The organism is Microcoleus vaginatus PCC 9802, assembly GCA_022701275.1.
GTDB classification, from domain to species: Bacteria; Cyanobacteriota; Cyanobacteriia; order Cyanobacteriales; family Microcoleaceae; genus Microcoleus; species Microcoleus vaginatus_A.
The window spans coordinates 1,749,797-1,980,482 of record CP031740.1; the positions used below are offsets into that span (position 1 = coordinate 1,749,797).

A 230,686-nucleotide genomic window follows, 5' to 3' on the forward strand; every position below is an offset into this window, starting at 1 on the left:
AAAGAGCTTCCCGGACTTTCCGCCTAATACTTCTTTCCTGATTAAGAAAAACAACGCGAGCCAATTGTTGCGTAATTGTACTGCCACCCTGCACTAAATCTCTTTCTATCAAATTAGAAACAATGGAGCGCACAATACCTTGATAATCCACCCCGCGATGTTTGTAAAAACGGCGGTCTTCTATGGCAATAAAAGCTTTAACCAACAATTCGGGAATTTCTTTAAGTTTCAGTTTCTCTCTGGTTGCAGGCCCCGACTGCAACAAAATAGTATTATCTGCTGCCTTAATTGTCAGCGTTCCGTCGCGGTTAAAGGCTGACAAATCGTTAACATCCGGCAAACCTTTGTCTAAGGTGTACAAAATCCATAAACCGTAGATTAAAGCGCCCCCGCCTATACTAGCAACACCTAAACTTATCCAAAATCTAGGGCGGCGGGAGATCCGTTTTTTAGTATTTTCCTGCGGTGCGCTATTTTCCTGCGGTGTGCTAATTTCCTGCGGTGCGCTAATTTCCTGTAGTTCCGTATGTCTCTGCAGTTCGGTGTTCTGCGATGCGCTCTTTTCCGGCAATTTGCTACTATCGGATTTTTGGGGTGATTTAGTTCCCCGCAAACTTAATCCCGGTCGCAGCAATTCTTTTCCCTTGCTTTGCAAGCTAGTAACTTGAGGTTCAATTTCCAACCAAGCGATTAAGCGCTTCAACCCTTCCCAATCGCGCTTGACTATTGGATATCGAGCGTATTCTGGCTCTAAATATTCTGAATCTAAATATTCTGACTCTAAATATTCTGACTCTTCTAGAGGTGCAGCATCTTCTGATACCACATACTCCGCTCGCTCATCCCTTGTCCGTGTAGAAAATTCCGCCTCCGATTCCGGCGAGTTGAGCTTATTACCCTTCGCAGTCTTCGGCGGTTCTCGATCGGAATTACCGCTTATTGCGTTAGTGACTTTGCTCAATGTATCTTTGATATTTGAGAAAAATTCTGCCACGTTCAGACCTTCAAACCTCATCAAGTCCGATTAAAAATTAAAAATTAAAAAAGCTAGCTTTCTTAAATTCTTAATTTTTAATTCGACATTTTTTCTTGAATAACACGCTGCCTTGAATTAGGTTTTTTGAATTAAAAATTTTTTAATTCACCACTCAAAATTCAAAACTTTTCTTAACGCTGCAGAGCTTGGTATTTTTTTGAGAAGTGAATTAGATTTTTTGAATTCAAAATTTTTTAACTCAAACCTCAACTCAAAACTCTGCTTAACTCGCATGACCCAGTGCCAAGGCTGCTACCAGCATACCCAAAACCAGGAAAGGCTGAGCACTTGCCTGATATTTAACATCATTTTCCAGGGGATTACGCAAAAAGTACATATCCTGAAAAGTAATTTGGGGAATTATCAGTAGCAGCAGAATGACAGCGTAAAGGTTTTGGTGGATGCTGATCAGGTAGCCTGCAATCCCAGCTTGAAAGATGTCAATCATCAACACGCAAATCCAAGCTGCTGTGCTGATGCCAAACATCACTGGCAAAGATTTTAACCCTAATTGCCGATCGCCTTCGACACTTTTGAAATCATTGACGATCGCAATTCCCAGCCCTGCCAAACTGTAAAACAGGGTCAAAATCATAATCGTGGGATCTAGTGTACCAAACAAAGCTTGACCCGCCCACCAAGGCAGGGCAATGTAACTAGCACCCAGGGCATAATTTCCCAACCAGCCATTCTGCTTGAGTTTCAGCGGGGGCGCAGAGTAGATATAAGCTAGAAACGCGCCGCCGAGAGTCAAAACAGTCATTATCGGGAATTCATGACCCGCCCACAAGTCTAGAGCATAAGCCACCCCAATCCCAGCGGCTAATAATACCAAAATTTGCGTTACTACTTGGGGAATCGAGATGATACCGGAGGGAATTGGACGGTAGGGCTCGTTAATGGCGTCGATGTCGCGATCGTAAAAATCGTTCAAAGTTTGAGTGTACCCGGCCAGCAGCGGCCCTGACATCAACATACAAGCTGCTGCGATCAAGAAATTTTCTAGGTTCCAAACATAGTTTCCAGAAGAGGCAGCCCCGCACACCACGCCCCAAATTAAGGGAATCCAGGTAATCGGTTTCATCAATTGCAAGCGAATCTTCCAGATAGAAGTTTCCCCGCTAGCGGCCCCTTTCATGCCCAACAGTTGCCTAGTTTTGGCACTGCGGTTTTCGGTAGCAGCACTTTCCGGTGCAGCTTCTGGGGAGATTTGGGATGGAGGAGAGTCAGACATAATTTGATGTTAGCGGTACTGCTACTATTGTGTCGTTTTGCATTTCAATAATAATTCAGATAGCTTACCACTGATATTTAAGGTAAATTCTTGAAAACGTACCCTGGCTTGGAGTTGATGCTAGGGAAAAGTAGGAGTTTCACAATATACTGAAATATCATTTTTTTGTGTAAATGTCAAGAGGATAAATACTTTTCTTGTAATTTCGCTGAGCCCGCCTTCTGGGGGAGATTTTTGCCAGCCGGTGCATTGAATGTCAATTACCAGCAGGCGATCGAGTTTTTTGCCATGCTACCCTTGACTCATCTCATCTGGCAGAAAATCAATCGATTTTCGATTTTCGATTTTCGATTTTCGATTTTCGATTTTCGATTAAAGAGATGCTACCACTTCTTTGATCCGGTTGAAATTGCCACTTAAGCAAGTCCAGGAGAATTACCACCAAATTACTTTCTCAACTCCGGTGTTACCTTCGCCCCATGTCTTCTATTTCTGCAATCAGATTTTCCCAGTGGATGTTTGAATAGTCGCGACCCCGCAACTTTTCCACAGTGGTTTGACTTCATCTCAGGTAATCTGTATTATACAATTTTTGTCTGTCAACTTCTAATTTTGTTTTCATAAGCTGTGCGTGCTAACAACTGCAACTTAACAAATATGGCGGTATGAATCAAAAGGCAGTCCCGTCCGCCGCTTGACTTCTACAACTGATTTGTAAGCGCCTTTTCTCTGCCTTTCTCTAACTATTTTTTCCGCCACAATCCGATCTAAACCGTTGGCGATCAACTCTTCCGGCGAAAGAATGTTTAACCGTTTCCAAGTAAACTGCAATTCTTTTTGATAATTGTAGCTGAAGCAAATCATCGGGGCGATGCGTCTGACGTGGCTTTCGGGAACTCCGGCTATTTCTGATAACTCTTCGGCGTGGGTAAAAATGTAGCCTTCGTTTTGCAAAGATTCAATATCGTTGGCGTAGACGATCGGCAAACCCAAGATTCTGACCATATCGTCTTTGGTACACTCGTTAATATCTATTTTGCCGCGCACGTTTGCCAGTTCTTCGGCATTCGTCGCAGTTGCAGGAACCAGTATACCTCTGGGTGCGGTTTTGATGAGATAACGCTTTTTCAAACTAAAAGCAGTAACAATTTGAGCAATCCACACGATCGTACCCAAATTAGTTGAAGAAGATACCGCTAGTGCTGCTAAAGTAATTACAACACCCCATCCCATCCAACTACGAATATTTGACTTTTGGCCTGCATAGGCGATCGCCAATCCGCCGAAGTAGGGAATAAAAGCATACCACACCCAGTTGGGAGTTTGACGCAGCCAGTATAAATCTTGAGACACTTTAATTTTATCCTTAAATAGTTGTGTTCTCACACTTTCTTATGTCACTCCCACTTTTTTAATAGTGGGCTTTCTTCTTCCTTCTTCCTGACATCCGTTACATCCGTTACATAATCCGTTGCCGAACTTCCTTCTTAATTACAATTCTCGCAGCAATTTTTGGCGTTTTTCTTCATATTCTTCGGCCGTAATTGCGCCCATATCGTAAAGTTTTTTCAATTCGCCGATCGCCCCAGTAACATCTTTTGCCGCTCTGAGGGCATACCCAGACGGCAACGTGCCACCATTGTACTGTACCTGAAAAGCTTGTTCCGACATCAGCAGCAGGCCGATAAAATCGAAAAATGCGATCACTGACGGAATTAATGTCCAAGAAAATAGCAAGTATAATACCCCTGCTAAGTTATTGCCCAAATAAAATTTGTGAACTCCGAAACCTCCAACAAAGAAAGCTAACACAACTGCTACGCTTTTATCTTTTACCATTTTTACTTTCCCCAGTTTTTTATTTTAACTTCCGCGATCGAATTTGAAGGCGGGACATTGAACGATCAACCTAAGTAATCTTACTAATTTTTACTCATTTATTTGGGTTTTTGCGAAACTTAGACATCGCAAAATACAGCAGAACTATACCGACTTGAGCTTGTAGAATCACCAAGTAGCCTCTCAAGAAATAATTGAGTTCGCTGCCTGAATTGAGAGAAAATATTAAAATGCCCAGGGCTGCGTAGGGTGCGAAACGTATCCAAATCGGCGTTCCCTCTAAGTTGCGGCTGTTCAAATTACTCATGGGTTTAAGCCTCATCCTAAATTAAAATTTAGCTATAAATTAGCCGGATTGTCAACTTCCGTTTGGTGCGACCGCCCGGGTCAGTCTCTCAATCATCAGCCGACAAGATATTACTTCCATGTTAAACCCTGTTTTTCCGCTCAAGTAAGGAACCGGGGCGGGTCGATCTGGATCTGTGGCTGATATTACCGATTAGGGTGAACCCGCCCCTAATAAAATTCCGGTTATTTTACCGGACTAGATATCAGGGGCGCACCGAGCAGGCTACTGCTATTTATGGTAAGAGTCGATCGCCCTGACGATCGCTCTCAAAAAAACTCGGTTAATTCACAATTATTAACAACCGCCCGAATTAACTCGCGCCGCCGCCCAAAAGAAACAGACTCAGGAGAGTACCGCTGTTCCAAAGACTGTGGAGAAGCATAGGAGCAAGGAGATTGCGCGATCGCGTGTACACAAACCCCAAAACCGCACCCAAAGTCGCCAAAGGCAGAATCTCAGAGACACTCAAGTGAGCCACCGCAAACAAGAAAGCAGAAGCAGCGATCGCCCCCCAAACAGGCAAATAGCGAGTCAGAGAAGGCAGCAGAAAGCCTCGAAACACGATTTCCTCAAAAACCGGAGCGGCGATCGCAGCAGTGCCGAAAAACACCGCCAAAGCCACGTTGTCCCTACCTTCGAGAACGATCGGCAAAATCGGATTACTGCCACCTTGTCCCTGCCAAAATTGCTGATTAATCAGCGACACCAAAACTACCAAAGGCAAAGCAACAAAATAGCCGCCAAAACCCCACAAAAACCAACTTCCTCGCCAATTAATCCGAAACCAACCTTCAGGCAAAGGCAAAAAAGACTTGACCGAAAAATACAGTACCGAAAGCCCCCCAGCCGACAGCAACAAATAAGTAGCAAAGATATAAAAAGCCTTGTCGCGCGGGTCAAAAGTAGCTGGGTTGAGTTTTAAAACAGCCAGAGAAACAGGCAGCAACAAATAGGGAATCAAGATTTGCCCGACAAAGAAAAAGCCGACCACAAGCACCTGCCAAACAATCTCACCATCCCAAGGCACATCCCAAGTCAAGCTCGCATTTCGCGCCAACAGCGGCCCCGAATCTGCTTTCTCTAACGGCTTCCGCTGCAACAGCCACTGCACAGTCAAACCAACCAGCAAAACCGTGCCAATACAAAGTGCGATCGCCGGAACGCCAACGACAATTGCCAACTTTTCTACAGCTTGCTCAGCCGTTGCTTGCTCGGCTGCTTGCAGCGCCACCAGCTCTTTAGAACGTTCTTGCAGCTTGTAAAGTTGACCTAGAGCGCGATAGCGAAACCAGCCCTCCAAAGACTTTTGAATGCTCGGCTCGGCATCGGGCAGCAGTTGAGCCGGATTGCTCCAAATTCCCGTTAAAACTTTAGCAGTTACCACCGAAGAGTCGTAATCTATTTGAGTTTTGTAGCGCTCAACTAAATTTGTCCAAGTTTGGAGCGCCGCCTCAGTTTTGCCACTGCTTGCCTGCAAAATTCCCAATCGCAAGTCAAGTTCGTTTAGCAGGGCTGACTGTTGCTCTATTGACTCTAACGCCGCCTTATTTTGAGCAAAATTCAGAGTATTATCATCAGACTTAGAGGCGATAGCCAACTGAATTTCTTTAACTTGTGCTTGAGTTGTTTCGAGAGTTTTGCGAGTCGAGTCTCGCGCTTCTTGATATTGTGTCAAAGCCGTATTTAAAGGATCTGCACCGACAATATTGTTGCGCGCCGAACTTAAATTAGCACTCTGATTATTTTCTCCTTGCCACTCCGAGGCGTGCAGCAGCAAATTTGTCTGGTAGAGTTCCAGCCGGCTTTGAATTTGCGGCTGATTCCAACTAGCAAGTAAAGATAAACCGACCATGGCGATCGCGATCGCCGTTAAAATACCTAAAATAACCCGCTTCAGTGTCATTCCTGCTTTTCCGTCCCGCGCGAATCCGTGGCTAAATCTTTTCCGTCTTTAATCATAGGTCGTTGCAGACGAGAGTATCCCGACAACTGGTAAAATTTCACTGGCTCATCTTTTTGACTCTCCTCAACAAGACTTACGCCACAAATCCTCGCTCCGCCATGTATGCGTAAGGTTCACACCTTAGCCCAACGGTGCTGATGGCGCACCCTACAGGAGTAGTGCGCCATCAGCACCCGCGATGTATGAGGTAATATCCGCACGGCGCAACCGCAGCGGGGTAGCAGGCTAAATCTAAAATCTAAAATCTAAAATCTAAAATCGAATGACTCGCATTATCTTAGTCCGTCACGGCAAAAGCACCTACAATCAAGAACGCCGCATCCAAGGCCGCCTGGATAAATCGATTTTGACAGAAGCAGGCCGCAGCACCGCCTTGCAAGTAGGCGACACACTCAGCAGTATCGCCTTTGATGCCGCCTATACCAGTCCCCTGCAACGAGCCAAAGAAACAGCGGAAATCATCCTGTCGCGCTTGACAAATCCGCCACCACTCCAGCCAACTGATAATTTGATGGAAATCGATTTGCCTCTGTGGGAAGGAATGCTGCGCCAAGATGCGATCGACAAATTCCCCGAAGCATATCAGCAGTGGCAAAAACAGCCAGACAAATTTTCCATGAAATTGCCATCTGCTGACGGAGAAATCGAACACTTCCCAGTATTAGCAATTTTTGCTAACGCCCGACACTTTTGGCAAGAACTTTTATCGCGCCACCACGACGGCACAATTCTAGTAGTAGGTCACAACGGAATCAACCGCGCTCTCATCGCCACCGCGTCGGAAATTACCCCGGATTACTATCAATCAATTCAACAGTCAAATTGCGGAATTAGTGTCATTAATTTTGGAAGTTCCCCTGTTACCAACGACGAACCGGGAGAGCCAAAAAAGAAAGTTGCAGTTCAATTAGAGTCGGTGAATTTAACTTCCCATACCGGGGAAATTTTCCCCAAACCGAGGGACGGACACCAAGGCCCGCGCTTGTTGCTGGTGCGTCACGGCGAAACCGACTGGAATAAAGCAGGTAAATTTCAGGGGCAGATTGACGTGCCTCTCAACGATAACGGCCGCGAACAATCCAGGCGAGCAGCAGAATTTCTCAAGGATGTAAAATTAGATTTTGCGATCAGCAGTTCGATGCTGCGCCCGAAAGAAACTGCAGAAATTATTCTCAAATATCACGGCGGTTTGCAACTGGAACTCCGCGATGAGCTAAGAGAAATCAGCCACGGACTTTGGGAAGGAAAGTTTGAATCAGAAATAGAAGAATCCTATCCGGGTTTGCTACAGGAATGGAAAACATCTCCTGAAACAGTGCAAATGCCCGAAGGAGAGAATTTGCAGCACGTTTGGACTCGGGCGATCGCAGCTTGGCGAGAAATAGTACAATCTGTTTCTGGTACTGGGATTGTCGTTGCTCACGATGCCATTAACAAAGCAATTCTCTGCCACCTATTCGGTTTGGAACCCGAACATTTCTGGAAATTCAAACAAGGAAACGGAGCCGTTAGCGTGATTGATTATCCCCACGGCCCCGATGGTTTGCCGGTATTGCAGGCGATGAATGTGACAACTCATTTGAGCGGTGGCGTTTTTGACCAAACAGCCGCAGGAGCACTGTAATTAGTAAAATGCTGGGCGCGAACCCGTAGACGTATTACCGGTCTGCTGTTTGACGATTAGGCCTTCGAGCCCCCCTAGCCCCCCTTAAGAAGGGGGGAAAAGAAGCGTTCTCAAAGTCCCCCTTTTTAAGGGGGATTTAGGGGGAGCGAGACTCGTGTCAAAGCGAAATTTATCCAAGCTTTTAGGCCTAAGTTAACACCAGTGCCCACCGCTACGAGTACCCACCTGAAAAATGTTTTAATTTTTATAGCAACTGCCAAGATGGTTAGGACGTTCTTAATTACTAAAACCCTTGCTTTTATTCCTTCTTCCTTCTTCCTTCTTCCTTCGTGTCCTTCGCGTCTTCGCGGTTCCATCTTCCATCCGTTACATCCATTACAGAATCCGTTGCCGAACTTTCTTCTTCAATATATTTAAATCTTAAGTTATGAGCCGCGAACTGCTACAAAATGTACGAGTGCTAGATCCAGTTTCAGGGAGCGATCGCATCGCTGATATTCTGATTGCTGAAGGTGATATCAAAGCAGTTGAGGAAAAAATTGCTGAGTTTCCCGCTGACACCCAAGTGCGGGATTGCCAGGGACTGATTTTGGGGCCGGGGTTAACTGATATCTACAGTCACAGCGGAGAACCGGGTTTTGAGGATCGGGAAACGCTGGAATCTTTGATGCAGGCTGCGGCGGCTGGGGGTTTTACGCGAGTGGCGATTTTGCCGGATACCTCGCCACCTGTTGACAATTTGGCGGGTTTAGCTTTGTTGCAGCAACATATCCGCAATTTGCCGCCCGGCCTGCCCCGCTTGTATTTTTGGGGAGCGCTCACAGCGGGCGTTAAAGGGCAGCAGATGGCAGAGTTGGGCGAGCTGGCCTCCTGTGCAGTGGTGGGTTTTGCGGACGGTTTGCCGCTGTCTAATCCGGCTCTGGTGAGGCGTTTGCTGGAGTATATCAAGCCTTTGGGCAAGTCTGTGGCTTTGTGGCCGTGCGATCGAACTTTGGCAGGAAATGGCGCGGCGCGGGAGGGTGCGGTGTCAGTGCGCTTGGGTTTGCCAGGAATTCCGGCGAGTGCGGAAACTTCGGCTTTGGCGGTAATTCTGGAGTTGGTGGCATCTGCGGGCACTCCGGTGCACATTATGCGCGTTTCTACGGCGCGCAGCGTGGAATTGATTCGGGATGCCAAGGCACGGGGTTTGCCGGTGACTGCGAGTGTGACTTGGATGCACTTGCTGTTGAATGTCGGGGCAATTTCAGGCAACTCTAAAGATTCCGGCGGGAAAAATGCTCTGACTGCTTCGTTGCCCTACGATCCGAATTTACGCCTAGAACCGCCGTTGGGCAATCTCAGCGACCAATTAGCGCTAATTCAAGCTGTGAAAGATGGCGTAATTGATGCGATCGCGATCGATCACAACGCCCATACTTATGAGGAGAAAACTGTGGCTTTTGCTGATAGTCCGCCCGGGGCGATCGGCTTGGAATTAGCTTTGCCTTTACTGTGGCACGGACTGGTAGAAACCGGCGAATTTTCGGCTTTAGAACTGTGGCGAGTGTTGAGCGCAGGCCCTGCCGTTTGTCTCGGACAAACCCCCCCCATGGTTGCGCGGGGAGTCTCTGCTGAGTTGATTTTGTTCGACCCGAAAATGAGTTGGACTGTTGACGGGTCAAGTCTGAAGTCGCGATCGGCAAATACGCCTTGGTTGGGACAGCAATTAGCGGGAAAAGTTGTACAAAGCTGGATTTATTAATTCTTGCGATTGAAATTCATCTGTTGTAGAACAGGCATCTTGTCTGTTTCTAAAAGTAGAACAGGCAAGATGCCTGTTTCTGGGAATGCTAGATGAGGTGACTCAGAAAAGAAGATAAATACATGATTACTGCTTTTCATTCGTGGAATTCTCCACCGCAAGACTTGACATTGGAGCTGGGCGAAATTCATGTTTGGCGCGTCTCTCTAGCTCAAACAGAATCTTGCTTGCAGAGTTTACAACACACTCTCTCTACCGACGAGCGGACAAAAGCTGAAGGTTTTCGGTTTGCAAAAGGTCGATCGCAATTTATTGTGAGTCGTGGCGCGCTGAGAGAAATTCTCAGTCGCTATCTTAACATAAATTCTCACCTTTTGCGCTTTGACTACAATCCCTACGGTAAACCTTCTCTCATCGCCGCCCAAGGGGGAAATACCCTGCGTTTCAATGTGTCTCACTCTGGCGCAATGGCTCTAATTGCTATTACCAAAAATCGAGAGATTGGTGTCGATATTGAATGTATCAATCCCAAATTTCCTTGCCTGGAAATTGCAGAAAAGTTTTTTTCACCCTTAGAACAATCTGTGTTGCTTTCGCTACCAGAACCTCTTCAACCCCAAGCTTTTTTTACCTGCTGGACTCGTAAAGAAGCCTATATCAAGGCAGTCGGCAAAGGACTTTCAATTCCCCTGAATCAGTTTGATGTCAGCCTCGCCCTAGGAGAACCAGCAGCGCTGTTAAATGTTGAAAAAAGCCCCGAAGAAGCATCGAGATGGTCTTTAATTGAATTAATTCCCAGTTCAGATATGGTGGCGGCTGTTGCGGTTGCAGGAGATTGCTCGAAACTTTATTGTTGGCAGTGGACAGGGGAGTTTTGATTTATACCGATCGCCAAGGGTAAAAGATAACGGCAACGGTCGCTACAATAGGTCTACTGGTTGAGCCTTCAAGCTCTTGCATTGTGCATCCTACACAGATAAATAAGGACACAACATTGTTGTGTCCCTACGTCATATTCGACTACCACTTGCAACCCTACAACTGATTTAAAAATTTAACCAAATCGATAGCCGAACCCACGTACCGTAATGATATATTCCGGTTGGCCCGGATCTATTTCCAACTTTTCGCGTAGCCAGCGGATGTGAACGTCAACTGTTTTGCTGTCTCCGATAAAATCTTGACCCCAAATTTTTTCCAGCAACTGATCGCGAGACCAAACTCGCCGGGGATAACTCATAAATAGTTCTAGTAAGCGAAACTGTTTAGGAGAAAATTTCACTTCCAGACCGCGAACCAACACGCGGCACTCTTCAGGATACAGAGTTATGCTCTTATATTGCAGCATCCTCGGTTCCGGTAACCGACCGAGGCGCTGGCGCCGCATCAGCGCCCGACAGCGAGCGATAAACTCCCGCATTCCAAAAGGCTTGGTCAGATAATCATCCGATCCGGCTTCTAGATAAAAAGCGCAATTGTTGGCACTTCCTCTAGCACCGATAATCAAAATAGGGACGGGATTTCCTTGATGCCGTAACATTCGACACAGATCCAAACCGTTAATTGAATCCATAATTAACAGGTTAAAGGTAAATTCACCGTGGTAGGACGAAGAACCCTGTACAGAAGGCAGAGCGTTGCGCCCGTCGCTAGTAACCACCACCTCGTAGCCCTGTTCTTTAAGGGCTAAAGCTAGCATTTCCCGCAACAGATCTTCACCTTCCAATAACAAGATGCGGCCGGCTTGTCCAACAGCCAACCTTGAAGGACTTTCGCTTAATTCAGCAGAAGACATAAATAAAAGTGGGAGTGATGTTTGTATGTGGCTAGCGGGAGGTGCCTTCTTCAGTAGCTGAGGCACTCTCGCGCGGAGATCGCTTGTACGAACGATCGCCAGAAAGTTCGATCGCTTAGAATCTTTCGCCCGTCCATCCCACAGACACGCGCTCGACCTTTGCTACTTGCTCGTGTAAGGAATACAGCCGTAGAGCAGTTGCCTGAGCTGCGCTGTCTGCCTGCGTCCAGGCCTCAGAAGTCTGGTCATTTTTCGGGGTCGGTGTTAATTTCATAAAACATTGCCCGCTATTAATTGACCACGTAACACCCAATCTAGAGGGAGATGCTAGTTATACTACTCTTAAAAGGTTATTAAAAGGTAAAGTTTTGGCTATCAAATGGTTAAATTATTAACGTTAAGTAATATAACGGTAAAGGTGCGATGGCACTGTAGAGCTTTTTTTAAGAATACAATAATAAGTTGGCCGAAATTCCTTTTTCTTCCCGTGTCGGCTACGATCGACGATAGCAAGTAAAAATTCTGTAGACTGCCTATCATGTTGCTGCATTTGAGTACCTGGCCCGAGGTAGAAGCTTATCTCGATAGCTCCCGAGGCATAATTATCCCGATCGGTTCCACCGAACAGCACGGGCCCACCGGCTTGATCGGCACTGACGCCATTGCTGCGAATGCGATCGCCTGCGGTGTCGGCGAAGCTGCCAATGCCTTAATCGGCCCGACAATTAATGTAGGCATGGCTTTGCACCACACCAGCTTTCCTGGCACAATCAGCTTCCGACCGCAGACGCTGATACTGGTAATCAGGGATTATATCACATCTTTGGCAAAAGCTGGATTTGAGAAATATTTCTTCATCAACGGTCACGGCGGCAACATTGCCACGATGAAAGCAGCATTTTCCGAGACATACGCACATTTGTCGGACTTGAATTTACCGAATGCCGATCGAATCCAGTGTCAAATCGGCAATTGGTTCATGTGCGGTTCAGTGTACCAACTAGCCAAAGAATTGTACGGAAACCAAGAAGGTTCCCACGCCACCCCCAGCGAAATCGCCTTAACCCAGTACCTTTATCCAGAATCAATCAAGCAAGCTCCGCTTTCGGAAGAAGTCGCTTCCGGGCACAAAATTTACGGTGCTGCTGACTTCCGCCGCCGATTTCCCGACGGGAGAATGGGTTCAAATCCAGGCTTAGCAACCCCTGAACACGGTCAGCAGTTTTACGAATTAGCAGTCAAAGAATTGACTAATAATTATTTGGAGTTTTTAAGTTCCGATTAACTTTTTTTCTCCTCGTTACTAGGAATAGCTTGGTAACGAGTAAAAATGTCAAACTCTTCTATATTTTACAGTTATGAGTGAGTCAGCGACCGGATAGTTCATCTATCTGAGAAAGGCTATATCTCCCGATTAACCATCGGGAGAATATCAAAACTACTCCACAATCCAAGGACTTAAACAAGGTGTCCAAGCACTCAATTCTTCTTCCTTGAACCAAAGGCTAATTTCCGCATGGGCAGTTTCCACAGCATCAGAACCATGAATAATATTGCGACCAACATTCACAGCCAAATCGCCGCGAATTGTCCCCGGTTCTGAATTCAGAGGATTTGTTGCGCCAATCATTTTCCTCGCCGAGGCCACAACGCCGTCGCCTTCCCACACCATCGCCACCATCGGCCCGGAAGTGATGAAGTCTACCAGTCCCGCAAAAAAGGGTCTTTCTTTATGTACGCCATAATGCTGTTCGGCAAGTTCGCGACTAGCCGTCATTAGCTTCATGCCAACTAGCTTAAAGCCTTTGGCTTCAAAACGACCGATAATTTCGCCGACGAGTCCGCGCTGTACGCCGTCGGGCTTAATTGCTAAAAAAGTCCGTTCCAAGATTAACTCCTATAATTGTGTTAACTGATCCAAAAGATAGAGTAACTCAGAACGCACCTAAAGGCAATTCTGAGAATTGGAAATTGTCATTTGGAGACTTATGGCCACAGGAAGAAGGAAGAAGGAATAAGAAGAGGGAAGAGAAAAGAGGGAAGAAGCAATAAAAGCAAGGGTTAAAGAAACCGGGTTTCTCAGAAAAATTTTTGTGAGCAGCGATGAATCTCCGAAGAAACAAGGTTTCGAGACTCCTATGCGTCTAGGACTGATTTGCAGGGAGCATCCCGATTCTGTTAAAAGCATTGTTTAGCAGTTCGAGCAGAATGCTCACTTCCCTATATAAGCTAACCAGTCTTTAAATTATCGTAAAAAAATAATCAACCTCTTGTGGGGTGGCTTTGAGCAACGCCCGAAATATGCAATCGAAATGTAGAACATTTTATCTCTAGCGAACAAGATGCTCGAACTTCTGGCACACTATGATACAAGTCACAATTTCCTGTGACTGCAAACACTCTTACCTATGATCTAAAATACGAATATGTATGATAATAAACACAAGTATTTAGGCTCGAAAATATAGATAATTAACAGAAGTATGAAGATTATTTTGACAGCAACTATTCAGGCGAAAAAAGTATGAAAGCCATTGTAGCATTCATTGAACCCAAAAAGCAAGAGTTTGCAAAATTGCCCTTGTTTGACTTTCTAGCCAATAAACATATTCACGCGAATCAACGACTAATTTTTGCACCTGTACTCGCTCCTTTGGCTGTGGGATTGATCGATGTAAATAAATATGTGCTGCGAGAATCTTCTAGTAATAACAAAGTTCAGGAACTAATTAATAAATATACTTATAAAAAAAACTATTACTGGCACGACTATCTAGAATACCTAGAGGAACTGGGCTTAAACCAGTTAATGAGTTACGGCGACTTCAGACTGCTTTGGGGTGAAGAAACTAAAAAAACTCGATCGCTTTGTTCAGTGATCGAACGCTACGCTTGGAAAGCCTCTCCCATTCAGAAACTGGTGTTAGTGGAAGCCCTCGAAGGAACCGCCCAAGTTTTTTTTGAAGCGGCGCTAGCAGTGGTAAAAGAATTACAGCCAATTACCCAAAAAGAATCTGTTGATTTTGGAGGAGGTTATGGGGGTTTAGAAAATTATCACCTTTTAAACACGCCAGAGATGTTGCAACTTTTAGCAGAGATCAAACTTACTAATGCGGAATGCCAAGCAGCTTTAGAATTAGCACAAAATGTATTTGAACTGTTTACAGAAGCGATGAACGAGCTGTTCCGACACAGCCAAAGAAATTCTTGCAAGACTGTGCTGCAAATATCCTCAATTTCTGCCTTCGCTCATTGCGCGATCGACTGTCTCGATATTTGTTAGTTTAAACAATCACTAAATTATCTCGGTGTACCGCCGTTTCTACGCCTGCATAGCCTAAAATCTCAGCAATTTTCTCGGACTTGCAGCCCTGGATTTGTCTCAATTCTAAACTGCTATAATTCACAAGTCCTCTAGCAATTTGCTTGCCGGCTGCGTCGCACAACTGCACGGAATCATCAGCTTGAAATTCTCCTTCTACTTGAGCAATACCCGCAGCTAAAAGCGATTTTCCGCCGTGGGAAATTGCCTTGACAGCACCCGCATCTAAATATAGTTTTCCTGCCGGAATTAGGACGTTAGCTATCCAGTGTTTGCGAGCGTTTACAGGGCGCGGTTGAGGCTCAAATTGAGTACCGATCGACTCTCCGTTAAGTATTTTCTCGATATTACCAGGAAAGCAGCCGTCAGTGATGACAGTCCGCACTCCCGATGCCGTTGCTATTCTGGCTGCTTCAATTTTTGTCACCATTCCGCCGGTTCCCCAGCCGCTGCGGGAATCTCCTGTTTGCACCTGAAATTCTGTGAGCTGTGCCATACTTTGGACTAGGGTGATCGGCTGCGCGTCGGGATTGCTGCGCGGATCGGCGGAATACAGCCGATCGACATCTGTGAGCACAAACAACCAATCTGCTTCTACCAAACTCGCTACTAGCGCCGAAAGCGTGTCGTTATCGCCAAATTTGAGCTCGTCTACCGCTACTGTATCGTTTTCATTGACGATCGGAATCACGCCCAACCTGAGCAGTTGCTGAAAAGTATTGCAAGCGTTAACATAACCGTTACGCTGCACTAAATCGCCCCTGGTGAGCAATACTTGAGCGATCGGCTGTTGCAGAGTAGTAAACAAGTCATCGTACACCCGCATCAGCCGCCCTTGGCCCACAGCCGCCACAGCCTGTTTTAAAGCAATGTTTCGCGGGCGTTCCGTCAAACCCAAGCGCGCGCAGCCCACCCCAACCGCACCCGAAGAAACCAAAACTACTCGATGGCCTTGCTGCCGCAAATTAGCTAAAATTTCGACCAATGCAGCAATAGTTGAAAGAGCTAAGTTTCCCGTAGTCGAGCGAGTCAGCGTCGAAGTTCCTATTTTAACAACAATAGTTTGAGTCATTTAAATCTTTCTAATTTCTGCTATCAAGAGAAGCCCCCAAAGCTTGAGAAACCCAAACTTCAAAAGAGCGCACCGGATACTTGCGAAGCGCATAGCCAGCATCAACCATGGGTTCCACTAAAATAGTAAACATACCCAAACGATTGCCTGCCAAAACATCAGTAAAAAGTCGATCGCCCACCATCGCCACCTGTTCCACCGGCAAATTCATCGCATTAATAGCCTTTCGCAACTTGCGACGCGACGGCTTAGCCGCACCCGTGATGTAAGGTAGATTCAAAGACTCAGCAATCCGACCGATCCGAGTCTGGCTTAAATTATTACTCGCCAACCACAGCGATACCACCGGTTTAATTTCTTCCACCCACAGGGTGAGTTCAGGAGAAGCATTCATTGCAGTGATGGGAACGAGAGTTTCGTCCACATCCAAAACTAATCCTTTAATATTATATTTCTGAAGAATATCAGCCGTTAACTTCATGACTGAATCGCCGAGAACTAAGTCAGGCTGTAGTATTTTACCCCAAGTCATAATGATTTTAGATTTTAGGTTTTAGATTGAGAAATAAGAAATTGGAAGTTAAAGATTAAAAAAGTAAAAAATCAAAAGTGAATAATTATTGCTTTTGCTTTGTGACTTTTGACTTTTTACTTTTGTATTAGTCATTGCCTATCTATTGAGTCGATCGCAACTGCTGGTCAACTTTAGCAATCGCAGCATCGTGTTCCGCCTGCGTGCGGCTAAAAATGTGAGTGCCGTCGTATCGAGCCATAAAGTACAGGTATTCTGTCTTTTCCGGAGTCAGAGTAGCTTCCAGACTTGCTATTCCCGGAGATGCGATCGGAGTTGGTGGCAGCCCTACATTGATATAAGTATTGTAAGGAGAAGGCGTTTCCACCTGCTTGAAAGTCAAAGGCTTTTCCTTCGTTTGCCTAATGCCGAGGGCGTATTCAACCGTCGGGTCAGAACCCAAGGCCATACCCTTATTCAGACGGTTGTTGAATACCCCAGAAATACGATTGCGCTCGCCCGCAACCACCGCCTCTTTTTCGACAATACTCGCCAGCGTCACCCACTCTTTCAAATCCAGCTTAGTTTTCTTCTGATTCTTTTGATATATCGGCAAAGCCAACTCCTCGAAGCGACCGAGCATTTGCTTAATGACAGCTTCCGGGCTAATTGCATCGCCGTCTAGCTGATAAGTATCCGGGTACAAAAACCCTTCCAAGTGAGGCAGGCCACTCGGTAACCAAGGGTACTGAGCGTAGGGAACTTGACTCGCCACCGCCATAAAATCCTTAGCCGGGAAAAAACCTTGCGCTTCAAAATAAGCGCTCATTTGTTGCAGCGACCACCCTTCTGGAATCGTGAAACTCTGCTGTACGACTTCGCCCTTCCAAATTTTGTCAGCAATTGCACTCAGAGGCTGAGTCGGCGACAGTCGGTAAGTTCCTGCTTGAAAACCTCCCTCGCGGTTTTGCAGAGTCAGCCAGCGGGTCCACATATTCCATGCCGAGCTCGATCGAATCAACCCCGCTGCCTCTAAATCCCGACCGATTTTTTGACTGGGAGTACCCTCCGGGATTTGGATCGAAACAGCAGCATCTTCTGCCGGATTCCCCAATGAGGATGTGATTTTAGGCGGCGCCGAAGCCCAGCTCCACCAAGCCCAGCCTTGCCAAGCACAAACTCCCCAGATTGCCGGTAGCAACGCCAGATAAAACAACCATTTAGAGACTTGCGGATTACCTTTTCGGCTCTCGCGCGCGCTGCCTTTTGTCATTTGTTCTTTACTCATAGTCCGTTGTCCTGGATAAGCGGGGGTTAACTAGCGACTAATGACTGATGACCTGCGATTGATGACCGAAAAGTTAGGAATACAAGCCCTTTAAAAGACCCTATTCACGCGGCCCAATTCAAACGCCCGATCGCGAAGGCAGAAGCGGCCATCTCGAAAAAGTTCGATCGGGCGAGCAGTTTACTTTTTTATAAAATAGTAAAAAATTCTGCTTTTTGCCATCAGACCTTGTGTCTGCAATTAATCTCTAATCAAGATCGTCAAAGAACTGGTCTTCCAGCATAGGTAACATCGGTTCCAGCCTTTGGAACTCTTCTTCCGAAAGCAATTCTGGCTTGCCGTCGTCATCCATTCTAGCCAAGATAAAGAACGGGTCTAGAGGCGTATAAATGGCATATTCCTGTTCTTCGTGGTAGAAACTGGTCAGCCACATCAGCTCCTCGAACTCGGACTCCTCATCTGGATCGACATCCGATGTCATATCCTCTTCGGGAAATTCCGGCAATTCGCCCACCACAGTCAGCGTCACCGCCGTGCGTCGGAGCGTCAAGTTCTGCTCTTGCAGCACAACTTTAGCTGTATCAAAAATTTTGTCAATTTCGGCTTCGTCTTCTACAGGAATTGCTGCTTCGTCGTTATCGTCTCCCTGCCAAGTAAAAATTTCTACGGGCGAGTCAATCGGAAGCAGCAAAGCGTATTCTTGACCTTCTAGATTCATAGAATATTCTATGTTGCAAGCCAGCGATCGCCCAACTTCATCCGTCAGGGTGACGGACTCTTCGTTGGAATTGCCATTCTCTTTTTTGCGGTATGGGGATGAGGACATCGCGTGTATCTTATTTTCCGTCAATAATTCAGTAACGTTTGCTTGACAATGGGGAATTTTCGTGGCGATATTCTGGCTAAGTGGGCGATCACCAGTCCACCAGCTTAAACCGCGAGACTCGCGGCCTTTTCCACAGGCGAGGAGTGCAGCGTTTAAATCTCAGTCGAGTCAGCAAGCGACACTGAGGACAAATCACGATTTTGTGCTTCTTCAGTACCGAGGTACAGCAGAATTTTCTCCAGTTTGTCAAGGGTTACAGGTGTGCGTAGCAAACTTGCACAACCAGGATATCATGCCTTTGTTACCAGCTATCAAGGATTAGGAATTGCTCAGATCTTTTGCCTCCGCTCGTCCAACCACTGCTGCAAAATCAGGGCGGCTGCTTTGCGATCGATCGAACCCTTATTTTGGGACAGCGAAATCCCTGCTGCTTTCATCAATTCCTCTGCCTCAACCGAAGTCAGGCGCTCGTCCACGTATTCTAGGGGGAGCTCTAAGGCTGTGGCGATGCGAGTAGCATATTTCTGCACTTGTCGGGCTTGAGTGCCTAATTCCCGGCTCAGAGAGTAGGGCAAGCCTGCAACCAAAATTTGAACTCTCCGCTCTCGCACGAGCTCTCGGAGATAAGCTACGTCTCGCTCGAATGACGATCGTACCAGTGTTGTAATGCCCGTAGCTATTAAACCAGTGCCGTCACACCCGGCGATGCCGACTCGTTTGAGGCCGATATCTAATCCCAGAGCTGAAATCCATAATTTATCGTTGGACATTATCAATCAATCAATTTTAGATTTTAGATTTTAGATTTTAGATTTACTGTTTTTTTGCGGAAATAATCTTCTTTAACGAACCGCTTCGAGGTGCGTTAGCCAAGCGGCGCGTTAGCGCTCTTGTTGCGAAGGAAGAAGAGAAGAAAGCAAGAAGAAGATAGGTAATCTTAAGTTGATATTAATCAAAAGCAGAAGGGAGATTTGGGGATTATGACAGAAAAAAGTAATTTATTGGATGATTAATTTTATTTTTTTCTGCCTTATACCTTTTACCTTCTGCTTTCACTTATTAAGAATTGAGTTCTCCGGGCCAGCGACCGTCAAGAGGCAACTCTGGCAGATTTAAAGGCAAAATGCTGCTGCCATCAGTTGCTGCTGATTCGGAATTTTGGCCGCCCAAGGGGTTAACTTGATTCGTTTGGCTGTTTCCTGAGTCAGCCAAGAGCGGTTTAATCTCGGAGGATGCGGGCCCTGCTGCTGCTTCCCCAGCCATCGGGCCGAGCCAGGACATCCTGCCGGGTACGGGTTTGCGAGTTGGCTGGAAGCTTTGCAGCATTTCTGATAGCTGCAGTCCTTCGAGAGAGACCAACTTGGACTCGCGCAATTTGTGCCACACCGAGCGAGACATCAGCAAACTGTGTTCCACGCGCACTGCTCCAAATTGCTCTAAATAAGCTTCCCGTTCCGGCTGATAGTCAGCGGAAGCCAGTTGCAGGCTTTGAACTGGGAAATCTTGAACGAGGCGCGCCATCTGGGACAGCAGTTCTGGGTAAAGCCAAGTGTAGGCCGGGTGTACAGTCAACTGGGCGACGTGCGGTTGCTGGCCGTTGCGGGATAGCTGCACCTGAAAATAGCCGATCGCGGCTTTGCGCTGCGGTTCAAACACGTAGCCGCTAACTACTTCTGTTTTGCCCAGCCACTGTCTGACACCTTCGACTAAAGCGCCGAAAAAACTGGTTTTGAAATCTTGAATGTGGCGATCGAATACTTGGCGCACCAGCGGCGGCATAGACGCGGTATCCAGTTGGTAGAGCAACTGAGCGTCGGCGTTGCTGACCGGCAGCAGGTTGGGCAAATCTGGCGTCGAGTTGGCCATTTCTTGAAGGCGTTCTGGGGCGATCGTCCAGTAAGTCATCTGCGCCAAAGGCTGAAACCCGTTTTGCCGATACAAAGCCAAGGAAGTTGTGTCGCCGACGTTCACTTCCAACAGCCACGTCCGCGCCTCCCAGACTGCCTCAAAGCAGTACCGCAGCAGCATAGAACCAATTCCTTTGCTGCGGGCTTCCGGGTCTACTCCTATGCGATCGATCCGCCAAGTGCTGCGGGTGCGGTTGAAGGGAGAAATCTGAATTATGCCCTTCACGCTCCCCTCTTCTTCGGCAACGTGGGCCCGGAACAGGGACTGACAAGGGTTGGGAAACAAGCTAAAAATCTTTAGCACTCCGTACCAGCGGCGAATCTGCTGCAACTTTCTACCCAGTACCACGTCGCAGCTTGCGCCCTTGCGATTTTCTGGCTCGTCGGCTGTTTCCGCGCACAGTTGTTCCATCACCTCGATGTCGCGATACTGAAACGGGCGAATCACAACCGGGTTTTGGTTTTGGGAGGGAAATGAAGTCATAGCATAAAAGTGGAGAATGGAAATTTAAAAATAAAAATTCAGAAAGGGGAAGAGCTAGATAAGTTTTGAGTTGTGAATAGGTAAATTTTGATTTCAAAACTTATAACTTTTGATTCTTCTCCCTTTCTTGATCGATCGAAAATTAAAAATTTCAAATCATCTTTTGGAATTTTTAATTTTCTGTTTTCAACTCAAGATTTTTGTGGCAGAGGTCGAATTACAACGACCGGTGTTCGCTCGTCACCATTCCCGGCAGGGTTGCTTCGCAAAGCTTGCTCTAAGAATGTTACCGATAAATCGGAGGTCGCTGCTAATATCTTAACTGCTTTCAAGTCATTAGCGTCTACGATCGCCGCCGCAAGTCCGGTTTCTCGTTGAATTTCTTCTACAACTTGCTGGGGATTGTCTGGGCCGAGGACAATAAATTGGTCAAAGGGAGGCAAAGTCCCGGTAACGTCGTCGATCAGCCTGGCTTGTTCCCCTGCTAGTTGGTAAAAGACTCCCGGTTTACCAAATATTTTAGCCACAGCGCCGATCGCAAATGCTGCTACTACGCGCCAAGGACCTACTACATCAACCAACGTCTGCATCCCGCAAGCCGTGGCCAAACTCGACGTGGGCAAGAAAAACAAGCACACTCGCTTTGCCGCCCATCCTGGTTTGACTTCGCTGGGATGGCGGTAGCGTCCCTGCATCAAAGCTAGGGGAGTTTCTGCCAAGGCGACAATATCGCCTTTCTGGGCGCGCGGCAGCACGTACCGCTTGACTATTTCGACGGGATTGTCCAATTCGGCCAGTATGTGAGTGCGAATCGGCAAGACTTCTGCAACTCCGACATTTCTGGCGATGGGTACGGTGTCCGAGTTGGGGAATTGCAGCGGGACTACTACGTTACGGACTTTGGGGATGCGCCCGCCTGGGCCGTAGGTGACGAAGTGTACTTGCACCCAAGCTGATTGCAATTTGGTTAAATCTTGCCCTTGAATGTCTACAGAGACTTTAATTTTCGTGTTTTTTTGGGCTTTAACAATATACCCGAACCAGTAATCGTCTGCTCTGGCTGCTGCCTCTTTGTGGCAAGGAATCACCTTTGTCTGGGAAGTAACGCCATCCAAACTTCCGTCAGACAGCAGTTTCACCTGTGCCCGCACTTCCGGCAACATAATCTCAAACCGCTGTGTCAGGTTGCGGAACTCCATTTCCCCGACTAAAAGATAGCGGTTGGGTTCGGAGATGGCTAAGTGCCATTCTCCGGCTGTTAGTTCTAGTTTATTTGGACTTCCAGTCCGGCGATAGTTCAACTCTAGGCCTAACCCGCCCAATGCTAGCAGCGAACCTGCTGCTGCGACTCCTGTTGCTAAAGTCTCGATCACTCTAATTACCGCCAATAATAATTTCTGTTTACTTTAGTCGATCTCTGTCACTTCGATCGACGATCCGGTAGTAATTGAAGTTTTGGGGGTTGTTGGGGGCGATCGAACTTATGCCCAATTACACGTAAGTGCGATCGCCTCTGGTGGCGGCAGCGGTCAATTTGCTGTTCAAAGAGATCTCCTGGTGAGTTAGATCACTCCCAAATCTGGCGTGGCTTAATCAGGGTATGAAAAAAATCAGTTGAAAATCCCGAATCTTTGTGGATAGTGGTTTCTCTGACTTGCATATTTAGCCTTTCCTACCGTAAATCAGCAACGCCTACAAAACAAATCACTTAATTCAATTATTTAATAGTTATTTTTTTAAAGACATATAATAATTTATTTTTTTTTAACGTTAATTTATAAGCTGGCACTCCACATTTTTTTAGAATATTTATTAATAATCATTTAATCTGTAAATAACTCTGTATACATGAGTTATTTTTGGATCGCTAAGCTAAGACTGTTCCAGATGTCCGATCGCGCGCCTCCAGCTTCTTCAATGTCGAATGAACAGCGAGCCGCTAGCGCCGTAGTGGTCAGTACCTTTGAGAATCTACTTCTTAAGTAACAGTCAAAATCTAGTTCTTAGGCAGTACATTTTCTGAGAAGTATATAGTTAGCCTAGTAAGTGTAGCAGTAATACTCAAGGATATCTATGACTGATAATAAGCAGCCTTTTAACCAGCCTGAAGCAAATCCTGACTTCCAGGAAAAGAAAGTTGACAATAGCGAGAACCAGCAGATTCAGGCTCAGACTAACGAAAATGCAGAATCACACGAAGATCAATCATCAGGCTCAGGCATTGGTGCGAGGATAGCTGGAGCAGCAGTCGGTGGTATACTCGGTGCTCGTTCTGGAGGCATTATTGGTGCTGTAGCAGGCTCAGTTGCTGGCGCTATGATTGGTAAAGGTACTGCTGATACTGTTAATCGTGCTGTAGATAATTTAGGGGATGCAGCACACACTGTAGCAGACGGTATTAAACACACTGTAGAAGAGCTAGGGACAGTAGTAAAGGAAACTGCTGAGGAAGTTAAACCATCTATCAAAGCTACAGCAGAAGCAGTCAAGGAGACTGTTGAGGAAACTAAGCCTTCGATTAAAAGTATAGCCGAATCTGTCGATCAGACAGTTAAGGAAGTCAAGCCTTCTGTAGTAGATGCAGTCAAGAGCGCATCCGAGGAAGTCACACCTACGATTAGAGAAGTAAAAGATTCAGTCAAGCAGACAGTCGAAGGTGTCAAGCCTTCTATACAAAGTGCAGCGGACTCTATTAAGAGTACTGCTGATGAAGTTAAGCCTTCTGTCAAAGCTGTAGCTCAGGAAATTGAGGGTGCCACTCAGGATCTTAGATCGACTGTAAAAGATACAGCGAAGGCAGTTGAGCCCTCTATAAAAAGTGCCGCCGAATCGCTTAAGTCCTCTGGCCAAAGTGCCGCTGAATCAATTAAGTCATCTGCTCAAAGCGCCGCCGAATCTGCTAAAGGTGCAGCGCAGGATGTTAAGTCATCTGCCCAAAATGCTGCCGAATCTGCTAAAGGTGCAGCGCAGGATGTTAAGCAGGATGTTAAGTCATCTGCCCAAAATGCTGTCGAATCTGCTAAAGGTGCAGCGCAGGATGTTAAGTCATCTGCCCAAAATGCAACCCCATCTCCTCAAGGTGCAGCGCATGATTTTAAATCATCTGCCCAAAATGCAGCCGGATCTGCTAAACCTGCAGTGCCTGATTTTAGGTCATCTGCCCAAAATGCAACCCCATCTCCTCAAGGTGCAGCGCACGATGTTAAGTCATCTGCCCAATATCTAGCCGAATCCGCCGCAGAGGAAAATAAGGATAGCGATATTCACATCTCCGGCAGTCCTGAACTCAAGGATCAAGTGGTCATTAATGACAAGAGAATCATTAAGGACTAGGTAAAGTAAGGGCTTAACTCCAGCTTGTTAAAGCTAGCCCTAAGAGAGTTTAACAGAGAGTGGATCTTAGAAAAGAGTCCACTCTTTTCTGTTTAGGAGGAATGCGATCGCCTATGGTGTAGCGCAGAGTATATTTATTGAGGAACTCTCTCCCTCAAGAACGAGATATTTCGTTCATAGTTGACAATTAGGTTGTCGCCCTTTGTCGTAACTGCTCAGGGCTTAACTCCAGCTTGTTAAAGCTAGCCCTAAGAGAGTTTAACAGAGAGTGGATCTTAGAAAAGAGTCCACTCTTTTCTGTTTAGGAGGAATGCGATCGCCTATGGTGTAGCGCAGAGTATATTTATTGAGGAACTCTCTCCCTCAAGAACGAGATATTTCGTTCATAGTTGACAATTAGGTTGTCGCCCTTTGTCGTAACTGCTCACCGCAACTTTGTGGCGATGAGCAGTTACACTTTAACTCAGAGCGCGCCACTTAATATTTCCTTAGCTAATTATGAATTTTTCCACTGACTTACTTAGAGTGAAACTTTGTTTGGCGCTAAAATTGTTAAGGCTTTGATTGTTGTGGCTCTTGGGGGCGAAGATACGGAAATATTTGTGTGGGAGGCGAACAATTGCTCGACTACTGGCAAAAGTTTAAAACGGCTAAAGTTTTTTGTAGAAAAAGCTGCTTGATAAATCGAGAAATAGTTAGGGTCAAGCTGATGTGGCCAGTTCAACCCTTAACTATTTAATATCCAAATTGCAAAGTCACAGAAGCTTCTACCTGCTGTTCCCCTCCCACCACAGGCGTTGTAGCGTCAGCAGCAGCAGCGCGAGCACCTGCCAATTGCCGATACATGGGAGGTGGCGGGCTAGCACCGTTGACTTGAATGCCCAGAATCTCTCCCCGCTTGAGGTTGAGGGCGCTAAAGACTGCATCCGCTTGCGCTTGAGCATCTTGAGTTGCTTTGCGGAGTGCTTGTTTTCGAGCAGATTCGATCGCACTTTCGGCAGCGGCAAAACTCACGCCGTCGATGCGTGTGGCTCCGGCATTCACCGCATCGTCAAGCAAAGTGCCGGCAGATGCAGTATTAATCCGAAAACTGACGGTATTCGTCGCCGTATAGCCAGTCAAGCGCTGTTGGTTGTTGTCGAAGTTATAAATGGGATTGAGGGAGATGCCGGCAGTTTCGAGTTTTTCGACTTGGCGCGATCGCAGCAACTCTACCACAGCGGACGATCGCCTCGCCACTTCCTGCTGCACCTCGGCCGCCGTTTTCCCCTGCACCTCAACCCCCAGCCGCACTTGTGTTTGAGTTGTAGGAATCGCTTCCACACCCCGCCCAGTAACAGTCAGCGTTCTGATCCGCTGTTCTTGAGCAGCCGCCGGATCTAATCCCGCGAAACTCACGAGAGTTAAGGTTAAACACAACGCTGTTACCAGGCTACGGAAATTAATGCGATCGCGCGATCGTAAAGTTGAATTCATAAATTTGATTCTCCTCACATACAACAGATGCTATACTTTACCTTCCCACTGAAATTGCTAAATATCCGGGTTGTTACATTTTTAGCAACTAAAAAAATAGTCCGTACTTCTGAATAAATTATGAGTTATTATGATGTCCGCAGGACGCTCCCCTAAAAAATTGGTGTTCTGGGTAAAATAAGAGGTTTGGCAACGATAAATATAGAAACCCACCCAGTTTATGACACTCCGACGCAACTACTATTTCATTTTAAATAAAATTTAAAAATGATAAAATTGTTAAAAGATGCAATCCTTAAAACAAGTTGCCCGCCGACTCAAAAAAGAAACTTACGCTGTTTATTTAGCCAGTATAGACCCGAGAGTACCTTGGTACGCCAGAATTTTAGCAGGCCTTACGGTTGCCTACGCTTTTAGCCCGCTCGACTTAATTCCTGACTTCATACCAATTCTTGGCTACTTGGACGATTTGATAATTGTACCTTTGGGAATTTGGCTGGTACTGAAGATGATTCCGCCACAGGTTTTAGCGGATTGTCGGGAAAAAGCAGCCGCAGAAATAGAGCGAGGAAAACCGATAAATCGGGTTGCCGCTGTTGTGATTATTGCCATTTGGATTGGCTTGGGAATATTAACAGCAATTTGGCTGACACGAATATTTAAACGTTAAAAAAAATCACCTATCTAGTTATTGTGTAGGGTGCGCGCCAAGCACCTTACCTTAAACAAGTCGTTTGACCGAAAAATATTTAAAGTTTAAAAAATTACCATTCTAGTTATAATATAGGGTGCGCCTAGCGCACCTTACGTTAAAAAAACTCGCCGTATCGCATCCCAGTATTATTTACCTTAAACAATAAAACTAACTTTTTAGCTATGACTCAAACCACTGATTTCCTCAGCCACCTCAACCCATCTCAGCGCCAAGCCGTCGCCCATTATAACGGGCCGCTATTAGTAGTAGCCGGCGCTGGTTCCGGCAAAACAAGAGCTCTAACTTACCGAGTTGCTAACTTAGTTCGCACGCATCGAGTTGATCCAGAAAATATTCTGGCGGTGACATTTACAAATAAAGCCGCCAGGGAGATGAAAGAAAGAATTGAGAAATTGCTGGCCACTCAGCAAGCTGAAGCGGAATATGGCAAACCTTTGGTAGAGTTGGCCCCGAATGTGCAAACCAAATTGCGATCGCAAATTTACCAGAGAATTACCAAACAGATTTGGATGGGGACTTTTCACTCTTTGTGCGGCCGGATTCTCCGCTACGACATTGAGAAATACCAAGACGAAAAAGGTCGCCAGTGGAAGAAAAACTTTTCGATTTTTGACGAGTCAGATGCTCAAAGCATCGTCAAACAAATCGTCACCAAAACCCTGAACCTCGACGACAAGAAATTTGACCCCAGAAAAGTCCGCTATGTCATCAGCAACGCTAAAAATAAAGGCTTGTCGCCTCAAGAATACCAAGCAGCAGAACCGGATTATCGCGGTCGTGTAATTGCCGATGTTTACAGTCGCTACCAAGACGCTTTAGCAGCCAACAATGCCCTAGATTTTGACGATTTAATCTTGGTTCCCGTTAAACTTTTGAGCCAAAACGAGGAAGTATTAAGTTACTGGCATAAAAAGTTTTGCCATATTTTAGTTGACGAATACCAAGATACTAACCGCACTCAATACGATTTGATTCGGATGTTGGTGACAAATAACGCCGACCCGAAAAACTTCGATAAATGGCAAAACCGCTCGATTTTTGTCGTGGGCGATGTCGATCAATCAATTTACAGCTTTCGGATGGCAGATTATACCATATTGCTGGAATTTCAAGAGGATTTTGGAGATGGTTTGTCCGATGCAAAAACTCAGACAATGGTAAAATTAGAGGAAAATTATCGATCGCGCGAAAACATCCTGCAAGTGGCGAACCACTTAATCGAACACAATACCGAACGCATCGAAAAAATTCTGCGCCCGACTCGCGAACCGGGAGCTCCGATTGTTGTCTGGCGGGCGGACAACGAATTAGATGAAGCGGAATTTGTAGCTGGTCAAATTCATTCCTTAAAGCGCCAAAATTCCGAATACGAAAACGGCAGTAACTTTGCGATTCTCTACCGCACAAATGCTCAATCTCGCTCCTTTGAAGAAGCGTTAATGCGTTTAGATATTCCTTACAATATTGTCGGTGGCCTGAAGTTTTACGATCGCAAAGAAATCAAAGATATCCTAGCATACCTGCGGGCGGTTGCCAATCCCGACGATAGCGTCAGCCTCAAACGCATCATCAATACTCCCCGTCGCGGCATTGGCGATACCACATTTTCCAAAGTGGAAGACGCTGCAACTCAATTGGGCATTCCCCTGTGGGAAATCCTCAGCGATGAATCTTCTGTCAATACTCTAGCAGGGCGATCGGCAAAAGCTATTATTAAGTTTGCCGAAATGATTGGTCGTTGGCAATCGCAACTTGAAACCCTGCCGGCTTCGCAAATTGTCCAAGGAATTATCCAAGATTCAGGCTACATTGAAGATTTGAAAAATCAAGGAACCGACGAAGCCACAAATCGCATAGAAAACGTCATAGAATTGTACAATGCAGTGCTACAATTTGAAGAACAAAACGAAGAACCGACGCTGACATCATTTTTAGCAAAAGCATCTTTAGCATCCGATTTAGATGACTTGCAGGAAGAAGATTCCCGCGTGTCGCTGATGACGCTGCACTCAGCAAAAGGGCTAGAATTTCCCGTAGTATTTCTAGTCGGAATGGAACAGGGTTTATTTCCCAATTTCCGCAGCTTGGACGACCCAAAAGCGATCGAAGAAGAACGCCGTTTGTGCTACGTCGGCATCACTCGCGCCCAGGAATTGCTATTTCTCACCCACACTCGCGAACGCCGCCTCTGGGGAGGTTTCCGGGAACACTGCACCCCTTCGCTATTCTTAGGGGAATTACCGACACATTTGCTGGCTGGAAGTGCGAAGAAAACTCAAGGGGGGAAAACGGCTACATCTAAGGGAAAAACTAATAATTCAGCCGCTAATTCCGGCAGTTCTCAAGCGGGAAACAATGGACAATCGGCGGATTGGCAAACGGGCGATCGGGTTTTTCATCATGCTTTTGGAGTTGGAGAAATTACGCACGTTTTAGGGGCGGGCGATAAAACTAATCTGGCAATTAAGTTTTCGGGTTTGGGCAGAAAAATCATCGATCCGAGAACAGCTAAGTTGCAGCGAGTGTAATAGAAAATCCGGCGGTTTAAACCGCGTCTATACAGGCAAAACCCTAGAATAGCGGGTTGAAGAAGGGGGGGTAAAAATGCGGTAAAAATTACGTTTTTATCTTTAGTCCACGTCGGGGATCTCGTTTATGTAGACGCGGTTTCAACCTTCGTTTTATCTAAGTAAAAAGTAGAAATAAAAACCTAAACTCTTATGTCTTACAGTCAATTTACAACCATCGGCAAGGTTAAAGAAGCCTTCAATCTTACAGTAGTGGAAGGAATCAGATTTCTGCCGGAAATCGAACCGATCGCACCCGCAACAGCATTGCAGACCATGCTGGAGACAAATTTGCCTTGGGCGATCGCCACTAGCACCGAAAAAGCCCGTTCTGAAGCTATTATTAACCCTGTATTGCTGGAAGTTCGCAGGATTCTGAACCAACAAATCAGCGTGTTTTCGGGTGAGGAATTTAATGTTGATGTAGCTGTTGGACTTACAGGAGTTTGCGATTTTATCATCAGCCGTTCCCCGGAACAATTAGACGTGGAGGCCCCGGTAATTGTGATGGTGGAAGCTAAAAAAGGAGATTTGAAAGTAGGTTTGGGTCAATGTATTGCTGAAATGGTGGCGGCCCAGAGATTTAATGAAGCCAAAAGGCGATCGATTTCCGTCATCTACGGCAGCGTTTCCAGCGGCACAGCTTGGCGGTTTCTCAAGCTGGAAGGGCAAATAGTGACGATCGATCTTACCGATTATCCGCTACCTCCAGTAGATAAAATATTGGGATTTTTAGTGTGGATGGTGCGCGAAAATTAGCATTATATCCCCATCGCCCCCCGCATCGCCAACAGCGCCACCCCGTAAGCAGCCGCAGTATGAATCGGCGTTTCAACAGGGACTTTTAAATAACGCTTTCTAATCGCACTCCAAACCGCATTTTTTGCCCCGCCGCCAGCCGTATAAACTTTGGTCAAAGGAGTTGCACCCAATTCTTGCAATAATTGATATCCCCGCGCTTCAATTCGCGCTATACTTTCTAGCAAACCGTGCAGAAATTCCACAGAATCAGTGGGACGCGGTTCGAGTCGCGGCGGCAAATTCGGGTCATTAATCGGAAAGCGATCGCCCTTTTTCAACAATGGGTAATAATCCAGCAAACTCTCTTGTTCTGGATCAATTTGTGTGCTATAAGTTTCTAACTCAACATCAGTAAAAAAGTGTCGTAGCACCGCACCTCCGGTATTAGAAGCACCTCCAACTAACCACAAATCGCCTAATTTATGACTGTAAATCCCGTATCTAGAATCATCTACGCGGGTATGACTTAACAGTTTGACTGCTAGTGTAGAGCCGAGAGAACTTACTGCTTCCCCTGGTAAATTGACACCGCTTGCTAAAAATGCGGCAATGCTATCGGTTGTACCAGCACAAATCATACAATCGCGGGGAAAACCGAAGCGATCGCCCACTTGAGCTCTCACTTCCCCCACAGGCGTGCCCGGTGCCACAACTTGCGGCAATTCAGGAGTTGCAGCGCCCGCAATTCCCTCTATCAGCCAATTCGGATAGCACAAAGTATCAACATCGAAACCGAGTTTCAAAGCATTGTGATAGTCGCTAATTCCCAATTTTCCGTGCAGCAGAAATGCCAGCCAGTCAGCTTGATGCAGGAAATAAAGCTTCTCAACAACAGGCAAGATGCCTGTTCCACAAAGACTGAATTGTTTTGTCGGGTGGGCTTCTAGCCCGCCCTCCTGCCACCACAGGAGTTTAGCCAGACTGGATGTAGCGCTTAATACTGTGTGGTTGGCAGGGGCGATCGCCCGCAACCTCTCAGTCACCGCTGCACCGCGCGCATCATTGTATAAAATCGGCTCGCATACTGGTATACCGTCGGTATTGCACAGCATGACAGTGGAAGATGTGCCGTCAAGGGCGATCGCCCTTACCTGATTGCGGATTGTTGGGGGAATTTGCTCGATCGAATCCCACAGCGCATTTTGCCACACCGAGGGCAATTCACGCTGTTGTTGCCCGTTGTTGGCAAAAGTATATTCAGTCTCACAATGTATTGTACCCTGGGAGTCTATGACAGTCGATCGAGCGCCAGTCGTGCCGAAATCTATTCCCAAATAAAGATTCATTTGTTACTCCGGCGAATTTTTCTATTTTGAGGAAACCACAAAGTTTATTTACATCTTATTGTTGTTTCTAACTCAGCTTCTTCAGCGAGAATATCAGCATTTATCTGGTCTTTGTCCTATTCTTTAAATAGGGGATGATTTTCTAAGGTGCGAGCCCTAGGTCTGAAAACTTTTAGGTCTTCTACAGATTTTAATAGGGCATATCTAACCTGTATATGTTTTAACATAATTGGTGCGTTACACTTCGCTAACTCACCCTAAACTTCGTAAAAATAAGGTTCGATAAAAAAGACTTGACAAAGGGCTAAAATCGCTATAAATTACAGCTTACAGCTCTCGATGTGAAAGAAGAGAGAACCATACAACCAACCCTAACCACCCCAACACCCCAACAACCCAACCCAATCCTTCTCCCCCCCACGCAAACACACGCGCACAGGACGGGAGGTGCCCCCGTGGTGCTTGCAAATTAAAGGTTAAATCATTGTAGCTCAACCACTCTTTCCTCCCCTTTCTCCTCTTTCGCCAACCGACACGATCGCCTAGCTTGCATTCAGTGTCATAATCAACTTTACCGCCTATTTCTAACCAGATTTTTTTCTGGACGCTAAAGCCAAAGTGACCCTGACTGTATTTTACCCACAATTTGTCGATCGTCCGCAAATCATCGCCAGGAAAATTCTCGATCGAGTTCGTATCGAACCAACCTTCCTTCTCGCGTCTAGCAGCTTTTAACATCACCTTGAATGTTTCCTGATCCGCCTCTTTCCACTCCCCTGTGGCCAATAAATCCCGGAGACGAGTATAGTCAACATCCCGCGCCGATTTCAGGGAGTCTGGTGGCGGAGGAGGTACTTGAGGTGATGGTTGAGGTGATTGAGAAGCAAGAGCCTGCAACACTTCAGTAGCAGACTGATAACGTTTCTTAATAGCAGGTTGTATCATTTTATCTAAAATCTGACCCAGTTCCGAACTGACAGATGTTTTTAAGTGTTCTCGCCACACCCACTCAAACTCGGTATCATCGAATAAATCAATTGGCTTAACCTGAGTTAACAGACACAGACAAGTGACACCCAGACTATAAATATCACTCGCATGAATAGCTTTGCCGTTGGCTTGTTCTGGTGCCGTATATCCAGCCGTCCCGATCCTCGTTCCCGTTACCGCTAGAGCCGTTTGTGTCGCATATTTCGCGGCTCCAAAGTCAACTAAAACCAGTTGCCCATCTTGCCGAAGAATAATATTTTCTGGCTTGATATCTCGATGAATAACTTGGCGAGAGTGAATGAACTCGAATACTGGCAGTAAATTATTAAGCAAATTGCGAATCTGCGTTTCGCTAAAATATCCCTTAGATTCTAGTGTTTGGGCTACATTTTCACCGTCGATAAATTCTTGGACTAAATACTGCCGTCCATCTTGACTAAAATATGCTAATAATTCGGGAATTTGAGAATGTTTACCCAACTGTTCTAGGCGTACTGCTTCAAGCTCAAATAACTCAGTAGCTTTCTGGATACTAGAAGTGCCTTGAAATTGGGGGTACAATTGTTTAATAACGCAGGGAGGTTTTGAGGGTTTATACTCGTCAATAGCTAGAAAAGTGCGCCCAAATCCCCCTTGTCCAATAATTTTTTGGGCTCCGTAGCGATCGCCCAATAGCAGTTTATTGCCGCATTTTTGACAAAATTTTGTAGAGCCAGAGGGGTTTTGGAATAGGCAATCAGGGTTTAGACACTGGCTCATAAAATAGGCTTAGAGATTACAGATTAAAGCTCTCGATGCGATGCCAGCGGAGATGGTTTTAAATGAAACACCAGATCCGGGTAAGGACATCGCATTGCCTTTCATCGTGTCAACTTAACCCCAAAAACCGCTTAACCCGAAAGCTTGGCAGGGGTTTAAACCCCTGCCAAACCAAGCATTGCCGTGTCCCTAGTTAAACTTTTGTCCCGCACTCAGGACAAAACTTATTGCTCGAAACATTCTTCGCGCCGCAACTCGGACAATAAATCAACTCCGCAGATTGCAACTTGCTGCGTTCGGGCAAACCAACCATTTGAGCGTTGCTCTTACCTGGAACTACCATCGGATAGCAGTTTTCGTCCCTCGTCACCTTCACGTTCATCACCACTGGGCCGTCATGAGCGAGCATTTGAGCGATCGCATCTTTGAGTTCCTCCGGCCGCGAAACCAGCATCCCTCTCACCCCGTAAGCTTCAGCCAGCATCACAAAATCTGGCATCCCCACAGTCATATTCGACGACGAATAACGCTCCCCATAGAACGCCTGCTGCCACTGCCGCACCATTCCCTGCCAGCCGTTATTTACAATCACAATCTTGACATTAATGCCGTATTGTGTTAGTGTTCCCAACTCTTGAATATTCATTTGGATGCTAGCATCGCCAGCAATACAAATCACTTGCTCATCGGGCAGGGCCATTTTCGCGCCCATCGCCGCCGGCAGCCCGAAACCCATCGTGCCCAAACCAGCGCTAGAAATCCAGCGGCGCGGCCCGTTGTTCAAGAATTGAGCCGACCACATTTGATGTTGACCGACATCCGTTGTGTAGTAAGCATCCGGCGCTTGAGTAGCCAACTGAGAAATCACCTGTTGCGGAGACAAAATGTCGGGGTAATGAGGCACAACTAACGGGTAGTCCTGTTTCCACTGATCGATCCTGTGCAGCCATTCCGCAGTCTGTCCGGTCTTCCCCGAAACTCCAGTTTCCCGACAGCGGCGCAGCAAATCGATCAAAACATGGCGGACATCTCCGACAATCGGCACGTCAGGGCCGCGATTTTTGCCTACTTCCGCCGGGTCGATATCGATGTGAATCACCTTAGCGCGCGCGGCAAACTCGTCTAATTTCCCGGTCACGCGATCGTCAAACCTCGCCCCTACAGCAATCAGCAAATCGCACTCGGTAACGGCAAAATTAGCGTAAGCCGTGCCGTGCATCCCCAGCATTTTCACCGACAAAGGATGGTTTTCGTCAAAGGAACCTTTGCCCATCAGCGTTGTTGTGACCGGCAATTGGAAAAGTTCGGCCAGTTCCTTAATTTCTTCGTGGGCCGCCGCTGCGATCGCCCCGCCCCCCACATAAAGCAAAGGACGCTTCGCTTCCTTCAGCAAATGAATCGCTTGATTAATCTGGCGGGGATTGCCCTTCACCGTCGGCCGATAGCCCGGAATTCTCACCGATCCGGGTTCCACGGGCAGATAGTCAAATTCTTCTAAACCCACATCCTTGGGCACGTCAACCAACACCGGCCCCGGCCGCCCTGTACTCGCGATGTGGAAAGCTTCAGCCACAATTCGCGCCATATCTCCCGGCTCGCGCACTACATAGGAATGCTTGACAATTGGCAGGGTAATCCCGTAAATATCTGTTTCCTGAAACGCATCAGTGCCGATCGCGGGACGTGGAACCTGACCGGTAATAATTACCATCGGGATCGAATCCATGTGGGCCGTCGCAATCCCCGTCACCAAATTAGTTGCGCCCGGGCCCGAAGTAGCGAAACAAACCCCAACTTGTCCGGTAGCGCGGGCGTACCCGTCAGCCGCGTGAGCAGCACCTTGCTCGTGCCGCACCAGAATATGTTTGATAGCGCCAGTTTCTTCAGCGCGGTAGAGTTCGTCGTAAAGTGGCAGAATTGCGCCGCCGGGATAACCAAAAATATGCTTCACCCCGTGGCGGATCAAGCTGTCTATCAGAGCAAATCCACCAGTTGCACGCCTAACGGTCACTTTAGTTTTTAGTTGCACAGAATTTCCTTCCTTAAAGTAATTATGATTTTTAATGAAAGCTTTTATACTACTTTAATCTTAATTAATGAAACTATGAAAATTTAAGTGGTGAGATTTTACGAAAGATTTCGCGCTCGAAGAGGGTTGGCCCGATCGAGACATTGTGGAACAGCAGAGGAAGAAAAGAAACAGAGAAAATAGCGGCCTCTATGGCTGTTTACCGCGATAGGACGCTTTTAGAGCATTCGTGATTCGGCATTCGACAAGAAAAACAATCGTCTCAGCAATTAACTAACGTCCTCACCATCAGGGGGATTGCTATGTTAGAGATCGATCGCGAAAAGAAAGCCCTTTTCCTTCTTCTTCCCTCTTCCTTCCGTCTGCATTCTTCCTTCTTGCCAAAGTTCACAGAACATCCTGCAAGACTTTGCGAGTATGTCGCCAAGCTACCATGCCCATCACTGAGACCAAAAAGCCCAAACTCAGTAACACGATCCGCAAGCCGAGGTCATCCGATCGGACGGCTTTGCTGACAGCATCTGTCAGCGGGCCGGTAATCGCTAAAGGCACGCTCAGAGCAATATTAATCGCATTGTTTTCCAATCCAAAGACCTTGCCCCGCATTGATTCTGGAGTTTTTTCTTGAATCAGAGCCTGCATCGGCCCGTTAATTAACGAAGCACCAAAACCGAACAGAGCACTCAATCCGAATCCCACCCACAACTGTCGGGTAAAGGCAAACATTGCTAATACAAAACCCATCATCAAGAAACCGATTAACGGCAGAGGTTTGTGGTGGAACCGACTGCCCCAGTGTCCCAAAAAGCCTGCGCCGAAGACCATTCCGACTCCCGCAGCAGCTAGCAAAAAGCCAAATTGAGTTTCTTTGAGACCTATTTTGCCTGAAAGTGCGATCGCCAGCACCTGAAGCGCCGCAAACACGGAATACAAAATCGTCAACTGCACCATCGCGTTGCTGACAAGGTGATTGTGTTTCAAATAGCGCAAACCTTCCTTGAGGTCTTGCCAAGGATGGACGTTTTTGCCACTGCTGCCTACATGACCTTCTTTGATCTGCATGGCATAGATCAAACCTGCTGAGATCAGGTACAATGCGCCCAGCAAAAACTCTTGAGAAGCTGATCCGAAGCTGTGTTTGACCCAACTAAACAGCGGTTCGCCGATCGTCATCCCGATAATGATCCCGCCCATTGTGGACGAGGCGAACAGAGCATTTGCTGACATCAGTCCCTCTCGCCCCACGACTAGGGGGACGGCTGCCGCTTCTGCAGGAGCAAAAAATTGCGTTACGGTAGAGATCAAAAACGTCATCGTCAACAAAACCACAAAAGCTTTGGGCAAAAACGGCAAAGCTACAATCAACCCGGCTCGAATCACGTTGCAGGCGATCAGCATTTGCTTTTTGGAAAAGCGGTCTACGACGATACCGGCTGCGGAACCAAAGACGATCGCCGGCACCGTGTAGGCGATCATCACCGCTGACAGCATAGAATTTCCCGAATGCTGCCAAGAAACAGGCCAGGGTAGGTAGTCGCCTGTTTTTAGTAGAATAATCAGCAATACGTAAAAGATTTTATCCGCCACTTGGGCTAATAACTGGCCCGTCCACAAGGCGAGGAAGGGGCGATTTCTCAGTAGGGCATCAAGCCCGCTGCGGTCAGGGGGAGGGCTGGCTGGGTGCATAGGAATAGTTTAACTGACCGCTTCTGGCAATTATAGTTTTCAGCAATACGTGTAAATCTGACATAGCAAAGCGGAAACTCGGAAAACTCCTGTCTCCTGCGTTCTTTTTCTGTTTTAGCAGATCGGCGGGGGACGGCTGCTGCAGTCTTCTTAACTCTACCGCGAGCAGCCGGAACCGAGAACCCGCTCGCCCCGAAAATCCGAGAAGATTGTTAAAGGTTGGCGTGCCTTTCATCGCGAGTACAAGATAGGGTAATATACTTGACAAAATACTTGCTGCTGGCAGTGATATTAAAAGATGTCACGCCGATTAAGTAATATAACGAAGGTACTAACTGTTAGGAGTGAGAAACTTGAAAAAGGTTGAAGCTATTATTCGCCCCTTTAAACTAGACGAAGTGAAAATCGCACTCGTCAATGCTGGTATTGTGGGGATGACTGTTTCTGAAGTTAGAGGTTTTGGTCGTCAGAAGGGCATGACAGAACGCTATCGCGGTTCTGAGTACACCGTGGAGTTCTTGCAAAAGCTCAAGGTCGAGATTGTTGTGGAAAACGATCAGGTTGACATGGTGGTTGATAAAATTATCGCGGCTTCCCGCACGGGCGAGATTGGCGACGGCAAGATTTTCATCTCTCCTGTAGAACAAATTATTCGGATTCGGACTGGGGAAAAGAACTTGGAGGCAATCTAAGATACTGGGGCATTGGGCATTGGGCATTGGGCATTGGTAATTGATCCTTAGTAACTGTCATTGCCAACGAAAAACCTCTTTCCTGTTTAGTTGTGATACCTAAGTGTCAATATCCAATGCCACAGTTACCCCCGGTTTTGGCTTTTTTCCTGATTATGGGTTGACAATTTTCGCAAGTTGTGGTATAAGAGCCTGGAAGGCTCGGCCGCGGTGAGAGTGCGATCGCTTGATATCGGGTGTCATTTCGGCAAAAGTCTGTTGCTGTGCGGGTACGTAGAAAATGGGGTCATATCCGAAACCTCCCGTACCGCGAGGAGTCTGCAGGATTTCGCCTCGGCAAATTCCTTCTACTTGCAAGGCAATGGTACCGTCGGGACGGGCGATCGCGATCGCGCAAACAAATTGTGCTTCCCGGTTTTGTTCGCTTCCCAATTCTGTGAGAAGTCGAGATATCCTGTCAGCATCGGTTTTGCCGTAGCGTGCGGAGTAAATCCCAGGTTGGCCGTCGAGTGCGTCTACCATTAAACCAGAATCATCGGCGATCGACCATTGACCAGTTGCTTTTGCCACTTCAGACGCCTTCAAGCAAGCATTAGCAATAAAAGTTTCGCCTGTTTCCTCAATTTCCAACTCTTCGGGTTTGAGCTGCAATTCCCATCCCAAATCCTGAAGATAAACTTGCATTTCCTTGAGTTTACCCGGATTGCCCGTAGCTACAACTAGCAATTTGCGATCGCTCATTATTTCTCTTAAAACTTACGGCTCCATATTAACAAAAGATTGGGAAAAGGGTTGCAACAAAATTCCCAAAATCTTATCAACATCTTGAATATAGTATTCAATCGGATCGATATAAACAGTAGTTTCCTCCAAAATCAAGAATTTCCAGTTAGTTCCCGTCGTCACCGCGCCGTAAATGCGATCGACCTCAGTGTCTTGGTTTCGATTGAAACATTGGGCCGCTACCATTGCGGCTACGCATTGACCCAAACCGCCAATGATATCTTCCTTTTTTGCCTCAAAAATTGTTATAACCGGAGCACTGATGAACAATTGTTCTGAAGATCCGCTAATAATATAATCGCAAAATCCTTGCAAACCTCTTTCTGGATCGACAGTAAAATCCTTACCGGAAAAAAGAGAAACTTGTTTGTTTAACAATCGCCGGACTTCTGCTAATATGGGGGCAATCAAAAATTCTGAGCGAGCTTTTTCGGTGGAAATAAAAGTGGCTAGCGGTACATAATCAATTAGGATTGTTGTTAAAATTTCGGATGGTGAAACTCGTTTTGTCTCGGCAAATAAATTGCGACTTTCATCTAAGGTTAATCCAAAATCTTTTTTGACTCTCGCAAGGCTGAAATCGCTGTATGCCATTTGCTTTTATCCTAAAATTAACCTGATCTAGCAATAGTATTTCATTGGTGAGTAAGATTTTTTTTACGAACCGCGAAGACGCGAAGGACGCGAAGAAGAGAAGAGAAGAGAAAGAGTTCACAATTGATGGGAGGATTGCTACGGCAATACTTTTTTTAACCGCAGAGGGCGCAGAGGACACGGAGAAAGAGAGATTTTATCTCAAGTAATCCGCGTTCATCTGCGTTTATCTGCGGTTGAAAACTCCGATTAATTATGCGCCCAAGCTTTCGCCCAGTTTAAGTTTTGCATAACTTCTTTCAATGTCGCCGCTTCTGAATACAGCCGCAACACAGGTTCGGTTCCGCTAAACCGAATTAACAGCCAACTTCCGTCTGCTAAACGGAATTTATATCCGTCAGCTTTGTTGCAATCTACAACTGCTTTGCCGGCGATTTCTGTTAAGGGTTGATTTTCCAACAGTCCCAGCAAGCGGGAACGTTCGTCCATGTTTGCTAGGTGTAAGTCGATTCTGTCATAAGCTGAAGTAAAGCTTGTTTCTTGTTGGAGTCGGCTGTAAATTTCGCTTAAATCTTCCCCGGATTTGACAACTGCTTCTAACAAGTACAGCGCTGACAGTAAAGCATCTCGTTCGGGGATGTGTGTACCGTAGCCAATTCCTCCCGATTCTTCGCCGCCGACTAAGACTTGGGTGGTTAACATTCGATCGGCTATATACTTGTAACCGATCGGCGTTTCAAATAAGGGCAAGTTGTACAGCTTGGCAATTTTGGGAATTATGTCTGAACCGCTGACTGTTTTGATGACTTCCCCCGTCAAGCCGCGGCGTTTTGCTAAATGTTCGATTAAGATGGGAACTAGGATTTGTGAACTGAGAAAGTTGCCGCTAGAGTCAACGGCTGCAATTCGATCGCTATCTCCGTCAAATACAAATCCGATTGACAAACCAGAACTTTTTCGCTGGTGAGTACGCATCACGCGGAACAACTGCGACAGGTAGCGCGGCAAAGGTTCCGGTGCACCGCCACCGAACAGCGGATCTCGATCGCTGTTGACTTCATGTACTGTTTCTTCTAAAATTTGAGCTAATCCTCCGGCGGCGGCACCGTGCATTACATCTACAAATACTGTAATTTTGCCGCTGGCGATCGCTTCTTTAATCGCCTCAATATCTACCATTTCCCGCAAGGTTTTGCAGTAAGCCGGCCAAGGATTGAAATTCTCCAATTTCCCGGGAGTTGCTGAAAGTGCCGCCGGATTTTCGAGTTTTTCTTCTATATGTTGAGTAACTTCGGGCGAAACTGAACCGCCAAATCCGCCCTTGACTTTTAACCCTAAATATGCACCGGGATTGTGGCTGGCGGTCAGGACGATCGCACCCAAAGCATTTAATTGTTTGGCAGCTAAACTGAAAGCTGGAGTAGGGGCGTAGGATTCGCTAAGCAGCACGTCAAATCCTGCGTTTTGGATGGCAACAGCCGCTGTTTTGGCAAATTCTTCAGCCAGAAATCGGCGGTCGTGACCGACAATTACGGTACCGCTGCTGCCATCGCTGCCGCCGGTTTGTGCGAGAACTTGTGCCGCTAGGGGAGCTACTAACGCCACGCGATCGAATGTAAAATCGTCAGCAATGATGCCGCGCCAGCCATCTGTACCGAATTTAATAGGATTCATTAGTCACAAGTCATGAGTCACCCGTCTATTTTATGGGTTTATTAGTCGATCGTCATCTGATTTTAGATTTTAGATTTTAGATTTTAGATTATGGAATTGCTCCCACAGCCTTTACTCTGGCTATTGACTGTTGACTGCTGACTGTTAGCTGCTGACTGTTAGCTGTCATTAGCCTTGCTTGATAGATTATGTTGGGTTTCGTCCCTCAACCCAACCTACTAATTACTGTTAACTGCCAACTGCCAACTGCCAACTGTCAACTGTCAACTGACTAAAAGAATGCGGGTTGGTGGCGGATCAAATTCAGGAATTCTTCGCGAGTTTTCTGTTCATCTTGAAAGACGCCCAACATGGCACTCGTAACCGTCCAAGCACCTGGTTTTTGCACACCCCGCATCGTCATGCACATATGGCTGGCTTCCATTACTACAGCTACTCCCTGCGGTTCCAATATTGTCTCAACTGCTTCGGCAATTTGGCGCGTCAAACGTTCTTGCACCTGCAACCGGCGGCTGTACATCTCGGCAATTCTGGCTAATTTGCTCAGTCCCACTACTTTTTGGTTGGGAATGTAAGCGATGTGAACTCGGCCCATAAACGGCAGCATATGGTGTTCGCACATACTGAATACGCTGATGTCTCGCACCAGTACCATTTCGTTGTGACCTTCGTCAAAGATAGCGCCGTTGAGGAGTTCTTCGAGGGATTGACTGTAGCCGCTGGTGAGAAACCGCATTGCTTCTGCTACCCGCTTCGGGGTTTTGAGCAATCCTTCGCGTTCGGGGTCTTCCCCTACTCCCAGCAGTATTGTCCGAACGGCAGCCATCATTTCTTCCTGGCCTACTTCTGAGGGTACGGGTACGTTGGATTCTTGACCGTGCGAGGAATTGCGATCGGGTCGAGTGGGGATTCGCGGGATGTTGTTCTCTGCGGTTTGTAACAGTTTCATGCTGTCAGTCGAGAGTGGGTTCGAGCCATTGGAATCGGTGGAAGATGCAATTGTCATAACAAGTTGGTGTGAGGGTGAATCGATTTTCGATTTTAGATTTTAGATTTTCGATTGGGGGATATAGCTAGAGATTCAAAGATTGTGGAATTCGAGAAAAATCCAGCAGTCTAAAATCTCAAGTTCACAAAACTCCTGCGTTGGACATGAGGGTAATTTCTTCAATTACTGCACTTGCTGGCAACTGAACTGCGTGCAGAATTGATTGGGCGACGATTTCTGGGGTTAACATGGCACTGCGATCGAAGTCGGCGTCCACGGTGTCTGTGTCCCACATGGGAGTATTGACAGAACCCGGACAGATTGCTGTTACGCGAATTCCGCGAGCCCGTTCTTCGGCGGCTAAGGTTTTAGACAAAGCCATGAGACCGAATTTGCTGACGCAGTAGGCTCCCCAGTTGGGGAAGGTTTGGCTGCCGGCGATCGAAGAAACGTTGATGATGATTCCCGATCCGCGATCGCGCATGGAGGGCAAAACTCCTAGAATGCACTGCCAAACGCTTGTAAGATTGAGGTCTAGAACGCTCTGCCAGTCGGCTAGGGACGTTTCCGTCAAGGAGCCGGTGTAGCCCATGCCAGCGCTGTTGACCAGGATATCTACGGAACCCAATTGAGCTGCGATCGCGCTGATGCTGCTTTGCACTTGCTCAATTTTGGCTAAGTCTAAGGGATAAGCTTCTGCTTTCACTCCGACTTCTCGGGCTGCTGCGGCAACGGCTTCTAAGTTTTCCGACTCTCGGCTAACTAATGCCAGATTTATGCCCTCGGCGGCGAACGCTAGAGCCGTCGCTTTGCCAATACCGCTGCTGGCTCCGGTAATCAGAGCCTGCTTTGTTGTTCGATGGTTCATTCAGTGTCCTAATACTTTCGCTCGGCAACTCCCTCAAGCGTTGCAGCCTTCTTCGGCAAATTAGAAAGCTGTTTGCTGCGGGTTATAACAGTTAATTATGAGATCGACATTAAGAACTGTTAAGCCGTGTCACCTGAGAAATTATAACACTGCTGACAGAACCGCAGAATAGTGAGTTATCAGTTATGAGTTTAAAGTTAAGAGATTTTTAACTCATAACTGATAACTTTGAATCGATCGACTCAAGCAGAAATTTCAGTGAATACACCGATGTGGCGAAACTTTTGATACCGAAGCTCGCGTCGCTGCTGAGCCGTAAGCTGTGTGAGTTCTGCTAAGTTTTCCAACAAAGCTTGTTTGAGCATGGAAGCGGCTTTGAGGGGATTCGAGTGAGCGCCACCGATCGGCTCGGGTACGATTTGATCGAGAATGCCGAGGTTTTTCAAGTCCCAGGAAGTGATTTTCAGGGCTTCTGCAGCCAAGTTAGCTTTGCCAGAGTCTTTCCAGAGAATGGCCGCGCAAGCCTCGGGCGTGGCGACGGTGTAGACGGAATGTTCCAGCATCAACAACCGCTCGCCGACACCGATACCCAATGCGCCGCCGGAACCGCCTTCGCCGATGACGGTGCAAATAATGGGAACGTCGAGGCGAAACATTTCTCGGAGGTTGCAGGCGATCGCCTCTCCCTGTCCGAGCTGTTCTGCTTCTAAGCCCGCCCAAGCTCCGGGAGTGTCGATAAAGGTGAAAATTGGCATTCCGAAGCGATCGGCGTGTTCCATCAACCGCAGGGCTTTGCGGTAGCCGCCGGGAGCAGCCATGCCGAAGTTGCGGGCGATATTGTCTTTAGTGTCACGCCCTTTTTGATGGCCGATGATGACGGTGGGACGCCCGTCTATGCGGGCAATTCCGCCGACGAGGGCCGGGTCGTCTCCGCCGCGCCGATCACCGTGAAGCTCGATCCACTCGTCGCTAATTGCCTGAATGTAATCGAGGGTGCTGGGGCGGCGCGGGTGACGGGCGAGTTGCAGCCGCTGCATGGGGGACAAGCTGCTGAAAATCTCTTGTCGCAGTTGTGTCGAGCGAGCTTCGAGTTTGCGAATTTCGTCGGTAACATCGACGCTGTTTTCTTCGGCGAGTTCGCGGATCTGGTGAATTCGGGTTTCTAGTTCCGCCAGCGGCTTTTCAAAATCTAGGAGTAGTGGTTTGCGGTCGGGGTTTGCCACGCTGATAATTTCTATAAGGTTTTAAGGTTTTGTCGATCAACTATTTTCCGATCCTACCCTGTCTGAGGATAGTAAAAAAGACGGAAAAATTGCCAACTTTGAGTTTTAAATTTTGTATGATATCAAATTTGGTCACATCATAATTATCATATGGCGCGCTCCGGAAGCTCGCGCTGCACTCCGAAAAATATTATTCCCATGCCAACGAAAGAGTCAACAGTTAAAATTTCCCATTTAACTGTTGACTCTTAACATCAAACTGACATTAATAAAGGTCGGAAACCGTGTTTGACAGAAATAAGACCGATTTGCTCCATCTTTTCCACAGTAATTTGATTCCGTCCCCAAGAAAAATTGGTATACAATTTTTCAAATTCCAGCAGCATTGATTCGGCAAAACACGCAAACAACTGTCGGCCCGGTACATCCATATTGACAATCTTCATAATTTTCCACTCAATATCGAGGGAATGCTCGACAATCCCGCCATTTAGTACGTAAATTCCGGGATGCTGAACCTGAGTTGCCAGATTTTTCGGATAGCCACCGTCAATCAATAAACAGGGTTGCTTCAATGTCTTGGGGTCAATTTCTACTCCCTTGGGCATACTCGCTACCCAGACTACAATATCCGCTTGGGGCAGGGCTTCTTCCAAATCCATGATTTTGCCTCGCCCTAATTCCGATTGCAAATCTTGCAATCGTTCTTTGTCGCGGGCAATGAGCAACAATTCTGCTACATTTGTTTTAACATTGAGCCAGCGACACACAGCACTGCCAATATCGCCAGTAGCACCGCAAACGGCTACAGTGGCTTTTGAAAGTTCAATCCCCAATTTAGGGGCTGCTTCTTCTACTTGGCGGCAGAGGATGTAAGCCGTGTGAGTGTTACCAGTGGTGAATCGCTCGAACTCCAACTTGAGATTGCGAATTTGCTTAATTTGCTGCAAGTTGAAAGTCTCAAAAATGATGGAAGAAAAGCCGCCTAAAGCAGTGATGTTAATCCCGTGTTTTTGAGCGTGTGCCATCGCATTAAGGATTTTGCGAGTGGCTGCTTTAATCCGGCGAGTTGCGAGCATTTCGGGCAGAAAACAGGACTCCACATAGTGGCCTTCTATTTTTTGTCCAGTGATGCTTGTTACCGTGATATGATCAACTATTTGGGGCGGCGCGCTGCACCAAAAATCGAGACCTTGATCGGCATATTCTGGATAGCCCAGCTCGTTAGCTACTGATTGGGCGTGTTCTAAGCTGGTTAAGTGACCGATTAGACCAAACATTAAGTTGTCAAATGAAGGAAGTTTGAAGATGGAAGTTTGAAGATGGAAGATGGAAGATGGAAGATGGGAAGATTAAAAAATTATATTTTAAAATGAGGTATCCCATTTTTTATTTTTTATTTTTAATTGTTTTCCCATTCCTTTTTTCCAAATTAACTAGGCTGCGAGGCCTTGTGCTGACATCCGCATGATATCGCGGTTGTTAAAGCCTATGTTGCCTAGGGCTTCGCCGTAGGCAATCATAAAGTCTTCGATTAAAGCGTCTTTTTCCATTCCCAAGACGCGGGCATCGTCTGCGACAGCGTTTAGCAGTTTCCAGATGATGGGCAGGTTTTGGCGGTTGGCGGCTTCTAGTTCCGCTTTGGATTCCTCAAAGTGAGCTTGCAGCCAGACTTCCCCAAAGTTGAGGTGGCTGTATTCTTCTTTGACGACGCCTTCGGTGATTTTGCGAGCAAAATCATCGGCGACGGGGATATAGATGTTGTAGGCTGCGATCGCAAAACACTCGATAATTAGCGATTGAATCAGCAAGCAAGTTACAATCTGACCCTCAGCCGCGGCCGTTTGGAAGTTTCTGTGCAAATCCGAAAAGAACTGTTTGGCAAATGCCATGTCCGGCGTGACTTTAAGATTCCGGCCGCAAGCTTGGAAGCCCTTCATGTGGCGGTTCTCCATCTTGGACAAGCCAATTAACTCTGCTTTTTTGTCAGCCAACAGTTCGGCCAGTGTCAGGTAATTGTCGTGAGCTTCTTGTTCGCCTTCAATCACAATGGCGTTGATGCGGCTGTAAGCATCTTTGTAAGTTTCGGTTTGAAAGTCAATTGTTGGGCTAGCCTCAAGCTGGGGCATAGATATGTAGTCTCCTCATATAAGCTTCTGGGATGTTTGGAAACCCCTTTAAAATTCGGGGTCAGTGACAGTGCACTTTACCTATTTTGAACGCACCCCATCTAAATCAGAGATTATAGCTGAGGATTCTTTCGACAAAGAACTTTTCTTTGACTACCGGGAAAAACTGGCGTCCTCAGCGTGTTAGCCGGACTTTGGCCCTCGAACACTCCAGAAAGACTATCGCTAGAATGCTATCTATTTACTAATTACTGGAATTAGTCGTTAGTCGATCTTTTGCCCGGAAATAGATGATAGAAATACGGTCTATGTCTCCACCTTTAAAGGTTTTACAGTACCAAATCTATCTCTAACATTATATCCTAACCACAACTTCCTCGCTTGGTACTCCTTCTTTCCCTCTACGACATATTATGTTGTTGTATGGGAATCTTCGGGGAGGCGATCGGGTTGGATAACCTCACAGGCTTATTATTTTAGGTTAATTCACAAATTTATGGGTAAATCCTTTGACAGATCTCAAGCGCTGGAATTGCTGAGTTTTATTTTGTTGCTGGCGGGGGCTGCGCTGGTGCTGCTGCCGCTGGCTGCTGTATTTTTGGTTTCGCTGTCACCATCTGGTGTTGGTGTCAAGGCCACAGGCTTGACTTTGGCGAACTATCAGGAGGCTTGGCGACGGGGTAATTTTTTATTGGCATTCTTTAATTCTACTCTAGTGGCGCTCGCAGTGACGGGTTTTCAGGTTGTGACTTCTGCTTTGGCCGGTTATGCTTTGGCCAGGCTGAAGTTTCGGGGGCGACAGGCCATTGTGTTGGGGGTTTTGGCAACGCTGGTAATTCCGTTTCAGCTTTTGGTGATTCCCATTTTCATGGTTTTGAAGTGGGGCCATCTGCTGAATACCTACGGGGCGCTGATTTTGCCTACGGCGGCTAACGGTTTTGGGATTTTTCTGCTGCGCCAGTATTTTATGACTGTTCCGGTGGAGTTGGAGGAGGCGGCAATGCTGGATGGGGCGAACCGCTGGCAGGTTTTGTGGCAGGTGATGTTACCTTTGGCCCGCCCTGCTTTGGTGACGCTGTTTTTGTTTACGTTTATCGGGGAGTGGAACGATTTGTTTAAGCCGCTGGTGTTTACGACGCGGCCGGAGTTGCGGACTGTGCAGTTGGTTCTGGCTGAGTTTCAGGAACAGTTTACTAGCAGTTGGCAGTTGTTGATGGCGGCGGTGGTAATTGGAACAGTGCCGGTGGTATTGCTGTTTTTGGCCGGTCAACGGCAGTTTATTCGGGGGATTGCGGCGACGGGGATTAAGAATTGAGTTGGAGATGCTTGGCAATTAAGTTTGTAGTCATTTGTGCAACCATTCTCAAGAACAGGCAAGATGCCTGTTCCACAAGAACATTTAGTATTTGTGGAACAGGCATCTTGCCTGTTGCTGACATTGGTACAAGATGTGAATTTGTAGTCACTGGGCGATTGAACTCGCTACTATACAAACGAAGTTCACTCCAAGTGGACTAAGAGATAAAGGGAATATCAAAGCTGTATTATTATGTGTATCTATGCAAAAGCTCGGTTTGTTTTTATTTGTCATATCTTTTTTGCCGTGGCTGGCAATCTTTTTGGTTGTGCCCTTCCTGCCGCTGGATCTTACCCAAAAAACTACTTTATCTGTCGTTCTGGCTGTTGGGGCGGAAGTTTGTTTTTGGATTAGCGTAGTGCTGTTGGGGAAAGAAGTAGTTACCAAATATCGGCGTTATTTGCATCCCCGCTATCTTTGGAAAAAACTCAGAAATTTTAACCGCAGATGAACAGGGTTCGACGCAGATAATGAGCCTGGATGTTGGCGCTTATCTGCGGTCAAGGTTGAGCTATTCGCTAAAAATTTGCAAGCGAATAGAGCGTTCTCCGTCTCCGAAATCCACTTCTATCTTTTCTCCCGAAAGAGTGTCCAAGCATCCCAAAAGCAACCGCAAGTTGGGTGTGCTTGCTCCTGTATCCACGTACAATCTATCTGCCAAACTGCCTAAACGCTTCCAAATCGTGTAGAGTTTGACTACTGTTTGTTCGAGCTGTGCGGCTTGTTTTACAACGTCGGCGGTGGTTCCCAAACAGCCTACTCGCAAAGATTCTTCTAAGGCCATTTCCATGTCTAAATGAGACTGATTGAGAGCTTGCACTTGGGCGGCGGCGTCGAGATATTTTGATAAGTTCTTGGCGTCGGATGTTAGCTGTTTGACAGTATCTACGTCGGGATTTTCTGCTACTTCTTTTTGAATTTCGCTTTGGTGAGATGGGGAGAGTTTCTCCATTTCTTTGACTAAAGGAGCGAGGTAGCGCGAAGGTAGAGAACCAGTAGATGCTTTTTCTTTGACTTCTTCGGGCAATAAATCTGAGTTCATTGCCATCCATTCGTCGGATAGTTGTTTGACTTCGCGGCGGGTGATGCGATCGCCATTGGCTGCTGCATCTGTTACCATTTGCTGGACTTCGGGAGATGCTTTGGCGGTTTCTACAAAGGCTCTTTTGCTGAAGTTTCTAATGGAATCAGGGTCTAAATCTCCTTGCTGGATCAGAGTATCGGCACTATTAGCTAATTCTATCAAAGAATAGGCTTGACTTTTGCCAATTTCTCTTTCTTTGAGCCAGTTCAAAAAGCCTGTACCGCGTCCTTCGCCGCCTTTTTTTTCTCTGTCTCGGACTGTTCGGAGAATGCGTCCCCGCCAAATGTCGGTTTGCAAGTCGAAGCGATCGCACACTTTCCAGGCATTGTCAACCTGATTTTCAAAATCAAACTCTGGTATTTGTTCGTCTTCGGGGTCTGGCAATTGGAAATTGATATCGGTAAAGCCGTTGAGGGCTTCTGCAAGTTCTGCGGGATTTAGGGGGACTTCAGCCATTAGGAAAAATTTGTGTAGTGCAACAGCCGGTTGAATTGGGAACTTGCACGGGTTGACAGTTGAGACGCTATATGTAGCGGTAAGGTAGGCAAGATTTACCTACTAATAGAGTTTTTGTGCAAGTCATATTATTATTGCACGATGGGGGGCGATCGGCGAAAAGATACCCAAAATGACTCCGGGCACGCCCCTGATGGGACTTGATGCGAGTGCTGGCTGTGCGGGGATTGAGTTAAAGTGAATGAGGAAATTAAAGGAACTAATAAAATTCTGGAAACTACCAAACGTTACGAGTGCTCTATCCCTTTGTTAAGCTAGAATTGAGAACAGTAGCTAAAGGAAAAATGCCATGTCAGAACAAGACATCGCTAATATCATTACTATCGAACCGGGGAAGCGAGGCGGTAAACCCTGTATTAGAGGCATGAGAATTACAGTTTATGACGTGTTGGAATATCTCGCTTCTGGGATGAGTTATGAAGAAATCCTAGATGATTTTCCCTATCTTACCCAAGAGGATATTTGGGCTTGTTTGAGTTTTTCTTAAATAGTTATCATATTAGGTTCGGTAATCGCTAATAATGATTTTATAGTAAGAGCGTAAGGCTCGCGAGCTAGAAGCTCGCACTGTAGTCGTAATTAATTGACTGGACATAATATTATCTCCCTGCGTGAAATCATGCCCAAAGACTTCTCCGGTAAAAATCTCCGAGGCCGCAACTTCAAAGGTCAAAACCTCACAGGTGCCAAATTCATCGGTGCAGACATCCGAGGCGCAAACTTCACCAATGCCATCCTCAGAGAAGCTGACTTCACCCGTGCCAAAGCCGGACTCCAACACCGCTGGACAATTTTTCTAGTAACTGTCTCGCTATTTCTATCGGTAATATCGGGATTGATGTCAGCTCGTGCTACTTTGTGGATAGCAGTTTTTTTCACTCCAGATATCATCAAACAGTACACCATTCGTCCCGGTGTAGTTGTGTTGATAGTTTTGGCAATTTCCTTTATAGCTATTATCCGCCAAGGTCTAGGGGCAGCGACAGAGGCAGGGGCAGCGGCAGTTGCAGTGGCAGTGGCAGGGGCAGGGGCAATGGCAGTGGCGGCGGCAGGGGCAGGGGCAGTGGAAGTGGCAGCGACAGGGGCCGTGGGAGTGGCAGGGGCAGTGGCAGCGGCAGGGGCAGCAGCGGTGGCACTGGCAGCGGCAGCGGCAGTGGCAGGGGCAGCGGCAGGGGCAGTGGCAGCGGTAGTGACAGCGGCAGTGGCAGGGGCAGCGGCAGGGGCAGCGGCAGGGGCAGCGACAGGACTAGGTATTTACGTTGCTTGGCGTGCCCTGGCTGGGGATGAGAAACACGCCTTGATTCGCACCGTTGCCATTTCCTTTGCCACTACAGGTGGCACTAGCTTTCGCAGTGCGGATTTAACTGATGCCAATTTCACTGAGGCAACTCTCAAAAGTACAGATTTTAGAACAGCCAATCTCACTCGCACTTGCTTCCGCAATACAGAAAAACTCGATCGCGCGCGTGTCGCTAATTCGATATTAGCTGATACCCGCGTCCGAGAATTACTCATCACTGGCAATGGCTACAAAAAATCCTATGTTGGTGCGAATCTCCAAGGAGCAAACCTGACAGGCGTTAATCTCAACGAAGCTAATCTCAAGCAGGCTAATCTCAACGAAGCAACTTTGCATCTAGCTAATTTGGAATGGGCAAACCTCAGTGAAACTCAAGCCTTGGCAACAGATTTTACAGAAGCTTATTTTACAGGTGCTTGTTTGGAAGCTTGGAATATTGACGGTAATACAAAGCTCGATCGCGCTGACTGTCGGTTTGTTTATCTTCTAGAAGATCCCAAACCGGGAACTGACGATCGCGATCGTCGTCCTCACCACATCAACAAGTGTTTTGAACCGGGGGATTTCGAGAAACTCTATAAAAAGATTATGGAAACCGTGCAAATCCTGATCAAAAATGGGCTTAACCCAGAAGCTTTTACCGCCGCTTTTCAGAAGTTAATGCAAGAATTTCCAGAGATTACACGGGCTTCCATTCAAGGAATTGAGAAAAAAGAAAACGATGTTTTACTGATTCTCAAGGTTTCCGAAGGAACGGATAAGGGAAAAATAGAGCAAACTTGGGACGAAGTTTATCAAGCAAGGCTGGAAGCTCAAAGACAAGCCGAACACTTAAAATCTAAAGATGAAATTATTGAAATTGAAAGACATAACTACCGTGTCTTTCAAGACTTTGTGAAAGGAGTGTTTAGTCAATACTTAGTAAATCCTTCAACCGTGCTTCAGCCATCGAACCCTACAATTAATATTCACAATCAATCTACAGCAGAGAATAAAGTCGCAAGCGAGAACATCGACCAAAGTCGCAAAGCTGAAATTTCAGGCGGAACGGTTCACGCTACCGGTGCCGGATCATTAAGTTTAGGAGATAATGACGGTACAACAGCCAACACGATCGAAGAGTTGCCTGATTCAGCCGTTAGCGCAGCCCTCGAAGAGGATCGCCCTTCCTAACAAAGTGAGTAATGCTATAATTTTAGTCAAACTCTGGTAACAGCGGAAATCAAAGCTATGAGCGTATCAGTAGGTTCAGAGAAACCGGAATTTAAAGAATTACTGCTGCAATTGCAAGCTGCGATTGCGAATGAAAATACAGAATTGTCAATCCAGAGTATAGAAAATTCCGAAAAGGGAGTAATTGCAATCTTTGTCAATGCTCTGACCGAGGATAAGCAAGCTATAATTTATCACGAGTTAAAGCAAAACTACGAACTACTGTTAAAGGCTATTGAAGATAAATATCAAGCTGAATTGCGAGCCAAAGATTGCGAGATTGCCATGTACCGTCAAGAGATAGCTATTTCCGAAGCAGTTTCTAAAAGTTTAACAGAACTTGAAACCGATGCTCATTCCAGTCAGGAAGATGAGTCGATCGCCGAATCAGAGGATGTGGAGTCACTAAGGGCGATCGCCCAAAAATACAAGGATGAATTAAAATATAAAGATGAGGAAATCGCCTTATATCGCCAGCAAATAGCTGAAATGAGAGAACTAACAGAGATGTTAGCTAAACAACCGCTGTCGATTAATATTATTCAGGAGGATAAGTAAGCATAAAGTCTTACCCAAACCATGCAAAGTGACGAAAGTCTTACTCGAATTATCCAGGCCTATGAGCAAATTATCAAAGATTTAGAAGCCAAGCACAAATCTGAACTGCAAGCTAAAGATAGAGATATAGACTTTTACCGTCAAAAAAGTTTGGAGTTAAATGAACTTCTAAAAGTGTTGGCGACGCGACCTGTTAATGTTATTATTAATAATGAAGTTAAATCTACATCAGAGAGTAAAGCTATGAGTGACCAAATCGACCAAAGTCGCAAAATAGAAATTACAGGCGGAACCGTTAACGCTAGCGGTGCAGGAGCTTTAAGTTTAGGTGATATCAGCGGTACTGTTGCCAATACAATTAATCAATTATCTGATTCTGCTAAACCAGATGAACCGGGAATCAAAGAATTATTGACTGAGTTACAAACAGCGATCGAGGCGGAAACTGATTTATCTGATGATGATAAAGCTGAAGCATTGGAGCAGGTAAAAACTTTGGCAGAAGTAGGGAAAAATCCCCAAGAAAGTACATTGCAAAAGGCGGGGAAAACGGCCATGAAAATTTTGAAAGGGACTATTGCTGGTTTACCTAGTGCGGCGACGTTGGTGGAAGCTTGCAGTAAATTGTTGCCCGCGATCGCAAGTCTTTTACTTTTACCCTAAAATTATTTATAAATTCAGACAGAACTTACACACTTCGACCAAAGAAACCGGGTTTTTTCGCAAATCTGCGCGTTTCAACGAAGTATTCTCGAAAAAACCCGGTTTCTGACCACCCGTGCGTAAATCCTAAGCTACTCACTCAGGATGACAACGCAGCTTACCGTCCAGATTTTTTCGGCGGTGTACCGTTAGCCCGCGAACGACGGATCAGCACGCTCATCACCTGCTTCGGATTGGCTGCACGCTGTACGGGGCTCCAATCGCCGACTTCGGCAAATCCCAGTCGGTACAAAGTGAGTATGGTTTCCCTGACTCCCTTGGGCGAACCGACAACCGTTAACAGCACCACTTCCTGTTCCGATACTGCTGCTGAGTCGTCATTTGGGCGATCGAATTTGTTGTCGTCAGGCACGAATTCCTGTGACATAATATGTTCTCCTGGTTTTGGGTTTTCTAGAAAAACCCAAAAACCCAGCCGCCCCGCATTTCAACGCATAGCAGGGCGGCTACAGAGGATGTTATGATGCTCCGTTAGCCTCCAGACTGCTGATACCAGTTTGGCGGTTAGCTGTCCATTGCTGTTACGAGCAGCTTTGGGCAGTGCAACTAGATTTTTGGGCGACGCGGGCTGCCTCCTCTACAAGCAAGCAACCTCTCACTTCAAAGCGTAGCCGCAGATGGGGGCCGCCGTCAATCGATTTTGGATTTTGGATTTTGGATTTTGGATTGAAGAATTGAGCCCCGGACTAATCTGGGGACTTTGGGGGTTTTGATGCGGGATTGGCGGGTTTTGGGCGATCGCACCAATTCTACTCACAAAACGATAGTATTTGCCACTTACCAATTAAAACGGCGATACTTTATCGCGTTCTACCTCCTCGCCTGCAGTCGTTTTCCCATTCAAAATTATTGTGCCATCATCGGGCAGATTGTCTAGTCGATCGCGCTTCCGAAAGCGATCGCGAGCCGAGACAACCACCACATACAGAACCGGCACTATAAACAAACTCAAGACAGTAGAAACAACCATCCCCCCGGCGATCGCATTCCCTAGCGATCGGCGGCTCGCTGCACCCGCACCTTCTGGGTTAACCAGAGGAGCAATCCCCAAAACAAATGATAAAGAAGTCATCAAAATCGGTCGTAAACGCTCTTGAGAAGCCTCAACTGCCGCCTTAGCAATTGAATATCCCTGCTCCCGTAACTGGTTAGCAAACTCCACGATTAAAATCGCATTTTTACTAGCCAACCCAATCAACATCACCAAACCAATCTGGCAATAAACATCATTCGCCAAACCCCGCAACGACTGAGCTAAAAGAGCACCTAAAATCGCCAGAGGCACCGATAGCAAAATAATGAAAGGATCGACATAATTTTCGTACTGAGCCGCCAACACCAAAAACACAAAAATCAGCCCCAAACCGAAAATAATCGGTGCTTGACCGCCCGACTCAATTTCTTCTAAAGAACTCCCCGACCATTCATAGCCAAAACCCGACGGCAAAACTTCAGCCGACACCTTTTCCATCGATTTTAGCGCCTGTCCAGAACTCGCTCCCGGAGCCGGAGTGCCAGTAATTTCAATTGACCTATATAAATTGTAGTGGTTAACACTTTGCGCCCCCACCACCGGAGTTATCTTCACCAAATTGCTCAAAGAAATCATTTCATTCTTTCCAGAACGCACATACAATTTCCCAATATCTTCAGGGTTATCACGAAACTGTTTATCCGCCTGAACATACACCCGATAATTGCGCTGCTGGAGATTAAAATCATTCACATACTGAGCCCCCAGAGCCGTTTGTAGCGTACTGAAAACATCATTAATGGGAATATCTAGAGCCTTAGCTCGATTGCGGTCAACCTCCACAATTAATTGAGGCGTATTCGCAGCAAACGTACTAAATACCGCTTGCAATCCCGGTGTCTGATTTGCCTGCTTCAAAATCCCGCCCATAGTCTGGACTAAGCCATCTAAACCGCTGTTACCTTTGCGGTCTTGCAATTGAAATTGGAAACCCCCAAATTGACCTAAACCTTGAATCGCAGGCGGATTCACGGGGAAAATTCTCGCTTCGGGAATCGAGAAAAACTTACCCCGCAACTTACCAATAATCGCTTGTACAGTTTGATCTTCTCCGTGACGTTCTTCCCAGCCTTTAAGTGTAGTAAATATAATCCCCTGGTTGGAACTGTTACCACTAAAACCAAAGCCACCTACAGAAAAAGTCCCCACAACTTCAGGAACTTTGAGGATTTCTTGTTCCACTTTGTCCATCACCTGCTGGGTGTATTGCAGCGAAACCCCTTGAGGCCCTTGAATAATTGTCAGAAAATAACCCTGGTCTTCCTCTGGGATAAATGCTGTCGGTACTGCTAAATAAAGCCAAGCGGTGAATCCCAGAGAAGCGATAAACAACAGGGTAACAATGGTTTTAAATCGTGTTAAGAATATTAAGGAATCTCTATATTTCTTTTGCGTCCAATCCAGAAAAATATTAATCCGGTTAAACACCCAACCCAACGGGCCGCCAAACTTCTTACCTGGGCGCAGTAATATAGCGGCAAGTGAGGGAGTAAGAGTAACTGCCATAAAGGTAGAAAGCAGGACTGAAAAAGCAATTGTCAGGGCAAATTGTTTATAGAGTGCTCCCGTTGTCCCAGGGAAAAATGCCACTGGTACGAACACGGCCATCAATACTAAGGAAGTGGCAATTACAGCACTAAAAAGTTCCCGCATTGACTCGGAAGCTGCTTGGCGGGCATTCATACCTTGGCGGACTAGACGGTCAATATTTTCGACTACGATGATAGCGTCATCAACCACTAAACCTGTTGCTAAGGTAAGACCAAATAGAGACAAACTGTTAATCGTAAATCCGAAAGCTTTGATAAAGGCAAATGTCCCAATCAACGAAATCGGAATTGTGAGGGTGGGAATAATCGTAGTGCGCCAATCTTGCAGAAACACAAAAATAACTATCACCACTAGCAAGACTGCTTCAAACAGAGTTTTGACTACTTCTGCCATTGACTCTTGGACAAATTGAGTCGTATCTAGTGCGATTCTATGTATCACTCCGGGAGGGAAGTTTTTAGCTAATTTTGCCATTTCTGCTTTGACGGCTTGGGCAACATTTAGAGCATTACTTCCGGGTAATTGGTAAATCCCTAAACCCACAGCGTCATTCCCTCGAAATCGCAGGAAAGAGTTATAATTTTCTGCTCCTAATTCTGCTCTCCCAACATCTTTTAACTTAACTAAAGTTCCATTTGTTTCGCTTTTAATAACGATGTCTTCAAATTCGGTGGGGCTTTTTAGACGACTTTCTGCCGTCAAATCAATCTGATACATTTGCCCTTCTGGGGCGGGTTCTTGACCAATTCTTCCTACACCAACTTGCAAGTTTTGTTCATTAATTGCTCTTGTAACATCTTGCATTGTTAGATTACGAGCCGCCAATTTATTGGGATCTATCCACAGGCGCATAGCATAGCGTCTTTCCCCAAAAATCCGCACGTCGCCCACGCCTTTTACTCTTTTTAAAGTATCTGCTAAATAGAGGTCGGCGTAGTTGCTTAAAAATATGGTATCGTATTCTTTATTTTCGGTAAATAATCCTATAGCCAGCAGCAGGCTGTTAGATTGTTTTGTAACTGTAACTCCTGTGCGTTGTACGACATCTGGCAATTGTGGTTGAGCAACTGCAACTCGATTTTGCACATCGACGGCGGCGATATCTTTGTTGCGGGAAGTATCAAAGGTGGCTGTAATGGTGCTAGTTCCACTGTTGGTGCTACTGGAAGTTAGATATTTCAGTCCTTCAATGCCGTTGATTTGCCTTTCTAGGATGTTTGTTACCGCATTTTCGACAACTTCAGCATTCGCACCGCTATAGTTGGCTGTGACGTTGATTTGGGTGGGGCTGATGTCGGGGAAGCGTTCGATCGGCAATGTGGGAATGCTGATTGCGCCTACCAAAACAATAATTAAGGCGCAGACGCTAGCAAAGACTGGTCGTTTAATAAAGAAATCTGCAAACATTATTTGGGTAATGGGTAGTTGCGGATGGCTAATGAGTAATTGCTAATGGTGTGCCGGATTTAAGGATTTAAGGATGAACAGGATTAATTTTAGTCACCCTCAATTTAATCCTGTAAATCTTGAAAATCTTGTTCAACCTAATTCAGATATTAATTTTTGCTACCCACTGGTAATTTTGTCTTTTTCTCTTCTGGTACCTCTGGTTGTTGAGCCATAATCGGAACACCGTCTGTGAGGTTAAGGATGCCTGCGGTAACAATTTTTTCGCCTGCTTGCAAACCTTCGATAACTTGATAATTATTCCCCTCAATGGCTCCCAATTTCACGGACTTTTGCCGTGCTATTAAAGGTGGCGCTCCAGGTTGTGGCTGTTCTGGCTTTTGAGCTGTGAAGACAAAAGTTTCTCCACCTAAGCGAGTGACTGCTGTTACTGGAACTAAAATTCCGGGGTTCTGTTTCCAGATGACTTTAGCTTTTACAAACTGGAGATTAAGCAGTTCGCCGGTGGGGTTGGGAAAGGTGGCTTTAGCTAAAATTGTTTGGGAATTGGCGCTGACGTTGGGGGAGATAAAACTGATTTGACCTTGGGCGATCGCCTTACCTTGAGCGTCGAGCATTTGTACTGGCAGCCCTAAGCGTAATTGAGGCTGCCGTTCCAAAGGAATTGATAACCGCAAGTCTAGCAATTGGTTCTCTGTCAGGGTGGCAATGGCGTTACCTTTTTGCAAGTAATCACCTACTTTCACTGGTATGTCGCCGATGACTCCCGCGAAGGGCGCGATGACAGCAGTTTCTTGTAGTTGTACTTCAAAGCCGCGCACTTGAGCCGCGGCCTCGGCAACTTGCGCTTGGGCTTGATCGAGCTGTTCTTGGCGAGTGCCGTTGGCTAACTGCGCTAATCTGCTCTTGGCTTGTGCGACTTCTGCTTCGGCTTTGGCTATTTCCTCTGGGCGCGAACCGTTTTGCAATTGCCGCAAAGCTTGCCGCTGCTGTTGCAAGGCTGCTGTCCGGCGCTCGATCTCAGCTTGTCTGTTCTTTTGCCGCTGCTGGAAACGTCTTTGAGCTTCTCGGAGATTGGCTTTGGCGGTGCCTTCTTTTTGGGTGTATTGTTCGAGGGTGTTGGCGGATTCTGCGCCTTCTTTTGCCAATGCCTGATATCTGGCAAGCTGCTGGGTGGCTAACTTTGCTTCGGCTGTGCTTGCCTCTATTTGCGCTCTTGCTTGGGCGATGTCTTCTAAGAGGCTACCTGTTTGGGCGTCGGCGAGGTCGGCTTCAGCTTGGCTAACGCGGGCTTGGGCTTGACCAATTTCTTCTGGCCGAGAGCCCGATCGCAGTTGGGCTAGGTTGGCTTGGGCTTGGGCGACTTGGGCTTGAGCTTGGGCGATTTCTTCGGGCCTGGCTCCTGCTTGCAATTCGGCTAAGTGGGATTGAGCGCGAATCAGGTTGGCTTGGGATTGCCTCAAGTCAGCTTGGGCGCTGTCGCTTTTCATGCGGGCGATGGCTTGCCCTTTGTTTATGAAGTCCCCGGATTTGACAAAAATCTCCGTGACTAGCCCTTCTACTTCGGGTTTGATTTCTACCGAACGCTTGGCCTCTAAGCTGCTGACAAATTCCGAGGAATCTTGGACTGAGCTGGTTTCTACGGCTGCAAGCTTGACTGGTATGCCTGGGGGTTGGGCTGCTGCTGCCGGTTGCTGGGCGCGATTATGACCCGATTGCCACGAGTACCAGCCGAAACCTGCTGCGCCTGTGGCGATCGCGAGCGCGGCAATTAAGGGCCAGCGCGATCGTGGTTTAGCAACAGGTTCGGGGCGATCGGCAACGGCTGCAAAATCCTGCGGTCGATCGCTGTCTGCATCGGTTGGGTGCTGTTCGGGTTTAGCAACAGGTTGGGGGCGATCGGCAAGGGGGGCCAAATCCTGCGGTCGATCGCTGCCTGCATCGGTTGAGTGCAGTTCCGGTGTGGCAGATTTTTGCTCTTCAGCTTCAACCACGGATTCTGGGGATTTAGAATAACTCATTGGCAGCACCACTTAGATTTTTTTTAACTTCTGACTTACTGAGACTTGGGCGGAATATTTGATTCTCCGTGGCCCCCTCAAACATGGGGGAATAACGACAAGCGATTTTAAACAGGATGGAATCGGGAAAGTACCTTTTTAATGAGGTTGGGGTATGTGCAGGGCTTTAGTCTGATCACAGTTAGCAAAGCCAGCGAGTGATTCTTTTTAGGAAAGCTTCTTGTTATCTCTCAAAAGTTACGATGGCAGGAATGATTACACATCCTTCTTATGAGTCACCTGAGTGGGTGAGTTGCAAGGATTTTCCCTTGGAGTCGGCGGATTCAGGGGAGGTTGGGGAGTCACGAACTCCGGCGATCGCGCTTTTTTCCTTGGCTAGTTGCTCGGTTAACCACTCTATCTCTGACGCCAGCACTGACTTGCAGCGATCGCCAGAGGCGAATTGATAGTCGTCGGTTAGTGGATATTCGCTTTTGAGGCTTTCGATGTAGTCTTGCCGGGTGTAACAGGCTCGCAAGCGGTGTTCCAATAGCTTCAGCCGTTCTTCGGGTTCTAAGTTACCAAAAAAGAAAAACTTAATTCGGAACCGGGAACCGCTGTTAACCCAGCTTTCTTGAGGGTGTTCGAGCATTTTTTGCCGCCAGAGTTCGCGCCCTTTGGCGGTAATTCCGTAGATTTTGCGCGGACAGCCCGCATCTCCGGCTTCTTCGGCTATTACCGAAATCTCCCCTCGCTCTTCCAAGCGCTTCAGCAGCGGGTAAATCGCTCCGTAGTTGACGCTGATGCAACTGCTCATAAACAGCTCCAGTTGTTGCTTTAACCGATAGCCGTGCAGGGGTTGCAACTGTAGCAGCCCAAGGGCTGATAATTCAAGCATTTATATCAAATTGATATTATAGTCTGGATTATATAACTATATCTGACTCATGGGCGATCTGGTCAATAGCTAGTTTCAAAGAAAATTAAGAATTAGATACACATTTAATAAGCTTTGTCAATACCCTTAAGATATGTTATTTTAGGTTCGAGAAAGGGCGATCGCTTTATATAAACCCATTTGAGATAGAAGAAGAGTGCTTATTTACCTCGATTTCGGTCAAAGACCAAGCAGCATCTCACTTTGAACACAACTGAGATGCTGCTTGGTCTTTGATGTCTCCGAAGTGCTTTAATAGACTCTGCTCAATAGCTGCGATTTCTGCCACATATCTCTTCTTGGTAAGAGCACCAGAACTTTTCTTGGCATGGGTTGGTTGAATTTTAAAACCCTCACACATTTTAGTATTTTTTGAGAATTTATCGCCGCCGCTGTTTTTTGGTAGTTGATAGTCCTATCATTTGTGTCAAGTCTTGCTACAAAAGAAGTGTTGGGTTTATTTTCAGAGGCCCTGTTTCTAAGGTGCCGATATGTGAGATTGTCGATTTTTATTGAGAAATTAAAGAATAACAACTCACCTTAACGCTAGTTAAATCCCGATGTTATTACCTGCGAACAATCATCCTCTAATATACTTTATTAAGTCCAAATAATCCCCGATTAGATGCTCTTACCATGACACATCCAGAGTGATTTATGTTTATCCTACAACCCCAACTCAACGCCCTGTAACTACTCGAAATAACCACCCAAAAAGCATCACGCTCAAGAAAATTACACCTCCGACAATTAACATCAAACCCAACAGCAAAGCCGCAACAAATAACCAATTGGCTTTTTTACCCGGTTCGGGGGAACCTAAATGAGCATCTAGCAATTCTATATTTTTGACATTAGCTTTCCAAGTAACATCTAACAAGTCTCCGGCAACGGGTACAGTACCGGCAACTGTATCAAATACGATGTTAGTGGCCATTTTGACTAAAGTCTCTTGTGGCACTCCCATTTGAGCGGACTTGAAGACAACATAGCCTGCAAAAAGTGAACTGATTAAATCGCCGCCGCCCGGTATAAGTCCCAATATCGGATCGAGTCCAATGCGGTATTTTGTGCCGGGAATCGGAATTGCATTGTCTAGTAAATGGCTGATGCGGCGGAGACGGCGCAAGGATGCAACATGAGATTTATTGGGAGTATTTGCGGAGGAATTTTGTATAGGAGAACGTGACATTTTAGATTACTCCTGACTTTACTTCTTAGTCCGCTTGGAGTGGACTTCGTTTGACAAGAAGCGACTTCAATCGCCGAATCATCTTTCATCATACAGAGAAACCCGGTTTTTGTTCAAAACCGGGTTTCTTGTTTCTAGCTTAGGGCTTTTAGTTTAGCCTGCTATTTGTTGCCTTCAGTGAAGTCGGCGTCAATTACGTCGTCGCCGCCGCCAGTGGGGCCGCCGTCTCCATAGCCACCAGGGCCACCGGGGCCACCAGGGCCGTCAGTTGGGCCGCCTGCTTGCTGGTACAGGTTGCTGCTGATAGCGTAGAATGCTTGCTGCAACTCTGTTGTCAAGGTTTTGATGCGATCGTCATCTTCACTATTTATCGCATCGCGCAAGTCTTTGATCAACCCTTCAACCTTAGTCTTGTCATCAGCAGGAACCTTATCACCCAGTTCCGCCAACTGTTTCTCAATTTGATAGGCTAGAGAATCTGCTTGGTTTTTGCGATCGATCCTTTCGCGACGTTCCTTGTCAGCAGAAGCATTCGATTCGGCTTCCTTCACCATGCGTTCGACTTCATTGCTGGGCAAAGTAGAAGCACCAGTAATGCTAATCGATTGCTCCTTGCCAGTACCTTTATCCTTAGCAGCTACATTCAAAATACCGTTAGCATCGATATCGAAAGTAACTTCAATTTGAGGTACGCCACGGGGGGCTGGTGGGACTCCATCTAAGCGGAAGGTTCCCAAATCCTTGTTATCATTCGCCATTTCTCGTTCGCCTTGCAAAACGTGAATTTCCACGTTTGTTTGGCCGTCTACAGCAGTCGAGAAAGTTTCCGACTTCTTGGTAGGAATAGTGGTGTTGCGGGGAATGATTTTGGTCATCACGCCACCCAAGGTTTCGACGCCCAGAGACAGCGGGGTAACGTCGAGCAACAAGATGTCTTTGACTTCGCCAGAGAGTACGCCGGCTTGAATTGCTGCACCGACTGCGACCACTTCATCCGGGTTTACCGTTTGGTTGGGCTCTTTGCCGAGGATTTTTTTGACCAGTTCTTGCACAGCAGGAATGCGTGTAGAACCACCAACTAAGACGACTTCATTAATTGCCGACTTGTCTAATTTGGCGTCGCGGATCGCGTTTTCTACGGGGATGCGAGAGCGATCGATCAAATCCGAGCACAGTTCTTCAAACTTGCCCCGCGTCAAAGTCGTGTCCAAGTGTTTTGGCCCGTCTTGAGTCGCGGTAATAAACGGCAGGTTGATTTCTGCTTGGGTAACGCTCGAAAGTTCAATCTTGGCTTTTTCTGCTGCTTCCGTCAGGCGTTGCAGTGCTTGTTTGTCTTTGCGGAGGTCAATGCCTTCGGCTCTTTGGAATTCGTTAGCGATGAAATCAACAATTTTTTTATCAAAATCGTCACCGCCGAGGTGAGTGTCTCCTGAAGTGGCCAGCACTTCAAACACGCCGTCGCCAACTTCTAGAATAGATACGTCGAAAGTACCGCCACCTAAGTCAAATACGAGGATGGTTTCGTTGCTCTTTTTATCTAATCCGTAGGCTAAAGCTGCTGCTGTAGGTTCGTTAATAATCCGCAGCACTTCTATACCGGCAATTTTTCCCGCGTCTTTGGTAGCTTGGCGCTGGGAGTCGTTGAAGTAAGCGGGAACAGTAATTACCGCTTGGGTAACAGTTTCGCCGAGGTATTTGCTCGCGTCTTCTACCAGTTTGCGGAGAACTTGTGCAGAAATTTCTTCTGGGGCAAATTGCTTGCCACGGGCGGGACAGTCTAGTTTGAGGCTGTTGCCGACTTTGAGGACTTTGTAGGAAACTTCTGTGGTTTCGTGGGTTACTTCATCAACCCGACGCCCGATAAACCGTTTTACTGAGTAAAAAGTGTTTTCGGCGTTCATCACGGCTTGACGCTTGGCGATTTGTCCGACAAGTTGATCGCCATTTTTAGCATATGCTACTACAGAAGGTGTGGTGCGACCCCCTTCGGCGTTGGCTATGACGGTGGGTTTGCCGCCTTCCATAACTGCGACGCAGGAGTTTGTCGTACCTAAGTCAATTCCAACTACTTTTCCCATAGGGGTGTTCCGGCTCCAATCTCTACAAAATTTTGGTGTTTTATCTGTGCGATAGTCTGGTTATTCAGGACTGCGATTTTACCTCGCGGTTTACGGGTAGTGAGTCCTGCTTTAATACAGTCTTCGATAGGGTGCTGATCTCTATACTGCGGGCGGTAGACCTTGCGATGAAGGGGTATTTACCGAACCTCTTGGGGGACGGTTGCATCCGTGAGGCTTGCACCGCTACAGTTGTTGACTGCTTTGCTTTTCTTTACTCTTCCCAATGTACGGTGTGCGATGGATTCGGGTATTGTGGCAAACCGTATACGTTGTGTTGTATTTGCCGTCTTATGTATATAAATTTTGTTTGGTTGGTAGGGGCGATCGGTTTTTTGGCTTCAAATCAGGTTTAATATCAATTCTGAAAAGGGACACGGCAATGCCCTGTCCCTATCAGTTTACTTCCAGGCTGTGCCTGGGAAGGAATATATTATTGAGGGAGAGCCTCCAGTCCGCCTCCTGGGAATCTCGGAAAATTCAAGAATTTTCCAGCTTTTAATTGCTATTTTTCACCGATCAGCAGAGCTGCCGGAAAGTAAGTCAGAGCTTCACCAATTGCCAACGTACCGTTACTTTCTACCGCCTGATTTGTAATTGCATCTTTCCAAACCGACGGCATTTGTTCGGATAATTTCAAATTAGTATCTTTCCAGACTTGTTTGCCGATCGGCATTTCTTCCGGTTTGACAATTCCCGTGAAAAACCGGGGAGCAATGACAATAACGGTAGTATCTTCAAAGCTTCTGGCAAAGGCAACAACATTATCTTTAAACGTGCCAACTGCTTCCAGGGGCAGATAATCGCCTGATTCAAAAACTTGCAAGTATTTTTTTCTCGCTTCTAGCGCTCTTGCCGTCAAAAATAACTTAATTCTCGCGTCTTCTCGCGTCGCAATCAAATCTTCAACCAGTTGCAAAATATCCGTCTGACCTTGCTCTTTAATTTCCCGCAAAACCTCGATTCTGCGCTCAAAATCAACGGGACGGCGGTTATCCGGATCAACGTGGCTTAAATCCCAGAATTCCGTCCCTTGATAAATGTCGGGAACGCCCGGAGCAGTTATTTTCAGCAGCGTTTGAGATAAAGAATTGAAAATTCCGTAATTAGCTACTTTTTGGCAGAAAGGTATAAATTTGTTGAGAAACTGATTTTGTTCCGAAGGTTCGAGAACGCTATCGATAAAGGTCATAAAACCAGTTTCGTAGTCGTTATCCGGTCTGAGCCAAGCCGTATAAACTTTGGCTTCGCGGACGGCTTTAATGGCATAATCTTTCAGGCGATCGACATAATCAGTGTTTTCAATTCCCTCAAATGGAAAACTGCCGATTAGAGTTTGGTACAAGAAGTATTCGTCGTTAGTATTGGGAACCATTCGATTCACAAAGTTGACTTTCTTAGAAGAGTTTAGCTCTCTCCAAGACTTGACTTGCTGTTCCCATTCATCGGGAATTTCGGACAAAACGTTAATTCGAGCTCGCACATCTTCGCCGCGTTTGGTATCGTGGGTAGCTGTAGCATTCATTTTGTGCGGCCAAGCGACTTGCTGCTGTTTGTTGAACTCGTGAAAATCTACCAGCGACACGCCGAACTGACTGGGGTTTCCTCCCACTTCGTTGAGGGATAAAAGCCGATAGTAGACGTATAAAAGCGTGTCTTCAACGCCTTTGGCCATCAAAGGCCCTGTCAACTGCTGGAGTTTCATTACAAAGTGCCGGCGCTGCTCTTTTTGTTCGGTTGTTAGGGTTTCTTCTTCTTCCAGCAACAGCACCGTTTCGATAAATTTAAGTTCCTTGAGGAGTCGCGGTACTTGTTCTTTCGCGTGAGCGATCGCATATTTTACGTAAGTGCGATCGGACTCTCTCAAACCCTCTTGATTGATGTAAGTTCGGTAGACGGGAAAAATCGTCAAAACCGCCGCCAATGCTTTTTCCAAACCGGGACGAGTAAAGTCATTTCCCTGTCTGGATTGACCCGAGATATTCTTCAAAAGTTGAGCTAGATTGTCTACATCTCCCGCCAAGTTTTTCTCAACAATCAGCCCTTTTTTATCTAAAAACAACTGTTCGTAGGGAACGGTCAAGCGAGTAAATCTCTGATATATTTCGCTAAATTGCTGCTCGCGATCGCATCGACAGAAAACGCCGTTTACGTAATTCAAAAAGTCGTAGCCGCTCGTTCCCTCAATCGGCCAATATGACGGCAAATCTTCTTCGTGTTCCAGAATTTTTTCCACAGTGATGTAAGTGTCTCCGGTTTTCTCCCGCAGCCGTTTCAAATATTCTGTGGGGTCGTACAGTCCGTCGATGTGGTCGATTCTCAATCCGGTAAACTTTCCCTCATCAACCATGTCGAATATCAGAGCATGGTTTTTGTGAAAAACTTTAATCTCTTCAACTTTTACCGAAATAAGTTCGTTTACCGTAAAAAACCTTCGGTAGTTAATTTCTTCGGCCCCAACTTTCCAGAAAGCCAGACGGTAAAACTGCTCGGAAAGCAATTCGTCTAGCAGATTAAAGCTTTCGGCATTGCCCTTTTCTCCGTTAAAAAAATTGATGTTTTCATCGATAAATTCCTGCACAAGGGGATTTTGATTGTAGAGTTCCCACAGCAGTCCTTTGACAAAAGCTATCTGATCGTATCTGGTTTTACCTTTAGTTTCTGAAGGTGTATTTTTAATCAAATAAAGAATCCCCAAAAACTTGATAAAATCAGGATGGCGTCTGCCTAATTCTCTGGCTAAATGCCCCAAATTATGACTGATAAATTTAGCATAAGATTCAATTCTTACTGGCAATTGTAAGCTATAATAATTGATGCTCAGCCCATTTTCGCTGTATTTGAGTTGAATCTCGCCATTTTCCAGACACTCTCCATAAAAATTGCCCAGCAGCGGAGCCAGCACTCGACCTCTGAGATGTTCGTAAGCGTGATTCCATTCAATATCGAAGTAATCGAAATAGTCGGAATCCGGGCCGTGTTCCAATACGTCTAACAGCAGCAAGTTTTGAGTGTCGTAAGCCATGTGGTTTGGGACAATATCTTGCAGCCATCCCATGTTCCGTTTCTTGATTTCGTATGTGAGGGCTTCAAAATTTTCTGATGTTCCCAATTCGGGATTGAGCTGATTTGAGTCAACGACATCGTATCCGTGAGAGCTGCCTTTTCTGGCTTTAAATATCGGTGAAGCGTAAACGTCGGTAATTCCTAAATCTTCCAGATAGCTAAGGATTTGTTTGGCGGCGTCAAAGTTAAAACCTGCATGAAATTGAAGCCGATAAGTAGTTGTGGGAATTCTCATCTTAATTTTACTCCTAATTAATTAGTTGGTTGGGTTTGTTGTTTAAAATTAGAAATAGCTGGTTGAGTGGAAAACGAACCCTCCGTTTCACTCCGCCCAAGCCCATCAATTTGAGATTTAAGTTTGAGATTTAAGTGAGATTTGAGATTGTTGCTCCCATCTAAAATCTCAAATCGCCAATCTGAAATCAGTTGTTGGGTTGAGCGGCAGCGAACCCTACGCTTCGCTCCGCCCAACCTACTATTTCTGTATTATTTCGTAAAGTGCGAAACTCTGGGGTTTAACAATCAATTCTTGCTCTGAAGTTATCTTTTCAGGCAAGCTAGAACCTGAACCCATCCATTTTTCATCAGCAGAGTCTAAAATTTTGTTCCAATTGCCTTGGGGAAGTGCAGCCGTAAAAGCTACCTCTTGCCTGTTGAAGTTTAGAATGCAGAAGATCTGGCTGTCATCTGTCCAGCGACGTAGAAATAAGATTTTTTCCGCTTCAATGCTGGACACTTCTAGACTGTTTTTGTCGAGTTTTTTAAGGGCTGGTATTGTCCGCCGCAGTTGAATCAAATGTTGGTGCCATTGCCAAAGGATTTTGTGTTTGCCTTCGGTTTGTTTTTCCCAGTTTAACTTACACTTATCGAAAGTCTCAGGACTCTGGGGGTCGTTAAACTCGCCTCGGCCTTCAAAGATTTTAAATTCTTGTTGTTTGTCTTTGCGGATAGCTTCAATTAAGTTTTCGTCCGAGTGGGAAACGAAGTAAAAAAACGGTGCTTCTTCTCCGTATTCTTCTCCCATAAAAAAGAAGGGAATGTAGGGAGAAATTAAGACTGTGCCTGCTGCAAGTTTCAATCCTTCCAAGTCAACTATTTTGGAGAGTCGGTCTCCCAAAATGCGGTTGCCGATTTGGTCGTGGGTTTGGGCAAACACCAGAAATTTATGACCGGGTTCATCCTTAACAGAATTGCCGTGTTTCCGCTTTCTGTGGGGGGCGTACTGACCGGAGTAAACAAAGCTTTCTTTGAAGGCTTTTTCTAAGTGTTCGCACTTGCCGAAATCTTGGTAGTATCGGTCGTCTTCTCCAGTGAGCAAGGCGTGCAGTGCGTGGTGGAAATCATCGCACCATTGGGCGTCTATTCCGAAGCCTCCCTGTTCTTTAGGACGTATAGTGCGGACATCATTTAAGTCACTTTCTGCTATTAAATAAAGTTGCCGTCCTACCTCTTGGGAAATCTCGGCAGTGGCATCGGAGAGTTCTTGCAAAAACGGTCTTGCACTTACTTCAAATATTGCTTGAATTGCATCTAATCTCAGGGCGTCGATGTGATAGTCTCGAAACCAGTAAAGGGCGTTTTCAATAAAGTAGTTACGCACGCCGTCGCTGTAGGCGTCGTCGAAGTTGAGGGGGTCTCCCCAAACTGAGCCGTATTTTGAGGTAAAGTATGGCCCGAATTCACGGAGATAGTTTCCTTCGGGGCCGAGATGGTTGAAAACTACATCAAGAATTACGGAAATGCCGTGTTCGTGGCAAGCGTTGACGAGTGTTTTGAAGCCTTCGGGGCCGCCGTAGGAGTTTTGAACTGCGTAGGGATATACGCCGTCATATCCCCAGTTTCGCTCGCCGGGGAATTGGGCAACTGGCATTATTTCGATGGCGTTGATTCCCAATTCTTTAAGTTGTTTTAGCTGGGGAATTATTGCTTCAAATGTTCCGGCTTGGGTGAATGTGCCGACGTGCAGTTCGTAAATAATCATTTCGGGTAGCGGCACGCCTTGCCAATTTGTGTCAGTCCAAGTAAAAATATTTTCATCTATTACTTGCGACGGAGCGTGTACGCCTTGGGGTTGATATTTTGAGGCTGGGTCTGGCCGGTCGGTTTTTCCTTCGATTTGGTAGGTGTAAAGGGTTCCTGGTTCGATGTCTGTAGCTGTCGTTTCCCAATAACCTTCTGCGGATTGTTGCAGGGGTATCAGGCGTTTTTTTGGGGAAACAATTTGGACTGCTATTTGTTTGATTGTGGGCGCCCAAACGGTAAATTTACATTGGTTGTTGCCGAGGTAATTTGCTCCTATCTTCACTTTGAGCTGTTCTCCTTATAAAATAGGTTGGTAGTTCGATCGCCCGACGCGCTATCAAATGCTTGCCCTTAACGTTCAGCGCCTGTTTAGACGGTAATATTACTTAATATCACAAACAACTAACTTTAGACAGAGGCATCAAAGGCTAAAATTGTGTACTGGGCAAAATTAGCGGTTGGTTATGTCTAAATTAGAGCAGGAATCGGCACGGGGGCGATCGCCAAATTAACGGCCTGGAAGCGTTAATATTTCTGGTTGATATCATGTCGAAAATCTGCCTAAAGGTAGGTAAAAAATCAGCGCGAGTGTGGATTTTATGGTTATGGCTTTTGGACGGGAAATCTGCTGCAATCTCGACTCGGCGGAGTCTCGGGAGTGGTTGGTCACAAACGGGATCGGCGGTTACGCTAGCGGGACGATCGCAAATCTACTCACCCGCCGCTATCACGGCTTGCTGGTAGCTGCCCTCCAACCCCCCCTGGGACGCACTTTGATGCTCGCCAAGCTGGACGAGACGGCTGTGTATCACGATCGCCCCTATCCGCTTTATACAAACCGCTGGGCCGACGCGGCGATCGAACCCCACGGCTACAACTACATCGAAAGCTTTCACCTCGAAGGCACGACGCCTGTTTGGAGGTTTGCTCTCGCCGACGCTATCCTGGAAAAGCGGATTTGGATGCAGCAAGGTGCTAACACAACATATATTCAATACCGCTTGCACCGCGCCTCACAACCGATCGCCCTCGCTGTCAAAGCCCTAGTCAACTACCGCGACTACCACCACACGACGAGCGCCTGTGACTGGCACATGAGCCTACAAACCTTGGAACGCGGGGTTTGTGTGACTGCATTTCCCAAGGCGACGCCGCTGTACCTGCTGACAGATGCCACACCAGAAGCTACATTCCAAGTCTCTGCGCCCTTATACAATTGGTACTACGGATTTGACTTGGCAGCAGAAAAGCGGCGCGGATTGGATTACTGCGAGGATCACTTGCACGCGGCGACTTTTCACATGACGATCGCACCGGGAAGTTCTCTCACATTGATAGCCAGCACGGAGAAAAATCCCGAACTCAACGGCGGTACAGCTTTAGAATGGCGCCACACTTATGACCAACAACTGCTGCACAACTGGTCAAAAGTGAGTGAATGTCCCGACTGGATCAATACCTTAGTGCTCGCCGCCGACCAATTTATCGTCAGCCGCCCCCTACCGGAGGAACCCGAAGGCAAAACGATCATCGCCGGATATCCCTGGTTCAGCGACTGGGGGCGCGATACGACGATCGCCCTACCCGGCCTCACAATCTGTACCGGGCGATGGGAAATTGCGCGATCGATTTTGCGGACATTTGCGCGGTATGTCGATCGGGGAATGCTGCCGAACCGCTTCCCGGATGCGGGCGGCGAACCGGAATACAACACCGCAGACGCCACGCTGTGGTACTTTGAGGCCATCCGCGCTTATATCGATGCCACGGGAGACGACGAACTTTTGACCGAACTCTGGCCGGTGTTATGTGAGATTGTTGACTGGCACTTGCAGGGTACTCGGTATAACATCCGCGTCGATCCCGATGACGGTTTAGTCTACGCGGGCGAAACCGGCGTGCAACTGACTTGGATGGACGCGAAAATCGGCGATTGGGTGGTGACGCCTCGGATTGGTAAGCCGATCGAACTCAGCGCGCTTTGGTACAATGCTATACAAGCTATGGCAAGTTTTGCTCGAAAACTGGGCAAGCCTCACAATGAATACCAGCAATTGGGCGATCGAACAGCCGCCGGATTTCCTCGCTTCTGGAACGCCTCAAGCGGTTACTGTTACGACGTTCTCGACGGTCCAGACGGACACGATGCCTCGCTGCGGCCCAACCAAATATTCGCCGTATCCTTGCCCCTAGACTCGATTCCTCCTCACTCCGCCAACTCATTGTCCGCGGGGATGCGCCAGGAAACCCGCTATACGCCGTTACTGACGCCCATCCAGCAGCGTGGCGTGGTGGACGCCTGCGCTCAACAGCTTCTGACTTCTGTCGGCCTCCGCAGCCTCTCGCCGCAGCACCCGCAATATCGCGGCGCATACGGAGGCGACCAATTGCAGCGCGACAGCGCCTACCACCAAGGCACAGTTTGGGGCTGGCTGATTGGCCCGTTTGTCTTGGCGCACTTACACGTATACAAAAACCCAGGACAAGCTCGCGAATTCCTCGAACCGATGGCACATCATATAAGGGGCGGCGGAGTTGGCAGTCTGGGCGAAATTTTTGAGGGCGACGCCCCTCACTCGCCGCGAGGCTGCACGGCTCAAGCTTGGACTGTGGCTGAGGTGCTGCGGGCGTGGTTGGCAATTAATACTGTGGGTGTTTAAATTAGTAGTGTTATCAATCATTTGGTAATATCGCAAATTCAAGACCTCAAGAGAATCTCTCTTTCTCTGTCTGTTCTCTTTCTCTGCGTCAAGAGCACCTCTGCGGTTCGTTTAAAAAAAGAGTTCACCAATCTGCCTATCCTTGCTATAAACTAGGTGGGTTATTCAGCAACGAAATCAAGACAACTACTAATTAAATAGGAGATTTATGGCATTATTATTAGCGGGCGATATTGGCGGAACTAAAACAATTTTGCGCTTAGTGGAAAGGACTGTTAACGGTGAAATGAATCCTCTTTACGAGTTTCGCTATCCGAGCGGGGAGTTTCCCGATTTAGTGCCGATGGTGCAGCAGTTTTTGAGGGAAGCTGCTACGAAATTGGATTTGGCGCCATTGCCTGAAAAAGCTTGTTTTGCGATCGCAGGCCCGGTGGTTAACAACACTGCAAAACTGACTAATTTACCTTGGATGTTGGATGCGAAGCGTCTGGAACAGGAATTAGGAATATCACACGTTAGTTTAATTAATGATTTTGTGGCGGTTGGCTACGGCGTGTGGGCTTTGGACGATCGAGATTTGCACACTTTGCAAGTTGGCAAACCCCGCCAATACGACCCAATTGCTGTGATTGGTGCGGGTACTGGTTTGGGAAATTGTTTTGGAATTCCCGAGGCAAATGGCATCAGGGTTTTTTCTTCGGAAGGGGGACACGGTGACTTTGCTCCTCGTTCGGAGTTGGAGTTTCAATTGCTGAAATATTTGTTAGCCAAACACGACATTTCCCGAATATCGATCGAGCGTGTAGTTTCGGGACAAGGGATTGTTTCAATTTACCAGTTTTTGCGGGACAGAAAGTTTGCTCCTGAATCGCCGGAGATAGGGGAAGTTATCAAAAAATGGGAGTCAGAAATCGGTAAAACCGAGAAGAGTGTTGATCCGGGGGCGACAATTGCACAGGCGGCACTCAAAAAGTGCGATCGGCTTTCGGAACAAACAATGCAAATGTTTGTAGAAGCTTACGGTGCAGTGGCCGGAAATTTGGCTCTGACACTGTTACCTTACGGCGGTTTGTACGTAGCCGGCGGCATCGCTGCTAAAATTTTGCCGCTGATTCAAGAAGGGGGTTTTATGCGAGCGTTTACGCACAAAGGCCGGATGGATTCGCTGTTAGAAATGATGCCAGTTCGTCTTGTTTTGAATCCCAATGTAGGGTTAATTGGAGCGGCTGTTTGTGCGGCCGGTCTTTAGGATGATTTTAAATAGTTTGGGCGGGCAAGATGCCCACCCCACAAGAATTTTGTGGCACAGGCATCTTGCCTGTGCAAATATTTGGGGCGGGCAAGATGCCCACCCCACAAGAATTTTGTGACACAGGCATCGTGCCTGTGAAATCCTTGTGACACAGGCATCTTGCCTGTGAAATCCTTGTGGCACAGGCATCTTGCCTGTGCAAATATTTGGGGCGGGCAAGATGCCCACCCCACAAGAATTTTGTGGCACAGGCATCTTGCCTGTGAAATCCTTGTGGCACAGGCATCTTGCCTGTGAAATCCTTGTGGCACAGGCATCTTGCCTGTGACTGAAGCTTGGGCGGGCAAGATGCCCACCCCACAAGAAATTCAGAAAAAGCTAAACTTCATATATTTGCCAGAAAAAAGGATATTCCTCTGGAGTCACTGAAAGACCAGCTTTGACAGGATTTTGCCTAATATATTCCCAAAAAACCTGAAATTCTCGTTCATCTCTGACAATGTGGTCATGTCGCTCATCCTGCCATACAGTACCAATATGCTTCATCACCTTGGGAATTTGTTTAGAACTGTAGCTTTTCATACTGTGCAGAATGCTGCTGAGCGACCAGAATTTATTATCCGACTTTGCTAAAGGCTGCATTAGCATATGCACATGATCGGGCATTACAACTAAGCAGAAGATTTGATACCTTTGCCTATCAAAAAACTTGCAAGCATTTAGGACAACTTGTCTGGCTGCCGGAGTTAATTCAAGCTTCTCCCAAGTATTAAAAGTGATGAAATAGACCGCTCCTTCTAACTCCCAATGAGGTAAATTTCTGTAAGCAACTTTTAATTGAGCCTCTCTGAGTTTAAGCGGCAGACTAGAAGCCTGTCCCAGAAAAAGCTGATATTGACCTGTGGGGTGGGCATCTTCCGCGCCCAAATCCTGATTGCTTCCCTGACTCAAATTTTCGCGAATCATATTACTAAGCAAAACCACAACTTAATCTAAAATAGCCTTCATCAGGCAAGATTCCCATACCCTTACAGCTCATTTTCCTAAAGTCTTTAAATTTTTGTGGGGTGGGCATCTTGCCCGCCCCAAATATGCCGCTTAAATTGCCACAGCTTATCTCATCTTCAAAATCTTCTGGGCTGCACTTTCCGACACCGGCATCACCGATAACCGATTGCCTTTTCTCACCAGCAAAATCTCATCAGCGCTAAAGTTTTTTTTCAGTTCATCCAAAGATATTAACTTAGCAAACTCCTCAACAAACTCAACTCTCACAGTTTGCCAGCGAGGAGCATCAAACTGCGATTTAGCATCATAATATTCGCTATTCCTATCGAACTGAGTAGGGTCAGCAACCCCAGTTTCTACGACGCGCACTAAGCCGACAATTCCCGGTATTTTAGTATTAGAATGGTAAAAAAATACTAAATCTCCCCGACTCATTTCTCGCATAAAATTGCGCGCTTGATAGTTGCGAACGCCATCCCAAATGGAAGTGCGATCGTGCTTCAAATCCCCAATACTATAAACATTCGGTTCCGACTTCATTAGCCAATAATTCATACAATCTATTCGCTTGGGTTAGCCAAATATTCTTTAATTTTATCTAAACACTGCTGCATAGCTTTTTGCATAAAAACCTGGACTAGCAACAACCCAAGCGGATAGAATACCGGAGAAGTCAGCATAAAATAAAACTCCCAATCAATCCGAGTTCCCTTTGCTGTAGCAGTGAAATTCCAATCTCCGCCACCAGACTCAATGAGTAGAGAAACCGGAAACTTAAACCCTCTAACCAGTCGGTAGGTTTGTCTTTCTGGCTTTTTGAAAGTAATGATTTCTTCATCAATCACCGAAGAGTCGGAATTTTCTATCCGCCGCACGCCGCCTTCACGCATCTCTCCACCATCTGCCATCTCAGCTTTAATAATTGCTGGAATTGGGCCATATCCGCGAAAGACTTTTGGCAGATTAGACAGGGATGTAACAAAATCAAAGACTAATTCAGGCGATGCAGCGATTTCTACTAATGCGTTGGTTTTAACTAACATTTATTCCTCCCCCCACCTGATTTGATAATGAACTGTGAGTTAAAAGTGCGTAATTTTAATTATAAAATATCCTTCCGCTTCTGCAACCACAGAGTCAACATCAAATAAACGAAAATATGCACGCACAAAACACCCCAATTTAAACTCAAATTCTCCCAGGTTGGATCGTAAACAGGAGTAGGCTCAAACGGCTGAGGAAGCGTACTCCCATCCGGTAATGTAGTAGGCGCCGGAACCATCCCATTCACATTAACTAAAGAGCCGTAAGCACCCACAGACCAGCGGCTTAACATCAGCCAAGAAAACTTGCTCGCCGCACCTTCCATCTTAAACAAAACTCCCGAAAAAATAATCTGAGGCAGCAATAAGAGAGGCAAAGCGCTATTAGCTTGAGAGCTATTTTTAACAATCGCAGAAACCACTAATCCGAGACTGACACAACTCATTAAAGTTAGGAATGTGGTAATACTTGCTCCCACAGGCCAGGAAATAAAACTCGGTTCGGGGGATTTAAAAGCAATCAGAATAACTCCTACCATTAACAGTGTTTGCAATACTGCCACACCAGAAAGTATAAAAATTTTTGAACCTAAATAAGCAAACAATCCTAAATTGACCAAACGTTCTCGCAAATAAATAGCAGATTCTTTAACAATTTCTTGCAGAGAAGTTGCCAGTCCTACCCAAATAGCCGCACAGGTAAATACAAACAAAACTCTGAGCGCTAAAGGTGCTAAAGTTGCTTCGGGTGCGCCAATTAATGGGTCTTTATCTCTGACGGCTAGCCGCAGTAAACTAATGCCTATCGGCGCTGTTAAAAGAGCTAAACTCAAGTTAACTAAGTCGCGAAAAACGAGTTGGAAATAGCGCTGGGCAAGCAAAACGAGTTGTTTTACAAAAGATTGAGATTTTGGTACAGAAGGTGCAGAAGGTATTTTTGCATTAGCGTTGCCTGTGCTGAAGTGGTTGACAATATAGCGCTGATAGTAGGGAGATTTATTAAACTTTTCTGCCCAGCTTTGAACGTGGGTTTCTCCTGTTTCTAATTCGTTGTAAATGTCGGCAAAATCGCCAGTTTTGACATCGAAAAAATCGAGCGCTTCCCTAGGTGGGCCGAAGTAACAAAGGCGTCCGCCACGACCCATAAACACAATCCGATCGCACATCGTGATATTTGCCGTCGCGTGAGTCACCAGAATCACCGTCCGGCCTTGATTTGCCAACTTTCGCAGCAGTTGCATCATCTTCTTATCCAAACCCGGATCGAGTCCTGAAGTCGGTTCGTCTAAAAAGAAAAGTTTCGGGTCTGCTAACAGTTCAACTCCAATGCTGACCCGCTTTCGCTGTCCGCCGCTAAGCTGTTTTACCAAAGCCTTGCGACGGTGAGTCATTTCAATATCTTCTAAAGTTTTTGCGACTACCTGCTTGACATCTGTATCGGGAGGTAAGCGCAATTTAGCTGCATAACTCAAAACTTCTTCTACTGTCAAATCTGCGTGCACAATATCATCTTGAGGCACGTAACCGATTTGATTGCGGTAAATATTGAAGTTTTGGCGCAGGTTGTCACCGTTGAGAAACACAGCGCCGTTAGTAGTTTTTTCAATGCCTAAAAGCGTCCGCATTAAAGTAGATTTACCCGCACCGCTACCACCAACTAAAGCCACAAACTGCCCCGGTTCGATCGCCAAAGTGATGTTATCCAAACGCTTCGGAATCACCAGACTGTCAGCATCCAAACGAATTTGATGGCCGGAGTCTTGCATCTGCAACTCACCGCTGCGGTAAGTTAGAGTAAACGGGCCGATCCGAATTGCATCTCCCTCGGACAACTGTACAGAATTTGTCACTCGCTGACCGTTAACAAAAACCCCGTTAACGCTGTGGTCTCGCAAAATATAATTGCCGCGACTGTCTTGGTCGATTGTGGCGTGGCGTCTAGAAACAAGCGGCGCATCTAATTGCAGCGAAGCGTTTGGATCGCGACCCAACAAAACCGACCGATTCTTAAGAATAATTGACTGCTTGCTAGGGACAGCAACCTGATTCGCCAGCGGATTAAAATAACTCAGCAAAACTTGATTTTGAGGATCGAGACCGATTTTAATTTCTGTGCCGTTTTTCAGACAATAACCGTCATTGGGAGTGATGCGAGTGCGATCGACAAATAAGCCATTAAGTAGGTCGGCGAGAAAAAACAAAACTATGTTAAGATACATAAATAAAACTCTAGCTCTAGTGGGGTAACTAATATATGGGCGCTCGATTAAGAGTATTTCTGACTCAAGAGCAAGACAAAACCCTATCAAATTTGAGAACGGCGAAAGTACCACAAAAAGTCAAAGATAGAGCAGAAGTAATCAGGTTAAATGCACATGGCTGGTATGTTGAGAAAATAGCTGCTCACTTTAACTGGGCTTCACAAACAGTGAGAGGAGTTTTACATAAATGGGAAAAGTTTGGTATAGAAAGCCTTTGGGAAAAACCAGGTCGAGGGGGAAAAGCCAAGTGGAAAGAAGAAGATCTAGAGTTTTTGGAAGAATGCCTTAAAAAAGAACCACGTACATATAACAGTTTTCAATTAGCTGATAAATTAGAAAAAGAGCGCTCTATTAAATTAAGTCCCGACAGATTAAGACGGGTACTAAAAAAAAGGGGATTATTTGGAAAAGAGCTAGTCCAAGTCATAAAGGAAAACAAGACTCCAAAGAACGAGAAATAAAGCAATCAGACCTAGATATGCTGGAATGGGCTGCTGCTGCGGGAGAAATCGACTTAAAGTATTTAGATGAATCAGGATTTTGTGCGTGGAGTAAACCGAGTTATACCTATTACAACAAAGGTCAGCAAAAACGTATACAACAAACTAAACATCGAGGTCGTAGATTAAGTATTGTGGGGCTTTTTGAACCTTTAAGTAGTTTCGTCTATGGTTTGGTCATTGGAGGTGTTGATAGAAAAGCTTATATTCAAATGATGGATCAAGAAGCCGAAGCTGCTGCTAAGATGAAACGGCTCAGAATCATCGTACAAGACAACGGACCCATACACAAATGTCAGGAGGTTAAACAGTTATGGTCAAAGTGGGAAGAGCAGGGTTTATATATCTTTTTCTTGCCCAAATATTGTTCCGAAATGAACCCAATTGAATTAGAGTGGCAACACATTAAAGAAGATGAATTAGCGGGACAAATGTTTGACGATGAATTAGACCTCGCCTACGCCGTAATTGATGGAGTAGAAGTTAGAGGCCAAAGAGGAAACTACAGTACACAACGTATTAAATTTAAGTCCCATCACCCTACTTAATTTTTTGTTACATACTTGTGATTTTCCCCGCCGACCTACTTAGTGCTCGGTCGCTGGCCGTCACCGTCGTAAATCCAGTAATTATTGCCAATTTGGCGCAAAACAGCGTGAACGCCCGAAACTGCGCGCCAGGGTTCGGGAATGACTAAATCAGCACGAGTGCGATCGCGCCCCAATACGTGCTGCTGCTGTTTTAACTCTAACTGTAAAATTTCCCCTTGATTGCTTAATACTATATAAGGTCGATCGCTTAAAGCAGTCAGTTGTCCTATATTGCCTGTCATACTTCAATCGCGGTTTTTGCACTCACTTTGGTCAGCATATCAAAAGTAGGACAACAATACACTTATATTAAGCAAGTCTACTTGGCAACAACCGACAAACTACGAAGCCGATTAATTGCCGCCGCCAATTCAAACCGTCGAAACATGGCAAAATCCCCTTCAGGGAAAGGCGATAAAATATCCATCCCCTGCGCCTCAATATCTGCCATTACCAAATCTATGATTTCCGACAAAGTGCGTTTTCCGTCCATGTATTGCTGCTTAGCATAAACCATTGCCGCAGCGATCGCCCTTAACTGTCCGCTGTCCACAATTTGCTCAACAGCACCCAAATCAATCTCCTCATTTCCGAAAGCCAATTCATCAACATCTCGCACCTTCACCCGCACATCTCGCCGTCCCCGACTCGGATCTAAACTAGCAGGAATCGGCACTCTTTGAGTAATCTCACCAAAATTTTCTCCCCCTTCAGCAGCACGGCTAATCGAGTAATTTTTAGCAATTTCTTTAGCTTTTTCCGTCACATCATCTGCTTGAAAATTCTCCATTGCAATCACAGTATCCGCCACCTCAAAATAATCGCCACTTCCCCCCATGACTAAAATAGTCGATACGCCATAATCCGCATACAAATGTTTAACTTTATCAATAAACGGCGTAATCGGTTCCTTATCCTTAGCGATGAGTTCCTGCATTCGGTGATCGCGAATCATAAAATTCGTCGCCGCCGTATCCTCATCAACTAATAAAACAGGCACTAACTCCCCTTCTGAAATAGCGACTAATTGCGTCTCTAAAACAAAAGACTGAGCTTCTTCCTTCTTCCCTCTTCCCTCTTCCTTCTTCCCTCTTCCTTCTTCCTTCTTCCTTCTCCCCACTTCCAAAGCCTCAATAATATTAGCAGCTTGCGAGGTGCTACCGCTCGCATTCTCAGTATAAAATTGTGCAGTATCTCTACCTTGTGGCAAGTGGTTAATAAACGGCGAAATATCAACTCCCGCTACACTTCTCCCATCTTCCGCCCTAATTTTAACCGCCGCCGGATTAGCCACCACAAATTCCCTACCATCTCCGGGAATTCGGTTGTAAACTCCCAACTCAATCGCCCTGAGTAAAGTTGATTTGCCGTGATAGCCGCCGCCAACAATCAAAGTAATGCCAGCGGGAATACCCATCCCGGAAATTAAACCGCGATTCGGACAATTAAACTCAAATTTTAACGACGGCGGCGACTGAAAAGCCACAGCATTATTTAACAAAGGCCTGTTGTCAACACCGCTGCGGCGGGGTAAAATAGAACCGTCAGCAACAAACGCAACTAATCCGTTTTGAGCTAACTGCTGCCGCAGCCAGTCAGCATCTTCTACAGTTTCAACATGACGGCGACATTCCGCAGCATTTAAGTGAGGATATTTGAGAGAACTGCTGACAATTTGCGGGATATCTTCGCACAGCATTTCAGCAGCTTGTCGCCCTAAGATACTGCGTCCGCCCGCTGGAAGTCCGACCGCAAATCGCAGTTCAACTCCTCCTAAATCTTCGATATCGGATGTATTTGAGGAAATGATAAATGCGGAAGTTCGCTCTAAAACTTCTTGTCCGAAGCGAGTCACTGCAATCATACCGCTTTTCCCAGTGCCGCGTTTGCTGCTGATGCTGTGGGCTGCTTGGTCAAACTGGCGAGTTAGGTAATCTCGCAAGGCTATTTCTCGACTGCGAGAATTGAAAAGTTCGCGGGGAATTTGAGCAATGTTTGGCGGAACTATGACTCTAAATTTACTGGGAGAAGCAAACGGATCTCCCTGCACGTAATCAATAATTAATGTGAATTCAGAAAAGTCGTAGTTACCTTGAATGTCTTTGTAGGCTTTGTAGCCTCGATTGTCTAGTTGCAGTAAATGCCGTTGCAGGGTTTCTTTGTTAGTCATTAGTCATTAGTCATTAGTTATTAGTTATTAGTGGGTGGTTGGCAGTATCAATAACAGTCATCATGCCCAATGCCCCATGCCCGATGCCCCATCCCCAATTCCCAATTCCCCATGCTCAATTCCCAATTACTAATTACCTAATTCCAATAATTTAGCCACGGCATTAACAACAATTTGAGCAGAACCGGTGAAAAAAGGTCGATCGATAGTTGCTACTGTATCGCTAGATTGGTGATAGTGGGGCGATCGCAAATTTGCAGTATCCGTCACCAACACAGCACCAATTCCTTTATACCAGAAAGGCGCGTGGTCGCTCCGCAAAACATCGGGAGTCAGCAACCCTTTCAGGGGAACCGGCAGCGCCACCACAGGGGGCAAATCCGCTTTTCCAGACTCCGCAAAACTTTTCAATAGCAGCGGATGTTCCGCATCCCCAATCACAGCGATAAACTCGCCTTTGTCGGGAGAAGTTACCCCCGATGCTTCTAGAAAAGGTTGCGCTGTCAATCCTTCGGGATATTGCTGGCATCCGGGCGTGCGGCAGGCATAACCTACCATATCTAGGACGATCGCTCCCTGCAAATTTTTTAACCGCGCGTCGCTCCCTGTAAATGCTAAACTGCCTAAAAGTCCGAGTTCTTCCCTGTCGAAAAATGCTACTTGCAATGTCCGAGGTGTGGGGCGAGAACCGAGCAATCTTGCTACTTCTAAAACTACTGCAACTCCCGTCGCATTGTCGTCAGCGCCTGGGGAGTTTGGTACAGTATCGTAGTGTGCTGCCACTAAAATTGCACCGGCGTTTGAGTCAGTGCCTTTTCTCTCAGCGAAGACGTTGATTCCCCGATCGAACGGCTGCAAATCTGGGGAAAATCCTAATGTTTGCAGTTGTTTGGAAATGTAGTCTCTAGTAAAAGAGCGAGATCGTTCTCCATCGCGTTCTCCTGTTAAACTATCGACGTGTTTCCACAACCTGGACGGGTCAATTTGGGACTCAAAAAAATCCTTTTTTTCAGCAGGAAGGGGTAAGGAAGACGGGTTTTGGGAAGTGTGGATATTGCGATCGATCCCTAATTCGGGTACACCCGACAACCGCTGCCACGAGTCAGAACGCCAACCCACAGCCGCCACCGCAACTAGAATAAATAGTGCTATCCAAATCAATTTTTTCATCAGTAAGTCTATGTGAGATTTTAGACAGGGCTTACGCACTCCTCGCTCTCATCAAGCGTTTTTTTTAGCAGGAGAGAGGACTGCAACGAAGTCTTTTCGTACAACCCGGTTTATCTGTCTAGGACTGTTAGATTTTAGATTTTATCTTGATACCCGAGTTCACAATAAACCTGTTTCCAAAAATGAAAGTCAAAACTCTTAATATTAGCTATGATCGAGGTAGTTTTGTGCTTTTTTTCCCTACTAATAAACCAGGGAAAATTATTTTAATGTCGCCGCCCAATGTGTCTTGCTTATTGGAGTATTCGACGGCGACATTCACCTTACTAATTTACCTTTAACATTCACAACTCAAAACTACTTTTTTTCCCACTCAATCTCCTTATTCTCCAAGATCAAGCCACTGCTGCTGGGAAAAGCATAAGGAATAGTTTTTGCAGAAAATTCAACTATTTGAGTTGGTTGTTGAAACCACTCGGAATAACTCGGGTTTAGTTGGTCGTACAGTGCTTTTAAAGCTTGAATTTCTGTCTCTAGCTGCGCTGCTGCTTGATTGATTCTGCGAGCTTGTGCTTGCAAGCGTTTTTCCCCGGTTTGAACGTTGTTTTCTACTTCTTGCCAGTGCTGTCCGGCCAGCAATTTGTCTAGTTCGCCTTGTTTGTAATTGAGTACAGCCTGTTTTTGTTCCAGTTGCTTTTCAATATTTTTAGTTTCTCGGTCAATCTCCTGGATTTGCTGCAACCACTGCTCCCCAAAAGCAGCAGTTTGCTGGTGGAACTCAGCAATGGCTTCAGGAGTATTATTTTTGGGAAAACTGACTGCCACTCGGCACTCAGAGCGCTGTACGCCAAGTTTTTCCCGCGACTCTTGCAGGGCGGTAACTTCTGCTTGCAGCGCGCGGACTTCTTTTTGGAGTTCTGGGATGGTCTGACTCATGGGTTCAATTAGTGGACCTCTGGATCGATTTTAAGCTAATTGTTTATTTTTCTAACAAATCCCGGTCGCCTCCTTGCGGGAATTATCTAATTTTAGCGCGCTCCCACCCGGTGTCTAGGCAGAATGGCGGATAATTTGTGGCACAATGGCTGATGACACATTTTAAATTAAGATTAAAATTGTAATTACTCGTAAAGCTAAGTTATTAGCTGGGGACAATTTTATTTACAACTCCACCTCAACTAATGTTAGGTGGGTTTTCTTAGCGGAGAGCAAGTTATGCTAAAACTTTTAACATTTATTACAAAAAATAAGTTATTTAAAATTAGGAGCTAGAGAAATGAAAATAATTTTTCACTTAGTGGTGGGATATTTAGCGGTTGCTATTTTTCCTGTGGAATGTTGCATTAATCCAAAAATATTACAGACAAGTGTAGGGGATGGATCTGGCACGCGCCCTGTACAAGGAATTTTGGTGGGCTCTCAGAAACATAGCTATTTGCGATCGGCATCTCACCCCCTTAGTTCTGCAAGCGCCGCATTATTTTTGGATAAATTATCCCAAATTGAGCCAGTAAAATTACCCACCTACAATTAATTATATACAATCTCACGAAACTTCTAGAAAAGAACCTACTATTAGGTTAACAATAATCTCTTATCGGGTTTTTATTTCTTTATTAATCTCATTATTGCTCAGGGTAAAACAGTAAATAGCTTATCCAAGACGATGAGGTTAATCAAGCCGAAGTCTGAAACAGAGAATGACAAGCTACCACAAGGAGAAAAAGTGTTGCAGCCAAAAAAACAACAGGATATCTGGCATACTATTGCCCAAATGACGCAAGATTTGCAGCAAACTGCCGAATATGCCCTCGATATTTGCGAGGAAATGAACGTCTCAATAATTGCGACCACGCCGGGCGGTCATATCCTGTCGTTAAACCAAGCTACCTGTCAACTTTTGGGATACTCTAAAAAAGAGTTGTTAGGCCAACCAATAGACGGACTTTTTAAGAAAACTGAATCACCGCCACCCGAGTTAGAGTTAGCCAGTTTAACAGCCGAAGGTGCTGTCCGCAACGTCCAAAAAGTCTACATTTCTAAACAGCGAAAAAAAATAATTGTACTGCTTTCTATTTCAATTATTCGCGACGATCAAGGCAAGGTCAGCGGCAAGTTATATATAGCACAAGATATTACTGATAGCAAGCGGGCTGAAAGAAATTTGCGGCGCAGTGAAAAAAAGTTTCGGCAACTGATAGAAACTGTGAATGCTGTGGCCTTTATCTATCACCGCCGACAGTTGCGCTATGTCAATGCTCAGACAGAAGCTCTGACAGGATATACTCGCGAAGAATTGCTAGCATTGGATTTATACGACTTAATCCATAGAGATTTTCTAGAAATAGTTAAAAACTGGGGTAAGTCTAGCCACGCGCGCTCAAGTGCCGGCTCAAAATATGAAGTAATAATTCTCACGAAAACCGGAGAAAGGCGCTGGATTGAAGCAACTGTAGATATTATCAAATTTGAGAGAAAAGCGTCAATATTAATCACAGCTTTTGACATTAGCGATCGCAAATTAGCAGAGTTAGAACTAGAAACATCTTTTTCGTTGCTTCAAGCAACTATTGAATCTACTGCTGACGGTATTCTGGCGGTTGACAGTACAGGAAAAGTTCTCACCTTTAACCGCAAGTTTGCCGAAATGTGGCAGTTGCCGGATTTCCTGCTCGATTCGAGAGATAACAACCAAATTTGGGGGTTCGGAATCAACCAGTTAAAATACCCGGAAATATTTCTCAACCGCGCTAAAGAATTGTCCCATCGCCCCGCAGCAGAAAGTTACGATATCATAGAGTTTACAGATGGCAGAATCTTTGAGCGCTACTCGCTGCCGCAGCGCACCGGAGGCAAAATTACTGGTCGGGTATTCAGCTTTCGGGATGTAACGGAACGGGTGCAATCCGAAGAAAAACTACGCAAAAGCGAAGAACGCTTTCACCTGCTGACGCGGGCGACAAATGATGCCGTATGGGATTTTGATTTGTTAAAAAATGAGTATTGGTTAAGCGAAGAATTTGAAAAAGTTTTTGGATACAAACTCAACGAAACTCAGACGATAGAATTAGAATCTTGGTGGCTCAATATTCATCCTGAAGAACGGGAAAGAGTGATGTTAAGCTTCAACGAAGCAATGAATTCAGACGCTCAATGTTGGTCGGAAGAATACAGCTTTCACCGTGCAGATGGCGGATATATTTTTGTGCTCGATCGCGGCTATATCATCCGTAATGAAAGTGGCAAAGCAGTAAGGGCTATCGGCACGATGATGGACATCACTCAGCGCAAGCAAGCTGAAGAAATTATTCGCTATCAAGCTGTTTATGACCAACTCACCGGTTTACCGAACCGAATACTTTTTAACGAGCGGCTGCTGGCGTCATTAAGAGAAGCTAAAAAAACCCAAAAAATGCTAGCAGTGATGTTTTTAGACTTGGACAGGTTCAAAAAGATTAATGATACACTAGGTCACGCTGCAGGCGATCGCCTGTTAGAAGGTTTTGCTGGACGCATCAGCGACACTTTGCGATCGACTGATACGGTTGCCCGCTGGGGAGGCGACGAATTTACCATACTGCTTTCCGATATCAATTGCATAGAAGATGCAGTTAAAACAGCTCAAAGAATATTCAACAATTTAAAGCCAGCATTTAAACTAGAAGGACAACCCTTTCATGTTAGCAGCAGCATCGGCATTGCCCTTTATCCAGATGATGGTGAAGATGCCGAAACTTTAGTCAAAAATGCCGATTCTGCCTTGTACCGGGCTAAAGAAATGGGAAGAAATAACTATCAGTTATATACTTCAACAATTAATCCCCAATGCAGCCAGTTACTAACTATAGAACACAGGCTGCACGAGGCTTTAGAACAGGGAGAATTTGAGGTTTTCTACCAGCCAAAAGTCAACATTACTACTTGGAAAATTCAGGGCATGGAAGCCCTGCTGCGCTGGCAACATCCACAATTAGGTTTAGTTACTCCCGCTACATTTATTCCGATCGCCGAAGAGAACGGACTAATTGTAGCTATTGGGGAATGGGTACTACAAACAGCCTGCACTCAAAATAAAGCTTGGCAGGATGCTTTGCAGCCAGATTTGCGGGTAGCAGTCAACGTTTCGGCTCGGCAGTTTCAGCAATTTAATTTATTAGAAATGGTAGCGAACTGCTTGGACAAAAGCGGTTTAGCACCCAAGTATTTAGAGTTAGAAATTACCGAGACTACAGCCATGCAAGATGTGGATTATACCACAAAAGTTCTCAGGGAGTTGCAGAATATGGGAGTGCAAATTGCGCTGGACGATTTCGGCACGGGTTATTGTTCTCTAAATTATCTCAAAAAGTTTCCCTTGAATATCTTAAAAATAGATAAATCCTTTGTCAGCGGATTGACGACTGATCCCTGCGAACGGGCGATTGCCAAGGCTGTAGCGACGCTGGGGCGAGATTTGAACTTGAGTGTGGTAGCCGAAGGAGTAGAAACTAAAGAGCAGTTGGAGTGTTTGCGCGAACTCCACTGTCAAGAAATTCAGGGTTATTATTTCAGCCCTGCCCTCTCGGCTGGTGAGGCTAGCAAAGTTTTGGGAAATTCTATGTTGAGGAAAGTGCAAATTGCTTAATTAGTCATTAGTCATTAGTCATTAGTTGTTAGTCATTCCTCAGCGATCATCAGTCAATTGTAGGCTGCGTTATGTGCGGTTAAAGATTTATCTCTGGGTGAAAATAGTGAATCTGCGCGCCTCACCCACTAATAACTTTCAGGTGCTTCCTGTGCACGCGAAAGTTATATAGCAATCCTAAATTATTTGTGAATTTCTTACTACCTCTCCTTACCAAGGGGAGGGTTGGGGTGGGGTAAAAAATTTACGACTCCTGCAAGGATTGCTATAGTTCTTGACCGCAAATCTTAGTCTCCCCACTTATTTTCCTGCGCTGCACCCCCAACATCATCACTGCTAGAGCGCTGTGGCGAGCCTAAGTTGTCCGAGAATTCGTTAAGATGCTTGCCCAAAGCGTGACACAGCGCTATTAAGTTGAGGGATGGTCAGCTCCGAGGCATCAAGTCCTCGCTCCCGCCACCGCAGTTAAAAGCTTAGCTGGGTTAGGGACACGGCACTGCAGTGTCATTGCAGATAGTCCATACAGATCGTCGATCGCGATCGCCCCCGCTTGTTAAAACTTAAAATAGTGTGCAGAATAACCCACTTGCGGCTAAAGACAGAGGAAAATATCGCTACTCCAACATAAAGGCTTTGTCTATGCAGCCGATTCGCACATTTAACGTTTCCCCCTCGCTACCGGCAATTCTCGAACCCCTCCGCAAGCTTGCCTATAACTTGCACTGGGATTGGAATGTTGATACTAAAGACCTTTTCCGCCGCCTCGATCGAGACCTGTGGGACTCCAGCAACCAAAACCCGGTGCTGATGCTCGGAACCATATCTCAAGAGCGACTGCAAGAAATGGCAGAAGACGAAGGCTTCATTGCCCAAATGAACCGAGCAGCCCAGCAGTTAGACGATTATCTCAAAAATCGCGCCTGGTACCGCAAACAGCGCGGCACCGAGCAGCAAGAATGCTACGCTTACTTTTCGATGGAATTCGGCTTAGTTAAAGCCCTACCAATCTATTCGGGCGGTTTGGGTGTACTCGCAGGCGACCACCTCAAATCAGCTAGTGATTTGGGCTTACCCTTAGTCGGTGTTGGCCTGCTGTACCAAGAAGGTTATTTTTCGCAGTATCTCAACGCCGACGGCTGGCAGCAAGAACGTTATCCGCTCAACGATTTCTACAATATGCCGCTGCACCCCGAACGCAATCCCGACGGTTCGGAATTGCGGATTGAGGTAGACTATCCCGGCCGCAAGGTTTACGCGCGGATTTGGCGGGTACAAGTGGGTACGGTTCCTTTGTACCTGATGGATACAAATATTGCACCTAACAGCGCCTACGACCAAGATATTACCGACCAACTCTACGGCGGCGATAAAACTCTGCGGATGCACCAAGAAATCATGCTGGGCATCGGCGGCGTAAAAATGCTCAAGGCATTGGGGCTGACAGTTACGGCTTATCACATGAATGAAGGCCACGCGGCTTTCATGGCTTTGGAACGAATTCGGATGCTGATGGAGGAATATCACCTGAGTTTCGTAGAAGCGGAACAGGTGGTGGTTTCGAGCAGTATGTTTACGACTCACACGCCGGTACCTGCTGGGTTTGACTTGTTCGAGCCGGATATGGTGATGCACTATCTAGCTCAGTACCCCAAGATTTTTGGCTTGTCGCAAGATGAGTTTTTAGGATTGGGCCGCGAGAATACTGGCGATTTGTCCGCACCTCTGAATATGGCAATTTTGGCAATTAAAATGTCGAGTTTTGTTAACGGGGTGGCGGCTTTGCACGGTGTGGTGTCGCGCCCGATGTTTCAGGGTTTGTGGCCGGGTTTGCCGCAGGAAGAAGTACCGATTACTTCGATTACCAACGGGGTGCACGCTCGCAGTTGTGTGGCGAAGTCTACTCAGGAGCTATACGATCGCTACCTCGGCCCGGATTGGGAAATGACTCGCAAGGACGATCGTCTCTGGGACAGGATGTCGTCGATTCCTGATGAGGAACTATGGCGCAATCACGAACGCTGTCGCTCGGAGTTGGTGGTGTTCGCCCGGGAGTGGCTGCAAAAGACTTTGCGCGAGCGCGGTGCGGCCCAAACGGAAATCGAACACGCGCGGGAGGCCCTCAATCCCAAGGTGCTGACGATCGGGTTTGCCCGCCGCTTTGCTACTTACAAGCGGGCGACGCTGTTTTTGCGCGATGTCGATCGAATCATGCGGATCATGCGGGATCAAAATCGCCCCGTGCAGTTTGTGATTGCTGGGAAGGCTCACCCGATGGATATTCCGGGTAAGGAATTGATTCGGGATATCGTTCACTTCATCCGCGAGCACGAGACGATGAGCTCGATGGTGTTTTTACCGAACTACGACATTAACGTTGCTCGGATGATGGTTTCTGGCTGCGATGTGTGGCTGAATACGCCGCGCCGCCCCCGGGAAGCTTCCGGGACTTCGGGGATGAAAGCTTCGATGAATGGTTTACCGAATCTCAGCATCCTCGACGGATGGTGGGATGAGGCTGATTATGTTCGTACCGGTTGGCCGATCGGACATGGGGAGTTTTACGAAGATACTAAGTATCAGGATGAGGTCGAGGCGAATGCTTTGTACGACTTGATGGAAAAGGAAGTTGTACCTCTATTTTACAACCGGGATGCTGATGGAATTCCCCGGGGTTGGACGGCGAAAATGAAGGATTCGATTCGCTTGAACTGTCCTTTCTTCAATACTGCTCGGATGGTGAAGGATTACGCGCGGCGGGCTTATTTCCCGGTGAGCGATCGATTCTTCACGATGACTTCGGATAATTGCGCTCCCGCCAAGGAGTTGTCTCACTGGAAGAAGCAGGTTCTCGCGAAGTGGAAGGATATTAAGATTGAGGCTGTTGATATTTCCCAGGATAAGGAAGTTAAGGTCAATCAGTCTATCGCTGTTAAATCTCGGATTAACCTGATGGGATTGACGCCTGCAGACGTGCAAGTCGAACTTTATCAAGGTTCGGTTGATGCTAACGGAAATATTGTCGGCGGCGTGCCGGTGGTGATGGAGTATTTGGGAGAAGATGCTAACAATGCTAGCCTTTATACGGCTGACATTACTTATACTTCTAGTGGTTTGCAAGGTTTGTCGTTGCGGGTTTTGCCGAAGCACAATAATCTCAGCAGTCCTTATGAAGCTGGGGTGATTCTCTGGGCACATTAAAGGGAGGAAGAAGGAAGAAGGAAGAAGGAAGAGGGAAGAAGGGCACGACACGGATTCGGACACGGATACACGGATGAATTTAACTGTGTTTCCCAATTCTCCCCCTCTCCCCCTCTCCCTCTGGCTGTCTCATCCTCTCTCTCGCACTCTTTATGGAAGTTGGGAAATGACTATGTAGCCGGTTGTGCAATGATCGCCCAATACCACCTTCCGCTCTATTTCCTAGTACCACCAGTGAGCGCGTATATAAGCGTACAGCAAGGCATCTAGCGGGTCTTCTAAGGCTTCGAGGGTGCCAACACTGGTGGGGATTTCGGGGAGGTTTGAACCACCGATGAACCCTGATTCTTATGCAGGATGTTTGCGAAATTCCGAGCTGGTTCGAGGCTCGATCGATATCTACCATATACTGGCAGAATTTCATCAATTAGAGTTGACATTCTGCCAGTATTCCTTTTTTGTGGCGTTGCTGAATACAGGTATAAATCGAAGATTTCGGAATTTTTATCAGCCCAGTCGGGTGAGTTTTGTAACTTCCGATAAAAGTTGATTCATACCGTGAATCAGCCAAGCCCAGAATTTATATCCATCCATATGAAATCCGCCGAACAAAATAGTGGTTCCACAAGAGTCACACTTTTTCACACTGCGATTTCCTAAAATTGAAGAAGCCTTGAGACACCTCTAGTTTACGTTATTTACCTACAGCCGCTGGCTGCTGACGGTTTCGCACTTCCAGAAAAATCAACAAAGCATTAACATCAGCCGGATTTACCCCACCAATTCTGGCAGCTTGGCCAATCGTCAGCGGTTTCACCTTAGCCAACTTTTCCCGCGATTCTTTGGAGAGAGTTGTAATTGCCATGTAATCCAAATCGGGCGGCAATTGTCGGCGTTCGTGTTTGGCAATGTCATCGATTTGATTTTGCTGTCTTTGCAGGTAGCCGGAATATTTGATGTCAATTTCTGCACCATCTTTCTCAGCCAACTTCAGACTAGAATTGCCTAAATTGTAGCGTTCCAAGTCCACATAATGAAAACCAGGACGACGCAACAAATCAGCAAGAGTAATTGAACCTTTAATCACTTGTTGAGTGTCTGCAAAAATTGCCTTGCCTACTTCCTCGTGCTCTTTCACCCGCGTCGAGTACAAGCGTTCCTTCTCTGCCACAATATTAGCTTGTTTGCGATCGAACAACTTCCAGCGGCGATCGTCAATCAAACCAATTTCCCGTCCCAGCGGCGTCAAGCGTTGGTCAGCATTGTCCGATCGCAATAATAGCCGATATTCCGATCGCGAAGTCAACATCCGGTAAGGTTCCCGCAAATCCTTCGTACACAAATCATCGATCAAAGTGCCGATATAACTTTGCTCGCGAGGAAACACAATCATCTCCTGATTTTTCGCAAACCGAGCTGCATTAATCCCCGCCACAATCCCCTGTGCAGCCGCCTCCTCATATCCCGTTGTACCGTTCACCTGACCCGCGCAAAACAGCCCTTCTATCTTCTTAGTCATCAGCGTTGGAAAGCACTGAGTAGCCGGCAAATAATCGTACTCCACAGCATAAGCAGGGCGCATCATCTCGCACTTTTCCAAACCCGGAAGAGTCCGCAGCATTTGCAATTGCAAATTTTCCGGTAAACCAGTAGAAAATCCTTGGATATAAAGTTCAGGAATATCTCTACCTTCCGGTTCAATAAAAATCTGGTGACTTTCCTTATCCGCAAACCGCACAATCTTATCTTCAATACTCGGACAATAGCGCGGCCCCTTCGCATCAACCCAGCCGCCGTAGACTGGAGAAAGATGCAAATTGTCTCTAATTAACTGATGAGTAGCTGGCGTAGTTCGAGTTAAATAACAAGACATTTGTTCCCGTTCGATCCAAACTTCTGGATCGAAACTAAACCAGCGAACCTCTGCATCTCCCGGCTGCGGTTCCAGGTGGGTATAATCCAGAGTACGCTTGTCAACTCTTGCGGGAGTTCCTGTTTTTAACCTCCCTGTTTCAAAGCCCAAACGATTAAGAGTTTCCGTCAAGCCAACGGCGGCAAATTCTCCGGCGCGTCCGGCGGGCATTGACTTATTACCTACCCAAATTGTGCCACCTAAAAAAGTGCCTGTGGTCAGAATGACTGCTTTACATTCAAAAGCGACGCCGAAGTATGTTTCTACTCCGATTACTTCTTCGTTTTTGCCCAAAACTAAGTCTGTTACCATCGCTTCGCGGATGGTCAAATTCTCTTGATTTTCGACAATATTATTCATTACAGCGGCGTATTCCCGCTTGTCAGTTTGTGCTCGCAGCGCCCAAACTGCGGGACCTCGTGAAGAGTTGAGGACGCGCTTTTGTAAGTAGGTGCGATCGGCCATTTTGCCCATTTCCCCACCTAACGCATCAACTTCGTTAGTAAGTTGGGTTTTAGCCGGGCCGCCGACAGCCGGATTGCAAGGTTGCCACGCAATTTTGTCGAGGTTGAGGGTGAGGAGAAGGGTGCGACAGCCGAGGCGAGAAGTGGCGAGGGCTGCTTCGCAGCCGGAGTGTCCGCCACCTACTACGATGATGTCGAAACTGTCTTGGAATTCTACTGGTGTTTGTGCGGTCATGGTCTGCGTTTGAGCGGCAAGGACTCGTACTTTATTTTAGCAGTAATGTCGATCGTTTTGGGGTTGGGTTTTTGGCAAAAATATTCATGGGGGATTTTTAACCGCAGATGAAGGCGGATGGATGTCTGGTTTAATGTGAATTTGGCTGGTTGATTAGCCTCAAATTCAGGCAGATTAATCGAGATTAACATTAAGTAGGTCGGCGCAAAAAAACCGAAGTATGTTAAAATAAGTAAAGAAAGAGAATACATCTACTGAGGTAACTCAATATATGGGCGCTAGATTAAGGGTATTCCTGACTCAACAACAAGACAAAACTCTATTAGAACTGAGAATTGCGGATGTTCCACAAAAAGTCAAAGATAGAGCAGAAGTAATTAGATTAAATGCACATGGCTGGTACGTTGAAAAAATAGCTGCTCATTTTAACTGGACTCCACAAACAGTGAGAGAGGTTTTACATAAATGGTCGCATCTAGGCATGGAAGGGCTTTGGGAATCGCCTGGTCGAGGGGCAAAACCCAAGTGGAAAGAGTCAGATATAGAGTTTTTAAAAGAATGCCTCAAAAACGAACCACGTACATATAACAGTCTTCAATTAGTCCAGAAATTAGAAAAAGAACGTTCTGTTAAACTAAGTGCCGACCGATTAAGACGGATACTAAAAAAAAAGGTTTATTTGGAAATTCGCTTAGAAAAAGTCATAAAGGAAAACAAGACCTCATAGTACAAGAAACGAAGCAATCCGACTTAGATATGTTGCAATTAGAGGCAGCGGCGGGAGGAATTGACTTAAAATATTTAGATGAATCAGGATTTTGTGCGTGGAGTGAACCTGGTTATACTTATTACCAAATAGGTGAGCAAAAACGGTTGGAACAAACGAAACGGCGTGGTCGCAGACTAAGTATTGTCGGACTTCTTCAACAGGGAATCAGTTTTGTTTACGGTTTAATCATTGGGGGTGTTGATCGAAAAGCTTATATCAAAATGATGGAACGAGAAGCCCAGGAAGCTGCTGAGATTGGACGACGGAGAGTAATCGTACAAGACAACGGCCCAATACACCGATGCAAAGAAGTCCAAGAATTATGGCCGCGTTGGGAAAATCAAGGTTTATATATCTTCTTTTTGCCCAAGTATTGTTGGGAAATGAACCCCATTGAATTGGAGTGGCAACACATTAAAAAAGATGAATTGGCAGGACAAATGTTTGATGATGAGTTAGAACTCGCCTACGCCGTAATTCATGGAGTAGAAGTTAGAGGACAAAGGGGAAATTACACTACACAACGTCTTAAGTTTAACTCCAATTAGGTAACTTAATGTTTTGTTACATAGATAGGTTTTTTACCGCCTACCTACTTATGCTCGGTAATACGATCGACAGCCAGCGACCAAAAGGGCAAAATTACCACAACCTTGTTAGGGCCCGAAGGCACATTTGAATGTTTAGAACTTCCAGGCCCTAGCGAGGCGCTGTGAGGAGTATTTCCCCTCCAAATGCTAGGAATTGCACTCGACTTTAACAATCAAAGATCGGATATTTTGCCGATAGACCAGACAGAAACCCCTCTCACAATTAGGTAAATTTATACCCAGCAGCTAGCAGATTACCTACATCTTCTCTACTCTTCCTTCGCGTCCTTCGCGCCTTCGCGGTTCAATAATTCCGTACTGTGGCAGTTTTGCGCTATGTTAGACAAAAAAATCTCAACAAGCGTACACAAGTGAAATACTTCTTCTTATCCGACGGCTGGAAAGTTGGGCGCGTCTGGGGCGTAGGCGGCGAGTGGAGTCACGCCGCCTGGAGGCGGGCGCCGGACATCCAACAGCTCAACCTCTGTCTTTCCGATCGCAACGAAAAAATGTGGCTCTACCGCGTAGAAGACGCCGTGCTCATGGTAGAAGTCCAACCAGCAGTCCGTCCCGATCCCGCCGATCCCGCCAAAAATATCGGCAACGTCACCCTCACCAGACTGATCGATGCCGAGCAAGTCCTCGAACGCCTCGGGACGATCGCCGCCCGCTGCGAAATGGGCAACCCGCAACTAATGTAATGTCCAACATATTGCAATCGGTTCTAACACTCGATACACTTCTTTAAATAACTTTCATTTTTATGCCTCCACCTTTGAAGGTAGATGGCAGTCGGCAAAAGGCAGAGTTTAAACCCTGCAGGTAACTGCTGGGGATTCAGAATCTGATTTTTCCGTAAAAATAGACATCATCACTTACACCTTGGAGAACCGCAGTCAATGGGACTACCCTGGTATCGCGTACACACAGTCGTCTTAAATGACCCAGGCCGATTGATTTCTGTACACTTAATGCACACTGCCCTCGTGGCAGGTTGGGCCGGCTCAATGGCCCTTTATGAACTAGCAGTTTTTGATCCCACAGACCCAGTTCTGAACCCAATGTGGCGTCAAGGGATGTTCGTGTTGCCCTTCATGACTCGCTTGGGAGTTACGGGTTCTTGGGGCGGTTGGAGCATCACCGGCGAAGGTAACGTCGATCCGGGCTTCTGGTCCTTTGAAGGCGTCGCCGTTGCTCACATCATCCTCTCGGGCCTGCTGTTCTTAGCAGCAGTTTGGCACTGGGTATTTTGGGACTTAGAACTTTTCAGAGACCCTCGCACCGGTGAACCAGCCCTCGACTTGCCAAAAATGTTTGGCATTCACCTGTTCCTCTCCGGCTTGCTCTGCTTCGGCTTTGGCGCATTTCACCTTTCGGGACTTTTTGGCCCGGGAATGTGGGTTTCCGATCCCTACGGCCTGACCGGTCACGTCCAGCCAGTGGCGCCTTCTTGGGGCCCTGAAGGCTTTGACCCGTATAATCCGGGCGGCATCGTGGCTCACCACATTGCAGCGGGCGTAGTCGGCGTAATTGCCGGTTTGTTCCACTTGACAGTGCGGCCGCCGGAACGTCTTTACAAAGCCCTGCGGATGGGGAATATCGAAACTGTACTTTCTAGCAGTATCGCTGCCGTGTTCTTCGCAGCCTTTGTAGTTGCGGGTACGATGTGGTACGGTTCTGCTGCCACTCCGATCGAACTTTTTGGCCCGACTCGCTATCAGTGGGACAGCGGCTATTTCGGACAAGAAATCGATCGCAGAGCTCAAGCTAGCTTGGCCGGTGGCCAAAGCTTCCAACAAGCTTACGAACAAATTCCCGAAAAATTGGCTTTCTACGACTACGTGGGCAACTCTCCTGCTAAAGGCGGTTTGTTCCGGGCCGGCGCGATGGTCAACGGCGACGGTATTGCTAAATCTTGGCTGGGCCATCCAGTATTTACTGATAGCGAAGGTCGGGTATTGTCGGTTCGCCGCCTCCCCAACTTCTTTGAAACTTTCCCAGTAATTTTGACGGACAAAGATGGGGTCGTTCGCGCTGACATCCCCTTCCGCCGTGCTGAATCAAAATACAGCTTTGAACAAAGCGGAGTTACCGTAAGCTTCTACGGTGGCGAACTTAACGGTCAAACCTTTGATAATCCTCAGGATGTTAAAAAGTTTGCTCGCGATGCTCAAAAAGGTGAAGTGTTTGAATTCGATCGTGAAACCTTGAATTCTGACGGGGTGTTCCGCACTTCGACTCGCGGTTGGTTCACTTTCGGACACGTTTGCTTTGCTTTGCTATTCTTCTTCGGCCATATCTGGCACGGTTCTCGGACTATTTTCCGCGACGTGTTTGCTGGAGTTGAGGCTGACCTGGAAGAACAAGTCGAGTGGGGCCTGTTCCAAAAGGTGGGCGACGTAACTACAAGAAGAGAAGAATCTATCTAGATTTCGCCAGCCTCTGGGTACGTGGGAAACTTCCCCGCTACACAAAAACCCGGTTTCTTGAAGAAACCGGGTTTTTTTAGTTAATAATAAAACCAGCAATTAAGATAAAATAATACGGCAAGGGAAGATAGGGAAAATTTAACATGGAAAGTGTTGCTTACATTTTGATTCTGGCTTTAGCCATAGGCGTACTATTTTTTGCGATCGCCTTTCGGGAACCTCCCCGGATTGGCAAATAATTAGCTATACGCCTCCAGCAAGTCCAAAATATCTTGAACCGGACTGCGGTTAGCCCGCATCATAGTGATCTAATTTGATGCGGGACTATTTCACCGCTGTGTGCTAAGTGATTTTTCTAGTCCAGCCATTCATCAGACCCAAGGCGGTTAGATGAATGGCAATTTGCTGGCAATGCCTGTTAAAATCAGCAATCATGCGCTGTTCCTCCTGCCAACACACCAATAGCCGCGTTCTAGAATCGCGTTCAGCCGAATCAGGTCAAAGCATCCGTCGGCGGCGTGAGTGTTTGAGCTGCCAGCACCGCTTCACAACTTACGAACGCATAGAATTTGTACCGATTACGGTGATCAAGCGGGATGGCAAGCGCGAATCTTTTGACAGGTCAAAATTAGTCAGGGGATTGATTCGGGCCTGCGAAAAAACCGGTTTGTCTTCCGGGCATCTCGAAACTCTGGCCGAAGAAATCGAGGCCCAACTCCAAGGTCGATCGCTCCGAGAAATCGCCAGCTCAGAAATAGGGGAACTGGTGCTGTTGCACCTGCGGCCGCTCAGCGAAGTCGCTTATGTCCGTTTTGCCTCCGTATATCGGCAATTTCGAGGCATCCGAGATTTTGTAGATACCCTAAATCACCTTCAGAATCCCCTCAACGAACCTGAAGATGCAGAAACTAGACCCAATTTTGAGGCAGATTTGCCGGATTCGGAATCAGTCGATCGAGAAAGCCCCGCATCCTGCGCTAGTCCCAGCTAAGCTCGCTTAAATTAATTTTAAACCAGTATGCGTGTAAGTTATAATAGTCTACTTGACTCGGAATGTTAAGATTAAACGTTTTAACACAGAGTATGGAGTAACAGTAATGGCAAGCGCTGGTGTGCAGTTGCACCTGGCAAAAGTTAGCGAAAACTGACTTTAGTAAAAGATTTTGAAAAAAGTTAATCGCTTTTTCACCAAAATCTCTAATATCTGCCGGCACAAACGAAAAACATGAAGGAGAGAAATCCTAGGAAACTATTCGCATGGTCAATCTCAAAACCACAGTCAAAGACATCGGCTTTACTCACGAAGATTTTGCAGCCCTACTTGATAAATATGACTATCACTTTAGCCCGGGCGATGTAGTAGCGGGTACAGTTTTTAGTATAGAACCCAGGGGCGCTCTGATTGATATCGGTGCTAAAACAGCAGCGTACATTCCCATTCAGGAAATGTCGATCAATCGAGTCGAAAGCCCTGAAGAGGTATTGCAATCAAACGAAACTAGAGAATTTTTCATCCTTACCGATGAAAATGAAGACGGACAATTAACCCTGTCCATCCGGCGCATCGAGTATATGCGGGCGTGGGAAAGAGTGCGACAACTGCAAGCAGAAGATGCCACAGTACGATCGCAAGTATTTGCCACCAACCGTGGCGGCGCACTCGTGAGAATAGAAGGCTTGCGAGGCTTTATTCCCGGTTCTCATATAAGTACCCGCAAACCGAAGGAAGAATTAGTCGCCGAAGAATTACCATTAAAATTCTTAGAGGTAGACGAAGACCGCAACCGCCTAGTGTTGAGTCATCGTCGCGCCTTAGTTGAGCGCAAGATGAACCGCCTCGAAGTCGGCGAAGTCGTCATCGGTACAGTACGCGGTATCAAGCCTTACGGTGCCTTTATCGACATCGGCGGCGTCAGCGGCTTGCTGCACATCTCGGAAATTTCACACGATCACATCGATACGCCTCATAGCGTCTTCAATGTCAACGACGAAGTGAAAGTGATGATCATTGACTTGGATGCCGAGAGGGGCCGGATTTCTCTCTCCACCAAGCAGTTGGAACCGGAACCGGGCGCGATGGTCAAAAATCGCGAATTGGTGTACGAAAAAGCTGAGGAAATGGCAGCTAAGTTCCGGGAGAAAATGCTGGCTCAAAAGCAAGCTAAAGCAGGCATAGACATTCCTGTAGACTCAACTGATGCTGATGATGACTTCTCCGACGAACTCGAAGATGTGCCCTCAGCAATGGAAGAGGATCTGCCGGAAGTAGCACCCGAAGCAGCACCCGAAGCAGCACCCGAAGCAGCACCCGAAGCAGCACCCGAAGCAGTATTAGATGTAGAGGAAGAAATCCCTCCTGCGACGGAAGAATAACATCGTAGTTAGTGTGATTAAAAGAGGGAAAATTCCCTCTTTTTTTTTTAGTTAGTCATTAGTTATTAGTCATTAGTCGCTGCTGGGTGGTTGACAATTCCCAATCCCCAATTCCCAATTCCCCATTCTTAATTACCGAGATTTAAGATATTTCTGTAGACCGATGCAGCGATCGCACTGTCAATTGAAACAAGTGACAGCGCGATCAATCTGCCTAAATAGGCATGGCTTTCATGGTGCTAATTTGTTAAGATTTATAAAGGGCAGAGACATCCGCACAGGTGCAAACTCATCAAAATTCTCACGCCAGAACCAACCAGACGAGCAAAGTATACAACAAAATTCTTATAAATTTCTTGCCCTGAGGCTCAAAGGCAAGTGGATCATGAACATCGAACTATTAAAAGAAAAATTAGAACAGCTAAAAAAACGTCCCAATTGTAGCAAAGGAACGATCGACCAAATCGAAAACTGGTTAACTGGTTCCCACATTTTGCAGAGATTGAGAATTAATCCTTACTACGTAGCAGGCGATACAGTCAAGAATGTTAAAAAAATTACTTCGGAATTTCTGCACGGAGTAAAAGCCGGTGCCTTCGACTTGCACTGGGATATTCACTGTCCCCACTGCAACATGATTACAGAAGAATTTAAGGAGTTGGCAGACACATCAGAAATGTCTTTTTGCCCGATGTGCGAGCGCGAGTTTAAAATTGATTTACTCGATCGTGTCGAAGTTACTTTTTCCCTAAACAAAGAAATCGAAGACCCGCAACTGCGGCCCGTCTGCGCTCCCCCTCCCGTACTCCAGAGCAAACTGCAACTGGTAACGCCTTTATACTGCACCGAATCCGAGACGGTCACCTTAGAAGAAGGTCGATACCGCTACTGCTGTCCCCTGACTTTAGCTAAAGGGATTTTAAAGGTTGAAGGTGCGGAAACAGAAGACCTACAAGAAATTCAACTCAAGCAGTTAGCCGGGCCAGATTTTGACAAAACAGAGCTAGCCGTGCGTCCGGGAAAAGTTAAGCTCGAACTAACTAATACCGATCACAATTTGTCTGGGTTGATTTTGCATTCAGATGAATTGCCCGATGAACTGACATTAGAACAACTGCCCCTGCGGCTATCAGGAATGCAACTGCTTCACCACCCGGATTATAAGCGTTTGTTTGGGGATCGAGTAATATCCGAAAGAGAGCGAGTCAAGATTCGGGCGATTACTATTATGTTTACCGATATTACCGGTTCTACCAGAATGTACGAAACGCTGGGAGATACGAAAGCTTACAATATTGTGCGCGATCATTTTGAAATTTTCTTTGAGTCGATCGAGAAATTTGGCGGAAAAGTAATTAAAACTATCGGCGATGCCGTCATGGCTTCATTTATCAGCAACGAACAAGCAATTATGGCTGTCGCTGGTGCTGTAGCCTGTTTGAGAGAGTATAACTCAACTCGCCAACCACAAGAGTGGATTCAAGTCAAGATTGGCATTCACCGAGGTACGGCTTTGCTGGTAAATCTTAATAATTCGATAGACTATTTTGGCTCTACAGTCAACAAAGCTGCCCGGATTCAAAATCTTTCTAAAAGTGACGAAGTTTCGTTTTCCGAAGAAGTTTACAGCGACCAAGCATTTTTAAGTGCATTAAAAACTGCTGGAGTCTCCGAAATTCACAAACGAGTTGAAGATTTAAAGGGAATACAAGGCGCACAAGTCGCTTATACTGCTAGAATTAATACGCAATCAGTAATCCCGCTGTCTTCTAAACTTGTCGCTGAAAAAAGCTAAGTAGGCAAGCAGATATACTACTTAGTTATTGCCAGCTTCTCGTTGCGATTGTCCCAACAGCAGATAGAATTCTTCGATCGCGCTCAGATAATGACCTCAACAGTGTAGCTCCTTCTTAAGGGATGTTCATAATGGCGATAACTTAAGTAAGCTCTGACAAAAATAGTCTGAATTAATCAGCCGCACCCTTACCAGAGATGTGGGCGGCTCAATAACTGAAGTCGAGGACTTCTCATGATGACTTCTCCTCAATTATCTCCAGAAAATACACCCGAATCGATCGCACCAGCCGCCCTCGACAACGAACAATCAGCAAAAACCGATGCCCCCTTTCCCATCGTTGGGATTGCCGCCTCAGCAGGAGGGTTAGAAGCCTTTACCGAGTTACTCAGCCATTTACCGATAGATACGGGTATGGCGTTTGTGCTGATTCAGCATTTAGACCCCACTCACAAAAGCCTGCTGACCGAGATTCTCGCCAGAAGGACGCAAATGCCTGTTAATGAGGTAAAAGACGGCATAGCTGTAGAGCCGAATCAAGTCTACGTTATTCCGCCCAACACCAAGATGGTGGTATGTAAAGGCGTGCTGCAACTATCTCCTCGCGAGAAGATTTATGGCAAATATATGCCGGGAGATGCCTTTTTTTCATCATTGGCGATCGATCGCGGCCACAAAGCAATCGCCGTAGTATTATCCGGGGGAGACGGAGACGGTTCACTGGGACTCAAGGCAATCAAAGCAGCCGGAGGCATGACTTTTGCTCAATGTCAAGATACAGCAAAATTCGATAGTATGCCGAATACCGCTGTTGCTACAGGAAATGTGGATTTTGTTCTGCCACCGGAAAAAATTGCCGAGGAACTGGCAAAATATAGTCACAGTCCGCTTCTAACTTGCACAATTACCCTAGCAAAAGTTGAAGAATCGACCGAACCGGGAGATGCCCTAGCAACTATTTTTGCACTGCTGAAATCGACCACAGGCGTTGATTTTAGCCACTACAAACCCACCACCGTCGCTCGACGCATCCATCGACGGATGGTATTGTACAAGCTGGAGAGCTTGGATGATTACGCCCAACACCTTAGACAAAATTCCGCTGAAGTCAAAGCTTTGTATGAAGAAATCCTGATCCACGTTACCAGTTTCTTCCGCGATCCCGAAGCCTTTGAAAAGTTAAAAAAGCTGGTTTTCCCCACGATTACCCAAAATAAATCGGCAAATGCTCCCATTCGGATTTGGGTGGCGGGATGTTCCACAGGTGAAGAAGTTTATTCGATCGCCATTTGCTTGTTAGAGTTTTTGGGCGATCGAGTTATCCCGCCGCCGATCCAGATTTTTGCCACGGATATCAGCGAGGCGGCGATCGGCAAAGCCCGGTCTGGTTTCTACTTAGAAAACCAGATGGTAGACGTTTCACCAGAACGGCGTACTCGCTTCTTTATTCGCCCCGAAGCAGGAGGTGGTTATAGAATCCGCAAGGCCGTCCGCGAACTGTGTGTATTTGCCCGACAAGACTTAGGTAGCGACCCGCCTTTTTCCAATCTCGATTTAGTTAGCTGTCGCAATGTGCTGATCTACTTGGGAGAGTCATTGCAAAAAAAAGTGATGCCGATTTTTCATTACAGTCTTAACCCAACAGGCTTTCTTCTGTTAGGCACTTCTGAGAGTACCGGAAAATTTTCATCATTATTTACTGGACTCGATAAAAAAAATAAAATATATGCCAAAAAGTTGACCGCGACTCGTCCCATTTTTTCGTTTACGCCGAGTTCCTATCCCGTCGTTAAAGCTGCTCAACAACAGGAAATGAATGAAGAAACTTTGATAAATAGCTTGGACTTGCAGCGAGAAACTGAGCAAATGATTTTGAATCGCTATGCCCCAGCCAGTGTACTTGTTAATGAGGAGATGAAAATCCTGCAAGTGCGGGGAGACATCGATCCTTACTTGAGAGTGGCAGCCGGAACGCCGGACTTAAACTTGCTGACAATGGCAAGGCCAGGCTTGCTTGTTGAGCTTCGCACCGCAATTTATCAGGCCCAGACGCAGAACGTGACCGTTAGGAAAGAAAGGGTTGTTGTGGAATCGGGCCGACGATCGACTATGGTCAATATTGAGGTGATGCCGTTCCAGCCGCACAGCTTCACAGCACGCTATTTTTTGCTGCTACTTGAAGAGGTTTTACCGCAAGCGCTCAATTTCCGCATCGTCACTTCTGAAAGCTGCGATCAAGATGATTTAGCTTCTGAAAATAAGTGCCTGAAGCAGGCCCTTGCCACCGCTAACCAAGAAAAAACTGATGCTCAAGTGCACCTGCAATCGCTGATCCAGGCTCTGGAAAATCTCAACCAAGACCTCAAAATTGCCAACGAAGAAATCCTATCGAGCAACGAGGAGTTGCAAAGCACCAACGAAGAACTAGAAACTGCCAAAGAAGAGATTCAAGCCACTAACGAGGAACTTACCACCACTAACGAGGAACTTCGCAGTCGAAATATTGAACAAAGCCTGGTAAATAACGATCTGACAAATTTGCTTGCTAGTATCAATATCCCTGTCTTAATGCTGGCAAACGATTTACAGATTCGACGCTTTACGCCAACGGCGCAGGAAATTTTTAATCTGATTCCCACAGATATTGGACGACCCTTTAGCGACATCCGATCGACTCTTGACGTTCCTGACTTGGAACAGATGATGTTGGAGGTGATTCATACTCTCCACACGAAAGAACAAGAAGTTCAAACTTTATCGGGATATTGGTACAATCTCCGCATTCGTCCCTACCGCACAACGGAAAACCAGATTGACGGTGTGGTGATGGTTTTGATCGATATTGATTCTCTAAAACGCAGTGCCAGAAGCTTGGAGGAGGCCCGAAACTACGCTGAAACCATCGTGGAAACTGTGCAAACGCCTTTAGTCGCGCTAGATGCTAATTTCCGAGTGAATAAAGCAAATCGATCGTTCTATGAAACGTTTCAGGTTTCATCCTCAGAAACAGCGCAATCTTCGCTGTTTGAGCTAGGAAACGGGCAGTGGGATATCCCGCAATTACGATGGATCTTGGAAGATATTCTGGTGAGTGATGTTGAGCTTCAAAACTTTGAGTGGAATCACGTGTTTGAGCACATCGGGCAGAAAACTATGCTGCTGAATGCTTGTAAACTCGAACGAGAAAACAAAGCTTTAATGATTCTGTTGTCGATCGAGGATATCACTGAGCGCAAGCAGTTGGAGATACTACGATCGCAGTTATTGGAGCATGAACAGTTGGCCCGCCAACAAGCAGAAAGTGCTAACCGTGCTAAAGATGAATTTCTCGCGAATCTCTCCCACGAACTCCGCAATCCCCTGACTCCGATCCTGGGATGGGCACAAATGCTGCGCTCCGGCGTGCTTAAGGAAGCAGCGGCTAATCGCGCTCTAGAAGTGATCGAGCGCAGCGCTAGGACGCAATCTCAGTTAATCGAAGATCTCCTGGATATTGCCAGGATTACGAGCGGCAAGCTCGCTCTTGATAGCAGTTTGATCGATCTGGTTTTGGTGGTGCAAGCTGCGGTGGATGGGGTTCAATTATCAGCGGATGCCAAAAATATTCAAGTTGTTTCGCAGTTGAGTTCTGCAACTGTTTTAGGCGATGCTGATAGATTGCAACAAGTTGTGTGGAATCTTCTGTCTAATGCAATTAAGTTTACTCCGGCGGGGGGACGAGTGGAAGTAACGCTGTCGGTGATCGAGAATTACGCTCAACTTCGAGTTAGCGACACGGGAAAAGGCATTCGGGCAGACTTGTTGCCGTATATTTTCGATCGTTTCCATCAAGGCGATTCCACCAGCGTCAAGGCTAATCAAGGGCTAGGATTGGGTTTGTCGATCGTGCGTCATCTGGTAGAATTGCACGCAGGAACGGTGGAAGCGGATAGTCCGGGTGAGGGACAAGGAAGTACAATGACTCTGAAATTGCCGCTGGTAGCCTTGCCTCAAAAGTTGACATCGGCTATCAATTTAAAAACAATTGCTTTGGCTGCGCCTTTGAATGCCTCTACCGATATTGTCCCCTCTCTCGAAGGCTTGCACGTTTTAGTTGTAGAGGATCGGATCGATACGCGCGAACTCTTAGCATTTGTGCTAGAAAGCTACGGGGCTGAGGTTTTGACGGTTGCATCTGCCAGAAGTGCGATCGTTGCTATGAAGGAAAACCCCGGCAGATATGACGTGCTAATCTCTGATATCGGAATGCCAGAGGAAGATGGGTATTTCTTAATTCGAGAAGTGCGAGCTCTTGCTGCAGAAGCCGGAGGAGAAATCCCAGCCGTTGCGCTGACTGCTTATGCGAGCGATAAAGAACGCGAAAGGGCGATCGAAGCGGGTTTTCAAAGGCATATTTCCAAACCCGTGCAGCCCCTTCAACTAGCATTAATGGTTGCCAATTTAGCGGGACGGTTTTAATTTATTGATTGTAGGGACCAAACAATGTTGTGTCCTAAATTTGTAGGACCACAACAAGAGTCATCTCCAAAAAAGCCTGTTTTGAACAGGCAAGAGGGCTGTTCCACAATAATTATTGGAGATGTCTAATGTTGTATCAGGATTTTGTAGGAACACAACGATTGCGGGCAATTAAGAATTGCCAAAAATAGCGCAACATGGGAAAATAGAAAAAAATATAAAAATTACGGAGTTCAGATTCTTGGTAAATATTAAATGTCGGGGTATTACCTTCTCCAATATCGAAGCCGTAATCTTTGATAAAGACGGCACTCTAGAGGATTCTCAAGAATTTTTGAGACTCTTGGGGATTAAGCGATCGCGCCTCGCAGATGCTCAAATTCCGGGCGTTGGAGAGCCTTTACAAATGGCTTTCGGTATCGAAGGCGGCAGCATTGACCCTACGGGCTTGCTAGCAGTCGGTAGTCGCAGGGAAAATGAGATTGTTGCAGCGGGATACATCGCCGAAACCGGCAGGGGATGGCTGGAATCTTTAAGTATTGCGCGCCGCGCTTTTGACGAAGCTGACGAAATGTTTAAAAATAGTGCTGTTTCTCCTTTATTTGTCGGCAGTTTGGAAGTGCTGAAATATCTTTCGGAAGCGGGTTTAAAACTGGGAATTCTTTCGGCGGCTACGACGGAGGTTGTGCAGAAATTTGTGAAACACCACGCATTAGGTGACTACATTCAGTTAGAAATGGGAGTGGACTCAACGGTTCATAAACCCGACCCGAAATTGTTTTTGCAAGCTTGTGAGAAACTCGGAGTAACTCCCGCAGCAACTTTGATGGTGGGAGATTCAGCGGGCGATATTCAGATGGGTAAAAATGCGGGCGCGGCTGGCTGTATCGGCATTTGTTGGGGGAATGCCCAGGTTAGTTATTTGGAAAACGCTGATGTGGCGATCGCATCTTTGGATGAAATTAAAATTTTAGCAGATTGAGCAAACATCACATCAATTCCGGTGCCACCGGAATGATTGTTGACTGTTGACTGTTGACTGTTGACTGTTGACGGGCGGGTCAAAAAACTGAATGGTTGAGTGTTAACTGTTGACTCGATTTAATTATTCCGATGCAACCGGAAACCCTATGAGATGTTGCAGCATTGTCAATAATCTTTTTATGAACAGGCAAGATGCCTGTTCCACAAGAGATGAATTTTTGTGTGGAACAGGCATCTTGCCTGTTAAGCGAGAATGGTGCAACATCTCAGTTCCTACAGACAACGCAAACCCAGAATTACGACATCTCTTTCCACGCCGTCAAGTTCGGCAACTTGTGGCAGATATCCCCAGCGCTGAAAGCCAAATTTCTCAAACAATCTTACACTCGGCTGATTGTGAGCAAAGATTATTCCCATGAGAGTTTTAAGCTTCAATTCTGGACTCCGCACAATTGCCGATTGCAATAATTTTTGTCCGACTCCGCAGCGTTGGCGATCGGGTGCGACGTAGATGCTAACTTCTGCTGTATGCTGATAGGCCGCGCGTCCGTAGAAAATCTGCAAACTCAGCCAGCCAACAATATTTTGTTCTGATTCCATTACCCAAATCGGCCAGGAATTGGGGGAGTGTTCTCTGTACCAGGGAAGGCGACTTTCGACTGAGACTGGTTTTAAATCTGCTGTGGCCATTCTGCCCGGTATTGCTGCGTTATATATTTGGACAATTGCTGGCAAATCGCTTTCTTCTGCGTCGCGGATTTTCATCGTTTGGTTGACGGTTGGCTGGTGAGTGTTGACTGTTGACTGTTAACTAATGACTCTTGTAGAGTTCCATAATATCGCTGACAGCCATCCGCGAATTTGGTCCCAAAGTCAGCGGCGATGTGTGTCCTCGCTGCAAGTGTTCTGCCGCCGCACAGCCGATCATTGCTGCGTTGTCTGTACAATATTTTAATGGCGGAAACAATACTCGCAAGTTGTGTTTTGCTGCTGCTGCTTGTAAGTGTTTTCGGAGTCCGCTGTTTGCTGCAACTCCCCCACCGACTACAATAGTGGTAAGCCCGAAATTTACGGCGCAGTCGATCGCTCTTTTCGTTAAACCCTTGGCTACTGTTTCCTGAAAGCTGGCCGCAATATCATTAATTGTAGAGGCAGGCAAGATGCCTTCCGCACCCCCATTGTTATTTTGTTTCTTGAGTTTCTGTACTAATTGCAAAACTGCGGTTTTCAACCCGCTAAAACTACTGTCGTAAGGATGGTAGCCGCCACCAGGCAAGGAAATTCTGCCTTCTGGTAGAGGGTATGCTTGGGGATTGCCAAGGGCGGCCAATTTGTCAATCAGCGGCCCGCCGGGATATCCTAGCTGCAACAGTCTCGCAACTTTATCAAAAGCTTCGCCGGCGGCGTCGTCGCGCGTGTGTCCTACAGTTTCATAAACGCCGCAATCTTTGACATAAATAAAGCTAGTGTGTCCCCCGGAAACTAACAAACACAAAAACGGTGGCTGCAAGTCGGGTTCGGTAAGGTAAGAAGCGTAGATGTGCCCTTCGAGGTGGTGGACGCCTAAAAAAGGTTTTTGATGGACGATTGCCAAGCTTTTCGCCGCTGTCAGCCCGACTAACAATGCACCTACTAAACCGGGGGCACAAGTCGCTGCAATGCCGTCAATTTCTGACCAACTCAGGTTTGCTTCACCTAGACACTGGGCAATTACCTGATTTAGCATTTCTAGGTGACTCCGCGAAGCCACTTCCGGCACTACTCCGCCAAACTGCTCGTGGATTTTAATTTGTGATGCTACAACATTGCTGCAAACTTGACGATTCTTAACAATCGCTGCTGCGGTTTCGTCACAACTTGTTTCGATCGCGAAAATGGTTGCCATTAACTGGTAATTTTATTTGATAGGTTAGTTATTGCTAGCTTAACTAATTCGGCGCAAGTCCCCCGCTCTACCTGTACTCAGGTTATTGTTAAGGGATTTTTGCCCCCCGAAGGACAGAGGCCATCATCTGATGCAAGGAAGCTATATCCTCGCGGTATTGCTAGCTCAGCATTGACCTATGAAAACGCGAATCCCTCATTCTATTGGGCTTTGCCGCATCACTGATGGATACTTTAGACTGTCAACAAATGCGGTAATTTGGATTCGCGATCGGCAAGTTGAAATGCTTGTACAAAAACTTATTGTTTTGTAACAAAAGGAAACAATTCCATGCGACGATTGTTTGCTGCAATTTTAGTGTTGAGTGTCTGGTTCAGTTTTGCTCCAGTTGCTTCGGCTTACAATTTAGTGCCGTGCAAAGACTCTCCCGAATTCCAGGAACTGGCTAAAAATGCGCGTTCTACGAATGGCGACCCGGCATCTGCGAAAGCGCGGTTCGATCGCTATTCTCAAGCTATGTGCGGCCCGGAAGGATACCCGCACTTAATCGTAGACGGCAACTTGAGCAGAGCAGGGGACTTTTTGATTCCTAGCATACTGTTCTTGTATATGGCAGGTTGGATTGGTTGGGTGGGCCGTTCTTATCTGCAAGTTACCAAAAAATCAGCAACACCAGAGGAAAAAGAGATTATTATCGACGTTCCTTTGGCTCTCAGATGTATGCTGAGCGGCTTTTTATGGCCTCTGGCAGCTATCACATCAATCACCAGCGGTGAAATGTTTGCCAAGGAAGACGAAATTACTGTTTCCCCCCGCTAAAATAGGGAAATGGAGAAGCGCTAATAGCTAACAGTTAAGTAATTAACTGCAAATTAGCAATTAGGCGTAGACCGATCGGCAATTACCAACTGTCTCGAATTTTCAGGAGCAGAATTCATGCAATATTTTGTCAGGTTTCTTTCGACCGCACCAGTATTGGCTATCCTTTGGCTATCTATTCAAGGCGCGGCTTTAATTGAATTTAACCGTTTTTTCCCAGACCTGCTTTTCCATCCGATGCCTTAAGATTTGAGGGAAATTAGGTTGCAAAACCTAGGAGGAAAAAGTTGAGAGTTTTGAGTTTTGAGTGATGAGTTACAGGTGAATTTAAAGCTCAAATATCAAAACTCTCAAACCATACCAGTTAGTGCAAAACCAGCACCTAAATGGGTGAAAGCCAAGGATATAAACTATTTAGTTATCAAATTAGTTACCAATGACTAATGACTAATGACTAATGATTAATGACTATTGACTAATATTGTGAATCGATGAAGTCTTATCTCGCCGCAGCAATTCAAATGACTAGCTTGCCTGACCTGCAAAAAAATTTGGTTCAGGCAGAGGAATTAATCGACCTGGCAGTACGTCGGGGTGCGGAGTTAGTTTCCTTACCAGAAAATTTCTCGTTTATGGGAGAAGAGGAGGAAAAAATGGCTTTTTCAGAGGCGATCGGACTCGAAAGCGAAAAATTCCTCAAAACGATGGCCCAACGGTTCCAGGTAACGATTCTGGGCGGCGGATTTCCAGTGCCGACTCCAGGGGGGAAGGTATACAATACTTGTTTGCTGGTAGACCCAAACGGCACTGAAGTGGCAAGGTACAAAAAAGTACATTTGTTCGATGTGGATGTTCCCGACGGCATTACTTACAGGGAATCGAACACTGTGAAAGCTGGTGAAGATTTGCCGTCAGTTTATGTGTCGCCGGAGTTGGGGACGCTGGGACTTTCCGTGTGCTATGACGTGCGGTTCCCGGAAGTGTACAGGCATTTGTCGTACAAGGGGGCTGATATTTTGTTCGTGCCGGCGGCGTTTACTGCTTACACTGGCAAGGATCACTGGAAGGTTTTGTTGCAAGCTAGGGCGATCGAGAATACTTGTTATATGATTGCCCCTGCACAAACTGGCCGCCACTACGGCCGCCGTCAAACTCACGGTCACGCGATGATTATAGACCCTTGGGGTACGGTTTTGGCGGATGCTGGAGAGGAACCGGGTGTGGCGATCGCAGAAATTAATCCCGATCGACTAGAACAAGTCCGCCGCCAGATGCCATCTCTGCAACACCGGGTTTTTATTTGAAGGAATTTTGAGACCAAATGGTCTCAAAATTTCAGTCCTAGTGGGCCACCCGACCTGAAAAGTTTTTATTCGATCAAGTAATTGTGTCGGTTCGTACACAAAAAAACTTAGATCATGTGGGTGCGATCGACAACAATAAGCGGGCGGGGGCGGATTGACGCTGATCTATGAGTGATATTGTCGATCGGACGTGACTCTGGCCCCGACAGCTTAATATATTGTTTTTTCCCGCAGATGAACGGCCAATAACTCGCGATAAAATATCTAATGCAGGTTCAATGGGCGTGCACTTCTGCTAAAAGGCGAATTGGCGAAAGTAGAATTGCACGAAATGCGTCTTTTTGGAGAAATGAAACACACTCTTTCGGTTTTAGTTGAAGATGAAGCGGGTGTCCTCACTCGAATTGCTGGTTTGTTTGCCCGTCGGGGTTTTAATATTGAAAGTCTGGCCGTTGGCCCGGCGGAACAAGGAGGAGTGTCTCGGATTACGATGGTTGTACCGGGAGATGACCAAATTATCGAGCAGTTGACAAAGCAACTGTACAAGTTGATTAACGTGCTTAAAGTTCAGGATATAACGGAAATTCCCTGTGTGGAACGGGAGTTAATGTTACTGAAAGTTAATGCTGCTAGCGGGACGCGATCGGAGATAATTGAGTTAGCTCAAATTTTTAGAGCGCGAGTTGTGGATATTGGTGATGATACGCTGACATTGGAAGTTGTGGGAGATCCCGGTAAAATGGTGGCGATCGTCCAGGTTCTGAATAGATTTGGGATTAAGGAAATTGCTCGTACTGGGAAAATTGCCCTAACGCGGGAGTCGGGGGTCAATACTGAGTTTCTCAAGTCTTTGGAAGCGAAACTTTAAGGAAGAAGGAAGAAGGAAGAAGGAAGAAGGAAGAAGGAAGAATGTTTTAACTTCCAATTGCTAATTTCCAATTCCCGATTCCCTTTTCCCACTTTCCTTTTACCAATGACTACTAACTAAGGACTAATGACTGATGACTAATTACCATTTAGGTTGACTTTCTATCAAAAGTGTGGCTGCCATGCTGTCTATCGGCTTTGAGAAAAAGTATCCTTGTCCGTATTCGCATTGCAGGGCTCTGAGTAAATTAAGCTGTTCGCTGGTTTCGATTCCTTCAGCAATTACATCCATACCTAAATGACTGGCTAAAATTAAAATAGTCTGTACAATCGCTTCGTTGCCTTCATCTTCAGTCATGCGGCTAACAAAAGCTCGATCGATTTTTAAAGCATCAGTTGGAAAAGTGTGCAGGCGGCTCAAAGAAGAATAGCCAGTGCCGAAATCGTCAATATATAATTGAATTTCTAAATTTTTCAATTCCGCGAGGATAGCCACTGCAGATTCGGCATTTTCCATGATAACCCCTTCAGTAATTTCTAACTTTAAACTGCGGGGGTCAAGCTGAGTTTCTTGTAAAATTTCGCGGATGCGATCGATTAAATCCGGTTGTTTAAATTGTTGGTTAGAAAGGTTGACGCTGACAGTCAACGGCGAATTTGCTGGGAATTTTTGGTGCCACTCGTGGATCTGACGGCAAGCCGATCGCATCATCCACCAGCCCATAGGTATAATCAATCTCGTTTCTTCAGCTACTAAAATAAACTCGCCAGGAGATACGACACCCCGCTGCGGGTGATACCACCGCAGCAGCGCTTCAAAACCGCTGATTTTACCGCTGATTAGAGAGACGATGGGCTGATAGTAAAGCTGAAATTCCTGGGAGTCTAAAGCGCGTCGCAGGTCGTTTTCCAGTTGCAAAAGGGCGACGGCGCGAGTGTGCATACTTAAGTCAAAAACTTCGTGGCGAGCTTTGCCCAATCCCTTAGCATGATACATCGCAGCATCTGCATCTCGGAGCAGTTCTTCAGGTCGATCGTACAACATGGGTAAGGGGACAGGGGGAACAGGAGAGTCGGAAGATAAGCAAGACAAAGAAGTTTCCCGATCGATATTTCCCAGATTTTCGAGGCTCGACCGTTTGCTGGTTTCCGTTGGATAGGGAGGAAAACCAGAACAAACAATCCCAATGCTAGCACTGGTAAAAACTTGATACTCGTTAAGGTAAAAAGGCTCTGCCAGTTCCGCCTGCACTCGTTCGGCAATCACGATCGCATCGTCGGTGCTTTTGATATTTTCCAGCAAAATAGCGAATTCGTCGCCGCCGAGACGGGCAACGGTATCTCCAGCGCGCAAACAGATTCCCAGGCGCTGCGCGATCGCAATCAGCAACCGATCGCCAACTAAATGCCCCAAACTGTCGTTAACAACCTTAAAGCGATCGAGATCGATAAACAGCACCGCAAACAAAATCTCGGGGCGGCGTTTTGAAAGAGCGATCGCGTGCCCCAAGCGATCCATAAATAAAGCTCGGTTGGGCAAACCGGTTAGCATATCGTGCAAAGCATCGTGTACTAACTTATCTTCTGCTATTTTGCGGAGGGTAATATCTTCGACAGTGCCTTCGTAGTAAAGTAAATTTCCGTCAGGGTCGCGAACTGCCCGGCCGTTCTCGGAAACCCAGATAGTAGTGCCGTCAGCGCGGTAAACTTGGGACTCGAACTCAGACACAAAACCGTGTTTTTCGATCGCGCGCAAAAACTCGACGCGCCGATTGGGATCGAGGTAAAGTTGGCGGTCTATATCTTGGATATTCGCGATCAATTCGGCGGCCGACTCGTAGCCGTAAATTCTCGCCAAAGCAGGGTTAGCGCTGAGGTAGCGTCCGTCGGGCGTTGTCTGAAAAATGCCTTCGATCGCATTTTCAAAGATACTGCGGTATTTCTCTTCCGCCTGTTGCAGGGCGAATTCTGCCTGCTTGCGATCGGTGATATCCGTCAACGTGACGAGATAGCCTAGAACTTCACCGCTTTTGGTCATTTCTGGCACTGCTTGCCAAAAGACCCAGGTTGTGAAGTCACCCTTGCAAAAACGGTACTCTAACTTACAGGGCAACTTGTCTGTGACAGCGCGATACCACTGGCTCAAAACACGCTCGCGGTCTTCCGGATGCAAACTTTGCGCCCAACCTTCGCCTATTGCCATTAGCGCAGTCAGTCCCGCCATCTCCAAAAATCGCTCATTGACGTACAAGCAATCTCCAGCAGCGTCGGCACGAAAAATCCCGACCGGCAGTATTTTTGCCAAGGTGTAATAGCGGTATTCGCTTTCTAGCAGGGCGCTGGCTGCTACTTTAGTCTCTGTGATGTCAAACATTGCGCCTTGAAGAATGACAGACTTGCTTGCTTCATCGCGAACTGCGGTCGCTTGATCGCGGAACCAGACGACTCGACCGTTGCGGGCGATCGCGCGGTATTCTGAAACCAGCGACCCCTCGCAGAAGATATCTTCTCCATCAGTGAATTTCTGTGTGGCGTTTTCAACTAACACACGGTCACGGTCTTCTGGGTGAACGAGTTTCAGCCACAGGTCGGGATCTGCTCTCCATTCCGCTACAGAATAACCTAGAAAAGTCTCGATTTGCGGGCTGATGTAAAGTTTGGCAGCCTTGCGGTTGAGGGGAGAAATGTAGGTGACAGCGGGCATTTGTTCTACCAGGGCGCAGTATTTCGCTTCTACAGTGGACAGTGCTGCTTCTAGGCGCTGGCGCTCTAATTCGGCGGCTGCCCGTCCCGCAAAGATGCTGAGAATTAATCGGAATTTGGCAAGATGTGCTTCGACCAGGGGTCGATCGTGAAAAATACAAATAATGCCTAAAGGTTCGCCGTAAGAGTTTTTCAGCAAGACTCCCAGGAAACTGCGCGCACCTATAACTATCGGTCTGCGGTCTTCTGGAAAGGTTTCGCATAGGTAGTCGGGACACGAATACATTCCCCCCTCGAGCACCCGCGCTTCGGGAGTATTGGCGGTGTCGCACTCAAAGTTTGGCTGCTGCTGTCCGTCGCTCCAAAAACTGATAAGTTGCAATCTATTGGTCGCAGCATTGCTGCGTGCCTTCGGCTTAATCGATTTGGCAGCGACGGCGGTGCGAACTCCGAGTGCTGAGGCTAAGTGGCAAACTAAGGCATCAAAGAATTCAGCCCCCCCCGGCGAATCAGTAACTGCTAGGATTTCGCCCAGCAAATGTTCCTCTAATTGCTCGGAAGCAGTAAATTTGGGAGGATTCTCGGCATTCGGGCGATCGAGATTTTCTCCCATCGAACCCGAAATGCCCAGACTTAGGGTTTTGCAGGTTCGAGGCCCCACAAGAGGCGAAGAATTCACACTTAGGCGCTCTTGCTTGGCTAAGAATACAGCGCGGCCCATACCTAAAACTTTACCCAAGAAGCTGTCAGTTGCCGGCCACAGATTTGAGTTCGGGAAAATCAAAAAGTTTTTCCGCATTTTCAATCCCGCAGATAAATCGTCGGGCTTTAATTCTGCCAACTGCCGTTGCTCTTGGGCTAGCGGTAGACTAGATGGCCTTCGGTGGCACTTGATATAAATCGCGGACACCAAGGCTAAAGTCGCCGATAATCCCAGAAAATATGCAAGAATCTCAAAGTAAAAAAATAAATCTAGCTCGAACATCGATTAGCACCGCTCGACAATTGTTGTAGTTATCTGAAGCCAATCTATTTAAAAATAACTAAGTATCGTCACGGATGGGTAACGAATACAAGCTCAGATCGCCGTGAAGGCGACAAGAGAGTTAACAGTTCACAAAAAACCTGGCAATACTTGACATTACGGAACTTTTTGTGGTTTTTTTCGTACAGGATCAACCCGGACTGGTGAAATTGCAAACACATATACGGTTGTGGCACTCCTCTAAGGGTGAGTTTACGTTTACTTTTATAATCATATTTAACGCTGCATTCACATCAGCATTAATCCGACTTTCATTGAAAGAGCTAAACCACCCTCGTTTACCTCTCTTACCCTGGCAAGACTCTTGCTTACCCACAGGCTCTAAATCCCAAAAGCTGGGCTTATTTGTATAAGATGCTTGTGTAATTATTACCTTGATACAGAATAAATCCGTTTTGTAAGTAATAAATTTTATGAGCTGGGTATGAGAAATTACCACAAAATTCTGAGGCTTCTTTTCTAATCTTATATTTTGTTTATCCCTCACCTTGGTGCCACTAATTAACTGGATTATTTTCTCATCCACCAACCGCTTGACAATCAAACTGCTGGTTTGATGAAGGTAGTTTTCTAATCGCTTGTTTTGATTAAAGGTGATTTGCTGGATTTGGCGCGTGGTAGATTTTCCCTGGTGAAGTTTTGACCGTAAAAAGGCTCTGCGCTGATTGAAACCTTCATTGATTGATTTGTGATGTTTTTTATCATAGATAGTTGGAGTAAATGTTGGCTTATTGGATGCCAAAACTACGACGTTATCAATCCCTAAATGTGTACCTGGTCTGAGGTGGCAATTTAAATCCACCAACGTTACAGGCTTTTGATTGGCAACCTCAACAAAGTAGCTCGCTGTTGGAAAACCTCTCCTTACCTTGATTAAATTTGGAAATTTTGTAGAAATTATTATGTCATTTTGAGATAAATGAAGTAGTCCATTATTTTTGTCACCTCCCCTTTTTTCTCTCGATTGGTTATCAGGACTTAACAAGTTACGTCGCCAGATTTTATGTTTGTATTGGGAGATGCTGGGGAGAAATGAAAATCGAGGTAGATCGAGATCATAAGCTATTCTTGACTTTTGGCAATCCTCCCAATCGTGAACAACTGGTTTGAGAATTTGAGTGCTAATTTTAACAGGGAATGATTGAGAGCCGTCTGTAGATTTTAAGATGGCAGATAACTGTCTGATAAGTCTGGTAGTACCAACTTTAGATACCGAAGGAAAAAAGTGTTTCCTCATATAATATTTACCAGGATTGTAGAGATTTATCAACAGAAACGATAAGTCATCAAACTGTTTATAAAACTGATGCTGCCCATCTATGTAAAGCCTTTCAACAACAATCATAAATTTTGGGATAAACGAAAAGTTTTTTGTTGCTTTGCTAAGCAATATACAATAAAGTCTAGGGATTATCTGATCTAGTGTAACACCCATGATGAAAGCGATCGTTTTTCACACGCCCGGAAGCCCGTCCGTATTGAAACTGCAAGATATCCCCGCGCCTACTATACAAACAGAAACTGAAGTTTTGGTACGGTTGCGAGCGGCGGGGATCAATCCGATAGATACTAAGTTGCGATCGCGCGGCACTTTTTACCCCGAGAGAACTCCTCACGTTTTGGGGTGCGACGGTGCTGGAGTCGTAGAGGCTGTCGGCGCTGGTGTGCAAAGTTTCCAAGTGGGAGACGAGGTTTTTTTCTGCAATGGCGGTTTGGGCGGGTCGATCGGTACTTATGCTGAGTTTGCCGTTGTAGACCAACGCTTTCTCGCCATCAAGCCTGCTGCTTTAAGTTTTGCTGAGGCGGCGGCGGCACCGTTAGTTTTAATTACAGCTTGGGAATCGCTGTACGATCGAGGGCGTTTGCAAGCCGGCCAAAAAGTGCTGGTTCAAGCTGGTGCAGGCGGTGTCGGCCACGTCGCGGTACAGTTGGCGAAGTTACAGGGGGCAGAGGTTTGCACGACCGTTAGTTCTGAGGAAAAAGCCAATTTTGTCAAGCACTTAGGGGCAGATTCAGTTATTTTATACAAAAATACCAATGTTGTCGATGAGGTTTTGACTTGGACTCAAGGACAAGGAGTTGATTTGGCTTTCGATACAGTCGGGGGAGAAACTTTTTACCAAACTATTCCGGCTGTGAAGATTTATGGAGATTTGGTAACCATTTTGGAACCCGATCCAGCTTTGGGCAATTTGAAAACAGCGAGAATGCGGAATCTGAGAATTAGCCTGGAATTAATGTTAACACCCATGCTGGAAGGTTTGGTGGAGGAACAGGAACAGCAGGCTCATGTTTTGCAGAAGTGTGCTCGTTTGTGCGATCGCAACTTGCTAAAAATTCACGTCAGCAAAACTTTCCCTCTCGAAGAAGCGCAAGCCGCTCACGAACTTTTAGAAACAGGATCGGTAACCGGTAAAATAGTGATTGAAATTGGGGGTTAAAAATGCGGATGGTTAAAATTGCCCGTTGAAGAATCGCGGGCGATTGAGAATGGCGGGCGATTTCAAGAGACTGTTGGCGAATTTAAAAAGGGTGAAACCAAACATCCAATAATCATCGCAAGAGAACTATAGCAATCCTAAATGAGTCGTAAACTTTTTACCCCACCCCAACCCTCCCTGAACCCGCGCAGGGCTGTTTCCTTCTCTTGTAGGGGCTGCCCGAATCCCACCAAATGCCTAACAAATCGTGGATGGGTCGGGTCGGCATTCTTGGCAGGACAAGAGTCAAAAGGCTTGTTTTCCTGAGAATGAAACAGCCCTACCCCTTACCAATGGGAGGGAGTAAGAAATTCACAAATGATGCGAGGATTTCTATATAGAGCCCATTTGACATCTTGAGGTCGATCGTTCACAACGGTCGCTCTCTTCAGAATATTGCTAGACCACGGGTATCAGCCCGAGCATTTAACTATTGGATTACAGAAGATTTATCAACAAATAATGACAAAAGTCTCGTTTGAATTGTTGAAAAACTACTATAAAATAAGCAAAATAAATACAGTAAAAATCGGTATTTATTCCGGTAAAGGCAACATGGATAATTGAACCGTCAAATTCTTAGAGAGAAAGGTGCAAAATCCTCGTTAATAATTTTGATATAACTCTGGCTAATTCGACGGTTAAGTGAATCTTTGTTGTATTAGGCTGATGATTAAAAGGCTGGCAGCCTAAAAGATGACAAATCGCTTCTATAAACAAGAGCGAAAACCGCATAGGAAAAATGCCACTGTCGATCAAGAAATTTGGGGGTCAAGTGCTGAAGTTGACACGACGAAAGGCACGGCGCCGTGTCCTAATTTTGGATAACTAACGGCGATTCACTTGTATAGTCATTTCAAATAAATCTGAGACAAATGCAAGATGATGTAAAATCAAGAAAAATTGTTAACTCGGAGCCGAAAAATGGCATACAGTCTAGATTTAAGAAAAAGAGTAGTGGATTATGTGGAAAATGGAGGGGGTATAACTAAAGCCGCCGCCCTGTTTAAAGTAGGAAGAGCAACAATATACAGATGGCTAGGGAGGGAAGACCTTCGAGCCACTAAGGTAGAACACCGTGAGCGAAAGATAGACTGGGAAGCGCTCAGAAAAGATGTAGAAGAAAATCCCGAAGCAAGATTAATAGAAAGAGCAAGGAAATTCGGGGTGAGAGCGAGTGCCATATGCTATGCCTTAAAGAAAATGAAAATTACGAGAAAAAAAAAGAATATCGTTATAGAGAAAGGAATAGAGAAGAAAGAATACAATACTACCAAACACTGAGAAATTTAATTAAAGCTCATGGGAGTAAAAGCCTTGTATTTATTGATGAGTCAGGGTTTGAAGAGTTTCATGCTTGTGTTTATGCGTGGTCAAAAAAAGGAAAAAAAGTATATGGGGATAGACAAGGAAAACGCGGAAAAAGAGAAAATTTAGTAGCAGGAAGAAGAAAAGGAAACAAGGACTTGATTGCACCTATGGTCTTTACAGGGAGCTTGAATGCAGAAAGTTTTGAAGGGTGGTTAGCTTTATATTTATTGCCATCTTTAACAATACCATCAATATTAATCATGGATAATGCACCGATTCATCGTAAGACAGCAATTAGACTGCTGGTGGAGGAAGCAGGCCATCAGATACTTTTTTTACCAAAATACTCTCCTGACTTAAATGATATTGAGCATGATTTTAGTGCATTAAAGAGAGCTATAATGTATTCGCATTCTGCCACATCTCTTGATGAGATTATTCGCGCTTATTGTGCAACTTAGTGTCTCATTTTTATTTGAAATAACTATAACCAAATTTCCAGCGTCACCAGCAGCCACAGCTTCAGCCCATAGCGGGGAAAAACTTCTCCACGATAGTTTAGCCACTCGCGGATTAGTGTTCGATCAAGGTAAGGCGCGATCGCCGCATGACGATTCAGCAGCAACGATCGCGCTTGCCGCTGCCAATCCCTCAAAAACCACTGCTGCATCGACATCACCATGCCACTTTTCGGACGGTTGACAATCACATCGGGCAGCAAATCCGCCACAGCAGCTTTGAGAACCGCTTTTTCCTGGGCGCCCGAAAGCTTATATTCTGGCGGAATTTGCAAACTCAGTGCCACCATCCGCGCATCGAATAGGGGCGATCGAGCTTTTAGTCCCGCTGCAGCCGTGAGATTATTCACCTTGGTCAAAATGTAATCGGCTCCTTTAAACTCAATGTTGAGCCGCATCAGCCGATTCAAAAACGTCGTTTCTGTCTGTTGCAATTCCTCAGCAAAGACGGAAGGCGCATTCTTCACCTTTTCCCAAACCTCCGGCTTCAGCAAACGTGGCAAATCCACATAGCATTTTTGAAACGAAGTCAAGTAAGCTGCGCTCAGATCTGGTTTACCCTGAATCGAACCATACAAACTATTCAGTAACATCGGCTTATTTTTCGGCCCGCCAAAGCACGGATCGCCGCCTTCGCCATTGAATACCACGTCTGCGAATTGCTTTGCCGATCGCCCCAACAGCAAATTGGGAACCGTCAAGCCTTCCCCCACCGGATCATCCATCGCCGCCAGCGTTTCCGGTAGCAACTCCCAAATTTGCTTTGGCGAAACTTCTAAAATATGGTGCTCAGTGCCACAATGTGCTGCGACGATGTTGGCAAATTCAATCTCGCTGGGATATTGAGCGCCAAAGTGCATCGAAAAAGTGTGTACCGGACGATCGTGCAGCCTTGTGGCGATCGCCGCGACGCAACTTGAGTCAATCCCGCCCGAAAGGTATGCTGCGACTGGTTCTCCCGGTGGTAGCGCTTCCTGCACCAGTTGTTCCAAAAGCGATCGCACTTGTTGACTATGCCATTCCAAAGGGCGATCGGCGTTAGTAATTTGCTCCTGTGGCTGCCAGTATCTCTGCGCCTCAACATCCGGTAAGTACAAGTAGCTACCGAGCCGCAACTCTCGCACGGCTTCCCACAGCGTTTGTGCTCCGGGTACAAACGCACAGCACAAGTAGTCGCGCAAAGCAACTAAATCAAGTTCTCGATCGTGATACGGATTGAGCGATCGCAGTCGGGGCGCTATCCAGCGAGTCGTTCCTGTACGGGTGTAATAAAGCGTTTTGGCTCCAACGCGATCGCGCCCCAGACACAAGGTTTGTTCGTCTCTATCCCACACGGCAAGGGCAAATTGTCCTGACAGCAAGCTCAGTGTTTTAGTACCGTACTGCTCCCATAGCCACGCGACGATTGCCAAATCGGTCAATCCATCTGTGTCAATCTGTTGTTTGAGCATGGGGGTGCGATCGAAGCAGCAGTCACCTACCAGCACAAATCGCTGATTGGGGCTGAAGGTGGGTTGAGCTCCGATTATGGCAAAACCGGAAGTTGCCCAAGTTGCAGGGTGCGATCGGGCCGCAGGGCCCCAAGCAATTACCCAATTAGGGTAGATAGACTTCTGAGTCTGCATTTTAAATTAGACATCTCCCATAATTAATTATTGTGGAACAGGCATCTTGCCTGTTCAAAACAGGCTTTTCTGGAGATGACTATTACATTAAAAAACGTTTGAAAGTAACTTATAAATTAAGCGAAAAATAGCTGTTCCAGCGATCGCACCCAAAGCACCCAACCATCCCACAAACAACACGCCAGTGATCGGAGAATTCGGATAAATCGCAAGTGCCGCCGTCTGCAAAGCCGGGAAAAACCACAGCAAAGCCAGAGTACCTGCACCAATAATCAACATCTCAGTTTGTTCGATCGCCCTGCGGTACTGCCCGTAAATCAAACCCGCCACAATCATCCCCAACAATCCGATACTCAAGCCAGGAGAGGGCAGCAAACTCGTCAGGGCGATCGCCAGCAACCCCCCCTCAAAACCCGTAAACGCCGCCCCCGACAAAACCTCCCAAATCGAAAAAGTCGCTCTCTGCGAAGGTTGCAGCCCTCCCGGAGGTGTTGCAGGAACCCGTACAGGAGGAGGCAGAGTCGGTTGAAGAGGTATCGGAGGCGGCGCCACCACGACTGTAGGTGGTTGAGAATGTTGTTGAGGCCCAGACATCAGAGCCGCTTCCACCTCACTCGCAGATTGAAAACGCTGGCTGGGAGCTGACAATAACATTCGATCGAGAACGTGAGCCAAACGCGAACTTACCTGCACCCGCGACTGCCAATTCCACTCGTTTCTGTAACTATCAAAAAGCTCCGTCGGCTGCAAACCACTCAGCAAAGTAATACAAGTCACAGCCAAAGCATACAAATCCGTTGCCGGATAAACTTCTTGCCCGCTCATCTGTTCTGGCGGAGCGTAACCCAAAGAATAAATACCCGTCGAAGCTTTTGCACTCCCAACACTTTGTGTTACTTGTTTAACAGCCCCAAAATCTAATAAATAAAGCCGACCGTTTTTACCCCGCATAATATTAGCAGGTTTAATATCCCGGTGAATCGAACCGCGAGAGTGCACAAAATCGAGAACCTTCAAAATTTCTCGCAGCACCTCCACCGTTTCCGCCTCCGAAAACCTGCCTTTAACAGCCTGTTCATCCTCCAAATTTTTACCGTCAATAAATTCTTGAACCAGATAGAAAAACTGCTCGTTTTTTCCCGGCTGCAAACTCGTAACAGTCAGCTCAAAAAAAGCCAGCAAACTCGGAATTTGGGAATGTTCGTTTCCCAATTCTTCCAGCACCGCCGCTTCCCGTTCAAACAGAGTTTGAGCGATTTTTAGCTGGGGCGGAGTCAGACTTACCGACGGCTGCAAAAGTTTAGCAACGCACTGCCGCATCGCCGGAGTATAGCGGTCTCTGGCCAAAAACGCCGCCCCAAAACCGCCTTGACCCAATAACCTCACGGGCAAATAGCGGCCGCTCAAAATCAGGGGCATCCCGCAAGCCGTGCAAAACTTTTGCTGCACCGTTTTCAGCAGCGAACTGTCATTGAGGTCGGGAAAATAGTTTTGAGGGCGCGGGCAGCCCGGGCGGGTGCAGTAAACTTCCATTTTTGTTTGCTAAGAAGAAGGAAGAGGGAAGAAGGAAAAAGGAAGAAGGAAAAGGGAAGAAGGAAGAAAAAGTGATGGTTAAACCAGATTTCGATTTCTCAACTAACCGCGAACTGCTAACTGCCAGCGACCTAAGAGATTAACTTCCCGCTGAGTTGGGAGTTGCTATTTCTATGAATCCCAAATCGAGCGCCGGGGGTTCTTTCTTTTCGTGGATGGTCGAATAAGTAGCAAACTGGGGCAAAATTTCATTGCTGAAAGCCTCTGCTGCTTTAGAACGGTAGCGGTTGGGGTTGTAAATCAGCGACAAAATGCGAGTTACCAAAACTTCGTCCATTTGAGATTTGTGCAAGACGCCCATGAGCAACTCTTTTTCGATCGCCGAAACCGAGACAAAAGCAGCTCCCAGCCCCGACTGAACGGCATTTTTAATGGCTTCGATCGAATTTAGTTCCATCTCTATTTTCAAGCGGCGCGTGTCTATGCCGCAGCGAGTCAGTACCTGATCGATTACTTTGCGGATCGTAGACTGCGAATCGAGGGATATAAACTGCAATTTGTAAAGGTCTTCTTTTTGGATACTTTCTTGTTGTACCATCGGGTGGGACGGAGGAAGAATCAGAGCCAGTTCGTCCTCAGCGTAAGGAACAATTTCTAAAGCTTCTACAAGTTCGGTAGGAATCTCTCCGCCAACAATTGCCAAATCGATTTGCCCGTTCGCCACACTCCACGCCGTGCGGCGGGTCGAGTGAACGTGAAGCTGTACAGCTACATCCGGGTACTTTTGGCGAAACATCCCGATCATCCGGGGCAGCAAATAGGTCCCCGTTGTTTGAGAAGCGCCGACTATCAAAGTACCGCCTTGGAGATTTTGCAAGTCTTCCAGAGCTCGACAAGTTTCCTGGCAAAGCGATAAAATTTTCTCGCCGTAACTCAGCAGCAGGTGTCCGGCTTCGGTCAGTTGCGCCCGCCGCCCCCCCCGGTCAAACAGCGGCACGTCCAACTGTCTCTCTAAATTTTGCACCTGCAAGCTAACTGCTGGCTGGGATACATAGAGGCTGTCCGCGGCGCGTTTGAAGCTTCCTTCAGAGGCGATCGCCTTGAGAATGCGTAACTGGTCTAAAGTGAAAGGAAGGTCAGACATATATCTAAATTGTCAGTAGGTGTAGGGGCGGGTCTTCTGTCAATCTCTGCGGTCAATCGACAACCTGGTTCGATTTGGCGTGAAAAAGTCGGAGTTGACTTCGATGCCAGTCATTTGGCTGCAACAGACGCAACCTTACAGGCAGTTGTACTCGTCCTCTGTCCTCTGTCTTTAGTTGTTATTCGGTCACTAATGACTGATGACTGATGACTAATGACTGATAACCGCTGAATGCTCCCATAGATACTTTGTGACACAAATTGGCCGAGAATCAATAACTTTTCTTAATATTTGCAATGACGATCGACTTGGCGCTCGACTCCCACTTAGTTATTCTGGGCCTGTTACTGGTTTTTGCGATCGCCCACAGCGGTTTAGCAGCCCTCCGGCCCAAAGGTGAAAAGCTGATCGGGCCTAGACTTTACCGCGTTTTTTTTGCCCTTGTCAGTTTGCCGCTAGCCGTCATTCTGATTGTCTACTTTTTCAACCACCGCTACGACGGCGTACAGCTTTGGCAAGTACAGGGCGTCCCCGGAGTTAAACCCGCAGTTTGGATACTGTCAGCAATTTCCTTTCTGTTTCTGTACCCAGCAACTTTCAACCTCCTAGAAATTGCCGCCGTCCAAAAGCCCCAAGTTCACCTCTACGAAACTGGCATCATTCGTATCACCCGTCACCCGCAAATGGTGGGACAAGTGATTTGGTGCGTGGCCCACACCCTGTGGATTGGCACTAGCTTTACCCTCGTCACTTCCATCGGTTTGGTACTTCACCACCTGTTCGGAGTGTGGCACGGCGACAAGCGGCTTCAGGCTCGTTTTGGAGAATCCTTTGAAACCATCAAATCTCGAACCTCAATCATGCCTTTTTTGGCAATCCTACAAAAGCGTCAAACCCTTGATTTGCTTGAGTTTCTGCGCCCTTCCTATGTAGGGGTTGTCCTTTTTACGGGCCTGCTGTGGGAAATTCATCCTTTTTTGATGCGTGTAACTAGGAACATATACTGGTAGCATGATCCCTAGGATAGAAAAAAAATTATTAAATTTTGAGGGCTCATGGTGTTGTCGGTTAGCGAACGCACTTTTGCACAAGAGGTGTTTCAAGCCTCTACCCCCGTTTTAGTTCACTTTTCGGCTCCTTGGTGCGGTTTGTGCCGCGCGATCGACCCCACCCTTAAGACTTTTGAGGCACAGTGGGCAGAAAAAGTCAAGCTCGTAGGGGTGAATGCCGATCAATGTTTCAAGTTAGCCCACACTTATCGGCTGACAAGTCTGCCCACGCTGATTTTGTTTGAGGGCGATAAAGTTCGATTTAGATTGGAAGACTACCAAGGACGCGAGGAACTGCGGCGGACTCTGGATTCCTGGATGCTCGCGGCTCACGTAGCTTCCCCATCTCAACGGCTGCAACTTCAGGAAGTCGCCAACAGGTAACATCTTTAAGTCCCATAGCTGTTAGAGCCCCGACTTCTTAAAAAATTCGGGGATATAACAGCTATTGTGCCGGTAAGTACAAGATTTAACGAATTTAACAGGGGTTAATACCACCATGTCTAATTTAGTTAAGGTTGACTTGCTCGCTGCCTCCGAAGCGGGAAATCTCAAAGCATTAGCACTGTCTAATACAGAAATTGACGAAAAGCTGCGCTCGGTGCCCGTGTTTGTGATTACAGATGCGGTTGGTGCGCCCCTCATCGCTTCTGTTCCCAAACAAGGTCAGGGTCAAACCGGCAATGATTCGGTGACAGGAATTTTTATCAGCCAGCAGGATGCTCAAGCTTTTGTCGATCAACTGAAAACTACAAACCCTCAGTTGGCGGCGTCGGTGCGCGTCATGCCGGTGTCGCTGAGCGAAATTTACCAGCTTTCTCAAGCAAATAAAGGCAAGCCGGAGGAGATCCAATTTTCTTTCGTTCCGGCTCCGCAGCAGGTGCAGTCGGCTAAAACTGTACTTCAGCAGACTGGTCAACAGGTTAACGAGTTCAACGGTGTACCTCTGTTTGTTGCCAGAGGTGGCCCGGAAAATGGTTATTTGACGATTCAGCGGGGTCAGCAAGAGGTAATTCCCTTGTTTTTTAACAAGGAGGATTTGCAGGGAATGGTCGATCGTTTTAAGCAGCAGCAGCCCAACGTGACAGCCACAATAAAGATTGAGGTGGTTAACTTGGAGAGCGTTTTGGAAGCTTTGCGTACTGAGGACGACCCGTTCTTGACCCAAATGATTTTGATTCCGTCGCGGGAGTCGCTGGATTTTGTGCGCCAGCTTTCTGGAATTATCACAGACTTTGAGCAGTTGAGCGTTTTTAATAAGTTATTGACTGCATCCGCTAGCGGAGATTTTTTTGACTTAACTCTTGGCAATGATTTATTTCAAATACCTCCAAACAGTGCGACTCAATTTCCTGGCGGCGTGCGAGCCTTAGACGGTAACGATACCGTGAGTGGTTCATCAGATGATGATGTAATTAATGGGAATGCTGAAAATGATGTGCTGCGCGGCGGCGCTGGTAGCGACTTGCTGCGGGGTGGCAAAGGCAGCGATTTAATTTTTGGAGATGAAGGCAGCGATCTGCTCACCGGCGGTCAAGATAATGATAGTCTAGACGGCGGAAGTGGCAGTGATTTTTTGCGGGGAGGTAGAGAAAATGATAGTCTCAACGGCGACGAAGGCAATGATTTTTTATTAGGCGATGCAGGTTTTGACATTCTTACTGGCGGCGGCGAAATAGATACTTTTATTATCAAAACGGATGTTGAGGCAGGGGGGCGGGATGCAAATTCCGCCGATCAAATTACCGATTTAAATCAAGGGGATAGAATTGCGATCGCAGGCAGTATCACTCTTAATGACCTCAATTTCAATGCGGAGGGTGCAAACACGCTAATCTTGTTAGCAAATGGCGACATTTTAGCGAATGTTTTAAATGCAGCACCGGCAACTGTTCGCAGTTCCACATTCATCGCATCCACTACAGATTCGATTCTAAACTTGGGGTAATCGCGATCGACCGCTCCGGCGCATTGATTCATCCCGACCCCTGTCGGGGTGGGATTTCTGGGACATTAATGTGTAAAAACCCAAATCGATAACGCGCCCAACTCGGCATACTTCAAAAAAAATCAAGCATTTATGCCCAGTCGGGCAGGCGTGTGCCACAATTTGTAAAGAATTGTGGCAATATCTAGTAGAAACTTTAAACTACCTATCAGTCATGGAACTGCTTTATCAATACGCTTGGCTGATTCCAGTCCTGCCGCTGGCAGGCGCAATGCTAGTAGGTCTAGGCTTAATCACCTTTAACCAGGCAACCAACAAACTCCGACAAGCGAATGCGATATTAATCGTCTCCGCACTCGGAGGGTCAATGGTACTCTCTTTCGCATTGCTGTGGAGTCAACTACAGGGCCACGCACCCTACACCCGCAGTATTCAGTGGGCTTCTGCAGGCGACTTCTCGCTGAATATGGGCTATATTATCGACCCCCTAACGTCGGTGATGCTGGCGATCGTAACCACGGTCGCCTTTTTGGTGATGATTTACACCGACGGTTACATGGCTCACGATGACGGGTACGTGCGCTTTTACGCCTACCTGAGCATCTTCAGCGCGTCGATGTTGGGTCTGGTAATCAGCCCGAACATCGTTCAGATTTACATTTTTTGGGAACTCGTGGGTATGTGTTCATACCTGCTAGTCGGATTTTGGTACGATCGCAAACCCGCTGCTGACGCTTGCCAAAAAGCTTTTGTCACCAACCGCGTCGGCGACTTCGGCCTACTGCTGGGCATCCTCGGCATTTACTGGGCCACCGGCAGCTTTGAATTTGACGTGATGGGCGAACGCCTGCACTCCTTAGTCGAATCCGGTGCTCTTTCGGCGACTCTGGCGACAATCTTCGGCGTCCTCATATTTTTGGGACCAGCAGCCAAATCCGCTCAATTCCCCCTCCACGTCTGGCTGCCAGACGCAATGGAAGGCCCGACACCGATTTCGGCCTTAATCCACGCCGCAACAATGGTAGCCGCCGGCGTATTCCTGATCGCTCGGATGTACCCGGTGTTTGAAGGGCTGCCGGCAGTCATGAATTTGATCGCCTGCACCGGCTGTTTTACGGCATTTATGGGTGCTTCGATCGCGATTACCCAAAATGACATCAAAAAAGGCCTCGCCTACTCCACCATCTCCCAACTCGGCTACATGGTGATGGCAATGGGGGTCGGCGCTTACAGTGCCGGACTTTTCCACTTGATGACTCACGCTTATTTCAAAGCAATGCTGTTCCTGTGTTCAGGTTCAGTCATTCACGGGATGGAAGCAGTTGTAGGCCACAACCCCGCTCTCGCTCAAGATATGCGAGTCATGGGCGGCTTGCGGAAGTATATGCCCATTACCTCTGCTTGCTTTTTAATCGGAAATTTGGCAATCTGCGGAATTCCGCCGTTTGCTGGTTTTTGGTCAAAAGACGAAATCCTCGCCAGCGCCTTCGCAGCAAATCCCGCTCTGTGGGCTGTTAGCTGGCTGACGGCGGGGATGACCGCGTTTTATATGTTCCGGATGTATTTCAGCACCTTTGAGGGCGAATTCCGGGGCAATAACAATGCTATCAAACAGCAACTTCTGCAACCGGGTTTAGTTTTCGGCCCCGGAGCGATGAACGTTAAGGAATTGGCATCAACTGGCGAAAGTCACGACGAACAGGACCATTTACCTCACGAATCTCCTCTGACAATGGCTCTGCCGTTAGTGTTGCTGGCCGTACCTTCTGTGTTTATCGGTTTTCTGGGTACGCCGTTTGCCAATTATTTCGAGCAGTTTGTTCGCGCTCCTGGCGAGTCTCTCGAAGAAGTTTTGGAACACGCTGCTGAGTTCAATTTGACGGAATTTTTGATTATGGGCGGAAGCTCTGTAGGTATTGCTTTGCTGGGCATTACTTTGGCTTCTCTGATGTATTTGAGCCGTAAAATTGACGCAAGTGCGATCGCCCAAAAAATCAAACCGCTTTACGAGTTCTCCCTTAACAAGTGGTATCTCGACGATATCAACGAATTTCTCTTTGTCAAAGGCAGCCGCCGTTTAGCGCGGCAAGTCATGGAAGTGGATTTGCGAGTCGTCGATGGTGTCGTAAACTTAACAGGGCTTATCACCCTGGTTAGCGGCGAAGGTTTGAAATACTTTGAGAGCGGTCGCGCTCAATTTTATGCCCTGATTGTGTTTGTCGCAGTTCTGGGTTTTGCGATCGTTTCTGGAGTTAGTTAAATCTTTAGGGACACGGCCTGGTCCATTGGTGCCCACTTAATGTCAAACCGACCGTATCTCTTGTTTGTCTCGAAGTCTAGATCCCCCCTAACCCCCCTTGATAAGGGGGGAACAAGAGTATTCTCTCAAAGTCCCCCTTCTTAAGGGGGATTTAGGGGGATCTGAACTGGGCAAGCAACGAAAGATACAAAAGTTTTTAGGCTTAAGTTTACACGCTTTGGGCATTGCCGTATCCCCACTAGGAGATATTTGAAGAAATGGTATTAGGTTAATAAATCACAATTGACAATTAGCTAGTAGAAATAAATCTTTCATTAAAATTCACTGTTGCGATCGCATAATTTGTCCAAATAATAGCAAAAAAAAATGTTCCGTCTAAAGAAAGTATAAAATTTAGGCTAAAATTGCCAAAATGTGTTTAAACCTAATAACTGATGGATCATTTTAAAACGCAATGGATACAGCTAACTTTCCCTGGTTAACAACAACAATTCTGTTTCCCATTGCTGCGTCCTTGCTGATTCCTTTAATTCCCGATAAGGATGGCAAGACGGTGCGGTGGTATGCCCTAATTGTGGGTTTGATCGACTTTGCCCTACTTGTTTACGCTTTTTACACTCAGTACGACTTCAGCAATCCAGATTTGCAACTGGTAGAAAGTTATACTTGGGTGCAGCAACTCGATTTGAATTGGTCTGTGGGTGCTGACGGTTTATCGATGCCGCTGATTTTGCTGACTGGTTTTATTACTACGCTGGCTACTTTAGCAGCTTGGCCGGTCACATTTAAACCGAAGCTTTTTTACTTTTTGATGCTGACAATGTACGGCGGCCAAATCGCAGTTTTTGCCGTACAGGATATGTTGCTGTTTTTCCTAGTTTGGGAACTGGAATTAGTCCCGATTTACCTGATTTTGTCAATCTGGGGCGGCAAAAAACGCCTCTACGCAGCAACTAAGTTTATTCTATACACCGCAGGCGGTTCGCTGTTTATTTTGCTGGGCGGGCTGACGATGGCGTTTTACGGCGATACTGTGACTTTCGATATGCGGGCGATCGCAGCTAAAGATTACGCCCCCAATGTAGAATTGCTCCTGTACACAGGTTTCTTGATAGCTTACGGCGTCAAACTGCCGATTTTTCCACTGCACACTTGGCTCCCTGACGCTCACGGCGAAGCAACGGCACCCGCCCACATGTTGCTAGCAGGAATTCTCCTAAAAATGGGCGGCTACGCTTTACTGCGGATGAATGCGGGAATGCTCCCGGATGCTCACGCTACCTTCGCACCCATCTTGGTAATTTTGGGTGTGGTTAACATTGTTTACGCGGCATTAACTTCTTTTGCTCAGCGAAATTTGAAGCGGAAAATTGCTTATTCTTCGATTTCGCACATGGGGTTTGTGTTAATCGGGATAGCTTCGTTTACCGATTTGGGTGTTAGCGGTGCAATGCTGCAAATGGTTTCCCACGGTTTAATCGGGGCGAGTTTGTTCTTTATGGTGGGTTGCACTTACGATCGCACTCACACGCTCATGCTGGACGAAATGGGCGGTGTAGGACAGAAAATGCGTAAGGTTTTCGCCATGTGGACTGCTTGTTCTATGGCTTCTTTGGCTTTGCCGGGAATGAGCGGTTTTGTAGCAGAATTGATGGTGTTTGTAGGTTTTGCAACCAGCGATGCTTACAATCCTGTTTTTAAGGTTTGTGTGGTATTTCTAGCTGCTGTAGGGGTGATTTTGACTCCGATTTACCTGCTGTCGATGCTGCGTGAAATCTTCTACGGCCCTGAGAATAAGGAATTGTCGGAACACGAGGAATTGGTGGATGCGGAACCGCGAGAAGTGTTTATTATTGCGGCTCTGTTAGTGCCGATTATTGGCATTGGTTTGTATCCGAAGATGCTGACTCAGGTGTACGATGCGACTACTGTACAGTTGACTGCAAAATTGCGCGATTCTGTGCCGTCGCTTGTGGCTAAGGCTGCTACGGATAAAACTCTGTCTCTGCGTGCTCCGGCGATCGAGCCGAGTAAGTTGTGATTTGAACTGGATTTAGCAAGAAAACCCCCAAACGATTGTAAAGATAGGTTTTGGGGGTTTTCTATTTTTTTTCGGTGGGGCGATCGAGGCAAATCAAGGTTAGAATCTCAGTAATGTTGGCTTATTTTAAAGCTTTCAAGACCTCTCATCTACTAGATTCCTAAAAAATGACAGATAAAAGAAAAACTCAACTTGGCTACTTCATAGATTTTAAGCTTTGGCAAGATGCTTTGAAACTTTTAAGATTTGAAATTAAGCAAAAGCAATCTAACAGGCATTTCAATACTTTAAGTATGTTTTATTATGAAAAGCTTGATGCAGCCTGTCTAGATGCTGAGCCTCAAACTTATTTCCAAACTAAGATAGCAAGTAGCCTCTTTTATGGCTTAAAAAAAGAATTTGCTGTCTTCTCTTATGTAATACCTAAAACTGGTCTTGGACTACGTGACTATAAATTTTTTACTTACCCAATGCGAGCGGTTTACTATGCAGTTGGGCTTTACTTACTAAAGCTCTCGCAGGAATTTATAATTGAGACTCATAAAAAAGTAAACAGAATAGAAGCTTTTTATGGAGGCAATCTAAATTATAAAGCTCACGAGCTACAAATTACAGCAACAAACATTTACTACCGTAGCTTTCATGAACAATTCAAACAAAGAATTAAAGAAGAAACCATAAGCGGAAATCAAGACAAATTTATTTTACAGCTAGATATTGAAAACTATTTCAACGAAATATCAATTCCAAAGTTACTTCATTTTTTGCATACTTATGTAAAACCCAGTATGCAGGCGAGTATGGCATATGACTCCTTCACACGTGAACAAATTGTTTGTCTATTTCAATTCATTGCTAACGGAAAATCTTCTGGCATTCCTCAGTCAGATAACAATGTCATATCTAGCTTTATTGGTTACTTGTATCTAGTCTTTGGCGATTTACTTATAGATGATGTGTTGAAAAACTGTACCGCTATTATTGATTTTTATAAAATTATCAGATATACAGATGACATTTATATATCGATCACCTTTAAGCATGGGATTAGCCATGAAGATCAAGGTATTCTAATTCATTCAATAGCATCTCAAATTTCGGAACTTTTATACAGCCGCTTAAATCTTAAGCTTAACTTAAAGACGAGGCTCTATCGCATGGCAAAGCAAGATGAAAAAGAAGAACTTCTTAAAAAAATTCGTAGAGCGTATCCTAGCGATGAATACACTAATATTAGTGAAAAAGAGGAAGAACATAAAAGCAAAGAGACTGAAGTCAGCACTGAAACACCACAAGAAAAGCTAAATAAAGTATTTAAAGAATTAAGACAAATTAAAAAGTCGAGAGTTGAAGACTACTTCATACGAGATCGAGATAGTTCAACTCAAGATGAAATTTTACAATCAGTTTTTGATAAGAGCGTAGAACAGATTCTTAACAAACCAGAAAATAAAAAAGAAATACGCTCTATATTCAATAAGTTTAACTTTGATTTAGTTAAGGTTAAGCCTCTTGAAATCCTAGTTGTTCTTCTTAAAGATGAAGTATCTCTAGATAATTTTAAGAATTTCTGCCTTCGTAAAAATATTATTACAATAAGCGATGCAGATTTGATAATTAAATTTTTATCTCAGACCAATTTTGGCGAGGATAAACTACTTTGGAAGCTCAAACAAAATGCTCATATGAATGATATTATTGATGTATTCATTGAGGGAAAACTTAATTGCAGTAGCCCTGGATATTATAGGTTAGCCTGTATGCAAATGCATCAAATTGCAGTAATGCCAGAGGTGATTGAGCAAACTAGATTGAGAGTATTAAGTGAAAAAGAAAGCTCTTATTCTGTTGCGCTTAACCATCTGCTTAATGAAATTCATGCGGTATGTATAAAGAAAGAAAATGCAATTAATAAAAATTATGATGTTAATGATGTGATTAAATTTCTTCATTTAAATAATGTTCCACATGAGATCTGTATAAAGATCAGAAATTTGTTTGATCGTAGAAACTCTAATAGTATTTCGCATCCTGGTTCTGATGATAGCCTTGCTTGGGAAGTTACACAAGAAGAGTATTGGGATTATCATGAAAACGTTGGTAAGTGTTTAGATTTTCTGCTGTAGCAAATGGCTGCTAGGTGAGTTACGAATAATATGTTGAGCAGCCAGCAGGATAACAAGACGATGGATCGGAATAATATTGAGAGCTTTTTCGTCTAGTTTTTAAGTTTATTTGCCACGGCTCAACTCTGCCGTTATCCTTCGATCGATCACAATACCGAATACTTAAAAATTACCTGCGGTCGATCGCCCTTCAATTCACGCTCGATCGCTCTCTTAATTTCTAGCATTATGGTTCTGCCAAGAGTGCGATATTTGTCAAGGGCGATCGGAGTGTTAGACCGCAACTACAATATAATTAATAGTTATGCCGTGTAAGTTATCTTTTGAGGCATAGTTGTAAAGCTACGGGTGGGTAATCAAGATTTATGAGCTATTCAGAAGCATTTTCACCCAACTACATTACTGCACGAGAGCGATTTCGAGCAGCATCTTCATCTTTTGGTTATCAGCACACAGCCTATCCCATTGATCGGGTTAGTCCAACTGGTGAAGAATTAACTATTGATGTGGCGATCGGTGGTTCTTCAAACCCACGACGATGTGTAGTCATTTCTAGTGGCTTGCATGGAGTAGAAGGCTTTTTGGGATCTGCAATCCAACTTACCTTGTTAGAAAAGCAGCAACTCCTCACATCCTTGTCACCTGATGTTAAGGTTGTATTTATTCATGCTCTGAATCCTTATGGTTTTGCATGGCGACGACGTTGGAATGAAAACAACATAGACTTAAACCGTAACTTTTTATTATCTGAAGAAGTTTTTGATGGCAGTCCAAAGGACTATCCTAAACTCAATTCGTTTCTAAATCCTACTTTACCTCCATCACGCTTTGAACCTTATATTTTTCAAGCTATTTGGCTGATCTTGAGATATGGAATGACCAGTTTGAGAAACACTTTTCCTGTAGGGCAATACGATTTTCCAAAGGGACTTTTTTTTGGTGGCCATGCTGCATCCAAAACTCAAGAGATTCTAGCTAGCAATTTGCCCCAATGGATTGGTAATGCTTCAGAGGTAGTGCATATTGATTTCCACACAGGTTTAGGACGCTGGGGAACTTATAAGCTTTTGCTTGACGGATCTGCAACATCAGAATCTTGTTCAAGACTAGCTCAACGATTTGGAGCAGAAACAATAGAACCGAACAATACAGAAGGTGTGTCATATCCAATTCGCGGTGGATTAAAAACTTGGTGCCAAGCTCTTCTACCAGAGTGTCGCTATGATTTACTAACTGCAGAATTTGGCACTTACTCAACGATTAAAGTCTTGAAGGCATTGCGGGCGGAGAATCGTGCTTACTGGTGGGGTAAGTCAGACCAAAGCTATGAATGGACAAAAGACCAGTTGGTAGAAATGTTTGCACCCATATCTCGCAAGTGGCGAGAACAATGCTTAGCTCAAGGACTTGATCTTTGTAAACGAGCCTTGATGGACTGAAGGAGTTGCGACGGTAAGCGATCGCAATACCCAATACTTCAAAATTACCATTTGGTCGATCGCTCTTCAATTCGGTATTGCGATCGCTCTCTTAATTTCTAGCGTTATTGTTCTGCTAAGAGTGCGATATTTGTCAAGGGCGATCGCCCGGAGTAAGTGAGGTAACCTATTTACAGTGTAACTGATAGCTATAATTTATAATTATGAACTCAATCCAGTTTAAAAGATTCATAAATATCAATAGAATTAGAGGCGCCTATAAGGAATTGCGCCCAGACTTTTTTAAGATGTCTATTCATCACTAGAGCTGATCATTGTCTGTTTAGAACTACAGGAAATAGCAATAACAACTACTCATCGGGTTTGGCTTTGCAAAGCCAATTTTTGATAGTTCTGTCGAATAGGAATCTGAATGATGAACTCTGCTCCCTGGCCGGGATGAGAAACACACTTCAACTGTCCGCGGTGTTTTTCTACCACAATCTGGTAGCTGATTGATAGCCCCAGACCCGTGCCCTTCCCTACGGGTTTCGTCGTGAAGAACGGGTCGAACAGCCGCCGGTTCACTTCCTCTGTCATACCGGGGCCATTGTCGCAAATGCGAATCACAACAAATTGGGGAGCTTTGCGGGTCGCACCGAGCTTGGAGGAATCCACCTCAGCCGAAGAAAATGTAGAGCTTTCCGCAATGGGGGGATTGGAAATCGGGGATTTTTCTTCTTCCCCATACCCCACTGAGGTGCGAATTGCGATCGCCCGCGGCCCCCTTTGGTCATTGAGAGTGTCAATCGCATTCGCCAGTAAATTTACAAACACCTGGTTCAGTTGGCCGGCATAGCACTCCACCAGGGGCAGCGGGCCGTACTCTTTAATTATTTGAATGGCAGACTGGTCTAATTTGGCTTGCAGTCGGTGCTGCAAAATCAATAAGGTGTTATCAATGCCCTCATGGATATCGACCTCTTTCATTTCCGCTTCATCCAGTCGCGAGAAGTTTCGCAGGGAGAGGACTATTTCGCGAATTCGGTCTGCCCCGACCTTCATCGAATCCAGCACTTTGGGTAAGTCTTCCATCAAGAAATCTAATTCGATTGCCTCAATATCCTCAACAATCGCTGCTGTGGGATAGGGGTATTGTTCTTGATAGAGTTTCACCAGTCCTAGTATGTTTTCACTGTATGTTCTGACGTGACTCAGGTTGCCATATATGAAGTTAATCGGGTTATTGATTTCGTGGGCCACCCCGGCCACCATCTGTCCGAGGGAGGACATTTTCTCAGTCTGAATTAGCTGGGTCTGGGTGCGCTTGAGTTCTTGGAAAGAAAGCTCTAGTTGTTCGGCTTGTTTTTTTAATTGCGCTTCTGATATTCGCAGAGCTTGCTCTATCTGCACGCGATCGCGAATTTCCTGGCTCAGGAGCAGATTTTTTTCCTTTAATTCCTGCGTCCTCTCTTCCACTTTATGTTCTAAAGTCCGGCTGTAATCTTCTAATTGCTCATTGGCTTGTTTCAGGTTGTCAGTCGCCTCAGACAAATTGGCATAGAGTCGGGCATTTTCCAAGGAAATCGCCGCTTGAGAGCAGAGCACGGTTAAAACTTCCAGGCGATCGGGAGTAAACGCACTCCTTGTCAGATTATTTTCCAAGTAAAGCAGACCAATGAGCTTTCCTTTATGGACGATCGGCATACATAAAATAGACTTGGGTTGGGCGTGGACGATATAGCTATCCCTGGTAAAAATCCCCTCCTGACTCGCATCATTTAAGACCACATCTTTCTGAGTTCTAGCCACATAATTGAGGAGAGAAAACGGCAATTTTTGACTCGTTTCTATTGGTGGGGATTGCAGCACTATTACCTCATTATTATCTATGCTTGCCGTCCCTTCTACCACCAGTTGACCATCTTTTTCTAAAATTAAGTAGCTTTTTTCAGCCCCAGCATTCTCAATCGCAATTTTCAATAACTTAGAAAGCAGACTTTCCAGAACAATTTCGCCAGAAATAGCTTGAGAAGATTTCATCACAGAGGCGAAATCCAGTGCTGCAAAACTCCCCGTAGTCGTCGAGCTGGTCGTCCGCGATACGTCGAATCTGGGGGCTTCTTTAGTCAGTATTCGCGAGAAAAATTCAGGATATTCTTCTGATAAATCCTGCACTTTTGCCTTCGCTCCCCAGCGAACATAGCCATAGTAAGCATCCGTCAAATAAATCTCCGCTATCTTCTCCCTGCCGCGAGAGAAATAAAACTCGGCAGCGCGTTCATTAGCTAGGGCTTCTTCCTGAATGTATCCCTGTTCTCTGGCTCCTTGAATGCTAGCGTCATAATACTCCATCGCTTTGCCAATTTTACCCAATACCCGCGCTTTCTCCGCCTCCACTAACTCGTACTTATGCTGGAAGTTAGACGGGGCATGAAATGCCCATTTCTGCATTTTTTCTTGATTAGCTTCAACTAAGCTGATGTATTGCTGTTGTTCGGCGTCTGAAGCTTGAGGATAAACAGCGAGTAGAGCGAGGGAATAATAGAAGTTGTGAGGAGCACTAACTACCATTCCCATCACGCTGACTGCGTGTTCGGCGGCTAAACTGGCATTGGCAACGGCATTCTTTGGTTCTTTAAAGAGATATAAGAGAATTGTCTTAGCTAGATAAGTAATAAACAGCAAAATTGTATTGTTAGTTTCAATAAAAACAGGCAACATTTGTGTTTCATTAAAACTTTTGCCAACCAACTGACATTTGGCCTCAGATTCATTTTGAAGATTTAGCGTCACTTGGTGAAATATCTGGATGTAATAGATAGAATAGTCTTGTTTTAGTTTGAGCGCTAAATCAAGATATTGCTCTTGTTCCTCTTCTATAATATCTAATCGTTCGCCAGTCAAAAATATGCTCGCACAATAGACAGTAACACAATAACCGGCATATTCTATATCTCCAGTTTCCAGTCCACTTTGAAACGCTGACAGTAAGGGGAGTAAAGCTTGTTTAGCTGGCGCTTTCCAGTGTATAACAAAGCCATAAAATAATTGATTAACTCTACATTTAAGCGAGTTTGCATTAAATTTATTCAACAACTTTAATGCCAAGTGACCAGACTGATATCCGGCATCTATATCCCCTATTACCGAACACAGTATTAAACTATAAAAAGCATACGCAAAAGCAGCAATAGAGGAATATCCATACTCCATGCAGATTTTAACCAAAGTCACTGCAAGTGGGAGCAAAATTGCGGGATTAGCAGCAAGAACAGGAGAAATAAGAGAAGTCAGTATACTTAAAGCCGCTATTTTGTAAGGGTCTGTCATCTCTGGGAGATTGTCTAAGTCTGCGATATCTGGCAACTCAACCACAAAACCCCCGTTACCCTCGTCCTTTGACAAGGAAACACCCAGCATATCCAGCACTTGCATCCCAGTATCAATGGCTTTTAACATCTGATTTTGAGCCATATAAAACTGGATTTGTAGCTCGTATACTTTCACTTTTTCCAGCAGGGTGGTAGCTTGTTGCAGAACAACTTCAGCAAGAATTGCTGACTTTTCGTAATTGGTATTAATATATTCTGCTTCCACCGCTTCTACATAGAGTGCTAGTGTCAGATCGTAGTTACTCTGCCAACTGTTTTCTGCCAAGAGTTCTAACCCTACTCTTAGTTGCGTGACAGCAGTTTCATAAGCTGTTGCGGCCTTAGCTTTTTTGCCTGCTATCAAATTTAATCGGGCTAGACGATCTTTTTTTGCCTGATTGGTGATGAAGTCAGCCCCAACATTTAACTGATTGACAATCTCAAAGATATTTTCTTCAATCTCCTCTGTTGGAGTATGCTCTAGTAGCAGTTCACCAATTTTAAAGTGGGTCTGTTGTTTCTGAAATTCCGGAATAAGAGAATACGCCGCTTGCTGCACCCGGTCATGGAGAAATTTGTAAGCGATAGGCGCGTGATAGCTGTAAGGCAAAGGGGCAGGTGAGGATAATAGCAGAGGAGAATCTGGAGCTATTCTCTCCTTTACTTCCCTGCTCATTTCATCTGAGGTAAAAACGAGAGGGATTTTGTAGGCTTCGCTCAGGGGCAAAACCAAGCCAGCCTGAAGCGCTTCCCATAAATCAGCGGCCGTTTCCGACTCAGATTTTTCATTGACAATAGCCAGAACTTCTAAATTAAATTTGTCTCCAATACAGGCGGCTAACTTTAAGACATCCTGCGTCTCTTCCGGGAGTTTTTGAATATTTCTGGAAATCAGTTCGACGACATTATAATCTGTGATGCCTACCGCTTGAATTTGGTTCAATGACCAATGCCAGCACCCAGCACTGAAATCAAAGGTCAATAGCTTTTCTTGATGCAGAGTAGCGAACATCTGAGTCAAGAAGAAAGGATTGCCCTGCGTTTTATTGAAAAGTAGCTCGGACAATTCAGAAACCCGGTTTCTCAGAGCGGAAGACTCATTGAGGGTATCTGCTACCAGCAAGCTGACGTTGCTAATATCCAAAGGACGGAGGATTATATTATTTACAACCGCCCCATTCTTTTGAATCTCCTCCAACGTCAGCATCAACGGATGGGTCGGACTAACTTCGTTATCTCGATAGGCTCCCATCAGCAGTAAATATTGGCTGTCCGGGTCACAAATCAGCAAATCAATCAACTTGAGCGATGCCGAATCTGCCCACTGTAAGTCATCCAAAAATACGACGAGCGGGTGTGAGGGTTTAGTAAATACATGAATGAATTCTTTAAACACCCGATTAAAGCGATTCTGGGATTCAGATGGCCCTAATTGGGGAATAGCTTCTTGAGTACCGACAATCAGTTCGACTTCGGGAATGACATCTACTAGGACTTGGCCATTTGACCCTAAAGCTTCTAAGAGTTTCTCTTTCCAAATCGCTAGTTTTTCCGAACTTTCTGTTAACAGATGCCGCATCAAGCCCTGAAAGGCTTGAATCAAAGAAGCATAAGGAATATTTCGCTTTAATTGGTCAAATTTACCGGAGATAAAATACCCGCGCTGCTTGAGAATCGGTTTTTGAACTTCATTCACTAAGGAAGATTTGCCAATCCCTGAGTAACCGCTCACTAGCATCATTTCGCTGGTACCGCCGGAGACTCGCTCAAAGGCTGCCATCAAAGTGGCTACTTCTTGCTCACGACCATAGAGCTTTTGCGGGATGATAAATTGTCCAAATTTATCCCTCTTACCGATTGGAAATTTGTCAATTTTCCCATTCGCTTGCAGTTGATGACGGCATATTTCTAGGTCAGCTTTTAGCCCCCTAGCGCTTTGGTATCTGTCTTCAGCCGTTTTGGCTAATAATTTCATTACAATGTCAGAAATTGCTTGGGGAATCTCACCGATTTGCTGATGGGGCGGCACTGGTCTTTTAGCGATATGGCAGTGAATTAATTCCAGGAGGTCCGTGGCTTGATGGGGCAGCTTTCCAGTTAGCATTTCATAAAAGGTGACACCTAATGAGTAAAAGTCGGTGCGGTAGTCAATTGATCGATTCATCCGCCCGGTTTGTTCTGGGGACATATAGGCAAGGGTGCCTTCTAGCAAGTTGGGACTGCTGAGAATCTGGTTTTCTCGCTCTAGGTGCGTGGCAATGCTAAAATCGATAATTTTTATTTGACCAGTTTTGCGGTTGATAATAATATTCTGCGGTTTAATATCTTTATGAATAATCTTATTTTCATGCAGTTGAGCTAGGGTCTCTGCTAGATGAATTGCCAGACTCAGAAATTCGTTGATTTCAAGGTGTTTAGCCGTGATTAGGTTTTTCAGGGAGTCTCCTCCAAAATCTTCTAATATCAGCGCCAGACCGTTATTATGCTTTTCCACAGAGTAACCTTTGATAATCCCGGCTAGATTCATAGTTTTGACAATTTTATATTCATGCCTCAATCGTGCGATTTCTTCTATTGTGGGATACTCGGGTTTGAGGGTTTTTACTATAACCGGAGTTAGGTCGGACTCCCTAACGCCGCTATAAATAACTGTATTGACACCTTCATGAAGGGGCAACGATAAAAGTTTGTAACCGGGCAGCGTGGTATTCATATTCGTTTTTTCGATTGGTCCGATTATTCGGGTGGGGAATTGATGGATGGGAACCTGAGACAGCGATCTTCGATCGCCTGTTGGGAAAGATTAAACGAGCAGAGCATCAGCTTGTTAGCAAGTGCCAATATTTTGTCCGCTCCTTCAATGCTAAAGTGCATTATTGTCTAATCTTTAACTATAACTATAATACCTGTGCGGAAGTTGGAAAACCAAGGATTGGCGCTTGGATAAGCCCATTCCGATAAATTCTGCGATCGCACTATCTAAACCATCTGTTTAAAGTTCTCTGGACGTACTCCGAACAGACGCTTAAAGTTTTGATAACTCAGGTTCTTTACATCCCAGTAGCTCATTATCTGTCTCAGCCTGAATTATTCCAACTTAGGATTATACATCCTACTACAACCTATTTGTAGCAATTCGACCGGGCGCGATCATTGCTCTTAACAGTGTACAGGTCGCGATCGCCTTGCCTACTTTTTTAAGAGGTCTATTGTAAGAGTGTGCTAACCATAGCTGAGTTAGTTGAGGGCGCGATCGTCGCTAAGTTGAAAACCTGGTCTGTAAGTGAGCAAGATGCGATTATGGAAGAACTTGAAGATGAGCCCAGAGGGGAACCCGCATATACTTGTTATCCCAACGCTCTTGCCAAACTTGCAGCGCGACGGGCTTAGTATCACGCAGGTAAAACCCAAGAACTCGCTCCAGAAACCTGGTGAATTCGCGTAATACAGCCCGCGTCGGTAACAGGATCAAAAGTTACAAAAAAGGGCAATGGATGCAAACCATCCTTTGGAGTCGTGAAGAAGTCCCGCCTCGTGCCAAACATTTGTATGAGAGCAGCATCCGCCCAAAAATTAACTTAGAAGAGAATGTTCGTAGGATGGTAATCATTGATATAGAAACAGGCGACTATAAAGTTGATGAAAATGGTTTACACGCTGCTGATTACCTAAGTGCGAAACATCCAAATGCTAGACTCTTGCGTCTCTGTATTTGATTTAAACTTGCTGCATCTCTAGGTAGTGTCATTGAGCGTCTCTCTAAGTGATTTCACGTATGGTAGATGATAGATATGCTAAACTTAATTTTATTAGATATTGCTTGAAAGTCAAGCGGTTTGAGTTTAAATTGATGAGAACGTTTACTGCGGTGGTTCCGAAAGACCCTGACACTAATTTATATGTAGTCAATGTTGCCGGTTTCTAAGAGAGCGCATTCTCAATGAGAAACTTTAGATGGCCTACAAGCGAACTTAGGTGAAGCGAGTGAAATGTTGTTGGAGGATGAGAATCCAGCATTAAATCGGCCTTCTCTTCAGTACGAGCTTCAATTAAGTACGATCGCTCTTTTAGTCTTTACCCTTAATTATTCTAGTTTGTATAGTTGCTAGGATAGCAGCGAATACTAACCGGACTGCAACTCATGCTAAAAACCATCAAAGGTATTTGCATTACTTGCCAAACAATTCTATGATGGTTCATCATAATCTTGATGATTGTTTCGTTTCATTCTTCAAACTAAGCTAATATGCGATCGCTGGTGTTGACTCTAGCTCTCATATGTTTAGCCACCCCCGCTGTTGCCACAACCTGCGAGGAAAGCTTTCACAAAAAGGGGGACTTTTTGAATGGTGCCGCCTTTTCTGCACGTGTTCAGGTTGAGGGGTGATCGATAGAGAGAGCATTTTCCCAATTACGACCCATTTTGCCCCGCGAGGGTATCAAGACTCTCAGCACGGATCTGAACTTAGGTGTAATGAAATCCGAAAATCCCGCCACAGCATTTCAGCGTGCTTTGCGAATTGAGGTATTTGCCTCAATTGGCAAAGCAATCTATTAAATGTTGAAATAATCTTTACGCTTCCGAGTGGGGTGGGTGCAAGTAAAGACACCGTGAAGGGATACTTGTGTGGTGGACGAAATCAATAGTTCCCGCCAACTACAAATTAATATCTAATCATTCATTTGATGAATTTTAGTTTCCAACACTCGATCGCAATACCCGATACTTCAAAATTATCAGTAGAGCGATCGCCCTTCAATGAACGTGCGATCGCTCTCGGGGTTTCTAGCGTTAAGTTTATTGCTGAGTGTTCTGCATCAAGTTGGATGGAGAGCTTTTTACACTTGGCAAATTATATTTGGTCGCGGAAAGCTGTGCCACCATTTCTGCACGAGACGAAACCTCAAGCTTACGGAACATTCGCTTCAAAGCTTGCTTCACTGAATTCTCAGTAATCCAAAGTTCCCTCCCGATTTCTGCGTTGGTTCGCCCCAAAGCAACCAATTCGGCAATTTGCAATTCACGAGGCGTTAGGCGTGAGGTCTTGAAAGGTTGCTGTTGCGATTCCCTACCGGATAGCTTCGCTTCGCGCACTGTTGCAGCCCAAACAGACAAGTGCAAACAGATCGCACTCAAATCGGCTAGATTTTGTGTATCAAAGGCGGGCATTGACTGTTCTCGGGTACAGCCCACTACACCCGCTAATTTACCGCTATTTACGATCGGCCCCGCCATCACGTGCCAATGATCGGGACGGGGACAAATCATTGTCCAAACCTTGGGAGATGCCACCAATGCTTCATGGACAGGAGCGTGACGCTCCACTAGATAACGCACAACAGGATTATGTTCGATTGATAGTCCAATTTGCAGTGTTTTCTGAAGATTACTATCTACCAAGGGCAGCCGATCGAAGAAAAAGATTCCCCATCGTTTAGCTGCAAAATACTCACCGATTTTGGGTAGGACTTGCGATCGCAAATCTTGTTCGTCCTTCACCTGGTCGATCGCTTCAAATAAAAGCTGCAAGGGACTTTTCATGGTCATGGTGTCAAAAAGAGTACCCGATCGAGGTCTGGAAGCATTGCAATACTCAGTTTATATTACCCTTATAATCTCAAAAACAACTTGACATGACAACAGATTTGGAAATCGATCGCGATCCTACACCTTGGATGCCGATCGGCTTTTACGCAACTTCAATAGTCTTTAATGTCTGCTTAATTGCTCAGTTATTGACGGTTGGAGTTGCCTACTTCAATAATCCTGCATGGTGGAATATTCATGTTTGGCTAGTGCGAGGGTATGGTGGATTGTCATTAGTATTACTGGGATGGTCGTTTATCGCCCCCTTCTCACGCAGAATACGACATCTCGCCACAAGTTTGCCAGTGCTGCTTGGACTACAATTTGCCAGCATTCATCTCAAAACTCCTCTTCACCTAGAGGTACTTCATCCTCTGATTGGATGTGCGTTGCTCTATGTTTCTTCCAGCCTTGTACATCGTCTATCGCGCACTTTATCGTCCAGCAACTATGAAAATAATCAAAGTTGAGAGATAGAAATGACGCAAGATGCAATCTTCAGTCCCTTCTTTGCAACCGTGTTTCTAACACTCCTAGTCTAGGTGTATATGTACATCCGCCGTATCAGTTTTATCACCAGTCTAAAGCTCGGCCCGAACGAACTGGCTGTACCAGGCACACTGGCGCAGATATCGCCACCAAACGTATCCAATCCATCGGATAACCTAAAGAACCTGTTCGAGATCCCGATAATTTTTTATGCGCTTGTCCTATACCTCTTCATCACAAAGCAGGTGGATACAGTGTATGTGAACGCCGCGTGGGTCTTCGTTGTGTTTCGCACATTGCATAGTGCTGTCCATTGCACATTCAATCTCATCATACTTCGGTTCTACCTCTACCTATTTGCCACGCTCGCGGTGTGGTTCATCGCGATCCGCGCAGCACTTATCCACTTTGGCACAATTGATTAACCTCGCTCAAATGAGCTAGAAGTTATCAACAGTCGCCGAACAATGAGCGTGCAGCGGAAAGGCCGCTCTGTTTCTACCTGTGTGTTCGGGGTATTGGGGGGCGGTCTGCTACTGAACCAAGTCGTTAGGTCGCGATCGCAATACCCAATACTTCAAAATTACCAGTGGGTCGATCGCCCTTCAATTCGGTATTGCGATCGCTCTCTTAATTTCTAGCGTTATTGTTCTGCCAAGAGTGCGATATTTGTCAAGGGCGATCGCGCTTCTAAGATTCTTACGGCTTCAGATCGAGCAGTTTGCCGTAATTGACACCCGGATTGATTATTGTACCGCCTCAGATTGTTTGAGGGCTGCACTGAACGCCAAGTGGTTAAGATTCAGCAGCGATCGGGAGTGCTGAAATTATCTGTTGCCGAATGGGTATCTGAATCACAAACTCAGTGCCTGATCCAGGTGTAGAAAAACACTTGATTTTACCGCGATGCTTTTCAGTAATGATTTGATAACTAATAGACATCCCCAAACCCGTACCTTTACCGATGGCTTTGGTGGTAAAAAATGGGTCAAAAATGCGCTGCTTCACTGTGTCTGGCATACCGATTCCGTTGTCAGCGATCGCCACCTCCACCCATTGATTGTCTATCGCAGAAGTCCGAATCCTAATTTGGTTCGGGGTGTCTTTAAGCTCCTGATAGGAGCGTTTGGTATTCATCTCATCTAGGGCATCCAGGGCATTAACCAAAATATTCATGAATACCTGATTGAGTTGTCCGGGGAAACATTCCACCTTCGGCAAATTGCCATAGTCTTTGATCGTTACCACGGCTGGACACTCTGGTTTATCTTTGAGGCGGTGTTGCAAAATCAGCAATGTACTTTCAATTCCCTCATGAATATCAACATATTTGAAGTCTGCTTCATCCATACGAGAAAAGTTTCGCAACGAGACGACAATACCGCGAATTCGCTCGGTTCCTACCCTTAGAGATGAAATTATCTTTTGGATATCTTCAGTGAGGAATTCCAAATCGATTTCCTCTGCCATTGCTTGCACCTCTGGATCGTTGCTGGGATGGCGCTGTTGATAGAGTTCGATCATCTGCAGCAGATTTTGGGTATATTCGTCCAGGTGGGTAAGATTACCGTGGATGAAGTTGACCGGGTTATTGATTTCATGGGCAATTCCCGCAACCAACTGTCCCAAGCTAGACATTTTTTCGCTTTGGATAACGTGCATCTGAGCTTTTTTCAGTTCGTTTAGGGTCGTCTCCAGTTCTTTTGCTTGCGCGGTCGAGGAGATTGCTAGTTCTTCGATCGCAGCAACCTGGGGCAGAGTTGTCCAGCAAGCAATCGCCACTCCCACAAATGCCAGCGTCATCAACACAATCATCAGCAGATAGGGATTGTTGGTTCCGGCTTCTACCCGCAGCCTGGAGCGGATCAGCCAACTGATCGTCGCTGTACCACAAATCAGCGCAATCAAAATTGCGACCTGAAGCACCACAAAGTATTCGTTTTTAGGAGGAGTTACTGGCTTGGTATGGAGTCGATCCCACCACGGTAAATGCAAAGATGCCCAAGGAATCCGCAGAATCGCAGCGTCGATCGCTATCACTACTAACGGCAACAGCAATCCGAGACAAAAATCCATCCATCCCCAGGCAAAACCACCCACCACGAGGGAAATGAACTCCACCACCAGTAATGCTAAGGATAGTCGCCCCCAACGCACGACTGGATCGTTGCGCTGCATCCACAGCCCCAAGTGGAACCCCATGATAGAAATGAAAAAACTCACCCCTGACACCACGACAATTCGAGTGGTGTTGCCCCATACTAAAAACCCTAAACTACAGATAAAGGTTAGCAGCAGCGCGGGTTCTAGGGCACCCCGACGGGACGCTGCGCCAAATCCGGGAGACAACAGCCCATCCTGCGCGAGTTGGAAAAGGATGCGGGGCGTATTGCAAACGCTAGTCGCAGAGCCCAACAAAGAGCTAGCCGCAACCAGCAATGTGACTATGGCAGGGGCAGCGTCTCCCCAGAAAGGCTTGGCAGCCACCAAGAAATTGCCGTACAAATTGCCTTCTAAACCGGGAGCGGTTGCCAACTGCACCAACAGTAAACTGCCACCCACAAACACCAGAGGCATGAACCAGGCAACCCAAGACAACGCCTTGAGGGTGTCTTTTGGGTGCACACTGTCTGCTACAAAGGATGAAGCTGTATCGCAGCCATAGAAGCTATAAGCGGCAAACAAGTACCATTTCAGCCAGTCCTGGACACTGATGGCATCAATGCTGCTAGGCAAGAGTCCGGGGCTTTGGGGCGAAAAGGCAAGCCAGCCTAAACCCTGAACGCAAAAGAGGAGTAAAAAGCCGATCGAAGGAAAGACAAAAAATAGGTGAAGAATGGCGACGGCGCGGGTGCCACTGAATGCTAAAAAGTAAGCGATCGCAGTAAAACCGATCTCAAACACTTTTTCTGGAATATTCAGCCCCATCGGTTCTAAATGGAATTGAATCAAGTTTGTGAGGACGATCGCATTAATGGGCGGAAAGGAAACCCACCCCAAGTAGTAGGCAATCCCCAAGTAGCGGGAAAGGGCAGGGTAACGATGGAGCAATCGCGTGATGTAATTTGGTGTTCCTCCAGATACATCTGGATATTTCTCACCCAAACTCTGAACTTGAAGGTTAAACAGAATTCCGACGATAACACCAGGAATCCAAACCAACAGCGATGCGGAGCCAATTTCTGCTTGCATCGACGGCGCTAAGGTAAACCACATCAGATATCCAACCACACTAAACCCCCAAGCTTCCGCAGAGGACATGGTGCGCCGGAGGCGATTCAGAAATGGCACACGATCTATTTCCATAACCAGCAGATAGGGGTAATCCTATTGTGATACAAGTGCAATTTTTACACTCACTAAAAAACAAATACCTAGTCTTTCCTTCTAGTGATAAAAATTCTCAGATCGAGCTGATGTAGCGGTGAAAGATTGAGGCAATCAGTTGAGGTTGCTAGCCATCGCACTCTTGATCACAACAACTCATTAGAACTGATATCTGGCACCAGTTGCAATAACCCTTTCATGGGCGGGCTACAAGAGCAACGGCCCACAAAAAAAGTCACTTTTTTTGGAAGAGGTCGAAAAGCCTGTTAAGCGAGAATGGTGCAATATCTCAGTTGAAACTAACTCAATAGAGTCTTTTCACTTTGTTTGATGTGCCGTTAGCTAGCGATCGCAATACTCAATACCAAATACTTCAAAATTACCTGCGGGCGATCGCGCCGGAGCAAGTTTTGAAGCGATGCGCTAAAATCCTGTTCAGATAGCTATGATAGATTAATCATGAATATCAAGGCGATTATCTGGCAAGAAGATGGCCTATGGTGCGGCTCAGTTCCAGCACTTCCGGGTTGCTACACATAGAGAGAGTTAGGAACAATTGTTAGAGATGCTTGAAGATGCTGTTCAGGGTTGGCTTGAAGTCGTCAATCAACAAAATGAACTGGCGCCGGAGAAACAGTTAATTGAGTTATCTCTATGAAATCTGTTTCTGGCAAAGCACTCTGCAAAATCGTTGAGCGACATGGTTAGGAGCTAAAAAGAATCGCTTTGTCTCGTTAGAAGACTCTTTTGCTCTCCCTCCCTAATTCTTCAATCCACCGGGTCGTCTTCATCAAAAAAATTGAAAAGGTAAAAGCCTTTTTAGGCCTATGAAATGGTTGAGTCAATATCTTTACGAAATCAAATTAGATAAAGCTATTCTCTGGTGCTATCTCATTTGGTATGTTGTAGTTGTTTGTTTTCATTTCGATACTTCGCTTAAGATATGGATTAATTCCCTTGGTATAAGTGTTGTAATCGGTACGGGTCTGATGCTAAGTGTTTCTTCTAGTAAAGGCAAAAGAGATCATTGGCAGACATTCAGGTTATATCTCATGCCATTTTGTGTCTCAAGCTTCTCAGCCTTGATTAAAGAGCAGGGATTTATCGTATTCATATCACCAAATCTCAAAGAAACAATAGTCTCAGTATCATGCTGTGTTCTGTTTCTATCAGTTATTTTAGTAGTCAAAGTATTCACAAATAAAGTTATTTAGTAGGAGCAGGAAAGTTTGTAAAATGCAGCACAAATATGACATTTAAGGCTGTAATTCCCCCGATGGCCTTTAAAGACTATCGACATTGTAGAATTATTACGCCCCGATGAAGCGATTGAATTGCTTATTGAAATCGCTTTCTTAGTTTCTAGTCCGATAGTTCTTTGAGTGCGATCGCTTTTTGGTTGGGCGATCGCCGAGTTGTACTATACTGGCCTCTGTAAAGAAATTACAATGCTCCCCAGACGAAGATCGGCGGTAAGCGGGTTGCTAAAATCGGTCGATCGCGCTGGCATTTTTTGCCCTCAAATCCCTTTCTTTGGATTAATAGGCGTTTTAAATTCTGCTTTCTACTTTCTCCCTTGGGGCGACACAAGCGGTGGGTAATGCCCTCCCTACGGTCACTTCTCAATAACCAATTATTAATTGTTAGTATTCCATCAGGAAGCCAAAAAGATATATCATAATCTTAACCGGATCATTTCTTCCCAGATATGTTCTACTGTTCTAATCCCAGGTGTCCTCATCCTTTCAATCCCGACAACTCTAAATTTTGTCAAAGTTGCGGCCAGTCCGACCTCACGCCTCTCTTCAGAAACCGCTACCGCGTGATTCGACTGTTGGGCGAAGGGGGATTTGGCAGAACTTATGAAGCGGTAGATACGGATCGCATGGACGATCCCTGCGTAATCAAGCAGTTTGTACCCCAATTTCAAGGAACCTCCGCACTTGAAAAAGCCACAGAATTGTTTAAAGCAGAAGCAAAACGACTTTACGAACTCGGCGAACATCCCCAAATTCCTCGATTAATTGCTTATTTTGAGCAAGACAAGCGACTTTATTTAGTACAAGAGTTGATTGAGGGGCAAACTTTACTAGCAGAATTAACTCAGCAGGGTGTTTTTAGCGAAGAAAAAATTTGGCAGTTACTCGCAGATGTACTGCCGATTTTGAAATTTGTGCACGATCGCAATGTCATTCACCGAGACATCAAACTTGAGAATATCATGCGCCGCCGCACCTCTGTTAGCTCCTCCCTGCCAAAGGCGGGAAATTTTCGCAATTCAGCTTTCCGAAGAGGAGGGCGGGGAGAGTTAGTTCTGATAGATTTTGGCATTTCCAAACAAGTGACGGGCTCGCTGATGAGCAAAGTAGGCACGACGGTAGGAACGCCCGGATATTCGCCGATCGAACAAATGCGCGGTCAAGTTTTCCCCGGAAGCGATTTGTACAGTTTGGGAATAACTTGCCTGAGACTGCTAACTCAATGTTTGCCAAAAATTGACGGTTCCGATGACCTTTATGACCCGATAAACGGCGGCTGGATTTGGAGAGAACGGTTGCCCGCCAGCACAAAAGTCAGCAGCGAGTTGACAAAAATTTTAGATAAGTTAATTGAAGATTATCTCAAAAATAGATATCAATCGGCTGATGAAGTAATCAAAGCTTTAAATCTCTATTCTTTACCCCCCCAACCCCCTTTTGTCAAGGGAGGACAACTTGCTTTAAATTCTTCTGTGACAAAGGGAGGGCCACTTGCTTTAAATTCTTCTGTGACAAAGGGAGGGCCACTTGCTATTAATAGTCCGCTCAATCAAAGCGGGAAAATCAATAGCAATATCTCTGTCAATCCCAGGGGAAAATCCAACACCAATCCGCCTCCGAACCAGGCATCGCAAAAAATTGCCGCTGTCAAAAGCACTTTTGAATTTCAGGTGGTGACAGTAGACAAGCGCGGGAAGCAAACTAATGTTAACAGCGGCCAAGCGCGTTTTTTTGAAGAAAATCTTGGTAGCAGTACAGGGCTGGAAATGGTATCGGTTCCTGGCGGTACTTTTTTCATGGGTTCTCCAAAAGAGCGGGGTGATAGCGACGAAAAACCGCAGCACCCAGTAACTTTAGGATCTTTCTATATTAGCAAATTTCCAGTCACTCAGGCTCAGTGGACAGCAGTTGCGGCGCTGCCGGAAATTAAAATATTTCTCAATCCCGATGCAGCTCGTTTTAAAGGTGCAAATCGACCTGTAGAAAATGTATCTTGGTACGAGGCTGTGGAGTTTTGCGATCGACTTTCTCGCAAAACGGGTAAGAATTATCGCTTGCCTAGCGAAGCCCAATGGGAATATGCTTGCCGGGGGCAAACTACGGGGCCGTTTCACTTTGGGGAAACGATTACCAGCGAGTTAGCCAATTACAACGGAAATTCTAATTACGCTGACGCGCCGAAGGGAGTTTATCGCTTTCAAACGACAGATGTTGGCAGTTTTAAACCTAATGCTTTTGGATTGTACGATTTCCACGGAAATGTTTGGGAATGGTGCGCGGATTCTTGGCACAATAATTATAACGGTGCGCCTGCTGATGGTAGCGTTTGGGAGTCTGACGGGGACTCTTCGCTGAGGTTGTTGCGGGGGGGTTCTTGGAACGATCATCCTCCGAATTGTCGCAGCGCGTGCCGCCTCAGATATCAGCCGGATTGTAAGGCTAGTATTGTGGGTTTTCGAGTGGTTCTTTCTGTTGTTTAAGAATGGCGATTCCCTACGGGATAGCTGCGCTTCCCGCTTTTTTTAACTTAGCTAAAACTCAACCAGCTAAAAACTGTTTCAATAGTTAATTCTAACTCAATCCCCTTAAGTATTGGCAAATCAGTTGAACCTTTGTACAACTCCACTCTTTGCCCGGGAAATACCGCTAAAATACTTTCTTCTTCTGGAATCATTAACCACCCCAATTCAGTGCCTTGTTGCGAACAAGCAAGTAATTTAGCAAGCACTTTTGTTGGGCTTTGTTCGGGAGAAAGAATTTCAATCGCCCAGTCTGGATAAATTTCAAAGCGGTTAGCAATTCTACCAGATGGTAGAAAGGGAATTCTTTCCCACCGGAATACTGCTACATCTGGGACGAGTGATGCACCGCCGAAAGTGCAACGCAACTCTGGAAAAGTATAAGCAATCTTTGGTGTTTCGACTATGTGGTTGATGACATTGCAAAGCTTACCTTGCAATCTGCTATGTTCACCTTGAGGTCTGGGTTTTTGAAGGATTTCTTTGTTGATATATTCTGAAGCTGGGCCAGTTTCTGGAAGTTTTAGGAACTCCTCTAAGTTGGGCGAGATTTTAATGACTGTTGTCATAGGTAAAGTCGATTTTAGATTTTAGATTTTAGATTTTAGATTTTAGATTTTAAATTGGATAGATACAGCGTATCCCAGGTTTATTAACAGCAGTAGGGACACGGCAGTGCCTTGTCCCTACGAAAATTGAGCGCTCGGCGGGTGTCATTCATCAACGTGGAATCTGCTGTATGAAGGACAAATTCTTGCCTTAACTAGCCTTCTTTTGAGGAGCCAGTATGCGTTCCACGCTCATAGCAGCCACGCTCACTGTCACCACAGCCATGCCGAGAATTGCCACAGGCTTCAACTTCTCATTGATAATTAGAAACCCGAAGAGTGCGGTCATCGCCGGTCCCAAAGTGCCAATTACTGACGCTAAGGCTGCCCCCGCGAACCGGATGGCAAAATTATTCAAAAGATAGCTAAACAGCGTCAGCACCCCTAAAACAACGCCTCCCATAATCAAACCAGGCCAAACATTTTGGTCGATGTTAGGAGCAAAATTGTCCGACAGCGGCACCCACAAACTCAGGGCAGAAAATACAAAAATCGCGGCGAAATTAACTAAACTAAAAGGAATTGGGTGCAGCTTGCCCGCGGCCATTTGCGTCAGCAATACGTAACCTGCAAAGGTAATCCCAGAAGCCAGTGCCGCCGTGACTCCCACCCCGACATTGCCACCGCCTGGAGCTTGGGCCGCAAAACTCGGCCACCCAGCTAAAATTAGGCCTGCGGTAATCCCGAATATTGCCAAAAAACCGACTGTGCTGGGGCGAGAACCAAACAAGATCCAAGAACCTAGTACGGTGACGATCGGATAAATAAAGAAAATCGTAATCGCAATCCCCGCGGGAATATTTCCGATCGCCAAATAAATCAAAACCTGAGACAAAAACAGAAAAAATGCGCTTCCTAAAACTTTACTCCACAAAGCTCGATCGCCCGACTCGAACAACCGTCTAATATCTTTCCACACAGAAGGATACAGAAATGTCGCCAATATCGGCATCAAAGCCATCACCACGATCAGCCGCATCAACAAAATCAACAAAGAATTTCCAAAACCCGGAGTCACCACCCCCGGAAATTCAAACAACCCAAAAACCATGCGAGGGTTTTTGCCTTTAATCAGAATTCTTAAACAAACATTAAACAGCGACAATACCACCGCCGAAGATAAAGCCAGTACCAAACCTGTCTGTACTTGAGAAGGTGCTTTAGCGGTTGCGGTCGGCGGCACTGAAGAAGGCTGTGGTAGGGGTTCCCGCGGCGCATCCGCAGGTGTTGGCTGCAGAACTTGCGGGCGGACAGAATTAACAGAATTAGTTGATTCCTCCGAATAGGAATCTTGAGCATCGAAAGGATTGTCAAGATATGCTTCTTCTTCTTCGAGTTCTTCCCTGATGCGGTTGACGAGATTTTGTAACAGCTCTTCCCCTTGCAGTTCCAGGGTTTTCATGTTGTTGAGCCGCACCGACAGCTCGCTTTCATAACTGGTTAAATCTTGTTCCAGCATCTGAAAACTGCGATCGATCCTTTGATCCAGCGCCGCCAACAACTCCGAGGCTCGTTCGTCGTAGTTGCTCGGCGGCAGGGGTATCGGGAACTCGCCACTGGGAATAGGGCTGCTGAGAGAATTGCCCGAGTTAGCGCTGAGTTCGTTGAACCGCTGCACCAACAAATCCTGCAAATTGTGAGCCAAAACTTGAGCCAACTGCTTCAGCCACAATTGCTGCTGCTGAATATATCGCCCAGACAGAGATTCCATTTGCTGAGACTGCAATTTGCGATATTGCTCCCGGAGGCCTTCAATATCTTCAATCAGGTGATTTTTTTCAGTTTGCAGCCGAGTAATGTCTTGATTTAACTGGCCTTTGACATTTTGATGCAAAGCGTCCAGTTCTTGCATTACTGAGTGGAGGACTTCTTCTGCTGATTGTGCATCCTCTGGCTCGTCCTTTGACGAGTATACGTTCCGCTGCGCCATTAGCCTATAACCTCTAATTTAAACTGCACGTTCAGTGTTCTTAAGTATTTTGACAAATCAGCTCCCAACTTTTAGTGAGTTGATCTAAAAGATTGCGGACACTGTTCAATCAATAGTAGTCGCTAAGCTAGAAATGTGAGAAAATTGCGTGAAGCAAAGCTATCCCGCAGGGAATCCCCCCAAGAACACTTTGTGCAATTAGAAATCATACTACAGCTTGACCTCTCCACGGATTGCTCCCGGTAATTCTCGCATCTAACTCACCCGATGGCACCCGAATCACAAGCCTAAGAACCCGTTCCGCGACTAAATTTGATTGGGGGGTCGCAGTCCTAGCCCCTCAACGGATAACTTGATCCTGCAGCCAGAAATCCGGTTTCTTTTGTCCGCCTTTCTCCCGCACTCCCGCACCCAGGTTTATGATTTTAACAGTTCCGATCTTTTGCTCGCGAAAGTTTTAAGAGGCGATCGCACCCTGAAAAAGCCACCCCGCGCCATCAAAAAATTAACACATCCCATCCCCGAAGAGCAACAGATATGGCATCCGAAATTTATGACAATTCCTTTACAAGCGATCGACAAAGCCTGAATATTTCTGAGGATGCGGAAGTGTGTGTCTTTCCGGCATCATTTGCCCAGCAGCGCTTGTGGTTTCTCGACCAATTCGCACCAGAAAACCCTTTCTATAATGTAGTAACCGCACTGCGCTTAACTGGTTCCCTCAACTTAACAGCCTTAGAGCAAAGCTTCAACGAAATAGTGCAGCGGCACGAAACTTTGCGAACCACTTTTGCAGCGGTATCAGGCCAACCAGTGCAGATAATCTCTTCCGCTTTCAAGACTAATTTAAAACTATTAGACTTGCAAGATTTGCCGCCAGAACAACGCCACACAGAAGCAAAGAAACTCTCCGCAGCAGAATCTCTTCGCCCTTTCAATTTATCCACCGGACCGCTGATGCGAGTCACCCTCCTGCGGCTGACAGAAACCGAGCATATTCTCTTACTAAATATGCACCACATCGCCTCCGATGATTGGTCGATCGGGGTACTAATTCGAGAACTGGAGGCTATCTATACAGCTTTGATAAATCAACAGCCATCTCCCCTACCAGAATTATCACTTCAATATGCCGATTTTTCAGAGTGGCAGCGCGAATGGTTGCAAGGTGAAGTATTAGAAAATCAGCTAGCTTATTGGCGGCAGCAATTGCACGGGATTTCTGTGTTAAATTTGCCGACAGATCGCCCTGCACCACCTAGGCAAAATTATCGCGGAAAAACTCAATATTTAGAACTGCCCAAAAAGCTGAAAGACGCACTTTTAGCGCTCTCGCAGCGAGAAGGAGCGACTTTATTTATGACAGTCCTCGCAGCATTTCAAACTTTGCTTTACCGTTACTCGCAACAAGAAGATATTGTGGTAGGTTCGCCGATCGCCAATCGCAACCAGAGCGAAATAGAAGCATTAATCGGTTTTTTTGTCAATACTTTAGTGCTGCGAACAGACTGCTCGGGAAACCCCACATTTCGAGATTTTTTGGGCCGGGTGCGGGAAGTAACCCTGGGAGCTTATGCTCACCAAGATTTGCCTTTTGAGAAGCTCGTCGAGGAATTGCACCCAGAGCGATCGTTGAATCGCCACCCGCTGTTTCAGGTGGTATTCGGGCTGCAAAATGTGCCGCTGGACGAGCTAGAATTGCCAGGATTAAAGTTGAGCTCTTTTCCTTTGGAGACTCAAACAACGCGCTTTGATTTTGAGCTGTATTTGTGGGAAGCTTCCGATAATTTTAGGAGCAGATACGGCGAACAGTGGGAAGATTCGGAAGGGCTCAGAGGCTTAGCTGTGTACAATACGGATTTATTTGATGAAGTTACGATCGCCCGAATGCTGAGGCATTTTAAAACGCTGCTGGAAAGCATTGTGGCTAATCCAGAACAAGGAATTGCTAACTTACCTTTATTGAGCGAGGATGAAGTGAATCAATTATTCAGAGAATGGAACGATACTCGGACAGATTATCCTCAAAATAAGTGCATTCATCAGTTATTTGAGGAGCGAGCCCTGCAGCATCTGGAGGATGTCGCCCTAACTTTCGACAGCCAGCACCTGACTTACAGAGAACTCAACAGTCGCAGCAACCAACTGGCGCGCTACCTACAAAAACTGGGCGTGGGGACCGAGGTTTTAGTGGGGCTTTGTGCAGAGCGATCGATCAACCTAATTGTCGGAATGTTGGCTATACTGAAAGCGGGAGGAGCTTACCTACCGTTAGATCCGAGCTATCCGCGCGATCGGCTAAACTTGATGCTGGAAGATGCTCAAGTTAAAGTCTTGCTAATTCAAGATAAATTGATTGAGAATTTTCGAGACTTCTCAAACTCGGTGATTTACTTCGATCGCGACTGGGAACACATAGCCGAAGAAAGCGCCGAAAATCCCGCTAACACCGCAACAGCAGACAACCTAGCTTACGTTATTTACACATCTGGCTCAACAGGAAAACCCAAGGGAGTTGCTGTCACCCACAAAGCAGTAAATCGGCTGGTACTCAACACCAACTATATAAAAATAGAACCTACCGATAAAATTGCCCAAGCATCCAACGCTTCATTCGATGCAGCCACATTCGAGATTTGGGGAGCCTTGCTTAACGGCGCTCAACTCGTGGGAATTAGCACCAATATTACTCTTTCGCCTCACGATTTAGCCTTAGAACTGCGCCAAGAAGGCATCACAGTTTTGTTTTTAACAACTGCCTTATTTCAACAAATTGCTAGAGTTTTACCGCAAGCTTTTGATTCGCTGCGCTGCTTGCTGTTTGGCGGAGAAGCGGTCGATATGAGATGGGTAAAAAAACTTATCCAACAAAATCAAACCACTAAATTAATTCACGTTTACGGGCCTACAGAAAATACCACATTTTCGGCTTATTATTGCGTGCAAGACGTACCAGAAACCGCAACATCTATCCCCATCGGCCGCCCGATCGCCAACACGCAAATTTATCTCCTCGATGCGGATTTGCAGCCGGTGGCGATCGGTGTTATAGGTCAATTGTACCTCGGCGGTGACGGACTGGCGAAAGGCTACCTCAACCAACCAGATTTAACTGCAGCAGCATTCATTCCCAATCCTTTTAGCAATAAATCTGGTTCTACCCTTTATAAAACAGGTGATTTAGGTCGCTATTGGGTTGACGGCAACATCGAGTTTTTAGGTCGCATTGACGACCAAGTAAAAATTCGCGGCTACCGCATCGAATTGGGAGAAATTGAAGCCGCTTTGTGCCAGCATCCACAAGTGCGCGAAGCAGTAGTAATTGTGAGGGAAGACATCCCAGACGATAAACATTTGGTAGCTTATGTTATTCCTGACGGCATTAAGGAAAAATCGGAAACTCAAAATCTCAAGTCAAGTGACTTGCGCCAATTTTTGAAAGAAAAGTTACCAGGATATATGGTTCCTGCAACTTATGCAGTGTTGGAGAATATGCCACTGACGCCTAATGGCAAAGTAGACCGCCGCGCCTTGCCTGATATAGATACAGACAGCGAGGATCTAACAGAAAATTATGTAGCGCCTCGGACTGATCTCGAAAATGCGATCGGGAAAATTTGGGCTAAAGTTTTGGGAAAACAGCAGGTTAGTATCTACGATAATTTCTTTGAGCTAGGTGGGCATTCCCTGCTAGCAACTCAGTTGATTTCTCGCATCCGAGACGCTTTGCAAGTCGAGTTATCGGTCAGCAATTTGTTTGAGGCTCCGACTGTGGCGAGTCTGGCAAAATACATTGAAACAATGCGCTGGGCGGCGAAAGGTTTGGATACTGCCAGAACACACGAAAATGAGCGAGAAGATGTGGAATTTTAAGCCCACATTCCGCACCCCCAACTGGCACACACGCAGTTGGGGTGCCTTTTGAGAGTCTCCAGCCTAAGATAAGAGTCAGTAAAAATACCCTGAATGCTGTGTCAGGAGCACATCAAGCAGTTGGAGAACTCTCAAAATTTACCTCACGGGCATGAGTCATATATTCTTAATCTATAACAATTCAAAACTACCGTCATAACTAACTATTAATTTCCAGCATCTATCATCAGCAACGCGATCGTTATACATCATTGCTGAATCAAATAGTGATTGAGTTAGAGTTGGCTTTACTCATTAAATAAGTGATTTGATTCACAGTAATAAATAATAAGACCTACAGGATGCGGTCAAGGCGGCTAAGGATCATTGGTTTACCTTCCGTCTAGCAGAACGTTTTTTTGCTGAACCAACTTCCTGAAACAGTTCCCCAAAAATCGAGCTTGTTTCACTCTGGGACAGTTTGGAACGTGACAGCAGGACATCTGCACAGATATCTTGAAAGTCAGTGCTGGTGGGTACAACAGGAACATTATTGCTGTGACAGACTTGAGCAACGATCAGGCACGCCCGCAAACCGGAGAAGTTTCCATTTTGCTGTGTGCGCTCCCGAAACTTCTTAACAAGAGACACAATCACTGAGGCATCTGCTCGTATCAATCCTGATTTTTGGACAACAATCTCTTCCTGAGTCAGTTCGTCTGGCTCAGGAATATCGATCGTTATCAAGCGATCCATCAGTGCCTCCTGAGTTGCATGAACTCCGCAGTACTCCTGTGGATTCGAGGTAAAGATGATTCGGAACTGGGGATGGACGCGAATATATTCCTGTTGCTGAACAGGAGTTGGTAGCACCAGTAGCTTTTCCTCCAATACGGAGAGCACCACATTATTAACTTCAGGACGGGAACGATTGAACTCATCGTAGACCAGGGTGAAGCCCTCACGGCAGGCAGTGGTCAGGGGACCATCGATCCAAATCGGGCGGAATTCTTCTTCCAGCTTGACAACAGTGCGAATATAATTATCAACAACTTTCTTGCTGTTATGGCCTTGTTGGTTACCAATCAGATCGGAGGACTTGTACTCATCATCTCCAAACGTCAGCAAAATCGGACGCTGCAAAAGATTAGCCAAATGTATTGCTAATGTTGTTTTGCCGGTTCCAACCGGACCGCGCAGGTGGACAGAAAAGCCAGCGTGAAGATAGCGCAGCGCACGCTGAATCAGACAATTGATTGCTGGTGTATTGACAAAATTATAGGAGTTGGCTTGCACAACTGTAGTCACTACTCAATCCCTCACACGACATCTGTTGGGTTAGCAGTGGAAGGTGGCGCAGTTGCAACACTTGTTGCATAACTGCCAGTGGAAGAAATGGGCGTCCTTGGTACATAATCTTGTACACCAGCTACACCAGCTACACCAGCTACACCAGATGCGCCAGGTACAGCCCCTACGCCAGGTACAGCACCTACGCCAGGTACAGCACCTACGCCAGGTAGACCCGATAAACCAGATGTACTAGGTAAACCAGGTACAGAACCACGTACACGAGGTACAGCCGCTTGACCGGTTAAGCCAACAGCTTGTGCATACCTCAAATAAGTGTCTACTGATGCCAGCACAATCCTTGCTTCCACTACTAACAGTTCAATTCCCACAAGGGACACCCGTACCCACACATCGATGACGACACCCTTATCGAGGATGCGATCGATGACTTCAGCCAGACTAGAAGATGAGTTTACTGTTTCAACTGCCATGATTACTTCTTTTGATAGATGTGAAATTTTGCAAAAAATTACTAACGAACGATTTTATGAGTAACCCTTGTTTTTGATTTTTCACCCCCATTTAATAAGAATTTCTCCCACATTTTAGAGTCTATCTGACATTGATTCCACATCGGATACTTTTTATTTTTACATAGATTTGTTGCTTTTGATGAATATATGTAAAGTAATGTTTAAATATATTAGCACAGAAAATACGAGATTCGATTGATGGTATTTTTAGAAATAAATTCAGATAAATTTAGAGGATTCAAAAAAAGAAAAATTTTACATTCTCCTCTAAGATGGGAAAGTGTCAAATACTAAAGAGTTGAAACAATGATGACTTCTACGCCGCTCCTGCCGAAAAGTTCTCAATCCAACGCTAGTGGAATGATTGCAACACCTGCCCAAGGCTCAAGTTTAGCGGATGTTCTCGAACGAGTTTTGGATAAGGGAATTGTGATTGCAGGCGATATCTCTGTTTCCGTCGCCTCCACCGAACTCCTGCATATCAGAATTCGTTTGTTGATTTCCTCGGTTGATAAAGCGCGGGAGATGGGAATAAATTGGTGGGAAAATGACCCCTATCTCAGCAGCAAGCCTCAGGCTTTAATTGAAGAAAATCGGCAACTTCAGGAACGGTTAGAAAGTTTAGAAGCAGAAATGCGATCGCTCAAAGCTCTAGCTAGCAGTGAACTAACGAATCCTGATTCTATGCCAACAAAGCCTCTGTCTACTGAAAAGGGCACTAACCCTCCAGATGAGATATAAAAAGGTGGCATTATGACATTAGTTGGCACACCCTCTGAAAATTCTGAGATAGCAAGTACCCCTAACCAATTGAACAGTAAAGCGGGGTTGGCTTCTTTACTGTTAACAGTAATAGAATTGCTTCGTCAGCTTATGGAAGCGCAAGTCATTCGCCGCATGGAACAACAAGTTCTCAGCGAAACAGAGTTAGATAAAGCAGCAGAAAGTCTGCAAAAGCTGGAAGAACAAGTGTTGCAGTTATGCAAGATTTTTGAAATCGAGCCAGCAGATTTGAATGTAAATCTGGGAGAATTCGGCACCCTTTTACCACAACCTGGAACTTATTATCCAGGAGAAACTAGCAACAGTCCTTCTATCTTGGAACTGCTAGACAGACTTTTAAATATTGGAATTGTGGTGCATGGCGATGTTGATTTGGGCTTGGGGAATCTGGATTTGATTCACGCAAAACTGCGGCTGATTCTGACATCAAAACCGATATAAAGGTTCTTTCGTTTAAAAAGAATTATGAGTTTAGGTTTTTATCTTTACGGAATTTTACCCGCGCCCTTTTCGGAAAAAGTGGTTCTCGAAGGATTAGATCGACAACCAGTTCACAGCTACAGCGTTGACGGGTTCAACTTTTTATACTCAGAAGCAAAAAACAAAAAATATCTCACTTCCCGACGCAATTTATTGTGTCATGAAAAAGTTTTGGAACTCGCCATGAGTGAGGGGTTCCGCACTCTACTACCTCTTCGCTTTGGATTGGTAGTGAAAACCTGGGAAACGGTCACTGACCAATTGACTCGTCCCCATAAGGAAAAACTGGAAGAGTTATTTCAACAATTAGAAGGACGCAGAGAAGTTAGCGTTAAGGTATTTTGGAATAGCCAGTCGGAGATTCAGGGATTACTAGAGTCAAATGTCAGCTTGAAAAAAAAGCGCGATGCGCTGGAGGGTAAAGCTTTAAATCAGTCGGAAATCATTGAAATTGGCAAGTTGATTGAAAATGGTTTGCAACTTCGCAAGCAAGCAGTCATTAATGTTTTCCGCTCTGAATTAAACGCTTTGGTAGAAGAATTTGTGGAAAGCGATACAATGACGGAAGAGATGATTTACAATGCGGCTTATTTGATTCCCTGGGACAGTGAATCTAACTTTAGCCAAAAAGTAGAAGCAATCGACCAGAAATTTGGCGATCGCCTACGAATTCGCTATAATAATTTTACGGCTCCTTATACATTTGCCCAGCTTTATTAAGGAAAACTAATATTATGCTTCTCGAACTGTTAACTTTTCCCGTTTCAGCACCACTTGGTGGAATCATCTGGCTAGGAGAGCAACTTCTAGAGCGTGCTAATGCTGAATTAGATGATGCACAAAATTTGCAAAAACAGTTATTAGCTTTGCAGTTAGCGTTTGATATAGGTGAGCTTTCAGAAGAGGAATTTGAAATTCAAGAAGAAGAACTTTTGCTGAAAATTCAAGCCTTGGAAGACGCAGCAGAAGAATCTGAAAGTGGAACTATCTAACTTTTACACTTACGCTTTTCTAGAAACACCAGCCACTGTTTTGGAGTTACCTGTCGGCATTGGCGTCAGCGTACTTCTTATCAGTCATGCTGGCGTTTCAGCTTTGGTGGAACCAGAGGTGTCTTTAGAATCATTGCAGAACGATGACGAACGATTAATCCAAGCAGTTTTGTCACACGATCGAGTGATTTGCGAACTATTTCGCCAGACTACAATTTTACCCTTGCGGTTCGGCACTTCCTTTGTCTCAAAAGAAAGTTTATTGACTCATCTAGAATTCCACGCTGAGGAATATTTAGAAAAGCTACGCCAACTCAATGGTAAAGCCGAATATATGTTGAAGTTTATTCCCCGAACTCTAGATGAACCCGTTATAACGCCTGAAGCAGGAGGAAGACAGTATTTCTTAGCCAAAAAACAACGTTATCAAACACAGCAAGACTTTCAAATAGCTCAAACGGCCCAATGGGATCGGGCAGTTCATCTGATTACCCAGATATATAAGTCGGCAATTGTTGTTCAACCGCAGGGTGAAGAAGCGCGGATTTATCTTTTAGTCAGTCGCCAAGACGAACCCTTACTTGCAGAACAATTTTTAGCTTGGCAAAAAGCGTGTTCTCGTTGGGAATTACAGTTAGGAGAAGCCCTACCTCCTTACCATTTTATCTAAAAGTTATATCTGGAATTTTTCAATCTAAAAAATATCAGGAGGTGTAGAGATGGATGATCTGGTAAAGTACGACTCGCTTCACCTAGCAATGTTTAGCGGTAAAGGTGGAGTAGGAAAAACTACCATTGCCTGCGGTTTTGCTCGGCGCTGGGCGAGATTATTTCCCAACCAACAAATACTGTTAATATCTACAGATCCAGCCCATTCTTTAGGCGATGTGCTACAAACAAAAGTGCAACACAACGCCTTCCCCTTACCTGATTTACCTAACTTGAGCGTTCGGGCGTTAGATGCTAAAGAATTACTCCTAGAATTTAAGGCAAAAAACGGTAGGTTTTTAGAGGTATTAGTTGAGCGGGGAAGTTTTGTTGAGGGCGAAGACTTAACACCTGTTTGGGATTTAGACTGGCCCGGTTTAGATGAAGTTATGGGTCTGGTGGAAATTCAACGCCTGCTGACAGAAAAAGTGGTAGACCGCGTAGTAGTAGATATGGCTCCTTCCGGTCACACTTTAAACTTATTGGGAATCAAAGATTTTTTAAATATAGTTTTAAATTCTTTAGAATTATTTCAAGAAAAACATCGGGTCATTACCCAAACTTTTAAGCGAAGTTATACCGCTGATGAAGTTGATGACTTTTTGGTCAAGATGAAACATGAATTAGCAGAAGGCAGACGCCTGCTGCAAAATAAAGATATAAGCGCTTGCTTAGTGGTGGCGATCGCCGAACCTATGAGCCTCTTAGAAACGGAACGATTTCTAGAAAGCTTGCAAGTATTAGAAATTCAGAGCGGTGGCTTATTCATTAACCGAATTTTAACAGATGCTAATACAGATTTAGACCGCTATAGCGAACAACAACAATTGCTAAAGAAATTCGTAGAACTACCAGGAAAGCAGCCTGTTTTTATTGTACCGCAACAGGCATCAGAACCACTGGGCAGTGCGGCGTTAGACAATATTATTAGCCAAATTCAAAAAATTGATACAGTTGCAATTGCTCCACCAGCACCCATACAATGGCCCGCTAAAGTGCTACCCAGTTTCTGCGATTTTATCGCAGAAGGACGGCAACTTATCCTTGTTGGCGGCAAAGGAGGAGTGGGGAAAACTACAGTAGCAGCTGCTATAGGGTGGGCGTTAGCAAGTCGTTATCCTGATAAAAATATTCGCCTCATTTCCATCGACCCCGCCCATTCTTTGGGAGATGCTTTTGGAGGAAAATTAGAACACAAACCCACTCAAATAACTACCAATTTAAGCGGTCAAGAAATCAATGCTGATATAGTTTTAGAACAGTTCCGAAATGATTATCTTTGGGAATTAGCCGAAATGATGAGCGGCGAAGGAACTGAAGCCAAAGCAGTGAAAATTGCTTACACTCCCGAAGCTTGGCGACAAATTGTAGCGCAAGCTTTACCTGGTATTGATGAAATGCTGTCCCTGATCGCAGTGATGGATTTATTAGAGCGCAAACAGCAAGATTTAATTATCCTGGATACTGCCCCAACCGGTCATCTTCTGCGCTTTCTAGAAATGCCATCTGCATTGGCAGATTGGTTAGCCTGGATATTCAAGCTGTGGATGAAGTATCAAAATGTTTTAGGTAGGGTAGATTTCATGGGGCGGCTGCGGAAATTGCGACAACAAGTTGTACAAGCGCAGAAGAAATTGAAAGACCCCAACCACACCGAATTTATTGGTGTCATCCAAGCTCAAGCTGCAATTATTGCAGAACAAGTGCGGTTAAATGAGTCTTTGCAAAATATGGGAGTTCCGCAGCGTTACATAGTGCATAACCGCTACAGTCAAGATAGCTCACTTGATGCTGGTTTATTTCCCGATCAAACTATTATTCACTTACCGATTTTACCCCGTTCTGTGGAAGCGCTAGACCGAATTAAAGGGGCAGCAAATCTCCTCTTTTAACTAAAATATAAGTAAGTCGGCGAGAAAATTTATAACTATGTGAGGAAAATCCTCCTGATAATGAATGTGATTTATTTCCCATTGCTTAGAGCTGTATTGCTCTTTGATAAATCTGTTGAACATTGACTCAAGCGACTGCACTTATAGCGCCATTTCTACCCGCAATCCGCCCGAAAACGAGACATTCGGAGACGTTCATTGATGTTTGGTATCGAAACCCCCAAATAGAACCGAACTCACCCGCAGCAAAAAGCCTGGGTATTGGATTTCCATCTGGATCTAAAACCCGCGCCTCTTTGTCACCTCGCGGGCCACCCTGAGTGTTGTAGCCCAGCTTCGGCACCCCCAACTGCGTGTGTGCCAGTTGGGGGTGCGGAATGTGGGTTTAAGGCCGCCACAGCCAGAACCTACAGGATTTTAAGTCACATTTTTAGTCACGAAATTTCAGTGCAGAATGCCCTGACAGCTTCTGCAAACTGCTGGTTGTGCTCGATTAATGCCATGTGTCCTCCTCGCTTTATAGTAACTAGCTCTGCTTGAGGTAATTCTGCTTTCATTCGCACGCTAGCTGGGGGGGTAGTGGCGATATCTGAATCGCCGCAGATCACCAACACTGGAATGTCAATTGATGGCAAAGTTTTTGTTTCCTCAAATTTGAGCATTCCCAGTGTGCCGCGAGCGAGAACGCCGGGAGAACCCAAGGCTGATAAGAAAGCTGAGAAATCTAATTGACCGCGCGTTTCAGTGCCTTTAAATCCCGATACTTCTACACTGATGTACAGTGAACCATTGAGATAGCTCAGCCAAGTCATTCCCCACATAATCGGTTCAAGAGCTATGGTGAGGTAGAGCAGAGGTTGAAGCAGCGGCTTCTGCAAAGCGCGCCATAAACCGCTAAAAATAGCGGTTTTGAGGGGATTAGTATAAGTCGTATCTACCAGAATTAAACCAGCTACTCGACTACCCAGAAGTTCTGGGAAAAGCCGACTGAATGTTAGAGAAATCATGCCGCCCATGCTGTGTCCGAGTAAGATAACAGGTTTATTTCCTGCTATAGCAATGACGGCTTCGAGATCGCGGGCAAATTTTTCTAGGGAGTAGTCGCTGTTTTTTGGTCGAGTGGATTTTCCCAGACCTGGAAGATCCCAAACAATCACTCGGAAGCGATCGGTTAGTTGCCGTTTCGCGTAATACCAAACCATACTGTTGGGCCCCCAACCATGGGAGAGGATAATCGGCTGTCCGTCCTCTGGGCCGTAAAATTCTACTTGTAAAATAGTGCCATCAGGCCTCTCTACCCGCTGCACCGTACCCGTCCGCGTGGGCTTCGGTTCGTCAGCACCGGGGCGGCGGAACAGCGGCAAACTGATAAAGCGGCCGCCAACAGACCAAAGAACCATCAAGACTCCGCTGACTAAGTAGGAATTCCCTTCAAGTTCGCCGATGTACCATTCGTAAATAATGTATATACCTCCGCCAAGTACCCCGAGGGACAGCAGTCCTACCAGCCATAGGAACAGGAAATTGAAGGGCATGAACGGCATAAGCTGAAACCTTGGGTAGAATTTGGGTTGCGGATTCAAACAGAATCATACTCAGGTTAGGCCACAGTAGGCAAGGGGTAAGTTAAGCTCTTAGCTTGTGCGCTGGTGGAATTTCTTTTATATTTGCAAAAGTAATCACAGGATGACTCAAAATGCCAGAGCCAAAAATATCGAGTTCATCGCCAAATGCCAGAGATTCTGTCACGGTGGAGTTAGTTGAGTTTTTATCTTACCTTCGCAGTCTAGATATTAATATTTTTGTTGAGGGATCTCGCCTGCGCTGCAACGCTCCAGAAGGAATTATTACACCAGAACTGCGCGCCGAAATTTCTCAGAAAAAAGCCGAAATTATTTTATTTTTAAAAGCAGCTAATCGTACTTCTAGTTTCACTCCTACACCGATTGTTCCGATGGGGCGGGACGGAAATCTACCGCTTTCCTTTGCACAGCAGCGCTTGTGGTTTCTCGACCAATTAGTACCGAACAATCCCTTCTATAATGTTCCCGCAGCATTGCGTTTGACAGGTGCGCTCAATTTTTCGGCGCTGCAACAAACCTTCAATGAAATTGTGCGCCGCCACGAAGCTTTACGCACGACTTTAGCAGTAGTTTCGGGGCAACCCGTTCAGAGAATAGCTGCTGCTTTCCACCTCCCGATTAATGTAGTGGACTTGCGAAACTTGCCAAAGGAATCTCGACAAACTGAAGCAAACAGGCTCACCGCCCAGGAAGCTCAACGCTCTTTCAATTTGTCCAATGACTTGTTGCTGCGAGTCACATTATTGCAGTTAGATGATGCCGAATATTTACTAATGCTGAATATGCACCACATTGTCTCCGATGGTTGGTCTATCGGAGTGCTAATTCAGGAATTAGGCGCACTTTACACGGCATTTGCTAGCGAAAAACCTTCGCCTTTACCGGATTTGTCGATCCAGTATGCTGATTTTGCCAAATGGCAGCGCGAATGGCTGCAAGGGGAAGTTTTAGAAACGCAGCTTGCTTACTGGCGGCAGCAGTTAAACGGCATTTCTATGCTAAATTTGCCTGCGGATCGACCCAGGCCAGCAATTCAAAGTTACCGAGGCAAAAGGCAATTTTTGCAACTGCCAAAACAACTGAGCGAGGCTTTAGAAACGTTGAGCCAGCGCGAAGGAGTGACGCTGTTTATGACTATGCTGGCAGCTTTTAAAACGTTGCTTTACCATTACGCCCAGCAAGAAGATATTGTTGTAGGTTCGCCGATCGCCAATCGCAACCGCAGTGAAATAGAAGCATTAATCGGGTTTTTTGTCAATAGTTTGGTGCTGCGTACAGATTTGTCGGGAAATCCAACTTTTCGGGAACTTTTAAACCGAGTCAAAGAGGTAGCATTAGGAGCTTACGCTCACCAAGATTTGCCGTTTGAGAAGTTAGTAGAAGAACTGCACCCCGATCGCGCGTTGAACCAAAATCCCTTATTTCAGGTGGCGTTTGCGCTGCAAAACGCGCCGGGGAATCGGTTAGAATTGCCAGAATTAACACTCAGCCCGCAGCAGTTAGATGTGGGTACAGCGCGGTTTGATTTGGAGTTCCATTTGTGGGAGCGATCGCCCAACAGCTCGGGAAGCAACCAATCGCCCAGCAATAAGCTGTGGGTTGATAGCTCTCTGGGCATCAGCGGCATGGTTATTTACAGCGCCGATTTATTTGATGAAGCTACGATTGCGCGCCTGATCGGGCATTTTCAAACTCTGTTAGAAAGCATTGTGGCAAATCCCGAACAGCGAATTGCCAACTTGCAATATTTGAGCGCCCAAGAGCGCTATCAGTTGTTAGTTGAATGCAACAATACTCAGGCGGATTATCCGCAAGATTTGTGCATCCATCAACTATTTGAAATGCAGGCCGCTGGGACACCGGATGCGGTGGCGCTGGTATTTGGAGAGGAGCAAGTCACCTATCGAGAGCTAAATTTTCGCAGCAACCAACTAGCACGTTATCTGCAAAAAATGGGGGTGGGGGCGGAAGTTTTAGTCGGGCTTTGCTGCGGGCGATCGCTCGATCTGATCGTGGGGATGTTGGGTATCCTGAAAGCGGGAGGAGCTTACTTAATTTTAGATCCGAGCTATCCTGCTGAGCGATCGAGCTTTATGCTAAAAGACGCTCAATTATCTGTTGTGTTAACTCAGCAGCAATCGGTAGAGAATTTGCGCTCGCCCAATTTACAGATAGTTCGTTTAGACACAGACTGGGAGATGATTTCCCAAGAAATCGCCGACAATCCCACCAGCGCAGCCACAGCCGAAAATCTGGTTTACGCGATTTACACCTCCGGGTCCACGGGAAAGCCGAAAGGAGTGGAAATTGAACACGGGAGCTTGTTAAATCTCGTTTTTTGGCATCAAAGAGAGTTTGGGGTGTCAGCGGGCGATCGAGCAACGCAAATAGCAGCGATCGGCTTTGATGCTTGCGGGTGGGAAATTTGGCCTTATCTCGCCGCCGGAGCTAGCATCTACTTTCCAGAAGATGACATCAGGCGAGATCCTGAAAAACTGCAAAACTGGTTAGTATCAAAAGCCATTACCATTAGCTTTTTGCCAACACCTTTAGCCGAGAAAGTTTTGCTATTAGATTGGCCTCAAACAACAGCGTTGCGAATCTTGCTCACAGGCGGCGAAAAACTGCAACAACATCCTTTAAAATCCCATCCATTTAAGCTAGTAAATAATTACGGCCCAACCGAGAACACCGTCGTCACAACTTCCGGTTATATTCCTGCAACAGAGCAAACAGACATCGCCCCGACAATTGGCCACCCCATTGCTAACACTCAAATCTACATATTAGACAAATATTTGCAGCCCGTACCAGTGGGCGTTGTTGGCGAATTGTACATCGGCGGAAACGGACTCGCTCGCGGCTACCTCAACCGCCCAGATTTAACCGCACAACGCTTTATTGTCAATCCTTTTAAACCAAATTCAGGCACCATTCTCAATGACTTGTTTAGGAACAGGCAAGATGCCTGTTCCACAACAAAATTCATCTCTTGTGGAACAGGCATCTTGCCTGTTCTCGATAATGATGCAACATCTCAGTTTAAACCAAATTCAGGAGAGCGAATTTACAAAACCGGCGACTTAGTGCGCTACAGAGCCGATCGCAACCTTGAATTTTTAGGACGCCTTGACGAACAAGTAAAGATTCGCGGTTTCCGCATCGAATTAGGAGAAATCGAGACACTATTAACTCAACATCCGGCGGTGCAGCAAACTGTAGCAATAGCTTCCGAAGATGGACAGGGAGATAAACGTTTAGTAGCTTATATTGCCCTGAATCCAGAATATAGCGTTGCCCGCGAAAAAAACCAAATAATGCAATTGCAGGACGAACAGGTTTTGCAGTGGCAAATGCTCTACAATGAAACTTACAATCAACCTGCTGTTGACTCAGATCCAACATTTAATATTGTCGGCTGGAATAGCAGTTATACTAATCAGCCAATCCCAGCAGAACAGATGCGCGACTGGGCGAACAATCAAGCCGCCCAAATTTTAGCTTTGCAGCCTAGCCGAGTGTTAGAAATTGGCTGCGGCACAGGTTTGTTGCTGTTCCAAATTGCCTCTCGCTGCACTCAATATTGCGGAACAGACTTTTCACCTATTTCGCTCAACTATATTCAGCAGCACTTGGCAAATCAAGAGTTAGCTAATGTAACCCTGCTTCAGAAAATGGCGACTGACTTTGAAGGAGTAGAGACAGCAGCTTTTGACGCAGTAATTCTCAACTCAGTCGTACAATATTTCCCGAATATCGACTATCTCGTGCAGGTGCTAGAAGGTGCAGTGAAAGCAACTGCCCCCGGCGGCTTTATATTCATCGGAGATGTCCGCAGCTTGCCGTTGCTGGCAGCTTTTCACGCTTCGGTACAACTGTATCAAGCCGAACCTTCTCTCGCGGGCGAACAGTTGCAGCAGCGAGTACAAATGCAAATTTTTCAAGAAACAGAGTTAGTTATTGAACCAGAGTTTTTTAGCGCATTAAAGCACCGCTTTCCGCAGATTGGCGGCGTAGAGATTCAATTAATTCGCGGTAGTCATCACAATGAGTTAACTGATTTTCGGTACAATGCTATTCTGCATATTGCGTCTGAAACAGCACGCCCCAAATCAGCGCCAAAAGGGGAGTGGGGCGCCGAAAAACGGCTGGATTGGTTGGATGAAAATCAGAATATGACTGTTACCAAGGTGCAAGAAATATTATTGCAAAATCAACTCGATGTTTTAAGAATTGCTAATGTGCCTAATGCGCGGGTAACGGCAGCAGTTAAGGCGGCAGAGTTGCTGTCTGTTGTCGATAAATTTCCAACAGCAGGTCAGTTGCAAAAAGCCGTGGAAAAAGTCGAGGATTTAGGAGTCGATCCCGAAGCGTGGTATGCTTTGGAAGTTCCGTATAATGTTAATATTAGTTGGTCTAATTCCGACAGTCAAGGGCGCTACGATGTAGTCTTTGCACGGGGTGAAACTAGAGATTTTGTGCCAGAAACCCGAACTGATAACTTGCGTCCTTGGCGCTCTTATGCTAACAATCCCTTACAAGCTAAAGCAGCGCGTAAATTAGTGCCACAGTTGCAGGCTTATCTAGCAGAAAAACTGCCGGAATATATGATTCCGTCGGCTTTTGTGGTGCTGGAGTCGCTACCGGTGACGGCTAACGGAAAGGTCGATCGACTCGCTTTGCCTGCACCGGAGCCGATTAAGTTAGAATGGGCTGGCGGTTATGTTGCGCCTCATACTTCTATTGAGGAAGTTTTAGTGAAAATTTGGGCTGAGGTTTTGGGGATAAAGCGAGTGGGTATCCGGGACAATTTCTTTGAATTAGGAGGCCATTCGCTGCTGGCGACTCAGCTTGTTTCGAGAGTGCGAGATGCTTTCGGGGTAGAGTTGCCTTTGCGCCGGGTTTTTGAAGCACCGACAATTGCAGAATTATCTAAGATTGTTGAGAGTTTGAAAGAGAGCGATGCTAAAATTAAAGCTCCTGCTTTAGTGCCTGTTTCTCGCGAGAATCGTCGCGTGAAGCTGTCATCGGTGAACAGAGAAAGTAAAGAGAGAGGATGAAAATTTTATTGTCCCTTCCAAGAAATACACCCAATGAGTTCATACGCTTTCTGGAACAATAAAGGCGGCGTCGGCAAGAGCTTCCTTTGCTTTGTCGCTGCTTCTGAATATGCTCACCGTCACCCCGATACAGATGTCTATGTAATTGATTTATGTCCGCAGGCGAATGTGTCAGAAATGCTACTTGGCGGATATTTCACTAGCCCAGATGGGCTGCATTTTTTAATGAGCAAAACTCCGCGCGCAACAGTAGCAGGCTATCTAGAAGCGCGTCTGAACTCTCCATTTCGGATGGTTGCAGACATATCCCCATATCTATGCGAACCGAGAGAATTCAATCAGAATATACCAGAGAATCTAAGACTTGTATGCGGGGACAATTACCTGGAAATAATTTCTGAAGCAATCCGACAAACATCCCAGTTGGAAATACCTTATGACTCGTGGAAACAGGTGCTAACTTGGGGACGAGACCTGACGGTTGCCCTGCGTTCATATAGCGGCGATCGCGATACCATATTCTTCATAGACTGTAGTCCTACTTTTGCTATTTATACACAGCTTGCTCTGGTGGCTGCAGAAAACTTGGTTGTACCATTTATAGCGGATTATACTTCACGTCTGGCGATCGAGAATGTCCTCGCAATTCTCTATGCCATAACCGACCCCCATACTGCGCCATACGCACGAATTGCTTTTGCAAAACGCGCGAAGGAAGAAGGTCTACCTGTACCAAAATTACATACATTCGCTAGCCTACATTTGGCTGTGTACAAAGGGAGAGCGAGCAAGGCATACGAAGCTGTAAACCAGACAATTATGCAGATGATGGATGATATACACAAGAAGCACCGTCATATTTTTGCTAACTCCAAAGACAAGCCGAGTAACAGCTTCATTGAAATCCCTGATTTTGCCAGCGCTTCTGTACTTGCTGCTACGACTGGCACGCCCTTGCACAAACTCACACCAGCAGCCAAAAACATCGCGGGCGAGCAGGTGCAATTGAATGCAGAGTCATTGCAAAGGTACCGAGATGCACTTGAAAAGTTCGTGAACTGTATTTAGGAAATCGCCGTGGCGTCACCAGCAGCATTGAAGTACAAAACAGCGTCCAACACGGCTAGAACACTTCGCGAAACAGCTACAGATCCCCGCTTGCAACCAATATCGCGCAGTCAAACTCAAGTCTACTATCACTCCGCTCTAGCTGCATTTGTTGCTGTATGGGATGCTTACATAAACGAACTCGTTCGCAATTTTTTCGCTGCAACTGCAAATCCTTTAGATCCCAAATTTCATGCCGTACATTCTATTGCTAGAGATGCGGCGGAACGCGCACTTGAAAGATTTAATACACCAAACGCGGAGAACACGCGAAACCTTCTGATTCAAAACACTGGTTACGATCCTATTGGCGATTGGATTTGGCCTGCAAGAAGCCTCAGCGGATTAGCCGTTCGGCAGAGGCTAAATGAGATTTTAAGAGTGCGGCACAGTTTTGCACATGGTTTTGCTATTCCCGCGCTTTCTTGGACTCAAACAGCAACCGGAAAAGTTCGGCTTACGGCTAAAGCGATAGACGATGTTGATGTTTTTTTTACACATCTTGTGAATGTTACCGACCTCGGCATGAAGCAGCATATCGAAACGAGTTATAGTCTAGTATTGCCTTGGTAAAGATTTTAATCAAAGAGATGAAATCTTCTCTATGTAATATTTGTAGGCTACTTTGTACGCGCTTTCCTTTGAGGCTTGCCTGATAATTTGATATGACTCAGTATCTTTCCGACAATTCCCTCCCGGCTGGTGAAGAAAAGCTTAATCTTCCCGAAGAAACAGAAGTTTTCGTCTTCCCCGCATCTTTTGCCCAGCAGCGGCTTTGGTTCCTCAATCAATTAGCACCGGGCAATCCTTTCTACAATGTCTCAACAGCACTCCGCTTAACAGGTTCCCTCAACTTAAGATCCTTAGAGAAAACCTTCAACGAAATTGTGCAGCGGCACGAAACTTTACGCACCACTTTTACGCTTTTGGAAGGGCAACTCGTACAAATTATTGCTCCCTTTTTAACCGTATCCCTCCCCACAATCGACTTACAAAATCTCTCGCCAACTCAGCAGGAAACCGCAGCGCTGCAACTCGCAACCGATGCAGCGCAATGCCCTTTCGATTTAGCCGCCGGGCCGTTATTTAAAGTAACGCTGTTACAACTCAGTGGAACAGAACATATATTGTTGCTGAATTTACATCATATTGTGGCTGATGGTTGGTCGATTGGAGTGCTAATTCGAGAGCTAGGAACGCTCTACACAGCATTTGTAAAAAATGGGATCTCGCACTTACCAGCACTGCCCGTGCAGTACGCCGACTTTGCAGAATGGCAGCACCAATGGTTGCAGGGCGAAGTATTAGAAACGCAGTTTGCTTATTGGCGGCAGCAGTTAAACGGAATTACCACACTCAATCTACCAACAGACAGGCAAAGACCAGCCGTTCCATCCTACCGCGGCGCCAAACAATTTATAACACTATCACCTGCTTTGACCGAGGCGCTAAAGTCATTTAGCCAGCAAGAAAGCGCGACTTTATTTATCACTCTACTAGCTGCTTTTCAAACTTTGCTGTACCGCTATACAGGACAAGTAGATATTGCAGTAGGAACGCCGATCGCCAATCGCAACTTGAGCGAAATAGAAGCATTAATCGGTTTTTTTGTCAACAGTTTGGTGCTGCGTGCAGATTTATCAGGAAACCCAACTTTTCGGGAACTATTGCATCGGGTAAAAAATGTCGCAATGGCAGCCTACGCTCACCAAGATTTGCCATTCGAGAAGTTGGTTGAGGAATTGCACCCCGATCGCGAGTTGAGCCGCAACCCCCTATTTCAAGTTAGTTTCAGCCTGCAAAACACTCCTGTAGCAGCGCTAGAATTGCCGGGAATCGCTTTCGAGGCGATCGACTTTGATGCGGGAACCGCCAAGCTCGATTTAGAGTGCCACTTGTGGGAAGATGCAGGAAGTATTCAAGGGCAATTTGTCTACAGCACGGACTTATTTGATAGCGGCACAATTGCGCGCATGGCGGGACATTTTCAAACCCTGCTCGAAGCCATTGTTGCCAATCCCAAACAGCACCTCAGCGACTTGGCTTTGCTGACAGCGCCAGAATACCAGCAATTATTAAATGATTGGAATGACACTGAGAGAGATTATCCGCAAAACCAGTGTTTCCATCAGCTATTTGAAGATCGAGTCGCCCGATCGCCCGATGCTGTCGCCGCCGTCTTTGAAAACCAGCAGTTAACCTACCGCCAACTCAACAGCCGAGCCAACCAACTTGCACATTACTTGCAGCAATTGGGAGCAGCACCAGAAGTTTTAGTGGGCCTTTGTGTAGAACGTTCCTTAGATGCGATCGTCGGATTGCTAGGCATTATCAAAGCAGGCGCAGCCTACCTGCCTTTAGATCCAACTTATCCTCAAGAGCGCCTTAACTTCATGTTAGAAGATGCTCAGGTGTCGATTTTGCTAACTCAGCAGCATTTAGCAAAAAACTTGAAGCAGCCGGAAAATTACGGAGTTTTTTCAGTAGTGTGTTTGGACTCCGACAGAGAAATTATTGCTCAACAAAGCCCAGAAAATCCAACTACAAATATCCTACCGGAAAACCTTGCCTACGTCATCTACACATCGGGTTCAACCGGAAAACCCAAAGGCGTTTTAATCGAACATCGGGGACTCTACAACTTAGCCCTAGCTCAAAAAGAAGCTTTTAACTTAAACTCAAATCACCGCATTTTGCAATTCGCATCCCTGAGTTTTGATGCCTCAATATTTGAGATTGTCATGGCCTTGGGAATCGCAGCAACACTTTACTGTGCCAAGAAAGAATCTTTGTTGCCCGGACAAACATTAATCCAATTTTTGCAGGACAATGCTATTACCCACGCTACCATCCCCCCCTCGCTGCTAGCTGTCCTTCCAAACGCCAAACTTCCCGCACTGCAAACAATCATCTGTGCGGGCGAATCTTGTTCCCCCGATGTGGTTAAACGCTGGGCTTCGGGGCGCAGATTTTTTAACGCTTACGGCCCTACAGAAGCGACAGTCTGGTCAAGTTTGGCCGAAATTTGCGATTCCCTGCGGGATAGCTTCGCTTCACGCAAAAAACCGCCCATCGGCCGCCCAATAGCTAACACTCAACTCTATATTTTAGATAAAAATTTACAGCCTGTACCCGTTGGAATTCCCGGTGAATTGTACATCGGCGGCAGCGGATTGGCGCGAGGCTACCTGAACCGCCCCGAATTAACCGCCCAGCGATTTATTGCTAATCCGTTTAGCCAGAAATCAGGAGAACGAATTTATAAAACTGGTGACTTAGCTCGCTATTTTCCCGACGGCAATATTGAGTTTTTAGGCCGCACTGACGCACAGGTAAAACTTCGCGGTTATCGAATAGAATTGGGAGAAATTGAAGCGCTGCTGGTTCAGCATCCAGCAGTCAAAGAAACAGCGGCGGTTGCTGTGGATGATTTGTCTGGCAACAAACGCCTAGTTGCTTATGTCGTCCCCCATCAAAATCAGACGATTAATCCTGTGGAAATACGCAATTTCCTCAAACAACAACTGCCCAATTACATGATTCCCAGTGCTTTTGTGGCGATCGATTTTCTGCCCCTAACTCCCAATGGCAAAATTGACCGCCAGCGCCTACCTGCACCGGGAAATCTAACTAAGAATTCAATAGATAAAAGCTGCATTGCACCTCGCACACCAACCGAGTCAATTCTCGCCAAAATTTGGGCCGAAATCCTCAACGCAGAGTGCGTTGGCATTCGCGATAACTTCTTCGATTTGGGTGGAGATTCCCTGCTGGCAATCCGCCTCATCAATGAGATTAACCAGCAATTTGAGGGCGAGTTACCGCTGTCTGCTCTTTTTTTAAATCCGACAATTGAAGGTTTAGCAGATTTGCTAAATTCAAGAACAAATTCTATGGAATGGTCGCCTTTAGTTGCAATTAAGCCTCGCGGTAAAAAGCCGCCTTTCTTCTGCGTCCATCCCATCTTTGGCGTGGTATTTCCTTATGTCGAGTTAGCGTTTCAGCTAGGAGAAAATCAACCGTTTTACGGGCTGCAACCTAAAGGGATTGACGGCGAAAGTTCTCCCTTAACTAGCATTGAAGACATGGCGACTGACTACATCGCAGCTTTGCGTACCGTTCAACCAAAAGGGCCTTATTTTTTAGGAGGCTGGTCTTTTGGAGGTTTGGTTGCTTTTGAGATGGCTCAACAGTTGCTCGCAGCGGGGGATGAAGTGGGTTTACTTGCTGTGCTCGATAATTTAGCGCCGGTTTCTGCTAACAAACCTTCTTTTTGGCACGGTTGCAAGTTTATTCTGACTACTGTTTCGCGCTCTATCTGGCCTTTTATAGTAGATTATTTTCGCTTGGTGGCTGCTGCAGAAAATGTTCAAAGTGGCGGTATTGTTGCCAGGTTTCCTAAATTAAATAAGATGCTTAATTTGGCAGCTAATTTTTTGCAGGGCTGGAATTGGAAACAGGCTGTTATGGTTAGCATCTTATCTCAGGAGTCAAAAAAACACAACTGGCGCGAGCTGGCAATTCCCTCAATGTTTACTGTATTTCAGGCTAACAGTCAAGCAACTCTCACCTATGTACCGAAAATTTATCCGCAGCGAATTACTCTGTTTAGATCGGAGGAACAGCTAAGCATGAGTCATCAAGATCCGACTCTTGGGTGGAGCGAATTAACGACCCAAAAAGTAGAGGTGATTAGAGTTCATGGGAATCACCTTACTATGCTGAGAAAGCCCTGCGTCGAGGGGCTGGCTCAACAGCTAAAGCATTGCTTGGATCAGGAATTAAGTGATTGAGTTACCCGCGGGCTTGTGCGTCGAAACCGGGTTTGATGTGGGAAATTATTATGAGTGATGAAGAAGTGGGCAATCTGATGTCCGGTAAAATCATCGTTATCACGTTTGTAGTTAGGATGTCAAAAACTTGCCCTCGCCCTAAGCAAACTTTGTGCAACTAGAAATCATATCAAATCTGTTAGCATCGGAATTATTCCTTCTATTCTCTTCATCTGCGTGAATCCGCGTCAATCCCTTGTCATCTGCGGTGAATACATTCTCTTTTTTTCACCGCAGATACAGGCAGATAAACACAGATTAACGCAGATGAATTCTATCAATTCCGGTTCACTCACCATCCATCCGTGATTGTTGACTGTTGACTGTGCTGAAATGCCTCAATCTAAAATCTAAAATTGCCCAATGGATTGCGCGATGCTGAAGATGATAGCAGCCAAACCTGCTGCGATCGGAATTGTCACCAGCCAAGCCGAACCAATTGACAGCAAAGTTTGCAAGCGTACTGTTTTCCAAGCTTTGATCAGCCCGACTCCGACGACTGCACCGACTAAAGCGTGGGATGTGGAAACTGGCAAACCGAAGCGGGATGCTAGCAAGACTGTGGTGGCTGTGGCTAATTCCGCGCAAAATCCGCCGCTTGGTTGGAGTTCGATGATCTTTTCGCCGACTGTGGCAATTACATTTTTGCCCCAGATGGCTAAACCGATGACTATTCCTGCGCCTCCAAGGACTAAAATCCACAGGGGAACGCTGAAATCTTCTGAGGGAAAGGAACCTGTGCGCCGGATGTAGGCGATCGCAGCTAGGGGAGCAACTGCATTTCCTACGTCGTTGGAACCGTGGGAAAATGCTACAAAACAGGCGCTCAAGACTTGAAATCTCGCCATTTGTTGCTCGATGGGAGAGTGGGGGAGTTTCGGAGTGGGGGAGGAGTTTGTACTTATTCCTTCTGCCTTCTCCCCTCTGCCTTCTTGGTTCTCAACTGATTCTAATTTCTTCCAGCTATTGAGTGTCAGGCCGATCGCAGCTATTGCCCCGATGCCAATGACAATATCGTGAATCGGAAGATTCCAGCCAAATCGATCGTGCGCTAGGGCGATCGCCCCTGTCTGCACCAAAGCGACATTCACAACAGACGGCAATACAATGACGCCAAATACGCTCAGCATTGCTGCACTCAGCCAAGGTATCCACTCGCGCATTTGAGATAGAGGATCTGGCCGATCGAGAATCGAATACTTCACCACACTGTAAAATAGCGCGGCTAAAGCACCGCTAGCAACAGGTGTCGCCACCCAAGTTAGGGAGATGGTGCCGATGGTTCGCCAATCCACTGCATTAATTCCGGCTGCAACACAGCTAAAACCCGCGATCGCGCCCACCACGGCATGGGATGAAGAAACTGGCAAACCTCGACTGGTAGCGATTTGCAGCCAGATCCCGCAAGCTATCAGCACTGACACCATCCCGATTAAAAATACTTGCGGTTTGGCTGCGAACACTTGTGCATTCACAACTCCTGTTGCCAGAGTTTCGGAAACTCCTTGGCCAAACAGCACTGCGCCGGAAAACTCCAGTATGCCTGCAACAATTATTGCCTGCCGCAGCGTTAGCGCCTTCGAGCCTACGGATGTCCCCATCGAGTTAGCGACATCGTTGGCCCCCAAGTTGGCGGCGACGTACAAGGCCAGTGCAGCCATTGCCGCCAGTTGCAGAAATACAACCCCAGAGGTATTTAACATAGAATTTTTTTGACATAAAACGGGCATTTCGATATATGATAAGGGATTGTGAGTTTTGGTAAATCCCATGAAAGGCGCAGAAATAATCCGTTCTATCGAAACGGAAGAAATAAATAGAGTCAAGGTAGAACTCAGCAAAGTTCTCCCCGAAATTTACGTCGGCGACACAGTGCGAGTCGGCGTGAGAATTAAAGAAGGTAACAAAGAACGGGTTCAGCCCTACGAAGGGACTGTGATTGCCATGCGTAACGGCGGGATTAATGAAACAATCACCGTCCGTCGCGTGTTTCAGGGCGTCGGCGTGGAACGGGTGTTTTTGATTCACTCGCCCCGCATCGCTACTATCCAAGTGATGCGCCGCGGGAAAGTCCGCAGAGCAAAACTTTACTACCTGCGCGATCGGGTGGGCAAAGCTACTCGCGTCAAACAGCGGTTCGATCGCTCCCTGTAGGAATGCACCCAGCTTCCCCTTGGTTCATGGTTCATGGGAAATTGAGAAATTTCAAAAAAAAGTTTCCCATTTAGGAGCGCACTGTGTTAAAATAGAAATCTAGAGGTTAAGCGAATTTCAGCAACCTCACCTGTGCGCTCTTAGTTCAGTTGGTAGAACGCAGGTCTCCAAAACCTGATGTCGGGGGTTCAAGTCCTCCAGGGCGCGCTGAATCACCAAACTTTAAATTCTGCCCGAAAGCGCCCGGATTATTGGCTGGCAACAGTCAAAACCGCAAACTTTCGGGTAGAATTAATTTTTGTGGGCGGTTCGCAAAAAATGCCATCAACAAATGCTCGGTGTCGCTTCTCGATCGTCGGTTTCGCCGATCGGCAGTTACACAGTTGATAGGTTGGGCTTGTAAAAAAGTCGTGGCTTTAGATTTGAGATTTGGGACTTGGGCGTAAGTGGTTAGTGTCACAAAATCTGAGAGCCACGGGCCACTCACACCATCTAAAATCTAAAATCTAAAATCTAAAATCGCAAGGAGGATTGAATCGTGGCGAAAAAAGACCAAGCTCAAGAAACTCAAGAAATAACGGCGCCTGGGTTTAATCCTGCGGGTTTTTTAAAGGAAACTAGAGAAGAACTCGACAAAGTGGTTTGGCCCAGCAGGCAGCAGTTAATCAGCGAGTCTTTGGCCGTGCTTTTGATGGTAATCCTCTCAGCAAGCCTGATCTATTTGGTGGATAACTTCTTTAACTGGGGCGCGGGAAAGGTGTTTGGGCCATGACTTTTGCATCAGAAGAATCTGAGTATTCCACAGAAGCGACGGCACAGGCAGCATCGCCAGAGGTGCCGGAGATTGATGCTCGCTGGTATGCTGTTCAAGTTGCCTCTGGCTGCGAAAAGCGCGTGAAGGCAAACTTACAGCAGCGGATTCAAACTTTGGATGTTGCCGATCGCATCGTTCAAGTAGAAATTCCGCAAACTCCGGCAATCAAAGTTGGCAAAGACGGTTCCAGGCGGCAGTCAGATGAAAAAATCTTTCCCGGCTACGTACTCATCCGTATGTTTATGGACGAGGATACGTGGCAGGTGATCAAGAATACCCCGAATGTAATTAATTTTGTCGGGGCAGAGCAGAAACGCCGCTACGGGCGCGGCAGGGGGTCACGTCAAACCGCTACCTCTGAGTCATTCAGAAGTAGAACGGATCTTCAGAAACGCTCAGGAATCAGAACCAGTTGTCAAAGTATCGATGTCTACTGGAGACCACGTTGTGGTACTTTCCGGGCCGTTTAAGGATTTTGAAGGTGATGTGATTGAAGTTAGCCCGGAACGAAACAAGCTCAAAGTTTTACTCTCGATTTTTGGGCGCGATACGCCTGTAGAATTGGAGTTCAATCAGGTTCAGAAACAGAACTAACTAATGGCAAAGAAAGTTGTTGCAGTAATTAAGTTGGCGATTACGGCGGGAAAAGCCAACCCAGCTCCTCCGATCGGCCCAGCTCTGGGTCAGCACGGCGTCAATATTATGATGTTTTGCAAGGAGTACAATGCTAGAACCGCAGACCAAGCGGGTCTGGTGGTTCCGGTAGAAATTTCGGTTTTTGAAGACCGCAGTTTTACGTTTATTCTCAAAACCCCGCCGGCGTCGGTTTTGATTCAAAAAGCGGCTGGCATTGCTAAAGGTTCGGGAGAACCTAATCGCAAGCAAGTAGGGACGATTACACAGGCTCAGTTACGAGAAATCGCTGAAACTAAAATGCCTGACCTCAATGCTAATGATGTTGAGGCTGCAATGAAAATTGTGGCGGGAACGGCTAAAAATATGGGCGTGGCGATCGCGGATTGAAGGAAGAAGGAAGAAGGAAGAAGGAAGAAGGAAGAAGGAAGAAGGAAGATTTTTCCTAGTCCAAGTTCCAAATTGCTAATCCAAAATTCCTGATTGTGAAGGTAAAATCTTCAATCTAAAATCCCAAATCCCAAATCCAAAATCGATCGATTCAGGGGGAGAAGCAAAGCTTCGCTAAGAATCGCAAATTTTTTAGATTTGAAATGACCAAAACGGCTCAATTCTAAAATCTAAAATCTAAAATCTAAAATCGACTAACCCCAAAAAAGAAAAATGGCAAAGAAAGTATCTCGAAGACTGCAAGAACTTCAAAAGAAAGTTGAAGACAGACCTTATCTACCGCTGGAAGCTCTGCAACTTTTGAAAGAAACAGCAACCGCTAAGTTTGGCGAATCTGCTGAAGCTCACATCCGTTTGGGAATTGACCCGAAATATACTGACCAACAGTTGCGGACAACTGTATCGCTACCAAAAGGAACTGGTCAAGTAGTCAGAATTGCGGTGATTGCTAAGGGCGAAAAAGTTAAAGAAGCTCTAAATGCCGGCGCGGATATTGCTGGTTCTGAAGAGTTGATCGATGAAATTCAGAAGGGCATGATGGACTTCGATTGCCTGATTGCTACCCCAGACGTGATGCCGTTGGTGGCAAAATTGGGTCGGTTGTTGGGCCCGCGCGGTTTGATGCCTTCTCCGAAAGGTGGCACGGTGACGACTGACATTGCTCAGGCGATCAACGAGTTTAAAGGTGGTAAACTAGAATTCCGTGCCGATCGAACTGGCATCGTTCATGTTATGTTTGGCAAGGCAGCTTTCTCAGCGGAAGATTTGCTGGTCAACCTTCATGCTTTGCAAGAAACTGTTGACCGCAACCGTCCTTCTGGTGCTAAAGGTCGCTACTGGCGCAGTTTGTACGTATCGGCAACAATGGGCCCGTCGATCGAAGTCGATATCAGTGTCCTGCGCGATACGAAAATTGACGCTGCCTAGTACAGAATTAAGCAGAAGGCAGAAGGTAAAAGACAGCTTCGGCTGTCTGTGTAAATCTCTCACAAGACTTACGCCAGACCCTTGCTAATCTCTGCCTTCTGGTGATAGCCTAATCAAAAATCAATAAGCTGAAGACCGCAGGTGCCGACCGCTTAATTTCCTGCCGAGGCTGAAGAAATAAAAACTCAAGACTCAAAGATTAGAAATTTTCTATTTTTAATTCTGACTTGTTAATTTTTAATTCTCTGCCCCGGCTCTAAGGTCGGGGTTTTTGGTGGGCAGTTTTCGATCCTAAAAGGAGGTGAAATAAGTATGGGCAAAAGTTTAGCAGTAAAAAATGAGATTATTGCAGACCTCAAGCAAACCTTGAGCGAATCTCAACTGGCGATCGTGATCGACTACACAGGCTTAACTGTTGCTGAAATCACAGATTTGCGTCGGCGTTTGCGTCCGAAAGGCAGCAGTTGCCAAGTGGCAAAAAACACGCTGATGCGAATTGCGGTTGAAGGCAACGACAACTGGCAGCCGATACAGGAATTGCTGACCGGTACGTCGGCGTTTCTGTTCGTACAAGAAGATATTGGCGGCGCGATTAAAGCTTACCAAGAATTCCAAAAAGTCTCTAAGAAGACTGAACTTCGCGGCGGCGTGATGGAAGGACGGGTACTGAAAGAAGCTGATGTTAAAGCATTAGCTGATCTGCCGTCGAAAGAACAACTCATGGCTCAAATTGCTGGCGCTATCAACGGTGTCGCAACCAAGTTGGCTGTGGGTATCAATCAAGTTCCTACTTCGATCGCTCGCGGTCTTAAAGCTTATGCTGAAAAAGACGGCGATTCAGCAGCAGAAGCACCAGCAGAAGCACTAGCAGAAGCACCAGCAGAAGCACCAGCACAACCTGAAGCAGAAGCACCAGCACAACCTGAAGCAGAAGCACCAGCAGAAGCTGAAAGCACATCTGCGTAAGTCATTAGTAATTAGTCACGAGTCAAGAGTCGTTAGTTTTGAGAAACAAACTCATGACTGGAGACGAGAAACTCATAATTAATGAGCAATCCACAATCCACAATCCACAATCTACAATCGAACTAGGAGTTCAAAAAATGTCTACTGCAACTGATGAAATCTTGGACAAACTTAAGTCTTTGACTTTGCTCGAAGCATCTGAATTGGTCAAGCAAATTGAAGAAGCTTTCGGCGTCAGCGCTGCTGCTCCTGTAGGCGGCATGATGATGATGCCCGGTATGGGTGGTGGAGCCGCTCCTGAACCAGTAGAAGAGCAAACCGAGTTTACGGTCATGCTCGAAGAAGTTCCTGCTGACAAGAAAATCGCAATTCTGAAGGAAGTCCGCGCAATTACCGGTCTGGGTCTGAAGGAAGCAAAAGACTTGGTAGAAGCCGCACCGAAGGCAGTTAAGGAAGCTATTGCTAAGGAAGCTGCTGAAGAAATGAAGAAACAGCTTGAAGCTGTGGGCGCAAAGATTTCTATCAAGTAGTCAGAGAATGTAGTTGATATCAATTCCGCTGACACCGGAATGATGGTTAACGGTTGACTGTTGACTGTTGACTGTTAACTATTCCCTAAAATTAATCGCGCGATAGTTACATCTCTCGCGCGATTAATTATTTTTGGCGTAGGGAAACGGCATTGCCGTGTCCTCTTAGATTTTAGAGGCGGCCTCCATTTGTCGCACTACTGTTAAAGCAGAATAGGAAACACCGGCAGTGCCTTCTCCGGGATGGGTGGAGTCGCCTACTAACCACAAGTTTTTAATTGGTGTGCGGTTGGCAAATCCGAATGGCCCGAAGGTTGGTATTCGCTGCCCGATGCCACCCACAACACCTCTATCTCTCGCCGTGTAGCGGGCAAAGGTGCGGGGTGTGGCGGCTTCTTGGTGTACGATCGACTCTGGCGTCAAATTGAAATATTCGCTCAAACGCGCGATCGCCCCTTCAGTATATTTTTGCTTCAATCCTTCATAATCAACCGAATTCCACCACATTCGAGTATCAGTAAATGACGAAGCTATAATTGTCGCCATTCCCTTCGGTGCTCGCCCATCACCCGGATGGCTGACTGAAACAAATAATGAATTATTCTCCCCAATCTCGCCTTCGTAATCGTAGAGAAACTGAAGGTGCGGCGGACAATTGGCAGGAATTGCGCTTTCATGCACTCCCAAATATATGACAAATGCACCGGATGCGGGCGGCAATTTATCAACTCGATATTTGTAGCCTGCCATTTGATTTGGGAGTTGGTTTTTTGTCTTTGAACTCTCTGATTTAACGGATAAATTATCTGTTAAATTATCTGTTAAATTTGCGACCATCGGCTCGCTTGACAATAATTTTACTAGATTTTGCGCGGTCACGTTGGCAACAATGCGATCGGCTGTTTCTGTCCAAACTTCGCCTGTTTTTTGATTGCGAATCACTGTAGCGGTGGCTTTGCCGTTGGCGGTAACAATACTTTCAACTGTGTGCCGCAATAAGACTTGACCTCCGTAGAGTTCGATCGCCTCTACCAGTCGATCGCTCAACACCTGCATACTTCCTTGTAGATGATACAATCCCTGCGGCTCTTGCGAAACTCCTAAAGCCGTAGCCGCGTAAAGTAGCGCCGTTTCTTCGGTATCGACTTGAGAATACAATTTTAACTGCAAATCCAGAAAAGTTCTCAAGCGCAAATTGTCGCCCAACCCACAAAGCCGCAAAGCATCTCCCACTGTCATAAAAGTGAAAGGCAAAGTAATTAAAGTATCGGGGCGAACAGCTTGAATTAATTGCCAGAAATCCCAGAAGTTTCTGGGCGGTAAAACTGGATCGCGCCCTTGAAATTTCCAGCTAGCTTTGAACAATGCAGACAATAATTGCCAAAAAGGTTCGCTTCCAGGAAACTGCCGCTGCCTTTCTTCCTGCCACTTTTGCGGATCTCGCCACACGCTAATCGGTGCGGTTTCTCCCGGCAAAAACACCGCACAAGCGGGATCGCAGGGTGTGGCGGCGGGAAGTTCTATGTCTAATTCTGAGAAAATTCGGTGGTGAATGCCTCCGGGTTCCAATCCTGCAACCTGCGTGGCGCCGACATCGAAGGTAAAGCCTTTGCGCTTGAAGGTGGAAGCGCATCCGCCGGGGACGATCGCCTGGTCTAAGACTAGCACTTTGTATCCTCTGCGGGCTAGCAGGGCTGCTGCTGTCAGCCCGCCGATTCCGCCTCCAATTACCGTGACGCGGCCCTTAGTGTCTGCTGGATTGGATTTGCCTAAAGGGGTGCGATCGCCTGTCATAAATTTATTTATTGTAATATTTCTTAATAGTATGCTCATATTTGGCAATAAAAAGCTCTTGTAGCGACAGGTTGAAATCTATCGCTACAAGAGGAAGGAGGCCGAGTTGACAGGACATTTCAGGGGTAAGGTGCAGCCGGATCGTCCAAAGCAACCCGAGTTTTTGCCGTAGCCGATTGGAGAATCAGGGACGCCGCCACTTGTTGAGATAAGCTTCACCAATCCCCGCCACAGCCTGCATTTGAGCTAGCTGTTCCCGTAAAGCTTTGATGGTTCTTAGCTGTTCTTGAGACTGTTGCTGCAAAGCGTCGTAATTTCGCTGTATCGCCGCACTCTGGCTCAATTCATTTTCCAGATATTGCAACTTGGTCAATTTGACTTGGAAGTCGCCGATCGCACTTGACTTTTCTGCTAACTCGTGCTGCAAAGATTCGTAACTCGACTTCGACACGGTTTCCTGGAATTGGCTTTCGAGATTTTGCTTTTCGGTGGCGAATTGCTGCTGCAAAGATTCCAGAGCACTGGATTTTTCTGCTAGCTGTTGCTGCAAAGATTCCAGAGCACTGGATTTTTCTGCTAGCTGTTGCTGAAACTCGTGTTCTCGGTGTTCTCTTTCGGCGACTTGCTGCTGCAAAGATTCCAGAGCACTGGATTTTTCTGCTAGCTGTTGCTGAAACTCGTGTTCTCGGTGTTCTCTTTCGGCGACTTGCTGCTGCAAAGATTCCAGAGCACTGGATTTTTCTGCTAGCTGTTGCTGAAACTCGTGTTCTCGGTGTTCTCTTTCGGCGACTTGCTGCTGCAAAGAAGCGATCGAACTTTCGCGTTCCGTCAACTGCTGCTGTAAACTTTCGTAACTTGACTTGGCTACTGTTTCCTGCAATTGGCTTTCGAGATTTTGCTTTTCGGTAGCTAATTGCTGCTGCAAAGAAGCGATCGAACTTTCGCGTTCCGTCAACTGCTGCTGTAAACTTTCGTAACTTGACTTGGCTACTGTTTCCTGCAATTGGCTTTCGAGATTTTGCTTTTCGGTAGCTAATTGCTGCTGCAAAGAAGCGATCGAACTTTCGCGTTCCGTCAACTGCTGCTGTAAACTTTCGTAACTTGACTTGGCTACTGTTTCCTGCAATTGGCTTGCGAGATTTTGCTTTTCGGTAGCTAATTGCTGCTGCAAAGAAGCGATCGAACTTTCGCGTTCACTCAACTGCTGCTGTAAACTTTCGTAACTTGACTTGGCTACTGTTTCCTGCAATTGGCTTGCGAGATTTTGCTTTTCGGTAGCTAATTGCTGCTGCAAAGAAGCGATCGAACTTTCGCGTTCCGTCAACTGCTGCTGTAAACTTTCGTAACTTGACTTGGCTACTGTTTCCTGCAATTGGCTTTCGAGATTTTGCTTTTCGGTAGCTAATTGCTGCTGCAAAGAAGCGATCAAACTTTCGCGTTCCGTCAACTGCTGCTGTAAACTTTCGTAACTTTCTTGCAGCGGATTTGGCTTTACACTCACCGATTCCGATAGAGTTTCTGCCGTTACAGCGTCATTAAACTCGCTTTCTTCGGCTGTTTCCCCTTGCAAGTCGGGGGCCTCTACCTGCGTTTCTTCACCTTTTTTCCAAGTTACAGTAACTTCCGTCTTGTCCTTAGAAATATCCAGAGCGCCTTGTGCCAAGCGTTCTAGGAGTTCCGACCTTGATATTCCGAGCTTGCGAGCGATCACATTTAATCGATCGGCACTAGAAGAAGTCAGCGAAAGTCCGACTTTGACTTTACTTTCTGAATTGGAACTAACTACATTGCGATTTTTTTTGACCATTGGCATTTTCCTCATGCCAACCTACACTTATTAGTGTAGTGGCTGAAGCTTCTATTAAAATTTATTCTTGTTACTTACCAATTGTGCCAGCTTCCGTTCCCAATTGAACAAAAATCCTTGAATATACTCTTGCGTCCATTCCTCGCCGTAGAACCGCTTAAACATTCCCTGGGCCGAGTTTTTTTCGGCACGATACCGCAGATAGCACAGTTGAGCTTGTCAGATACTATCTAACTTTGTGCCCGATGTCACCGATTCGGCGCGATCAACCAAATCCAAATCACCCGCCACATAGTCTTTGAACGCTGCAAAAACGCGAGTTTCCACAACTTCCGTTTCCTTGGGGCGATTGCACAGAAACGGCCACGAGAAAAACTGCTTCGCTTCCTCTGGAAAGCCGCCACCCCAGGGAAGGTCCGGTTGATGAGCTTGAAAAATATGTTTGATGCCCAGTACACTTAGCCTGGTAGTGAGCGTCGCCGCCAAACAGAGGCTGCATATCCAAAGTAATTAAATGGCAACCCGGCAGCGTTACAAAATCCGCCTCAAAAAACGGCAAATCAAAGTTAAGATGCGGGAATCTCACAAAATTGAGAACTTGCAACCTGCTGCCGCCTTGAACGTGAGCCACCCCAAACTACTGCAAATTCGGGGATGCAAAAGCCTAACTGGTAGTTAGGATTTCCTGAGTTTGTTTTTTTCCTTTGCCGACTGTAGCTTCTTTGAGTTCAAACCCTTGTGGAATCTGGTAAGACTGTAAGTCTAACCAATTTTTTATTTTAGCGATCGCCGCATCTAAAAAAGCCTGATAAAGAGTGATATCGATTTGAGATTTGAGATTTTACATCCTCAATCCACAGGTTGATAGTAAAAAATAAAGTTTTTTTCCTGCCTATTTGAGATTTAAGATTTGAGATTTTACCTACTCAATCGAGAGGTTTGTAGTCATGACTAAAGTTCTTACGGCGAACTTGTTTTTTTGAGAAATATATGTAAACTTAGTGGTCATCGCGAGTTCGCGGTTACAGCTAAAGGCACAGCATCTTCAAACAAAAATTTCTCAAGAAATTTCTCAGCCCATTCGTGACCGAAATAACTGCTAAACAATCCCGAAGCCGGCTCTCTGTCTGCACTGTATCCGTAACATTGATAAATTGGGGATGGGCAGCGCGATCGGGCTAATCTAGGGGCGGCTTTAAGAGTTTAAGGGCAGCTACCAATGTCTGGTGGATCTTGTAAGCCCTTGTTTTACAGCGAAGCTTCCAAAGTCGCACCTGCAACCCGATGATCTCGATCTTTTGCCAAATAGCTCACAGCAGCGCGAGCTTGAGGATTGTCAAATTTGCTCAGCGCGCGAGCAACTCGCAGCCGAATTCCCCAGTAATCGGCGCTCACAAGAGGTAATAATTGCTGCAAAGCCTCTTCTTGCTTCTGGGTATTGGCCAGCAGACCAAATCCGTCAATTGCTACTTCCTGAACTGGTACATCTTCGCCGCCAAGACCGATCGCACAAATTTCAAATATTGCATCAGGACACTGCATTTCATACAGCGGAGCCATAATGCTGCGGCGGACGAGCCAATTGTCATCGCGGCGAAAAGCTTCGACTAAATGAGAAATGGCCTCGGTTCCGAACCTTGACAAAGAGTTAGCGGCTTCTGCTCGCACGTTCGGATCGCGATCGAACTGCATCATTTTTAACAGCGCCGCAAAAGCTTCCGCAGTTTGAATCTGCCGCAATCCCATCGCCACGAACGATCGCACCATAAACTCGCGATCGTCCACTTTGCTCAGCAACATCGGCAGCGCCACCGCAGAATCGCACTTTCTCAGAGCCGTTACCCCCCGCAGCCTGTCTTGAGAATCCGAACTTTGCAGCGCTGCTTGGATTTCGCTAATTTCCATAAGCCAATTATATATTTTTGTTACGTTTATTTACAATTTTAGCAATTATTCCCGGATTTTGGGCCGATTTAAAAAAAATTCACTGCTGAATAAGAAATTTTGTGGGTATTTAAGCGAACTTTTGTATTAGTAATGAAGGCAATCAGTACCCTATTTATTTGAGGAGGCGGAGGCATCCTTTATTTTTTTAAATAGGTTTTAACAGCAGCTTTTTTACCAGCATCGGCTTGGGCGGAGTGCAGAATAGAATCATTTTTAACCCCAATTTTCGGAGATAAAAGCGCAATTTAAAACCTAATTATCCCGCGCATAAAATCCCAAATGATTGGAAACTGGACGTTCTTGCATGGGGATTTTATTCTGAATCGGAGCATTCAACAGTTTCGCTCCTGACGGCGATGCTACTGCAAAAGTTACGGACCCGCCACCATCTAAATTTAGCACATTCTCGGCTCCCAACTGCATCGAAATATCAGTTATTTCGCTCAATTTCAGCCCTTCACTGTAAAGCCTCTGCTTGCCGTCTACCAGAATTAACCACAACTTGTCGCCTGTTTGGTCGATCGCCGCCACTGCACGGGGATAGGGTTTATCCTGTTTGCGTTCTTCCTGACTTTGTGCTACGGGTTTGCCATTTTTTACCAGCAAAGTATCTCCGGCAACTGCATAGGCTGTCCCCGCAGGACAACTGCCGTTTTCGATTATTTGAGCGCGGTTTTTGGCATCAAAACAAAGGGCGGGAAAGCCTGAACTTGGTTGAGAATAAGCTTGGCTTTTGGCAATGGCCTGTCCGACATTATTTACTCGATCGCCGCTGCGGGGATAGTAATCCCAAGGTGCTTTCTCGATGCAGGGATAAAAAAAATTGCCGTTGACTGCTAATTGCAATTTAAATTCTTTCAGGAATTCAGTAGCGGTGCGGGCATTGGTTTCTGTTAAATCGGGTGTTGGGTTTCCGGGAGTGACAAAAATTCCTATTCCCGGCGCTTTTAGGTCGATGCTAACAATGTGAATTAGGGTGGGACGCGGATTAGTCCGAAATTCCCTGCGGTAGTCTATTCCTTGAAAGAGCGATCGGGCTTCGTTGGTTTGTTCGGGACGCAAAAAGTAGGGAATGTTGTAGAGTAGTATTGGTGCGAGCAATATTCCGAGACCGAGAATCTGCCAAATTTGTTTGAGGGTGGGTCGATAAGTCATACCATTTTAGATTTTAGATAGGGGACGGGAACACTGACAGATTTATATATTTTCCAGCATCCTCTACTAATATGAAGTATTCGGATTCCAATAATTTTAGCAATCAAATTTTACGAAATCGATCGTTCCAAGGACAAGTTCTTAACGGTGCTGATTTCAGCGGTGCGGATGTTAGAGGCTGCAATTTTAGAAATGCTCAGTTAGCGGGTGCGAATTTTCTCGGTGCGAAAATCGGGCTTTCTGGGCGACAGAAAGCTGTTTTGAGTGCTGGGGCGATCGCGATTTGTTTGGTTGTGGGCGATGTTCTGACTCGACTGATTTTGGGAGCTCAAGGACAAATACCGGACTCTCGCAGTTGGCCTTTTGTTCTGTTGCTGTACGGGGTTTTGAGCGCTGCTGGTTTCGCTTCGGCGATCGCCAGCAAACAGCCAAAAACCTCAAAAGCGGGTAGATTGGCACAAACAATTTCTGCTATTCTATCAGGAGCTTTGTTGGGGTTTTTCTATGCTGGCACTGCAACTAATAATAATTCCCAGGCTGCTCTTGCTGGAATGGCGATCGGCGGGGTGTTAATGTTTTTTGTGAGTTCCCGGATTCGTGGCCAATTTGCACAAGTGGCGATCGCATCGGCTGGAAGTGTGGCGACTTACGCAGCGGCTTTTTTGTTCAGTGCAACGGCGAGCGCTTTTCTGAGCACTCACCAACTGTTTTGGGGTATGTGTTTCGGTTTGCTGTCGCTGCTGTATCTTTGGTTTGCGTTTGTGTCTTTCTCGGCTATTGTTCGAGAGATTGGAAATGCTGAGGGTACTTCGTTCAGAGGGGCAAATCTCGTTGATGCTAAGTTCGATATAAATTACCTCAATCTAAAATCTCAAATTTAAAATCTCAAATTCCCTAATTGACATTTATTTCCTAACCCACGCTGAATACGACAAAGACAAATGGAAAAATGATCCTTACTTTTGATGGAGCCGCTTATAGCTACTTGCTTGCAGAAATTGCTCCTAGGGCGATCGAAACCGAAGAGGAATACGATCGCCTCCTGGCAGTGGCAGAACGGCTAACGTTCGCTAAAAACCTCACTCCAGAGGAGAGAGCTTTATACAAGTTGTTAGTCACGCTGATTGAAGTTTATGAGAGAGAAAATTATCCGATCGACAAATCGGAGCCTCATGAGATTTTGCAACACATCGTGACAACTCCCACCGTCAACCGCTAAAAGCGGTCTGACGGGGGCTTCTCAAATTCACAAATGAGAGTTCTTGTCTCACAGGCTGTCTACTGACTAAGCCTCCACAAGCAGCAAACGGTTGTCCTACCGTCCGTTTAAGTATGTTCAGTGAAGCGTTTAAATCTCTGTCCAAACAAACCGAACAATTGGGGCAATTATGAATACGAACAGACAGGTCTTTAACAACTCTTTCTTCACAATTAAAACACTCCATACTAGTGCCTTTAGCATCAACTTCTTGGGTATGCTTACCGCGTCTTACCGCTACTGCTTGCAATATATTCAAGAACGTCCGCCATGCAACATCAAGTATTGATTTAGCTAATCTGGTTCTAGCTAGACCCTTGATATTCAATTTCTCGAATCCAATCAGATCGTAAGTTGTACATAAATAATGAGCTACAGAATAATGAAAATCTTTGCGTTGACGGGCAATATGCAGATGCAACCTAGCAACTTTATTCGCTTGTTTTTGATAGTTGTTAGACCCCTTTTCCTGTCTGGCTAACTTGCGTTGTCTCCGTGCTAGAACAGCTTGAGCCTTGCGGTAGAACTGAGGAACGGCAATTGCTTCAGCGTCACTAGTAGTTAGAAACTTTTCTAATCCAACATCAATTCCCACCGCAGATTTAATTTTATCAACAGGTAAGGAAGTCGGTACTGTGTTATCTTCAAGTGCGAAACTTACATACCAACCATCCGCTTTGCTAACGATTGTTGCTTGTTTAATATCGAAACCGTCGGGTATCGGACGGTGCAAGATTACGGGAATCTCACCAATTTTAGATAACTTTAAAGCGCTACTAGTTAAGTGCGCTCCTGCTTTGGCAGAATTGACTCTTGGAAATGTAATCGAACAAATATCACCCTGTTTCTTAAACCTGGGTTTACCGCCTCTCTTACCGCTTTTATCGGGGACTAACCATCGTTGCCAAGCCTTATCCAACCGCATTAAATTTTGCTGTTGGCAGTCAGCATAAATATCTTTATATTCAGGAAATAATGATTTTGTTTCCTTTAAATTTGCAGCTTGTGAATAGTAATCAACTCGTGCAGGAATCTCACCAATTGGCTCACTTATCAGACTGCATCTATCGATTGAAGAGCGGGTGCGACGAAGGTAATCTAATCTTTGTCCAACAGCATAGTTCCAATGCCGACGCAACAATTCACCCCAGTGGATCAAAGTCGCCGCCTGTTCTTGGTTTGGTTGCAATCGGTACTGATAAGTGAGTAGCATAGAATTATTATATCATGCTTAGTGCTATGAGCTATAACAAAGGCTACCGTTGCGTATATTCGCTTAATATTCACAAGCGTGCTAGTGACAAAGTACCGAAAAAAGGTCATCAACCAAGAAATTCTTTCATAGGCTGCCTGAAATCCTTGCCACCACTTGTGAAAAGTGGGGTAGCAAGTTAACAGATTTCAACGGTGAACCCGACCACGTTCACCTAGTCATTGACTTCCCGCCAGATGTCGAGAAAAGCGACGCTTGTCAACAACCTTAAGACCATTTCAAGTCGATTAATTCGCAAGGAATTTGCTGATATTGTTAACCTAATTTACAGTAAACCAGCGTTCTGGACGGGTGCCTATTTCGTTGCCAGTTGTGGCGGCGTTACCGTTGAACAAGTTAGAAAATATGTCGAAAACCAGAGTGATATCGCAGAGTAATTGTCGGTTCGTCACCCACCCCACTCACTCTTTGAGCTAGGCGTCAAAGTTGTTCGGGGGTGGGATTCCTCACCCACCTGCTATCCCCCTCGCCACCCACCGCTAAAAGCGGTCTGGTGGGAGTACCCCGCAGTTTAGATGGAATCCAGCGGCACCCGTCAAGCGGACTTGGTAGGTATCATTGGATCGAGCGGTGTGGTGTCTGAGGTTGTGAATGGGAAAAGAGCGATTAGCAAGGCACAAGCTAAGGCACTAGGCGATTATTTTAAAATCTCACCTAGCTTGTTCATTTAATTTGGAAATTGGGCATTGGGAATAGGGCATGGGTTATTTGTGATTAGAAAAACTACTAACCAGTAACCACTAACTATTACCCATGCCCGATGCCCGATGCCCATGCCAGAGGCATCTGACCCTAGGCCGGCAGTCTCTGAATGTTACCGATGGGAGTTGCGGAATTAAGGTATGATTAGTTCAAAGATAAATTTGGAAAAAACAATTAAGTGACGCTCCTAGACCATATCACTGGCGATTGGTGTAGGAGCGTCACTATGGTTTTCTACTATTGGCATTATATCGGGGCGTTTATTGTCGGCGGAGCGCCCGTAATTTACACTCAAACATTGAAAAGCGATCGCCCTTGATTTTTCTAAAAGAATGCAAGGGCGATCGCTCTAATCAAAGTATTTATCTCATATCAGAGATTTTGTTTGCAAGCTGTTTTTTTTGCCTAAACAGCTTGTTTAACGGAGAGGGAGGGATTCGAACCCTCGTTAAGTTGCCCTAAACACACTTTCCAGGCGTGCGCCTTCAACCGCTCGGCCACCTCTCCAGGGCTAAATTCATTCATTTAGCCACAGCTAAACTATATTAGCAGAACAAATCTGATTTGGGAAGGGGTAACGGCATAAATTTACTGTTTAATGTGGGTAGGGTGTCAAACGACGCGGCTTGGATTCTCCTTCTGGGGTCGCAAACCCCTTCATCTAAAGGAGTTTGCCCGCCAAACCCCAATCTAAAATCTAAAATCTAAAATCTAAAATTCCATGACTGACTCTTACACAATTAAAATTCATAACAGACAGACAGGCGATCGCCACACCGTGCGAGTACCCGAAGACCGCTACATCCTCCAAAGCGCCGAAAACCAAGGAGTAGAATTGCCCTTTTCCTGCCGCAACGGCGCTTGTACCGCCTGTGCGGTGCGCGTCAAGTCGGGGGAACTGCACCAGCCAGAAGCAATGGGGCTTTCTGTGGAACTGCAAAAAGAAGGTTATGCCCTGCTGTGCGTCAGCTATCCCCGTTCCAACATCGAGGTAGAGACGCAAGACGAAGACGAAGTGTACGAACTGCAATTCGGTCGTTACTTCGGCAAAGGTAAAGTTAGAGCCGGTTTGCCGTTGGATGAAGAATAAGGCAATTTGATAAATTATCAACTACCAATTATCCATGCTTTATCGATTATGTGCGATCGCCCTTTGTCTGTTGTTAGCTAGCTGCCAAAAACCAGAAATTCCCCAAGGTACGATCGCCAAAGTAGAAAGGGCCATCAGCGGCCAAACAATCGAAGTTATCAGTACAGCCGACAAAATAGCCTTATTAGAACAAATCAGGCTGATTGGTATTGATGCGCCGGATTTAAAACAGCAGCCTTGGGGAGAAGCAGCCAAACAAAGACTAGAACAGCTAATTGGGGGAAAACAGGTATTGTTAGAATCCGACATCCAAGAGAAAGACCAGTTCGATCGCAAACTAGCCTACTTGTGGCAAGATAAAATTTTGCTCAACGAACAGCTAATCAAAGAAGGTTATGCCCTGGCATCAGTGCGATCGCCCAACACCAAATACCAGCAGCGACTCATCAACGCTCAAGAATGGGCGAGACTCATGGGTAAAGGTCTGTGGAATCCAGAACGAGCTTTGCGCCAAACTCCCGCAGAATTTCGCCAGCAAAATCGGAAATAATCATGAGTCATTAGTCATTAGTCAAGGACTAAAAACTCCTCAGTTATAACTAATAACTAATGAGCAATGATTTCATTCTTCCCTCTTCCTTCTTCCTTCTTCCCTCTTCCCTCTTCCTTCTTCCTTCTTCCCTCTTCCTTCGTGTCCTTCGCGTCTTCGCGGTTCCTACTTCCCTCTTCCTAATGACTGACAATCAACTGCAAAACTTCTTAGAAATAGCCACCGAAGCAGCCCTAGCCGCCGGTTCCGTCCTGAAATCTTTCTGCGGAAAATTAGAAAAAATTCAAGAAAAAGGTCGATCGGGCGATTTAGTCACAGAAGCCGACAAAGCCTCAGAAGCCGTCATCTTAGAAATTCTCGGCCGCCACGTACCCGACCACGCCATCCTCGCCGAAGAATCGGGCAAATTAGGGGATGCTAGCAGCAAATACCTGTGGGCTATCGACCCTTTGGACGGCACAACCAATTATGCTCACCAATATCCTTTTTGGGCCGTGTCGATCGGACTTTTAATTGACGGAATACCACAAATTGGAGTAATTTACGACCCTTTTCATAACGAATTGTTTCGGGCAGGCAAAGGATTGGGAGCAACCTGCAACCGTTCCCCGATCGAAGTTTCTCAAATCTCAGAATTGAGAACCAGCTTGCTAGTAACTGGCTTTGCATACGATCGGCGCGAAACAGCAGACAATAACTATGCCGAATTCTGTCACCTCACCCACCTCACCCAAGGCGTGCGGCGCAGCGGTTCCGCATCCCTAGACCTAGCGCACCTGGCGATGGGGCGATCGGACGGATACTGGGAACGGGGACTCGCCCCTTGGGACGTAGCAGCAGGTGTAGTCATCGTCTCCGAAGCCGGAGGTCAAATTACAGCTTATGACGGCAGTGCCTTTGAGATGAACTCGGGTCGGATTTTGGCCACAAACGGCAGAATACACGCCGAACTCAGCGGCGCACTGCTAGCCGTTCCTCCCTTATCTTCTTGGAAGTAGCGCCCCCGCAGCCAAGGATCGGGGGTAGTACGGGGGTCACAACCCCTTGACTCAAGCTACATTAAAGAATAGTGAAAAGCCAGGAAAGGAAGAGTAAAAGTTATGTCTTTTGAAATGACAAAAGGGCTGTTCAAGTATGACTTTACGGATCAGCACGCAATTTTGGGAATTCCCTTAGACGCCGAGTTTAACGACATCCGCAAGCGCTACATGAAAATCGCCCGCCGCTTGCATTCGGATACTTGCTCTTTTGAAAGCCAAGCCGATAAAGATTGGGCTAACCAATTTTTGTCAAAAGTAGTCAATCCGGCCTACAACAAATTTTCCAAGGAAAGCGATCGCAAAGAATACAGCCTGCTATTAGCAGCCATCGGCAAGCGCGTCGCTAAAGAACAGGCGAAAATGCAAATTGAAAGCGAAGCAGCCAAACAGTTAGCTACCGCTAAAGATTGGGAAGAAGCTTACAAAACAGCAGTTAGCAAACTCGCTCTCAAGCAGTACGAATCAGTTAAGGAAACGCAAGAGGCGATCAATCAAATTAGCGAACTTAACATGGTTTACCTGCTGCGAAAAGAGCGGGTTGGCGTTGGTGTAACGCCACCTCCGCCGCCCCCAAAAAAAGATCCACCACTGGTAGTAGATCCGAAAACAACAAAACAAGACCCGGTGACTCCACCGCCACCTCCGCCCAAACGCGAAGACTCGCCGGCCGAACCCTATTGCCGGCGAGCTCAAGGATTCATGAACAGCAAAAGTTACGCCAAAGCAATTTTAGAGTTGAAGGAAGGGGTGAAACGCGATCCGAAACACAGCCCGACCCACGCTTTGTTAGCAATGTGTTACCTTGAACAAAATCAAGCCACAATGGCAAAACTTGAGATGAACAAAGCTTTGGCATCAAATCCTGAAGAACCGACGGCTTTGGAGGTTAAGAAAAAGCTAGAACAAGCTTCCGCCAAGGGCAAAAAAGGTGACGAGAAACCTGGATTTTTTGCAAGTTTGTTTGGCGGGAAGAAGAAGTGAAAAGTTGGGATTTGTGAGTCTTGAATATTTAGAAACGGGTGAAAGGCTCAGCAGTGGAGTGTGATCGAGCCAAACAATCAAGACTTGGCGATCTCAAATCCGATCGCAGTCGGAATTATACCGTCCGTATGAGCGTCCCGCGATCGCGGGTGATCCAGAAAGAGCGGGACGATCGCACTGACGGGGAAAATGATTATTCCCATGCAAACGAAAACGCTATCACGCCTTAATTTGTTAAAGTCGAAGGTTAAGCTTGCCTGATTCGACTTTAACCGCGTTCCCTAAAGCTAAGCTTCTAAGCCCAATCTAAAATCTAAAATCTAAAATCTAAAATTGATATGACACCTTAATTTGTTAAAGTCGAATGTTAAGCTTGCCTCGTTAGACTTTAACCGCGTTCCCTAAAGCTAAGCTTCTAAGCCCAATCTAAAATCTTCTAAAGTCTAAAATCTAAAATTGATATGGTTCACCAACCCCCATCCGGCGCAAGAGATTTATTGCCCCTTGACGTTGCTCAAAAAATTTCGATCGAACGGCGCTTACAGCAGGTTTTTCACCGCTGGGGCTACCACCGGATTATTACCTCTACTCTAGAAAGGCTGGAGACATTGATGGCTGGGGGCGCGATCGACCGATCGACCTTAATTCAACTGCAAGACGCCGAGGATGGAGAACTTGGTTTGCGGCCGGAATTGACAGCATCCATCGCCCGCGCGGCTGCAATGCGGATGGCTGGGACTCGCTGGCAGCCTCAGCGCCTCTACTACAACGCTAACGTGTTCCGCAAAGGCCCAGATACTGGCTCAGGCGGGCAACAGGAGTTCTATCAAGCTGGCGTAGAGCTCCTAGGCGCGGGGGGGACGGTTGCGGATGCAGAAGTGCTGCTGCTGCTGTCTGAGTGCTTGCAGAGCTTGGAAATTGATGACTGGCATTTGGTTTTGGGAGAAGCGGGCTTGACTGCAACATTGCTAGAACCGTTTCCGCCAAACGTGCGCCAAAAAGTTCGGGGGGCGATCGCCAATCTCGATCGAATTGCCTTGGAAACTTTGCCGCTGTCAACAGAATTGCGAGAAAGAGCATTGCTATTATTTGACTTGCGCGGCCGGCCAGAAGAGGTGTTGCCAATTGTTGCCAAGCTGGATTTAGATTTGCCGCAGCAAGCCGCGTTAAATAATCTCAAATCGGCGATCGAATTGCTGCACCAATGCCAGTCAAAAATTCCCAATCTCAAATCCCACATTCACCTCGATTTGAGTTTAATTCAAACATTTGACTACTACACTGGAATTGTGTTTGAAGTTGTCAGCAGCAGCAAGACAGGACAGCGAGTTTTAGGACAAGGAGGACGCTACGACCAACTGTTGGGACTGTTCGACCCCCAAGGGCAAAATTCCCCCGGCATCGGGTTTTGTCTGAATATTGAAGATTTGCATCAAGTGTTGCTGACAGAGGGGCAATTGCCCACCCAGACGCCAGCTAGCGACTGGTTGGTTGTGGCTCAAACTCCTGAAGCTAGTGCCGCCGCGTTTGCTTACGCTCGCAAACTCCGAGACTCTACTCACCTAGTTCGGGTGGAAATAGATTTGGAGAGTCGGGAGACAGCAGAGTCGGCGCGGGAATACGCGCGCGATCGACGAATTACTCAAATTGCTTGGGTAAATGCCGAAGGATTGCCAACAATTGAAATGGTAAATTAGGCTAATTGGTTATTGGTAATTAGTAGTTGGTAATTGGTTAAAAATCACCGGATATGATATCATGTATCCTGCTGATTGAGAGAAGGTTTTGCCAATTGCTAATTGCTAATTCCCGATCTACCTAAAATGTTTTGAGAGAACACTATGGCACACACTATTGTTACGAATATTTGCGAGGGAATTGCTGATTGCGTTGGCGCTTGTCCGGTTGCTTGCATTCACCCCGGCCCTGGCAAAAATGTCAAGGGTACTGATTGGTTTTGGATTGATTTTGATACCTGCATTGACTGTGGCATTTGTTTGCAGGTGTGTCCTGTCGAAGGTGCGATCGTTCCAGATGAGCGGCCTGAGTTGCAGCAAACTCCCTCTTAATTGCAACTTGATTGCAATTGAGGGTTAGATAGCTACATTAACTAAGGGGTAAGGTGCGCGACCGGGCGCACCCTACAGTAACTTTTTTATGAACCGCAGAGGGCGCAGAGGACACAGAGAAGCAGGGTGAGAAATATTGGAAAAATCTAACTTTTAGATATCTAAGTGAGGTAATTAATTATGTTACTTTTAGATCCAAAAACTCTCGAACCGGCTACCGAACAACGCATTATTTTATATGATGTGAGTTGGGAGCAATACGAGCAGCTTTCTGATATGTTTGTCGATGAATTTCCCAGGATGACGTACTTGGAAGGAACGTTAGAAATTATCATGACGACTTCGCCAGAACACGAAAGGCTCAAAACACTTATTGCCCGGTTGATAGAAACCTATGCGGTTGAAAGGCTAATTAATCTCAACGGTTACGGAAGTGCTACATTTCGTCGCGAAGTTGTGAGACGGGGATCTGAACCAGATGAGTGTTACTGTTTGGGTTTACTTGCAGAAGTCCCGGATATTGTGATAGAAATTGCTCTGACTAGCGGCGGCGTTGACAAGTTGGAGGTGTATCGCGGTTTGCAGGTTCCTGAAGTCTGGTTCTGGGCTAACGAGCAATTTTCTCTTTACCGCTTGCGGGAGTCTGGTTATGAGTTAATTTCGAGTAGTGAATTTTTTCCTGAGTTAGACTTTTCTGTATTGAGTCAATATGTAGGATATGTTAACCAGACTGAAGCTGTTATTGCTTATAGAACTATTTTGCAAACAGCTACAGGAAGCTCAAATCAATAGACATCTCCAGAAAAGCCAGTATTGAACAGGCAAGATGCCTGTTCCACAATTTAAAAAAAGCAGATCGCACTTTACAAAAAAAACTACAATAAAATCCTATGCAGCCGATCGCACTTTCCGACTCTCACATTTTATCCATGCGTACCCACGCCGAAAGCGCTTATCCTGAAGAATGCTGCGGTTTGTTGCTCGGTCGAGTTACTGGCGGTGTTAAAACTTTGGTAGAAGTTTGGCCGACTGACAATGCTTGGAGTGCTGAGGCTGAGGAGAATTGGCCTGAACAAAAAGGATTGACAGAAAGACGCAGATATGCTATTAGGCCCGAAGATATGTTGCGGGCGATGAAACATGGGCGCGATCGCACTCTGGATATTATCGGTATATATCATTCTCACACGGATTGTCCCGCAGTGCCCTCAGAGTGCGATCGGACATTGGCCTGGGCCGAATACTCTTACATCATTGTGTCAGTCCGAGAAGGCTGTTCGGAAGACCTCCGCAGTTGGAGTCTTGACGGAGAGGGGAACTTTCAAGCAGAGGAAATTCGCCTAGTGGAACCGACTGAGATTAAGAAATAATTAGTAAAAATAACAAACACGCAAAAATGCGAAAGATTCAGATAGGATGTAATTCAAAATCTGCGCTACACACAATATCATGCTAAATCCTAATCTGGACGAGATCCAGCTCAACAAACAAGAATACGAACGCTACTCTCGCCACCTGATCCTGCCCGAAGTTGGATTGGAAGGGCAAAAGCGTCTCAAAGCTGCCAGCGTGCTCTGCATCGGTACGGGAGGCCTCGGTTCGCCGCTGCTGCTGTATTTAGCAGCCGCCGGTGTTGGCCGCATTGGGATTGTAGACTTTGATGTTGTAGACCATTCTAATTTGCAGCGGCAAGTAATTCACGGCACTTCTTGGGTTGGGAAACCGAAGATTGAGTCGGCTAAAAATCGGATTTTAGAAATTAATCCTTTTTGCCAGGTTGATTTGTACGAAACTCGCGTTAGTTCGGAAAATGCGATCGACATTGCCACTCCTTACGATATCATTATCGACGGTACGGACAATTTCCCTACTCGCTATTTGATGAACGACGTTTGCGTGCTTTTAAACAAGCCCAACGTCTACGGTTCTATCTTCCGATTTGAAGGGCAAGCAACAGTTTTCAATTACGAAGGCGGCCCGAATTACCGCGATTTGTACCCAGAACCCCCGCCTCCTGGGATGGTTCCTTCTTGTGCAGAAGGCGGTGTTTTAGGCGTTTTGTGCGGAGTTGTCGGTTCTATCCAAGCAACGGAAGCTATCAAGATTATCTTGGGTCAAGGCACTACTTTGAGCGGCAGACTGTTGCTTTACAATGCCTTAGATATGACGTTCCGGCAATTGAAACTGCGGCCTAATCCAGTGCGTCCGGTAATTGAAAAGTTAATCGATTACGAAGAATTCTGCGGCATTCCTCAATCAAAAGCGCAGGAAGCAAGTCAGCAAACGCAAATTCCTGAGATGACTGTCGCAGAACTTAAAGAGTTAATCGACAGCGGTGCGAAGGATTTTGTACTGTTAGATGTTCGCAATCCCAACGAGTATCAAATTTGTCAAATTCCTGGGTCGGTTTTGGTTCCTTTGCCGGATATCGAACACGGCGCAGGTGTCGCTAAGGTCAAGGAATTGTTGAACGGCCACCGCTTGATTGCACACTGCAAAATGGGCGGACGTTCTGCGAAGGCTTTGGGGATTTTGAAGGAAGCGGGAATTGAGGGAATTAATGTTAAGGGCGGGATTACTGCTTGGAGTGAAGAAGTAGACCCGTCTGTACCTCAATATTAAGCTCAATCTTTTTCTGGGGCGGGTGATTTGCCCGCCCGGAACCGGGATTATGGCGGCGGCAACTGTTTATTTCTACTTAGTAGATTCTTGAACTTACCTAGTAGATTCTTGCAATTAGCAAGTAACAAAACCCCACCCCAAACTAGAGCCCCGGCACCGAGACTAATCAACAATACGAAGGCAAAAGAATTAATTTCCACCTTCAGGAAAGGCAAAGGCAAAGCAACAATTTGATTCGGCGGGTCTTGTTTAATTAAATAAGGAGAACTTCCAGCCACTACCCCGGCTACTCCCAAACCAAAGCCGACAGCTTGAATCGTTACCTCTAGTTTGGCATTCCGATAAGCTTCTTCGATCGCCACAACAGATCGAATTGCCTCGGTTGCTTGGTCTAGCAAGCCGGAACTGTGTGTGAAATAGCCTAAATCTGCTTGAATCTGCCTTTGAAACTGCGGGCAAGTTTCTTTACTGAATGCTGCGAGGAAACTTAAATCGGCATCACTATCATTGTACTTTTTAGCTGCTTTGAGGTCAAGATTTATTTCATTTAATTTATTTTGGTAATTTTGGGCGTGAATGGCGATCGTATTTTCCAGCTTCTGCAACTCACTCAGCATTCGGGCATAATTCACAGCCCGCAGCGGCATCTTAATCATCTGATCTTTGAGATATTCTAATTCCTGCTGCTTTAAACCAGCACCTTTCGATCCCCGCTGCTGAGATTGTTCCCGCTGCAAATACTTAAAAGTATTGTCAATATCCAGTTCAATTTGTTTGTATTCCTCGCGAGTCACCAGGTAAAGTTTGCGACTATCGTGATAAGCGCGAAGAATCTTATTTCGGTACAAAAACAAATCCATAAAATCGCTGTACCGCGTCTCATCCCAGATTTCATCAGTTGCGGAAGTGTTGAAAAACCAGATAATAACGTGACAGTAACTATCGGGCTGACTCGGATTGCCGTACTCCAAAATCGGACTGCCGAATAACTCGCCTTGACGAGAGAAATCGGGCAGATTTTGACCAGAAATCAACTTTTCCAGACACTGTTTGCCTAAAGCTTGGAGAAACTGCGAATCTGCCCGCGCCGCCTGATTTTGTTCGACACTCAGCCCAGCCGTAAGCAGCAGAGTTTGCCCGAAATAACTCTGCACGAAATCCGGCAGCAAGCAGTTATCGGGATTAAACTCTTGGAAGATGCTAACATCGACAGCAGGTGTTTTAATGCTGTTAACATTTTGAGGAACAAAAATTTTTAAACCCAGGGCATAGCTGTCATTAATTCGCAGCGGTTGGGCAAAACCCTTGAGAGTAATTGGTTGATTCTCAACCGAAATCTCCTTATCAAAGGGTAGGGACTTGCGGTTGCCAACAACTTGTTTATTAATCAGGTCAACTCGGAAGCCGACAGGTTCCTCTTTTTTGTGCAAATAGCTGTCATTAAATTTTGTACTGACTGCTAATTTAGTTTGCAAAATATCATGGCACTTCTGCCACAAACTGGCGAATTCCACAGGGGAATGAGACTCTGATTCTAGGGCTTTGCAGAGGTGAAAGGCAAATAAATAGACATTAGGGGCATAGATTTTGCTACTTTGAGTCATTGCTGGTATCTGATTGATTATCTGCTGCGATTTTTTGTTGAATTTTTTTATAACTATCTTCAATGCTTGTACGCAGAGTTTGAGTGATATTGGTTAGTGGCGGTGTTGTACTTGGGGTGGGTTCGCCCGCATCGTCGAAATCTTTTCGCAGACAATCTCTTAATTGTTCTCCCAATCCATTTTTGCCACACCATTTGCTGATAGTAAAAGCAATGGGAAACAATTCATCATCTGCGGATTCTGCTATTTCTTCCTCTAATTGGGGTAATTTTTTCCAGGCTGTCGGCGTGAAGATACCCGGATTTTCGTGCAGCCATTTGAGAAAGATAGTGATAACTTGTTCAGGTTCCATTGTAATTACTCCCGTGATTAAAAAAATCTAAATTCGTAGGCGCAGGTTTCAGCAACAATAATTGCCTGAAATCGACAATCTCTCAAACCCGCCCCCACCCAACGAAAAATCATCATCTACATTTTAACATTTGATGCAAATTTCAGGTTGATGTGGGTTATTGGTGGGGCGGGGGCGGGTTTATCTAGATTGTTGGTAATCGTTATATATTGTTTGTAAAACCCGCCCTTACAAAATCATGATGGCACGCCTAACTTAATATCCCGTCGCACAGAATGCCGCCCAATATTTCGGATCGCGGAACGGCTGTTGATGACTCGAAGACGCTAACCATAATTCTACACTTTGTCTGAATTTTTCATCTAAATTTAACAATCCTACCCAAACTCGACAATCCTCCATACTCACCCCGCGCATCCAGTTTTGTGCCGCATTCAAAGCGACTGCTACTGAATCTGCCTCCGGCAATTCTTGATAAAATTTAATCATTAAAATTGCTGTGGCAAAATCATCGACAGCCCACAGACTGCTGACAACATTCATGCTACCCGCATACAAGAAGCCGCTGGGTAAACCAATGTATTCATCGGTCATTGCGGTTGAGTCGGTTAACCCGGTTTCGCAGGCGGAAAGTGTGACGAGACTGCACTGCGGTAACTGCAATTCGGCAAAGATTTCTCGCAGGGTGAGGCATTTTTCTGGGATGGCTTTTCTGCCGCTGCGTAGGGTGACATAGCGCTGTTTTTCAGCGGGCTGATTTGACTCTGGGGGCGGGGGTGAGGTTTGCGGTTCCAGGGAATCGGCTAAGACTAGGGATGACAGCAGCGGATTGTCAAAGTTGAAAATGCCGTGACAGGAAAAGTGCAGGTAGTTGGCGTTTGAGAGGTTTTCTCGGTTTTCGTTGAGGGCGGTTTTTGTGGCTTGTTTTTTGAGTAAAATTTGATGGGGATTGAATCGGGTTTTGATGGTTTCTACTTCCATGTCGGCGTTGAATAAGTCTTCGGTGGGATTCTGGAGGGCGAATAGTTGTTGCTGATTGGGTGGGGCGGAGTTTCTGGTGGTGAGGCGATTTTTTACGAGTTCCAGCAGTTGCAAGCTGGGGGCGTATTTCACGCCGGCGGGGAAGCCGTCGAGGAGGTAGCCGCGAAAGTTTGTTTTTTCTTTAAAGCGGGTTTCTGAGGTGAATTGTAGGGCGTGGAGGGGGAATAAGTGCAGGTAGCGGTGGGGTACTAGGATTAGTTGTTTGCAGTTGGGGGGGATGTGGGTGATTATCTCGTTTAGTCGCAGGATTTCTGAGAGTTTGTGGAGTTTTTGGGATAGGGTGTTTTGCCAGGTTTTGTTGGTTTTTTGGTTGCGGTATTCGTCGAGATAGTTTTTTTTCCAAATTTCTAATTCGGCTATTTCGGTTGTGGTATATGTGACTGGTTTTATGCTGTCGCGGGTGATGATGAAGGCTGATCCGCCCCAGCTATCCTCGGAGTTGGAGTTATTGCCGATGTACCATTCTATGATTGCTGTTTCGGTGTCTAAGGTTTGTTGGAATTTGGTGATGTCGATGGGTTCGACTTTTTGAGTTAGGGAGAATTCTGGTTCTCGCTGTTTTATCTGTTCCAGCAGTTGTGTTAGTTGCTGTAAGGTTGTTTCTAATTTGGCTTTTTCTTGTTGGAAATATTCGGGGCTGAGGCTGCGGGTTTGGGTTGTGCGTTGTGAGGGAGAGTCATCTGGAACCCCCCCCGGCCCCCCCAAGCTTCGGGGGGGAGAAAGAGTGGGAGTGGATGATTCTGTTTCTAGGAATTGTTGGGAGGCGGCAATTTGGCGGCGCAGGTTTTGGAGTTGCTGTTTCTCGGTGTCGGTGGCTGTTTTGGGGTAGATTTCCCTGTTGGTGAAGAGTTCGACTAGGTAGCGGGATTTGCTGCGTTCGATTGTTTGCAGGGCTTTGTCATATTGTTGGTGATTGATGCAGGATTGCATCATTTTTTCGTAGATGTTGAGATTTTGTTCGATGATTTCTCGTTTGCGTTTGTCGGATGTGATCCACTCGCGGCTTTGTTCGACTGCTTGGATGGCTTTTTCGTAGCCGAAGATGGCTGTTTCCCACAAGCTTTCTGCAAATCCTAAATGGCCTAGATTTCTACCTGTTTGCAAACAGTCAATTGGCCAAGTGGTGGGAGTGTCAACTTCTAAAGCAGCTTTAAAAAGTTGGATCGCCCTTTCTATATTCTCACCCCGTTCTCCCTTGATTCGGTCACTGTAAGCATTTGCCAAATTATTTTGAGTCTGTGCCCAATCTTGGGGAAAAGCATCGCGAGTGCGAACTTGTAAAGCAGCTTCAGAAAATGCGATTGCCCTTTCTATATTCTCACCCCGTTCTCCCTTGATTCTGCTATAGTAAGCAGCAGCCAAATTATTTTGAGTCATCGCCCAATCTTGGGGAAAAGCATCCCGGGTGTAAACTTGTAAAGCAGCTTCCAAAAGTCGGATCACCTTTTCGATATTCTCACCCCGTTCTCCCTTGATTCTGCTATAGTAAGCATTTGCCAAATTATTTTGAGTCGTCGCCCAATCTTGGGGAAAAGCATCGCGGGTGCGAACTTGTAAAGCAGCTTCCAAAAGTCGGATCGCCCTTTCGATATTCTCACCCCGTTCTCCCTTGATTCGGTCACTGTAAGCAGTTGCCAAATTATTTTGAGTCGTCGCCCAATTTTGGGGAAAAGCATCGCGGGTGGAAACTTGTAAAGCAGCTTCCAAAAGTCGGATCGCCCTTTCGATATTCTCACCCCGTTCTCCTTTGATTCTGTCACTGTAAGCATTTGCCAAATTATTTTGAGTCATCGCCCAATCTTGGGGAAAAACATCGCGGGTGTAAACTTGTAAAGCTGCTTCATATAATGCGATCGCCCTTTCGATATTCTCACCCCGTTCTCCCTTGATTCTGTCACTGTAAGCATTTGCCAAATTATTTTGAGTCTGTGCCCAATCTTGGGGAAAAGCATCGCGGGTGCGAACTTGTAAAGCAGCTTCATAAAATGCGATCGCCCTTTCGATATTCTCAGCCCGTTCTCCCTTGATTCTGCTATAGTAAGCAGTTGCCAAATTATTTTGAGTCTTTGCCCAATCTTGGGGAAAAGCATCGCGGGTGCGAACTTGTAAAGCAGCTTCATAAAATGCGATCGCCTTTTCGATATTCTCACCCCGTTCTCCTTTGATTCTGCTATAGTAAGCATTTGCCAAATTATTTTGAGTCTTTGCCCAATCTTCGGCATAATCATATCGGTTAAAAATTTTCAGTGCCACCTCGTAGCCTGCAATGGCAATTTCCATATTGCTGCTTTTGCTACCCAGTGGAAACTGTGCAATCAAGTTACTGAAATTGCCAATATTAATAATAATGTCTCTAGCTTGGCGGAAATTATTTTCTGCTATAATTTTAGTTGCCCATTTACGCAAGAAATCCGCAAAGTCATCATCGATCCGTTTTCCCTTGGCTTTCAGGATGGCGATTTGTGCTTCCTCGTTGGGGGAGTTAATCAGGGATTCGAGCAGGTCGAAATAGGTTTGTTTTTTGCTTTTCATTGCACTACCCATGTTTGGGATATTGTACATTTTTTGTGTGCTCGGCGCGGGGATGAAGAAACCGGGTTTTTGGGAGTTTTCGGGTGTTGAGCGATGATGGTCGAAAAAACCCGGTTTCTGGACTCGGCGCGGGGATGAAGAAACCGGGTTTTTGGGAGTTTTCGGGTGTTGGGCGATGATTGTCGAAAAAACCCGGTTTCTGGGCTGGGCGCGGGGATGATTAACCCAACCCTTCAACTAACAGATTGCGAGCAGTTTCCAACGCTTCCTGCAACTTACTTGCATCGCGTCCCCCCGCTTGCGCCAAATTAGGCCGCCCGCCGCCTTTCCCGCCGCAAATTTGAGCAATTCCCCCGATAAACTTGCCAGCTTGCAATCCTTTCTTATTGACTTCAGGACTAAAAGCTGCCACCAAACTTACCTTATCCGGTTCAGGAATTGATGCCAAAACAACCGCAGCATTTCCTAACTTTTGCTGCAATCTTTCCGCCGCTGTTTTCAGCGCTTCTGTATCCACATCACCCAATTGAGCTACAATGATTTTGAATTCACCTATCGCCTCAGCCGCACTCAGCAACTGGTCGGATTTCGCGATCGCCAATTCCGACTTCACAGCAGCCAAATGTTTCTGAGTATCCTTCAACTCATTCTGCAAATTAGTAATCCGGTTCGGCAATTCTTCAGGCTTCGCCTTAAATCGATCGCCCAAATCGCGCACCACCTTATCGCGCACGTTCAAATAGTCCAAAACAGCTTGACCGGAAACCGCTTCAATCCTGCGAGTGCCCGCCGCTACCCCCGCTTCGGAAACAATCTTAAACAGCCCGATTTCTGCGGTATTGCTGACGTGAGTTCCGCCGCACAATTCCATCGAAACGCCGGGAAAATCGATCACCCGCACTACGTCGCCGTACTTCTCGCCAAACATCGCAGTCGCGCCTTTTTCTCTCGCAAGGGCGATCGGCATTTCTGCAACGACCGCAGCGTGGGCTTCAGCAATCCAACTATTAACTAAATCCTCAATTTTCTGCAACTCTTCTGCTGTGACAGCGCGCGGAGAATTGAAATCAAATCGCAATCTTTCTGACGATACCAGCGAACCAGCTTGCGAAATCGAATCATCCACAATTTTTCGCAAAGCTGATTGTAATAAGTGAGTTGCGGTGTGGTTAGCCTGAATTCGGCGGCGACCGCTGTTGTCAATTTTCGCAGTAATACTATCGCCCACTCTCAGCGTTCCCCGTTCCACAAAGCCGAAATGCACGAAGAAATCCGATTCCTTCTTCACATCATCAACTCTTACTAACAAACCATCACCATTATCTCCGCTTTTCAAATAACCTTTATCCCCAATTTGTCCGCCGGATTCAGCATAAAACGGCGTTTGGTTCAACACAACTTGTACCTCGGTACCGGCGGCTGCTTCCTCGACAGATTTGCCGTCAACTAAGATAACTTCCACCTCAGCTAAACTCGACAATTCAGCATAACCAACAAACTCAGTTCCCTGGATTGTTTCAGCCAACTTATCCAAAGAACCCTGCACCGTCAAATCGATTGTTTGGCGAGCATCTTTAGCGCGAGTTTGCTGTTCCTTCATCGCCCTTTCAAAGCCGTCCAAATCCACAGAAATTCCCTGTTCCTCAGCAATTTCTTGAGTCAGTTCTAAGGGGAAACCGTAGGTATCGTAAAGAGTGAAAGCATCTTGACCGCTGATTTGTTGGTTTGCTTGCTGTTTTGTGTGATCGACAATTTCCTCCAGCAGCTTCTCTCCGCGTTCCAAAGTCTTGAGAAACTGCGCTTCTTCCCTTGCCAATTCCGCCTTAATTTGAGCTTCTCGCTGCCGCACGTTCGGATAAGCTGCTTCCGAAAGGGCGATCGCACTTTCAGCCACCCGCACCGTAAATTCGCCCTGAATTCCAATCAGCCGCCCGTGGCGCACCACCCGGCGAATCAAGCGGCGCAAAATGTAACCCCGGCCCACATTCGACGCGCGAATTTCGTCCGCAATCATGTGCACCACAGCCCGAATGTGGTCGCCAATTACTTTCAGCGAAACCTTGACTTTTTCATCGCTATTGTGGTAATCAATCCCGGCAATTTCCGCCGCCGATTGAATGATCGGAAAAATCAAATCTGTTTCGTAATTATTGGGGACTTTCTGGAGGATTTGCGCCATCCGTTCCAGTCCCAAGCCAGTATCAATATTTTGATTTTGCAGCGGTGTTAAATTGCCCTCTGCATCTTTATTGTACTGCATGAAAACCAGGTTGTAGAATTCAATAAACCTGCTATCATCTTCGAGGTCAATATTGTCGCCTCTCTCTGGGTAGAAATCATAGTAAATCTCCGAACAGGGGCCGCAGGGGCCAGTCGGGCCGGATTGCCAGAAATTGTCATCTTCTCCCATGCGCTGAATGCGATCGCCCGGAATGCCAATTTCATCGCGCCAAATCGCAAAAGCTTCGTCATCTTCTCGGAAAACGCTAACAACCAAATTGGACGCTGGTAAACCGAAAACTTCCGTGGAAAGTTCCCACGCCCAGGCGATCGCCTGTTTCTTGAAATAATCCCCGAAACTGAAATTACCCAACATTTCAAAAAACGTGTGGTGGCGGGCGGTGCGGCCGACGTTTTCGATGTCGTTGGTGCGGATGCACTTTTGAGAAGTGGTGGCGCGCGGTGATTCGGCGGTGCGCTGTCCCAGAAATATCGGCTTGAATTGTAGCATTCCGGCGATCGTCAGCAACACCGTCGGATCTTCGGGCACCAAAGAAGCACTCGGCAACATCTTATGTCCCCGCTGAGCATAAAAGTCGAGGAAGGTTTGGCGGATTTGGCTGCCACTGAGAAACTTAGGAGAAATAGACATGACAAGAACTGTTAAGTATGTAAAGATGTAGCAACAATAGAATTTATAGGACTTACGCACGGGTGTCCAGAAACCCGGTTTTTCTACCAAAATACTTGCTTAAAATCCTCAATTTCGGTAGAAAAACCCGGTTTGTTGGTTAGGAGTGCGTGAGTGCTAACTTACATCTATTTGGAGATTCATATCATTATACTTAGTAATGTAAAGACCTATCAAGTTTTGCAAATTGTGCTTTACTCCTCCGAAAGGCCATGCTAACTTAATAATAGACACCGGGACAGGAAGAGAAAGGAGGTCGCTATATTTAGAAAGAAAGTTCGAGGATATAGACATGGTGTCTCCGGTCTAGATTCCCAGGCGCAGCAGAAATTAACCGAACACAACTTGGAATAGTGGCGAACTGCCGATCGAGCAGTCAAGCCAAACCGCAGTCGAGTCAGACTTATTGTGGTTGCGGATTAAAAGTAAAGCTGCACAAGTTGTAAACCCTAGTAAGTAAAAGTTCTCAACCGGAAACACATCTCGTTTGTTAAAAAAAACAAAGCTCTCATATTATTGGGTCTGATCGCTGTCGATCGGGCCCTACGCTTTTTTAGATGGCGATCGCATCAAGAGAAGGTTCGAGGGGCACAGAGGGGCCGAGTTCGGCTGTATAAGTGCTTTCTGCTCAAAGGCTACATCCCTCGGAGCCGATCGGGGAGCGATCGGTGCAGCTTTTGAGTTATATATTATATATAATGGCACCTAGAGCGCGCCCCGCTTTTTCCCGGGGATCAAGGGCTGTGGTATGAGGCACTGTCAAGATGCGATATCATTGAAGATGTCAGTAGAAGACATTAAAACCTACCCCGCTGTCCTGTAGAGCAGCAAATCTACGCTTCTCTGAGCTTGCTGCAAGCCAAGGATAGCAAACCGTCTTTTTGGTGACAAGATTAGGCTCAAAAATTTGAATCTCAGGATATTTAGAGTCACAACTCTAAAAAATCCCATCCCCGACGCAGGGATGAGAATTCAAAAAATAAAAGCCCCCCCACTCAAAAAAGCTAGTGCCACCAACAACGGTCTTAAATCACTAGCACAGTTCTTAAACTCACAATCTCCGGAGATTCTAGGTACAAGCATGGCCGAAATAACTAAAGAAGAAATGCGCGAACGGCTGGGAAATATCGACCAGATTCGCGATATAATTTTTGGAGCGCAGCTTAGAGAATACGATAATCGCTTCGATAAAATAGATTCCGACTTGTCCATGATGCAGCAAGATATGCAAAGTCGCATCGAACACGTGAAGACAGTTCTGTCTGCAGAAATGAAGGTGGCCGTTGATTCGTTAGAAAAGAAAGTTAAATCGCTCACCTCAAACACGCAAGAAGAAAGCGCCGACCTCCGTCAGCAAATCGATCGCGTTAACCGCAAATTCTCCAGCAACATGGAAGCCCTAGACGAGGCGATCGACAATCAAACCAGTTCGCTTCGCGACGAACTCTCCAAAACCAGAGATCGACTATCTGAAGAAAGCCGCACTTTGAAAACACAAGTGTTTGAAGAGCTCGATCGTCGCTTTTCCATGCTCAGAGATGTTAAAGTTTCTAGAGACGACATGGCAGAAATTCTGTTTGAACTCGGCATGAGGCTCAAAGGGACAGAATTTGTACCCGAACTTAAAGGCGCTGCTGATAATAAGTTAAATACCGAATTTCTGTTGCCGGAGCGCCACCATAACGGATAATAACGCATGGCTTTACCGAAAGAAAATCCGGCTGACGACAATGAGTTAGAGGGTTTTGTTTCTAAACCTGACGAGTCTGCTGCCGATGCAGCAACCCAGCTAGAACCCTTGCTGAATCTGTTAGTCGATCTCAAAATTATTGCAGGTTCCAACCAGCAAAATGCAGAGATCGAAGATGACAGCAGTGGCGAAAATAATCAAGCTGGGGCCCTCGGCGGGTTGATGGATTTGTTAGGTATTTCCTCAGAAAAGCAAGAGGAAGTTGCAGCGAGTGTGCCCGAAACTGGCGACGATCGCCAACCGGAGTCTGGCGATTCCCCGCCTGTTGCAGACGAGTTAAAAAGTTTGCTGTTGACTACTCACAAACTCAACACTTCAGAACTGGAAAAAGGCTATTCCTCAGCTAAAACTATAGATGTTTCCGCGATCGTCCAGCCGGATTTGGAGGAGGAATTACAGCCTGTCGAAGAATTGTCTAACTTGACAATAAAAGATTCTCTACAGGAAGTACAGGATCAAAAATCCCACGGGCTCGATCGGCAACAAGATGTTGCCCCTCCCGAAACCGAGTCACAATCCTCGGAAATTCCCGATAATCCCATAGTTTCCCCAGTCTCAGAGCCACCAGAAACTGCATATTTAGAGCCGGTGGTTGCTTCGCTTCAATCGATGCCAAACTTGGTAGAACAGCCCACACCGATATCGCAGCCAGGAGAAATATTAGGCCAAATTAAACAGGATTTAAATGAAGCCGACAGCGCGATGGAAAGGCTGCAAAATCTGATGTTTGGCGAGCAAATCTCCGATATCGAGCAAGTGAAAAATCTGCTGGCAGAAAACGATTTGCCGGGGGTGCGCCACCTGATGGCAACAATCGACGATAAATTAGGAAAATTGGAGCACCAAATCTACGAGCCCCAAGAGTTGATTGAGTTGATGCTGCCTTGGATCGCAGAAATTCTCAGCCGCAAAATTGCTGATTCGAGAGAAGAAGTTGTTAACGCGATAGTGCCAATTATTGACGAAGTGATTAGGGCAAAAACTCAGGAAAACAAGTCGGCAATGAGTGCGGCAATAGCTGAGCTGCTTCCCGAGGCACTGGCTCAACAAATAGTGAATTCGCCAGCGGATATTGCTAATGCGATCGCCCCAGAAATCGGTTTGGCAATTAAAGAGCAAATTCGCCTGGACAAAGAGTCGATCGTCCAGGCCCTCGCACCAGAAATGGGCAAAACGATTACAGCCCAAATAAAACTCGAACGCGACTCTATGGTGGATGCGCTCTATCCCGTAATTGGCAGTACAATTTCCCGATACATGGCAGAAGCTATCAAGACAATCAATGAAAAAGTGTCAAATGCCATCAGCGTCGAAGGATTCCAGAGAAAAATTCGCTCCAAAGTACAAGGAGTCTCCGAAGCTGAATTAATCCTCAAAGAATCAGTACCCTTTACCGTCCAAGCAGCCTTCTTAATTCACAAAGCATCTGGCTTGATAATTTCCGAAGTTCAAAACTCAGAAAGCTACCAGTTAGAATCAGAAATGGTAGCAGGAATGCTCACAGCTATTCGCAGCTTTGTTAACGACTGTATCGTTGGGCCGGGAGAAGTTTCCGAACTAAATCAAATTGAATACGGCGACTCCAAGATTATGCTAGAAGTAGCGGGATATTGCTACATGGCCGTCGTGATTAAAGGAGAACCGCCCGACTCTTTTATCAAGAAAACACGAGAAACCGTTAGTAATCTCATTCTTAATTACGCTAAAGTAATTCACGAGTTTAACGGCGATCCGGGTACTATACCGGAGTCGCTGCACCCGTTCATAAAAACTTTATTCGACCCGCTGCAAAAAGAAAAATCAACAAAACCCCCGATCGCCCTAGCGGGTATTGGTTTAGCCGCCCTAAGCTTAATCTTAGTACCTTGGGGAATTTATCAGTACCGCAGCAGTGTTGAGCGCCGCCTCGAAGCTAATGCCGTCGCAGCTTTAGCATCCACTCCCGAATTAGCAGTTTACCGCTTAGATGTTGCAGTTGATGGCAAAACTTTAAAGCTAACGGGAAAGTTGCCAAATCAAGAATTGCGGGCACAAGCAGAAAAAATAGCCGCATCAACTGCACCGAAATTGCAATTAGATAATAGAATTATAGCTGTAGATGTCCCCCCAGATCCAGTTTTGACGGCGGCTGAGGTGCAGCGGATTACCGCCGTTTTGAACCAGAGAGAGGGCGTTTCTATTTCTACGCGGTATGGCGATCGCAAACTTACAGTAGAGGGCCGAGTTAGAGACAGTGCCGACGCACAGAAAATAGCTGAGTCCCTGAAGCAAATTCCCGGCGTTCAGTCGGTCATCAGTACCGTTAAATTAGAGCCGGTGAAAATTACAACCCGCATCTACTTCGAGCAAGGAACGACAAAATTAGACTCAACAGATGAAGAAATCATCGCCCGTGTCAAAAATTTCATGGATCAATATCCTCAAAAACAGATTAAGATAATTGGGCACAGCGATCAAAGTGGAGAACTTGCTAAAAATCAACAGTTGTCGCTCAGACGTGCCACCGCCGTGCGAGATGCTTTAGTGCGGCAAGGTGCTAACCCGAAGCGACTCCAAACGGTTGGCGTGGCGCATCCTCCTGCCGACGTGGAACCCAATCAACCGCGAATTTTAAGCAGATGCGTGCTATTTGAACCAATAACTAAGACTATAAACAGTAAATAATTATGTCAGTTACTATATCTAAAAAAATGTGCATGATTGGCGATTTTGGCGTGGGCAAAACCAGCCTGATCCGCCGTTTTGTCGATCAGAAATTCAGCGACGAGTACCTGTCCACTGTGGGAGTAAAAATTTCCCGCAAAATCTTAGAATTAGAAGGCGTAAAACAGCCGGAAATAGTCACAAAAGCACAGTTGCTAATTTGGGACTTAGAAGGACATACAAAATTCAAAGGAATAGCACCGACTTACTTGCAGGGAGCTAGCGGCGTTTTAATCGTTGCCGATGTCACCCGCTCCGAAACAGTTGAGCGAATCTCCGAACACATTCAGCTTTTTTCTTCAGTCAATCCTAAAGGTTCAATAATCGTCGCTTTGAACAAAGTAGACTTGATTGAGGAGGAAAAATTGGCGCTGCTAGTGGAAATATCCCATGCGATATGTCAAGACAAAGTAATAGCAGTTTACACGACATCTGCTAAAACAGGCAAAGATGTTGACGAAATTTTCTATAAACTAGCTTACACAATGATAGAACCAGTATGAACCCCATTCTAAAAAAGTTATTGAACCCGCAACAAATAGAGTATTTTGTAGTAAATCACCATTTCATCATTCAGGAAACCTCCGCCAAAGTGCAGCATTATGCCGATACTCCGGGCGACGCGATACCCGGTGCAGATGCTCGCATGAGTTTTCCCGAACTGATTGGCATTGAAAATATCCTCATGTCTATCATTATGGGACGGCTGCCGGGTTTTGAAGTCAAAGGTATCGCTCGGTTTGCCGACCAAAACCGCCCTTTATACTTTGATATGTTGGCTATCAAATATGAAGACGAACAAGAAGATGTGCCAAGTACATTGCTAATTTTGATTGAAGATACCACCGAAAAGATGGTGATGAAGCAATCGTTGATTCAGAGCGCTAATGAAGCTAATCTTTTGGTTAGTGCCTTAGCCGCTTCTAAAGATTATATAGATAAAGTTATTCGTTCGATGGGCGATGCTTTGTTGGTGACAACAACATTAGGAACTATCAAAACAATCAATCAATCGGCCCAATGGTTATTTGGGTATAGCGAAGCAGAATTGATCGGTCGCCCCCTGTCTTTAATCTTACTCGAAGAAACATTAATTTGCCAAGGTCGCCACCGCTATATTTTGTCTCAGAAAGAGCTGCGTAGAGAACTACAAATAGTCTGCACTAATAAAGCAGGAGAAGAAATTTGGGTAGAATTTTCCTGTTCGCCAATTCAGACCGAATTAGAGGGACTTTACGATTTCATTTATATAGGCAGGGACATCACAGAACGCAAACAACAAGAAATAGAAATTCGCGGCTCTTTGGCAAAAGAGCAAGAACTCAGACAGGTAAAATCTCGTTTTTTCTCAATGATTGCTCACGAATTCGGCAATCCTCTAAGTACAGTATTATTTGCTACTAAAATCCTCCAAGACTACGGCGACGAAATCACCCACGCCGAAAAACAAAAATACCTGCAACACGTTAAATCAGCATCTCAACAGATGGCTCAGCTATTAGATGACGTGCGGTTGCTTAGCAGCGCCGAAGCCGGAAAACTCGAATTCTATCCCGCACCAGTTGACTTAAAAAAATTTTGCAGCGAGTTAGTAGAATCAATTAAAATTAGTTATGGAAAAAATCATACAATTAACTTTATTTGTCAAGAATTAGTCACGCCCGCGACCAAAAATGATAACGAGTCGCAGGAAACGCAAAACTTGCCCGCACTAGATCCAAAATTGCTGCGGCACATCTTAACAAATTTGCTGTCAAATGCTGTTAAATATTCGCCGATCGACAGCAATATTTATTTTGAATTAAATTGCCAGAATAATGAAGAAGCTACATTTAAAATTAAAGACGCAGGCATTGGCATTCCTCTAGAAGACCAAGAACAACTGTTTGAATCTTATTACCGAGCCAAAAATGTCGGAAAAATACCCGGTACAGGACTGGGTTTATCCATAGTCAAGCAGTGTGTAGACTTGCACGGAGGTCAAATCGAATTTTCCAGCGAGACAGGGTTAGGCACTACCTTTATAGTCAAAATTCCATTTTACCAACACAGATAAATAGATTAATTTTAGATAGTGCGCTACCGAGGGCGCATTCACTACTAAAAATTCAACATGAAAACCCTGTTAAAAAAGCTGTTAGTTCCCCCCCACTTGGAGTACCTAGCACTGGATAAAGACTTTTTAATCCAAGAAACCTCTATCAAAGTGCAGCGGTTTGGCGAGTGTCCCGAGGAAGTAGTCGCCGGCAACGATGTCCGCATTCCCTTTCCAGAATTGGTGGGAACTGAAGAAATTTTAATCGATATTTTTGAAAAACGTTTGCCAAATTTTGAAGTAAAAGCGATCACGCGGCTATTAGAAAATGGTTCGCGGCTTTATTTTGATATGTATATTGTCGATTTTGCCAATGACGAGAATTATCCGAGATTAATTATATTTTTTCAAGATGTAACTGATAGGATGGCTTTAGAACAAACTCTAGTCCAAGCTACCAATGAAATGGATATTTTATTGAGTACCTTAGCCACTACTAATAATTATGTTGAAAAAATTATTACTTCAATGGCCGAAGTTTTGTTGGTAACAACAGCCTCGGGAAAGATTAAAAAAGTCAATCAAGCGGCTCAAGATTTGTTCGGTTACAGCGAATCAGAATTAGTAGGTCAGCAAATAGACGCTCTTGCTGCTTTTGGCTCCTCTTTGCAAGCAGTCAGCCAAGAGGAGCCTCAACAATCTCAAACTCACACCGAAGTAATTTGCACGGCAAAAAGCGGAAAAAAGCTCACAGTTTCGTTTTCGTGTACGGCGATTTCGACTGATATTAAAGGCGTTTCTGGCTCTTGGCCCGCCGTTCAAGATTTCGTGTACATCGGGCGCGATGTCACAGATAGACAGCGCGCCCGCAAGCGACAAATAACTCAGTACGTCACCACTCGCATCCTGTCGGCATCCGAAACAATCAAAAAAGCTATAGCAGCAATTCTGCCCGTAATTTGTGACAGCTTGGGATGGGATACTGCCGAACTTTGGATGCCAGAAGCTGGGGAAAAACTGCTGTCAGAAACTAAGAGAATAACTGCGGTTTCCGACCCCAATTTGCTTCGGTGCGTCGCCAGTTGGACAAAACGCTCAGTTTCTATCCCCAAATTTGCCGAATTTACGGAACAAATGACTTGTGCGTTTGGCGAAGGACTACCTGGTTTCGTTTGGGCCAGCGGTTCCTCTCAGTGGATTGCCGATGTCACCAAAAGCGACAGTTGTATACGCCGCGAAATCGCTGCTGAAGAAGGACTGCACGGAGCTTTTGGTTTTCCAATTTTGGGCGACTACGACCCTGAAAATTCTGCCAAGTCTGTGTTGGGCGTGATAATTTTTTTCAGCCGCGAAGTGCAGTGTTTTGATGAAGAATTGCTCCCGATAATCGCAACCATCGGCAGCCAACTCGGTCAATTCATCAAGCGCAAACAAGCGGAAATAGCTTTGCGGGAAAGCGAAGAACAACTGCGAGACTTATTTGAAAATGCTACTGACTTAATTCAAAGTATTGGAGCAGACGGTCATTTTTTGTATGTAAATCGGGCTTGGCGGGAAACTTTGGGCTACACCGAAGCAGAAATTGCTCAAATGACTGTTTTTGATATCATTCATCCGAACAGTTCCCCCGAGTCTCTGGATATATTGTATCAAGCTCTTACCCAAAAAAGCGTCAATGAAAATACCTCGTATCCCGCCTCTATTGAAATAATATTTATCACGAAGACTCATGAAAAAATTTTGCTCGAAGGCAGCATAAGCTGTAAATTTGCGGCAGGTTCGCTAGTAGCGATTCGCGCTATTTTGCGAGACATTACTGCTCGAAAAATGACCGAAGACGCCCTAGCTAAATCTGTGTCTCTGCTGCTAGCAACTTTTGATTCTACTGCAGACGGTATTTTAGCGATTGACAGGAGCGGAAAAATCGTCACTTTCAATCGACAATTTGTGGAAATGTGGGGCATACCTAATGAAGTGATGGCACTGCGAGACGACGCCACAACGATCGCCTTTGTCCTGAACCAACTCAAAGACCCCCAAGCATTTCAAGAGAGAATACAATCACTTTACGAGCAGCCAGAAGCCGAAAGTTACGACTTGTTGGAATTTCAAGACGGCAGATTTTTTGAACGCTATTCGCAACCGCAGCGGCTGGGAGATACAATTATCGGCAGAGTCTGGAGTTACCACGACATTACGGAACGCAAGCAAGCAGAAGATGCCCTGTGGGAAGAACAAGAAAAATCCGAAAAGCTGCTGTTAAATATCTTGCCCAAGGCAATAGCAGAACGCCTCAAGCAAAACGAAACTACTATTGCCGAATACTTTCCGGAAGTGACTGTTTTGTTCGCCGATATTGTGGGGTTTACTGCTTTGTCTGCCGTCATGAATCCGATCGAACTTGTGGATCTCCTAAATAAGATTTTCTCAGGATTCGACCTTTTGTGCGAACGGCACGGTTTAGAGAAAATCAAGACCATCGGCGACGCATACATGGCAGTAGGAGGACTGCCTGAACCCAGGGCAGACCACGCAGATGCGATCGCCAAAATTGCCCTAGATATGCAAGCAGAAATAGCCCAATTTAATGCTAACAATAATAAATATTTTAGCATCCGCATCGGCATTCACAGCGGCCCGGTTGTTGCCGGAGTAATTGGTATAAAGAAGTTTATTTATGATTTATGGGGCGACACGGTAAATATTGCTTCCCGCATGGAATCTCAGGGTTTGCCTTGGCGGATTCAAGTGAGCGAAACTACTTATAAATTGTTGGATAATAAATATTTGTTTCAGGAGCGAGGAATGATTGAAGTTAAAGGCAAAGGGGGAATGAAAACTTATATTCTCCTGGGTAGAAAATCAGGCAGCTCATCAGTCATCAGTCATCTGGCTGATGACTAAAAGTGTTGCTAAAGTTAATTAGCAATACTTTTTGACCAAGACTAATGGAACTTGCTAATTTGTCGGCAAATTTACGATCGCCCGACGAAGCTGTCGATCGCCACCCTGCCACGGTTGGGTCCTCGACTTCACTCGCAGAGGCGATCGCCCTGATGCGGCGGACGAGCAACCCTTGCCCACTGCCTAATTCACCTGCATTTTCCGACTCAAACGAAACTGTAAAAGCATCTATTAGTTGCGTCTTAGTTGTCGATGAAAATCAGCTAGTCGGACTGCTAAGCCCGGAAGATGTGCTGAACTTAGCCGCGGCCAAATACGGATGGCAAGGCATGAAAGTTGCCGACGCAATGACGCGGAATTTAATTGTCTTAAAAGAATCAGAATTTACAGATCTTATTACCGCATTTAAGCTATTTTGTCAATACTCGATCGATTGCTTGCCAATTGTAGATGAACGGGGTCAGCCAGTAGGTATAGTCAGCGAAAAAAGGATTCGCCCAGCAATGTATAGCTGGATCGAGGCACGGCATCAAGAAATGGCAAAGCTCCAGGAACAATGGCAACTGTTAGAGGGCAATTGTGAACGAGAAAAAGTCAGCGATCGCCAAAATGCCGAAAGTGCCATGCAGCAGAGCGAGGCGCGCTACCTGGCGATTGTGGAAGACCAAACCGAACTGATTTGCCGCTACCTCCCAGACGGTAAAATAACTTTTGTCAATCAAGCTTACTGCCGTTATTTCGGCGTGCAGCCGTTGGACTTGCTCGGCAAATGCTTCCTGTCCCTGCTGCCAGAAGCAGACCGAGAAATTTTTCAACAGCAATATACTTCTGTGTCTCCCGACAACCCTATTTTTACCTGCGAACACCGAGTAATTTTGCCCAGCGGGGAAATTCGCTGGCAGCAGTGGATCGATCGGGCGATATTCGACGAGAGCGGACAAATCGTCGAGTATCAAGCTGCAGGCCGCGATGTCACGGATCGCAAACAAGCAGAAATCGCTTTGCAGCAGCTCAATGCAGAGTTAGAACTGCGAGTGCAGCAGCGGACACAATGGTACGAAATGGCAGTATCGGCCGGCAAAGTGGGGGTTTGGGACTGGAATTTGGAAACCGGCGAAATCTACATTGCTCCGTCTTTGAAAGCTTTGTTGGGCTATCAGGACGCAGAGATTCCCAACCGCATGGAAAATTGGGTGTCTCACGTTCATCCCGACGATCGAGTTGCTGTCGAGGAAGCAGTAAAGGCTTATCTAGAGGGTGTGACAGACATTTATGAAGTAGAACACCGGATGCTGCGTAAAGACGGCAGCACCTGCTGGATACTTGCCCGCGGCAGCGCGATCCGATCGGCTTGTGGCAAAGCATTACACCTGACTGGCACTGACACCGACATTACCGAGCGCAAATTGACCGAAGAAAAGCTCCAAAACTCCGAAGCAGAACTGCTGGCGCTGTTTAATGCCATGACGGATATCGTGCTGGTTTTCGACGCAAGCGGCCGCTACCTCAAAATCGCCCCCACGGCTCCCGAACTGCTGTACAAACCGGCTCCTGAAGTGGTGGGCAAAACCCTCGCCGAAGTCTTCCCAGAAGCGGAAGCTAATTTTGCCCTAGCCCACATTCGCCAAACATTGGCATCGGGGCAAACCCACAGAGTTGAATACAGGATGGAAATTGGCTGCAAGTTATTTTGGTTTGATGCCAGTATTTCGCCGCTGGAGTTCGATCGAGTGATGTGGGTCGCCCGAGACATTACCGCTCGCAAACACGCAGAAGCTGCACTGCAAAAGAGCGAGGAAAAGTTTCGCAACTTATTTGACGATGCTCCGATCGCGCTTGGTTTGGCAAGCGTGCGCGACTACCGCACGATCAAAGTGAATGAAGCTCACCGCCAGATGTTGGGCTACAGCGATTCGGAGTTGGCTACCATGACTTTTACTGAACTCACGCATCCAGAAGATTTACAAGGAGATGTGGAGCAAGTCAAGCAGTTGGTGGAGGGCCATATTTCTCGCTTCCAAAGGGAAAAACGCTTGATTAAGAAGAATGGCGAGCTGATGTGGGCCAACTTGACGGTAACGCTGATCCGCGATCGCGAGGGCATTCCTCTCTACAGCATGGGGGCGATCGAAGATATCAGTTATCGTAAGCGGGCAGAAATGGAATTTCAGCAGTTAAAAGAACGCCTGCAATTTTTACTGGGTTCTAATCCGGCGGTAATTTTTACAGCCGCACCGATAGGGGACTTTTGTACTACTTACATCAGCGACAACGTTCAGACAATCCTTGGCTACGACCCCCAAGAATTGTTAGCAGATTGTAAATTTTGGTCTAGCAGGATTCACCCTGAAGATCGGCCACAATTTCTAGTAAATTTTTTGGATTTGTCCGCAGAAAAAAATTGCATTTCCGAGTATCGTTTTCTACACCAAGACGGAATTTACCGCTGGCTAAGGACGGAACTAAAACTATTGGTTGACAGCAGGGGCATTCCGATCGAAATTATTGGTTACGCCGCTGATATCAGCAATTCTAAATACGCCGAACTCGCTAGGGGGCAGCAGTTCGAGCAAGAACGGCTTGTGGAGGCGATCGCCCGTCGTGTCCGCCAGTCTTTGCAATTAGAGGAAATTCTCAACACCACGGTTGCGGAACTCCAGCAAGTATTATTAGCCGATCGAGTTTTGGTTTATCAACTTTTACCCAAAAGGGGCGGGCGAGTCATTGCTGAAGCCGTGGCAGAAGGATGCAGCCAACTCGTGGATAGATATTTTGGCGAAGAGGTTTTTCCGCCCCAAAGTTATCAGCTTTATTTGCAAGGGCGAATTTCTGCGATCTCCGAACTAGATGACCCCTGCATTACACCTTGTGTGATGGAGTTTATGAAACAAATTCAAGTTAGGGCAAAGTTAGTAGTGCCGATTATTCAGCACAGCCAGGTTTGGGGATTGCTGATTGCCCACCAATGCGATCGGCCTCGTGATTGGCAAGAATGGGAAATCAATTTATTTCAGCAGTTGGTGAATCAATTGGCGATCGCGATTCAGCAATCTCTACTTTACCAGCAACTGCAAGCTGAACTGAGCGATCGCAAACAAGCGGAAGCAAATTTGAAAAACTCCCTCAAAGAAAAAGAAATTTTGCTCAAAGAAATTCACCACCGCGTTAAAAACAACCTCTGCGTAGTTGCCAGTCTGTTAGAATTGCAATCGAACACAGTTGCCGACCCGCAAGTAAGCAAAATGTTTGAAGAAAGTCAGAATCGCCTTTATTCTATGGCTCTGATTCACGAAAAACTATACCGCTCGACTAACCTAGCGCAAATTAATTTTGGCGAATATCTCGAAGATTTGGTAAGTAACTTGTTTCACTCTTACAATATTAGCAACAACCGAATTCAGTTGCAGGTATTAGCTGAGCCAATTTCCCTAAATCTTGAAACCGCTACTCCCTGCGGTTTAATTGCCAATGAATTGGTTTCAAATACCTTGAAACACGCTTTTCCTGATGGCACAACTGGTACAGTTAGTGTAGAATGCTATCAAACGGGCGATCAAGAAATCAACCTCTTAGTTAAGGACAACGGTATTGGCTTTCCTCAAAACTTAGATTTTCGGAAAACTCACTCGATGGGGTTTCAAGTTGTCTGCACTTTAACCGAGCAGTTAGAGGGAACTATCGAAATATCCAGAAAATTGGGTACATCTTTTCACTTAAAATTTAACGAGTTAAACTATTTTCAAAGATTGTAAAAAGATGAGTTGTGCAGAAAAATTAATTAATATTTTGATTGTCGAAGACGAACTCTTAATTGCTAAAAATCTATCCCCAAAATTAGAAAAATTAGGATATCAAATCGCCGATATCGTTTCTTCAGGAGCGGATGCAATCCAGCGCGCCCGCGAACTAAGACCCGATTTAATTTTAATGGATATAGTTATCAAAGGCGACATTGACGGCATAGAAACAGCAGCAATAATTAATCAAGAATTAGATATACCAATTATCTATACAACTGCCTATGCTGACGACGAAACTTTGCAGCGAGCCGAAAAGACTGGTTCTTACGGCTACCTGCTCAAACCTTTTAAAGAAAGAGAAATGCACGCTACTATCAAGATAGCACTGAGCAAACATCAAGAAGCAGTTAGTCTGAAAAAAATAATGGCGTTAGCAGCAGAAAAAAATGAAAATAGAGCCCGCTTTATTTCAATGGCTTACCACGATTTAAACACTCCTTTAACTACCATACAGTTATCTGCTGAAATGCTAGAAGATAGCGAATTGCAGGGAACCATCGGAACTACGAATACAAATGTTGATCGGATTAAAAGAGCCGTCAGTAATATGAGTGGGCTGCTGGAAGATATTTTAATGCTTAGCAAAGCAGAATCAGGTAAAATTTCCTTAAATTTAAATCAGATTAATGCGACGGATTTATGCAATTCTATTTTAGAAGAACTGCAACCTATCGTCACCGACAAACACCTAGTACATTTCCGCAGTCACACAAATCCGCTGCACGCCAATCTCGATGCCAAACTACTGCACCACCTTCTGACTAATTTGCTTTCAAACGCCATTAAATATTCTCCAAACGGTGGTAAGGTCAGTTTAGACTTAAGCTGCGAAAATCAACAAATAATTTTGTGCGTTCGAGATGAGGGAATTGGGATGACACCGGAATATCAAGGAAAACTATTTCAGCAGTTTGAACGGGGTGCTAATGTAGGCAAGATTAAAGGATCGGGTTTGGGACTCTGCATTGTCAAACACATAGTTGACCTGCACGGCGGTACAATAAGTGTGGAAAGTGCGATCGACAAAGGTACTACATTTATTGTCGCGCTGCCTTTTTTAGTTAATAGTCAGTAGTCAGTAGTCATTAGTCATCTATCCTTCTTCCTTCTTCCTTCTTCCTTCTTCCTTCTTCCTTCTTCCTTCTTCCTTCTTCCTTCTTCCTGACATCCGTTACATCCGTTACATCCGTTACAGAATCCGTTGCCGAACTTCCTTCTGCGATAAATCTATGGGGAGACAAAAGCTCGATCGCCCTATCTTCTTCTCCCCCCGCCGCCTTCGCAAATCGCTCAGCCAAAGCAGGTACAATCACCAAAGGATTGCTGAGACCAGAAAAAACGTGCAATCCAGGGCGATCGGCAATCGGCCCCACTACAGGCAAATTATCAGCGCTAAATGCCACAATACACTCGTGCCAAGTTGCCGGTAAACCTGCCAAATCAGGCAAAACTTTGCTGATTCCTGCACGAATTGCCGTTTCGCTCGTTTCGCGATCGACTGTAGCATTCAAATCGCTCAAAGTGCGCGACAATTGCCCAATCCGCAAACTCCCATCCTTAAACCCAATTGCACCCGAATCTAAAATCGGCGGCTGTAACTCTTTACCCGGTTCATCCCAAAGAAAATCCACCTCACTTCTACTCGATTCAGCTTCCAATTCAAAACGTTTTAATACCGCAGGCATCACCAAAGTCCGGAGTTTCAAATCCACAGGTGCAGTTTCCAAAATCTCCGTGCGCGTAAAATAAACTCCCACAGAAACACCAGCCGCCTTCAGCAAACTCCGACTCCAACCTCCAGCACAAACCACAGCATTTTCACAACGATAAATTCCTTGCGCCGTCTTGACTCCCGAAATCCGATTTCCCTCTTCTATAAACCCAATTACTTCAGCAAATTCTATCGTTCCTCCCAACCGCAGAAACCCTTGACAATAAGCTTTATTTGTGGCTGTCGGCGAAATGTGGCCGTGACGCACAGTCAGAGCTCCGGCGATCGCACTTTTATTCAGCAAAGGTTCCAGCTCCCCAGCTTCTGCAACGCTCAAAAGCTGCGGAACAATCGCAAAATGCGCGTAATTAGCCGCCGCTTTTTCCGCATCAGTACCCGCATCAATTGTCAGCAACAAATCCAACTCGCGAAACTCAGTATCAGCATCTAATTCCGCCGATAAATTGCGGTGGCGTTCGATACCTTCCCGACACAATTGGCGAGTTAAATCAGTCGTTCCCGACCAATAAGCCAAGCCACCGTAACTAAAACGAGTCGCATTTTGCAGGGTAGCATCTCGTTCCAAAAGCAGCACAGCAAAACCTTTTTTTGCCAGTTCGTAACTCAGTGCAGCACCCGTAATGCCACCGCCGACAACAATCCAATCGTAACTTTTCATGGGCAACTCAAAGAAAAGGAAAATATCATGCTTAGATTTTAGCTTACGTTTTTTCGGAACCAATCGAAAAACCTCTACCTACAGGAAGAGGCTGCCTGCGATCAGCATAACTGAAACTTCCACCCCTCGGGAGATGTTTGTGCAGGGAGATTTTTCGTTCAATAGTAGGAATTAGAGTCAGCAAAAAATTAGAAATACCAGAGAGGTTTTTATGAGTATCGACAAACCAGGCAAAGATATGGAGCGCACGGTCAATCCGGGCGATCGCATTTCCGACGAACCGCAAACCCTCGAAGAAAAAGCCCAGCAACTGGCGGTAGACCACGTGCCAGACATCACGGGCGATGTTGTTACAGTTCCAACTTATGTGATGGTAGAAGAAGCCGATGGGGAAAAGAAAGCCCTGCACCACGTCAAAGACGCCGATGAAATTTCCGACGTAATTCGCCAGGCCCGCGTTGACGAAAATGGCGAGCGGATTTGGGATTAAGTTCAATCCAATAAAAACGGCTTTGTTGTACAAAAGTTATCGTAGAAATCATGGAAACAAATCCCAGAAATAGTACGCCCTATCCCAATCTTCCGCCGATTCTCGAAAGTCTCGACTCAGAGTATCGCGACGCCGGCATTACGAGTTCAGTTGCAATTGCAGGCCATCCGCTTCACCCCGTACTCGTACTGTTTCCGGTAGCCTTTTTAGTAGGAGCAGCCGGCACCGACATAGGTTATTGGCTGACCAGCGATCCGTTTTGGGCGAGAGCTTCGGTTTGGCTGATGGGTGTCGGTTTTGCTGCGGGGATTTTGGCCGCAATCACGGGCTTTTTAGATTTTTTCAAAGTTAAAAGAGTGCGCGAACGCAGTGCCGGTTGGTTGCACATGGGCGGCAATATCGCGGTTATGGTACTTACCCTGATTAACCTGGTGTTGCGACAAGGAAATCCGGCTGAGCCGATCGTATATACAGGTTTAGCAATTTCGGTCGTCGTGGCAGCCTTGCTGGGCATTACAGGCTGGTACGGCGGCGAACTAAGTTTTCGCCACAAAATCGGCGTCATCGGCCCTAGCAGTCATAATTCCTAGGTTTCTGACCATTTGTAATAGGGACTTCCGTCCCTCTTCAGCGGGTAATTTAGGACTAAAGTCTTGACTACAAACTTAAAGATTGTCCCAGCCAATTGAGATAAGCATCGCTGCCAGCGATAATAGGAATAGCAATAATTTCGGGAACTTCATAGGAATGGAGTTCCTGAACTTTTGTTTTTAAAGCCTCAAATTTAGCCATATCAGTTTTAATCACCAACTGCCACTCTGACTCGGCATGAATCTCGCCTTGCCAAGTATAAATAGAGCGAATTGGCGATAAACTCACACAAGCAGCCAGCTTGTGTTCAACTAAAGATTTAGCGAGATTCTCTGCCTCCGCCTCCGATGGCACAGTTACCAGCACCACCCCAAAATTAACAGTCATAACGATTTTAGATTTGAGATTAAAGAATTGATTTCAACCGACAACCTTGAGCGTAATTCTTTGTAGCTACAGGGCAATGCCTTGTCAGGCGCGGATATCTACCACTTTTAATAATTCTAGTTACCGGATTTAATCGATCCTGTCGCCTCTAAATTTTACAGTCAAGTTGGATGAAATTCTTGTGGGGAGTAGGGGTGGGGTGGGATGGCCGCCCAAAAATCCAATTCAGATACGCAATTACCAATTCCCCACTTCCAAATTCCCCCTTCCCCATTACCCATTTTTAATTTCCGTAACTTCCCAAGAATTGACTCTGCCCGCTCCAGCTAAGGAAAAATAGCGCCTAGTAGATTCCGGCAAAATAGCTCCCGCCAACAAAGCATTATCTAAATTAGCTCCTATTAAGCTCGCCTCGCTCAAATCTGCTGCCATCAAATCAGCTTGACACAGCTTCGCCCAATTCAGATTTGCCCCTCTCAAACAACTTCCCTTCAACTTAGCCCCGGTTAAGTTTGCTCCCGCCAACTTCACCCCTCGCAACTGAGCCGCGCTGAAATTTGCTCCCGTCAAATTCGAGCCTTCCAAATTAGCTCCCATTAGTTTAGCTTCACTCACGTTGACGCCGCTCAAATCTGCACCGCAGAGATTCACCCCTGTCAACTGCGCTCGCCGCAGACTGACTCCGGTTAATTGAGCTCCAAAAAGTTTTGCACTATTGAGCTTTGCACCATACAGGTTGGCCCATTTAAAATTAGCTGCCGTCAGATTTGCGCCCAGCAAGTTAACTAATTGCAAGTCGGCGCTACACAAATTGGCATTCCACAACACAGCACCGCGCAGGTTGGCGCCAGTTAAAGTTGCGCCACTTAACTTTGCTCTGGGCAATTTTGCTTTTACCAAAAAAGCTCCGCTGAGATTAGCTTTTGTCAAATCTGCGCCCGAAAGTTGGGTTTCGCCCATTTTGGCAAAACTCAGATTTGTTCTTTGTAACACTGCGCCTTGGAGTGTTGCTTTGGTGAGAAACGCTCTGCTGAGGTTCGCCCCGGAAAGATTAGCTCGTGAAAGGTTGACTCCGATTAAGATTGCTCCGCTGAGGTTTGCCCCGCTGAGGTCGGCTCCAGTAAAATCTCTGTGTCCTTTTTCGTAATTGTTGAGCAGTTCACTAACTTCCATAGGGCATCATACCTTCTATGATTGTGGGGTTTCGATCCAGAAATCTTTACTGTTAAGGTTGTTTCAGAAAGGAAACTGTTTTAGAAAGGAAACTGTTTTAGCGTTTGCCTCAAACGGTATAAATTTCATTAACATGACTTCCTGTTTAAAGGCAATCTCTTAATAAAGATTTTATATCTTCCACGCGGTAGCGATCGCCATTTCGGTATTTTTGAATTAAAAGTTAATGTTTTGTGACATAGATAGTCCTTGCTTAACGATCGACCGTTATTCGCAATTTCAGGCGCAGCGCGCCCTTGAATCCTGCGGGAGGTTGCCAGGAACTCAAGGCCTGCTTGAGAGTCTCTACGGCGTCTGTTGCTTGCATCGTCGAGGTTTGATGGTCGATCGCCACTCGGGCAACGCGGCCTTCTTGTACCGATAACTCCCACACCGTTTCACCGCTAACCCCCGCCGGGAGATTAACAGATTGCAGGTATTGAGTCAAAGCGGCGAGTGCCCCGGCATCCAACCCTTCGGCGCTAACTACTTGGAGGCGAGAAACCTTTGGCTGCGAGGGTTGCAACTGACCGTAACCGGGCTGCCGCGGCATAGCAGGAGCTGGACTCACGGGTGCCGAGTTGCGATTCGAGGTAACGCTGCGAGTGCCGCCTCTAGTTGGCTCTGCCCCCTCCGACTGGAAAATACCTTCATAGCTGACACCCTGCGGCAATTCCACAGGCACTTGCACTCGACGACGAGTTCCATCTGGTTCGACTCGCACTTCTTCGCTCACAGCCACAAAAGCCGTGTATTCCGACAGCAAGCGATAAGTCAGAGCAGTATTAGTCACAGCTTCCACCAGAGATTTAGTCTCACCACCAAACATTTGATTCATTAAATCTTTAATGCGCGATCGCCCCCAAAGTTGAGCTACCGCCGGATTGCCAAAATCCGTAGCGCCTGCTGCGACTGAAGTTGACTCCCGCTGCCGCGCGCCGGCGGATCGAGCAAAATTAACAGGTAAAACTTGCTCGTAAGCTTTGCCGCCGGCAAGAGTGCCGCGGATGCGAAGTTGGCCGTTAGTTCGATCGCTCTTTTTGCCAAACAAAACCAGCGGCTGACTCGCAAACAAGTCTGGAGGTGCGATCGGATAAATCTCTGGTTTTTCCCCCATTCCTTCCCAACTAATTTGAATATTAGTCAATACCGGACGATTAATTTCCCGAAAAAACTTGTCTGCCGCTTCTGCCGACGGTTCATCATGACGAATTACTTGAGACGTGCCTCTTCCCACTTCCGCCAAACGGTTAATCAAAAACCGATTCACCGAACCGCCGACACCAAAACTATAAAGTCGATTTCCCGGTTTCAGACTCCCCTGAACCCGCGCTAGCACTTCATTTTCATTACCAATGTAACCGTCAGTAATTAATACAATACTCCGCAGCCTTCCCGTTGCCGCCGCCGGAAAATTCATCACTGCTTGAATGCCGTTAAGCAATTCACTGCCACCGTTAGCCTGCAACTTTTCGATATAATTAATTGCTTTTTGTCGATTTTCGGGAGTATTTGCTAAAGGAGTTGTGGAAAGCGCTTTGGCAGTATTTGCAAAATCAATAATAGTAAAAGTATCGGTGGGATTCAGCCCTTGAATAAAGCGCCGCATCAACTCCTTAGATTTTGCCAGCGGTTCGCCCTGCTGAGAACCGGAAGTATCCATCAGAAACACGACATCTTTAGGTACAATTTCATTAGTTTTGTAATTTAATGCCGGAATTAAATAAGTAGCAAAATGACCGCCCCGCTTGTCGGATTGAGTCAAAATAGTTGCCCGAGTGTTTTCGCCCGCGACTCGATAGCGCAGAATTAAATCTTTATTGGGAATTGTGTCTGAATTGGCTAATTGGACTTGCACAATATTGCCGCTGCGGTCAGTTGTAATTTGATGGGAAGTAGAGCGAACATCGCCGATCGCAACTCCGGCATCTATTTCTACCGAAACAGCGATATTGTGACCCGATCGTGTTCCCGGAGGCAAAACAGGCGGGTTAATGCGATCGGCATCGGTATTAACCCCCCCCTGCCCCCCCCTTACTAAGGGGGGCGTCGAATTTCTCGAAATATAGCGTGGCCCTACCACCATTGGAAACACAAATTCATAATCGCCGCCGGCAAACTTGAGACTTTCCGTGTAGCGAATCGTAACTTCAATTTTTTCTCCGGGTTTGATATTAGCGAGAGACTGAGTAAAAATATTGTCGCGTTCTTGTTCCAACAAACCAGCAGTCCGGCCTTGCTTTCTGGCTTGTTCGTAAATTTCCAAAGCTTCCTCGCGGAGTTTGATATCAGCTTTAATAGTTCGTGACCCTATTTTAATTTCCATATCGTCCACCGCCGCTTCGTCGGGCAAAGGAAATATATAAACAGCTTCTATAGATTCAGGAAAAGGATTTTCAAACTTCTGAACAACTTCGACGCGGGAGATATTGCCAGCTATTTTGGCTTTAACTTCAGTCTGCTTGAGAGGAAAGACTTGTTCTGAGGTCGTATTTGGAGTTTTGACGAACAAACCGCCGACTCGACAGCGAGTTTCCGGCGATCGTCCGCCATTGCAATTAACATCGTTACTAGCGAGGATTTTCGGCGACACAGAGGAATAATTTTCCCCAAGAGCTTTGGCCTGCGCCACATTTGGAACCAGCCACGCGCCACACTCGATGGCTGCGAGCAATGCGATACCAGCAGAAAGCAACCGTTGAGGGGATAGAACGCAGACAAACTTCATAGCTGTTTTTTTTAGCAGACTTGAGGTGCTTTGTCTACCATGACTTTACGCTTCGCGAAACGTTCCTGAGTTAGCTTTCTGGGAAAAATGACTGAGCGCGTAGGGCTGATTTTAGATTTTAGATTTTAGATTTTAGATTGACTCGTCTAGGGGCGGACTGGGCGCTGGAACTTTTGTCGAAGCCATGATTGCTCAGGGCGACTGCTGTCGGCCGCTCGATCCGTATTTGGGTGAGGTCGGTTGGGGCGATCGTCCGCGAACCCCAACCTAGAAGATTGTAGGATAGTTAAATAATTAAATAACTCTAACCTCAACTTTTCAACCTCTAATAAATTGCAATTACCCTGAATTTTATCAATCCTAAAACCGATTTTCCCTTTAATAAAATTTTCGGTTCGGCTGAGAGTAAGGACATTTTGATTAGTTTCTTGAATGCCCTGCTCTACGAAGCACAGCCAGTCATCGAAGACTTAGAAATTATTGACCCTTATTTAGCTCCCAAAATCAAAGGAGTCAAAGATACTTACTTGGATGTCAAAGCTAAGATTGATGGCAACAAAACGGTAATTATTGAAATGCAAGTATTGAATGTAGAGTCATTCTTAGAGAATTTAGGGGAGGCCGTCTTAGAGTTGGCCAGTGTGTCAGATTTGAGAGATCGATTGCAGAAATATTTTTGAGGAAGGGAAAAGAAGTCTTGGGAGTTGGTGGTTTTCTCAAAAGATCGATCGCCCTTGACTGGTATCCGCGCAAAGCGAACTGATGAACAATCAACAGTTTTGAAATTGGCCTACGAGCTTAAAACCCCTGCAAACCGCCCGATCGAGGTCGTGCGCCACTCATCGTATCCCCACCCGTATTTGAGAAATGGTCAAACACTGCTGGACAATTTTTGATTTTAGCTCTTAGAGTTGAGTGTTACCTTCTTAAATGAGAAAGATCTAAAGTCGAAAATCCTATGAGCAAATTTGTGTTTGTGACCGGCGGCGTGGTTTCCAGCATCGGCAAGGGAATTGTCGCTGCTTCCTTGGGCCGCCTATTGAAGTCGCGGGACTATTCTGTCTCGATTTTGAAACTAGACCCCTATATTAACGTTGACCCCGGCACTCTCAGCCCGTTTCAGCACGGAGAAGTCTTCGTGACGGAAGACGGTGCGGAAACAGACCTGGATTTGGGGCACTACGAGCGTTTTACCGATACTTCCATGTCTCGCCTCAACAGCGTCACCACGGGTTCCATTTATCAAGCGGTGATCAACAAAGAACGCCGCGGCGAGTATCAGGGGAGTACGGTGCAGGTGATTCCGCACATCACTAACGAAATTAAAGAGCGAATTCACCGAGTAGCAAAAAATACTAATCCCGATGTCGTGATTACGGAAATCGGCGGAACGGTGGGAGATATTGAATCTTTGCCGTTTTTGGAGGCAATTCGGCAGTTTCGCAAGGATGTCGGTCGGCAAAATGTTGTGTATATGCACGTCACGCTGATACCTTGGATTCCCTCGGCTGGGGAGATGAAAACTAAACCGACTCAGCATTCGGTGAAGGAATTGCGGTCGATCGGCATTCAACCAGATATTTTAGTCTGTCGGTGCGATCGCCCGCTGTCTTTGGGCATGAAACAGAAATTGTCGGAATTCTGCAACGTACCCGAAGAATGTGTCATCACCGCTCAAGATGCCAAAAGTATCTACGAAGTGCCGCTGATGATGGAACAGGAAGGTTTAGCGGAACAAACCATCAATTTGCTGCAACTGGAACCGCGCCACCCCGATTTGACTCAGTGGCAAACCTTAGTCAAGCGGCTTTACAATCCTAACCACAAGATTGATATTGCTTTGGTGGGCAAATACGTGCGGTTGAACGATGCTTATCTTTCGGTGGTCGAAGCTTTGCGACACGCAGCAATCTCGATCGGCTGCGACCTAAATTTGCACTGGATTAACTCAGAAGATTTAGAATCGGGAAACATCGAAAGTTATCTCAAAGATATCAAGGGCATTCTTGTGCCCGGAGGTTTTGGGGTTCGGGGAGTAGACGGCAAAATAGCGGCGATCGAATATG

At 46.0% G+C, this 230,686-nt stretch carries 158 protein-coding genes, 2 tRNA genes and 19 pseudogenes (2 of these 179 cut by a window edge); 98 read left to right on the forward strand and 81 right to left on the reverse strand.

The genetic code is table 11. The features are described from left to right. From D0A34_07285 to D0A34_07315, 7 genes and pseudogenes are all read right to left on the reverse strand, one after another. On the reverse strand, positions 1–1,015 hold the 5' portion of the coding sequence (locus tag D0A34_07285) for a penicillin-binding protein 1A (GenBank protein UNU18703.1). Its footprint begins 1,589 nt before the window's first position; only the first 1,015 of its 2,604 coding nucleotides appear in the window; it begins with the start codon at positions 1,013–1,015; the stop codon falls past the left edge of the window. A gap of 244 nt (positions 1,016–1,259) precedes the next feature. Continuing rightward, the gene (gene chlG / locus D0A34_07290; protein UNU18704.1) at positions 1,260–2,270 is read right to left on the reverse strand and encodes a chlorophyll synthase ChlG; all 1,011 of its coding nucleotides are present in this window, start codon (positions 2,268–2,270) and stop codon (positions 1,260–1,262) included. A 322-nt stretch (positions 2,271–2,592) separates the two neighbouring features. Beyond that, a pseudogene (locus D0A34_07295) lies at positions 2,593–2,892 on the reverse strand (DUF29 domain-containing protein). A gap of 26 nt (positions 2,893–2,918) precedes the next feature. Then, complete coding sequence (locus D0A34_07300; GenBank protein ID UNU18705.1) at positions 2,919–3,623, reverse strand: hypothetical protein; 705 nt, start codon at positions 3,621–3,623, stop codon at positions 2,919–2,921. 138 nt (positions 3,624–3,761) lie between these two features. Continuing rightward, positions 3,762–4,109, reverse strand: coding sequence for an NINE protein (locus tag D0A34_07305; GenBank protein UNU18706.1), 348 nt, complete (start codon positions 4,107–4,109; stop codon positions 3,762–3,764). Between the two features lie 94 nt (positions 4,110–4,203). Continuing rightward, a complete protein-coding gene (locus D0A34_07310; GenBank protein UNU18707.1) occupies positions 4,204–4,416 on the reverse strand; it encodes a hypothetical protein in 213 nt (70 codons plus the stop codon). Between the two features lie 352 nt (positions 4,417–4,768). Further along, the gene (locus D0A34_07315; protein ID UNU18708.1) at positions 4,769–6,361 is read right to left on the reverse strand and encodes a CPBP family intramembrane metalloprotease; all 1,593 of its coding nucleotides are present in this window, start codon (positions 6,359–6,361) and stop codon (positions 4,769–4,771) included. A 322-nt stretch (positions 6,362–6,683) separates the two neighbouring features. On the opposite strand from D0A34_07315, the gene D0A34_07320 reads away from it, so the two are divergent. The 3 genes from D0A34_07320 to D0A34_07330 all read left to right on the forward strand — a co-directional run bounded on the left by D0A34_07320 (position 6,684) and on the right by D0A34_07330 (position 10,664). Then, positions 6,684–8,045 carry a histidine phosphatase family protein gene (locus D0A34_07320; protein ID UNU18709.1) on the forward strand — a complete coding sequence of 454 codons (1,362 nt, stop codon included), beginning with the start codon at positions 6,684–6,686 and terminating at the stop codon, positions 8,043–8,045. A gap of 427 nt (positions 8,046–8,472) precedes the next feature. Further along, positions 8,473–9,786 (forward strand): dihydroorotase, encoded by a 1,314-nt coding sequence (locus D0A34_07325; protein UNU18710.1) that lies wholly within the window; start codon positions 8,473–8,475, stop codon positions 9,784–9,786. A 122-nt stretch (positions 9,787–9,908) separates the two neighbouring features. Then, the gene (locus tag D0A34_07330; GenBank protein UNU18711.1) at positions 9,909–10,664 is read left to right on the forward strand and encodes a phosphopantetheine-protein transferase; all 756 of its coding nucleotides are present in this window, start codon (positions 9,909–9,911) and stop codon (positions 10,662–10,664) included. A gap of 176 nt (positions 10,665–10,840) precedes the next feature. Here D0A34_07330 and D0A34_07335 read toward each other — a convergent pair whose 3' ends face one another. Then, positions 10,841–11,581: a DNA-binding response regulator gene (locus D0A34_07335; protein UNU18712.1), complete on the reverse strand. Its 741-nt coding sequence runs from the start codon at positions 11,579–11,581 to the stop codon at positions 10,841–10,843. Positions 11,582–12,119: 538 nt separating this feature from the next. Between D0A34_07335 and D0A34_07340 the strand changes: the two genes are divergently transcribed. Further along, on the forward strand, positions 12,120–12,866 hold the full coding sequence (locus D0A34_07340) for a creatininase family protein (protein UNU18713.1): 747 nt from the start codon (positions 12,120–12,122) through the stop codon (positions 12,864–12,866). A 153-nt stretch (positions 12,867–13,019) separates the two neighbouring features. On the opposite strand, the gene D0A34_07345 is transcribed toward D0A34_07340, so the two are convergent. Beyond that, the gene (locus D0A34_07345) at positions 13,020–13,469 is read right to left on the reverse strand and encodes a nucleoside-diphosphate kinase (protein ID UNU18714.1); all 450 of its coding nucleotides are present in this window, start codon (positions 13,467–13,469) and stop codon (positions 13,020–13,022) included. A 636-nt stretch (positions 13,470–14,105) separates the two neighbouring features. Between D0A34_07345 and D0A34_07350 the strand changes: the two genes are divergently transcribed. After that, a complete protein-coding gene (locus tag D0A34_07350; protein ID UNU18715.1) occupies positions 14,106–14,864 on the forward strand; it encodes a hypothetical protein in 759 nt (252 codons plus the stop codon). Position 14,865: 1 nt separating this feature from the next. Here D0A34_07350 and proB read toward each other — a convergent pair whose 3' ends face one another. The 7 genes from proB to D0A34_07385 all read right to left on the reverse strand — a co-directional run bounded on the left by proB (position 14,866) and on the right by D0A34_07385 (position 22,364). After that, positions 14,866–15,975, reverse strand: a complete 1,110-nt coding sequence (gene proB / locus D0A34_07355) for a glutamate 5-kinase (protein UNU18716.1) — start codon at positions 15,973–15,975, stop codon at positions 14,866–14,868. A 10-nt stretch (positions 15,976–15,985) separates the two neighbouring features. Continuing rightward, a complete protein-coding gene (locus D0A34_07360) occupies positions 15,986–16,507 on the reverse strand; it encodes a YqeG family HAD IIIA-type phosphatase (GenBank protein UNU18717.1) in 522 nt (173 codons plus the stop codon). Between the two features lie 142 nt (positions 16,508–16,649). Then, the gene (gene mltG / locus D0A34_07365; protein ID UNU18718.1) at positions 16,650–17,774 is read right to left on the reverse strand and encodes an endolytic transglycosylase MltG; all 1,125 of its coding nucleotides are present in this window, start codon (positions 17,772–17,774) and stop codon (positions 16,650–16,652) included. A gap of 247 nt (positions 17,775–18,021) precedes the next feature. Then, entirely contained in the window at positions 18,022–18,600 is a 579-nt protein-coding gene (locus tag D0A34_07370) for a DUF3727 domain-containing protein (GenBank protein ID UNU18719.1), read from the reverse strand. Between the two features lie 329 nt (positions 18,601–18,929). Continuing rightward, entirely contained in the window at positions 18,930–19,370 is a 441-nt protein-coding gene (ruvX, locus tag D0A34_07375) for a Holliday junction resolvase RuvX (GenBank protein UNU18720.1), read from the reverse strand. Positions 19,371–19,659: 289 nt separating this feature from the next. Beyond that, complete coding sequence (locus D0A34_07380; protein UNU18721.1) at positions 19,660–20,991, reverse strand: GNAT family N-acetyltransferase; 1,332 nt, start codon at positions 20,989–20,991, stop codon at positions 19,660–19,662. A 191-nt stretch (positions 20,992–21,182) separates the two neighbouring features. Continuing rightward, positions 21,183–22,364, reverse strand: a complete 1,182-nt coding sequence (locus D0A34_07385) for a F420-0:Gamma-glutamyl ligase (GenBank protein ID UNU18722.1) — start codon at positions 22,362–22,364, stop codon at positions 21,183–21,185. A 700-nt stretch (positions 22,365–23,064) separates the two neighbouring features. Between D0A34_07385 and D0A34_07390 the strand changes: the two are divergent. Then, a pseudogene (locus D0A34_07390) lies at positions 23,065–24,054 on the forward strand (hypothetical protein). 1,005 nt (positions 24,055–25,059) lie between these two features. Here the strand turns inward: D0A34_07390 and D0A34_07395 are convergent. Next, entirely contained in the window at positions 25,060–25,800 is a 741-nt protein-coding gene (locus tag D0A34_07395) for a DUF541 domain-containing protein (GenBank protein ID UNU18723.1), read from the reverse strand. 286 nt (positions 25,801–26,086) lie between these two features. Between D0A34_07395 and D0A34_07400 the strand changes: the two genes are divergently transcribed. From D0A34_07400 to D0A34_07410, 3 genes are all read left to right on the forward strand, one after another. Beyond that, entirely contained in the window at positions 26,087–26,470 is a 384-nt protein-coding gene (locus tag D0A34_07400; GenBank protein UNU18724.1) for a DUF1232 domain-containing protein, read from the forward strand. 206 nt (positions 26,471–26,676) lie between these two features. Next, positions 26,677–29,043 (forward strand): DNA helicase PcrA, encoded by a 2,367-nt coding sequence (gene pcrA / locus D0A34_07405; GenBank protein ID UNU18725.1) that lies wholly within the window; start codon positions 26,677–26,679, stop codon positions 29,041–29,043. A 192-nt stretch (positions 29,044–29,235) separates the two neighbouring features. After that, positions 29,236–29,841 (forward strand): hypothetical protein, encoded by a 606-nt coding sequence (locus D0A34_07410; GenBank protein ID UNU18726.1) that lies wholly within the window; start codon positions 29,236–29,238, stop codon positions 29,839–29,841. Between the two features lie 2 nt (positions 29,842–29,843). On the opposite strand, the gene D0A34_07415 is transcribed toward D0A34_07410, so the two are convergent. The 4 genes from D0A34_07415 to D0A34_07430 all read right to left on the reverse strand — a co-directional run bounded on the left by D0A34_07415 (position 29,844) and on the right by D0A34_07430 (position 36,633). Beyond that, positions 29,844–31,169, reverse strand: coding sequence for a carbohydrate kinase (locus D0A34_07415; protein UNU18727.1), 1,326 nt, complete (start codon positions 31,167–31,169; stop codon positions 29,844–29,846). Positions 31,170–31,496: 327 nt separating this feature from the next. Continuing rightward, positions 31,497–32,918, reverse strand: coding sequence for a protein kinase (locus tag D0A34_07420; protein UNU18728.1), 1,422 nt, complete (start codon positions 32,916–32,918; stop codon positions 31,497–31,499). Between the two features lie 193 nt (positions 32,919–33,111). Then, complete coding sequence (gene ilvB, locus D0A34_07425; GenBank protein UNU18729.1) at positions 33,112–34,947, reverse strand: biosynthetic-type acetolactate synthase large subunit; 1,836 nt, start codon at positions 34,945–34,947, stop codon at positions 33,112–33,114. 387 nt (positions 34,948–35,334) lie between these two features. Then, a complete protein-coding gene (locus D0A34_07430) occupies positions 35,335–36,633 on the reverse strand; it encodes an MFS transporter (protein UNU18730.1) in 1,299 nt (432 codons plus the stop codon). Between the two features lie 353 nt (positions 36,634–36,986). On the opposite strand from D0A34_07430, the gene D0A34_07435 reads away from it, so the two are divergent. Next, a complete protein-coding gene (locus tag D0A34_07435) occupies positions 36,987–37,325 on the forward strand; it encodes a P-II family nitrogen regulator (protein UNU18731.1) in 339 nt (112 codons plus the stop codon). 153 nt (positions 37,326–37,478) lie between these two features. Here the strand turns inward: D0A34_07435 and rdgB are convergent, their stop codons facing one another. The 8 genes from rdgB to D0A34_07475 form a co-directional block, all read right to left on the reverse strand. Next, on the reverse strand, positions 37,479–38,066 hold the full coding sequence (gene rdgB, locus D0A34_07440) for an RdgB/HAM1 family non-canonical purine NTP pyrophosphatase (protein ID UNU18732.1): 588 nt from the start codon (positions 38,064–38,066) through the stop codon (positions 37,479–37,481). Between the two features lie 15 nt (positions 38,067–38,081). Then, the gene (locus tag D0A34_07445; GenBank protein UNU18733.1) at positions 38,082–38,702 is read right to left on the reverse strand and encodes a hypothetical protein; all 621 of its coding nucleotides are present in this window, start codon (positions 38,700–38,702) and stop codon (positions 38,082–38,084) included. A gap of 249 nt (positions 38,703–38,951) precedes the next feature. Beyond that, positions 38,952–40,376, reverse strand: coding sequence for a phosphoglucomutase/phosphomannomutase family protein (locus tag D0A34_07450; GenBank protein UNU18734.1), 1,425 nt, complete (start codon positions 40,374–40,376; stop codon positions 38,952–38,954). Between the two features lie 271 nt (positions 40,377–40,647). Further along, positions 40,648–41,382 (reverse strand): GTP cyclohydrolase I FolE, encoded by a 735-nt coding sequence (gene folE / locus D0A34_07455; protein UNU18735.1) that lies wholly within the window; start codon positions 41,380–41,382, stop codon positions 40,648–40,650. Positions 41,383–41,506: 124 nt separating this feature from the next. Continuing rightward, complete coding sequence (locus D0A34_07460) at positions 41,507–42,232, reverse strand: SDR family oxidoreductase (GenBank protein ID UNU18736.1); 726 nt, start codon at positions 42,230–42,232, stop codon at positions 41,507–41,509. 242 nt (positions 42,233–42,474) lie between these two features. Then, positions 42,475–43,455, reverse strand: a complete 981-nt coding sequence (gene accA, locus D0A34_07465; protein UNU18737.1) for an acetyl-CoA carboxylase carboxyl transferase subunit alpha — start codon at positions 43,453–43,455, stop codon at positions 42,475–42,477. A 254-nt stretch (positions 43,456–43,709) separates the two neighbouring features. Continuing rightward, positions 43,710–44,735: a long-chain acyl-[acyl-carrier-protein] reductase gene (locus D0A34_07470; GenBank protein ID UNU18738.1), complete on the reverse strand. Its 1,026-nt coding sequence runs from the start codon at positions 44,733–44,735 to the stop codon at positions 43,710–43,712. 156 nt (positions 44,736–44,891) lie between these two features. Beyond that, entirely contained in the window at positions 44,892–45,584 is a 693-nt protein-coding gene (locus D0A34_07475; protein ID UNU18739.1) for an aldehyde oxygenase (deformylating), read from the reverse strand. A 496-nt stretch (positions 45,585–46,080) separates the two neighbouring features. Between D0A34_07475 and D0A34_07480 the strand changes: the two genes are divergently transcribed. Both D0A34_07480 and D0A34_07485 read left to right on the forward strand, forming a co-directional pair. After that, positions 46,081–46,899, forward strand: a complete 819-nt coding sequence (locus tag D0A34_07480; GenBank protein ID UNU18740.1) for a carbohydrate ABC transporter permease — start codon at positions 46,081–46,083, stop codon at positions 46,897–46,899. A gap of 244 nt (positions 46,900–47,143) precedes the next feature. Then, positions 47,144–47,392 carry a hypothetical protein gene (locus D0A34_07485; protein UNU18741.1) on the forward strand — a complete coding sequence of 83 codons (249 nt, stop codon included), beginning with the start codon at positions 47,144–47,146 and terminating at the stop codon, positions 47,390–47,392. Positions 47,393–47,452: 60 nt separating this feature from the next. Here the strand turns inward: D0A34_07485 and D0A34_07490 are convergent, their stop codons facing one another. Then, positions 47,453–48,481, reverse strand: coding sequence for a hypothetical protein (locus tag D0A34_07490; protein UNU18742.1), 1,029 nt, complete (start codon positions 48,479–48,481; stop codon positions 47,453–47,455). A gap of 349 nt (positions 48,482–48,830) precedes the next feature. On the opposite strand from D0A34_07490, the gene D0A34_07495 reads away from it, so the two are divergent. The 4 genes from D0A34_07495 (at position 48,831) to D0A34_07510 (ending at position 52,274) form a co-directional block, all read left to right on the forward strand. Further along, a complete protein-coding gene (locus tag D0A34_07495; protein UNU18743.1) occupies positions 48,831–49,028 on the forward strand; it encodes a DUF433 domain-containing protein in 198 nt (65 codons plus the stop codon). Positions 49,029–49,160: 132 nt separating this feature from the next. Further along, a complete protein-coding gene (locus D0A34_07500; protein ID UNU18744.1) occupies positions 49,161–51,014 on the forward strand; it encodes a hypothetical protein in 1,854 nt (617 codons plus the stop codon). Positions 51,015–51,071: 57 nt separating this feature from the next. Next, on the forward strand, positions 51,072–51,611 hold the full coding sequence (locus D0A34_07505) for a hypothetical protein (protein ID UNU18745.1): 540 nt from the start codon (positions 51,072–51,074) through the stop codon (positions 51,609–51,611). 243 nt (positions 51,612–51,854) lie between these two features. Next, positions 51,855–52,274 carry a hypothetical protein gene (locus D0A34_07510; GenBank protein ID UNU22212.1) on the forward strand — a complete coding sequence of 140 codons (420 nt, stop codon included), beginning with the start codon at positions 51,855–51,857 and terminating at the stop codon, positions 52,272–52,274. A 157-nt stretch (positions 52,275–52,431) separates the two neighbouring features. Here the strand turns inward: D0A34_07510 and D0A34_07515 are convergent, their stop codons facing one another. From D0A34_07515 to treZ, 9 genes are all read right to left on the reverse strand, one after another. Beyond that, positions 52,432–52,701, reverse strand: a complete 270-nt coding sequence (locus D0A34_07515) for a hypothetical protein (protein ID UNU18746.1) — start codon at positions 52,699–52,701, stop codon at positions 52,432–52,434. Positions 52,702–53,118: 417 nt separating this feature from the next. Then, positions 53,119–56,325 (reverse strand): multidrug efflux RND transporter permease subunit, encoded by a 3,207-nt coding sequence (locus D0A34_07520; GenBank protein UNU18747.1) that lies wholly within the window; start codon positions 56,323–56,325, stop codon positions 53,119–53,121. A 149-nt stretch (positions 56,326–56,474) separates the two neighbouring features. After that, positions 56,475–58,346: an efflux RND transporter periplasmic adaptor subunit gene (locus D0A34_07525; protein UNU18748.1), complete on the reverse strand. Its 1,872-nt coding sequence runs from the start codon at positions 58,344–58,346 to the stop codon at positions 56,475–56,477. Between the two features lie 268 nt (positions 58,347–58,614). Continuing rightward, positions 58,615–59,223 (reverse strand): PadR family transcriptional regulator, encoded by a 609-nt coding sequence (locus D0A34_07530; GenBank protein UNU18749.1) that lies wholly within the window; start codon positions 59,221–59,223, stop codon positions 58,615–58,617. Between the two features lie 718 nt (positions 59,224–59,941). Beyond that, a complete protein-coding gene (locus D0A34_07535) occupies positions 59,942–60,454 on the reverse strand; it encodes a DUF4112 domain-containing protein (protein UNU18750.1) in 513 nt (170 codons plus the stop codon). A gap of 161 nt (positions 60,455–60,615) precedes the next feature. Then, positions 60,616–62,532, reverse strand: a complete 1,917-nt coding sequence (gene dnaK / locus D0A34_07540) for a molecular chaperone DnaK (GenBank protein UNU18751.1) — start codon at positions 62,530–62,532, stop codon at positions 60,616–60,618. Between the two features lie 544 nt (positions 62,533–63,076). Further along, positions 63,077–65,872 (reverse strand): malto-oligosyltrehalose synthase, encoded by a 2,796-nt coding sequence (treY, locus tag D0A34_07545; protein UNU18752.1) that lies wholly within the window; start codon positions 65,870–65,872, stop codon positions 63,077–63,079. A gap of 17 nt (positions 65,873–65,889) precedes the next feature. Then, on the reverse strand, positions 65,890–66,108 hold the full coding sequence (locus D0A34_07550) for a hypothetical protein (protein UNU18753.1): 219 nt from the start codon (positions 66,106–66,108) through the stop codon (positions 65,890–65,892). 4 nt (positions 66,109–66,112) lie between these two features. Then, complete coding sequence (treZ, locus tag D0A34_07555; protein ID UNU18754.1) at positions 66,113–67,942, reverse strand: malto-oligosyltrehalose trehalohydrolase; 1,830 nt, start codon at positions 67,940–67,942, stop codon at positions 66,113–66,115. Positions 67,943–68,258: 316 nt separating this feature from the next. Here treZ and D0A34_07560 point away from each other — a divergent pair, with 316 nt between their 5' ends. Continuing rightward, complete coding sequence (locus D0A34_07560) at positions 68,259–70,319, forward strand: glycogen debranching protein (GenBank protein ID UNU18755.1); 2,061 nt, start codon at positions 68,259–68,261, stop codon at positions 70,317–70,319. A gap of 208 nt (positions 70,320–70,527) precedes the next feature. Beyond that, a complete protein-coding gene (locus tag D0A34_07565) occupies positions 70,528–71,568 on the forward strand; it encodes a glucokinase (protein UNU18756.1) in 1,041 nt (346 codons plus the stop codon). Positions 71,569–71,949: 381 nt separating this feature from the next. Here D0A34_07565 and D0A34_07570 read toward each other — a convergent pair whose 3' ends face one another. From D0A34_07570 to D0A34_07585, 4 genes and pseudogenes are all read right to left on the reverse strand, one after another. Further along, positions 71,950–72,435: a transposase gene (locus D0A34_07570; protein ID UNU22213.1), complete on the reverse strand. Its 486-nt coding sequence runs from the start codon at positions 72,433–72,435 to the stop codon at positions 71,950–71,952. 249 nt (positions 72,436–72,684) lie between these two features. After that, positions 72,685–73,134, reverse strand: coding sequence for an EVE domain-containing protein (locus tag D0A34_07575; GenBank protein ID UNU18757.1), 450 nt, complete (start codon positions 73,132–73,134; stop codon positions 72,685–72,687). 5 nt (positions 73,135–73,139) lie between these two features. Next, a complete protein-coding gene (locus tag D0A34_07580; protein ID UNU18758.1) occupies positions 73,140–73,622 on the reverse strand; it encodes an SRPBCC family protein in 483 nt (160 codons plus the stop codon). 59 nt (positions 73,623–73,681) lie between these two features. Continuing rightward, a pseudogene (locus D0A34_07585) lies at positions 73,682–75,799 on the reverse strand (ATP-binding cassette domain-containing protein). 77 nt (positions 75,800–75,876) lie between these two features. Between D0A34_07585 and D0A34_07590 the strand changes: the two are divergent. Continuing rightward, a pseudogene (locus tag D0A34_07590) lies at positions 75,877–76,931 on the forward strand (IS630 family transposase). Positions 76,932–76,972: 41 nt separating this feature from the next. On the opposite strand, the pseudogene D0A34_07595 reads toward D0A34_07590, so the two are convergent. The 4 genes and pseudogenes from D0A34_07595 to D0A34_07610 form a co-directional block, all read right to left on the reverse strand. Continuing rightward, a pseudogene (locus D0A34_07595) lies at positions 76,973–77,215 on the reverse strand (FHA domain-containing protein). A 77-nt stretch (positions 77,216–77,292) separates the two neighbouring features. Further along, entirely contained in the window at positions 77,293–79,143 is a 1,851-nt protein-coding gene (locus D0A34_07600) for an ATPase (GenBank protein UNU18759.1), read from the reverse strand. Between the two features lie 129 nt (positions 79,144–79,272). Next, on the reverse strand, positions 79,273–80,313 hold the full coding sequence (locus tag D0A34_07605) for a peptidase M28 (protein ID UNU18760.1): 1,041 nt from the start codon (positions 80,311–80,313) through the stop codon (positions 79,273–79,275). Between the two features lie 357 nt (positions 80,314–80,670). Then, positions 80,671–81,249: a hypothetical protein gene (locus tag D0A34_07610; GenBank protein ID UNU18761.1), complete on the reverse strand. Its 579-nt coding sequence runs from the start codon at positions 81,247–81,249 to the stop codon at positions 80,671–80,673. 340 nt (positions 81,250–81,589) lie between these two features. On the opposite strand from D0A34_07610, the gene D0A34_07615 reads away from it, so the two are divergent. From D0A34_07615 to D0A34_07625, 3 genes are all read left to right on the forward strand, one after another. Continuing rightward, on the forward strand, positions 81,590–81,847 hold the full coding sequence (locus D0A34_07615) for a hypothetical protein (GenBank protein ID UNU18762.1): 258 nt from the start codon (positions 81,590–81,592) through the stop codon (positions 81,845–81,847). Between the two features lie 132 nt (positions 81,848–81,979). Next, positions 81,980–84,937 (forward strand): EAL domain-containing protein, encoded by a 2,958-nt coding sequence (locus D0A34_07620; GenBank protein ID UNU18763.1) that lies wholly within the window; start codon positions 81,980–81,982, stop codon positions 84,935–84,937. A gap of 639 nt (positions 84,938–85,576) precedes the next feature. Then, a complete protein-coding gene (locus D0A34_07625) occupies positions 85,577–88,135 on the forward strand; it encodes a glycosyltransferase family 1 protein (protein ID UNU18764.1) in 2,559 nt (852 codons plus the stop codon). 694 nt (positions 88,136–88,829) lie between these two features. Here the strand turns inward: D0A34_07625 and mnmG are convergent. Further along, positions 88,830–90,746 (reverse strand): tRNA uridine-5-carboxymethylaminomethyl(34) synthesis enzyme MnmG, encoded by a 1,917-nt coding sequence (mnmG, locus tag D0A34_07630; GenBank protein ID UNU18765.1) that lies wholly within the window; start codon positions 90,744–90,746, stop codon positions 88,830–88,832. After that, positions 90,743–90,997 (reverse strand): hypothetical protein, encoded by a 255-nt coding sequence (locus D0A34_07635; GenBank protein ID UNU18766.1) that lies wholly within the window; start codon positions 90,995–90,997, stop codon positions 90,743–90,745. The genes mnmG and D0A34_07635 overlap by 4 nt, the downstream gene beginning before the upstream one ends. Before the next feature lie 20 nt (positions 90,998–91,017). On the opposite strand from D0A34_07635, the pseudogene D0A34_07640 reads away from it, so the two are divergent. The 9 genes and pseudogenes from D0A34_07640 to D0A34_07680 all read left to right on the forward strand — a co-directional run bounded on the left by D0A34_07640 (position 91,018) and on the right by D0A34_07680 (position 104,142). Next, positions 91,018–92,063 (forward strand): annotated as a pseudogene (locus tag D0A34_07640) (IS630 family transposase). Positions 92,064–92,476: 413 nt separating this feature from the next. Next, the gene (locus tag D0A34_07645) at positions 92,477–92,806 is read left to right on the forward strand and encodes a hypothetical protein (protein ID UNU22214.1); all 330 of its coding nucleotides are present in this window, start codon (positions 92,477–92,479) and stop codon (positions 92,804–92,806) included. Between the two features lie 198 nt (positions 92,807–93,004). Further along, a complete protein-coding gene (gene psbB / locus D0A34_07650) occupies positions 93,005–94,534 on the forward strand; it encodes a photosystem II chlorophyll-binding protein CP47 (GenBank protein ID UNU18767.1) in 1,530 nt (509 codons plus the stop codon). Positions 94,535–94,677: 143 nt separating this feature from the next. Beyond that, positions 94,678–94,773 carry a photosystem II reaction center protein T gene (locus D0A34_07655; GenBank protein UNU18768.1) on the forward strand — a complete coding sequence of 32 codons (96 nt, stop codon included), beginning with the start codon at positions 94,678–94,680 and terminating at the stop codon, positions 94,771–94,773. Between the two features lie 194 nt (positions 94,774–94,967). Beyond that, the gene (gene nrdR / locus D0A34_07660; protein UNU18769.1) at positions 94,968–95,525 is read left to right on the forward strand and encodes a transcriptional regulator NrdR; all 558 of its coding nucleotides are present in this window, start codon (positions 94,968–94,970) and stop codon (positions 95,523–95,525) included. A 266-nt stretch (positions 95,526–95,791) separates the two neighbouring features. After that, positions 95,792–96,907, forward strand: a complete 1,116-nt coding sequence (locus tag D0A34_07665; protein ID UNU18770.1) for a S1 RNA-binding domain-containing protein — start codon at positions 95,792–95,794, stop codon at positions 96,905–96,907. Between the two features lie 163 nt (positions 96,908–97,070). Continuing rightward, positions 97,071–98,702, forward strand: coding sequence for a hypothetical protein (locus tag D0A34_07670; GenBank protein ID UNU18771.1), 1,632 nt, complete (start codon positions 97,071–97,073; stop codon positions 98,700–98,702). Between the two features lie 237 nt (positions 98,703–98,939). Next, positions 98,940–103,160 carry a response regulator gene (locus tag D0A34_07675; GenBank protein UNU18772.1) on the forward strand — a complete coding sequence of 1,407 codons (4,221 nt, stop codon included), beginning with the start codon at positions 98,940–98,942 and terminating at the stop codon, positions 103,158–103,160. Between the two features lie 241 nt (positions 103,161–103,401). Continuing rightward, entirely contained in the window at positions 103,402–104,142 is a 741-nt protein-coding gene (locus D0A34_07680) for an HAD family hydrolase (protein ID UNU18773.1), read from the forward strand. A 275-nt stretch (positions 104,143–104,417) separates the two neighbouring features. Here D0A34_07680 and D0A34_07685 read toward each other — a convergent pair whose 3' ends face one another. Continuing rightward, positions 104,418–104,909 (reverse strand): N-acetyltransferase, encoded by a 492-nt coding sequence (locus D0A34_07685; protein UNU18774.1) that lies wholly within the window; start codon positions 104,907–104,909, stop codon positions 104,418–104,420. A 46-nt stretch (positions 104,910–104,955) separates the two neighbouring features. Further along, positions 104,956–106,029, reverse strand: a complete 1,074-nt coding sequence (gene tsaD, locus D0A34_07690; protein UNU18775.1) for a tRNA (adenosine(37)-N6)-threonylcarbamoyltransferase complex transferase subunit TsaD — start codon at positions 106,027–106,029, stop codon at positions 104,956–104,958. Between the two features lie 330 nt (positions 106,030–106,359). On the opposite strand from tsaD, the gene D0A34_07695 reads away from it, so the two are divergent. The 4 genes from D0A34_07695 (at position 106,360) to D0A34_07710 (ending at position 109,020) form a co-directional block, all read left to right on the forward strand. Then, positions 106,360–106,848, forward strand: a complete 489-nt coding sequence (locus D0A34_07695) for a Photosystem I reaction center subunit III (GenBank protein UNU18776.1) — start codon at positions 106,360–106,362, stop codon at positions 106,846–106,848. A gap of 117 nt (positions 106,849–106,965) precedes the next feature. After that, positions 106,966–107,094 carry a photosystem I reaction center subunit IX gene (locus D0A34_07700; GenBank protein UNU18777.1) on the forward strand — a complete coding sequence of 43 codons (129 nt, stop codon included), beginning with the start codon at positions 106,966–106,968 and terminating at the stop codon, positions 107,092–107,094. 245 nt (positions 107,095–107,339) lie between these two features. Continuing rightward, a complete protein-coding gene (locus tag D0A34_07705; protein ID UNU18778.1) occupies positions 107,340–108,152 on the forward strand; it encodes a carbon-nitrogen hydrolase family protein in 813 nt (270 codons plus the stop codon). Positions 108,153–108,501: 349 nt separating this feature from the next. Further along, positions 108,502–109,020, forward strand: a complete 519-nt coding sequence (locus D0A34_07710) for an acetolactate synthase small subunit (protein UNU18779.1) — start codon at positions 108,502–108,504, stop codon at positions 109,018–109,020. Positions 109,021–109,161: 141 nt separating this feature from the next. Here D0A34_07710 and D0A34_07715 read toward each other — a convergent pair whose 3' ends face one another. Together D0A34_07715 and D0A34_07720 are read right to left on the reverse strand one after the other, a co-directional pair. Beyond that, positions 109,162–112,707 carry a phosphodiesterase gene (locus tag D0A34_07715; GenBank protein UNU18780.1) on the reverse strand — a complete coding sequence of 1,182 codons (3,546 nt, stop codon included), beginning with the start codon at positions 112,705–112,707 and terminating at the stop codon, positions 109,162–109,164. Positions 112,708–112,897: 190 nt separating this feature from the next. Continuing rightward, complete coding sequence (locus D0A34_07720; GenBank protein ID UNU18781.1) at positions 112,898–114,202, reverse strand: transposase; 1,305 nt, start codon at positions 114,200–114,202, stop codon at positions 112,898–112,900. Between D0A34_07720 and D0A34_07725 the strand changes: the two genes are divergently transcribed. The 3 genes and pseudogenes from D0A34_07725 to D0A34_07735 all read left to right on the forward strand — a co-directional run bounded on the left by D0A34_07725 (position 114,201) and on the right by D0A34_07735 (position 117,019). Then, positions 114,201–115,208, forward strand: coding sequence for an alcohol dehydrogenase (locus D0A34_07725; GenBank protein ID UNU18782.1), 1,008 nt, complete (start codon positions 114,201–114,203; stop codon positions 115,206–115,208). The two genes, D0A34_07720 and D0A34_07725, sit on opposite strands and share 2 nt — an antisense overlap. A 432-nt stretch (positions 115,209–115,640) precedes the next feature. Beyond that, positions 115,641–115,940: pseudogene (locus tag D0A34_07730) on the forward strand (IS5/IS1182 family transposase). 231 nt (positions 115,941–116,171) lie between these two features. Then, a pseudogene (locus tag D0A34_07735) lies at positions 116,172–117,019 on the forward strand (IS630 family transposase). Positions 117,020–117,042: 23 nt separating this feature from the next. Here the strand turns inward: D0A34_07735 and D0A34_07740 are convergent. The 3 genes from D0A34_07740 to D0A34_07750 all read right to left on the reverse strand — a co-directional run bounded on the left by D0A34_07740 (position 117,043) and on the right by D0A34_07750 (position 121,378). Continuing rightward, positions 117,043–118,701 carry an asparagine synthase gene (locus tag D0A34_07740; protein ID UNU18783.1) on the reverse strand — a complete coding sequence of 553 codons (1,659 nt, stop codon included), beginning with the start codon at positions 118,699–118,701 and terminating at the stop codon, positions 117,043–117,045. A gap of 87 nt (positions 118,702–118,788) precedes the next feature. Continuing rightward, complete coding sequence (locus D0A34_07745) at positions 118,789–120,234, reverse strand: serine/threonine protein kinase (protein ID UNU18784.1); 1,446 nt, start codon at positions 120,232–120,234, stop codon at positions 118,789–118,791. Positions 120,235–120,373: 139 nt separating this feature from the next. Continuing rightward, positions 120,374–121,378: a LysR family transcriptional regulator gene (locus D0A34_07750; GenBank protein UNU18785.1), complete on the reverse strand. Its 1,005-nt coding sequence runs from the start codon at positions 121,376–121,378 to the stop codon at positions 120,374–120,376. A 296-nt stretch (positions 121,379–121,674) separates the two neighbouring features. Between D0A34_07750 and D0A34_07755 the strand changes: the two genes are divergently transcribed. The 7 genes from D0A34_07755 to D0A34_07785 all read left to right on the forward strand — a co-directional run bounded on the left by D0A34_07755 (position 121,675) and on the right by D0A34_07785 (position 132,241). Continuing rightward, on the forward strand, positions 121,675–122,388 hold the full coding sequence (locus tag D0A34_07755; protein ID UNU18786.1) for a hypothetical protein: 714 nt from the start codon (positions 121,675–121,677) through the stop codon (positions 122,386–122,388). Between the two features lie 45 nt (positions 122,389–122,433). Further along, positions 122,434–122,811 (forward strand): thioredoxin, encoded by a 378-nt coding sequence (locus tag D0A34_07760; protein ID UNU18787.1) that lies wholly within the window; start codon positions 122,434–122,436, stop codon positions 122,809–122,811. 115 nt (positions 122,812–122,926) lie between these two features. Next, the gene (locus D0A34_07765; GenBank protein ID UNU18788.1) at positions 122,927–124,375 is read left to right on the forward strand and encodes a hypothetical protein; all 1,449 of its coding nucleotides are present in this window, start codon (positions 122,927–122,929) and stop codon (positions 124,373–124,375) included. Between the two features lie 214 nt (positions 124,376–124,589). After that, entirely contained in the window at positions 124,590–126,635 is a 2,046-nt protein-coding gene (locus tag D0A34_07770; GenBank protein UNU18789.1) for an NADH-quinone oxidoreductase subunit L, read from the forward strand. 454 nt (positions 126,636–127,089) lie between these two features. Beyond that, the gene (locus D0A34_07775) at positions 127,090–128,676 is read left to right on the forward strand and encodes an NADH-quinone oxidoreductase subunit M (protein UNU18790.1); all 1,587 of its coding nucleotides are present in this window, start codon (positions 127,090–127,092) and stop codon (positions 128,674–128,676) included. Between the two features lie 167 nt (positions 128,677–128,843). Then, the gene (locus D0A34_07780) at positions 128,844–130,802 is read left to right on the forward strand and encodes an AbiA family abortive infection protein (GenBank protein UNU18791.1); all 1,959 of its coding nucleotides are present in this window, start codon (positions 128,844–128,846) and stop codon (positions 130,800–130,802) included. A 365-nt stretch (positions 130,803–131,167) separates the two neighbouring features. Next, positions 131,168–132,241 (forward strand): DUF2817 domain-containing protein, encoded by a 1,074-nt coding sequence (locus D0A34_07785; GenBank protein ID UNU18792.1) that lies wholly within the window; start codon positions 131,168–131,170, stop codon positions 132,239–132,241. Positions 132,242–132,595: 354 nt separating this feature from the next. On the opposite strand, the gene D0A34_07790 is transcribed toward D0A34_07785, so the two are convergent. Next, complete coding sequence (locus tag D0A34_07790; protein ID UNU18793.1) at positions 132,596–138,307, reverse strand: GAF domain-containing protein; 5,712 nt, start codon at positions 138,305–138,307, stop codon at positions 132,596–132,598. A gap of 781 nt (positions 138,308–139,088) precedes the next feature. Here D0A34_07790 and D0A34_07795 point away from each other — a divergent pair. Beyond that, positions 139,089–139,310 (forward strand): hypothetical protein, encoded by a 222-nt coding sequence (locus D0A34_07795; protein UNU22215.1) that lies wholly within the window; start codon positions 139,089–139,091, stop codon positions 139,308–139,310. Between the two features lie 134 nt (positions 139,311–139,444). Further along, positions 139,445–139,601 (forward strand): annotated as a pseudogene (locus D0A34_07800) (type II toxin-antitoxin system HicB family antitoxin). A 791-nt stretch (positions 139,602–140,392) separates the two neighbouring features. On the opposite strand, the gene D0A34_07805 reads toward D0A34_07800, so the two are convergent. Further along, a complete protein-coding gene (locus tag D0A34_07805) occupies positions 140,393–141,136 on the reverse strand; it encodes a LuxR family transcriptional regulator (protein ID UNU18794.1) in 744 nt (247 codons plus the stop codon). A gap of 92 nt (positions 141,137–141,228) precedes the next feature. Here D0A34_07805 and D0A34_07810 point away from each other — a divergent pair, with 92 nt between their 5' ends. Together D0A34_07810 and D0A34_07815 are read left to right on the forward strand one after the other, a co-directional pair. Continuing rightward, on the forward strand, positions 141,229–141,651 hold the full coding sequence (locus tag D0A34_07810; protein UNU18795.1) for a hypothetical protein: 423 nt from the start codon (positions 141,229–141,231) through the stop codon (positions 141,649–141,651). Between the two features lie 9 nt (positions 141,652–141,660). Then, positions 141,661–142,095: pseudogene (locus D0A34_07815) on the forward strand (hypothetical protein). 370 nt (positions 142,096–142,465) lie between these two features. Here D0A34_07815 and D0A34_07820 read toward each other — a convergent pair. After that, positions 142,466–144,976 (reverse strand): amino acid permease, encoded by a 2,511-nt coding sequence (locus D0A34_07820; protein UNU18796.1) that lies wholly within the window; start codon positions 144,974–144,976, stop codon positions 142,466–142,468. A gap of 480 nt (positions 144,977–145,456) precedes the next feature. Here D0A34_07820 and D0A34_07825 point away from each other — a divergent pair. The 4 genes and pseudogenes from D0A34_07825 to D0A34_07840 all read left to right on the forward strand — a co-directional run bounded on the left by D0A34_07825 (position 145,457) and on the right by D0A34_07840 (position 148,736). Beyond that, a pseudogene (locus D0A34_07825) lies at positions 145,457–145,655 on the forward strand (type II toxin-antitoxin system HicB family antitoxin). A 169-nt stretch (positions 145,656–145,824) separates the two neighbouring features. Then, positions 145,825–146,211: a hypothetical protein gene (locus D0A34_07830; GenBank protein UNU18797.1), complete on the forward strand. Its 387-nt coding sequence runs from the start codon at positions 145,825–145,827 to the stop codon at positions 146,209–146,211. A 168-nt stretch (positions 146,212–146,379) separates the two neighbouring features. After that, a complete protein-coding gene (locus D0A34_07835; protein UNU18798.1) occupies positions 146,380–146,598 on the forward strand; it encodes a hypothetical protein in 219 nt (72 codons plus the stop codon). A gap of 107 nt (positions 146,599–146,705) precedes the next feature. Continuing rightward, the gene (locus D0A34_07840) at positions 146,706–148,736 is read left to right on the forward strand and encodes a serine/threonine protein kinase (protein UNU18799.1); all 2,031 of its coding nucleotides are present in this window, start codon (positions 146,706–146,708) and stop codon (positions 148,734–148,736) included. A gap of 47 nt (positions 148,737–148,783) precedes the next feature. On the opposite strand, the gene D0A34_07845 is transcribed toward D0A34_07840, so the two are convergent. Beyond that, positions 148,784–149,344: a Uma2 family endonuclease gene (locus tag D0A34_07845; protein ID UNU18800.1), complete on the reverse strand. Its 561-nt coding sequence runs from the start codon at positions 149,342–149,344 to the stop codon at positions 148,784–148,786. Positions 149,345–149,534: 190 nt separating this feature from the next. Then, complete coding sequence (locus D0A34_07850; GenBank protein UNU18801.1) at positions 149,535–151,313, reverse strand: hypothetical protein; 1,779 nt, start codon at positions 151,311–151,313, stop codon at positions 149,535–149,537. Positions 151,314–151,629: 316 nt separating this feature from the next. Between D0A34_07850 and D0A34_07855 the strand changes: the two genes are divergently transcribed. Further along, on the forward strand, positions 151,630–151,902 hold the full coding sequence (locus D0A34_07855; protein UNU18802.1) for a hypothetical protein: 273 nt from the start codon (positions 151,630–151,632) through the stop codon (positions 151,900–151,902). Then, the gene (locus tag D0A34_07860; protein UNU18803.1) at positions 151,851–155,186 is read left to right on the forward strand and encodes a non-ribosomal peptide synthetase; all 3,336 of its coding nucleotides are present in this window, start codon (positions 151,851–151,853) and stop codon (positions 155,184–155,186) included. The genes D0A34_07855 and D0A34_07860 overlap by 52 nt, the downstream gene beginning before the upstream one ends. Before the next feature lie 363 nt (positions 155,187–155,549). Here D0A34_07860 and gvpN read toward each other — a convergent pair whose 3' ends face one another. Continuing rightward, positions 155,550–156,473 (reverse strand): gas vesicle protein GvpN, encoded by a 924-nt coding sequence (gene gvpN, locus D0A34_07865; protein UNU18804.1) that lies wholly within the window; start codon positions 156,471–156,473, stop codon positions 155,550–155,552. Positions 156,474–156,739: 266 nt separating this feature from the next. Next, positions 156,740–156,949 (reverse strand): annotated as a pseudogene (gvpA, locus tag D0A34_07870) (gas vesicle structural protein GvpA). Positions 156,950–157,300: 351 nt separating this feature from the next. Between gvpA and D0A34_07875 the strand changes: the two are divergent. The 6 genes from D0A34_07875 to D0A34_07900 all read left to right on the forward strand — a co-directional run bounded on the left by D0A34_07875 (position 157,301) and on the right by D0A34_07900 (position 161,846). Further along, complete coding sequence (locus D0A34_07875; protein UNU18805.1) at positions 157,301–157,732, forward strand: gas vesicle protein; 432 nt, start codon at positions 157,301–157,303, stop codon at positions 157,730–157,732. Between the two features lie 12 nt (positions 157,733–157,744). Next, positions 157,745–158,215, forward strand: coding sequence for a gas vesicle protein K (locus D0A34_07880; protein UNU18806.1), 471 nt, complete (start codon positions 157,745–157,747; stop codon positions 158,213–158,215). A 24-nt stretch (positions 158,216–158,239) separates the two neighbouring features. Beyond that, positions 158,240–158,974: a protein gvpF/L gene (locus tag D0A34_07885; protein ID UNU18807.1), complete on the forward strand. Its 735-nt coding sequence runs from the start codon at positions 158,240–158,242 to the stop codon at positions 158,972–158,974. A gap of 14 nt (positions 158,975–158,988) precedes the next feature. Beyond that, entirely contained in the window at positions 158,989–159,246 is a 258-nt protein-coding gene (locus tag D0A34_07890; protein UNU18808.1) for a gas vesicle protein GvpG, read from the forward strand. Then, a complete protein-coding gene (locus tag D0A34_07895) occupies positions 159,233–159,916 on the forward strand; it encodes a gas vesicle protein (protein UNU18809.1) in 684 nt (227 codons plus the stop codon). Before D0A34_07890 ends, D0A34_07895 begins: the two co-directional genes overlap by 14 nt. 88 nt (positions 159,917–160,004) lie before the next feature. Continuing rightward, positions 160,005–161,846 carry an arsenic transporter gene (locus tag D0A34_07900; protein ID UNU22216.1) on the forward strand — a complete coding sequence of 614 codons (1,842 nt, stop codon included), beginning with the start codon at positions 160,005–160,007 and terminating at the stop codon, positions 161,844–161,846. Positions 161,847–162,280: 434 nt separating this feature from the next. Here D0A34_07900 and D0A34_07905 read toward each other — a convergent pair whose 3' ends face one another. Then, positions 162,281–163,390, reverse strand: coding sequence for an alpha/beta hydrolase (locus D0A34_07905; protein ID UNU18810.1), 1,110 nt, complete (start codon positions 163,388–163,390; stop codon positions 162,281–162,283). Between the two features lie 152 nt (positions 163,391–163,542). Here D0A34_07905 and D0A34_07910 point away from each other — a divergent pair, with 152 nt between their 5' ends. From D0A34_07910 to D0A34_07925, 4 genes are all read left to right on the forward strand, one after another. Next, complete coding sequence (locus tag D0A34_07910) at positions 163,543–168,489, forward strand: non-ribosomal peptide synthetase (protein UNU18811.1); 4,947 nt, start codon at positions 163,543–163,545, stop codon at positions 168,487–168,489. Between the two features lie 33 nt (positions 168,490–168,522). Then, positions 168,523–169,557 carry a ParA family protein gene (locus tag D0A34_07915; GenBank protein UNU18812.1) on the forward strand — a complete coding sequence of 345 codons (1,035 nt, stop codon included), beginning with the start codon at positions 168,523–168,525 and terminating at the stop codon, positions 169,555–169,557. 9 nt (positions 169,558–169,566) lie between these two features. Further along, positions 169,567–170,169: a hypothetical protein gene (locus D0A34_07920; protein ID UNU18813.1), complete on the forward strand. Its 603-nt coding sequence runs from the start codon at positions 169,567–169,569 to the stop codon at positions 170,167–170,169. Positions 170,170–170,261: 92 nt separating this feature from the next. After that, entirely contained in the window at positions 170,262–174,389 is a 4,128-nt protein-coding gene (locus D0A34_07925) for a non-ribosomal peptide synthetase (protein ID UNU18814.1), read from the forward strand. A gap of 389 nt (positions 174,390–174,778) precedes the next feature. Here the strand turns inward: D0A34_07925 and D0A34_07930 are convergent, their stop codons facing one another. Next, complete coding sequence (locus tag D0A34_07930) at positions 174,779–176,131, reverse strand: inorganic phosphate transporter (GenBank protein UNU18815.1); 1,353 nt, start codon at positions 176,129–176,131, stop codon at positions 174,779–174,781. 67 nt (positions 176,132–176,198) lie between these two features. Here D0A34_07930 and rplS point away from each other — a divergent pair, with 67 nt between their 5' ends. The 9 genes and pseudogenes from rplS (at position 176,199) to D0A34_07975 (ending at position 180,902) form a co-directional block, all read left to right on the forward strand. Then, positions 176,199–176,582 carry a 50S ribosomal protein L19 gene (rplS, locus tag D0A34_07935; GenBank protein UNU18816.1) on the forward strand — a complete coding sequence of 128 codons (384 nt, stop codon included), beginning with the start codon at positions 176,199–176,201 and terminating at the stop codon, positions 176,580–176,582. A 134-nt stretch (positions 176,583–176,716) separates the two neighbouring features. Then, positions 176,717–176,789 (forward strand) — tRNA-Trp (locus tag D0A34_07940). Further along, a complete protein-coding gene (locus D0A34_07945; GenBank protein UNU18817.1) occupies positions 176,760–176,969 on the forward strand; it encodes a hypothetical protein in 210 nt (69 codons plus the stop codon). Before D0A34_07940 ends, D0A34_07945 begins: the two co-directional genes overlap by 30 nt. Positions 176,970–177,120: 151 nt before the next feature. Next, positions 177,121–177,354, forward strand: a complete 234-nt coding sequence (secE, locus tag D0A34_07950; GenBank protein ID UNU18818.1) for a preprotein translocase subunit SecE — start codon at positions 177,121–177,123, stop codon at positions 177,352–177,354. Beyond that, positions 177,351–177,990 (forward strand): annotated as a pseudogene (nusG, locus tag D0A34_07955) (transcription termination/antitermination protein NusG). Before secE ends, nusG begins: the two are co-directional and overlap by 4 nt. 3 nt (positions 177,991–177,993) lie before the next feature. After that, entirely contained in the window at positions 177,994–178,419 is a 426-nt protein-coding gene (rplK, locus tag D0A34_07960; protein ID UNU18819.1) for a 50S ribosomal protein L11, read from the forward strand. 273 nt (positions 178,420–178,692) lie between these two features. Beyond that, positions 178,693–179,406 (forward strand): 50S ribosomal protein L1, encoded by a 714-nt coding sequence (locus tag D0A34_07965; GenBank protein UNU18820.1) that lies wholly within the window; start codon positions 178,693–178,695, stop codon positions 179,404–179,406. A gap of 312 nt (positions 179,407–179,718) precedes the next feature. After that, positions 179,719–180,372: a 50S ribosomal protein L10 gene (locus tag D0A34_07970; GenBank protein UNU18821.1), complete on the forward strand. Its 654-nt coding sequence runs from the start codon at positions 179,719–179,721 to the stop codon at positions 180,370–180,372. Positions 180,373–180,509: 137 nt separating this feature from the next. Further along, positions 180,510–180,902 carry a 50S ribosomal protein L7/L12 gene (locus D0A34_07975; protein UNU22217.1) on the forward strand — a complete coding sequence of 131 codons (393 nt, stop codon included), beginning with the start codon at positions 180,510–180,512 and terminating at the stop codon, positions 180,900–180,902. A 165-nt stretch (positions 180,903–181,067) separates the two neighbouring features. Here the strand turns inward: D0A34_07975 and D0A34_07980 are convergent, their stop codons facing one another. From D0A34_07980 to D0A34_08005, 6 genes and pseudogenes are all read right to left on the reverse strand, one after another. Continuing rightward, entirely contained in the window at positions 181,068–182,696 is a 1,629-nt protein-coding gene (locus tag D0A34_07980; protein UNU18822.1) for an FAD-binding protein, read from the reverse strand. A 184-nt stretch (positions 182,697–182,880) separates the two neighbouring features. Continuing rightward, positions 182,881–184,503, reverse strand: coding sequence for a ribbon-helix-helix protein, CopG family (locus D0A34_07985; GenBank protein ID UNU18823.1), 1,623 nt, complete (start codon positions 184,501–184,503; stop codon positions 182,881–182,883). Between the two features lie 54 nt (positions 184,504–184,557). After that, a pseudogene (locus D0A34_07990) lies at positions 184,558–185,323 on the reverse strand (phycoerythrobilin:ferredoxin oxidoreductase). A 185-nt stretch (positions 185,324–185,508) separates the two neighbouring features. Next, positions 185,509–185,640: pseudogene (locus D0A34_07995) on the reverse strand (dihydrobiliverdin:ferredoxin oxidoreductase). A gap of 111 nt (positions 185,641–185,751) precedes the next feature. Next, a complete protein-coding gene (locus tag D0A34_08000; protein UNU18824.1) occupies positions 185,752–186,408 on the reverse strand; it encodes a HEAT repeat domain-containing protein in 657 nt (218 codons plus the stop codon). 294 nt (positions 186,409–186,702) lie between these two features. Next, positions 186,703–187,605: a phosphodiester glycosidase family protein gene (locus D0A34_08005; protein ID UNU18825.1), complete on the reverse strand. Its 903-nt coding sequence runs from the start codon at positions 187,603–187,605 to the stop codon at positions 186,703–186,705. A 71-nt stretch (positions 187,606–187,676) separates the two neighbouring features. Between D0A34_08005 and D0A34_08010 the strand changes: the two genes are divergently transcribed. Both D0A34_08010 and D0A34_08015 read left to right on the forward strand, forming a co-directional pair. Further along, positions 187,677–188,486 carry a hypothetical protein gene (locus tag D0A34_08010; protein UNU18826.1) on the forward strand — a complete coding sequence of 270 codons (810 nt, stop codon included), beginning with the start codon at positions 187,677–187,679 and terminating at the stop codon, positions 188,484–188,486. A gap of 68 nt (positions 188,487–188,554) precedes the next feature. Continuing rightward, a pseudogene (locus D0A34_08015) lies at positions 188,555–188,821 on the forward strand (transcriptional regulator). Here the strand turns inward: D0A34_08015 and D0A34_08020 are convergent. Continuing rightward, positions 188,814–190,076 carry a transposase gene (locus D0A34_08020; protein UNU18827.1) on the reverse strand — a complete coding sequence of 421 codons (1,263 nt, stop codon included), beginning with the start codon at positions 190,074–190,076 and terminating at the stop codon, positions 188,814–188,816. The pseudogene D0A34_08015 and the gene D0A34_08020 sit on opposite strands and share 8 nt — an antisense overlap. Positions 190,077–190,090: 14 nt before the next feature. On the opposite strand from D0A34_08020, the pseudogene tnpA reads away from it, so the two are divergent. Both tnpA and D0A34_08030 read left to right on the forward strand, forming a co-directional pair. Further along, positions 190,091–190,513 (forward strand): annotated as a pseudogene (gene tnpA / locus D0A34_08025) (IS200/IS605 family transposase). Positions 190,514–190,651: 138 nt separating this feature from the next. Beyond that, positions 190,652–190,807 (forward strand): annotated as a pseudogene (locus tag D0A34_08030) (transcriptional regulator). Positions 190,808–191,260: 453 nt separating this feature from the next. On the opposite strand, the gene D0A34_08035 reads toward D0A34_08030, so the two are convergent. Beyond that, a tRNA-Ser gene (locus D0A34_08035) sits at positions 191,261–191,345 on the reverse strand. Positions 191,346–191,559: 214 nt separating this feature from the next. Here D0A34_08035 and D0A34_08040 point away from each other — a divergent pair. From D0A34_08040 to moeB, 9 genes are all read left to right on the forward strand, one after another. Continuing rightward, positions 191,560–191,928 (forward strand): ferredoxin, encoded by a 369-nt coding sequence (locus D0A34_08040; protein ID UNU18828.1) that lies wholly within the window; start codon positions 191,560–191,562, stop codon positions 191,926–191,928. Positions 191,929–191,962: 34 nt separating this feature from the next. Next, positions 191,963–192,478, forward strand: a complete 516-nt coding sequence (locus tag D0A34_08045; protein UNU18829.1) for a thermonuclease family protein — start codon at positions 191,963–191,965, stop codon at positions 192,476–192,478. A gap of 182 nt (positions 192,479–192,660) precedes the next feature. Further along, positions 192,661–193,476, forward strand: coding sequence for an inositol monophosphatase (locus D0A34_08050; protein UNU18830.1), 816 nt, complete (start codon positions 192,661–192,663; stop codon positions 193,474–193,476). 102 nt (positions 193,477–193,578) lie between these two features. Further along, entirely contained in the window at positions 193,579–194,499 is a 921-nt protein-coding gene (locus D0A34_08055; GenBank protein ID UNU18831.1) for a molecular chaperone DnaJ, read from the forward strand. Between the two features lie 461 nt (positions 194,500–194,960). Beyond that, positions 194,961–196,196 (forward strand): ATP phosphoribosyltransferase regulatory subunit, encoded by a 1,236-nt coding sequence (locus D0A34_08060; protein UNU18832.1) that lies wholly within the window; start codon positions 194,961–194,963, stop codon positions 196,194–196,196. 144 nt (positions 196,197–196,340) lie between these two features. After that, positions 196,341–196,568: a ferredoxin family protein gene (locus tag D0A34_08065; GenBank protein UNU18833.1), complete on the forward strand. Its 228-nt coding sequence runs from the start codon at positions 196,341–196,343 to the stop codon at positions 196,566–196,568. Positions 196,569–196,748: 180 nt separating this feature from the next. Next, entirely contained in the window at positions 196,749–197,360 is a 612-nt protein-coding gene (locus tag D0A34_08070; protein ID UNU18834.1) for a Uma2 family endonuclease, read from the forward strand. A 98-nt stretch (positions 197,361–197,458) separates the two neighbouring features. Continuing rightward, positions 197,459–197,938 carry a M67 family peptidase gene (locus D0A34_08075; protein ID UNU18835.1) on the forward strand — a complete coding sequence of 160 codons (480 nt, stop codon included), beginning with the start codon at positions 197,459–197,461 and terminating at the stop codon, positions 197,936–197,938. A gap of 79 nt (positions 197,939–198,017) precedes the next feature. Then, positions 198,018–199,190 (forward strand): molybdopterin-synthase adenylyltransferase MoeB, encoded by a 1,173-nt coding sequence (gene moeB / locus D0A34_08080; GenBank protein ID UNU18836.1) that lies wholly within the window; start codon positions 198,018–198,020, stop codon positions 199,188–199,190. A 47-nt stretch (positions 199,191–199,237) separates the two neighbouring features. Here the strand turns inward: moeB and D0A34_08085 are convergent, their stop codons facing one another. The 4 genes from D0A34_08085 to D0A34_08100 form a co-directional block, all read right to left on the reverse strand. After that, a complete protein-coding gene (locus D0A34_08085; protein ID UNU18837.1) occupies positions 199,238–200,794 on the reverse strand; it encodes a hypothetical protein in 1,557 nt (518 codons plus the stop codon). Then, entirely contained in the window at positions 200,781–201,146 is a 366-nt protein-coding gene (locus D0A34_08090) for a hypothetical protein (GenBank protein UNU18838.1), read from the reverse strand. Before D0A34_08090 ends, D0A34_08085 begins: the two co-directional genes overlap by 14 nt. A gap of 255 nt (positions 201,147–201,401) precedes the next feature. After that, positions 201,402–204,956 (reverse strand): CHAT domain-containing protein, encoded by a 3,555-nt coding sequence (locus D0A34_08095; protein ID UNU18839.1) that lies wholly within the window; start codon positions 204,954–204,956, stop codon positions 201,402–201,404. Further along, a complete protein-coding gene (locus D0A34_08100; protein UNU18840.1) occupies positions 204,940–207,591 on the reverse strand; it encodes an alanine--tRNA ligase in 2,652 nt (883 codons plus the stop codon). Before D0A34_08100 ends, D0A34_08095 begins: the two co-directional genes overlap by 17 nt. A gap of 1,120 nt (positions 207,592–208,711) precedes the next feature. On the opposite strand from D0A34_08100, the gene D0A34_08105 reads away from it, so the two are divergent. From D0A34_08105 to D0A34_08135, 7 genes are read left to right on the forward strand one after another with little or no spacing between them, the layout of a single operon-like run. Then, positions 208,712–209,320, forward strand: a complete 609-nt coding sequence (locus tag D0A34_08105) for a hypothetical protein (protein ID UNU22218.1) — start codon at positions 208,712–208,714, stop codon at positions 209,318–209,320. A gap of 6 nt (positions 209,321–209,326) precedes the next feature. After that, entirely contained in the window at positions 209,327–212,044 is a 2,718-nt protein-coding gene (locus D0A34_08110; GenBank protein UNU18841.1) for an OmpA family protein, read from the forward strand. 32 nt (positions 212,045–212,076) lie between these two features. Continuing rightward, positions 212,077–212,586, forward strand: a complete 510-nt coding sequence (locus tag D0A34_08115) for a GTP-binding protein (GenBank protein UNU18842.1) — start codon at positions 212,077–212,079, stop codon at positions 212,584–212,586. Continuing rightward, positions 212,583–214,139: a PAS domain-containing sensor histidine kinase gene (locus D0A34_08120; GenBank protein ID UNU18843.1), complete on the forward strand. Its 1,557-nt coding sequence runs from the start codon at positions 212,583–212,585 to the stop codon at positions 214,137–214,139. Before D0A34_08115 ends, D0A34_08120 begins: the two co-directional genes overlap by 4 nt. Positions 214,140–214,196: 57 nt before the next feature. After that, the gene (locus D0A34_08125) at positions 214,197–217,022 is read left to right on the forward strand and encodes a PAS domain S-box protein (protein UNU18844.1); all 2,826 of its coding nucleotides are present in this window, start codon (positions 214,197–214,199) and stop codon (positions 217,020–217,022) included. 44 nt (positions 217,023–217,066) lie between these two features. Beyond that, entirely contained in the window at positions 217,067–220,774 is a 3,708-nt protein-coding gene (locus tag D0A34_08130; GenBank protein UNU18845.1) for a PAS domain S-box protein, read from the forward strand. A gap of 4 nt (positions 220,775–220,778) precedes the next feature. Further along, a complete protein-coding gene (locus D0A34_08135) occupies positions 220,779–221,897 on the forward strand; it encodes a hybrid sensor histidine kinase/response regulator (protein UNU18846.1) in 1,119 nt (372 codons plus the stop codon). 10 nt (positions 221,898–221,907) lie between these two features. On the opposite strand, the gene D0A34_08140 is transcribed toward D0A34_08135, so the two are convergent. Next, positions 221,908–223,212, reverse strand: coding sequence for an FAD-binding oxidoreductase (locus D0A34_08140; GenBank protein UNU18847.1), 1,305 nt, complete (start codon positions 223,210–223,212; stop codon positions 221,908–221,910). A 211-nt stretch (positions 223,213–223,423) separates the two neighbouring features. Here D0A34_08140 and D0A34_08145 point away from each other — a divergent pair, with 211 nt between their 5' ends. Together D0A34_08145 and D0A34_08150 are read left to right on the forward strand one after the other, a co-directional pair. Continuing rightward, the gene (locus D0A34_08145) at positions 223,424–223,702 is read left to right on the forward strand and encodes a hypothetical protein (protein UNU18848.1); all 279 of its coding nucleotides are present in this window, start codon (positions 223,424–223,426) and stop codon (positions 223,700–223,702) included. A gap of 50 nt (positions 223,703–223,752) precedes the next feature. Beyond that, positions 223,753–224,292 carry a DUF2231 domain-containing protein gene (locus D0A34_08150; GenBank protein UNU18849.1) on the forward strand — a complete coding sequence of 180 codons (540 nt, stop codon included), beginning with the start codon at positions 223,753–223,755 and terminating at the stop codon, positions 224,290–224,292. A gap of 67 nt (positions 224,293–224,359) precedes the next feature. Here D0A34_08150 and D0A34_08155 read toward each other — a convergent pair whose 3' ends face one another. The 3 genes from D0A34_08155 to D0A34_08165 form a co-directional block, all read right to left on the reverse strand. Further along, on the reverse strand, positions 224,360–224,680 hold the full coding sequence (locus D0A34_08155; GenBank protein ID UNU18850.1) for a divalent-cation tolerance protein CutA: 321 nt from the start codon (positions 224,678–224,680) through the stop codon (positions 224,360–224,362). Positions 224,681–224,953: 273 nt separating this feature from the next. After that, positions 224,954–225,853: a hypothetical protein gene (locus tag D0A34_08160; protein UNU18851.1), complete on the reverse strand. Its 900-nt coding sequence runs from the start codon at positions 225,851–225,853 to the stop codon at positions 224,954–224,956. Between the two features lie 253 nt (positions 225,854–226,106). Then, positions 226,107–228,620, reverse strand: coding sequence for a VWA domain-containing protein (locus D0A34_08165; GenBank protein UNU18852.1), 2,514 nt, complete (start codon positions 228,618–228,620; stop codon positions 226,107–226,109). Between the two features lie 344 nt (positions 228,621–228,964). On the opposite strand from D0A34_08165, the pseudogene D0A34_08170 reads away from it, so the two are divergent. Further along, positions 228,965–229,222, forward strand: a pseudogene (locus D0A34_08170) (Rpn family recombination-promoting nuclease/putative transposase). Positions 229,223–229,578: 356 nt separating this feature from the next. After that, a protein-coding gene (locus D0A34_08175) for a CTP synthase (protein UNU18853.1) crosses the window boundary here: on the forward strand, positions 229,579–230,686 show its 5' portion. It continues 551 nt past the right edge of the window; 1,108 of the gene's 1,659 nt are visible here — the first part of the coding sequence; its start codon is at positions 229,579–229,581; its stop codon lies off the right edge, out of view.

Bases quoted from the DNA above. Each gene is read 5' to 3' on its own strand.
- chlG (UNU18704.1), bottom strand. From the start codon at position 2,270: ATGTCTGACTCTCCTCCATCCCAAATCTCCCCAGAAGCTGCACCGGAA.
- D0A34_07305 (UNU18706.1), bottom strand. From the start codon at position 4,109: ATGGTAAAAGATAAAAGCGTAGCAGTTGTGTTAGCTTTCTTTGTTGGA.
- D0A34_07310 (UNU18707.1), bottom strand. From the start codon at position 4,416: ATGAGTAATTTGAACAGCCGCAACTTAGAGGGAACGCCGATTTGGATA.
- D0A34_07315 (UNU18708.1), bottom strand. From the start codon at position 6,361: ATGACACTGAAGCGGGTTATTTTAGGTATTTTAACGGCGATCGCGATC.
- D0A34_07320 (UNU18709.1), top strand. From the start codon at position 6,684: ATGACTCGCATTATCTTAGTCCGTCACGGCAAAAGCACCTACAATCAA.
- D0A34_07325 (UNU18710.1), top strand. From the start codon at position 8,473: ATGAGCCGCGAACTGCTACAAAATGTACGAGTGCTAGATCCAGTTTCA.
- D0A34_07330 (UNU18711.1), top strand. From the start codon at position 9,909: ATGATTACTGCTTTTCATTCGTGGAATTCTCCACCGCAAGACTTGACA.
- D0A34_07335 (UNU18712.1), bottom strand. From the start codon at position 11,581: ATGTCTTCTGCTGAATTAAGCGAAAGTCCTTCAAGGTTGGCTGTTGGA.
- D0A34_07340 (UNU18713.1), top strand. From the start codon at position 12,120: ATGTTGCTGCATTTGAGTACCTGGCCCGAGGTAGAAGCTTATCTCGAT.
- D0A34_07350 (UNU18715.1), top strand. From the start codon at position 14,106: ATGAAAGCCATTGTAGCATTCATTGAACCCAAAAAGCAAGAGTTTGCA.
- proB (UNU18716.1), bottom strand. From the start codon at position 15,975: ATGACTCAAACTATTGTTGTTAAAATAGGAACTTCGACGCTGACTCGC.
- D0A34_07360 (UNU18717.1), bottom strand. From the start codon at position 16,507: ATGACTTGGGGTAAAATACTACAGCCTGACTTAGTTCTCGGCGATTCA.
- mltG (UNU18718.1), bottom strand. From the start codon at position 17,774: ATGAGTAAAGAACAAATGACAAAAGGCAGCGCGCGCGAGAGCCGAAAA.
- D0A34_07370 (UNU18719.1), bottom strand. From the start codon at position 18,600: ATGTCCTCATCCCCATACCGCAAAAAAGAGAATGGCAATTCCAACGAA.
- ruvX (UNU18720.1), bottom strand. From the start codon at position 19,370: ATGTCCAACGATAAATTATGGATTTCAGCTCTGGGATTAGATATCGGC.
- D0A34_07380 (UNU18721.1), bottom strand. From the start codon at position 20,991: ATGACTTCATTTCCCTCCCAAAACCAAAACCCGGTTGTGATTCGCCCG.
- D0A34_07395 (UNU18723.1), bottom strand. From the start codon at position 25,800: ATGAATTCAACTTTACGATCGCGCGATCGCATTAATTTCCGTAGCCTG.
- D0A34_07400 (UNU18724.1), top strand. From the start codon at position 26,087: ATGCAATCCTTAAAACAAGTTGCCCGCCGACTCAAAAAAGAAACTTAC.
- pcrA (UNU18725.1), top strand. From the start codon at position 26,677: ATGACTCAAACCACTGATTTCCTCAGCCACCTCAACCCATCTCAGCGC.
- D0A34_07410 (UNU18726.1), top strand. From the start codon at position 29,236: ATGTCTTACAGTCAATTTACAACCATCGGCAAGGTTAAAGAAGCCTTC.
- D0A34_07415 (UNU18727.1), bottom strand. From the start codon at position 31,169: ATGAATCTTTATTTGGGAATAGATTTCGGCACGACTGGCGCTCGATCG.
- D0A34_07420 (UNU18728.1), bottom strand. From the start codon at position 32,918: ATGAGCCAGTGTCTAAACCCTGATTGCCTATTCCAAAACCCCTCTGGC.
- D0A34_07430 (UNU18730.1), bottom strand. From the start codon at position 36,633: ATGCACCCAGCCAGCCCTCCCCCTGACCGCAGCGGGCTTGATGCCCTA.
- rdgB (UNU18732.1), bottom strand. From the start codon at position 38,066: ATGAGCGATCGCAAATTGCTAGTTGTAGCTACGGGCAATCCGGGTAAA.
- D0A34_07445 (UNU18733.1), bottom strand. From the start codon at position 38,702: ATGGCATACAGCGATTTCAGCCTTGCGAGAGTCAAAAAAGATTTTGGA.
- D0A34_07450 (UNU18734.1), bottom strand. From the start codon at position 40,376: ATGAATCCTATTAAATTCGGTACAGATGGCTGGCGCGGCATCATTGCT.
- folE (UNU18735.1), bottom strand. From the start codon at position 41,382: ATGACAATTGCATCTTCCACCGATTCCAATGGCTCGAACCCACTCTCG.
- D0A34_07460 (UNU18736.1), bottom strand. From the start codon at position 42,232: ATGAACCATCGAACAACAAAGCAGGCTCTGATTACCGGAGCCAGCAGC.
- D0A34_07470 (UNU18738.1), bottom strand. From the start codon at position 44,735: ATGTTTGGTCTAATCGGTCACTTAACCAGCTTAGAACACGCCCAATCA.
- D0A34_07475 (UNU18739.1), bottom strand. From the start codon at position 45,584: ATGCCCCAGCTTGAGGCTAGCCCAACAATTGACTTTCAAACCGAAACT.
- D0A34_07480 (UNU18740.1), top strand. From the start codon at position 46,081: ATGGGTAAATCCTTTGACAGATCTCAAGCGCTGGAATTGCTGAGTTTT.
- D0A34_07485 (UNU18741.1), top strand. From the start codon at position 47,144: ATGCAAAAGCTCGGTTTGTTTTTATTTGTCATATCTTTTTTGCCGTGG.
- D0A34_07490 (UNU18742.1), bottom strand. From the start codon at position 48,481: ATGGCTGAAGTCCCCCTAAATCCCGCAGAACTTGCAGAAGCCCTCAAC.
- D0A34_07495 (UNU18743.1), top strand. From the start codon at position 48,831: ATGTCAGAACAAGACATCGCTAATATCATTACTATCGAACCGGGGAAG.
- D0A34_07500 (UNU18744.1), top strand. From the start codon at position 49,161: ATGCCCAAAGACTTCTCCGGTAAAAATCTCCGAGGCCGCAACTTCAAA.
- D0A34_07505 (UNU18745.1), top strand. From the start codon at position 51,072: ATGAGCGTATCAGTAGGTTCAGAGAAACCGGAATTTAAAGAATTACTG.
- D0A34_07510 (UNU22212.1), top strand. From the start codon at position 51,855: ATGAGTGACCAAATCGACCAAAGTCGCAAAATAGAAATTACAGGCGGA.
- D0A34_07515 (UNU18746.1), bottom strand. From the start codon at position 52,701: ATGTCACAGGAATTCGTGCCTGACGACAACAAATTCGATCGCCCAAAT.
- D0A34_07520 (UNU18747.1), bottom strand. From the start codon at position 56,325: ATGTTTGCAGATTTCTTTATTAAACGACCAGTCTTTGCTAGCGTCTGC.
- D0A34_07525 (UNU18748.1), bottom strand. From the start codon at position 58,346: ATGAGTTATTCTAAATCCCCAGAATCCGTGGTTGAAGCTGAAGAGCAA.
- D0A34_07530 (UNU18749.1), bottom strand. From the start codon at position 59,223: ATGCTTGAATTATCAGCCCTTGGGCTGCTACAGTTGCAACCCCTGCAC.
- D0A34_07535 (UNU18750.1), bottom strand. From the start codon at position 60,454: ATGTCACGTTCTCCTATACAAAATTCCTCCGCAAATACTCCCAATAAA.
- dnaK (UNU18751.1), bottom strand. From the start codon at position 62,532: ATGGGAAAAGTAGTTGGAATTGACTTAGGTACGACAAACTCCTGCGTC.
- treY (UNU18752.1), bottom strand. From the start codon at position 65,872: ATGAGAATTCCCACAACTACTTATCGGCTTCAATTTCATGCAGGTTTT.
- D0A34_07560 (UNU18755.1), top strand. From the start codon at position 68,259: ATGGTTATGGCTTTTGGACGGGAAATCTGCTGCAATCTCGACTCGGCG.
- D0A34_07565 (UNU18756.1), top strand. From the start codon at position 70,528: ATGGCATTATTATTAGCGGGCGATATTGGCGGAACTAAAACAATTTTG.
- D0A34_07575 (UNU18757.1), bottom strand. From the start codon at position 73,134: ATGAATTATTGGCTAATGAAGTCGGAACCGAATGTTTATAGTATTGGG.
- D0A34_07580 (UNU18758.1), bottom strand. From the start codon at position 73,622: ATGTTAGTTAAAACCAACGCATTAGTAGAAATCGCTGCATCGCCTGAA.
- D0A34_07600 (UNU18759.1), bottom strand. From the start codon at position 79,143: ATGACTAACAAAGAAACCCTGCAACGGCATTTACTGCAACTAGACAAT.
- D0A34_07605 (UNU18760.1), bottom strand. From the start codon at position 80,313: ATGAAAAAATTGATTTGGATAGCACTATTTATTCTAGTTGCGGTGGCG.
- D0A34_07610 (UNU18761.1), bottom strand. From the start codon at position 81,249: ATGAGTCAGACCATCCCAGAACTCCAAAAAGAAGTCCGCGCGCTGCAA.
- D0A34_07615 (UNU18762.1), top strand. From the start codon at position 81,590: ATGAAAATAATTTTTCACTTAGTGGTGGGATATTTAGCGGTTGCTATT.
- D0A34_07620 (UNU18763.1), top strand. From the start codon at position 81,980: ATGAGGTTAATCAAGCCGAAGTCTGAAACAGAGAATGACAAGCTACCA.
- D0A34_07625 (UNU18764.1), top strand. From the start codon at position 85,577: ATGCAGCCGATTCGCACATTTAACGTTTCCCCCTCGCTACCGGCAATT.
- mnmG (UNU18765.1), bottom strand. From the start codon at position 90,746: ATGACCGCACAAACACCAGTAGAATTCCAAGACAGTTTCGACATCATC.
- D0A34_07635 (UNU18766.1), bottom strand. From the start codon at position 90,997: ATGTATTCTCTTTCTTTACTTATTTTAACATACTTCGGTTTTTTTGCG.
- psbB (UNU18767.1), top strand. From the start codon at position 93,005: ATGGGACTACCCTGGTATCGCGTACACACAGTCGTCTTAAATGACCCA.
- D0A34_07655 (UNU18768.1), top strand. From the start codon at position 94,678: ATGGAAAGTGTTGCTTACATTTTGATTCTGGCTTTAGCCATAGGCGTA.
- nrdR (UNU18769.1), top strand. From the start codon at position 94,968: ATGCGCTGTTCCTCCTGCCAACACACCAATAGCCGCGTTCTAGAATCG.
- D0A34_07665 (UNU18770.1), top strand. From the start codon at position 95,792: ATGGTCAATCTCAAAACCACAGTCAAAGACATCGGCTTTACTCACGAA.
- D0A34_07670 (UNU18771.1), top strand. From the start codon at position 97,071: ATGCAGCGATCGCACTGTCAATTGAAACAAGTGACAGCGCGATCAATC.
- D0A34_07675 (UNU18772.1), top strand. From the start codon at position 98,940: ATGACTTCTCCTCAATTATCTCCAGAAAATACACCCGAATCGATCGCA.
- D0A34_07685 (UNU18774.1), bottom strand. From the start codon at position 104,909: ATGAAAATCCGCGACGCAGAAGAAAGCGATTTGCCAGCAATTGTCCAA.
- tsaD (UNU18775.1), bottom strand. From the start codon at position 106,029: ATGGCAACCATTTTCGCGATCGAAACAAGTTGTGACGAAACCGCAGCA.
- D0A34_07695 (UNU18776.1), top strand. From the start codon at position 106,360: ATGCGACGATTGTTTGCTGCAATTTTAGTGTTGAGTGTCTGGTTCAGT.
- D0A34_07700 (UNU18777.1), top strand. From the start codon at position 106,966: ATGCAATATTTTGTCAGGTTTCTTTCGACCGCACCAGTATTGGCTATC.
- D0A34_07705 (UNU18778.1), top strand. From the start codon at position 107,340: ATGAAGTCTTATCTCGCCGCAGCAATTCAAATGACTAGCTTGCCTGAC.
- D0A34_07710 (UNU18779.1), top strand. From the start codon at position 108,502: ATGAAACACACTCTTTCGGTTTTAGTTGAAGATGAAGCGGGTGTCCTC.
- D0A34_07715 (UNU18780.1), bottom strand. From the start codon at position 112,707: ATGTTCGAGCTAGATTTATTTTTTTACTTTGAGATTCTTGCATATTTT.
- D0A34_07725 (UNU18782.1), top strand. From the start codon at position 114,201: ATGATGAAAGCGATCGTTTTTCACACGCCCGGAAGCCCGTCCGTATTG.
- D0A34_07720 (UNU18781.1), bottom strand. From the start codon at position 114,202: ATGGGTGTTACACTAGATCAGATAATCCCTAGACTTTATTGTATATTG.
- D0A34_07740 (UNU18783.1), bottom strand. From the start codon at position 118,701: ATGCAGACTCAGAAGTCTATCTACCCTAATTGGGTAATTGCTTGGGGC.
- D0A34_07745 (UNU18784.1), bottom strand. From the start codon at position 120,234: ATGGAAGTTTACTGCACCCGCCCGGGCTGCCCGCGCCCTCAAAACTAT.
- D0A34_07750 (UNU18785.1), bottom strand. From the start codon at position 121,378: ATGTCTGACCTTCCTTTCACTTTAGACCAGTTACGCATTCTCAAGGCG.
- D0A34_07755 (UNU18786.1), top strand. From the start codon at position 121,675: ATGACGATCGACTTGGCGCTCGACTCCCACTTAGTTATTCTGGGCCTG.
- D0A34_07760 (UNU18787.1), top strand. From the start codon at position 122,434: ATGGTGTTGTCGGTTAGCGAACGCACTTTTGCACAAGAGGTGTTTCAA.
- D0A34_07765 (UNU18788.1), top strand. From the start codon at position 122,927: ATGTCTAATTTAGTTAAGGTTGACTTGCTCGCTGCCTCCGAAGCGGGA.
- D0A34_07770 (UNU18789.1), top strand. From the start codon at position 124,590: ATGGAACTGCTTTATCAATACGCTTGGCTGATTCCAGTCCTGCCGCTG.
- D0A34_07775 (UNU18790.1), top strand. From the start codon at position 127,090: ATGGATACAGCTAACTTTCCCTGGTTAACAACAACAATTCTGTTTCCC.
- D0A34_07780 (UNU18791.1), top strand. From the start codon at position 128,844: ATGACAGATAAAAGAAAAACTCAACTTGGCTACTTCATAGATTTTAAG.
- D0A34_07785 (UNU18792.1), top strand. From the start codon at position 131,168: ATGAGCTATTCAGAAGCATTTTCACCCAACTACATTACTGCACGAGAG.
- D0A34_07790 (UNU18793.1), bottom strand. From the start codon at position 138,307: ATGAATACCACGCTGCCCGGTTACAAACTTTTATCGTTGCCCCTTCAT.
- D0A34_07795 (UNU22215.1), top strand. From the start codon at position 139,089: ATGCAAACCATCCTTTGGAGTCGTGAAGAAGTCCCGCCTCGTGCCAAA.
- D0A34_07805 (UNU18794.1), bottom strand. From the start codon at position 141,136: ATGAAAAGTCCCTTGCAGCTTTTATTTGAAGCGATCGACCAGGTGAAG.
- D0A34_07810 (UNU18795.1), top strand. From the start codon at position 141,229: ATGACAACAGATTTGGAAATCGATCGCGATCCTACACCTTGGATGCCG.
- D0A34_07820 (UNU18796.1), bottom strand. From the start codon at position 144,976: ATGGAAATAGATCGTGTGCCATTTCTGAATCGCCTCCGGCGCACCATG.
- D0A34_07830 (UNU18797.1), top strand. From the start codon at position 145,825: ATGAAATGGTTGAGTCAATATCTTTACGAAATCAAATTAGATAAAGCT.
- D0A34_07840 (UNU18799.1), top strand. From the start codon at position 146,706: ATGTTCTACTGTTCTAATCCCAGGTGTCCTCATCCTTTCAATCCCGAC.
- D0A34_07845 (UNU18800.1), bottom strand. From the start codon at position 149,344: ATGACAACAGTCATTAAAATCTCGCCCAACTTAGAGGAGTTCCTAAAA.
- D0A34_07850 (UNU18801.1), bottom strand. From the start codon at position 151,313: ATGGCGCAGCGGAACGTATACTCGTCAAAGGACGAGCCAGAGGATGCA.
- D0A34_07860 (UNU18803.1), top strand. From the start codon at position 151,851: ATGGCATCCGAAATTTATGACAATTCCTTTACAAGCGATCGACAAAGC.
- D0A34_07875 (UNU18805.1), top strand. From the start codon at position 157,301: ATGACTTCTACGCCGCTCCTGCCGAAAAGTTCTCAATCCAACGCTAGT.
- D0A34_07880 (UNU18806.1), top strand. From the start codon at position 157,745: ATGACATTAGTTGGCACACCCTCTGAAAATTCTGAGATAGCAAGTACC.
- D0A34_07885 (UNU18807.1), top strand. From the start codon at position 158,240: ATGAGTTTAGGTTTTTATCTTTACGGAATTTTACCCGCGCCCTTTTCG.
- D0A34_07890 (UNU18808.1), top strand. From the start codon at position 158,989: ATGCTTCTCGAACTGTTAACTTTTCCCGTTTCAGCACCACTTGGTGGA.
- D0A34_07900 (UNU22216.1), top strand. From the start codon at position 160,005: ATGTTTAGCGGTAAAGGTGGAGTAGGAAAAACTACCATTGCCTGCGGT.
- D0A34_07905 (UNU18810.1), bottom strand. From the start codon at position 163,390: ATGCCGTTCATGCCCTTCAATTTCCTGTTCCTATGGCTGGTAGGACTG.
- D0A34_07910 (UNU18811.1), top strand. From the start codon at position 163,543: ATGCCAGAGCCAAAAATATCGAGTTCATCGCCAAATGCCAGAGATTCT.
- D0A34_07915 (UNU18812.1), top strand. From the start codon at position 168,523: ATGAGTTCATACGCTTTCTGGAACAATAAAGGCGGCGTCGGCAAGAGC.
- D0A34_07925 (UNU18814.1), top strand. From the start codon at position 170,262: ATGACTCAGTATCTTTCCGACAATTCCCTCCCGGCTGGTGAAGAAAAG.
- D0A34_07930 (UNU18815.1), bottom strand. From the start codon at position 176,131: ATGTTAAATACCTCTGGGGTTGTATTTCTGCAACTGGCGGCAATGGCT.
- rplS (UNU18816.1), top strand. From the start codon at position 176,199: ATGAAAGGCGCAGAAATAATCCGTTCTATCGAAACGGAAGAAATAAAT.
- D0A34_07945 (UNU18817.1), top strand. From the start codon at position 176,760: ATGTCGGGGGTTCAAGTCCTCCAGGGCGCGCTGAATCACCAAACTTTA.
- rplK (UNU18819.1), top strand. From the start codon at position 177,994: ATGGCAAAGAAAGTTGTTGCAGTAATTAAGTTGGCGATTACGGCGGGA.
- D0A34_07965 (UNU18820.1), top strand. From the start codon at position 178,693: ATGGCAAAGAAAGTATCTCGAAGACTGCAAGAACTTCAAAAGAAAGTT.
- D0A34_07970 (UNU18821.1), top strand. From the start codon at position 179,719: ATGGGCAAAAGTTTAGCAGTAAAAAATGAGATTATTGCAGACCTCAAG.
- D0A34_07975 (UNU22217.1), top strand. From the start codon at position 180,510: ATGTCTACTGCAACTGATGAAATCTTGGACAAACTTAAGTCTTTGACT.
- D0A34_07980 (UNU18822.1), bottom strand. From the start codon at position 182,696: ATGACAGGCGATCGCACCCCTTTAGGCAAATCCAATCCAGCAGACACT.
- D0A34_07985 (UNU18823.1), bottom strand. From the start codon at position 184,503: ATGGTCAAAAAAAATCGCAATGTAGTTAGTTCCAATTCAGAAAGTAAA.
- D0A34_08000 (UNU18824.1), bottom strand. From the start codon at position 186,408: ATGGAAATTAGCGAAATCCAAGCAGCGCTGCAAAGTTCGGATTCTCAA.
- D0A34_08005 (UNU18825.1), bottom strand. From the start codon at position 187,605: ATGACTTATCGACCCACCCTCAAACAAATTTGGCAGATTCTCGGTCTC.
- D0A34_08010 (UNU18826.1), top strand. From the start codon at position 187,677: ATGAAGTATTCGGATTCCAATAATTTTAGCAATCAAATTTTACGAAAT.
- D0A34_08020 (UNU18827.1), bottom strand. From the start codon at position 190,076: ATGCTACTCACTTATCAGTACCGATTGCAACCAAACCAAGAACAGGCG.
- D0A34_08040 (UNU18828.1), top strand. From the start codon at position 191,560: ATGACTGACTCTTACACAATTAAAATTCATAACAGACAGACAGGCGAT.
- D0A34_08045 (UNU18829.1), top strand. From the start codon at position 191,963: ATGCTTTATCGATTATGTGCGATCGCCCTTTGTCTGTTGTTAGCTAGC.
- D0A34_08050 (UNU18830.1), top strand. From the start codon at position 192,661: ATGACTGACAATCAACTGCAAAACTTCTTAGAAATAGCCACCGAAGCA.
- D0A34_08055 (UNU18831.1), top strand. From the start codon at position 193,579: ATGTCTTTTGAAATGACAAAAGGGCTGTTCAAGTATGACTTTACGGAT.
- D0A34_08060 (UNU18832.1), top strand. From the start codon at position 194,961: ATGGTTCACCAACCCCCATCCGGCGCAAGAGATTTATTGCCCCTTGAC.
- D0A34_08065 (UNU18833.1), top strand. From the start codon at position 196,341: ATGGCACACACTATTGTTACGAATATTTGCGAGGGAATTGCTGATTGC.
- D0A34_08070 (UNU18834.1), top strand. From the start codon at position 196,749: ATGTTACTTTTAGATCCAAAAACTCTCGAACCGGCTACCGAACAACGC.
- D0A34_08075 (UNU18835.1), top strand. From the start codon at position 197,459: ATGCAGCCGATCGCACTTTCCGACTCTCACATTTTATCCATGCGTACC.
- moeB (UNU18836.1), top strand. From the start codon at position 198,018: ATGCTAAATCCTAATCTGGACGAGATCCAGCTCAACAAACAAGAATAC.
- D0A34_08085 (UNU18837.1), bottom strand. From the start codon at position 200,794: ATGACTCAAAGTAGCAAAATCTATGCCCCTAATGTCTATTTATTTGCC.
- D0A34_08090 (UNU18838.1), bottom strand. From the start codon at position 201,146: ATGGAACCTGAACAAGTTATCACTATCTTTCTCAAATGGCTGCACGAA.
- D0A34_08100 (UNU18840.1), bottom strand. From the start codon at position 207,591: ATGTCTATTTCTCCTAAGTTTCTCAGTGGCAGCCAAATCCGCCAAACC.
- D0A34_08105 (UNU22218.1), top strand. From the start codon at position 208,712: ATGGCCGAAATAACTAAAGAAGAAATGCGCGAACGGCTGGGAAATATC.
- D0A34_08110 (UNU18841.1), top strand. From the start codon at position 209,327: ATGGCTTTACCGAAAGAAAATCCGGCTGACGACAATGAGTTAGAGGGT.
- D0A34_08115 (UNU18842.1), top strand. From the start codon at position 212,077: ATGATTGGCGATTTTGGCGTGGGCAAAACCAGCCTGATCCGCCGTTTT.
- D0A34_08120 (UNU18843.1), top strand. From the start codon at position 212,583: ATGAACCCCATTCTAAAAAAGTTATTGAACCCGCAACAAATAGAGTAT.
- D0A34_08125 (UNU18844.1), top strand. From the start codon at position 214,197: ATGAAAACCCTGTTAAAAAAGCTGTTAGTTCCCCCCCACTTGGAGTAC.
- D0A34_08130 (UNU18845.1), top strand. From the start codon at position 217,067: ATGGAACTTGCTAATTTGTCGGCAAATTTACGATCGCCCGACGAAGCT.
- D0A34_08135 (UNU18846.1), top strand. From the start codon at position 220,779: ATGAGTTGTGCAGAAAAATTAATTAATATTTTGATTGTCGAAGACGAA.
- D0A34_08140 (UNU18847.1), bottom strand. From the start codon at position 223,212: ATGAAAAGTTACGATTGGATTGTTGTCGGCGGTGGCATTACGGGTGCT.
- D0A34_08145 (UNU18848.1), top strand. From the start codon at position 223,424: ATGAGTATCGACAAACCAGGCAAAGATATGGAGCGCACGGTCAATCCG.
- D0A34_08150 (UNU18849.1), top strand. From the start codon at position 223,753: ATGGAAACAAATCCCAGAAATAGTACGCCCTATCCCAATCTTCCGCCG.
- D0A34_08155 (UNU18850.1), bottom strand. From the start codon at position 224,680: ATGACTGTTAATTTTGGGGTGGTGCTGGTAACTGTGCCATCGGAGGCG.
- D0A34_08160 (UNU18851.1), bottom strand. From the start codon at position 225,853: ATGGAAGTTAGTGAACTGCTCAACAATTACGAAAAAGGACACAGAGAT.
- D0A34_08165 (UNU18852.1), bottom strand. From the start codon at position 228,620: ATGAAGTTTGTCTGCGTTCTATCCCCTCAACGGTTGCTTTCTGCTGGT.